This is a genomic window from Streptomyces sp. P9-2B-2, assembly GCF_030406865.1.
GTDB lineage: Bacteria > Actinomycetota > Actinomycetes > Streptomycetales > Streptomycetaceae > Streptomyces > Streptomyces platensis.
In genome coordinates this window covers 4,307,280-4,537,965 of record NZ_CP129126.1, presented here as the reverse complement: position 1 = coordinate 4,537,965, position 230,686 = coordinate 4,307,280, and the positions used below count along the sequence as shown (strand labels likewise).

At 71.0% G+C, this 230,686-nt stretch carries 196 protein-coding genes, 5 tRNA genes, 4 pseudogenes and 1 riboswitch (2 of these 206 only partly in view); of the genes and pseudogenes, 118 read left to right on the top strand and 87 right to left on the bottom strand.

Annotated features, from left to right (window positions below; translation table 11 throughout):
• On the bottom strand, positions 1-1,440 hold the 5' portion of the coding sequence (locus QT196_RS19770) for a protein kinase (protein ID WP_266737468.1). 222 nt of this gene lie to the left of the window's left edge; only the first 1,440 of its 1,662 coding nucleotides appear in the window; the start codon lies at positions 1,438-1,440; its stop codon lies off the left edge, out of view.
• Between the two features lie 314 nt (positions 1,441-1,754).
• Here QT196_RS19770 and QT196_RS19765 point away from each other — a divergent pair, with 314 nt between their 5' ends.
• Positions 1,755-3,329, top strand: a complete 1,575-nt coding sequence (locus QT196_RS19765; RefSeq protein ID WP_266737466.1) for a protein kinase — start codon at positions 1,755-1,757, stop codon at positions 3,327-3,329.
• A gap of 15 nt (positions 3,330-3,344) precedes the next feature.
• Here QT196_RS19765 and QT196_RS19760 read toward each other — a convergent pair whose 3' ends face one another.
• On the bottom strand, positions 3,345-4,388 hold the full coding sequence (locus QT196_RS19760) for a phosphotransferase (RefSeq protein ID WP_168480358.1): 1,044 nt from the start codon (positions 4,386-4,388) through the stop codon (positions 3,345-3,347).
• Between the two features lie 179 nt (positions 4,389-4,567).
• On the bottom strand, positions 4,568-5,227 hold the full coding sequence (locus QT196_RS19755; protein WP_168480357.1) for a response regulator transcription factor: 660 nt from the start codon (positions 5,225-5,227) through the stop codon (positions 4,568-4,570).
• A gap of 328 nt (positions 5,228-5,555) precedes the next feature.
• On the opposite strand from QT196_RS19755, the gene pdhA reads away from it, so the two are divergent.
• The 5 genes from pdhA to QT196_RS19730 all read left to right on the top strand — a co-directional run bounded on the left by pdhA (position 5,556) and on the right by QT196_RS19730 (position 10,653).
• A complete protein-coding gene (gene pdhA / locus QT196_RS19750; protein WP_168480356.1) occupies positions 5,556-6,773 on the top strand; it encodes a pyruvate dehydrogenase (acetyl-transferring) E1 component subunit alpha in 1,218 nt (405 codons plus the stop codon).
• Between the two features lie 2 nt (positions 6,774-6,775).
• On the top strand, positions 6,776-7,759 hold the full coding sequence (locus QT196_RS19745) for an alpha-ketoacid dehydrogenase subunit beta (RefSeq protein ID WP_085923742.1): 984 nt from the start codon (positions 6,776-6,778) through the stop codon (positions 7,757-7,759).
• 23 nt (positions 7,760-7,782) lie between these two features.
• The gene (locus QT196_RS19740; protein ID WP_168480355.1) at positions 7,783-9,246 is read left to right on the top strand and encodes a dihydrolipoamide acetyltransferase family protein; all 1,464 of its coding nucleotides are present in this window, start codon (positions 7,783-7,785) and stop codon (positions 9,244-9,246) included.
• A gap of 72 nt (positions 9,247-9,318) precedes the next feature.
• Positions 9,319-10,182, top strand: coding sequence for a helix-turn-helix domain-containing protein (locus QT196_RS19735; protein WP_211117381.1), 864 nt, complete (start codon positions 9,319-9,321; stop codon positions 10,180-10,182).
• A 48-nt stretch (positions 10,183-10,230) separates the two neighbouring features.
• The gene (locus QT196_RS19730) at positions 10,231-10,653 is read left to right on the top strand and encodes a VOC family protein (protein WP_168480353.1); all 423 of its coding nucleotides are present in this window, start codon (positions 10,231-10,233) and stop codon (positions 10,651-10,653) included.
• 28 nt (positions 10,654-10,681) lie between these two features.
• Here QT196_RS19730 and QT196_RS19725 read toward each other — a convergent pair whose 3' ends face one another.
• Complete coding sequence (locus QT196_RS19725; RefSeq protein WP_167536116.1) at positions 10,682-10,858, bottom strand: hypothetical protein; 177 nt, start codon at positions 10,856-10,858, stop codon at positions 10,682-10,684.
• Between the two features lie 197 nt (positions 10,859-11,055).
• Between QT196_RS19725 and QT196_RS19720 the strand changes: the two genes are divergently transcribed.
• The 3 genes from QT196_RS19720 (at position 11,056) to QT196_RS19710 (ending at position 14,142) form a co-directional block, all read left to right on the top strand.
• The gene (locus tag QT196_RS19720) at positions 11,056-11,922 is read left to right on the top strand and encodes a GNAT family N-acetyltransferase (RefSeq protein ID WP_266737454.1); all 867 of its coding nucleotides are present in this window, start codon (positions 11,056-11,058) and stop codon (positions 11,920-11,922) included.
• 166 nt (positions 11,923-12,088) lie between these two features.
• The gene (locus QT196_RS19715) at positions 12,089-12,772 is read left to right on the top strand and encodes a GntR family transcriptional regulator (RefSeq protein ID WP_168480351.1); all 684 of its coding nucleotides are present in this window, start codon (positions 12,089-12,091) and stop codon (positions 12,770-12,772) included.
• A gap of 116 nt (positions 12,773-12,888) precedes the next feature.
• Positions 12,889-14,142 carry an MFS transporter gene (locus tag QT196_RS19710; protein WP_168483846.1) on the top strand — a complete coding sequence of 418 codons (1,254 nt, stop codon included), beginning with the start codon at positions 12,889-12,891 and terminating at the stop codon, positions 14,140-14,142.
• A 166-nt stretch (positions 14,143-14,308) separates the two neighbouring features.
• Here the strand turns inward: QT196_RS19710 and QT196_RS19705 are convergent, their stop codons facing one another.
• The gene (locus QT196_RS19705) at positions 14,309-15,133 is read right to left on the bottom strand and encodes a maleylpyruvate isomerase family mycothiol-dependent enzyme (RefSeq protein WP_168480350.1); all 825 of its coding nucleotides are present in this window, start codon (positions 15,131-15,133) and stop codon (positions 14,309-14,311) included.
• Between the two features lie 151 nt (positions 15,134-15,284).
• Positions 15,285-15,815 carry an LURP-one-related family protein gene (locus QT196_RS19700; protein WP_168480349.1) on the bottom strand — a complete coding sequence of 177 codons (531 nt, stop codon included), beginning with the start codon at positions 15,813-15,815 and terminating at the stop codon, positions 15,285-15,287.
• A 64-nt stretch (positions 15,816-15,879) separates the two neighbouring features.
• On the opposite strand from QT196_RS19700, the gene QT196_RS19695 reads away from it, so the two are divergent.
• Positions 15,880-17,688, top strand: a complete 1,809-nt coding sequence (locus tag QT196_RS19695) for an NHL domain-containing thioredoxin family protein (protein ID WP_168480348.1) — start codon at positions 15,880-15,882, stop codon at positions 17,686-17,688.
• An 81-nt stretch (positions 17,689-17,769) separates the two neighbouring features.
• On the opposite strand, the gene QT196_RS19690 is transcribed toward QT196_RS19695, so the two are convergent.
• The 7 genes from QT196_RS19690 to QT196_RS19660 form a co-directional block, all read right to left on the bottom strand.
• On the bottom strand, positions 17,770-18,417 hold the full coding sequence (locus QT196_RS19690) for a DUF4232 domain-containing protein (RefSeq protein WP_266737448.1): 648 nt from the start codon (positions 18,415-18,417) through the stop codon (positions 17,770-17,772).
• 228 nt (positions 18,418-18,645) lie between these two features.
• Positions 18,646-19,542, bottom strand: coding sequence for a helix-turn-helix transcriptional regulator (locus QT196_RS19685; RefSeq protein WP_290355337.1), 897 nt, complete (start codon positions 19,540-19,542; stop codon positions 18,646-18,648).
• Positions 19,543-19,721: 179 nt separating this feature from the next.
• Entirely contained in the window at positions 19,722-20,732 is a 1,011-nt protein-coding gene (locus tag QT196_RS19680; RefSeq protein ID WP_168480345.1) for a hypothetical protein, read from the bottom strand.
• A 382-nt stretch (positions 20,733-21,114) separates the two neighbouring features.
• Positions 21,115-21,951, bottom strand: coding sequence for a DUF4232 domain-containing protein (locus tag QT196_RS19675; protein ID WP_290355336.1), 837 nt, complete (start codon positions 21,949-21,951; stop codon positions 21,115-21,117).
• 169 nt (positions 21,952-22,120) lie between these two features.
• Positions 22,121-24,151, bottom strand: a complete 2,031-nt coding sequence (locus QT196_RS19670; protein WP_290355335.1) for a BTAD domain-containing putative transcriptional regulator — start codon at positions 24,149-24,151, stop codon at positions 22,121-22,123.
• A gap of 1 nt (position 24,152) precedes the next feature.
• A complete protein-coding gene (locus QT196_RS19665) occupies positions 24,153-25,448 on the bottom strand; it encodes a M18 family aminopeptidase (protein WP_290355334.1) in 1,296 nt (431 codons plus the stop codon).
• Between the two features lie 305 nt (positions 25,449-25,753).
• Entirely contained in the window at positions 25,754-27,580 is a 1,827-nt protein-coding gene (locus QT196_RS19660) for an acyl-CoA dehydrogenase (RefSeq protein WP_168480341.1), read from the bottom strand.
• A 163-nt stretch (positions 27,581-27,743) separates the two neighbouring features.
• Here QT196_RS19660 and QT196_RS19655 point away from each other — a divergent pair, with 163 nt between their 5' ends.
• From QT196_RS19655 to QT196_RS19645, 3 genes are all read left to right on the top strand, one after another.
• Positions 27,744-28,214 (top strand): SseB family protein, encoded by a 471-nt coding sequence (locus QT196_RS19655; RefSeq protein WP_168480340.1) that lies wholly within the window; start codon positions 27,744-27,746, stop codon positions 28,212-28,214.
• Positions 28,215-28,417: 203 nt separating this feature from the next.
• Positions 28,418-29,371: a pirin family protein gene (locus QT196_RS19650; RefSeq protein WP_168480339.1), complete on the top strand. Its 954-nt coding sequence runs from the start codon at positions 28,418-28,420 to the stop codon at positions 29,369-29,371.
• A gap of 96 nt (positions 29,372-29,467) precedes the next feature.
• The gene (locus tag QT196_RS19645; protein ID WP_266737439.1) at positions 29,468-30,628 is read left to right on the top strand and encodes an AI-2E family transporter; all 1,161 of its coding nucleotides are present in this window, start codon (positions 29,468-29,470) and stop codon (positions 30,626-30,628) included.
• Here QT196_RS19645 and QT196_RS19640 read toward each other — a convergent pair.
• The gene (locus QT196_RS19640; RefSeq protein ID WP_266737437.1) at positions 30,544-32,721 is read right to left on the bottom strand and encodes a SpoIIE family protein phosphatase; all 2,178 of its coding nucleotides are present in this window, start codon (positions 32,719-32,721) and stop codon (positions 30,544-30,546) included. The genes QT196_RS19645 and QT196_RS19640 overlap by 85 nt on opposite strands.
• Positions 32,722-33,000: 279 nt before the next feature.
• On the opposite strand from QT196_RS19640, the gene aspS reads away from it, so the two are divergent.
• Together aspS and QT196_RS19630 are read left to right on the top strand one after the other, a co-directional pair.
• Positions 33,001-34,764 (top strand): aspartate--tRNA ligase, encoded by a 1,764-nt coding sequence (gene aspS / locus QT196_RS19635; protein ID WP_266737435.1) that lies wholly within the window; start codon positions 33,001-33,003, stop codon positions 34,762-34,764.
• Between the two features lie 210 nt (positions 34,765-34,974).
• Positions 34,975-36,684, top strand: a complete 1,710-nt coding sequence (locus tag QT196_RS19630; RefSeq protein ID WP_266737433.1) for a hypothetical protein — start codon at positions 34,975-34,977, stop codon at positions 36,682-36,684.
• A gap of 116 nt (positions 36,685-36,800) precedes the next feature.
• Here QT196_RS19630 and metG read toward each other — a convergent pair whose 3' ends face one another.
• The 3 genes from metG to QT196_RS19615 form a co-directional block, all read right to left on the bottom strand.
• Entirely contained in the window at positions 36,801-38,516 is a 1,716-nt protein-coding gene (gene metG / locus QT196_RS19625) for a methionine--tRNA ligase (RefSeq protein ID WP_168480334.1), read from the bottom strand.
• Between the two features lie 150 nt (positions 38,517-38,666).
• Positions 38,667-40,142, bottom strand: a complete 1,476-nt coding sequence (locus QT196_RS19620; protein WP_168480333.1) for an MFS transporter — start codon at positions 40,140-40,142, stop codon at positions 38,667-38,669.
• Positions 40,143-40,485: 343 nt separating this feature from the next.
• The gene (locus QT196_RS19615) at positions 40,486-42,243 is read right to left on the bottom strand and encodes a VWA domain-containing protein (RefSeq protein WP_290355333.1); all 1,758 of its coding nucleotides are present in this window, start codon (positions 42,241-42,243) and stop codon (positions 40,486-40,488) included.
• A 540-nt stretch (positions 42,244-42,783) separates the two neighbouring features.
• Between QT196_RS19615 and QT196_RS19610 the strand changes: the two genes are divergently transcribed.
• The 3 genes from QT196_RS19610 to QT196_RS19600 all read left to right on the top strand — a co-directional run bounded on the left by QT196_RS19610 (position 42,784) and on the right by QT196_RS19600 (position 47,194).
• A complete protein-coding gene (locus tag QT196_RS19610) occupies positions 42,784-44,859 on the top strand; it encodes a PhoX family phosphatase (protein WP_266737429.1) in 2,076 nt (691 codons plus the stop codon).
• A gap of 293 nt (positions 44,860-45,152) precedes the next feature.
• On the top strand, positions 45,153-46,454 hold the full coding sequence (locus tag QT196_RS19605) for an alpha/beta hydrolase-fold protein (protein WP_168480330.1): 1,302 nt from the start codon (positions 45,153-45,155) through the stop codon (positions 46,452-46,454).
• 170 nt (positions 46,455-46,624) lie between these two features.
• Complete coding sequence (locus QT196_RS19600) at positions 46,625-47,194, top strand: VanZ family protein (RefSeq protein WP_248001222.1); 570 nt, start codon at positions 46,625-46,627, stop codon at positions 47,192-47,194.
• A 58-nt stretch (positions 47,195-47,252) separates the two neighbouring features.
• On the opposite strand, the gene QT196_RS19595 is transcribed toward QT196_RS19600, so the two are convergent.
• Positions 47,253-48,080 (bottom strand): polysaccharide deacetylase family protein, encoded by an 828-nt coding sequence (locus QT196_RS19595; RefSeq protein WP_168480329.1) that lies wholly within the window; start codon positions 48,078-48,080, stop codon positions 47,253-47,255.
• 322 nt (positions 48,081-48,402) lie between these two features.
• On the opposite strand from QT196_RS19595, the gene QT196_RS19590 reads away from it, so the two are divergent.
• The 3 genes from QT196_RS19590 to QT196_RS19580 are packed head-to-tail and all read left to right on the top strand — an operon-like array spanning position 48,403 to position 50,767.
• Complete coding sequence (locus QT196_RS19590) at positions 48,403-49,149, top strand: ABC transporter permease (protein WP_266737428.1); 747 nt, start codon at positions 48,403-48,405, stop codon at positions 49,147-49,149.
• Positions 49,146-49,820, top strand: a complete 675-nt coding sequence (locus QT196_RS19585) for an ABC transporter permease subunit (RefSeq protein WP_085923765.1) — start codon at positions 49,146-49,148, stop codon at positions 49,818-49,820. Before QT196_RS19590 ends, QT196_RS19585 begins: the two co-directional genes overlap by 4 nt.
• Positions 49,817-50,767, top strand: a complete 951-nt coding sequence (locus QT196_RS19580) for an ABC transporter substrate-binding protein (protein ID WP_266737426.1) — start codon at positions 49,817-49,819, stop codon at positions 50,765-50,767. Before QT196_RS19585 ends, QT196_RS19580 begins: the two co-directional genes overlap by 4 nt.
• 135 nt (positions 50,768-50,902) lie before the next feature.
• Here QT196_RS19580 and QT196_RS19575 read toward each other — a convergent pair whose 3' ends face one another.
• Positions 50,903-52,060: an ATP-binding cassette domain-containing protein gene (locus QT196_RS19575; protein WP_168480326.1), complete on the bottom strand. Its 1,158-nt coding sequence runs from the start codon at positions 52,058-52,060 to the stop codon at positions 50,903-50,905.
• A 118-nt stretch (positions 52,061-52,178) separates the two neighbouring features.
• A complete protein-coding gene (locus tag QT196_RS19570; RefSeq protein ID WP_168480325.1) occupies positions 52,179-52,928 on the bottom strand; it encodes a response regulator transcription factor in 750 nt (249 codons plus the stop codon).
• 320 nt (positions 52,929-53,248) lie between these two features.
• Here QT196_RS19570 and QT196_RS19565 point away from each other — a divergent pair, with 320 nt between their 5' ends.
• Positions 53,249-54,190, top strand: a complete 942-nt coding sequence (locus tag QT196_RS19565; protein WP_248001221.1) for an NADP-dependent oxidoreductase — start codon at positions 53,249-53,251, stop codon at positions 54,188-54,190.
• Between the two features lie 7 nt (positions 54,191-54,197).
• On the opposite strand, the gene QT196_RS19560 is transcribed toward QT196_RS19565, so the two are convergent.
• From QT196_RS19560 to QT196_RS19550, 3 genes are all read right to left on the bottom strand, one after another.
• Complete coding sequence (locus QT196_RS19560; protein WP_266737422.1) at positions 54,198-55,184, bottom strand: hypothetical protein; 987 nt, start codon at positions 55,182-55,184, stop codon at positions 54,198-54,200.
• A gap of 214 nt (positions 55,185-55,398) precedes the next feature.
• Positions 55,399-56,010 (bottom strand): hypothetical protein, encoded by a 612-nt coding sequence (locus QT196_RS19555; RefSeq protein WP_266737420.1) that lies wholly within the window; start codon positions 56,008-56,010, stop codon positions 55,399-55,401.
• A 136-nt stretch (positions 56,011-56,146) separates the two neighbouring features.
• The gene (locus QT196_RS19550; protein ID WP_168480323.1) at positions 56,147-57,166 is read right to left on the bottom strand and encodes a cation diffusion facilitator family transporter; all 1,020 of its coding nucleotides are present in this window, start codon (positions 57,164-57,166) and stop codon (positions 56,147-56,149) included.
• Between the two features lie 225 nt (positions 57,167-57,391).
• Between QT196_RS19550 and QT196_RS19545 the strand changes: the two genes are divergently transcribed.
• From QT196_RS19545 to cobM, 3 genes are all read left to right on the top strand, one after another.
• A complete protein-coding gene (locus tag QT196_RS19545; RefSeq protein WP_042151247.1) occupies positions 57,392-57,664 on the top strand; it encodes a hypothetical protein in 273 nt (90 codons plus the stop codon).
• A 107-nt stretch (positions 57,665-57,771) separates the two neighbouring features.
• Positions 57,772-59,106, top strand: coding sequence for a precorrin-6y C5,15-methyltransferase (decarboxylating) subunit CbiE (gene cbiE / locus QT196_RS19540; protein WP_290355332.1), 1,335 nt, complete (start codon positions 57,772-57,774; stop codon positions 59,104-59,106).
• A complete protein-coding gene (cobM, locus tag QT196_RS19535; RefSeq protein WP_266737416.1) occupies positions 59,103-59,930 on the top strand; it encodes a precorrin-4 C(11)-methyltransferase in 828 nt (275 codons plus the stop codon). The genes cbiE and cobM overlap by 4 nt, the downstream gene beginning before the upstream one ends.
• Positions 59,931-60,043: 113 nt before the next feature.
• Here the strand turns inward: cobM and QT196_RS19530 are convergent, their stop codons facing one another.
• Positions 60,044-60,271 (bottom strand): hypothetical protein, encoded by a 228-nt coding sequence (locus tag QT196_RS19530; protein ID WP_168480320.1) that lies wholly within the window; start codon positions 60,269-60,271, stop codon positions 60,044-60,046.
• Positions 60,272-60,873: 602 nt separating this feature from the next.
• Here QT196_RS19530 and QT196_RS19525 point away from each other — a divergent pair.
• Complete coding sequence (locus QT196_RS19525) at positions 60,874-61,239, top strand: hypothetical protein (RefSeq protein ID WP_266737415.1); 366 nt, start codon at positions 60,874-60,876, stop codon at positions 61,237-61,239.
• A 28-nt stretch (positions 61,240-61,267) separates the two neighbouring features.
• On the opposite strand, the gene QT196_RS19520 is transcribed toward QT196_RS19525, so the two are convergent.
• Positions 61,268-62,473: a cobalt-precorrin-5B (C(1))-methyltransferase gene (locus QT196_RS19520; protein ID WP_290355331.1), complete on the bottom strand. Its 1,206-nt coding sequence runs from the start codon at positions 62,471-62,473 to the stop codon at positions 61,268-61,270.
• A 17-nt stretch (positions 62,474-62,490) separates the two neighbouring features.
• On the opposite strand from QT196_RS19520, the gene QT196_RS19515 reads away from it, so the two are divergent.
• On the top strand, positions 62,491-63,312 hold the full coding sequence (locus QT196_RS19515) for a cobalt-precorrin-6A reductase (protein WP_290355329.1): 822 nt from the start codon (positions 62,491-62,493) through the stop codon (positions 63,310-63,312).
• Positions 63,313-63,404: 92 nt separating this feature from the next.
• On the opposite strand, the gene QT196_RS19510 is transcribed toward QT196_RS19515, so the two are convergent.
• The 5 genes from QT196_RS19510 to cobG all read right to left on the bottom strand — a co-directional run bounded on the left by QT196_RS19510 (position 63,405) and on the right by cobG (position 68,694).
• Complete coding sequence (locus QT196_RS19510; RefSeq protein ID WP_248001219.1) at positions 63,405-63,617, bottom strand: hypothetical protein; 213 nt, start codon at positions 63,615-63,617, stop codon at positions 63,405-63,407.
• A 235-nt stretch (positions 63,618-63,852) separates the two neighbouring features.
• Complete coding sequence (locus tag QT196_RS19505) at positions 63,853-64,611, bottom strand: DUF817 domain-containing protein (RefSeq protein WP_168480316.1); 759 nt, start codon at positions 64,609-64,611, stop codon at positions 63,853-63,855.
• Between the two features lie 196 nt (positions 64,612-64,807).
• Positions 64,808-66,394, bottom strand: coding sequence for a precorrin-2 C(20)-methyltransferase (locus QT196_RS19500; RefSeq protein ID WP_266737413.1), 1,587 nt, complete (start codon positions 66,392-66,394; stop codon positions 64,808-64,810).
• Positions 66,391-67,071, bottom strand: a complete 681-nt coding sequence (locus QT196_RS19495; protein WP_168480314.1) for a precorrin-8X methylmutase — start codon at positions 67,069-67,071, stop codon at positions 66,391-66,393. The genes QT196_RS19500 and QT196_RS19495 overlap by 4 nt, the downstream gene beginning before the upstream one ends.
• Positions 67,072-67,188: 117 nt before the next feature.
• Positions 67,189-68,694 (bottom strand): precorrin-3B synthase, encoded by a 1,506-nt coding sequence (gene cobG, locus QT196_RS19490; protein WP_266737412.1) that lies wholly within the window; start codon positions 68,692-68,694, stop codon positions 67,189-67,191.
• A 214-nt stretch (positions 68,695-68,908) separates the two neighbouring features.
• A riboswitch (cobalamin riboswitch) is annotated at positions 68,909-68,981 on the top strand.
• A 56-nt stretch (positions 68,982-69,037) separates the two neighbouring features.
• On the opposite strand from cobG, the gene cobN reads away from it, so the two are divergent.
• A complete protein-coding gene (gene cobN, locus QT196_RS19485; protein WP_168480313.1) occupies positions 69,038-72,649 on the top strand; it encodes a cobaltochelatase subunit CobN in 3,612 nt (1,203 codons plus the stop codon).
• A 131-nt stretch (positions 72,650-72,780) separates the two neighbouring features.
• Here the strand turns inward: cobN and QT196_RS19480 are convergent, their stop codons facing one another.
• On the bottom strand, positions 72,781-73,506 hold the full coding sequence (locus QT196_RS19480; RefSeq protein ID WP_248001218.1) for a DUF4097 family beta strand repeat-containing protein: 726 nt from the start codon (positions 73,504-73,506) through the stop codon (positions 72,781-72,783).
• Positions 73,507-73,730: 224 nt separating this feature from the next.
• On the opposite strand from QT196_RS19480, the gene QT196_RS19475 reads away from it, so the two are divergent.
• On the top strand, positions 73,731-74,003 hold the full coding sequence (locus QT196_RS19475) for a DUF1876 domain-containing protein (RefSeq protein ID WP_211117380.1): 273 nt from the start codon (positions 73,731-73,733) through the stop codon (positions 74,001-74,003).
• Positions 74,004-74,400: 397 nt separating this feature from the next.
• Complete coding sequence (locus tag QT196_RS19470) at positions 74,401-74,928, top strand: CGNR zinc finger domain-containing protein (RefSeq protein ID WP_168480310.1); 528 nt, start codon at positions 74,401-74,403, stop codon at positions 74,926-74,928.
• Between the two features lie 7 nt (positions 74,929-74,935).
• Here the strand turns inward: QT196_RS19470 and QT196_RS19465 are convergent, their stop codons facing one another.
• From QT196_RS19465 to QT196_RS19450, 4 genes and pseudogenes are all read right to left on the bottom strand, one after another.
• Positions 74,936-76,234, bottom strand: a complete 1,299-nt coding sequence (locus tag QT196_RS19465; RefSeq protein WP_266737698.1) for an LCP family protein — start codon at positions 76,232-76,234, stop codon at positions 74,936-74,938.
• 369 nt (positions 76,235-76,603) lie between these two features.
• Positions 76,604-76,774, bottom strand: a complete 171-nt coding sequence (locus tag QT196_RS19460; protein WP_266737411.1) for a hypothetical protein — start codon at positions 76,772-76,774, stop codon at positions 76,604-76,606.
• A gap of 216 nt (positions 76,775-76,990) precedes the next feature.
• A pseudogene (locus tag QT196_RS19455) lies at positions 76,991-77,483 on the bottom strand (M48 family metalloprotease).
• Between the two features lie 3 nt (positions 77,484-77,486).
• Positions 77,487-77,936 (bottom strand): BlaI/MecI/CopY family transcriptional regulator, encoded by a 450-nt coding sequence (locus QT196_RS19450; protein WP_248001625.1) that lies wholly within the window; start codon positions 77,934-77,936, stop codon positions 77,487-77,489.
• 294 nt (positions 77,937-78,230) lie between these two features.
• Between QT196_RS19450 and QT196_RS19445 the strand changes: the two genes are divergently transcribed.
• The 6 genes from QT196_RS19445 to QT196_RS19420 all read left to right on the top strand — a co-directional run bounded on the left by QT196_RS19445 (position 78,231) and on the right by QT196_RS19420 (position 83,825).
• Positions 78,231-78,806, top strand: coding sequence for a TerD family protein (locus QT196_RS19445; RefSeq protein ID WP_168480307.1), 576 nt, complete (start codon positions 78,231-78,233; stop codon positions 78,804-78,806).
• A 275-nt stretch (positions 78,807-79,081) separates the two neighbouring features.
• Positions 79,082-79,312 carry a hypothetical protein gene (locus QT196_RS19440; RefSeq protein WP_248001217.1) on the top strand — a complete coding sequence of 77 codons (231 nt, stop codon included), beginning with the start codon at positions 79,082-79,084 and terminating at the stop codon, positions 79,310-79,312.
• Complete coding sequence (locus tag QT196_RS19435; protein ID WP_168480305.1) at positions 79,309-80,295, top strand: fatty acid desaturase; 987 nt, start codon at positions 79,309-79,311, stop codon at positions 80,293-80,295. The genes QT196_RS19440 and QT196_RS19435 overlap by 4 nt, the downstream gene beginning before the upstream one ends.
• Entirely contained in the window at positions 80,292-80,723 is a 432-nt protein-coding gene (locus tag QT196_RS19430) for a DUF5994 family protein (RefSeq protein WP_168480304.1), read from the top strand. Before QT196_RS19435 ends, QT196_RS19430 begins: the two co-directional genes overlap by 4 nt.
• Before the next feature lie 431 nt (positions 80,724-81,154).
• Positions 81,155-81,673, top strand: a complete 519-nt coding sequence (locus tag QT196_RS19425; RefSeq protein WP_290355323.1) for a DUF6344 domain-containing protein — start codon at positions 81,155-81,157, stop codon at positions 81,671-81,673.
• 907 nt (positions 81,674-82,580) lie between these two features.
• On the top strand, positions 82,581-83,825 hold the full coding sequence (locus QT196_RS19420) for a helix-turn-helix transcriptional regulator (protein WP_290355321.1): 1,245 nt from the start codon (positions 82,581-82,583) through the stop codon (positions 83,823-83,825).
• 58 nt (positions 83,826-83,883) lie between these two features.
• Here QT196_RS19420 and QT196_RS19415 read toward each other — a convergent pair whose 3' ends face one another.
• The 3 genes from QT196_RS19415 to QT196_RS19405 all read right to left on the bottom strand — a co-directional run bounded on the left by QT196_RS19415 (position 83,884) and on the right by QT196_RS19405 (position 86,342).
• Positions 83,884-84,063 carry a DUF5708 family protein gene (locus QT196_RS19415; RefSeq protein WP_168480302.1) on the bottom strand — a complete coding sequence of 60 codons (180 nt, stop codon included), beginning with the start codon at positions 84,061-84,063 and terminating at the stop codon, positions 83,884-83,886.
• Positions 84,064-84,320: 257 nt separating this feature from the next.
• The gene (locus QT196_RS19410) at positions 84,321-84,980 is read right to left on the bottom strand and encodes a response regulator transcription factor (protein ID WP_248001624.1); all 660 of its coding nucleotides are present in this window, start codon (positions 84,978-84,980) and stop codon (positions 84,321-84,323) included.
• Positions 84,981-85,085: 105 nt separating this feature from the next.
• Positions 85,086-86,342, bottom strand: coding sequence for a histidine kinase (locus QT196_RS19405; RefSeq protein WP_290355319.1), 1,257 nt, complete (start codon positions 86,340-86,342; stop codon positions 85,086-85,088).
• A 254-nt stretch (positions 86,343-86,596) separates the two neighbouring features.
• On the opposite strand from QT196_RS19405, the gene QT196_RS19400 reads away from it, so the two are divergent.
• From QT196_RS19400 to QT196_RS19390, 3 genes are all read left to right on the top strand, one after another.
• The gene (locus QT196_RS19400; protein WP_266737408.1) at positions 86,597-87,346 is read left to right on the top strand and encodes a hypothetical protein; all 750 of its coding nucleotides are present in this window, start codon (positions 86,597-86,599) and stop codon (positions 87,344-87,346) included.
• Between the two features lie 165 nt (positions 87,347-87,511).
• Entirely contained in the window at positions 87,512-88,135 is a 624-nt protein-coding gene (locus QT196_RS19395; protein WP_168480299.1) for a transglycosylase family protein, read from the top strand.
• A 166-nt stretch (positions 88,136-88,301) separates the two neighbouring features.
• Positions 88,302-88,679, top strand: coding sequence for a hypothetical protein (locus tag QT196_RS19390; RefSeq protein WP_168483841.1), 378 nt, complete (start codon positions 88,302-88,304; stop codon positions 88,677-88,679).
• A 181-nt stretch (positions 88,680-88,860) separates the two neighbouring features.
• On the opposite strand, the gene QT196_RS19385 is transcribed toward QT196_RS19390, so the two are convergent.
• Positions 88,861-89,271 (bottom strand): hypothetical protein, encoded by a 411-nt coding sequence (locus tag QT196_RS19385; RefSeq protein ID WP_168480298.1) that lies wholly within the window; start codon positions 89,269-89,271, stop codon positions 88,861-88,863.
• Positions 89,272-89,556: 285 nt separating this feature from the next.
• Positions 89,557-89,844, bottom strand: coding sequence for a hypothetical protein (locus QT196_RS19380; protein WP_323139188.1), 288 nt, complete (start codon positions 89,842-89,844; stop codon positions 89,557-89,559).
• 199 nt (positions 89,845-90,043) lie between these two features.
• Between QT196_RS19380 and QT196_RS19375 the strand changes: the two genes are divergently transcribed.
• The 3 genes from QT196_RS19375 to QT196_RS19365 all read left to right on the top strand — a co-directional run bounded on the left by QT196_RS19375 (position 90,044) and on the right by QT196_RS19365 (position 93,657).
• Positions 90,044-91,174, top strand: a complete 1,131-nt coding sequence (locus QT196_RS19375) for a site-2 protease family protein (protein ID WP_266737406.1) — start codon at positions 90,044-90,046, stop codon at positions 91,172-91,174.
• A 124-nt stretch (positions 91,175-91,298) separates the two neighbouring features.
• A complete protein-coding gene (locus QT196_RS19370) occupies positions 91,299-92,036 on the top strand; it encodes a protein phosphatase 2C domain-containing protein (protein WP_168480296.1) in 738 nt (245 codons plus the stop codon).
• Between the two features lie 112 nt (positions 92,037-92,148).
• Positions 92,149-93,657, top strand: a complete 1,509-nt coding sequence (locus QT196_RS19365) for an alpha/beta hydrolase (protein WP_266737405.1) — start codon at positions 92,149-92,151, stop codon at positions 93,655-93,657.
• A 33-nt stretch (positions 93,658-93,690) separates the two neighbouring features.
• Here the strand turns inward: QT196_RS19365 and QT196_RS19360 are convergent, their stop codons facing one another.
• Positions 93,691-95,208, bottom strand: a complete 1,518-nt coding sequence (locus QT196_RS19360; protein WP_168480294.1) for a serine/threonine-protein kinase — start codon at positions 95,206-95,208, stop codon at positions 93,691-93,693.
• A gap of 324 nt (positions 95,209-95,532) precedes the next feature.
• Here QT196_RS19360 and QT196_RS19355 point away from each other — a divergent pair, with 324 nt between their 5' ends.
• From QT196_RS19355 to QT196_RS19325, 7 genes are all read left to right on the top strand, one after another.
• The gene (locus tag QT196_RS19355; RefSeq protein ID WP_168480293.1) at positions 95,533-96,072 is read left to right on the top strand and encodes a hypothetical protein; all 540 of its coding nucleotides are present in this window, start codon (positions 95,533-95,535) and stop codon (positions 96,070-96,072) included.
• A gap of 234 nt (positions 96,073-96,306) precedes the next feature.
• Positions 96,307-97,143: a DUF4097 family beta strand repeat-containing protein gene (locus tag QT196_RS19350; RefSeq protein WP_168480292.1), complete on the top strand. Its 837-nt coding sequence runs from the start codon at positions 96,307-96,309 to the stop codon at positions 97,141-97,143.
• Positions 97,144-97,202: 59 nt separating this feature from the next.
• Positions 97,203-98,192 carry an ATP-binding cassette domain-containing protein gene (locus tag QT196_RS19345; protein WP_168480291.1) on the top strand — a complete coding sequence of 330 codons (990 nt, stop codon included), beginning with the start codon at positions 97,203-97,205 and terminating at the stop codon, positions 98,190-98,192.
• The gene (locus tag QT196_RS19340) at positions 98,189-98,980 is read left to right on the top strand and encodes an ABC transporter permease (RefSeq protein WP_168480290.1); all 792 of its coding nucleotides are present in this window, start codon (positions 98,189-98,191) and stop codon (positions 98,978-98,980) included. The genes QT196_RS19345 and QT196_RS19340 overlap by 4 nt, the downstream gene beginning before the upstream one ends.
• 161 nt (positions 98,981-99,141) lie before the next feature.
• Entirely contained in the window at positions 99,142-100,446 is a 1,305-nt protein-coding gene (locus tag QT196_RS19335) for a cytochrome P450 (RefSeq protein ID WP_290355312.1), read from the top strand.
• 4 nt (positions 100,447-100,450) lie between these two features.
• A complete protein-coding gene (locus tag QT196_RS19330; RefSeq protein ID WP_290355310.1) occupies positions 100,451-100,681 on the top strand; it encodes a ferredoxin in 231 nt (76 codons plus the stop codon).
• A gap of 106 nt (positions 100,682-100,787) precedes the next feature.
• Positions 100,788-102,482: a protein kinase gene (locus QT196_RS19325; protein ID WP_290355308.1), complete on the top strand. Its 1,695-nt coding sequence runs from the start codon at positions 100,788-100,790 to the stop codon at positions 102,480-102,482.
• 19 nt (positions 102,483-102,501) lie between these two features.
• Here QT196_RS19325 and QT196_RS19320 read toward each other — a convergent pair whose 3' ends face one another.
• Entirely contained in the window at positions 102,502-107,127 is a 4,626-nt protein-coding gene (locus tag QT196_RS19320; protein ID WP_266737399.1) for an ATP-binding protein, read from the bottom strand.
• 546 nt (positions 107,128-107,673) lie between these two features.
• The gene (locus QT196_RS19315) at positions 107,674-108,522 is read right to left on the bottom strand and encodes a hypothetical protein (protein WP_290355307.1); all 849 of its coding nucleotides are present in this window, start codon (positions 108,520-108,522) and stop codon (positions 107,674-107,676) included.
• Positions 108,523-109,033: 511 nt separating this feature from the next.
• Here QT196_RS19315 and QT196_RS19310 point away from each other — a divergent pair.
• Entirely contained in the window at positions 109,034-109,462 is a 429-nt protein-coding gene (locus QT196_RS19310; RefSeq protein ID WP_168480284.1) for a DUF4440 domain-containing protein, read from the top strand.
• A gap of 441 nt (positions 109,463-109,903) precedes the next feature.
• Positions 109,904-110,563, top strand: coding sequence for a hypothetical protein (locus QT196_RS19305; protein ID WP_290355306.1), 660 nt, complete (start codon positions 109,904-109,906; stop codon positions 110,561-110,563).
• A 217-nt stretch (positions 110,564-110,780) separates the two neighbouring features.
• On the opposite strand, the gene QT196_RS19300 is transcribed toward QT196_RS19305, so the two are convergent.
• The 3 genes from QT196_RS19300 to QT196_RS19290 all read right to left on the bottom strand — a co-directional run bounded on the left by QT196_RS19300 (position 110,781) and on the right by QT196_RS19290 (position 111,812).
• Complete coding sequence (locus tag QT196_RS19300) at positions 110,781-110,942, bottom strand: hypothetical protein (RefSeq protein ID WP_290355304.1); 162 nt, start codon at positions 110,940-110,942, stop codon at positions 110,781-110,783.
• A gap of 97 nt (positions 110,943-111,039) precedes the next feature.
• A complete protein-coding gene (locus QT196_RS19295) occupies positions 111,040-111,489 on the bottom strand; it encodes a multidrug efflux SMR transporter (RefSeq protein WP_290355303.1) in 450 nt (149 codons plus the stop codon).
• A gap of 2 nt (positions 111,490-111,491) precedes the next feature.
• The gene (locus tag QT196_RS19290) at positions 111,492-111,812 is read right to left on the bottom strand and encodes a multidrug efflux SMR transporter (protein ID WP_168480281.1); all 321 of its coding nucleotides are present in this window, start codon (positions 111,810-111,812) and stop codon (positions 111,492-111,494) included.
• 541 nt (positions 111,813-112,353) lie between these two features.
• Here QT196_RS19290 and QT196_RS19285 point away from each other — a divergent pair.
• Positions 112,354-113,151: a methyltransferase domain-containing protein gene (locus QT196_RS19285; RefSeq protein WP_266737388.1), complete on the top strand. Its 798-nt coding sequence runs from the start codon at positions 112,354-112,356 to the stop codon at positions 113,149-113,151.
• A 127-nt stretch (positions 113,152-113,278) separates the two neighbouring features.
• Here the strand turns inward: QT196_RS19285 and QT196_RS19280 are convergent, their stop codons facing one another.
• Positions 113,279-113,899, bottom strand: coding sequence for a PadR family transcriptional regulator (locus tag QT196_RS19280; protein ID WP_168480279.1), 621 nt, complete (start codon positions 113,897-113,899; stop codon positions 113,279-113,281).
• Positions 113,900-114,004: 105 nt separating this feature from the next.
• On the opposite strand from QT196_RS19280, the gene QT196_RS19275 reads away from it, so the two are divergent.
• The 3 genes and pseudogenes from QT196_RS19275 to QT196_RS19265 all read left to right on the top strand — a co-directional run.
• Complete coding sequence (locus QT196_RS19275) at positions 114,005-115,213, top strand: FAD-dependent monooxygenase (RefSeq protein ID WP_266737386.1); 1,209 nt, start codon at positions 114,005-114,007, stop codon at positions 115,211-115,213.
• Between the two features lie 47 nt (positions 115,214-115,260).
• The gene (locus QT196_RS19270; protein WP_290355302.1) at positions 115,261-116,433 is read left to right on the top strand and encodes a hypothetical protein; all 1,173 of its coding nucleotides are present in this window, start codon (positions 115,261-115,263) and stop codon (positions 116,431-116,433) included.
• Between the two features lie 634 nt (positions 116,434-117,067).
• Positions 117,068-117,346 (top strand): annotated as a pseudogene (locus tag QT196_RS19265) (hypothetical protein); the annotation flags it as partial.
• A gap of 58 nt (positions 117,347-117,404) precedes the next feature.
• On the opposite strand, the gene QT196_RS19260 reads toward QT196_RS19265, so the two are convergent.
• The 3 genes from QT196_RS19260 to QT196_RS19250 all read right to left on the bottom strand — a co-directional run bounded on the left by QT196_RS19260 (position 117,405) and on the right by QT196_RS19250 (position 119,560).
• Positions 117,405-117,629: a hypothetical protein gene (locus QT196_RS19260; RefSeq protein ID WP_266737382.1), complete on the bottom strand. Its 225-nt coding sequence runs from the start codon at positions 117,627-117,629 to the stop codon at positions 117,405-117,407.
• A gap of 323 nt (positions 117,630-117,952) precedes the next feature.
• Complete coding sequence (locus QT196_RS19255; protein WP_168480275.1) at positions 117,953-118,597, bottom strand: hypothetical protein; 645 nt, start codon at positions 118,595-118,597, stop codon at positions 117,953-117,955.
• Between the two features lie 174 nt (positions 118,598-118,771).
• Complete coding sequence (locus QT196_RS19250) at positions 118,772-119,560, bottom strand: calcium-binding protein (protein ID WP_290355301.1); 789 nt, start codon at positions 119,558-119,560, stop codon at positions 118,772-118,774.
• Positions 119,561-120,489: 929 nt separating this feature from the next.
• On the opposite strand from QT196_RS19250, the gene QT196_RS19245 reads away from it, so the two are divergent.
• From QT196_RS19245 to QT196_RS19230, 4 genes are all read left to right on the top strand, one after another.
• Entirely contained in the window at positions 120,490-120,693 is a 204-nt protein-coding gene (locus QT196_RS19245; protein ID WP_006604711.1) for a cold-shock protein, read from the top strand.
• Between the two features lie 347 nt (positions 120,694-121,040).
• A complete protein-coding gene (locus QT196_RS19240; protein ID WP_168480273.1) occupies positions 121,041-122,555 on the top strand; it encodes a DEAD/DEAH box helicase in 1,515 nt (504 codons plus the stop codon).
• Positions 122,556-122,616: 61 nt separating this feature from the next.
• Positions 122,617-123,006 carry a CBS domain-containing protein gene (locus tag QT196_RS19235; RefSeq protein ID WP_168480272.1) on the top strand — a complete coding sequence of 130 codons (390 nt, stop codon included), beginning with the start codon at positions 122,617-122,619 and terminating at the stop codon, positions 123,004-123,006.
• Between the two features lie 60 nt (positions 123,007-123,066).
• The gene (locus tag QT196_RS19230) at positions 123,067-123,375 is read left to right on the top strand and encodes an SCO5918 family protein (RefSeq protein ID WP_168480271.1); all 309 of its coding nucleotides are present in this window, start codon (positions 123,067-123,069) and stop codon (positions 123,373-123,375) included.
• A gap of 637 nt (positions 123,376-124,012) precedes the next feature.
• On the opposite strand, the gene QT196_RS19225 is transcribed toward QT196_RS19230, so the two are convergent.
• Positions 124,013-124,351 carry a MerR family transcriptional regulator gene (locus QT196_RS19225; RefSeq protein ID WP_266737370.1) on the bottom strand — a complete coding sequence of 113 codons (339 nt, stop codon included), beginning with the start codon at positions 124,349-124,351 and terminating at the stop codon, positions 124,013-124,015.
• A 643-nt stretch (positions 124,352-124,994) separates the two neighbouring features.
• Here QT196_RS19225 and QT196_RS19220 point away from each other — a divergent pair.
• Complete coding sequence (locus QT196_RS19220) at positions 124,995-125,408, top strand: ATP-binding protein (RefSeq protein ID WP_168480269.1); 414 nt, start codon at positions 124,995-124,997, stop codon at positions 125,406-125,408.
• Positions 125,409-125,757: 349 nt separating this feature from the next.
• Here the strand turns inward: QT196_RS19220 and secY are convergent, their stop codons facing one another.
• Complete coding sequence (gene secY / locus QT196_RS19215) at positions 125,758-127,065, bottom strand: preprotein translocase subunit SecY (RefSeq protein ID WP_290355299.1); 1,308 nt, start codon at positions 127,063-127,065, stop codon at positions 125,758-125,760.
• Positions 127,066-127,825: 760 nt separating this feature from the next.
• Positions 127,826-128,329 carry a SigE family RNA polymerase sigma factor gene (locus QT196_RS19210; protein ID WP_168480267.1) on the bottom strand — a complete coding sequence of 168 codons (504 nt, stop codon included), beginning with the start codon at positions 128,327-128,329 and terminating at the stop codon, positions 127,826-127,828.
• A 564-nt stretch (positions 128,330-128,893) separates the two neighbouring features.
• Here QT196_RS19210 and QT196_RS19205 point away from each other — a divergent pair.
• Complete coding sequence (locus QT196_RS19205; RefSeq protein WP_248001210.1) at positions 128,894-130,267, top strand: serine hydrolase domain-containing protein; 1,374 nt, start codon at positions 128,894-128,896, stop codon at positions 130,265-130,267.
• Between the two features lie 585 nt (positions 130,268-130,852).
• A pseudogene (locus tag QT196_RS19200) lies at positions 130,853-131,067 on the top strand (phosphotyrosine protein phosphatase); the annotation flags it as partial.
• 189 nt (positions 131,068-131,256) lie between these two features.
• Here the strand turns inward: QT196_RS19200 and QT196_RS19195 are convergent.
• Positions 131,257-131,730 carry a MarR family transcriptional regulator gene (locus QT196_RS19195; protein WP_168480266.1) on the bottom strand — a complete coding sequence of 158 codons (474 nt, stop codon included), beginning with the start codon at positions 131,728-131,730 and terminating at the stop codon, positions 131,257-131,259.
• Positions 131,731-131,921: 191 nt separating this feature from the next.
• Here QT196_RS19195 and QT196_RS19190 point away from each other — a divergent pair, with 191 nt between their 5' ends.
• From QT196_RS19190 to QT196_RS19180, 3 genes are all read left to right on the top strand, one after another.
• Positions 131,922-133,376, top strand: coding sequence for an MFS transporter (locus QT196_RS19190; RefSeq protein ID WP_248001623.1), 1,455 nt, complete (start codon positions 131,922-131,924; stop codon positions 133,374-133,376).
• A gap of 120 nt (positions 133,377-133,496) precedes the next feature.
• Entirely contained in the window at positions 133,497-135,506 is a 2,010-nt protein-coding gene (locus QT196_RS19185) for an AAA family ATPase (RefSeq protein WP_290356682.1), read from the top strand.
• Positions 135,507-135,532: 26 nt separating this feature from the next.
• Positions 135,533-135,763, top strand: a complete 231-nt coding sequence (locus QT196_RS19180; protein ID WP_211117662.1) for a site-specific integrase — start codon at positions 135,533-135,535, stop codon at positions 135,761-135,763.
• Positions 135,764-135,866: 103 nt separating this feature from the next.
• On the opposite strand, the gene QT196_RS19175 is transcribed toward QT196_RS19180, so the two are convergent.
• From QT196_RS19175 to QT196_RS19165, 3 genes are all read right to left on the bottom strand, one after another.
• Positions 135,867-136,424, bottom strand: a complete 558-nt coding sequence (locus QT196_RS19175; RefSeq protein ID WP_290355298.1) for a pentapeptide repeat-containing protein — start codon at positions 136,422-136,424, stop codon at positions 135,867-135,869.
• A gap of 2 nt (positions 136,425-136,426) precedes the next feature.
• Positions 136,427-136,630 carry a hypothetical protein gene (locus QT196_RS19170; protein WP_290355297.1) on the bottom strand — a complete coding sequence of 68 codons (204 nt, stop codon included), beginning with the start codon at positions 136,628-136,630 and terminating at the stop codon, positions 136,427-136,429.
• Between the two features lie 350 nt (positions 136,631-136,980).
• Positions 136,981-137,054 (bottom strand) — tRNA-Gly (locus QT196_RS19165).
• A gap of 622 nt (positions 137,055-137,676) precedes the next feature.
• Here QT196_RS19165 and dcd point away from each other — a divergent pair.
• The 3 genes from dcd to QT196_RS19150 all read left to right on the top strand — a co-directional run bounded on the left by dcd (position 137,677) and on the right by QT196_RS19150 (position 140,586).
• A complete protein-coding gene (gene dcd, locus QT196_RS19160) occupies positions 137,677-138,252 on the top strand; it encodes a dCTP deaminase (RefSeq protein ID WP_085925586.1) in 576 nt (191 codons plus the stop codon).
• Between the two features lie 84 nt (positions 138,253-138,336).
• On the top strand, positions 138,337-138,834 hold the full coding sequence (locus QT196_RS19155) for a phosphoribosyltransferase (RefSeq protein WP_168480263.1): 498 nt from the start codon (positions 138,337-138,339) through the stop codon (positions 138,832-138,834).
• A 276-nt stretch (positions 138,835-139,110) separates the two neighbouring features.
• Positions 139,111-140,586, top strand: a complete 1,476-nt coding sequence (locus QT196_RS19150) for a ricin-type beta-trefoil lectin domain protein (RefSeq protein ID WP_290356681.1) — start codon at positions 139,111-139,113, stop codon at positions 140,584-140,586.
• Positions 140,587-140,806: 220 nt separating this feature from the next.
• Here the strand turns inward: QT196_RS19150 and QT196_RS19145 are convergent, their stop codons facing one another.
• The 4 genes from QT196_RS19145 to QT196_RS19130 all read right to left on the bottom strand — a co-directional run bounded on the left by QT196_RS19145 (position 140,807) and on the right by QT196_RS19130 (position 146,237).
• The gene (locus QT196_RS19145; protein WP_211117378.1) at positions 140,807-141,748 is read right to left on the bottom strand and encodes a Yip1 family protein; all 942 of its coding nucleotides are present in this window, start codon (positions 141,746-141,748) and stop codon (positions 140,807-140,809) included.
• 99 nt (positions 141,749-141,847) lie between these two features.
• Complete coding sequence (locus QT196_RS19140) at positions 141,848-142,411, bottom strand: GNAT family N-acetyltransferase (RefSeq protein WP_168480257.1); 564 nt, start codon at positions 142,409-142,411, stop codon at positions 141,848-141,850.
• A gap of 73 nt (positions 142,412-142,484) precedes the next feature.
• Entirely contained in the window at positions 142,485-143,804 is a 1,320-nt protein-coding gene (locus tag QT196_RS19135; RefSeq protein ID WP_168480256.1) for a VCBS repeat-containing protein, read from the bottom strand.
• A 165-nt stretch (positions 143,805-143,969) separates the two neighbouring features.
• Positions 143,970-146,237: a (Fe-S)-binding protein gene (locus tag QT196_RS19130; RefSeq protein ID WP_168480255.1), complete on the bottom strand. Its 2,268-nt coding sequence runs from the start codon at positions 146,235-146,237 to the stop codon at positions 143,970-143,972.
• A 289-nt stretch (positions 146,238-146,526) separates the two neighbouring features.
• Here QT196_RS19130 and dnaK point away from each other — a divergent pair, with 289 nt between their 5' ends.
• Genes dnaK through QT196_RS19110 form a run of 4 tightly spaced genes read left to right on the top strand, consistent with a single transcriptional unit; the run spans position 146,527 to position 150,702 of the window.
• Complete coding sequence (dnaK, locus tag QT196_RS19125) at positions 146,527-148,377, top strand: molecular chaperone DnaK (RefSeq protein ID WP_168480254.1); 1,851 nt, start codon at positions 146,527-146,529, stop codon at positions 148,375-148,377.
• Positions 148,374-149,033 carry a nucleotide exchange factor GrpE gene (gene grpE, locus QT196_RS19120; protein WP_168480253.1) on the top strand — a complete coding sequence of 220 codons (660 nt, stop codon included), beginning with the start codon at positions 148,374-148,376 and terminating at the stop codon, positions 149,031-149,033. The genes dnaK and grpE overlap by 4 nt, the downstream gene beginning before the upstream one ends.
• 45 nt (positions 149,034-149,078) lie before the next feature.
• Entirely contained in the window at positions 149,079-150,248 is a 1,170-nt protein-coding gene (dnaJ, locus tag QT196_RS19115) for a molecular chaperone DnaJ (RefSeq protein ID WP_168480252.1), read from the top strand.
• A 1-nt stretch (position 150,249) separates the two neighbouring features.
• Positions 150,250-150,702 (top strand): helix-turn-helix domain-containing protein, encoded by a 453-nt coding sequence (locus QT196_RS19110; protein ID WP_168480251.1) that lies wholly within the window; start codon positions 150,250-150,252, stop codon positions 150,700-150,702.
• A 108-nt stretch (positions 150,703-150,810) separates the two neighbouring features.
• Here the strand turns inward: QT196_RS19110 and QT196_RS19105 are convergent, their stop codons facing one another.
• From QT196_RS19105 to QT196_RS19095, 3 genes are all read right to left on the bottom strand, one after another.
• Positions 150,811-151,215, bottom strand: a complete 405-nt coding sequence (locus QT196_RS19105) for a hypothetical protein (RefSeq protein WP_168480250.1) — start codon at positions 151,213-151,215, stop codon at positions 150,811-150,813.
• Between the two features lie 440 nt (positions 151,216-151,655).
• Positions 151,656-152,060 (bottom strand): pyridoxamine 5'-phosphate oxidase family protein, encoded by a 405-nt coding sequence (locus QT196_RS19100; protein WP_042151438.1) that lies wholly within the window; start codon positions 152,058-152,060, stop codon positions 151,656-151,658.
• Positions 152,061-152,089: 29 nt separating this feature from the next.
• The gene (locus QT196_RS19095; RefSeq protein WP_168480249.1) at positions 152,090-152,671 is read right to left on the bottom strand and encodes a Uma2 family endonuclease; all 582 of its coding nucleotides are present in this window, start codon (positions 152,669-152,671) and stop codon (positions 152,090-152,092) included.
• Between the two features lie 235 nt (positions 152,672-152,906).
• On the opposite strand from QT196_RS19095, the gene clpB reads away from it, so the two are divergent.
• Positions 152,907-155,570 carry an ATP-dependent chaperone ClpB gene (clpB, locus tag QT196_RS19090; RefSeq protein ID WP_290355296.1) on the top strand — a complete coding sequence of 888 codons (2,664 nt, stop codon included), beginning with the start codon at positions 152,907-152,909 and terminating at the stop codon, positions 155,568-155,570.
• 192 nt (positions 155,571-155,762) lie between these two features.
• Entirely contained in the window at positions 155,763-156,299 is a 537-nt protein-coding gene (locus QT196_RS19085; RefSeq protein ID WP_085925552.1) for a YbjN domain-containing protein, read from the top strand.
• 138 nt (positions 156,300-156,437) lie between these two features.
• Here QT196_RS19085 and QT196_RS19080 read toward each other — a convergent pair whose 3' ends face one another.
• Positions 156,438-157,616, bottom strand: coding sequence for a pyridoxal phosphate-dependent aminotransferase (locus QT196_RS19080; protein WP_168480247.1), 1,179 nt, complete (start codon positions 157,614-157,616; stop codon positions 156,438-156,440).
• Positions 157,617-157,849: 233 nt separating this feature from the next.
• Here QT196_RS19080 and QT196_RS19075 point away from each other — a divergent pair, with 233 nt between their 5' ends.
• The 14 genes from QT196_RS19075 to QT196_RS19010 all read left to right on the top strand — a co-directional run bounded on the left by QT196_RS19075 (position 157,850) and on the right by QT196_RS19010 (position 172,641).
• Complete coding sequence (locus QT196_RS19075; protein WP_266737349.1) at positions 157,850-158,107, top strand: hypothetical protein; 258 nt, start codon at positions 157,850-157,852, stop codon at positions 158,105-158,107.
• 326 nt (positions 158,108-158,433) lie between these two features.
• Positions 158,434-158,955, top strand: coding sequence for a DUF2617 family protein (locus QT196_RS19070; RefSeq protein WP_085925555.1), 522 nt, complete (start codon positions 158,434-158,436; stop codon positions 158,953-158,955).
• A gap of 254 nt (positions 158,956-159,209) precedes the next feature.
• Entirely contained in the window at positions 159,210-160,958 is a 1,749-nt protein-coding gene (locus tag QT196_RS19065) for a polyamine aminopropyltransferase (protein ID WP_290355295.1), read from the top strand.
• A gap of 184 nt (positions 160,959-161,142) precedes the next feature.
• Complete coding sequence (locus tag QT196_RS19060; protein WP_290355294.1) at positions 161,143-162,093, top strand: SRPBCC domain-containing protein; 951 nt, start codon at positions 161,143-161,145, stop codon at positions 162,091-162,093.
• Positions 162,094-162,335: 242 nt separating this feature from the next.
• Entirely contained in the window at positions 162,336-163,199 is an 864-nt protein-coding gene (locus QT196_RS19055) for an aldose 1-epimerase (RefSeq protein ID WP_168480246.1), read from the top strand.
• A 10-nt stretch (positions 163,200-163,209) separates the two neighbouring features.
• Positions 163,210-163,752 carry an orotate phosphoribosyltransferase gene (gene pyrE, locus QT196_RS19050; protein WP_168480245.1) on the top strand — a complete coding sequence of 181 codons (543 nt, stop codon included), beginning with the start codon at positions 163,210-163,212 and terminating at the stop codon, positions 163,750-163,752.
• A 218-nt stretch (positions 163,753-163,970) separates the two neighbouring features.
• Positions 163,971-164,993 carry a class II fructose-bisphosphate aldolase gene (gene fbaA, locus QT196_RS19045; protein ID WP_168480244.1) on the top strand — a complete coding sequence of 341 codons (1,023 nt, stop codon included), beginning with the start codon at positions 163,971-163,973 and terminating at the stop codon, positions 164,991-164,993.
• A 124-nt stretch (positions 164,994-165,117) separates the two neighbouring features.
• Positions 165,118-166,638 carry an MFS transporter gene (locus tag QT196_RS19040; protein ID WP_168480243.1) on the top strand — a complete coding sequence of 507 codons (1,521 nt, stop codon included), beginning with the start codon at positions 165,118-165,120 and terminating at the stop codon, positions 166,636-166,638.
• A 242-nt stretch (positions 166,639-166,880) separates the two neighbouring features.
• Positions 166,881-167,294, top strand: a complete 414-nt coding sequence (locus QT196_RS19035) for a DUF3151 domain-containing protein (RefSeq protein WP_168480242.1) — start codon at positions 166,881-166,883, stop codon at positions 167,292-167,294.
• 221 nt (positions 167,295-167,515) lie between these two features.
• Positions 167,516-168,424, top strand: coding sequence for a tryptophan 2,3-dioxygenase family protein (locus QT196_RS19030; RefSeq protein WP_290355293.1), 909 nt, complete (start codon positions 167,516-167,518; stop codon positions 168,422-168,424).
• Positions 168,417-169,748: a kynureninase gene (gene kynU, locus QT196_RS19025; protein WP_290355292.1), complete on the top strand. Its 1,332-nt coding sequence runs from the start codon at positions 168,417-168,419 to the stop codon at positions 169,746-169,748. Before QT196_RS19030 ends, kynU begins: the two co-directional genes overlap by 8 nt.
• Positions 169,745-170,536 carry an alpha/beta hydrolase gene (locus QT196_RS19020; protein WP_168480240.1) on the top strand — a complete coding sequence of 264 codons (792 nt, stop codon included), beginning with the start codon at positions 169,745-169,747 and terminating at the stop codon, positions 170,534-170,536. Before kynU ends, QT196_RS19020 begins: the two co-directional genes overlap by 4 nt.
• Positions 170,537-170,611: 75 nt before the next feature.
• On the top strand, positions 170,612-171,988 hold the full coding sequence (locus QT196_RS19015) for a histidine kinase (RefSeq protein WP_248001209.1): 1,377 nt from the start codon (positions 170,612-170,614) through the stop codon (positions 171,986-171,988).
• On the top strand, positions 171,985-172,641 hold the full coding sequence (locus QT196_RS19010) for a response regulator transcription factor (RefSeq protein ID WP_127151835.1): 657 nt from the start codon (positions 171,985-171,987) through the stop codon (positions 172,639-172,641). Before QT196_RS19015 ends, QT196_RS19010 begins: the two co-directional genes overlap by 4 nt.
• Before the next feature lie 67 nt (positions 172,642-172,708).
• Here QT196_RS19010 and QT196_RS19005 read toward each other — a convergent pair whose 3' ends face one another.
• The 3 genes from QT196_RS19005 to QT196_RS18995 form a co-directional block, all read right to left on the bottom strand.
• A complete protein-coding gene (locus QT196_RS19005; protein ID WP_290355291.1) occupies positions 172,709-173,170 on the bottom strand; it encodes a calmodulin-binding protein in 462 nt (153 codons plus the stop codon).
• A gap of 273 nt (positions 173,171-173,443) precedes the next feature.
• Positions 173,444-175,084 (bottom strand): ABC transporter permease, encoded by a 1,641-nt coding sequence (locus QT196_RS19000; protein ID WP_266737335.1) that lies wholly within the window; start codon positions 175,082-175,084, stop codon positions 173,444-173,446.
• Positions 175,081-176,034 carry an ABC transporter ATP-binding protein gene (locus tag QT196_RS18995; protein WP_290355290.1) on the bottom strand — a complete coding sequence of 318 codons (954 nt, stop codon included), beginning with the start codon at positions 176,032-176,034 and terminating at the stop codon, positions 175,081-175,083. Before QT196_RS18995 ends, QT196_RS19000 begins: the two co-directional genes overlap by 4 nt.
• Positions 176,035-176,128: 94 nt before the next feature.
• Here QT196_RS18995 and QT196_RS18990 point away from each other — a divergent pair, with 94 nt between their 5' ends.
• Positions 176,129-176,686, top strand: coding sequence for a MarR family transcriptional regulator (locus QT196_RS18990; protein WP_168480237.1), 558 nt, complete (start codon positions 176,129-176,131; stop codon positions 176,684-176,686).
• A 15-nt stretch (positions 176,687-176,701) separates the two neighbouring features.
• Here QT196_RS18990 and QT196_RS18985 read toward each other — a convergent pair whose 3' ends face one another.
• Entirely contained in the window at positions 176,702-177,649 is a 948-nt protein-coding gene (locus QT196_RS18985; RefSeq protein WP_266737332.1) for a diacylglycerol kinase family protein, read from the bottom strand.
• 236 nt (positions 177,650-177,885) lie between these two features.
• Between QT196_RS18985 and QT196_RS18980 the strand changes: the two genes are divergently transcribed.
• From QT196_RS18980 to QT196_RS18930, 11 genes are all read left to right on the top strand, one after another.
• A complete protein-coding gene (locus tag QT196_RS18980) occupies positions 177,886-179,172 on the top strand; it encodes an adenylosuccinate synthase (protein WP_168480235.1) in 1,287 nt (428 codons plus the stop codon).
• 94 nt (positions 179,173-179,266) lie between these two features.
• Positions 179,267-180,529 carry an ATP-binding protein gene (locus tag QT196_RS18975; protein WP_168480234.1) on the top strand — a complete coding sequence of 421 codons (1,263 nt, stop codon included), beginning with the start codon at positions 179,267-179,269 and terminating at the stop codon, positions 180,527-180,529.
• On the top strand, positions 180,529-181,260 hold the full coding sequence (locus tag QT196_RS18970; protein WP_168480233.1) for an RloB family protein: 732 nt from the start codon (positions 180,529-180,531) through the stop codon (positions 181,258-181,260). The genes QT196_RS18975 and QT196_RS18970 overlap by 1 nt, the downstream gene beginning before the upstream one ends.
• Before the next feature lie 108 nt (positions 181,261-181,368).
• Positions 181,369-184,107: a class I SAM-dependent DNA methyltransferase gene (locus QT196_RS18965; protein ID WP_266737328.1), complete on the top strand. Its 2,739-nt coding sequence runs from the start codon at positions 181,369-181,371 to the stop codon at positions 184,105-184,107.
• Positions 184,097-185,326, top strand: a complete 1,230-nt coding sequence (locus QT196_RS18960) for a hypothetical protein (protein WP_266737326.1) — start codon at positions 184,097-184,099, stop codon at positions 185,324-185,326. Before QT196_RS18965 ends, QT196_RS18960 begins: the two co-directional genes overlap by 11 nt.
• An 80-nt stretch (positions 185,327-185,406) precedes the next feature.
• Positions 185,407-186,267, top strand: a complete 861-nt coding sequence (locus tag QT196_RS18955; protein ID WP_266737324.1) for a Scr1 family TA system antitoxin-like transcriptional regulator — start codon at positions 185,407-185,409, stop codon at positions 186,265-186,267.
• Between the two features lie 13 nt (positions 186,268-186,280).
• Entirely contained in the window at positions 186,281-186,475 is a 195-nt protein-coding gene (locus QT196_RS18950) for a DUF397 domain-containing protein (protein ID WP_266737322.1), read from the top strand.
• A gap of 515 nt (positions 186,476-186,990) precedes the next feature.
• A complete protein-coding gene (locus tag QT196_RS18945; protein ID WP_290355289.1) occupies positions 186,991-187,119 on the top strand; it encodes a hypothetical protein in 129 nt (42 codons plus the stop codon).
• Positions 187,119-187,445, top strand: a complete 327-nt coding sequence (locus tag QT196_RS18940) for a hypothetical protein (RefSeq protein WP_290355288.1) — start codon at positions 187,119-187,121, stop codon at positions 187,443-187,445. The genes QT196_RS18945 and QT196_RS18940 overlap by 1 nt, the downstream gene beginning before the upstream one ends.
• Before the next feature lie 184 nt (positions 187,446-187,629).
• On the top strand, positions 187,630-191,436 hold the full coding sequence (locus QT196_RS18935; RefSeq protein WP_290355287.1) for a type I restriction endonuclease: 3,807 nt from the start codon (positions 187,630-187,632) through the stop codon (positions 191,434-191,436).
• A 4-nt stretch (positions 191,437-191,440) separates the two neighbouring features.
• Positions 191,441-192,283, top strand: coding sequence for a SprT family zinc-dependent metalloprotease (locus tag QT196_RS18930; RefSeq protein ID WP_248001207.1), 843 nt, complete (start codon positions 191,441-191,443; stop codon positions 192,281-192,283).
• A gap of 19 nt (positions 192,284-192,302) precedes the next feature.
• On the opposite strand, the gene QT196_RS18925 is transcribed toward QT196_RS18930, so the two are convergent.
• The 4 genes from QT196_RS18925 to QT196_RS18910 form a co-directional block, all read right to left on the bottom strand.
• On the bottom strand, positions 192,303-194,114 hold the full coding sequence (locus tag QT196_RS18925) for a serine/threonine-protein kinase (protein ID WP_290355286.1): 1,812 nt from the start codon (positions 194,112-194,114) through the stop codon (positions 192,303-192,305).
• Positions 194,115-194,430: 316 nt separating this feature from the next.
• Positions 194,431-196,137 (bottom strand): serine/threonine-protein kinase, encoded by a 1,707-nt coding sequence (locus tag QT196_RS18920; RefSeq protein WP_290355285.1) that lies wholly within the window; start codon positions 196,135-196,137, stop codon positions 194,431-194,433.
• A 138-nt stretch (positions 196,138-196,275) separates the two neighbouring features.
• Positions 196,276-196,788 (bottom strand): MarR family winged helix-turn-helix transcriptional regulator, encoded by a 513-nt coding sequence (locus tag QT196_RS18915; protein WP_168480223.1) that lies wholly within the window; start codon positions 196,786-196,788, stop codon positions 196,276-196,278.
• Entirely contained in the window at positions 196,785-197,441 is a 657-nt protein-coding gene (locus QT196_RS18910) for a DJ-1/PfpI family protein (RefSeq protein WP_168480222.1), read from the bottom strand. Before QT196_RS18910 ends, QT196_RS18915 begins: the two co-directional genes overlap by 4 nt.
• Positions 197,442-197,747: 306 nt before the next feature.
• Between QT196_RS18910 and QT196_RS18905 the strand changes: the two genes are divergently transcribed.
• The 4 genes and pseudogenes from QT196_RS18905 to QT196_RS18890 all read left to right on the top strand — a co-directional run bounded on the left by QT196_RS18905 (position 197,748) and on the right by QT196_RS18890 (position 201,722).
• On the top strand, positions 197,748-198,587 hold the full coding sequence (locus QT196_RS18905; RefSeq protein WP_290355284.1) for a VTC domain-containing protein: 840 nt from the start codon (positions 197,748-197,750) through the stop codon (positions 198,585-198,587).
• A 216-nt stretch (positions 198,588-198,803) separates the two neighbouring features.
• Positions 198,804-200,147, top strand: a complete 1,344-nt coding sequence (locus tag QT196_RS18900) for an aspartate aminotransferase family protein (RefSeq protein ID WP_168483831.1) — start codon at positions 198,804-198,806, stop codon at positions 200,145-200,147.
• 152 nt (positions 200,148-200,299) lie between these two features.
• Complete coding sequence (locus QT196_RS18895; RefSeq protein WP_168480220.1) at positions 200,300-200,977, top strand: GntR family transcriptional regulator; 678 nt, start codon at positions 200,300-200,302, stop codon at positions 200,975-200,977.
• 95 nt (positions 200,978-201,072) lie between these two features.
• Positions 201,073-201,722 (top strand): annotated as a pseudogene (locus QT196_RS18890) (hypothetical protein).
• A 394-nt stretch (positions 201,723-202,116) separates the two neighbouring features.
• On the opposite strand, the gene QT196_RS18885 reads toward QT196_RS18890, so the two are convergent.
• Positions 202,117-202,863: an SLATT domain-containing protein gene (locus tag QT196_RS18885; protein ID WP_168480218.1), complete on the bottom strand. Its 747-nt coding sequence runs from the start codon at positions 202,861-202,863 to the stop codon at positions 202,117-202,119.
• A gap of 288 nt (positions 202,864-203,151) precedes the next feature.
• Between QT196_RS18885 and purD the strand changes: the two genes are divergently transcribed.
• The 4 genes from purD to QT196_RS18865 all read left to right on the top strand — a co-directional run bounded on the left by purD (position 203,152) and on the right by QT196_RS18865 (position 209,609).
• The gene (purD, locus tag QT196_RS18880; protein ID WP_266737310.1) at positions 203,152-204,417 is read left to right on the top strand and encodes a phosphoribosylamine--glycine ligase; all 1,266 of its coding nucleotides are present in this window, start codon (positions 203,152-203,154) and stop codon (positions 204,415-204,417) included.
• Between the two features lie 456 nt (positions 204,418-204,873).
• Positions 204,874-206,748, top strand: a complete 1,875-nt coding sequence (locus tag QT196_RS18875; RefSeq protein ID WP_290355283.1) for a hypothetical protein — start codon at positions 204,874-204,876, stop codon at positions 206,746-206,748.
• Positions 206,749-206,983: 235 nt separating this feature from the next.
• Positions 206,984-208,465 carry a N,N-dimethylformamidase beta subunit family domain-containing protein gene (locus QT196_RS18870; RefSeq protein ID WP_168480216.1) on the top strand — a complete coding sequence of 494 codons (1,482 nt, stop codon included), beginning with the start codon at positions 206,984-206,986 and terminating at the stop codon, positions 208,463-208,465.
• Between the two features lie 244 nt (positions 208,466-208,709).
• On the top strand, positions 208,710-209,609 hold the full coding sequence (locus tag QT196_RS18865) for a phosphoribosylaminoimidazolesuccinocarboxamide synthase (protein ID WP_168480215.1): 900 nt from the start codon (positions 208,710-208,712) through the stop codon (positions 209,607-209,609).
• A 57-nt stretch (positions 209,610-209,666) separates the two neighbouring features.
• Here the strand turns inward: QT196_RS18865 and QT196_RS18860 are convergent.
• The 8 genes from QT196_RS18860 to QT196_RS18825 all read right to left on the bottom strand — a co-directional run bounded on the left by QT196_RS18860 (position 209,667) and on the right by QT196_RS18825 (position 214,443).
• Positions 209,667-209,739: transfer RNA gene (locus QT196_RS18860), tRNA-Gly, on the bottom strand.
• Positions 209,740-209,792: 53 nt separating this feature from the next.
• Positions 209,793-210,395 (bottom strand): response regulator transcription factor, encoded by a 603-nt coding sequence (locus QT196_RS18855; RefSeq protein ID WP_308438273.1) that lies wholly within the window; start codon positions 210,393-210,395, stop codon positions 209,793-209,795.
• Between the two features lie 78 nt (positions 210,396-210,473).
• Positions 210,474-211,730: a histidine kinase gene (locus tag QT196_RS18850; protein WP_290355282.1), complete on the bottom strand. Its 1,257-nt coding sequence runs from the start codon at positions 211,728-211,730 to the stop codon at positions 210,474-210,476.
• Between the two features lie 37 nt (positions 211,731-211,767).
• Entirely contained in the window at positions 211,768-212,583 is an 816-nt protein-coding gene (locus QT196_RS18845; protein WP_168480212.1) for an ABC transporter permease, read from the bottom strand.
• Complete coding sequence (locus QT196_RS18840) at positions 212,580-213,626, bottom strand: ABC transporter ATP-binding protein (RefSeq protein WP_290355281.1); 1,047 nt, start codon at positions 213,624-213,626, stop codon at positions 212,580-212,582. Before QT196_RS18840 ends, QT196_RS18845 begins: the two co-directional genes overlap by 4 nt.
• A gap of 158 nt (positions 213,627-213,784) precedes the next feature.
• A tRNA-Gly gene (locus QT196_RS18835) sits at positions 213,785-213,857 on the bottom strand.
• A gap of 74 nt (positions 213,858-213,931) precedes the next feature.
• Positions 213,932-214,003, bottom strand: a tRNA-Gly gene (locus QT196_RS18830).
• Between the two features lie 119 nt (positions 214,004-214,122).
• Entirely contained in the window at positions 214,123-214,443 is a 321-nt protein-coding gene (locus tag QT196_RS18825) for an Lsr2 family protein (RefSeq protein ID WP_030086195.1), read from the bottom strand.
• 300 nt (positions 214,444-214,743) lie between these two features.
• Here QT196_RS18825 and purS point away from each other — a divergent pair, with 300 nt between their 5' ends.
• From purS to purM, 8 genes are all read left to right on the top strand, one after another.
• Positions 214,744-214,989, top strand: coding sequence for a phosphoribosylformylglycinamidine synthase subunit PurS (gene purS, locus QT196_RS18820; protein WP_042151546.1), 246 nt, complete (start codon positions 214,744-214,746; stop codon positions 214,987-214,989).
• Complete coding sequence (purQ, locus tag QT196_RS18815; RefSeq protein ID WP_168480211.1) at positions 214,986-215,666, top strand: phosphoribosylformylglycinamidine synthase subunit PurQ; 681 nt, start codon at positions 214,986-214,988, stop codon at positions 215,664-215,666. The genes purS and purQ overlap by 4 nt, the downstream gene beginning before the upstream one ends.
• On the top strand, positions 215,663-217,912 hold the full coding sequence (gene purL, locus QT196_RS18810) for a phosphoribosylformylglycinamidine synthase subunit PurL (RefSeq protein ID WP_266737300.1): 2,250 nt from the start codon (positions 215,663-215,665) through the stop codon (positions 217,910-217,912). The genes purQ and purL overlap by 4 nt, the downstream gene beginning before the upstream one ends.
• A gap of 134 nt (positions 217,913-218,046) precedes the next feature.
• Positions 218,047-218,559, top strand: a complete 513-nt coding sequence (locus tag QT196_RS18805; protein WP_168480209.1) for a helix-turn-helix domain-containing protein — start codon at positions 218,047-218,049, stop codon at positions 218,557-218,559.
• Between the two features lie 30 nt (positions 218,560-218,589).
• Positions 218,590-219,456: a M23 family metallopeptidase gene (locus tag QT196_RS18800; RefSeq protein WP_168480208.1), complete on the top strand. Its 867-nt coding sequence runs from the start codon at positions 218,590-218,592 to the stop codon at positions 219,454-219,456.
• 10 nt (positions 219,457-219,466) lie between these two features.
• Complete coding sequence (locus QT196_RS18795) at positions 219,467-220,264, top strand: maleylpyruvate isomerase family mycothiol-dependent enzyme (RefSeq protein WP_266737295.1); 798 nt, start codon at positions 219,467-219,469, stop codon at positions 220,262-220,264.
• A gap of 363 nt (positions 220,265-220,627) precedes the next feature.
• A complete protein-coding gene (gene purF, locus QT196_RS18790; RefSeq protein WP_168480206.1) occupies positions 220,628-222,187 on the top strand; it encodes an amidophosphoribosyltransferase in 1,560 nt (519 codons plus the stop codon).
• Positions 222,188-222,220: 33 nt separating this feature from the next.
• Positions 222,221-223,315: a phosphoribosylformylglycinamidine cyclo-ligase gene (gene purM / locus QT196_RS18785; protein ID WP_085927504.1), complete on the top strand. Its 1,095-nt coding sequence runs from the start codon at positions 222,221-222,223 to the stop codon at positions 223,313-223,315.
• Between the two features lie 170 nt (positions 223,316-223,485).
• Here purM and QT196_RS18780 read toward each other — a convergent pair whose 3' ends face one another.
• Positions 223,486-223,734 (bottom strand): DUF3073 domain-containing protein, encoded by a 249-nt coding sequence (locus QT196_RS18780; RefSeq protein ID WP_168480205.1) that lies wholly within the window; start codon positions 223,732-223,734, stop codon positions 223,486-223,488.
• A 317-nt stretch (positions 223,735-224,051) separates the two neighbouring features.
• Positions 224,052-225,170, bottom strand: coding sequence for a Glu/Leu/Phe/Val dehydrogenase (locus tag QT196_RS18775; RefSeq protein WP_168480204.1), 1,119 nt, complete (start codon positions 225,168-225,170; stop codon positions 224,052-224,054).
• 196 nt (positions 225,171-225,366) lie between these two features.
• Between QT196_RS18775 and QT196_RS18770 the strand changes: the two genes are divergently transcribed.
• Positions 225,367-226,203: a hypothetical protein gene (locus tag QT196_RS18770; protein WP_168480203.1), complete on the top strand. Its 837-nt coding sequence runs from the start codon at positions 225,367-225,369 to the stop codon at positions 226,201-226,203.
• A gap of 515 nt (positions 226,204-226,718) precedes the next feature.
• Positions 226,719-226,925, top strand: a complete 207-nt coding sequence (bldC, locus tag QT196_RS18765; protein ID WP_003949541.1) for a developmental transcriptional regulator BldC — start codon at positions 226,719-226,721, stop codon at positions 226,923-226,925.
• 528 nt (positions 226,926-227,453) lie between these two features.
• Here the strand turns inward: bldC and QT196_RS18760 are convergent.
• The 3 genes from QT196_RS18760 to hrpA all read right to left on the bottom strand — a co-directional run.
• Complete coding sequence (locus tag QT196_RS18760; RefSeq protein ID WP_290355280.1) at positions 227,454-227,687, bottom strand: DUF6274 family protein; 234 nt, start codon at positions 227,685-227,687, stop codon at positions 227,454-227,456.
• 310 nt (positions 227,688-227,997) lie between these two features.
• Positions 227,998-228,072 (bottom strand) — tRNA-Asp (locus QT196_RS18755).
• Between the two features lie 94 nt (positions 228,073-228,166).
• Positions 228,167-230,686, bottom strand: the 3' portion of a protein-coding gene (hrpA, locus tag QT196_RS18750; protein ID WP_290355278.1) for an ATP-dependent RNA helicase HrpA. Its footprint extends 1,590 nt past the window's final position; the window shows 2,520 of its 4,110 coding nt (coding positions 1,591-4,110); the start codon falls outside the window, past its right edge; the stop codon is at positions 228,167-228,169.

Sequence of the window (230,686 nt, the reverse complement as noted above, 5' to 3'; positions counted from 1 at the left end):
GTAGGGAGAGTCCGGCTTGGTGCACTCGGTGGAATCGACCGTCTTCGTCTTGTCCTCAGGCATCACGCTCTGGGTGGGTGACGCCGAGTACGCGTAGGTCGATGTCGAGCTGGGGTCCGGGTCGTCGCTGCCACCGGCGCTCAGCCCGATGCCGATGGCGATCGCGGTGACCACGATGACCCCGATGATCGCTGAGACGACGATCACCGCGGAGTTATTCTTCCGCGGGGCGGGACGGCCGGTCGACGGCATCGAGGCCGTCACCGGGGGCGGTGTGTAGGCCGGGGGCTGCTGGTAGCCACCCGTATTGAACGGCGCCGGACCCGGAACGGGGCCCGGCGCGGGCGTCGGGTAGGCGTTGTTCGGCGGCAGGGGCAGGGGCGGGGGCGTCGAGGGACCGAAGGCGGCTGCCTGCGTCGGCTGGTAGGGCTGCTGCACGCTCGGCGGGGCCGGGGTGTGCGGGTTGCCGGAGGCGCTGGGGAAGACCGCGGAGGAGACCGACGCACCGCTGGTGCGGGCCCGCGGGCCCTCGCTGATGATCAGCGGCGTCGCACCGGACTGCCCGGACCCGACGATCCGCAGACACTCGTCCCGCATCGCCTCGGAGGTGGGGAACCGTTCGTTGGGGTTCTTCTTCAGCGCACGGGCCACCAGCGCGTCCACGGCCGGCGGCAGCGAGCTGTTGATGCTCGACGGGACCGGGGGCTCTTCCTGGACATGCGCGTAGGCGATGGCGAGCGGGGAGTCCGCGTCGAACGGCAGCTGGCCGGTCAGCAGCTCGAAGAGCATGATGCCGACGGAGTAGAGGTCGGAGCGGGCATCCACACTGCGGCCCAGCGCCTGCTCGGGCGACAGATACTGCGGAGTGCCGACGACCATGCCGGTCTGCGTCATGGACGTCACACCGGACTGCATGGCACGGGCGATACCGAAGTCCATGACCTTGACGACGCCGCGCTTGTTCAGCATCACATTGCCGGGCTTGATGTCCCGGTGGACCAGGCCCATTTCATGGCTGACCTCGAGCGCGGCCAGAACATCGGCCGTGATCTTCAAGGCCTTATCCGTCGGCATCGCGCCATGTTGCGCGACATCGGTGTCCAGATCCGAGCGCAGCGGCTGACCCGCGACGTACTCCATGACGATGTACGGCACCATAGCGCCGTCGAGCTCGTCCTCACCGGAGTCGAAGACGGAGACGATATTGGTGTGCGTGAGCTTCGCCACGGACTGGGCCTCACGGCGGAAGCGCTCACGGAAGGCCTGCTCGCGGCCGAGCTCGGTGTGCAGCGTCTTGATCGCGACCTCGCGGTCCAGCACGCTGTCGTAGGCGAGGTGTACGGAAGCCATTCCGCCCGCGCCGAGAAGATCACGAAGCTGGTAACGTCCTCCGCCGACCGAACGGCCCTCGAATTGGCCCTGAGCGCCGTCCTGGCTCATCGTTCCGCTTCCCCCTAGGCCGCACTACCCGTACGTATAGCGATCAAAATCTGGAATTTCGCAGCCAAGTCTGCCCCAGGCCTCGGACACGTCAAGCCGTGTGCCCGTTCCGTGACCAGATGTGCAAGATCCCGTCACGGCGGTGCGACGTTTTGGCGCCCGATTACCCCCGGTGAACTTGCGATCTTTGACTTCCGGCGGGTGTGATGACCGGTCCACGACGGACCGGTGGGTGTCGCGGAACCTGTAGCGTGCTCTAGCGAAGACCGATGACCTTACCGCTCTCATGCGGATCGATTCGACGGCGAGGACCGATGGCACCGACGCAGAGCCCCCAGGGCCCGTCCGACCATGAGGCCACCGGCTCCAATATCCCCGACGCACCGGAGATGTGGGGCAACGGCGGGCTGGTCGGCGATGGCCGCTACCGGCTCACGCGACGGCTCGGCCGCGGTGGCATGGCGGAGGTGTTCGCAGCCGAGGACGTACGTCTCGGCCGTACCGTCGCCGTGAAGCTGCTGCGCTCCGACCTCGCCGAGGACCCGGTCTCCAAGGCCCGGTTCACGCGGGAGGCACAGTCCGTGGCCGGACTGAACCACCACGCCGTGGTCGCGGTCTACGACTCCGGCGAGGACCTGGTCGGCGGCAACACCGTGCCGTACATCGTGATGGAGCTGGTCGAGGGCCACACCATCCGCGATCTGCTGCTCAACGCCGACGCCCCGCCGCCGGACCAGGCGCTGATCATCGTCTCCGGTGTGCTGGAGGCGCTGGCCTACAGCCACCAGCACGGCATCGTGCACCGTGACATCAAGCCCGCGAACGTGATCATCACGAACAGCGGCGCCGTCAAGGTCATGGACTTCGGCATCGCCCGTGCGCTGCACGGCGCCCAGTCGACCATGACCCAGACCGGCATGGTCATGGGCACCCCTCAGTACCTCTCCCCGGAGCAGGCGCTCGGCAAGACCGTCGACACCCGCTCCGACCTCTACGCCACCGGCTGTCTGCTCTACGAACTCCTCGCGCTGCGGCCGCCGTTCACCGGCGAGACCCCGCTCTCGGTCGTTTACCAGCATGTCCAGGACATGCCGGTGGCGCCGTCGCAGGTCGCCGACGCGGTGCCGCCGGAGCTGGACGGCCTGGTCATGCGGTCGCTGGCGAAGGACCCCGACGACCGCTTCCAGTCCGCCGAGGAGATGCGCGGCCTGGTCCAGTACTCCCTCCAGATGCTGCATGAGCAGGGCGGCCACACCGGCACGTGGAGCACCGGCCCGGTCGCCCTGCATGAGGGCGGCCTCTCCCCGGCCATGGGCGCCGCGGCCACCACGGCGCTGCCGCACCCCGACGCCGGCCAGACCACGGCGCAGCCGATTCTGTCCCCCGGTATGCGGGCCGACGACGGCGGTTTCGACGGCGGGCCCCGGGGGACCAAGAGCGGCCGCGGCAAGATCTGGCTGATCGCGGCGATGGCGGTGATCGCCATCGCGGCGGGTGTGGCTTTCGCGCTGCAGAACACCGGCGGTGAGGGCAAGAAGCACGAGACGCCCACCTCGCAGTCGCCGACGCCGTCGGAGGACGACAAGACGAGCGAGCCGCCGACGGAGGAGCCGAGCACTCCGGAGACCGCGCCCGAAGACACCGGTGACACCGGCACCTACTCCGAGCCGCCGAGCCAGCAGCCCAGCACGCCGCCGTCGTCACAGCCGCCGACGTCCCAGCCGCCGACCTCGGAGCCGCCGACGTCCGAGCCGCCGACGTCGCAGCCGCCGACCGATCCCACCGATCCCACCGACCCCACCGGCGGGACCGCTGACGGGGGCACCGGCGACGGGGGCACCGCCGACGGCGGCTCGGACACCGGACTGACCTCGGGCGCGACCGGCTGACGGGCGTCCCCCGCCTCAGCGGGTGAACGCGTTCCGAACGGCCCGGTACTCGCGGGTCCACCAGACGGCCAGGGCGGCCGCCGCCGGGAATTGTGGATCGGTGCGGCGGTCGCCCAGCTGGTAGCGCCAGGTGAGCATCCAGAAGTCGTTCAGCCGCTCCCACCACACCCGGTGGACGGCCGCCGCGAGTTCCTCGGCACCGGCCCCGCAGGCCCTGCGGTAGGCGCCCGCGTACGCCGCCACCTTGCCCAGATCCAGCGTGCCGCAGGGGCGTACGAAGAAGATCGCGGCGGCGCGTACCGCCTCCTCGGCGCGCGGCTGGACGCCCAGCCGGTCCCAGTCGACGATCGCGGTCGGTTCCGTGCCCCGGTAGAGCACATTCAGCGGGTGGAAGTCGCCGTGCACCCAGCCCGCGGGGGGCTCCGCGCCCGGGGCCGGCCGGCGGTGCGCCTGCTGCGTCAGCAGGGCCCGGCGCTCCAGCAGACGGTGTTCGGCGAGTTCGTCGAAGCTGGTCCGCGGCCGGGCTCCCCGGGCCAGGGCCAGCAGCTCGTCGATCATCTCGAAGGTCCGCTCGGGGTCGGCGCCGGCGTCCGCGCAGGGGGGCCGGGGCGGATGCGGCTCGTCCGCCATGACCTCCTCCAACGCGTTGTGCACGAGCCCGAGCAGGGCGCCGAGCCGCCGGGACTGGTCGCGGGTCAGGGCGGCGCCGCCGAGGTGGCGGCCTTCGACCCAGGGGTGCAGCGCGTAGCAGCGGCCGTCGAGGACGGTGACGGTGCGGCCGTCCGTATGGGCGACGGGTGGGGCGACCGGCAGCCCCAGCGCGGCGAGGCGGTAGGTGGCGCGGTGCTGGCGGGTGAGGGCTGCGTGGTCGCCGTCGAGGTGGTGCTTGAGGAAGTAGCGGCCGCGGGTGGTGGCGAGGAAGTAGCCGTGGTTGAGCAGGCCCTCGGCGACGGGTTCACAGGACAGCGGCGCACCGGCGCCTGCGTAATGGCGGAGCAGGGATCCGAGGGTGTCTCTGTCGGGCGTCGCCGCCGTCCGGACTACAGATGAGCGCAGCACGCGCCAGATGTTAGATCAACTACGCCCGTCGGAGTGGGTGTGCCGGAAGGCCTTACGCAGAGTGCGCAGAGGGGTGGAGTGCACCTCGGCGCCCGTTCGGCGGGGTCTGCCGGTGGCGGTAATCGCAGGGAATCCGCGGGATGGTGCGCCGGGGTGCGCGCCGGTATTCCGTGAGCTGTTCAGTGCCGTTCCGCCTGCATTCGGGCGACATAGGCGGCGGCCTGGGAGCGCCGCTCCATTCCGAGCTTGGACAGCAGACTGGAAACGTAATTCTTGATCGTTTTCTCGGCGAGATGGAGCCGTTCGCCGATAGCGCGATTGGTCATTCCCTCGCCGATCAGATCGAGGATCCTGCGCTCCTGGTCGGTGAGGCTCGCCAGCCGGTCGTCGCCCTTCGCATTGTTGCCGTCGCGCAGCCGCTCCAGCACCCGGGCGGTGGCCACGGGGTCGAGCAGGGACTTGCCGGCCGCCACCTCGCGGACCGCGGAGAGCAGTTCGTTCCCTCGGATGGCCTTGAGGACATAACCGGACGCACCGGCCATGATCGCATCGAAAAGGGCCTCGTCATCCGCGAACGAGGTGAGCATCAGGCATTTGATGTCCTCGTCCTGCGAACGGATCTCGCGGCAGACCTCGACACCGCTCCCGTCCGGCAGCCGGACGTCGAGCACCGCCACGTCCGGACGGGTCGCCGGGATCCTGACCAGGGCATCTGCGGCAGTGCCGGCCTCGCCGACCACCTCGATGTCCTCCTCGACCGAGAGCATTTCGTGGACGCCGCGCCGGACAACTTCGTGGTCGTCGAGCAGGAATACCGTGATTTTTCCGTCTTCGCGCACCCCGCCAGTCTCACACATCAACCCTTCCCGTGCTCCAGGTCACCGATATAACGTGCCGTTGTCCCGGCGGCCTGCAACGCTGTGACCAGGAGTTGTTCCAAGCCTTCGCGATTTACTTGGAAATCCAAGCAAAATCGCAGGTCAGCGCCGTTTCCACTTCGGCTTTGACAATGGGTAACGTGCAATGAGCAGGCCACTGTCCGGGAGCTTTGTTCCACCCGGAGCCGGGCCGCGATCGCACACACCCCGTGCGCCGTATCGGATACCGGGTGAGCCGCAATACGGCCACCGGCGGACCCCGGGGGCCGGACAGACGGAGGAGCAGCACGTGACCGTGGAAGGCACTGCGCAGCGGAAAAACGCCCGCGGCAGCAGCAAGCGCACCACCGCCAAAAAGGCGACGTCGGCCAAGAAGGCGTCCCCGGCCAAGGCCCGGAACTCCGGCCGGCCCGACGAGGCGGAGCAGGATCAGCTCGTACAACTGCTGACGCCCGAAGGCAAGCGGATCGAGCACCCGGATTACTCGATCGACCTTTCCGCCGAAGAGCTGCGCGGCCTCTACCGCGACATGGTGCTGACGCGGAAGTTCGATGCCGAGGCGACCACCCTCCAGCGCCAGGGCGAACTGGGCCTGTGGGCCTCGCTGCTGGGCCAGGAGGCCGCTCAGATCGGCTCGGGCCGCGCGCTGCGCGATGACGACTACGTCTTTCCGACCTACCGCGAGCACGGCGTGGCGTGGTGCCGCGGCGTCGACCCGACGAACCTGCTGGGCATGTTCCGCGGGGTCAATCACGGCGGCTGGGACCCCAACAGCAACAACTTCCACCTGTACACGATCGTCATCGGTTCGCAGACGCTGCACGCGACCGGCTATGCGATGGGCGTGCAGAAGGACGGCGCGGATTCCGCGGTCATCGCCTATTTCGGTGACGGTGCTTCCAGCCAGGGAGATGTCGCGGAATCCTTCACCTTCTCCGCGGTCTACAACGCCCCGGTCGTGTTCTTCTGCCAGAACAACCAGTGGGCGATTTCCGAACCCACCGAGAAGCAGACCCGGGTGCCGCTCTACCAGCGCGCCCGCGGATTCGGCTTCCCCGGCGTACGGGTCGACGGCAATGACGTCCTGGCCTGTCTGGCGGTGACCAAGGCGGCGCTGGAGCGGGCGCGCACCGGCCAGGGTCCGATGCTGATCGAGGCGTTCACGTACCGCATGGGTGCGCACACCACCTCCGACGACCCGACAAAGTACCGGGAGGACGAGGAGCGGGTGGCCTGGGAGGCCAAGGACCCGATCCTGCGGCTGCGGACGTACCTGGAGGCCGAGGGCCTGGTCGACGAGGCGTACCTCGCGTCGATCGACGAGGAGAGCGAGGCCCTGGGCAAGCGGGTCCGCGATGCCGTGCGTGCCATGCCCGACCCGGACGACATGGCGATCTTCGAGAATGTCTATGCCGACGGGCATGCGCTCGTCGATGAGGAGCGCGCGCAGTTCGCCGCGTACCAGGCGTCGTTCGCCGACGCCGATGCCGCCGCGGAGGGGAACTGACCATGGCCGTCTTCGAGAAGATCACCATCGCCAAGGCGATCAATGAGTCGCTGCGTGCCTCCATGGAGGCCGACCCCAAGGTCCTCGTCATGGGCGAGGACGTCGGCAAGCTCGGCGGCGTCTTCCGTGTCACCGACGGACTCCAGAAGGACTTCGGCGAGGACCGGGTGATCGACACCCCGCTCGCCGAGTCCGGCATCGTCGGCACCGCGATCGGTATGGCGCTGCGCGGCTACCGCCCGGTCGTCGAGATCCAGTTCGACGGCTTCGTCTTCCCGGCTTACGACCAGATCGTCACCCAGCTCGCGAAGATGCACGCCCGCGCGCTGGGCAAGGTCAAGGTGCCGGTCGTCATCCGCATCCCGTACGCGGGCGGTATCGGTGCGGTCGAGCACCACTCCGAGTCCCCCGAGGCGCTCTTCGCGCATGTCGCGGGCCTCAAGATCGTTTCTCCCTCGAACTCCTCCGACGCCTACTGGATGCTCCAGCAGGCCATCGCGGGCGATGACCCGGTCATCTACTTCGAGCCCAAGCGCCGCTACCACGACAAGTCGCGGCTGGACACCGAGTCGATCCCGGACCCGCTGCACAAGGCCCGGATCGCCCGGACCGGCTCCGACCTCACGCTGGCCGCATACGGTCCGATGGTCAAGGTCTGCCAGGACGTCGCCAATGTCGCGGCCGAGGAGGGCAAGTCGCTCGAGGTCGTCGACCTGCGCTCGCTCTCCCCGATCGACTTCGACACCGTGCAGTCCTCGGTGCAGAAGACCGGCCGGCTCGTCGTCGTCCACGAAGCCCCGGTCTTCTTCGGCGCCGGTGCCGAGATCGCCGCCCGGATCACCGAGCGGTGCTTCTACCACCTGGAGGCCCCGGTCCTGCGGGTCGGCGGTTTCCACTCCCCGTATCCGCCCTCCCGTCTGGAGGACGAGTACCTTCCGGGACTGGACCGGGTGCTCGACGCCGTTGATCGTGCGTTGGCGTACTGAGGGTTTGAGGAGAGTTCGTGACCATGACTGCAAGTACCGCCAACGCTCAGCGCTTCCGCGAGTTCAAGATGCCCGACGTCGGCGAGGGGCTGACCGAGGCAGAGATCCTCAAGTGGTACGTCAAGCCGGGCGACACCGTCACCGACGGCCAGGTCGTCTGTGAGGTCGAGACCGCCAAGGCCGCCGTCGAACTGCCCATTCCCTACGACGGGGTGGTGCACGAGCTGAACTTCGGTGAGGGCGTCACCGTCGACGTCGGCACCGTCATCATCTCCGTGGACACCGACCCCGGAGCCGGGCCCGCCACGGCACCGGCCGCGGTCGAGGCGCCGCCGGAGGCCGCCAAGGCCGAGGAGGAGGCCGAGCCGCAGGGCCGGCAGGCGGTGCTGGTCGGCTACGGCGCAGCGCCGTCCTCGACCAAGCGCCGGGCCCGCAAGCCCCAGCCGGGGGTGCCGGCCCAGCCGGAGCCCGTGAGCGCCGCGCTCCAGGCCGAGCTGAACGGCCGCACGGCGCCCGCGCCGGTCGCGCCCGTGGCTCCGGTCGCGAACGGCACGAGTGCCGGGGCCGCCGGCCGGCCGCTGGCCAAGCCGCCGGTGCGCAAGCTGGCCAAGGACCTCGGGATCGATCTGGCGACGATCGTCCCGAGCGGGCCGGACGGCATCATCACCCGCGAGGACGTGCACGCGGCCGCCGCCCCGGCAGCGGCTCCGGCCGCACCGGCCCAGGTTCCGGCCCCCGTCGCCGAGGCGGTCGCCCCGGCGGAGACCGGCGTCGTCAACGCCGCCGCCCGTGAGCGGCGGGTGCCCGTCAAGGGCGTACGCAAGGCCACCGCTCAGGCGATGGTCGCCAGTGCCTTCACCGCGCCGCATGTCACGGAGTTCATCACCGTCGATGTGACCCGCACGATGAAGCTCGTCCAGGAGCTCAAGCAGGACCCGGACATGGCGGGGCTGCGGGTCAACCCGCTGCTGCTGGTCGCCCGGGCCTTCCTGGTGGCCCTCAAGCGCCACCCCGAGGTCAATGCGGCCTGGGACGAGGCGCGGCAGGAGATCGTCTACAAGGACTACGTGAACCTCGGAATCGCGGCGGCCACCCCCCGTGGGCTGATCGTCCCGAACATCAAGGACGCCGGAGTCAAGACGCTGCCCCAACTCGCAGCGGAACTGGGCGATCTGGTCGCCACCGCCCGCGAGGGCAAGACCTCGCCGGCGGCGATGACCGGTGGCACGGTCACCATCACCAACGTCGGCGTCTTCGGCGTCGACACCGGTACGCCGATCCTCAACCCGGGGGAGTCGGCGATCCTCGCCTTCGGCGCGGTCAAGCTCCAGCCGTGGGTCCACAAGGGCAAGGTGAAGGCGCGCCAGGTCACCACGCTCGCGCTGTCCTTCGACCACCGGCTCGTCGACGGCGAGCTGGGCTCCAAGCTCCTCGCGGATATCGCTGCGGTGCTGGAGCGGCCCAAGCGGCTCATCACCTGGGGATGAGCCGGTATGCGGGGCCGGGCGGTTCGGAGCGGCGTTTCACGTGAAACGCCGGCTCGGGTCCGCACCGGCCCTGTGGACGAGCAGTCGTGGGTCCGCCCCGCGCCGCCGCTCCGCCCCTACATCAGCGACTACGCCGGATACCGGCAGGCCGGGCTGCCGCCGGGCCGGCACCGTGGGCTCCCCTCGCCCCGGCTGACCCTGATCTTCACCCTCGATGAGCCGCTCACGCTGGCCGGTCATCCCGACCCCGGGCAGGCCCCCGGCACGTACGACACCCTCATCGGCGGTCTGCACACCCGCCCTGCGCTGATCGACCACCAGGGCCGTCAGTCCGGCATCCAGATCGGTCTGCATCCACTGGGCGCCCGCGCCCTGCTGGGGCTGCCGGCCGGTGAGCTGGCGAGCCTCGACCTTCCCGCGGAAGCCGTCCTCGGACGGTTTGGCGCAGACCTCGGTGAGCGGCTGCGGACGGCCCGCGGCTGGCCGGAGCGGTTCGCGCTGCTGGATGCCGCTCTGCTGCAACGCCTGTCGCGCGAACCGGGCGGCTCCGTCCCCGCCCCCGGTCCGTCGCCCGAAATCGTCCGCGCCTGGCAGCTGCTGGCGTGTTCGCGGGGCGCCGCCCCGGTGGCCACGCTCGCCGAGGACGTCGGCTGGAGCGCGCGCCATCTGACCGCCCGCTTCCGGCAGGAAACCGGGCTGACGCCCAAGACCGCCGCCCGGGTCATCCGCTTCGACCGGGCACGGCGGCTGCTCGGCGCCGGGGCCCGTACCGGCCGCCCACCGCTGCTGGCCGATCTGGCCGTGCGCTGCGGCTACTTCGACCAGGCCCATCTCGCCCGGGAGTTCCGCTCGCTGGCCGGCTGTCCGCCCAGCCAGTGGCTCGCCGAGGAGTTCCGAAACGTCCAAGCCGCCGGGGACGCCGTCGGGGAACGCTGAAGTCGGCGGCCCATCGGGGGCCACCCACCGACCAGGAGGTCCGGCGATATGCCCGAGAACCAGTCCGACACCACCCCCGCCCCGCAGGTATGGCCGACGCTGCGGGCTCGCGATGCCCGTGGGCTGATCCGTTTCCTGGTCGAGGCGTTCGGCTTCGAGGAGACCGTGGTCTTTGGAGAGGGCGAGCGCGTTGAGCATGCCCAGCTTTCCTGGCCGGAAGGCGGTGGCATCATGCTCGGCTCCGTCAGGGAGGCCGAGGACGACCGCTGGCCGCTGCGGCCCGGGACGTTCGGGGGCTATGTCGTCACCGACCGCCCCGATGAGCTGTGCGCCCGCGCCAGAGCTGCCGGAGCGGAGATCATCGAGGAGCTGAACGACACCGACTACGGCTCGCGGAGCTTCGGCGCCCGCGATCCCGAGGGCAACCTCTGGTCGTTCGGTACGTATCGCGGTGAGCCGCGCAAGGTGTAGCCGGGGCCGCGCGCGACCGGCGGGCCGGTCAGCCGCGGATGAGCTCCACCGCGCGGCTGAAGTGGCCCACCGGCCCGGCCGGACCGGAGCCATCGGCGCGGGCGGCGCCGCGGGTCAGGGCGATGCCCGCCCACAGACCGGCGACGATCAATGCCAGCACGACGGTATTCCGCGTACGGCGGCCGGCGTTCGTCCTGGGCTGCATGGTCCACTCCCCTTGGGTGTCGGAGCCTCCCCGACTCCGTGCCTCTATTCACCCATGAGATTCACCGTGGTCCGTACGCGGCAGGTACGGACTCCTGTCAGACTTGAGGCGGACCCGACATCCCTCTGGAGTGTCCCTTCCGCCGGTGCCCGGGAAAGGGTTTGCCGCGGTCGGCCGCGCTGTTTACGGTCGGCGAAATGAGCAGCGAAATGATCATCCGGCCCTACCAGCCCTCCGACCAGGACGTGGTCACCGATCTGTGGTCCCGGGCTGCACGGCAGGCGTACCCGTTCCTCGACGGGGAGGGCGCGGGCGAGCGGGCCAGGCTCCTCCGTGAGATGTACCTCGTCCAGGCGGAGAACTGGGTGGCCGAACGCGAGGGCCGCGTCATCGGGCTGCTCGGACTGCTGCCCGGCGGATCCGGGGACGGTGAGCGGTCCGGGACCGAGGTCGGCGGGCTGTGCGTGGCGCCGGAGGCCCAAGGCGGCGGAACCGGGCGGGAGTTGCTGGAGCATGCGGCGGCCCTGCACGGCGCGCTGACCCTGGAGGTCTTCGAGGGCAACGACCGGGCCCGCCGCTTCTACGTGCACCTGGGCTTCACGGAGCGCGGGCGGCGGACGGACGAGGAGACCGGCCATCCGCTGATCTCCATGGAGCGCGGCGCACCGTTGAAGTCGGTGAGCTGGCTGCATCTGCGCGAGGGGCGGCTGCTGAGCGTACGGACGCGTGGGAACGACACGTTCTATCTCCCGGGCGGCAAGTACGAGCCCGGCGAGACCGCCCGGGAGGCGCTGTCCCGCGAGCTCGGTGAGGAACTCGGCCTGGTGGTGCCCGCCGACGAGCTGTCGGAAGCCTTCGTCATCCATGCCGTCGCCCACGGGAAGAACGGGCGTCGGCTGCACATGACCTGCTTCACCGGCGGGCCCCAGGCCATCGCACCGGCCCCCGGCCGGGAGATCGCCGAATACGCCTGGTTCGATCGCCAGGAAGCGCGGGAGCGCTGTGCCCCCGCCCACGCACAGGTCGTGAACCGGTTGGTCGCACAGGGGCGGATGCCGGGCTGAGGGTGCCGCCGGGCGGCGGACGGGCCGGGGCGCACACCGGGCGCTGACCGGCCCCCCCCGCCGCTATGACGGGCCCACAACGCCTCCACCAGCGAAAACGTGACCACCCTGTCCGCATCTCGGACTGCGGTGTTGAACGCATACCTGTTGTATCTATCCTGTGCGCATGCCCTCAGCGTCCACGCCCACCGCGCCTGCCAGAGAGTCCGCCGTCAAGCAGCCGCCCGCCGCCGAGCGGGTCTACGCCCATATCAAGGACGCCGTCCTGGACCGCCGCTACGAGGGCGGCATGCTGCTCACCGAGGGCGAGCTGGCCGACGCCGTGGGGGTGTCACGGACACCGGTGCGCGAGGCCCTGCTGCGGCTGGAGGTCGAGGGGCTGATCAGGCTCTACCCCAAGAAGGGCGCGCTGGTGCTGCCGGTCTCCGCGCAGGAGATCGCCGATGTCGTCGAGACCCGGCTGCTGGTGGAGAAGCACGCCGCGGCCAAGGCGGTCCCCGCCAGCGAGGCGCTGGTCGGCGAGCTGACCGAGCTGCTGGAGACGATGCGGGAGCAGGCCGCGTCCGGCGATCTGGCCGCCGTGTCCGTCACCGACCGCGCCTTCCACGCCGCCATCGTGCGCAGCGCAGGCAACCAGATCCTGGACCGGCTCTATGAGCAGCTGCGCGACCGTCAGCTGCGGATGGGTGTCGCGGTGATGCATGCCCATCCGGACCGGATCGCCAAGAACATCACCGAGCATGCGGAGATCCTGGAGGCGCTGCGCGCCGGTGACGCGGACGCCGCGACCGAGGTCGTGCAGCGCCATGTCAGCTGGGTCCGTAACCTCGCCCAGGGCGACGTGCGATGAGCGCCGGCAGCGGAAGCGCCGGTGGCTCCCTCGGCTCGGACGGTGCCGGCGGCTCCGGTATACGCGGCGGCTCCGCCCGGCTGATGCCCGCGGACCCGCCCGGCGGCCGGCGGGCGATGGCGGTCTGGGGCATCGGTGTCGCGGTCTACTTCGTCGCGATCACCTACCGCACCAGCCTCGGCGTGGCCGGGCTGGACGCCGCCGACCGCTTCCACATCAACGCCTCGGCGCTGTCGACGTTCTCCATCCTCCAGCTGCTGGTGTACGCGGGGATGCAGATCCCCGTCGGTCTGCTGGTCGACCGGCTCGGCGCCAAGAAGGTGCTGACGATCGGCGTGGTGCTCTACACCGCCGGCCAGTTCGGCTTCGCGCTCTCCTCGTCGTACGCCATGGCGCTCGGCTCGCGTGCACTGCTCGGCTGCGGGGACGCGATGACCTTCATCAGTGTGCTGCGGCTGGGTGCCCGGTGGTTCCCGGCCCGCCGCGGCCCGATGATCGCTCAGATCGCCGCGCTGGTCGGGATGGCGGGCAACCTCGTCTCCACGCTCGTCCTCGCCCGCTTCCTGCACTCCTTCGGCTGGACCCCGACCTTCGCCGCCAGCGCGGCCGGCGGCATCGTCGTGCTGATCGTGCTGCTGCTCTTCCTCAAGGACCACCCCGAGGGCTTCGAGCCGCCGCCCGCGTCCGCCGCGCACACCGGCACCGGATTCGTGCGCCGGCAGATCGGGGACGCCTGGCGGGAGCCCGGTACCCGGCTGGGCATGTGGGTGCACTTCACCACCCAGTTCCCCGCGATGGTGTTCCTGCTGCTCTGGGGCCTGCCGTTCCTCGTCGAGGCACAGGGGCTGTCCCGCGGCACCGCCGGTGAACTGCTCACCCTCGTGGTGCTCTCCAACATGGCGGTGGGCCTGGTCTTCGGCCAGGTCATCGCCCGCCATCACGCGGCCCGTACGCCACTGGCACTGGGCACCGTGGCCGCCACGGCGCTGATGTGGGCGCTCGTACTGGCCTGGCCGGCCGATCATGCCCCGATGGCGCTGCTGATCGTGCTGTGTGCGGTGCTGGGCGCCTGCGGCCCCGCCTCGATGATCGGCTTCGACTTCGCGCGGCCCGCCAACCCGCCCGAGCGCCAGGGCACCGCCTCCGGCATCGTCAACATGGGCGGCTTCACCGCCTCGATGACGACCCTGCTCGCCGTCGGAGTGCTGCTGGACGCGACCGGCGACAACTACCGGATCGCCTTCGCCTCGATATTCGTCCTGGAGGCGCTCGGCGTCTCGCAGATCCTGCGGCTGCGTCGGCGTGCGGCGCGACGCGAGCGCGAACGGCTGGTCGTCAGCCGGGTCGAGGCGGTGCACGTGCCGGCCTGAGGCGGCCGAGCGGTTGGCGGCCGGGTCCGTTTCACGTGGAACGGACAGGGCTGTTTCACGTGAAACGGCTCATACTCCGGGGCCGGCTCTCGTTCTCCGGCCGGCTGACGGGCATCGGCGCGGAGAGGCGGATACCCGCCGGGACGCTGTCCGCCTGGCCCTGGTGCTACGGCGTGACCGCGAAGTGGTCCAGGATCGCCGCGGCCAGTTCGGCGTCGCCGTCGATCTTGATCTGCTCGGTGACCGCCGCCGGACGCACCCGGCCGCAGGCCAGCTGGTGGAAGGTGTCCCAGTCCAGGGCGAGCGTCAGGGTCGGACCGAGCGAGACGCTGCCGTCGATCGTGGCGTTGCCCTCGGCGTTGATCCGGACCGTCCGCAGGAATTCCAGCGGACCGCTGACGTCGAAGACCACCGCTGAATCGGCGGGCGCCTGGGCCCGCTTGGCGACGATGCCGGGCAGCGCCTTCACCAGCAGATCGCGCGTCACCTGCGCGCCGGGGGAGTCGAGATTGCCGGGCTTGCCGAGCGCCCGGCGCAGGTCCTGCTCATGCACCCAGACATCGAACGCCCGCTGCTGGAGCACGAATTCCAGCGTACGGTCCTCGCCGAGCGGGCTGCGTACCTCGGCGTCCGGCTGGCGGGACTCGTTGCGCAGCTGGCGGGAGCGGCGGATGACGGTGTATTCGAGCTCGCTGAGCATCTCCGGCGCGGTGTGGTGCCGACGGACGTCGACCTGCACCTCCATGCGTCGCGCCGACTCGCTGCGTACGTGGTAGAGATCGCGCGGCAGCGTGTGAATCGGCCGCGGGTCGCCCAGCATCTCGCATTCCAGGCCGATGACATGGGAGACCACATCACGCACAGACCATCCTGGGAGGCCCGTCGCCCTGTTCCACTCGCCTTCGACGAGCGGAGTCACCAGCTCGGTTATCGCTTCTATGGAGTGAGTCCAGGCATCGATGGAGGACTGAAGGCTGGGATGGACGGTCACGGGACCCCTCGGACGGTTCGTACGCGGGCTGCTGTCTGTGCAGTTAAGTTACGCTGCGCACGGGCACCCCGGCAGTGCTTTCGGACGACCATCGTAGGCCGATGTCTCCCGGCCGCAGAGGGGTGCGCCGTACGCCCGGAACGCGTGCTTCTCAGTCCTCGCCGCGCTCCCGCTCCGCCAGCCGGATCACACACACCGCGATGGCGATCAGCAGCGGCGGGTCCGCGTCCTCCCGGACGACGTTGACCGCATAGGTGTCGCGCACGGTCAGCCAGCGCCGCGAGATCTCGGCGAGCAGTTCGCCGTCGTACTCGATCGCGAACTCCCGGTCCAGGATCTTTCCGCTGACGTCCAGCTCGGTGCCGTCCACCAGCTCGACGCGGTAGTGGTTGCGCAGCAGTGAGAGCCGTTTGCGCTTGATGGTGGCCAGCGGCTCGTCGCCCCGCTCGATGGTCATCGTGTCGCGCAGGCTGAGCATCTTCTTGCGGATGGTGATCAGCACCCGCCGTTCGGGGTCCTTCAGCTCGAAGGTCTCCCGCAGCCGCAGTGCCTTCCCGTCCACCAGGTAGGCGTGCCGCCCGTGCTCGTCCTCGATCCAGTAGTCGTCACCGATGCCGAAGATGCGGTCACGTACCACGTACTTGCCCGTGCGCGGGGACGTGTCCCCGGGAGATCGCTGCATGGCTGACGTGTTCCCCCGGGGCCCTGCGGAATGCGCACGCACCCGAGTGACGTTGAATGTCCACATGGCTTCACGTGCACGCGTCCGCGCCCCCGAGCTGACCGGCAAGGGCGGCTGGCTGAACACCGGCAACAAGGATCTGACCCTCTCCGACCTGCGAGGACGCATTGTCGTCCTGGATTTCTGGACCTTTTGCTGTGTGAACTGTCTGCATGTCCTGGATGAGCTGCGGGAGCTGGAGGAGCGGCACCGCGACACCGTCGTGATCATCGGCGTGCACTCCCCGAAGTTCGTGCACGAGGCCGAGCACCAGGCCGTCGTGGACGCCGTGGAGCGCTACGGCGTCGAGCACCCGGTCCTCGACGACCCCGAGCTCACCACCTGGAAGCAGTACGCGGTACGGGCCTGGCCGACGCTCGTGGTGATCGACCCCGAGGGGTATGTCGTCGCCCAGCACGCCGGTGAGGGCCATGCGCACGCCATCGAGAAGCTCGTCGAGGAGCTGGAGGCCGAGCACGAGGCGAAGGGCACCCTGCACCGCGGCGACGGTCCCTACGTACCGCCGGAGCCGGTGGCCACCGATCTGCGCTTCCCCGGCAAGGCGGTCCGGCTGCCGGGCGGCAGCTTCCTCGTCTCGGACACCACCCGGCATCAGCTGGTGGAGCTGGCGGCGGACGGCGAGCAGGTGCTGCGCCGGATCGGCACCGGCGAACGCGGGCTGACCGCGGACACCTTCAACGAGCCGCAGGGCCTGGCGCTGCTGCCGGACGGCAAGGTGGCCGTCGCCGACACGGTCAACCACGCCATCCGCGTCCTCGACCCGGACAGCGGCACGCTGGAGACGGTGGCCGGCACCGGCAAGCAGTGGTGGCAGGGCTCGCCGACCTCGGGGCCGGCGCGCGAGGTGGACCTCTCCTCGCCGTGGGACCTCGCCTGGTGGCAGGACCGGCTGTGGATCGCGATGGCCGGGGTGCACCAGCTGTGGACGTACGACCCGGCCACCGGCACGGTCGAGGTCGCGGCCGGCACCACCAACGAGGGCCTGGTGGACGGCCCGGCCGCCGAGGCGTGGTTCGCCCAGCCGTCCGGGCTCGCGGCGGCCGGCGACCGGCTGTGGATCGCGGACTCGGAGACCAGCGCGGTCCGCTGGGTGGAGCCCGCCGAAGCGGGCGACGGCTATGTCATCCGGACGGCCGTCGGCACCGGCCTGTTCGACTTCGGGCACCGCGACGGCGCCGCCGACCAGGCACTGCTCCAGCACCCGCTGGGAGTGACCGCGCTCCCCGACGGCTCGGTCGCCATCGCGGACACCTACAACCACGCCCTGCGCCGCTTCGACCCCGCGAGCGGCGAGGTGACGACGCTGGCGAAGGATCTGCGCGAGCCGTCCGACGCGGTGCTCGTCGACGGCGACCTCGTGGTGGTGGAGTCGGCGCGGCACCGGCTGACCCGGCTGCGGCTGCCGGAGGAGGCCATTCGCGTCGAGTCGGTGGCACATCGCACCCGGCGCGCGGCCACCGGGGTTGCCCCGGGCGCGCTGCGGCTGGAGGTGGTCTTCCAGGCCCCGGCCGGACAGAAGCTCGACACCCGCTACGGTCCCTCGACGCGGCTGCTGGTCAGTGCGACACCGCCGGGGCTGCTCGCCGACGGTGCGGGCGCCGGGACCGACCTCACCCGGGATCTGGTGCTCGCGGACGGTGTGACCGAGGGCGTACTGCATGTCTCGGCGATGGCCGCGTCCTGTGACGACGCCCCGGACATCGAGTACCCCGCCTGCCATGTACACCAGCAGGACTGGGGCGTCCCGGTCGAGATCGCCGAGGGCGGGGTGGCCCGGCTGGGTCTCGTCCTGGCCGGGATGGACGCCGAGTAGGAGCGCGACGCCCGGGCCCGTCGACCGGGCCCGGGCCGAAGCCAACCGCCGGCCGTCACCCCGGGCCGGTCGGCGCCGCGGCTAGTTGCCGACGCCGCCCGCCAGCTGCGCCCCGTGAATGCTGGAGCTCCAGTTGGTGACCTTGCTCGCGCCGACGGAGATGTGGAGCCGCTTCTCCGCGAAGTCGACGGTGACCGGACCGTGCGTGACGGAGCTCGCGGAGATCCCCATGAAGTCGATGGCCACCGACTTCTGCTCGGTGCCCTTGGTGGCCGCGGTGTTGGTGGGGATGACCGCGTAGGCGTAGCCGTGGGCGGGCACCGTGATGCGGGTGCCGTCGAGGTGGCCGGGCGTGCCCTGGAGCAGCGGCAGCGGCTTGTTTGCGTTGTTGAAGCGCAGCAGCGGCGCGTTGTAGAGCTTGCAGTCGCGGCTGGTGGAGTTCTTGAACTTCACGGCCACATGGCTCTTCGGGCCGGTCTGCTGAGAGAACGTGACCTTGTACGTGCTGGGGTAGCAGTCGGGCACCCGCCGCGATGCCGCTCCCGCGCCCGCCGCAGCCGCACCGCCACCGATGATCTTGCGCTTCTTGCTCTTGGAAGACGAGGAGGACGACTTCTTCGACTTCTTCGAGGAGTGGCTGTTGCAGCCGGTCAGCGCGAGCGAACCAGCCAGCCCGAGGGCCAGGGCGGCGTATGCGGCGGAGCGGTGGCGGGAGCGGCGTGCGGTCATGGGTGGTTCCCCCAGTGAGGTGCTGCGTATCAGCGAGGTGTGTCTGTCATGGCACGGCCACGATATCCACTGCCGGTCGATGCGCCAGGGTGGGTTCGTCGCGGGCCCTGGCGATATGGCGTTATCGCAGCTCATAGGGGGTGTGCGGAGGTCGGTGCCGGCCCGTTACGGGGGTGAAGATCAACCTCTGGGTGACGAAATTCCGGTCCCGGACGGGACGCCGGAGCGTCAGCCCGGACAGCCGGGCAACGTGGTGTTCTCGACCTGTTCCGGGCGAATACGGATGGCCGGCATCCACACCTGATCGCCGTCGTGCTCGACCCGGAACCACATGCTGCTGTGCCCGCCCACCTCATCCGTGACCGTGATCCCGTTGGCGATCCGGCAGACCGCGCGCAGCACCTCGCCGTGCCAGACATGGCCCACGACATTGGAGCGGCGATAGAGCCGGTACGGATCGCGGGCCAGCCCGAGTGCGCAGTTCTCGGTCCGCCGGTGCTGACAGTCCCGTTCGACGTTGTGGACGGTGAGCCGGGCGGACCCGGTGGCCGACGCCGCGCTCTTCGCGCCCGGCGCCCGGCCGTCACTGCCGCTGTCCGGCGACCCGTTCGAGCTGATCAGCGCCGGTACGGCCAGCGCTGCGGCGATGAGCACCGCGGCGGTCCCGAGCCCGGCGAGCACCAGCCGCCCTCGCCGCCCGCCCGTCGCCGCGGCCTCGGTTTCCGCCCCGGCGCCGGGCGAAGCGTCGGTGTCCACCCGGGTCTCCCCGTCGGGCGTACCGTCCCGCTCCGTCGCCCGCGCTCCCGCGTCCGCCGCCTCCTGGGCGCGGTGCAGCAGGTCGACGAGGGCGGGCAGCCGGTCCTCGCCGGTGAAGGAGAGCGTGCACCACTGCACCAGCAGCCGTTCGTCGGGCAGGCTCTGCCCGCGCAGATAGCGGGAGAGCGAGGAGCGGCTGGCGGGCAGCCGGCTCTCCAACTCCTTCAGGCTGTAGCCGAGTTCGCCGTGCATGCGGCGTAAGGAGCTGACGAAGTCCCGTACCGGGCCGGAGAGTTCGTCGGGCAGCGGGGCCAATGGCTTACGGCGGACATGATCGGCGTGGTTCTGATGGCCAGGCACGTCTCGCATTCCAGCACAGCGGGCATGCGCGCGCGAGGGGCACTTCCGCTCCCCTGTGCCGGAAGTGCCCCTCGTTACACGATCCGGATCGCGCCCGGATCAGATAGTGACGTTTCACGTGAAACAGCGTGAGATCTTCCGTCGGACCTCAGGCCGCACGCCCCGGGTGGCGGCCCGGTGCGACGGAGTCAGTCGCCGAACTTCACCGGACGGTAGGGCTTGAACTCGGCGTCACCGCCGGGCAGTCCGTAGGTCAGCGTCCGGTGGTCGGTGCCGTGGTCACCGCGCTGCTCATACGCGGTGTACGAGGAGTGGGCGTCGTTGTTCCACTTCTCGAAGATCACCACATGGCGGGTGTTGTTGTCGCCGGAGGCGTCGATGAGCAGGTCGCCGGGCTTGAGCTCGCCGAGCGAGACCGGCCGGGTGATGCCGCGGTTGGTGGCCAGCCCCACGGTGTTGGTGCCGGGCGTCGGCAGCCCGAGCGCCATCGACACATAGCCCGAGCAGTCCTGGCGGTAGCCGTCCTTCCAGACCTTGGCCTGGCTGTACGGGACCTGGGCGCCATTGTTGGCGGTCAGCCAGGTGGCGGCGCGGTTCAGCATCTCCGCACGCGAACCGCCGGGCTGCGGTTGCGGCTGCCCTCCGCCGCCCTGGACCGGTACGCCCGGCAGCCGGTCCTGCGGGATGTCCACCGCGACCACGCTGAGGAAGCCGCTGACCGGCCCGGTGAGGTGTGCCATGAACGTGGAGCAGGAGCTGCCTTCGCAGACCTTGCGGCCGGTGTCGACCTGGTAGTCGGCGGTGATCCGGTCCTGACCCGGCGCCGTCTTGTTGATCATTCCGACGGTGGGGGAGCCGGTGTCCGCGGTGGCGTGCACCGCCCAACGGGTGCCCCACGTGGGGAAGTCGGCAGCGGCGGCCTGCCGTACGGAGCCGTTGCCCGCGGCGCGGAAGGCGCGGGCGGAGCCGTCGTGGGAGATCCCGGTGGCGGTCGCGGACTGCCCGCCGGTGGTCGCGCTGCCCACCTCACTGCCGTGGGCGAGCCCCGCGAACCCGGTGACGCCGATGCCGGCCGCAGCCACCGTGGGCAGGACCCCGCGCCACACGGTCCTGCGGAACGGGGACCGCCGACGCGTCGTGCGGGCGGTCTGGTCCGTGGGGGTGGTGTCCGCCGGGTGGGTGCTGCTGTGCTCGTACATGCCGATTCCCCTCCGTTTACGGCCGGTTGGCCGGTCGGTGCGCCGCCGGACGGTCTGCTCACGGCGACGGAGACCATCGTGGAGCGGGGCACCGGGGCGGCCCGGAGGTTCCTCGTCCCTTGGGATGTCCCGGCCCTGCACACGGCTGTGAGCTGCAATGACGTCAGCAGCCCGGGACAGGGCGGAGCGCGGGACGAGACATGACGGGACAGCGGAAGGCGGACAATGAAAAGGGCGCCCGCTGGGGGATGCGGGCGCCCTGGTTCAAGAGGGCTCTGCGGCCGGTCCTTTCAGCCTGCGTCAGACGGCTGACGGCCTGCCGGGCACCGGGTGACCGGACCACGGCTCACAGAGCGCGGAGTGACGCGTTACCGGACGGGGTTCACCACGCCGTCGCGTCGCTCATGTCCGACTGCCAGTACGTCACCCAGGCACTGTCGTCGAGGTACACGGAGCCGCCGGGCAGCGCCACCGTCCGCGACCCGCCGATGCTGCCCTTGCCGTCGCGGCCGGGGAGGCTGACGGACAGCGAGGTCATGGTGCCGCCGTTCGTGCCGGAACCGTCGGCGGACGAGGTCATCACCGCGGCGTAGCCGGACTGGCCGGGGGCGAGGGTGACCACGGACTGCGGCTTGCTGTCCGGCAGTTCGGCCAGCGGGCTCTGGGCCTCGTCGAAGCGCAGGTAGGGGGAGAAGTAGAGGTCGCAGGTGGCGCCGGAGGTGTTGGTGGCTTCCAGCAGCAGATGGTTGACCGGCCGCTTCAGCGGCTTGGCGACAATCTGGATCTTCGCGGCGTCGCAGGCGGTGTGCCGGATGCCGGCGGTATTGCTGCTCTTGCCCGCCGCCTTGCCGGTGCTCGCCCCGGTGCCGCTTGCCCTGGTGCCGCTCGCCTCGGTGCCGCTCGCTCCGGCACCCGCGCCGGAGGCGCCGTGCTGGACCGAGGTCCGCTCCGCGCGGCCGCCGTCGGGCCGGGGACCACCCTGGGGGCCGCCGTCGCCCTTCGCCACCGGCTCCTCGACGCCCTGCGGCACCGGGTTGTACGGTTTGGCGGCGCCGGTCTGGAGCGGGTTGTCCTGGCCGCCGCAGGCGGTGAGCGTGAGCGCGGCGACGGCGGTGAGTCCCGCCGCGGCGATCCGCAGCGTACGGCGGCGGACCGCACGGGACGGGCGGGAGGCGCCGGACTCGATGACGGGCTCGGCGTGATGGTGGCTGCGCGGCATTCCGGTCTCCCCCGGTCGGTGGCCCCTACCGTGCCGGCGCTACGCCCTGCGGTCTGGCCTGTGGTCTGTCCTGCGGTGTGACCACTACCTTGCCGCTCGCCGCTGGCGTACCACTAACGTGCGCCTAACGTCCCGCGCACAAGGACGGCCAGGGGCTCGGCCGCGCCCGTCACTCCTTGCTCCCGTCACCCGTACCGTGCTTGCCCCCTTCGCCGCTCTCCCCGCGCTCGTCCCGTGCGAACAGTTGGGTCAGCGTGCTGATCGTGTAGACATCGGTGGCCTCCTCGTCCACCAGATGCATCTCCGCGAGGCGGTCCAGGCCGTCCTGGGTGCGCTCCGGGTCGTATCCGGCGAGCGCCGCCGCCAGCGACGCGTTGAGGTGTCCGTCCGCGCTGGTCGCCAGCGCGCTGAGCAGCTGTGCGTCGTCGGCCGACAGCCGGGCGACGGACATCCGCAGGGCCGCCGCGATGCCGGTGTCCTCCGCGGACAGCAGCGCCAGCCGCCGCCGTTCGTCCCGCAGCGCCGAGGCCAGCCGGGCCAGCCGCCAGCGCGGCCGGGCGGTCAGCTGGGCGGCCGCCGCCCGCAGCGCCAGCGGCAGCCCGTCGCACAGATCGACCAGCTCGCGTGCGGCCGCCGGGTCCTCGGCGACCCGCTCCGGGCCGAGCATGGCACCGAGCAGCGCCGCGCCTTCCTCGTGGCCGAGCGTCTGGAGGCCGACCGGCCGGGCGCAGTCGGTGGCGACCAGCCCGTCGAGACGGCTGCGGCTGGTGACGACCGTGGCGCAGTGCGGGCCGCCGGGCAGCAGCGGCCGTACCTGCGCCGAGCTGCGCGCGTTGTCGAGGACGACCAGCAGCCGGCGCTCCGCCACCAGCGACCTGAACAGCGCCGACGCGGCCTGCGCCGAACCGGGCACCCGCTCCGGCGGCGTGCCCAGCGCCAGCAGGAAGTCGCGCAGGATCTCGGCCGGCGCCGCCTCGTCGCCCTCACCGAAGCCGCGCAGATCGGCGAACAGCTGGCCGTCGGGGAAGGCACCGGCACACAGATGCGCCCACTGCACGGCGCAGGCGGTCTTGCCGACACCGGCCGGCCCCGCCACCACCGCGAGCGGACTCTCCCCGGTCCCACCGTCCGTCAACACGGCCGTCAGGGCGGCCAGTTCCCGCTCCCGTCCCAGGAAGCGGGCCGGCGCCCGGGGCAGCAGCCGCGGCGCCGCACCGGCCCGTCCCGACCCGGCCCGGGTGCCGTCCGTCGCGCCCGTCCGCGCCCCGTCGCCGCCGGGCACGGCCGCGCCACCACGGGTGTCCACCGTGCCGGTGCCGTCCGGTACGGGTCCCCGGTCGGCGCCCGCAACGGGCTGCGGCCCACGGTCTGCCGCGGAACGGCTTCCTCCGGGAGCCCCGGCGGAAGCGGGACCTGCCGGACGCGCCCCGCCCGCGGGCTTGGCCCGTCCCCCACCGGCCGCCTCCGCGCGCAGAATCTCCTCGTAGGCACCGCGCAGCCGCTCGCCGGGATCGACGCCCAGCTCCTCGTTGAGCAGCCGGCGGGTGCGGTGGAACCACTCCAGTGCGTCGGACTGCCGTCCCGTGCGGAACAGCGCCCGCATCAGCCCGGCGATCAGGCCCTCCCGCAGCGGGTGGTTGACCGCCGCGGAGTAGAGGATGGCCGCGGCCTGTTCGTGCTCGCCGAGCACGCCGTGCGCCCGGCCCAGCGCCTCCACGGCCGTCAGCCGCCGCTCCTCCAGCGCATGGGCGGCGGCCGCGAACGGCGGGCTGGTGACCGTGCCGGTCAGCGCCGGCCCGTGCCACAGGCCGAGCGCCTCGCGCAGCAGGGGTACGGCATCGCCCGGCGCCACCTCGGGGCGCGCCAGCGCCACCAGCTCACCGAACCGGTGAGCGTCGATCAGTTCCTCCGGCAGCCGCAGGAGGTAGGCGGAGCCGTGCGTGGTCAGCTCGATGCCGTACGCCTCCGCGCCGCCCTCGGCGAGCGTGGCGCGCAGCCGCGAGACATGACCCTGGACGACCGTACGGGCGTGTTCGGGTGGCTCGTCCTCCCACAGGGAGTCGATCAACTGCTCCAGTGGGACGGTGGTGTTGGGCTGCAACAGCAGCAGCGCAAGCACACTGCGCCGTTTGGCGGGCCCGAGCGACAGCTCCGCGGAGCCGGTCGTCACGGCGATCGGGCCGAGCAGTGAGAACTCCAACTCAGCCCTCCAAGAAGGCCGTCAGGGCGTTCGCCAGCAGATACGGGTCCTCGGCGCCGCACAGCTCACGCGCCGAGTGCATGGACAGGATCGCCACACCGATGTCGACCGTCGAGATGCCGTGCCGGGCCGCGGTGATCGGACCGATGGTGGTCCCGCAGGGCATCGAGTTGTTGGACACAAAGCTCTGCCAGGGGACCCCGGCCCGCTCGCAGGCCGCCGCGAAGACGGCCCGTCCGCTGCCGTCCGTGGCATAGCGCTGATTGACGTTGACCTTGAGGATCGGTCCTCCGTTGGGCATCGGGTGGTGGCCAGGGTCGTGCCGCTCACCGTAGTTGGGGTGTACGGCGTGCCCGGTGTCGGACGACAGGCAGAGCGTGCCGGCGAAGGCGCGCGCCCGGTCCTCGTACGAGCCGCCGCGGGCGAAGACGGAGCGCTCCAGGACGGTGCCGAGCAGCGGGCCGTCCGCACCGGTGTCGGACTGGCTGCCATTCTCCTCGTGATCGAAGGCGGCCAGCACCGGAATGCTGCTCAGCGCGCTCCCGGCGGCCGCCGCGGCGGTGAGCGCGGCCGTACCGGCGTGCACGGAGAGCAGGTTGTCCATCCGTGGGCCGGCCAACAGCTCGCGGTCGCGGCCCAGGTAGGCGGGTGGTTCGATGCTGTGGACCATCAGGTCCCAACCCTTGATGCCGCCGGCCGGCACGCCGGTCTCCTCGGCGACGAAGGAGATCAGATCGCCCTCGGCCACCTCGCCCAGGCCCCAGATCGGCGTCATATGACGCTGCTTGTCGAGCTTCAGCCCCTCGGAGTTCACCGAGCGGTCGAGGTGCACGGCCAGCTGCGGCACCCGCAGCAGCGCCCGGTCGACATGGACGAGCCGGTGGCTGCCGTCCGCCAGCGTCACCCGCCCGCTCAGCCCCAGATCGCGGTCGAGCCAGGTGTTGAGCAGGGTGCCGCCGTAGATCTCGACGGCGACCTGCCGCCAGCCGCGGGCGCCGGTGTCCGGAATCGGTTTCACCCGCAGATTGGGAGAGTCGGTGTGAGCCCCCACAATTCGGTACGGAGTGGCCGCGTTCGCGCCCTCCGGCACGTACCAGGCGACGATCGCGCCGCCGCGCAGAACGTACTTGCCGCCGCTCTCGCCGTCCCACGCGTCGACCTCGGCGACCTGCCGGAAACCGGCCTTCTCCAGCCGCTCCGCCGCGTTTGCCACTGCGTGGTAGGGCGACGGACTGGCGGCGAGATAGGTCATCAGGTCGTCGGTGTGGCCGCGATCGAAGCGGGCGGAGTTGGTCATGGATTCAGCATAAGGAGCCGGACCCCCCATTCCTCGTGCGCATGCGGCGCGACTGCGCACCCTTCCGGCCAGGATTTCTGCCTTCCGGGCCGGGAAGTGTTGCGGAGTGGTGGATTCCGGGTGTAACGGGCCGCCTAACCGGCATACGGAGGTGCGCCCGCTGCGCTGTCGTGACATCCGGCCCGCCTTTCCGGACATGACAGAGCCCGTCTCTCCGGGGGAAGAGAGACGGGCCCCGTCAGTCTGAACGGTCAATCTGAGAGACCTCTAAGAGAAACGCCGCAGCCGGGCCACGGAATTCCCTCTTAGAACGCGGACTCGTCGAGCTCCATCAGCGACTGGTCGACGGACTCGGCCAGACCGCGCTCGAGGGAGACGCCCGGCAGGACGTGGTGCGCGAAGAACTTCGCCGCGGCGATCTTGCCGGTGTAGAAGGGCTTGTCCTTCGCCGAGGCGCCGGCCAGCTTCTCCGCGGCCACGGCCGCACCCTTGAGCAGGAGGTAGCCGATGACGACATCGCCGGAGGCCATCAGCACACGGGTGGTGTTCAGGCCGACCTTGTAGATGGACTTGACGTCCTTCTCGGTCGCCGCGAGGTCGGTCAGCATGGCGCCGACGATCGCCTCCAGGTCGGCGGCGGCCGTGGCCAGCTCGCCGCGGGCCTGCTCCAGCTCCGCGCCGCCGGTGTTGTCGGCGAGGAACTTCTTGATCTCGTCGGAGAGGGCGGTGAGGGCCTGGCCCTGGTCGCGGACGATCTTCCGGAAGAAGAAGTCCTGGCCCTGGATCGCGGTGGTGCCCTCGTAGAGGGTGTCGATCTTGGCGTCCCGGATGTACTGCTCGATCGGGTATTCCTGGAGGTACCCGGAGCCGCCGAAGGTCTGGAGCGACTGCGCCAGCTGCTCGTAGGACTTCTCCGAGCCGTAGCCCTTGACGATCGGCAGCAGCAGGTCGTTCAGGCGGATCGCGGCGCTCGCGTCCTCGCCCGCGGTCTCCTTGACGAGGATCTCGTCCTGGACCGTGGCGGTGTAGAGCACCAGGGCGCGCATGCCCTCGGCGTACGCCTTCTGCGTCATCAGCGAGCGGCGCACATCGGGGTGGTGGGTGATGGTGACGCGCGGGGCGCTCTTGTCGGTGAAGGCCGCCAGGTCCGGGCCCTGCACGCGCTCCTTGGCGTACTCCAGCGCGTTGAGGTAGCCGGTGGAGAGGGTGGCGATGGCCTTCGTGCCGACCATCATCCGGGCGAACTCGATGATCTTGAACATCTGGCGGATGCCGTCGTGCTTCTCGCCCAGCAGCCAGCCCTTGGCCGGGTGGTTGGCGCCGAAGGTCATCTCGCAGGTGTTGGAGGCCTTCAGGCCCATCTTGTGCTCGACGTTGGTGGCGTAGGCGCCGTTGCGCTCGCCCAGCTCGCCGGTCTCCCAGTCGAAGTCGTACTTCGGCACGATGAAGAGCGACAGACCCTTGGTGCCCGGACCGGCACCCTCGGGACGGGCGAGGACGAAGTGCACGATGTTCTCGGACATGTCGTGCTCACCGGAGGTGATGAAGCGCTTGACGCCCTCGATGTGCCAGGTGCCGTCCGCCTGCTGCACGGCCTTGGTGCGGCCGGCGCCGACGTCCGAACCGGCGTCCGGCTCGGTGAGCACCATCGTGGAGCCCCACTGCTTGTCCACCATCAGCTGGGCTATGCGGTGCTGCTCCTCGGTGCCCTCCTCGTGGAGGACGCCGGCGAAGGCGGGGCCGGACGCGTACATCCACACGGCCGGGTTGGCGCCCAGGATCGTCTCGGCGAAGCCCCACAGGAGGGAGCGCGGCGCGGTGGTGCCACCGAGCTCCTCCGGGATGCCCAGCCGCCACCACTCGGCGTCCATGAAGGCCTGGTAGCTCTTCTTGAAGCTGTCCGGCACCGGCGCGGTGTTGGTGTCCGGGTCGAAGACCGGGGGGTTCCGGTCGGTGTCGGCGAAGGACTCGGCCAGCTCGTTCTCGGACAGCCGGGCGATCTCGGACAGCACGCTCTTGGCGGTGTCGACATCCATCTCCGCGAACGGTCCGGTGCCGTACACGCTGTCCCGGCCGAGCACCTCGAAGAGGTTGAACTCGATGTCGCGGAGATTCGACTTGTAGTGCCCCATGGATACGGCTCCGTAAGGGTTCGGGAGGGAGGACCTCAAACGCAATACCAGCAAGTAGCAAGTGCCTACGATGATGCTACCCACCGGTAATAAGAATCAACCCCTACCGCCCATCTGTGACGAGCGTCCCCCGGAGAATCGCTGACTCAGTACGCTGTGGCGCATGTACGGCTACGACCAGAACGCGGGTGCCGGGCAGCAGCAGTACGGAGCGCCCCCGCCGCAACAACCGGCCCCCGGGGGTTACGGCGAGCAGCCGCTGTATCCCGAGCCGTCCCCGCCCTCCCTCGCCGACGCGGTGCGCGCCTTCACCACCGGCTCGATGTCCGCCGAGGACTTCCAGGGCATCTTCTCCACGTCCAAGGTCTACTGCCCGCGCGGTGAGAACCCCGGCTTCCTGGCGCTGCACAACACCCAGCAGCCGGTGATCCCGATGTTCACCTCGCTCAAGGAGCTGCGGCGGTACGCGGGCAAGGAGTCCAAGTACTTCGTGATCACCGGTGCCGAGGTGCTCGACCTGCTGCCGACCGGCTATGGCTTCGTCCTCGACATGGAGGGTGACCACCGGATGGTCTTCGACGCGAAGGCCGTGGAGCAGATGGTCGACTTCGCGATGCGGCGAATGTACGGCTAGCCGTCCCGGTGTGCGGCGGGCCGGTGTCCGCTGCCGCCGCTGAGTCACGGGCCGGTCCCTCGGAGGGGCCGGCCCGAGGTGTGTGTGGGTGCCCTTATCGACTCAGGGAGCCCCTTCGACCTGGGGAAACGTGGGCGGGAATGCCGTGGGCCTTGCGGGTTGTTCACCATTCAACTAAGTTGGTTGCGACCGAGGAGGCCGTCATGCCCGCAGTGACCGTTGAGAATCCGCTGACCCTGCCGCGTGTGGCGGCGCCCGTCGCGGCGCCCGCCCGCCCCGTGCTGGCCGTAGCCACCGCTCCGAGCGGGTTCGAGGGCGAGGGATTCCCGGTGCGCCGTGCGTTCGCCGGGATCGACTACAAGCACCTCGACCCGTTCATCATGATGGACCAGATGGGTGAGGTGGAGTACGCGCCGGGAGAGCCCAAGGGCACGCCCTGGCACCCGCACCGGGGCTTCGAGACGGTGACGTATCTGATCGACGGCACCTTCGTGCACCGTGACTCGCACGGCGGCGGTGGCGTCATCAACGACGGTGACACCCAGTGGATGACGGCCGGTTCGGGGCTGCTGCACATCGAGGCGCCGCCGGAGTCGCTCGTCCTGTCCGGTGGTCTCTTCCACGGCCTCCAGCTGTGGGTGAACCTGCCGAAGAGCGACAAGATGATGGCCCCCCGCTACCAGGACATCGGTGGCGGCAACGTCAAGCTGCTGACCTCGGCCGATGGTGGCGCGCTGCTGCGGCTGATCGCCGGTGACCTCGACGGCCACCAGGGGCCGGGCGTCACGCATACGCCGATCACGATGATGCATGTGACGGTGAACCCGGGCGCCGAGCTGACCCTGCCCTGGCGCAAGGACTTCAACGCCCTTGCCTACGCCCTGGCCGGACGCGGTACGGCCGGTGCGGAGGGACGCCCGTTCCGTATGGGGCAGGCAGTCGTGTTCGGGAGCGGGGACTCGCTCACGATCCGGGCGGACGAGTCCCAGGAGTCGCGCAGCCCCAACTTCGAGGTGGTCCTGCTGGGCGGGCTGCCGATCCGCGAGCCGATGATGCATTACGGCCCGTTCGTGATGAACACCCACGCCGAACTGGCGCAGGCCTTCGAGGACTTCCAGGCCGGCCGGCTCGGGACCATCCCCGCCGACGAGCGCTGACGCCACGTCGGCAGCGGGGCGGCGTTTCACGTGAAACGCCGCCCCCGATGCCTTCCCGGAGCCGCCCCGGGCCTGCGGCCGTGGTGGACTGTCCGGGTGCGAAACGACTCGGAGGAGAACCGGCGCGGCGCCGAGGGTGAACGGCCGCAGCCTTCCAGCCCGTTGCTGCCGATCGAGGCCCGCCGTGCCGGGGCCTGGTGCCTGGTGGCGTTGCTGATCGCGGCCGTGCTGGCCCTCGGGGTATGGCTGTGCGTCGAACTGAGCGCGGCCGTGACCCCCGTACTGCTGGCACTGCTCGGCAGCGGGCTGCTCGGGCCGCTCTACCGGCGGCTGGTGGCGATGAAGCTCAACCGTTCCCTGGCGGCCGGACTGACCTGTGCGGTCCTCGTGGTGGTGGTCGGTGGCGCCGGATACATCGTCGTCAGCGCACTGGTCGACACCGGGGACCAGATCATCGCCTCGCTCCGGAACGCCGCCCACGACCTCTCCCAGCACTTCGGGGCGGCCGGTACCTCGCTCGACGATCTCGCCGCCAAGTCCAAGGACCTGGTCGCCAAGTTCGGAGGTACCGCGGCGTCCGGGCTGCTGGCCGGGGTCAGCGTCGTCGGCCAGTTCCTCGCCGCCTCGGTCCTGGCCCTGCTGCTGACCTTCTTCTTCCTGCGCGACTCCGACAAGGCCGTACGCGCCCTGCGGGCCTGGGCGCCCGGCACCTCGGCACCGCAGCTGGAGCGGATGGCCCGCCGCGGCTTCCAGAGCATCGAGGGCTTTATGCGCGGCACCACCTTCATCGCGCTGATCGACGCCATCTGCATCACCGTCGGACTGCTGATCCTCCAGGTGCCGGGCGCCGTCGGACTGGGCGCACTGGTCTTCGTCGGCGCCTACATCCCCTACCTCGGCGCCTTCATCTCCGGCGCGGTGGCGATCCTGGTCGCGCTGGCCGACCGCGGCTTCGTGATCGCGCTGTGGGCGCTCGGCGTCGTCCTGGCCGTGCAGGTGCTGGAGGGCCATGTACTCCAGCCGATGATCCAGAGCCGTACGGTCCAGATGCATCCGGCGACCGTGATGCTGGCGATCACCGCGGGCGCCAGCGTCGCCGGCATCCTCGGCATGCTGCTGTCCGTACCGCTGACCGCCGCCGCGACCGGCGTGCTCCACGAGCTACGGGTGCACTACGCCGCGGACTCGGACTCGGACTCGGACTCCGACTCGGACTCCGACGACAGCGGGCCCGCGGCCTCGGCCGCCTCCTCGTAGAGCTCGAACCACGTCGACTTGCCGTCCCCGCGCGGATCCACGCCCCACGCCCCGGCCAGCAGCTCCAGCAGCATCAGACCGCGCCCTGACGACGCCAGTTCGCCGGGGCTGCGGCGGTGCGGCAGCTCGTCGCTGCTGTCGGCGACATCGACGCGGATACGCCGGGCGCCCCGCTCACCGGTGATCTCGGCGACCAGCAGCGCGTCCCCGTCGGTGTGCAGCAGGACATTGGTGACCATCTCGGAGACCATCAGCACCGCCGAGTCCACCTGGTCCGGGTCGGCCCAGTCGTGCAGCACGTCCCGGACCTGCCGGCGCGCCTCGGCTATCCGCTCCGGCTCGGCCTGGGCGACGGAGAGCACGGTGCGCCGGACGGGCTGCGGCGTCAGCAGGCCGCCGGTGCCGACCCCGCAGGCGGCGCCCTCGCGGCGCAGCAGCAGTACGGCGATGTCGTCCTCGCGGCGGTCCACCAGCGGCCCGGTGGTGTGGTGCGACGGCGGCCCGTGCACGGCCTGGACCAGCGCGTCGGCCAGCCGCTCCAGACTCTCGCCGTCCTCGTCGGCCTCCCATGCCTCCAGGACGTCGCGCAGCCGCTCCCAGCCGGTGTCCAGATCGTGGCCGCCGGTCTCGATCAGCCCGTCGGTGCACACCATCATGGTCTCGCCGGGCTCCAGGACGAGCCGGGTGGTGGGGTAGTCGGTGTCCGGGATGATGCCCAGCGGCAGTCCGCCCGCGGTGGGCCGGACCAGCATCGTGCCGTCGCTCATCCGGATCGCCGGCTCGGGGTGGCCGGCCCGCGCGATGTCCAGCAGCCCCGTCGCCGGGTCCACCTCGATGTAGAGGCAGGTCGCAAAGCGCTGGTCCTCGCCGTGGCCGCGGAGCTCGGTCTCATTGATCCCGGCCAGGAAGCGGGAGGCGCGGGAGAGCACCGCGTCGGGGTGATGGCCCTCGGACGCGTACGCCCGCAGCGCGATCCGCAGCTGCCCCATCAGGCCCGCGGCCCGTACGTCGTGCCCCTGGACATCCCCGATGACCAGCGCGATCCGGCCGGACGGCAGCGGGATCATGTCGTACCAGTCGCCGCCGACCTCCAGTCCGCCGCCGGTCGGGACGTAGCGGGCCGCGACCGTCATCCCCGGGATGTCCGGCTGCACCGTCGGCATCATGCTGCGCTGTAGAGCCAGCGCCAGTTCCTGCTGTTCCTCCTGCATCACGGCCCGGGCCAGTGCCTGGGCCAGCATCCGGGCGACGGTGGTCAGCACCGAGCGCTCATCGGGGGTGAACGCCACCGGCTGGGCGAACGCCGCCATCCAGGCGCCGATCGTCCGGCCCGCGTTCACCAGAGGCAGGAACGCCCAGGACGTCCGGCGGAAACGGGCGGCCAGCGGCCAGGTGGCGGGGTAGCGGCGGCGGTACTCCTCCGGGGTGGGCAGATAGCTGGCCCGGCCGGTGCGGACGACCTCGGCGGCGGGGTGGTCGGCCGTCAGCGTCATGTCGGCGAACGGCCGCTCGTCGCCGGACGCGTAGCCGTGCTGGCCGATGACCGGTAGCCGGTCGCCGTCGATGCCGAAGACCGCCAGCCCGTCGGGCATGAACCCCGGCATGGACAGCCCGGCCGCGACCCGCAGCACCTCGGCGGTGGACCGCGCCTCGGCCAGCGCCCGGCCCGCGTCCAGTAGGAACGCCTCACGGGAGCGGCGCCAGTCACCGGTTATCGGGGTGTGCGCGGCAGAGGTCCCGGGCTGTGGTTCGGGCACCTCCTGGAGGGTGCCGACCATCTCGAGGTCGCCGTCGACGACCCGGGGGCGGGAGCGGGAGCGGACGATGCGCTGCACCCGCCCCTGCTCGTCCACGATGCGCAGCCGGGACTCGGCGAGCGTCTGCTCGGCGACCGCGAGCTGCACGATCCCCATGACCTCGGCGAAGTCGACGGGATGAAAACGGGAGCGCACCGCGGCCTGGGTCAGTTCCGCCGGTGCGGCGGGCAGCCCGAGCAGCCGGGCCGCTTCGGCGTCGAGGGTCACCCGTTCCGATGTGTGGTCCCAGCGCCACATGCCGGTCGCGACGGCGGCCAGGAGATCCTCGGTGCGCATTGCCTCACTTTAGGTGCGTTTGGCGGCGCCTCACCAGCGAGCCGGAACGTGACCATCGTCCCAGTCGGGAGGCCCCGGGCCGGTCCTCACGGCGCTGATGCGTATATGTCAACGAAGACGTGCTGGCCGGGACGGTAACCTGGAGCGGTTATGTCAATCCTGGGGTGGCCTTTCGGGTGATCCACGGGGAGAGCGACCGGGCGCGTGAGCCCGTACTCCTTTTCCTCTCCCTCTCCCGACAACTCCTCACCTCGACACTCGCGACGACTTGGATGAGCGATGCATCGGTACCGGTCCCATAACTGCGGCGAGCTCCGAGCCACGGACGTCGACACCGACGTCCGCCTCAGCGGCTGGCTGCACAATCGACGTGACCTGGGCGGCATCCTCTTCATCGATCTGCGCGACCACTACGGTCTGGTCCAGCTCGTCGCCCGCCCCGGCACACCGGCCAACGAGGCCCTCAGCTCGCTGACCAAGGAGACCGTCGTCCGCATCGACGGCAAGGTCAGCGCGCGCGGTGCCGACAACGTCAACCCCGATCTGCCGACCGGTGAGGTCGAGATCGAGGTCTCCGACGTCGAGGTGCTCGGCGCCGCCGACCAGATCCCCTTCACGATCAACGCGGACGACGGTGTCAACGAGGAGAAGCGCCTCGAATACCGCTTCCTCGACCTGCGCCGCGAGCGGATGCACCGCAACATCATGCTGCGCACCGCGGTCATCTCCGCCATCCGTCACAAGATGGTGGCCCTCGGCTTCAACGAGATGGCGACCCCGATCCTGTCCGCGACCTCCCCCGAGGGCGCCCGCGACTTCCTGGTCCCCTCCCGTCTGCACGCCGGCAAGTTCTATGCGCTGCCGCAGGCCCCGCAGCAGTTCAAGCAGCTGCTGATGATCGCCGGGTTCGACCGCTACTTCCAGATCGCGCCCTGCTTCCGTGACGAGGACGCCCGCGCGGACCGCTCGCCGGGCGAGTTCTACCAGCTCGACGTCGAGATGAGCTTCGTCGAGCAGGAGGATGTCTTCCAGCCCGTCGAGAAGCTGATGACCGAGCTGTTCACGGAGTTCGGTAACGGCCGCACGGTCACCTCCCCGTTCCCGCGCATCCCGTTCCGCGAGGCGATGCTCAAGTACGGCTCCGACAAGCCGGACCTGCGCGCCGAGCTGGAGCTGGTGGATGTCTCCGACGTCTTCGCGGGCTCCGGCTTCAAGGCCTTCGCCGACAAGCACGTCCGCGCGCTGGCCGTGCCGGACACCGCCGACCAGCCGCGCAAGTTCTTCGACCAGCTGGGCGACTTCGCCGTCCAGCAGGGCGCCAAGGGCCTGGCCTGGGTCCGCGTCGGCGAGGACAACGCGCTGACCGGCCCGATCGCCAAGTTCCTCACCGAGGACGACATCAAGTCGCTGGTCGTCGCCCTGGACCTCAAGCCCGGCCACGCCGTCTTCTTCGGCGCCGGTGAGTTCGACGAGGTCTCCAAGATCATGGGCGCGGTCCGCGTCGAGGTCGCCAAGCGCGCCGGCCACTTCGTCGAGGACGAGTTCCGCTTCTGCTGGATCGTCGACTTCCCGATGTTCGAGAAGGACGAGGACACCGGCAAGATCGAGTTCTCGCACAACCCGTTCTCCATGCCGCAGGGCGGCCTGGAGGCGCTGGAGACCAAGGACCCGCTGGACATCCTGGCCTGGCAGTACGACATCGTCTGCAACGGCACCGAGCTGTCCTCCGGCGCGATCCGTAACCACGAGCCCGAGGTCATGTACAAGGCCTTCGCGATCGCCGGCTACGACAAGGAGACGGTCGAGGCCGAGTTCGGCGGCATGCTCCGGGCCTTCAAGTTCGGCGCTCCGCCGCACGGTGGCATCGCCCCCGGCGTCGACCGCATCGTCATGCTGCTGGCCGACGAGCCCAACATCCGCGAGACCATCGCCTTCCCGCTCAACGGCAACGCCCAGGACCTGCTGATGGGCGCCCCGAGCGAGGTCGAGGAGGCCCGCCTCAAGGAGCTGCACCTCTCCCTGCGCAAGCCGCCGGTGAAGTAGGCGCCACTGACGGCGAGGGGCCTCGGACAGGCTGAGGGGCGGCGTTTCACGTGAAACGCCGCCCCGGCCCGTTCGGGGCCTCTGTGCTGCCGGGCGGTCGTCGGCGGCCCGGCGGTCCCGGGACGGGAACGGACGCCGCAGGGCGGCCCGGGTGCCCCGACCGCTCCACTCGTGTGGCCGGGCTCCGGCAGCGCCCGCACTGTGGTGCTCATGCAGCAAGCCAGCCTCCTCTCCGCTCCGGCCGGCCCGGGGCCGCGGGCCCGCGCGACGCGCTCCGCCGCGGCCCATGACCTTTGGTGGCTCACCGCCGTGGCCGCCGTCTTCACCGCCCTCCTGGTCTATGGCGCCCTGACCACCCCGGGCCTGGGATGGGACGAGACGGTCTACGTCAGCCAGGTCGACCGCGATACGCCGGCCGCGTTCTTCAGCGCGCCGCGCGCCCGCGGCGTCAGCTTCCTGCTCGCCCCGGCTGCCGCGCTGACGACCTCGGCCACCGTGCTGCACTGCTACCTGGCGGTGCTCTCCGGCGCCGGGTTCCTGCTCAGCCTGTGCGTCTGGCGGCGACTGCTGCCCGCCCCCGTACCGGCGCTGGGCGGCGCGCTGTTCGCCGGTCTGTGGATCACGCTCTTCTACGGCCCGCAGGCGATGCCCAACCTGTGGGTCGCCTACGCCGCGCTCGTCGCCACCGGCTGCTTTCTGCGCGCCGTACGGCAGCCGTCCCGCCAACTGGCCCCCCGCGCCGGCCGGGGCGCGGCGGCCGGACTCGGCGTCGCGGTGGCGGTGGCCGCGCTGATGCGCCCCACCGACGCCGTCTGGCTGGCCGTGCCGCTCTTCGCCGCGGCGCTGTGCGTCCCGTCCTGGCGGCGCCCCGCCGTGCTGCTGGCGCTGCCCGCCGGGCTGGCCCTGGGGTGCGCCGAGTGGGTCGCGGAGGCGTATCTGTCCTACGGCGGGCTGGTGGCCCGGCTGCGGGAGGCCGGGCGGATCCAGGGCGGTCTGGGCTGGCATCTGTCCTTCGACGACCATGCCCGCTCGCTTCAGGGAAAGACCCTGTGCCGGCCCTGCCATCTGGCCTGGGACCACCCGGTGACGGCGGTGTGGTGGTTCCTGCTGCCCCTGGCGGTCATCGGGGCGGTATGGGTGGCGCTGCGCTCCCGTGAGTCCGGTGGTGCGCTGCACCGCTACGGTCCGGCCTGGGCGTCCGCGGAGCGCGGTGGGGGCCCGCAGCCACTCGGGCTGGCGCCGGTCCGGCCGGGCAGCCGTGAGCCGGTCGGCGAGCCGGACCACCACGGCCCGGTGTGGCCCGCGGTGCGGCTGCGCGATCCGGTCGGCCCGCTGCACCGCAACGGACCGGCTCCGCTCGTCGTCCCGGCGCTGGCCGGCCTCTGCCTCGCCGCGCCCTACCTGCTGACGGTGAATTACGCCGCGCCGCGCTTCCTGCTGCCCGCGTACGCCCTGCTGCTGATGCCCGCCGCGTGGTTCCTGTACTGGCTGACCCGGCTGCCGCGCCGCCGGCACGCCTGGGCGGTGGCCGTCCTCGTCCTCGCGCTGACCAGCCATGAAGCCATCCAGCTGGTGATTCTGCACAAGATGGTGCGGAGCACCGCACGCGCCCAGGCCGGTATCGACCGGATCTCCGGGACGCTGAAGGAGGCCGGTTTGCGGCCGCCCTGTGTGGTGAGCGGCGAGGAGGCGGTACGGGTGGCGTACCAGGCGGGCTGTGCGTCCCGCCAGCCGCGGGGCCACGACGCCGGTATCACTCCCGCGGGCCTGGCCCGGCTGGCCGCGGCCAGGCCCACCGTCGTCCTGGTCGACGGCCGTAAGCCGCCGGCCTACGCCCGTGGCTGGCGCCCGGTCCCGCTGCCGCCGACGCCGGGCCTGAAGCCACTGCACGCCTTTGTGTCCCCGCCGACCCGGCCCTGAGCCGCGGCGTCCGGGCCATCGGGGCCCACACATGCGGACGCCCGCCCGGCCTGAGGGCCGGACGGGCGTGCATGCGTGCTGTTCTGGCCGCGGAGAGACCCGCGGTCAGGCGGGGATCACTGCTCCGCGCCGCCGAAGCGCTCGCGGTAGGCCTCCAGGTCGTCCTCGGTGATCTTCGCGAAGAGCACCGGCGGCACGGTGAAGGGAGTTCCGGCCGGCACCGAGGCCAGCGCCTTCGCCTCCTCCTGGGAGACCCACACCGCGGTGTCGTTCTCCAGCGCGAAGGCACTCCGCATCGCCTTGGCCGACGACGGGATGAACGGCTCGGAGACGATCGCGTACAGGTGGATGAGGTTCATCGCCGTACGCAGCGTCAGCGCCGCCGCTTCCTTGTCGGTCTTGATCTCCAGCCACGGGGCCTTCTCCTCCAGGTAGGAGTTGCCCGCGCTCCACAGGGCGCGCAGCGAGGCCGAGGCCTTGCGGAACTGGAGGGCCTCCATGTGGCCCTCGTACTCCGCCAGCAGCCCGGCGATCTCCTCGCCCAGCTTCTGCTCCGCGGCCCCGGCCTCGGCGCCCGCGGGCACGTCGTCACCGAACCGCTTCCGGGAGAACGACAGCACCCGGTTGACGAAGTTGCCGAGGGTGTCGGCCAGGTCCTTGTTGACCGAGGACGCGAACAGCTCCCAGGTGAAGGAGGTGTCGTCGGACTCCGGGGCGTTGGCGATCAGGAAGTAGCGCCAGTAGTCGGCCGGCAGCAGCTCCAGGGCCGCGTCGGTGAAGATGCCGCGCCGCTGGGAGGTGGAGAACTTCCCGCCGTAGTAGTTGAGCCAGTTGAAGGCCTTGAGGAAGTCGACCTTCTTCCACGGCTCGCGGGTGCCCAGCTGGGTCGCCGGGAACATCACGGAGTGGAACGGCACATTGTCCTTGGCCATGAACTCCGTGTACCGGACGTCCTCGGCCTCGTACCACCACGACTTCCAGTCGCGGTTCTCCGGGTCGGCGTCCGCCCACTCCTTCGTGGAGCCGATGTACTCGATCGGCGCGTCGAACCAGACGTAGAAGACCTTGCCCTCGGCCGCCAGCTCCGGCCACACATCGGCCGGCACCGGCACGCCCCAGTCCAGGTCACGGGTGATCGCCCGGTCCTGGAGGCCCTCCGTCAGCCACTTGTGCGCGATGGACGAGGCCAGCGTGGGCCAGTCCTTGCTGCCGTTGCCCTCCAGCCAGCCCTCGACCTCGTGCTGAAGCTTCGACTGGAGCAGGAAGAGGTGCTTGGTCTCGCGCACTTCCAGGTCACCGCTGCCGCTGATCGCCGAGCGGGCGTCGATCAGATCGGTCGGGTCGAGCACCCGGGTGCAGTTCTCGCACTGGTCGCCGCGCGCCTTGTCGTAGCCGCAGTGCGGGCACGTGCCGACGATGTAGCGGTCCGGCAGGAAGCGGTCGTCGGCGATCGAGAAGACCTGGCGGATCGCCCGCTCCTCGATGAAGCCGTTCTCGTGGAGCTTGCGCGCGAAGTGCTGCGTCAGCTCCAGGTTCTCCGGCGACGAGCTCCGGCCGAAGTAGTCGAATGCGAGGCTGAAGCCCTCGTAGATGGCCTTCTGCTTGTCGTGCTGCTCCGCGCAGAACGCGTCGACCGACTGGCCCGCGTCCTTCGCCGCGAGCTCGGCAGGGGTCCCGTGCTCGTCCGTCGCGCAGATGTAGAGGACATCGTGCCCGCGCTGCCGCATATACCGGGCATAGACGTCGGCCGGGAGCATGGACCCCACCATGTTGCCCAGGTGCTTGATCCCGTTGATATACGGAAGGGCGCTGGTGATGAGGTGTCGAGCCATTGCCGGCTGCTCCCAAGTCGCTACGGTGAGTGAGGATTTGCTTTACGGAACGTCAATATCGTACTGGACGGGGCAGGGGGGACCGCGCGGGTATTTCGGTGCCGGACCGCGCCCCCGCTCACCCCCGCTGCCGCCCGCCGCGGCCCGCGCTCACACCGCCGCGTCCGCCGACTCGGCGCCGTCCGCCGCCGGGGACCGGCCCTGCTTCGGCGCCCGGCCGTTGACCAGGAGTCCGGCGACGAGCGCGGCCAGCAGCATGATCGCCGACGCCACCCCGATGGCGACGTTGAACCCGTGCACCACCCCGTTCTTGACGATCTGGTCCCGCACCGCCGGGGTGAGCCCGAGCCCGCCGCCCTTCCGGGCCGCGTCCGCCAGGTGGTCCGCGATGAACACCGCACTCGCCGAGGTGGCGATGGTGTTCAGCAGCGCCGTACCGATCGAACCGCCCACCTGCTGCGCCGTGTTGACGGTCGCGGAGGTGACCCCGGAGTCGTGCGGGGCCACCCCGGACGTGGCCGTCGCCATCACCGGCATGAAGATCAGGCCCATGCCGAGCCCGACGAGCAGCATGGCCGGCAGCACATGCGACACATACGCCGGTTCGGCCGTCAGATACCGCAGGGTGAAGAGCCCCGCGGCGGCCAGCAGCGCGCCCGGGACCATCAGGAACCGTGGCGGGATGCGGTGCAGCAGCCGCGCCGAGATCTGCGTCGAGCCGATCACGATCGCCGCCACCATCGGCAGGAAGGCCATGCCGGTCCGGACCGGTGAATAGCCGAGCACGGTCTGGAGGTAGTAGGTCATGAACAGGAACATCCCGAACATCGCGATGACCGCCAGCGCCATGGTCAGGAAGGCGCCGCCGCGATTGCGGTCCCGCACGATGTGCAGCGGCAGGAGGGGATGCGGCGCCCGCGACTGCCACCAGCCGAAGACGGCCAGCAGCGCCACCCCGCCCGCCAGCAGCCCGATGACCAGCCCGTCGCCCCAGCCCCGTGGCTCCGCCTCGCTGCACCCGTAGACGATCGCGACCAGGCCGCCGCAGCCCAGCACCGCACCTGGAATGTCCAGGTGCACCCGGCCCCGCTCCGGCTTGTCGTGCAGGAACACCGCCGCGCCCAGGAAGGCGATCACCGCGATCGGCACGTTCACATACAGGCACCAGCGCCAGTTCAGGTACTCGGTCAGCAGCCCGCCGGCGATCAGTCCGATGGCCGCGCCGCCGCCCGCGATGGCCCCGTAGATCCCGAAGGCCTTGCTTCGCTCCTTCCCGATGGTGAACGTCGTGGTGAGCAGCGACAGCGCGGACGGTGCCAGCAGCGCCCCGAAGGCGCCCTGGAGTGCCCGCGCCCCGAACAGCAGCCCGGACCCGGTGGCCGCACCGCCCAGACCCGACGCGACCGCGAACCCGACCAGCCCGATCATGAACGTCTTCTTCCGTCCCACCAGGTCGGCGATCCGCCCGCCGAGCAGCAGCAGCCCGCCGAACGCCAGCGTGTACGCGGTGATCACCCACTGCCGGTTGGCGTCCGACATCCCCAGATCCCGCTGGGCCGACGGCAGGGCGATGTTCACGATCGTCGCGTCCAGCACCACCATCAACTGCGCGATCGCAATCACCACGAGGCCCCACCAGCGCCGCGGATCGGGCTTCGCCGGAGTGGCCCAGCTGGGAGTAGTGGTCCGGGGAGGGGTAGCGGGTCCTCCCTCTTGGCTCGCGTCACTCATCACGGCCCGCCTCGCTCGGCTGGTACGGCCACCCCGGCCACCCCGCCGCTCCCACCCGGAGCAACCGGATCAAACGGAGCACTTCACCCATTCAGCGTAGGGAGGGGCGCGGGGCCTCGCCTCTTGTGGTGCGCGTCGGCGCCGAGGCCAGGGGGCGCACACGACGGCGGCCGCGGCCGGGCCCGGGGGCGCCCGGCCGCGGCCGGTGAGGTGTCGGGTGTGGTGGAGGCGAGAGCGGTCAGCTGTCCTTGAGGACGCCGGCCGCGCGGGCCTCGGTGAGCCACTCGGGGAACTCGACCATCAGCTGCTGGTAGAGCTCGTCGTGGGAGAGGCTGCGCGGGTCGCGGCCGGCGTGGAAGAAGCCGGCGTTGTCGACGGTGCGCTTCTCCGGTACGGCCAGGTCGTCGAGCTTGCGGAGGAAGTCGAAGCCCTTGGCGTCCGGGTCACCGAAGCCGATGAACTGCCAGAAGATGGGGAGCCCGGCCGCCTCGCAGAGCGCCTTCTCGGCGGCCGGCTTGGAGGTCGGGGCGCCGTCCGTCTGGAAGATGACGAAGGCCGGGGCGGTGGCGCCGGACTTCTTGTAGTGGTCGACGACCGCGTTGATGGCCCAGTGGTAGTTCGTACGGCCCATGTGGCCCAGACCGGCGTGCAGTTCCTCGATGCGGCCCTCGTAGGTGGCGAGGTCGAGGTCGGCGGTGCCGTCGATGTCGGTGGAGAAGAAGATCACCGGCACGGTGGCGTCGTCGTCGAGGTGCGCGGAGAGGCCCAGGGCCTGCTCGGCGAGGTTCTGGACGGTGCCGTCCTTGTAGTAGGGACGCATCGAGCCGGAGCGGTCCAGGACCAGGTAGACGGCGGCGCGCTGGGTGGCGAGGCCGTGCTTCTCCAGGGTGCTGCCCGCGGCCTTGTAGAGGCTGACGAGGGCGGGCGCGGTAGTGGGGAGCGAGGCCGCGGCGGCGGAGGGGGCTACGGCCTCGGCCTTGGGCTCGTCGGCGGCCGGCCGGTCCGCGGCCGGCTGGTCGGCCTTCGGCGCTGCGGGCTGCGGCTCGGCCGTCTTGGGAGCCTCCGTCTTGGGGGCGTCCGTCGTGGGCGCTGCGGCCTTCGGCTCGTCCTTCGGCTCCGCCTCGGCCGCGGGCTCCGCCGCCACCTCGGGCTCCGCCTCGACGACGTCGGCCGCCGGCTCGGCCTTCGCGGCCGGCTTCGCCTCGGGCTCTGCGACGACCTCCGCCTTTGCCTCGACCTCGGGCTCCGCCTTCGTCTCGGCGGCCTCGGCCTTGGGCTCCGGCTCGGCGTCGGCCTCCGGCTCGGCCTCGGCCGGCGCCGCCGCGCTCGGGCTGTCGAAAGCCTGGCTCACGAGATCGGCGACGGTGTCGCCGGCGGCCGGCTCGGTGGCGGTGGCCGGTGCGACGTCCGCCGCGGGCTCGTCCTTGTCGCTCGTACCGGCCGCAACGGCCTGCTCGGCGGCGTCCTCGGCAGAGTCCGACGTGGCCTCGGCCGCGGCCGCCTCCGCCGCAGGCTCCTCAACCGCTTCAACCGCCACGACGGGCTCAGCCGCCTCGACCGCCTCGATGGCCTCGCCCGATACGGCCGCCGCGGCCGCCGCAGTCGCGTCGTCGGCAGTCGGCTCGTCCCGCACCTCGGCCGCATCCCGACCGGCGGCCTCTTCAGAAACCGCGGCCTCCTCGGATACCGCGGCCTCCTCCCGTACCGGGGAGCTGTCCGCCGCCCGCTCCGCCCGCTCCGTGCGGTCGACGCGGCTGCCCTGGGCGGGGAGCGTCGGGGTCGTCGGTGCCGGGTCGGTGGCGGGGGTCTCCGTGGGGGCCGTCCGGGCGGCCGGGACCTCGGCTTCCGGGGCGGCGGGGGCCGGTGTGGACTCCTCGCGGGCCTCCGGGATGGTCGCGGACTCCGGCTTGTCGGCGCCGCTCGGGGCCGCGCCGGTTTCTTCACGGGTCGCCTTGGAGCGACCGAAAGCGTTGCGCAGCAGACTCCGAATGCCCATCGGCGAACCTCTCTTGCGGGTGGTGGGTGCGGCGTATGTCCGTGACGCACGGACATGTCCCTGACCAGGACGGATACGTAAGGGTAGCGGCCGGGACCGGCCTCATCGTGGGACCCCGCGCCTTGTGTGGTGGGCCATCCGGGGGCTGTGGCGGGTCAGTGGGTTTCGGCCGGGGCGCCGGAGTTCCGCCGCGGAGACATCGGTCCTGCGTACGAGGTTGCTCAGCCGTGCGGACACCGGCGCGGCAGGCGACCCCGTGCGGAATTTTCGATACCGGACTGAATCCTTTCCGTGCTCCGGGCCACCGTCGTAGGCAGCTCTTTGCCCTCCCTGGAACCGGGATTGACCCCTCGTACGGTGCCGGGCGGGCCTGCCGTCCCCCCGGATTCACCGGCTGTTCATGTTTGCGTCGTCATGTGGCGGATCGGCCCGTTTAGCGTCACGGCGAACCATGACCGCGAACCGGACTACGGCGCTCGCATCCTTTCGTCGCGCCGCACACCGTTCGGCCTCGTTCGACTCCGCTAAAGAGGGGGAAATGTGCGCAAGTTCCTGCCGTTGATCGGCTCGCATCCTGGTGGGCGTTCGGCCATGACGTGCCGTTACCGCTGTGGTGACGCCTGCTTTCACGAGACGCCGAACACGAGCGACAACGCCTACGTCGGTGACGTCATCGCCGGTGCGCTGTCCCGGCGTGCGATGGTGCGGGCCGCCGCGGTCGTGACGGTGGCGGCGGCAGCCGGCGGCGCAATGGGCGGCGTGGGGGCGACGCCGGCCGTCGCGGCGCCGGGGGCCGGTGAGGCGTCCCGGGCGGGGAAGGGCCACAAGGCGGCGCGCGGGCTGCGGTTCGCCACCGTGGCGCCGAACAAGGCCGACGCGGTGGTCGTCCCCGAGGGGCACGCGCAGAACATCGTCATCCGGTGGGGCGACCCGATTCTGCGCGGGGCGCCGGCCTTCGACCCGGACCGTCAGTCGGCGAAGGCGCAGGCGGCGCAGTTCGGTTACAACAACGACTACATGGCCGTACTGGACCTGCCGGGCGAGCGGCACCGGCAGCTGATGGTGATCAACCACGAGTACACCGACGAGCAGCTGATGTTCGCCGGGTACGACGCGGAGGCGCCGACGCGGGAGCAGGCCGAGATCGGCTGGGCGGCGCACGGGCTGTCCGTACTGGTCGTCCAGGAGGAGCGGCACAGCGGGCGGCTGACGGCGGTGTCCCGGCACCGGCTCAACCGGCGGATCACCGGCACCACGCCGTTCGAGGTCACCGGCCCCGCGGCGGGCAGCGACCTGCTGAAGACGTCCGCCGACCCCGAGGGGACGCGGATTCTGGGGACGCTCAACAACTGCGGCGGCGGCATCACACCGTGGGGGACGGTGCTGTCCGGCGAGGAGAATTTCAACCAGTATTTCGCCAACGGGGGCAATGTCACCGATCCGACGGCGGCGGCCCGTCTCAAGCGGTACGGCATTACCGGCGCCGCGAGCCAGCGTAAGTGGGAGCGTTTCGACAAGCGCTTCGATGTGACGCGGGAGCCGAATGAGCCGCACCGCTTCGGCTGGGTCGTGGAAATCGACCCCCACGACCCCGAGTCGACACCGCGAAAGCTGACGGCGCTGGGACGGTTCAAGCACGAGGCGGCCGAACCGCGGCTGACCGCGGACGGCCGGCCCGTTCTCTACATGGGCGATGACGAGAAGTTCGATTACTTCTACAAGTTCGTCTCCGCCCGGCGGATGAAGCGGGGAACGTCCCGGGCCGCGCGGGAGCACAACCGGACGCTGCTGGACGAGGGGACGCTCTATGTCGCCAAGTTCACCGGTGACAGTGCGGCGGGGGAGATCGACGGGTCGGGCAAGCTGCCGAAGGACGGCGAGTTCGACGGGTCGGGGGAGTGGATTCCGCTGGCGAGCGGGGACACCTCGCATGTGCCGGGAATGACGGCGGAAGAGGTCTATGTCTTCACCCGGATGGCCGCCGACAAGGTGGGCGCCACGAAGATGGACCGGCCCGAGGATGTCGAGCCCAGCCCGCGGACCGGGCGGGTCTATATCGCCCTGACCAATAACAGCGACCGGGGGAAGACGGGCAAGGCTCCGGCGGACGAGCCCAATCCGCGCAAGGAGAACAAGCACGGGCAGATTCTGGAACTGAGCGAGCGGTGGGACGATCCGGCGGCGGACCGTTTCGACTGGCGGCTGTTCCTGGTCTGCGGTGACCCGGAGGACCCGGCCACCTATTTCGGCGGATTCCCCAAGGACCAGGTCAGCCCGATTTCCTGCCCGGACAACATCACCTTTGATGTGCACGGAAATCTCTGGATATCGACCGACGGAAATGCGCTGGGCAGTCATGACGGGCTGTTCGGCGTGGCGACCGCGGGCGAACGGCGGGGTGAGGTCCGGCAGTTCCTGACGGTGCCCACGGGGGCCGAGACCTGCGGGCCGGTCGTACAGGAGCGGCGGGTGATGGTCGCCGTGCAGCACCCGGGTGAGGTGGACGGCGCCAGTGTGGAGCGGCCCGCGTCGCAATGGCCGGACGGGGAAGGCGCGTTGGTCCGCCCCTCCGTGGTGAGCGTATGGCGGAAGGACGGGCGGGACATCGGCATGTGAGGGAAGGCAGGCGCCCATGGGGGCGGGGACCGGCTCCCCGTCCCCAGGGGCGCTGTCACATCCCGCGGCCCACGCTCCGTCCCGCGACGCGCCCCGGCGGTATCTCCCGTCCCGCCACATCACGCCGCGGAAACGATGTGGCAAGAGCAGGGTAAGAAGTGTGTCGCTCAGGTATCCGATGCGCAGGTGTGCCCGTCTTCTCCGGTGACCATTGTCCGGAGCCGTCCGTTGTGCCTAAGGCGGCCGGTTAAGAAGGCAAGAACCCTTCCGAGGGTGACGGGAGATGTGGGCGCATGGGGCTGACCAGTCAGTCGCTCGAATACACGGTGATCGTGCTGGCGGTGCTCTGTGTCGCCGCCACGGTCTGGCTCTGGCCCCGGCTGGCGCGGCGCGGCGTGACGGCCGTCCTCGGCCGGCTGGGCGCGATCGTGGTCACCCAGGTGTCGATCGTGTGTGCGCTCGCCCTCGCCGTGAACACGAACTACGAGTTCTACGGCAACTGGGACGAACTGCTGGGCAACACCGATGAGGCGCCGGCATCCCTGAGCCAGGGCGGCGGGCAGTACGCCTCGGTCGGCAACCTCAAGGGCGGACTGGTCCAGCCGGCCGGTGCGCAGGGGCTCGACCGGGTGAGCGGACTGCCCAAGGGGCCAGCCGACCGGGTGGGCAAGGTCGAGTCCGTGAAGATCATCGGCCGTCGCAGCCGGGCCATCAACCCGGGCTTCGTCTATCTCCCGCCGCAGTACTTCCAGCAGCAGTTCCGCCGCCAGCGGTTCCCCGTCATGGTCGTCATCAGCGGCTACCCCGGCGGGATCATGAACCTCGCACAGCACCTCCAGGTGCCGCAGAACGCCGGCCGGCTGATCGCGCAGGGCAAGATGCAGCCGACGGTGATCGTGATGGTCCGGCCGACGATCGCCCCGCCGCGCGACACCGAGTGTGTGGATGTGCCGGGCGGTCCGCAGGCCGAGACCTTCTTCACCAAGGATCTGCCGGACGCCATGAAGTCGGCCTACCGGGTGGGCCGTGACCCCAGCGCCTGGGGCGCGTTCGGCTATTCGTCCGGCGGCACCTGCTCGTTGCAGCTGGCGATGCGCAACCCGAAGGTCTACACCTCGGCGGTCTCGCTCTCCGGTGACTACGCGATCAAGGACGACCTGACCACCGGCAGCCTCTTCGGCCCCGGTCCGGAGGGCGCCCGGCGCGAGCGCGAGCACGACCTGCTGTGGCGGCTGAAGAACCTCCCCGCGCCGCAGATCTCCGCGCTGGTCGCCAGCAGCCGTAAGGGCGAGGCGGACTACGGCGACACCATGAAGTTCCTGCGGGCGGCCAAGTCGCCGATGACGACCGAGTCGATCATCCTGCCGCAGGGCAGCCACCAGTTCACGACCTGGCGGCGGGAGGTCGTGCCGGCCCTCCAGTGGCAGAGCCAGCAGCTGACGTTCCCCCAGGACACCGAGGCGCTCCCGCAGCGCAAGCCGGGCGTGGGCAAGGGCGGCGCCCCGGGGCAGCGGACCACGCCGTCCCCGGCACCGTCCGCGTCCGACGACAACAAGGGCCGCCGACGGGTGGAGGCGGAGCGCCCCCAGCAGTGAGCCGCGAGTGAGCTGAAAAGGGGCGCCGGAGCTGTCCGGCGCCCCTTTTGCATGCCTGCGCCGAGCGCCGGCGGCGGGCGGGGAGCGGACCGTTCCGCATGATCCGGGGGGCCTCGGGTAACCGGAATTTCCTCGGACGCACCGTCCGTCACGCACACCGGGGAGTTCTCATGGCGCGTACGCGAGAGGGCGGGGAGGCGGCCTGGTCACCGGTGGCCGCACGGGCCCCGCTGGCCGTCCGGATCCTGCTGCTGGTGCTGGCCTTCGCCGCGATGGTGGCGTTCGCGGCGGCGCTGGCACGGGTCACGCTGACCCCGTCGGCGGCGTCGGTGCCGCTGACCCACCCCAACCTCCGCCCCGGTGACTCGATCCGGGGCTATCTGGCGCAGCCGCACCTGGCCGACACCGTCAAACAGCTCGGCGGCAATGTCGTGCTGGGCCTGCCGTTCGGGGTGCTGCTGCCCGTACTGGAGCCGCGGGCCCGCGGGCTGCTGCGGGTGGGGGCGGCGACCGCCCTGGTGATGCTGCTGGTGGAGCTGGTGCAGGGGGCGCTGATCACCGGGCGGGCGTTCGACATCGACGATGTGATCCTCAACTGCGCCGGTGCGCTGCTCGGCTATCTGCTGCTGGGGCGGTGGCTGGGCCGGGCCGTGCATCCGCGGCGCCGGCACTGGTGGCACCGGCTCACCGGCAAGGGGGCGGCGGGGCCGGTCAAGGCATCCGGGGCCGGGCCGGGGTGACGCAGCGCCCGGTCGGCACCGGCGGTGGCGCGCGCCCCGTGGCGCGCGCCCGGCCGCGCTACGGGCGGTAGACCATGCCCGGCTGCGGCTTCGCCGGGGAGAGCAGCTGGGAGACCGTGACGATCGTGTAGCCGCGCTGCTTCAGCTCCTTGAGGATGCCGGGGACGGCCGGCACGGTGCCCCGGTAGATGTCGTGCAGCAGGATGATGCCGTCGCGCTCGGTCTGTTCGAGCACCCGCTTGGTGATCAGGGCCGAGTCGTTGGTCTGGTAGTCCTTGGCGGTCACGCTCCACAGGACCTGCGCCAGGCCGAGGTCCTTGCTGATTTTGGAGACCGACTCATCGGTCCGGCCCTGCGGCGGGCGCATCAGCTTCGGCGTCTTACCGGTGATCTTGCGGACCGCGTCCTGGAGGCGGGACATCTCGCGCTTGGCCTCGCCGGGCCCGATGTCGGTCAGGATCTGGTGCGACCAGGTGTGGTTGGCCAGCTCATGGCCCTCGGCGTCGATCCGCTTCACCTCGGCGGGGCGCTTTTCCACGTGGTTCTCGCCGAGCATGAAGAACGTCGCGTGGACCTTCTCCTTCTTGAGGATGTCCAGCAGGCGGTTGGTGTTCTCGCTGGGGCCCGCGTCGAAGGTGAGCGCGACGCACTTGGCCTTGCGGCAGTCGACGGCGTCACCGGCCTTACCCCGCGGGGCCTTGCCGTCCTCGGCCGCGGCGACCGCGGCGTCCTTCGCCTTGACGTCGGCCGCCGGTGCCTCGGCGCGGGCGTCGGCCGGGGCCGTGACGTCGTAGGTGGCGCAGCCGCTGAGGGCCAGGACCAGGGACGTGGCCGTCAGCAGACCGGCGATCAAGGTACGGCGGGCCACGGATATCGACTTCGGCATGCGGGTCTCTCTTCGGGTGCGGTGGATCCGACAGCGAGCCCGTGACCTGCACTTTTGGGCATGACGAAGTCGACGCCTACAGGGCGTTGCCCTGCCGCGCCGACCGCTCGGGAACAGCTGTCGTAGGGACTCTGGGGACTATACATAGGCAGTACACACTGGATGTGTACGTGGGGTGTGTACGTGCCGGGAGCACGGGAAGGGGGCGCGGACGGAGGGGCGCGGGAGCGGGTGGGAGGGACGGCGGCGGAGGCTGTCCGCGTCCACCCCGATCGGACGCGTCCGCCGCGACACCCCGCCCCCGCCGCGATGGACTCGTACCGTGACCGCACCGCCGCCGGACGACTGCCTGGCGCACAACGACTGGATCTGCGGCGACTACCTGAGCACCCGTCGGCAGATCCTCCTCGACGCGCTCCTCCAGCACCTCCAGCTGACGGTGTTCTCGGTGGCGCTCGGGCTGGTGATCGCGGTCCCGCTGGCGCTGCTGGCCCGGCGCAGACGCTGGACGGTCGGGCCGGTGCTCGGCATCACGACCGTCCTCTACACGATCCCGTCACTGGCGATGTTCTCGCTGCTGCTGCCGCTCTACGGGCTGTCCGCCACCCTCGTGGTGGTCGGCCTCGCGCTCTACTCGCTCACCCTGCTCGTACGGAACATCCTGGCGGGGCTGGACGGGGTGCCCGCCGAGGCCACGGAAGCCGCCCGGGGCATGGGGTACGGGCCGATGCGCCAACTGCTGACCGTCGAACTGCCACTGGCCGTGCCGGCGGCGATGGCCGGGCTGCGGATCGCCACGGTCTCGGCGGTCGCGCTCACCACCGTCGGCGCCATCGTCGGATACGGCGGACTGGGCAACCTCATCTACGCCGGGATGAACGCGTTCTTCAAGGCACAGGTGCTCACCGCGTCCGTGCTCTGTGTGCTTCTCGCGGTGGTCTTCGATCTGCTGCTGCTCGGCGTGGAACGGCTGCTGACGCCCTGGCGCCGGGCGAGCCGGCGGGCGGTGCGGTCCCGGGCCGCCACCGGGCCGAAGCGCCTGGTCGCGGCCCTCGGGCGGCGGACGTGAACACCGTCTCCGCGGTGTGGAGTTGGCTGACCACCGCCGCCAACTGGTCCGGAGAGAACGGCGTCTGGCACCGCCTCGAACAGCACCTCGTGCTCACCTTCTCCTGTCTGGTCATCAGCGCCCTGATCGCGCTGCCGGTCGCCCTGACCCTCGGCCATCTCGGCCGCGGCGGGGCGCTGGCCGTCAACCTCGCCAACATCGGCCGCGCGGTGCCGACCTTCGCTGTCCTCGTCCTGCTGCTGCTCACCCCGATTGGACGGCACGGGCAGTGGCCGACCATCATCGCGCTGGTGTTGTTCGCGATTCCGCCGCTGCTGACCAATGCGTATGTCGGGATGCGTGAGGTGGACCAGAACGTGGTGCGGGCCGCCCGGGGCATGGGGATGACCGGCACCCAGCTGGTGTGGCGGGTCGAGGTGCCGCTCGCCGCTCCGCTCGTCCTGACCGGTATCCGGATCGCCGCGGTCCAGCTGGTGGCCACCGCCACCCTCGCCGCGCTGGTGGGCGGCGGAGGGCTCGGCCGGATCATCACCGCCGGGTTCAACCTCGCCAGCACCCCGCAGGTGGTCGCCGGAGCGGTGCTGGTCGCGGTGTTCGCGCTGCTGATGGAGGCCGCCTTCGAGCTGGCCCAGCGGTGGGCACCGGGGTGGGCCCGCGGACGGGCGCGATGAGGGCCGCTGGTGCGGCCGTGGCGGCCGTCGTCTTCCTCGGACTCGCGGGCTGCGCCAGCGGCCCCTCTCTGGAGACCCGCGCCGCGATCACCGCCTCCCCCGGCGACAGCCACGAACTCACCATCGGCTCGGCCGGCTTCACCGAGAGCGAGCTGCTCGCCCAGATGTACGCGGCGCTGCTCGACCACGCCGGGTACCGGACCCATGTGGTGACCGTCGGCAACCGCGAGCTGTACGAACCCGCCCTGGAGGTGGGGCAGATCGATGTCGTACCCGAGTACGCCGCCACCTTCGCGGACTGGCTCAACGCCAAGAACAAGGGCTCCAAGGCGCCCCCGGTGGCCTCGCCCGACATCGAAACCACCATGGCGGCGCTGCGCAGGCTCGCCGGCCCACGCGGTCTGACCGTGCTCCCGGCCGGCCGGGCCGTCGACCAGAACGCCTTCGCGGTGAGCGCCGACTACGCCCGCAAGCACCACCTCAAGACCCTCAGTGATCTGGGCCGCGCCAAGCTGCCGGTGCGTCTGGCCGCGGGCGATGAGTGCGTCCAGCGGCCGTTCTGCGCGCCGGGGCTGAAGAAGCGCTACGGGATCAACATCACCGCCATCGACCCGAAGGGCGTCGGCACCACACCCGCCAAGCAGGCCGTGCAGAACGGGCAGGACCAGATGGTGCTCACCACCAGCACCGATGCCACCCTCGACCGGTTCGGGCTGGTACTGCTCACCGACGACAAGAAGCTTCAGAACGCCGATTACGTCCTCCCCGTCGTCAACCGCGCCCGGGCGGGCGGCGCGGGGCCGGCCGCCGCGCTCAACCGCCTCAACAAGGTGCTGACCACCGCCGATCTGATGTATCTCAACGAGCAGGTGGACAGCTGGCGGCGGCTCCCGGCGGATGTGGCGCGCAACTACCTGAAGTCCAAAGGGCTGTTGCCGAAGAGCTGAACCCGCGCGGGAGGTGTGGCCGGTGCTGGACAGTGACCGTGCCCGTGACGCGAGCGGTGACCGGGCCGGTGTTTCACGTGAAACGCCGCGCAGGGAGGCAGGCCGGGCGTTTCACGTGAAACGCCCCTCCCGCCCTCACTCCGTGGGCACCGATTCCACCTCGGCCCGCTCCCGCGGTACCCCCTGCTCGTCCGAACCGATGGTGCGGCGCAAGGCCTCATGGAGCTTGGTGGGGGTGAAGACGCCCAGGAACCGGTGGCCGTCCAGGACCGCGATCCAGCCGGCGTCGTGCTTGAGCATCTCGCTGAAGGCCGCCTTGAGGGTGCCGGTCACCGGCACCCACGCCTCCATCCGGCGGGCATGACCGGCGACCGTGCCCTCCCCGCCGGCCAGTTCCTCGGTGGCCACCCAGCCGTGCAGCGTGCCGTCCTCGTCGAGCACCACCGCCCAGCGGGCGCCCTCGGTCCGCAGCCGTGCCCTGGCGTCCGCGGCGGGTTCGCCGAGCCGGACGAACGGCGGGCGTTCGAGGTCACCACGGTCGATACCGGTGACCGACAGCTGCTTCAACGCACGGTCGGTACCGACGAATTCGGCGACATAGGGGGTCGCGGGGGCGCCGAGGACGCTGGCGGGGGTGTCGTACTGCTCGATCCGGCCGGCTCCGTAGACCGCGATCCGGTCGCCGAGCCGGATGGCCTCCTCGATGTCATGGGTGACCAGCAGCACCGTCTTGTGCAGATCGGCCTGAAGCCGCAGGAACTCCTTCTGCAGCCGGTCGCGGACCACCGGGTCGACCGCGCCAAACGGCTCGTCCATCAACAGCACCGGCGGGTCGGCGGCGAGCGCACGGGCCACCCCGACCCGCTGCCGCTGGCCGCCGGAGAGCTGCTCGGGGTAGCGCGGGCCGTAGACGGCCGGGTCCAGGCCGACCAGATCCAGGAGTTCGGCGGCCCGTGCACGGGCCTTGGCCTTCTTCCAGCCGGTCAGAACGGGCACGGTCGCGGTGTTGTCGAGGACGGTGCGGTGCGGGAAGAGCCCGGTCTGCTGGATGACATAGCCGATTCCCCGGCGCAGGGTGACCGGGTCGACGCCGGCGATGTCCGCACCGTCGACGTAGATCCGCCCGTGCGTGGGGTCGATCAGCCGGTTGACCATCATCATGGTCGTCGTCTTGCCGCAGCCGGACGGCCCGACCAGCGTCACCAACTCCCCCTGGCCGACCTCGAAGGAGAGGCCGTCGACGGCGGTGGTCCCGTCGGGGTAGCGCTTGGTGACCGAGTCGAACCGGATCATCGCCCCATTGAATCCCGCGGCCCGCGACCGGACCCGTCATGCGGGCAATCGGGTGGGTGCGCCCGGCGCCCACCGTCCTGTTCCCAGCGCCCAGCGCCGGATGCGGAGTGACGGCCCCTCAGACCTTCGCCCGCCGGGCACCCGGCTCCGGCTCGCCGCCCGCCCCCGGGCTTTCCGTCGTCCCTTCCGCCCCCGGCCCTTCCGCCCCCGCCCCCTCGGCCATCCGGTACCCGCCGCCCGGTACCGCCTCGATCACCGGCGGGTCGCCGAGCTTGGCCCGCAGGGCGCCGAGGGTGACGCGTACGGCGTTGCCGCCGTAGCGGGTGTGCTCCTCCCACACCTCCTCGATCAGCTCATCGCCGCTGACCACCGCGCCCTGTGCGCGCAGCAGCACTTCGAGCACCCCGAACTCCGTACGCGACAGCGCCAGCGGGCGGCCGTCGCGGGCGGCCACCCCGTGCGCGGTGTCGACGGTGACGCCGGCCCGCTCGATGACCTGCGGCTCCGCGACGCGCGCTGGCCGGCCCAGCGAGACGACCCGGGCGAGCAAGTCCTCGGGGGCGAACGGCTTGGCCAGCCAGTCGTCCGCGGCCGGCGCCGGGTCCGCCGCCCGGTCGTCCGGGCCGGCCGCGGTGAGCAGCAGCACCCGGGTCGGCAGCCGCTCTGCCACCACATACCGGCGGAGGGCGTCGCCGTGCGGTGCGGGCAGCTCGCCGTCCAGGACGAGCACGTCGTACCCGCCGAGCCGCAGTCCGGCCAGTGCCGCGCGGCCGTCGTGGGCGATGTCCACCACGATCGCGGCGCGGCGCAGCTCCGCGGCGATCATGTCCGCGAGGCACTCCTCGTCCTCCACCACCAGAACGCGCATGGCGTCATATGTACCCGAGGCGAAGCCGCCGACGAGCCGAACTCCGTGCGCCGCGACGCCGGGAGCTGGGGAATTCACCAGGCTGGCGCCGAGCGGCACCCGGCACGGGCCCGCTGCACCGCACCGGTGACGTGGACCGCCGACCCTGCCGGGGCGGCCCGGGCGACCGCCCGACGGCGAACCTGGGCCGGACAGCCCCGGGGCGCGGGGCCGTACGAGTTGCTTCCGCCGCACCGCCTCTCCTCCTGCCGCCTCCGGCCCGGCCGGCGTGCTTACGATCCACTTCGGCCACCGGTCGGAAGGTGGAAGGGAGCGCCACGATGAGAGCCGTAGCAGTCAGCGCATTCGGTGAACAGCCGCAGCTCATGGAGCTGCCGCAGCCCGAACCAGGGCCCGGTGAGGTCCTGGTGCGGCTGGCCGCCGCCGGACTCAACCCCGTCGACTGGAAGCTCGCCGACGGGATGTTCGGCGATGCCGTGCCGGCCGAGTTCCCCCTCGTCCTGGGGTCGGACGGGGCGGGCGAGGTGCTCGCCATCGGCAGCGGGGTGCGGCGGTTCACCATCGGCGACGCGGTGTTCGGCCAGTTCCAGCGGCCGGAGCAGGGCGGCGGGTCGTACTGCGAGCTCGCCGTCGCCGACGAGGAGCGGATCGCGCACGCCGCCCGCAGCGTCACCTACGCCACCTCAGCGGCCGTGCCGACGGCCGGTATGACCGCGTACAACCTGGTCGAGGAGACCCGGATCGCCGAGGGCCGAAGGGTGCTGATCGTCGGCGCGACCGGCGGCGTCGGGACCTTCGTCACCCAGCTCGCCGCTGGCCGCGGTGCCGAGGTGATCGCCACCGCCCGCCCGGCCAAGGCCGAGCTGATGCGCACGCTGGGCGCCGCCGAGACCGTCGACCACACCGCGGGCCCGATCGCCGACCAGGTCCTCGCGCACCATCCGGACGGTGTCGATGTGCTGATCGACATGACCAGCGGCCCCACCGAGTTCGCCGGTCTGACCCGGACCGTGCGCGACGGGGGCACCGCCGTCTCGCTGATCGGCTCGGCCGACGCGGACGAGCTCACCGAGCACAACCTCCGCGGCTTCAACTTCGTCAACCGCCCCTCCCCGCAGCTGCTGGAGATCCTCGCCGGTCATGTCGACGCGGGCCGTCTGACGGTCCTCGTGGGCCGTGAGGTCTCCCTGGAAGAGGCGCCGGACGCCCTGGCGACCAGCCGCACCGGCCGGGCACAGGGGAAGACGGTCCTGGCGATCTGAGCGGCGGTCAGGAGCGGGCGCGGGCCGCGGACCGGCGGGCACGCAGCGCCCGGACCGCCGGCGGCCCCGCCGCGGCCAGCGCAGCGGTCAGCGTCCCCGCGCCGATGACCAGCCAGACCCCGGTGCGCAGCGGTCCGGTGAGGGCGTCGGCGTAGGCCCCCGCGGCGGGCCGGGAGACCATGGCGGGCAGCGCGTCCAGGGTGCGGCTGCGGGCCAGCGCCAGCGCCGCGGCCAGCAGCCCGGCGGCCGCCGCACAGCTCAACCCGGCCCAGATCAGCGCCCGCCGCCGGCGCCGCGCCAGCAGCAGCCCGCCGGTCAGGCACAGTGCCGCGGCCGGCGGCAGCAGCAGCGCCCCGGTGCGGACGACCTCGTAGACCGCCCGGATCCGGGGCACGTCCGGGGCCTTGAGCAGCACGATCTCCACTCCGGCCCGCGGCACCCGCCGCAGGAGGTCGAGTCCCATGCCGTTGTGGGACAGCTGCCGTTTGACGCGTTCCACGACCGGGGTGAGGTCCAGCGTGACCGGGGACCGGCCGGACGCGGCCAGCCGGCCGTCCAGCGTCCGGTGGGCGGTCCGGTGCACCCCGTTCCACACCGTGCGGAAGCCGCGGCCGGTGACGACCTGCCGCACCTGCTTCTCCACGAACTGGCGGATCCCGCGGGTGAAGTGCCGGCGCACCGCGGGACGCTCGGCGGGCGGTACGGCCTTCAGCAGCCCGCCGAGCCGGACATGAGCCATCACGGCGTCCGTCACATCGTCGACGACCGCCTCCTGGACGGCGGCGTTCCCGGCCAGCGGCGCCACCGCCGCCACATAGCCGTCGGTCTCGGTCAGCTCGGCCCGGGCCCAGATCGCGGCCAGGCTCAACGGCAGCAGCAACGCCCCCACCAGCAGCAACACCCCGCCGGCCAGCGCCCGCACACGCTGTCGCGGCCCGTGCGGGGACCGCGGTGTCATCCGCCCGCCCGCGCGTACGGGTGCGCTCGCTGACATCGCGTCCGGTCCTTCCTGCACGGCGGCTGGGGCGCGTTCCACGGACCGGCCGGGCCGGCGGAGCTCCGCAGGACGCGCGCTACGGCCTCTCCCAGGCAACGGGGAACCTCCGCCGCCCGCGACCGGGGCCGGTGCCAATGGGTGACCGGGCGCGGCCCTCGCCCCGGCCCCGCCGCGCGGCCCTCGCCCCGGCCCCGCCCGCGCGGCCCCCGCGTCAGCCCGCCCGCGCGACGCGCCGCCGCCGGACCGCCCGCACCACCCCCGGCCCGAGCAGCGCGGTGGCCCCGGCGCCCACCGCCCACCCCATCCAGCTGCCGCCCTCGCTCTCCGGGGTGCTCTCCGGCAGGTCGTCCACATCGCCCGAGCAGGCCGTGGGGGCGAAGGACTCGCCGACGTAGACACAGACCGTGGCGGCGGGGCGCCGGGTGCCGGGGGCGGTGGACGCGGCGGGGTCGGCGGGCGCGGCGCGGCCGCCGAGCACGGCTGTGGCGGTGAAGACCTGGATGTCGTGCGCGGGCAGATCGGCGCGCCAGATCACCTTCTGCTCGCCCACACCGTGCCCTTCGACCCGGCCGCGGGGTGCGGTCGCCGAGGTCGTGGTGGCCGGCATCCGCTGCTCGATCCGGGCGCCGTGCACCTCCGAGGCGCCCAGGTTGTGCACGGTGACGCGGTAGTCGAGCCGTTTGCCGGACTCGGGGTCGTCGGCGCCGTCGGTCACCGACACCGTGACCGAGACGGCGGGCGGGGCCTTATGGGCGGACGCGGCGGCGGACGGTGCGTGGAGCGTGGCGGCGCACAGCAGCGCGCAGACAACGGCGGTTCTCATGCCGTCATCCGAGCATCGCGGCCCCCGCGACCGGCGGCAGGCGGCCCGCTCCCGGGCCGGGTTCACCCGAGTGACGGGGACGAGGGAGCGGCGCCGCGGCTCCGACCGCCGCGGCGCACCCACAGCCGGAGGCCGCTCAGTGCCGGTGCGGCCCCGGCCGGTGCACCGGACCGTGCGCGTCCTCGCAGTGGCCGGCCGGCTGCTCCGGGCCGGGACCGGGCCGCGGACTCAGCGTCAGCAGCTCATCGGGTGCGCCCTGTTCGCCGACATGATCGACCTGGAGGGTGGCGTGGGTGACGCCGTACTCCCCGCTCAGCAGTTCCTGAAGACCGCGGCGGACCTTGTGGCAGTCGCCGCCCGGCGCCACCAGGATGTGCGCGGAGAGCGCCGGCTGCCCGGAGGTGATCAGCCAGATGTGCAGGTCATGCACCTCGACGACCTCGTCCGCGGCCGCCAGATGATCGCCCAGCGCGTCCGGGTCGATGCCGGCCGGCGCGGCCTCCATGAAGATCCGGCCGGACTCCCGCACCAGTCCCGTACCGGCCCGCAGCATCAGCGCGACGACCACCAGCGAGGCGATCGCGTCCGCCCGCTCGAAGCCCGTGGTCAGCACGACCAGACCGGCGACGGCGGTGGCGACGAACCCGAACAGGTCGGTGAGGATGTGCTGATAGGCGCCCTCGACGTTCAGGCTGGAGCGGTTGGCCCTGGACAGCAGCCAGGTGCAGATCAGATTGACCACGATCCCGGCCAGCGCGGTGATCAGCACCAGCCCGCCGGTCACCTTCGGCGGTGAGATCAGCCGCTCGACCGCCTCGTACGCCAGCCAGACCGACAGCAGCAGCAAGGTGATGCCGTTGGCCTGCGCGGAGAGGATCTCGGCGCGCTTGAGCCCGTAGGTGAAGCCACCGCGGGCCGGCCGCGCGGCCAGCCGCATCGCGATCAGCGCCAGCACGATCGAGACCGCGTCGGTGAGCATATGGGCGGCGTCCGAGATCAGCGCCAGGGACTGCGCCACCACACCGATGACGACCTCGACCGCCATGTACGCGGTGAGCAGGATCAGCGCGGCCCGCAGCCAGCGCCGGTCCGCGTCCGGTGAGACACCGTGCGCATGGCTGTGGCTGTGCCCGTGACTATGGGCGTGCTCGGTCATCGGCGCGCTCCTTCCTGGCTCCTCGCTGCGAAGCAAACCGCACTTCGACGAAAGATCCAAAGGCTGCACCGGTGACCGTTGTCATTACCGTCGAACGGACGATCGCGCCTGGTCAGAGCGGTGCGGAGGAGGGCGGGAGCGGAAGCGGGAAACGGAGTCCGGTCATCCGCTCCGGCGGGCGCGGTGAGCCGCCGCGGGCCCTCCTGCCGGGTAGCATCCGGCGCCATGAGCAACGCTACGGGGGAGACCCGGCGGCCCGCACCCGGCACGGGACAGCTGCTGGCGCCGCTCGGCCTGCTGGCCGCCGTCGCCATCCTGTCCACCCACCACGACGGCCTCACGTTCTGGCTGGGCGCCCTGCTCGGCACCGTCGCCGTCCTCGGCTACCTGGCCTGCTTCGACTCCCCGCGCGGCATCTGGCAGTGGCTGCCGGCGCTGGTGGGCTTCTGCGCGGCGTTCCTGTTCGCGGGCCAGTTCCTGATCGCCCTGCTGGCGTGAGGGCGGGGGGCCTCCCCGCGGGACGGTGCGAGACGACCGGTCAGTAAAGTTCGGCTCCCGTCCCCCGGACCGGTCCCCGTCCCCTCCCGACCTCGAGGTATCCGGCAGTGAGCCCCGCACCACCCGCCCCGGCCGCTCCTGAACCCCTGTCCGTCGTCGGCATCGGGGCCGACGGCTGGGACGGACTGCCGCCCGCCTCCCGGCAGGCCCTGAGCGCCGCCGAGGTGCTGATCGGCGGCGCCCGCCAGCTCGCGCTGCTGCCCGCGGAGTGCACCGGCGAGCGCGTCCCGTGGCCGTCGCCGCTGCGCCCCGCCGTCCCCGGCCTGCTCGCCGCGTACGCCGGACGCCGGGTGTGCGTGCTGGCCAGCGGCGACCCGATGTTCTACGGCATCGGACGGACGCTGACCGAGGTGATCCAGGAGCAGACGGCCACCGGCGCGGGAGCGGCGGCGGGCGGGCCCGCGGCCCCTGAGCTGTGCGTCTTCCCGCACCCCTCCGCCGTCTCCCACGCCTGCGCCCGCCTGGGCTGGCCGCTGGAGGACACCGAGGTCGTCACGCTCGTCGGACGGCCCGCCGAGAACCTCCTCCGCGTGCTGTACGACGGCCGCCGGGTGCTGGTGCTGTCCGCCGGTGCCCGGACCCCCGCCGAGGTCGCGGCCCTGCTGCGGGCCCACGGCTTCGGCCCGACCCGGATACGCGTACTGGAGCAGCTCGGCGGCCCCCGGGAGAAGACGGCCGAGGGCACCGCCGAGGACTGGGACCTGCCGCCCGGCGATCCCCTCAACGTCCTCGCCCTCGACTGCCGCCGTGCCCCCGGCGCCGCGCCGCTCTCCGCCGTCCCCGGCCTCCCCGACGCCGCCTACGAGCACGACGGCCAGCTCACCAAGCGCCATGTCCGCGCCGCCACCCTCGCCGCCCTGGCGCCCGCCCCCGGTGAACTCCTCTGGGACGTCGGCGGCGGCTCCGGCTCCATCGCCATCGAGTGGCTGCGGGCGCACCGCGGCTGCCGCGCCGTCAGCGTCGAGCGCGACCCCGTACGGGCCGAGCGGATCGGGCGGAACGCGCGCACGCTCGGCGTACCCGGACTGCGCGTCGTCACCGGCCCCGCGCCCGCCGCGCTGGACGGTCTGCCGACGCCGGACGCGGTCTTCATCGGCGGCGGGCTGACCGCCCCCGGCCTGCTGGCCGCGTGCTGGGCGGCGCTGCCCGTGGGCGGCCGGCTGGTGGCGAACACCGTGACGCTGGAGTCCGAGGCGCTGCTCGCCGACTGGTACCGGCAGCACGGCGGCGAGCTGGTCCGGCTCGCGGTCGCGCACGCCGTGCCGGTCGGCGGTTTCACCGGCTGGCGGCAGGCGATGCCGGTCACCCAGTGGTCGGCCGTGAAACCGCAGGCCGCCTCCCCGTCCCCGTCCTCCCCTCCCCAGGAGACCGAGCAACCATGACCGTCCACTTCATCGGCGCGGGTCCAGGCGCCGCCGACCTGATCACCGTGCGCGGCGCCCGTACGCTCGCGTCCTGCGGGGTCTGTCTGTACGCGGGCAGCCTGGTGCCGCGGGAGCTGCTCGCCGAATGCCCGCCCGGTGCCCGGCTCATCGACACCGCGCAGCTGGACCTCGACACGATCACCGCCGAGATGGTGCGCGCCCATGAGGAGGGCCACGACGTGGCCCGGCTGCACTCCGGTGACCCGTCCGTCTTCAGCGCGGTCGCCGAGCAGATGCGCCGGCTGGACGCGGCCGGTGTGCCGTACGACGTGGTGCCGGGCGTCCCCGCGTTCGCCGCGGCGGCGGCCGCCCTCAAGCGCGAACTGACCGTCCCCACCGTCGGCCAGACCGTCATCCTCACCCGCGTCGCCCAGCGGGCCACCCCCATGCCGGAGGGCGAGGACCTGGCCACCCTCGGGCGCAGCGGTGCGCTGCTGGTGCTCCACCTGGCCGCCATGTACGCCGACCGGGTCGTCGCCGAACTCCTGCCGCACTACGGCGCCGACTGCCCCGCCGCGGTCGTCGCGATGGCCTCCCGCCCCGACGAACTCGTGCTGCGCGGCACCCTCGCCGATATCGCGGAGCAGGTGAAGGCCGCGGGCGTGGTCCGTACGGCCGTCATCATGGTCGGCCGCACCCTGGGCGCCGAGCAGTTCCGCGACAGCCATCTCTACTCGGCGGACCGCGAGCGGCCGCACCTGCCGTGTGACGGGCCGTCGGACACCGCGCCCGTCACGCCGTCGGAGCCGCCGGTCACGCCGCCGGTCACGGAGACCCCGTAGCGGACGCGTACGAGGCGTACGCCCGCGCCCGCGGACATGCGTGAACCCCGGAACTGGCAGTTCCGGGGTTCACGTATGTCAGGACGGCCCGTCGGGCCGGAAAGCGGTGCCGCTCAGAGGCTGGTGGCCTGCACGCCGGCGCCGGCGCCGAGGTGCGCACCGGGCAGGTCCGCCGTGATGGACCCGCCGGCGCCGACGGTGCTGACGACATTGCCGACGTTCACGGCGGCACCGTGGCCGGCAACCTCGGCGCCGGCGCCGGCGAGCCCACCGGCAATGTTGTCGAGCTCGGTGTCGGCGATCTCGCAGGTGTCGATCTCAGAGGTGAAGCCGTGACGCATGGCGTGCCCTTCCCTTCAAAGCTATGGATTCCGAACGCACACGGCCCCAATTGCCGATAAAGCGAATAGGGCCGTAAACGGGCCCTGGGCGCCGGAAATGTGACGCCTCGGTGACGGCCCGTGTGCAGGTGAAATGCAATCACGCCGCAGTGTGGCGCGGCAACTGGCGATTCATTTTTCCACCGGTATGCAATTGTCGGCAGCTATCGCCCTGACCTGCATCTTTGTCCGCTTCTTGGTGGTGAATCAGCCATGCGGAGGCTATCGGGAAACTGTCCCGGGAAAGTCCTGCATGAGCGCCCGCCGGGTATATCTGCGGGTACCGTCCGCGGAATCCTCGGTGAGCGCGATGAGGCGAGATGTCGGCATTCCCGGATTTCCGTGGCGGCGTGCCGCTTCGGGTGATTACCGAGCCCGCCCGAGGCGCCGCCGTCCGACGAGCCGCTCGCGACGTGCCGCCACCGACCGCGCGCCACGCCCCCGTCGGGCCCGTCCGGATGGCTCTGCGACCGCATCAGGGTGAATACCCGTTAGCCGCCCACCAGGGGCCGGTAAGGAAGCTGCGACACCCAAGGGGGGCCGAAGCAAAGGAGTACGCCACGATGCGTACCAGACTGGCCGCCGGCGTCGTCGGCGCCGCAGCCCTGCTGACGCTCCTCGGCGGCAACGTCGCCGCGGCCGACGGCAAGGACCATGTCGCACAGGCGACGGACACCCCGGGGCAGGCGCACGACAGCTCCCCGTGGATGCACGACACCCCGCTCCGGACGAACGACCGGCCGGGCCGCCTGCACGACCGCCGCGAAGGGCGCTACGACCGCCGGGAGGGCCGTTACGAGCGCCCCGGACGGTTCCGCGACAACCCGCTGCGGCTGACCACCTGCGCCCTCGGCACGGCGCTGGGATCGCTCACCGGCAGCTCGGAGGACTGCCTGGGCGGCCGGTCCAGCCGCGGCGACCGGGACTGACGGCTCACGCCGACTCGGGGGAAGCCCGTCACCGCTGCGGGCTTCCCTGCCGGTCCTCCCCCGGACCCCGCGGTTCCGCCCGCCCCACCACCATCCCGGCCCGGTCGATGCAGATGACATCGACCGCGACCGGCGCGCCCCGCAGCACGGCCAGCGACTCGTCCCGCGCCGTCGCCGCCACCAGATCCCCCAGGGGAACCCCCGCCGCGGTGCACAACTGGAGTGCCGCCAGGCCCGTGTTGGCCTCCGCGACCGCCCCCGCCAGCGCCTCGTCCGCGCCGCCCCGCCGCGCGAGCTCCGCCAGGAACCCCTTGTCCACCTGGGACCGCGCCGAGTGCAGATCCAGATGCCCGGCCGCCAGCTTGGACAGCTTGGCGAAGCCGCCGCAGATGGTGAGCCGCTCCACGGGATGACGCCGGATGTACTTCAGCACCGCCCCCGCGAAGTCGCCCATGTCCAGCAGCGCGTCCTCCGGCAGATGGTGCAGCGCGACGGCCACCTTCTCCGACGTCGACCCCGTACACCCGGCCACATGCCGCCGGCCCGCCGCGAGTGCCACGTCCACCCCCCGCCGGATGGAGTCGATCCACGCCGAGCAGGAGTACGGGACCACGATTCCGGTGGTCCCCAGGATCGACAGTCCGCCCAGGATGCCCAGCCGCGGATTCCAGGTGCTCCGGGCGATCTCCTCCCCGTGATCGACCGAGATCTCCACCTCGACATCGGCCGTCGCCCCCGCACCGCCGTGGCGCGCGGCGACCTCCGCGAGATGCTCCCGCATCAGCTGCCGCGGCACGGGATTGATCGCCGGTTCCCCCACGTCCAGCGGCAGCCCGGGCCGCGTCACCGTCCCGACCCCCGGCCCGGCCTTGAAGACGACCCCCGAGCCCGCGGGCAGCGCCCGCACGGTGGCCCGGACGAGCGCCCCGTGGGTGACGTCCGGATCGTCGCCCGCGTCCTTGACGACACCCGCCATGGCCGTCGTCCGCCCCGGCGCCAGCTCCTCCACCGCCAGTGCGAAGGACGGCGTCTGCCCCTTCGGCAGCGTGATCGTCACCGGGTCGGGGAAGTCGCCTGTGAGTAGTGCCGTGTACGCGGCCGTGCTCGCCGCCGTCGCACAGGCACCGGTCGTCCAGCCGGGCCGCAGCCCGGTGTGCGCGAGCTGCGCACTCCGCCCGCCCACGGCCTTGCCCGTACCCTGCGGCCCCGTACCCTGCGGTTGCGCCTCAGCCACGGAGGAACCCACATCCCATGCCCGACGCAGCTCGCCCGCCACGCCACGTACTGATCCTCGGCGGTACCACGGAGGCCCGCCGCCTGGCCGCCACCCTGGCGCCGGAGCCCGCCCTGCGCGTGACGACCTCGCTCGCCGGCCGGGTCGCCGCACCACGGCTGCCCGACGGGGAGATACGCATCGGCGGGTTCGGCGGCCCCGAGGGCCTCACCCGCTGGCTGCGCGAGCACGCGGTGGACGCGCTCATCGACGCCACCCATCCTTTCGCCGGCACGATCAGTTTCAGCGCGGCCCGGGCCGCCGCCACCGCCCATGTTCCCCTGCTGGCGCTCCGCCGGCCCGGCTGGGTGCCGGGACCCGGCGACGACTGGCACCAGGTCACCTCCCTGGACGAGGCCGCCGCCGCGCTCCCCGCCCTCGGCAGCCGCATCTTCCTCACCACCGGCCGCATGGGCCTCGCCCACTTCGCCCACCTCACCGACCCCTGGTTCCTGGTCCGCTCCGTCGACGCCCCCGAGCCCCCGTACCCGCCCCGTATGGAGGTGCTGCTCGACCGGGGCCCCTTCACGGTGGAGGGCGAGCGCGCACTGCTCCGGGCCCACCGCATCGACGTCCTCGTGACGAAGGACAGCGGCGCCGCCGCGACCGCCGCCAAGCTGACGGCGGCCCGGGAGGCCGGGATCCCCGTGGTGGTCGTACGGCGCCCACCGGTGCCCGACGGAGTGCCGGTGGCCGCGAATCCGGCCGAGGCCGTGGAGTGGATCCACGCCGTTACCGCCCCGCTTTCAGCGCGGCCGATTCACACTGAGCCGATTGGCTTCCCGCACCCTCTCCACTAATTCCTCCCGCCGCTTTACGGATTCCTCCGCCTCCTCCTCCGCACCCCGGTCATGGGCGGCGGCGGATTCGGCCCTCTCCTCGTTCCTCGAACTCACCCCCGCACCACCTCCGCGAGCGGTCGCGCGCGCTGCGGCGTACCCCGCCCGAGGTCCACCGGCGGCCGCGGGAAGTCCCCCACCAGCGACACCCCGTCCAGGGCCGGGGACGGCAAGGTGCTGCCGGCCCCCTTCAGCGCCGCCCGCAGCCCGCCCCGCGCCCGCTCGGCATCCCTGCTCCTCCCGGCCGCCGCAGACCGCTCCGTCATTCCCATTCTCTTCTCCATTCGAGTCCTGACTGGCCTGTCAAGGCCCTTTCCCCGTCCTGGAGTTGTCACTCCGAGCCGCTCTCAAAAGGGGAGTTGGCGTTGTCGTCGACACGGGCAACGGGGGGGCGGCGAATGGTCGAAATCAATTCGCGAGCGCGGCCGGACAGGGCGACGTCCTCGCGTCACCGTCCTGGACTCGACGCCTGACCGCACCCTTCGGCGCATCCATCCGGGGTCACCCGCGGCTGCGCTGCCCACGGGTAGCCGCCACGATCACGAACGTGACGCTGATCAGGAGCGCCCAGGAGCCGAACTTTTCCAGGGCGACCGGTTGCCACCCGTGGAGTTGGTGCGGGTAGCGCCAGGCGCCCAGGTAGGTGGCGATGTTCTCGGCCAGCCACAGGAAGAAGCCGATCAGCGCGAAGGACAGCGCCAGCGGCATGCGGTAGCGCGCCTTGCCCACGGTGAACCGCACCGACGTGCCTCCCGTGACCGCGATGAGCAGTGCGGCGAGGGGCCAGCGCAGGTCGGGCAGCCAGTGGTGGCTGAAGAAGTTCACGTAGATGGCCACGGCCAGGGCCGTAGTGGCGCGGGGGCGGTAGCGGACGAGTTCCAGGTCCATGAGCTGCCATGCGCGGCAGACATAGCTGCCCACTGCCGCGTAGAGAAAGCCCCCGTACAGGGGCACGCCCGCGAACTTGAACACCGCGGGCTCCGGATAGCTCCAGGAGCCGAGTGAGACCTTCACCAGCTCGAAGGCCAGCCCGATCGCATGACACACGGCGATGACCAGGACATCCCTGCCGCTGTCCCACCCGCGCAGCCGGAACACCAGCGTCAGCAGCAGTCCGTAGACGAGCAACAGGTCGTATCTGGCCACCGGCAACTGCGGCAGCACGGTGGACAGCGCGACCCCCGCGAGCAGCGCGACGGCGAACGCGCAGCTGCTCGTCTGGAGCCGGGTGAAGAGCAGTAGTTGCTGTACGCGGGCCATATTCGCGTGCATGTCGCGAGAGACGCGCCCCATGAGGGAGGGGTTGCCAGAGGTGGGGGCCGGCGCCGGGCCCACGCCCCGTACGGGTCCCCGTGCGGCCCCCGTAGGGACCCACGGTCCGGCCGGGACCATGCCCCGGCCGGGGCACGGGCACCTGTCACGGCGCGGGCCGGAGCCCCTCACCTGGCGGGTCGGCTCACCCCTCCGGGTACCTACGCGGCGTCCACACGACCTCGGTGCCGTTGTCGCGCCGTACCGCCTGGGTCTGGGACGAGCCGATGATCAGGAGGGTGCGCATATCGACCTGGGTGGGGTCCAGGTCGGCGAGGCGGACGGTGCGGACGGACTCCTCGGGGCCGCCGATGTCGCGGGCGAGGATGACGGGGGTGTCGGGGGCGCGGTGCTCCAGGAGGAGTTCGCGGGTCTTGCCGACCTGCCAGGTGCGGCTGCGGGAGCCGGGGTTGTAGAGGGCGAGGACCAGGTCGGCGCCGGCCGCGGCATGCAGGCGTTCGGCGATGACCTCCCAGGGCTTGAGGCGGTCGGAGAGGGAGATGACCGCGTAGTCGTGGCCGAGCGGGGCGCCGGCGCGGGCGGCGGCCGCGTTGGCGGCGGTGACGCCCGGGAGAACCCGTACGGGGATGGCGCGGTACGGGTCCTGGCAGGCGACCTCCAGGACGGCGGTGGCCATCGCGAAGACGCCCGGGTCGCCGCCGGAGACCACGGCCACCCGGCGGCCGCGCCGGGCCAGGTCGAGGGCGAGTTCGGCGCGTTCGGACTCGACCTTGTTGTCGGAGGCGTGGCGGCGCTGGCCGGGGCGCAGCGGGACGCGGTCCAGGTAGGTGGTGTAGCCGACGAGGTCCTCGGCGGCGGTTAGGGCACCGCGTGACTCGGGCGTCAGCCAGAGCGGACCGGCCGGACCGGTACCGACGACCACGACCTCGCCGGGGTGGGGGGACTCCGTTTCGCCGGCGTCGGATGGTTCGTCGGCCGTGGTCGTGCCCGCGGTGGTGGCTGTACCCGTGGTCGTGCCCGCCGGGGGCAGGTCCGCGATGCGGCTCGGTACGACGCTGACGGAGAAGTACGGGACCGTCTCCGCGTCGATGTCCGCCAGCCGCTCGGTGCGTTCGCCGGACATCGTCGCGCGCTCGACGTAGTGGGCCTCCGGGAGGCGGCCGGCGCGTTCCATGGCGCGGCGGACGGTGGGGAAGGTGCGGCCCAGCTTCATGACGACGGCGGTGTCGGTCGAGGTCAGGCGGGCGGTCAGTTCCTCCTCCGGGAGTGTGCCGGGGAGGATCGTCAGGACCTCGTCGGCCTCGGCGAGCGGCTTGCCGAGGCGGGCCGCGGCGGCGCTGATGGAGGTGACGCCGGGGATGACCTCGGTCGGATAGCGGTGGGCCAGCCGCTTGTGCATGTGCTGGTAGGAGCCGTAGAAGAGCGGGTCACCCTCGGAGATGACGGCGACCGTGCGGCCGGCGTCGAGGTGCACGGCGAGGCGGGCGGCCGCGGTTTCGTAGAACTCGTCCAGCGCGCCCCGGTAGCCGCCGGGGTGATCGGTCGACTCCGTGGTGACCGGGTAGATCAGCGCTTCCTCGATGTGGTCGGCACGGAGGTGCTTGGCGGCGATGGAGCGCGCGATGGAGCGTCCGTGCCGGGCGCTGTGGTAGGCGATGACGTCGGCCTCGGCGATGACCTCGACCGCCCGGACCGTCATGAGGGACGGGTCGCCGGGGCCGAGGCCCACACCGTAGAGGCGACCGGTCAGCTGCTGCTCGCTCACGCTCACTCTTCCTCGCTTGCCAGGGCGTTGATCGCGGCGGCGGCCATGGCGCTGCCGCCCCGGCGCCCGCGCACGACGATGTGGTCCAGCTCCGACGGGTGGGCGATCAGCGCGTCCTTGGACTCCGCGGCGCCGATGAAACCGACGGGTATGCCGATGACGGCGGCGGGGCGGGGCGCGCCCTCCTCGATCATTTCGAGGAACCGGAAGAGGGCGGTCGGGGCGTTGCCGAACGCGACCACCGCGCCGTCCATCCGGTCCCGCCACAGCTCCAGGGCCGCGGCGCTGCGGGTCGTCCCCATCCGGGCGGCCAGGTCCGGGACGGACGGATCGGCGAGGGTGCACAGCACCTCGTTGTCGGCCGGCAGCCGCTTACGGGTGACGCCGCTGGCCACCATGTTGGCGTCGCAGAGGATCGGCGCACCGGCGCGCAGCGCCTCGCGGGCGCGGGCCACCACCTCGGGGGTGAAGGCGAGATCGCGTACCAGGTCGACCATGCCGCAGGCGTGGATCATCCGGACCGCGACCCGGCTGACGTCGGCGGGCAGGCCGCCGAGGTCCGCCTCGGCGCGGATGGTGGCGAAGGACTGGCGATAGATCGCCGCACCGTCCTTCTCGTAGTCGAACGCGGTCACTGTGGCCTCGGGGTTGTCGGGTACGGGACGGTTCTGGAGGTGGGGCATGGCGCTGTGGGTCCGGGGTGGTTCACGGGGCGGTTCATGGGTGGTTCATGGGGTGGGGCCTGGCGCTGTGGGGCGAGCAGTTCTGGAGTTGGAGCAGGGGACTGCGGGTCCGGGGGTTCATGAGGTGGGGCAGGGGGCTGCGGGGGATGCCGCCGGGGCGGGTGGGGTCTTCGGCCGGACGACCGACACCCGGTAGCCGTCCGCCGTCGCCAGCACATCGACCCAGGCACCGTGCGGGTGCCCACAACGGCGCTCACATCCGGACCAGTAGACGGGGAGGGGGTGGCGGGGGGCCGGGGTGTCCGGTCCTGGTTCCGGCACCGGCCCCAGTTTTGGTTCCGGGCCCGGTTTCGGCCCCGGCTCCGGTTCGCTGAGGAGGCGGACGGGATCGGGGCAGGCGTCGGGGCCGGACCCGGACACGGATACGGGGACGGGGGTGCCCGCCGTGACCGCGGCCGTCGCGTCGGCCCGTACATCGGTACGGGACTTGGCGCAGCCGGGACGGCCGGTGCAGGCCCCGATGCGGTGCCAGGGGGAGTCCGGGTCGGTGATCAGCCCGGCGGCGGCCAGTTCACGCAGGCGGGCGGCCGCGACGTCGGCGGACAGCCCCGGGATGACGAGGCCGCGCCAGGGAGTGAGCCGGAGAACGCCGTCCCCCTCCGCCGCGGCGACGCCGACCAGCAACCGCCACTGCGCGACGGACAGTCGCCCCAGCGGCGCGAGAACGGAGAGCGCCCGGACGCCGTCGCGCCCCTCGATGATGCCGGGGGCGGAGGAGTCGGCGGCTGTGGTCCTCGTCCCAGTCGCGGTCTCAGCCACATGGACCGCCCTGATACCCGCCGCGTGCAGCCGCTCCGCGACCACCTGGGCCGTCAGGGCATGGCCGGCCGGGAGTTCACGGACCCGCCAGGCGCCGGTGCCGCTCGTCTCGGCGGCGGACAGGAAGGCATCAGCGGCGGTGAGGGCGGCGCGTGGGACGTCCGGGCCGGCGATGCGCAGGGCCGCCGGGTCGTCGCCGACCCGCAGCAGGGCAGTGCATCCGGGCCGGGCGGGGTGGCCGGGCCCCGACTGGTCCCCGTGGTCCGCCGGCGCCCCGGCCCCGGTCGGTTCTGCGACCAAGCTCACATCGCCGCCGAGCGCCGCCACATCGCCCCGGCCGTCGTCCAGGACGAAGAGGAAGCGGCCCGACAGCGCGGTCGCGGACTCGCTCGTGCAGAGCAGTCCGTCCAGCTCACGGGCCCACAACCGCACGTCAGAAGGGGTGTGCCGGTCCAGTCCGGCCAGGGGGGAGGCGAGGATGTTGCGGATGCGTTCGTGGCGCTCGGAGGGCAGCAGGTCGGCGTCGCGCAGCAGGGCGGCGAGCCGGCTGCCGCAGTCGTCCGGGAGGCCGCGGAGTTCCGCGTTGCCGCGGGAGGTGAGGGAGAGATGGCCGTCCCCGAGCTGGTCCGCGGCGTCGGCCAGCCCCTCGGCCTGACGCACCGTCAAGTCTCCGGCGGGCAGTCGCACTCGGGCGAGATGCCCGTCGGCGGCGGAGTGCAGCCGCAGCGCTCCCGGGCAGGCGTCACCGCGGTCCCGTATGGGCGGTTCGGACCCGTGGGGCCGTGTCGAGGGGGAGGGCGGCATGGCCGCGAGCATACCCACGGGGGCGGGTGGCCCATCCGGGCCGGATCCGGCCAAGCTCGTGCCCCGGATCCGCGTACGGAGGCCCGCGCGCCCGTCCCGATACGGGAGGTCCGGAGGCCCGCTTACCTCGCTCGGCCGCAGCCCTTACTATGCAGGTCGGTGGGTCGGACGGCCCGCCGACGCCAGCGACGGCGCAGGGCCTTACGGCCCCAGGGAGGAAGCCCGGTGTGAATCCGGCGCGGTCCCGCCACTGTGAACCCGGCAGCTGCCGGGTGAGCCAGGAACTCCCGCCGTCCATACGACCACCCGGGGCGCGGATACCCCGAGGAAGGCCTGCGCTCGCATGCTTCTGCTGCTGTCGACCTCCGACACCGACCTGCTCAGCGCCCGCGCGGCCACGGGTCCCGTGCCGTACCGGCTCGCCAACCCCGCCCGCCTCGACGTGGCCGAACTCCCCGCGCTGCTGGAGGGCACCGACCTCGTCGTCGTACGCCTCCTCGGCGGCATCCGCGCCTGGGAGGAGGGCCTGGAGGTGCTGCTCGCCGAGGACCAGCACCGGCCGGTCGTCGTGCTCACCGGTGAACAGGCCCCCGACGCCCAGCTCATGGAGCAGTCCACGGTCCCGGTCGGTATCGCGGCCGAGGCGCACGCCTATCTCGCGCACGGCGGTCCCGCCAACCTCGACCAGCTCGCCCGCTTCCTCTCCGACACCGTGCTGCTGACCGGTCACGGCTTCGAGCCGCCGGAGCCCGCCCCGTCCTGGGGACCGCTGGACTGGGAAGGGCGCAACGAGAGCGGCCCGCTGATCGCCGTGCTCTACTACCGCGCCCACCACATGAGCGGTAACACCGCTTTCGTCCGGACCCTGTGCGAGCAGATCGAGGCGGCCGGCGGACGCGCCCGGCCGCTGTTCGTGGCCTCCCTCCGGGCCCCCGAGCCGGAGCTGATCGAGGCGCTGGGGAGCGCCGACGCCCTGGTCACCACGGTTCTCGCGGCGGGCGGCAGCAAGCCCGCCGAGGCCTCCGCGGGCGGCGACGACGAGTCTTGGGACGCGGGCGCGCTGGCCGCCCTGGACGTGCCGATCCTTCAGGCCCTGTGCCTGACCGGGCCGCGCAGCGCCTGGGAGGAGAACGACGAGGGGCTCTCTCCGCTGGACGCCGCCTCGCAGATCGCGGTCCCCGAGTTCGACGGCCGGCTGATCACCGTCCCGTTCTCCTTCAAGGAGGTCGACGAGGACGGACTGCCGGTCTACGTCGCCGACCCCGAGCGCGCCGCCAGGGTCGCCGGGATCGCCATCCGGCACGCCCGGCTGCGCCACATCCCGGCCGCGGAGAAGCGCCTCGCGCTGGTGCTGTCCGCCTACCCGACCAAGCACTCCCGCATCGGCAACGCGGTGGGGCTGGACACCCCGGCCAGCGCCGTGGCCCTGCTGCGCCGCCTCAGGGCGGACGGCTACGACTTCGGCGACGAGACCGCCGAGCCGGTACCGGGCCTGGAGTCCGGCGACGGTGACGAGCTGATCTACGCCCTCATCGAGGCCGGCGGCCACGACCAGGAGTGGCTCACCGAGGAACAGCTCGCCCGTAACCCGGTCCGCATTCCGGCCGCCGACTACAAGCGCTGGTACGCCACGCTGCCGCAGGAACTCCGGGACTCCGTCGAGCAGCATTGGGGGCCGCCGCCCGGCGAGATGTTCGTCGACCGCAGCCGGAACCCCGACGGCGACATCGTGCTGGCCGCGCTGCGCCGCGGCAATCTCCTGATCCTCATCCAGCCGCCGCGCGGCTTCGGCGAGAACCCGATCGCGATCTACCACGACCCCGATCTGCCGCCCTCGCACCACTACTTGGCGGCGTACCGCTGGATCGCGGCCTCCGCCGACGACGGCGGTTTCGGCGCGGACGCCATGGTCCACCTGGGCAAGCACGGCAACCTGGAGTGGCTGCCCGGCAAGAACGCGGGCCTGTCCGCGGCCTGCGGTCCGGACGCCGCCCTCGGTGATCTGCCGCTCGTCTACCCCTTCCTGGTCAACGACCCCGGCGAGGGCACCCAGGCCAAGCGCCGGGTGCACGCCACCCTCGTCGACCACCTCGTCCCGCCGATGGCCCGCGCCGAGTCCTACGGCGACATCGCGCGCCTGGAGCAGCTCCTCGACGAGTACGCGGCCATCTCCTCGATGGACCCGGCCAAGCTGCCCGCGATCCGCGCCCAGATCTGGACGCTGATCCAGGCCGCCAAGCTCGACCACGACCTGGGGATGGACGAACGCCCCGACGACGACGGCTTCGACGACTTCCTGCTGCACGTCGACGGCTGGCTGTGTGAGGTCAAGGACGCCCAGATCCGCGACGGCCTGCACGTGCTGGGCGGCGCGCCGAGCGGCGAGGCACGGGTCAACCTCGTGCTGTCCATCCTGCGCGCCCGCCAGATCTGGGGCGGTACGTCCGCCCTGCCCGGACTGCGGGAGGCGCTCGGACTGGACGAGTCCGCGGCCACCCGCACGACCGCCGACGAGGCCGAGGCCACCGCCCGTGGCCTGGTGCAGGCGATGGAGGACGCGGACTGGGACCCGGCAGCGGTGGCCAAGGCCGCCGAGGGACACCCGGCCGCGGTCGCCGACATCCTTGACTTCGCCTGCCGTCAGGTCGTCCCGCGTCTCGCCGCCACCACCGACGAGATCGACCACGCCGTGCACGCCCTCAACGGCGGCTTCGTCCCGGCCGGCCCCTCCGGCTCCCCGCTCCGTGGCCTGGTCAACGTGCTGCCGACGGGCCGGAACTTCTACTCCGTCGACCCCAAGGCCGTGCCCTCCCGCCTCGCCTGGGAGACCGGCCAGGCCCTCGCCGACTCCCTGCTGACGCGCTACCGCGAGGACAACGGCGACTGGCCGCAGTCCGTCGGTCTGTCGCTGTGGGGCACCAGCGCCATGCGGACGTCCGGCGACGACGTGGCCGAGGCGCTGGCGCTGCTGGGTGTCCGCCCCGTATGGGACGACGCCTCGCGCCGGGTCAATGGGCTGGAGCCGATCCCCCTCGCCGAGCTCGGCCGCCCCCGTGTCGATGTCACGCTGCGCATCTCCGGCTTCTTCCGGGACGCCTTCCCGCATGTCATCGGCCTGCTCGACGACGCCGTACGGCTCGCCGCCGGACTGGACGAGCCGGCCGCGGAGAACTTCGTCCGCGCCCACACCCAGGCCGACCTCGCCGATCACGGCGACGAGCGCCGCGCCACCACCCGCATCTTCGGCTCCCGACCGGGGACGTACGGCGCGGGTCTGCTCCAGCTGATCGACTCCCGTGACTGGCGCACCGACGCCGACCTGGCCGAGGTCTACACGGTCTGGGGCGGCTACGCCTACGGCCGCGGCCTCGAAGGCCGCCCGGCCCGGGACGAGATGGAGACCGCCTACAAGCGCATCGCGGTCGCCGCCAAGAACACCGACACCCGCGAGCACGACATCGCGGACTCCGACGACTACTTCCAGTACCACGGCGGCATGGTCGCCACCGTCAAGGCGCTCAAGGGCAAGGCTCCCGAGGCGTACATCGGTGACTCCACCCGCCCGGAGACGGTCCGCACCCGCACCCTGGTCGAGGAGACCTCCCGGGTCTTCCGTGCCCGGGTGGTCAACCCCCGCTGGATCGAGGCGATGCGCCGCCACGGCTACAAGGGCGCCTTCGAACTCGCCGCCACCGTGGACTACTTGTTCGGCTACGACGCCACCACGGGAGTGGTCGCCGACTGGATGTACGACAAGCTCGCCCAGACCTACGTCCTCGACCCCGAGAACCGGGCCTTCCTGGAGGAGGCCAACCCCTGGGCCCTGCACGGGATCGCCGAACGCCTCCTGGAGGCGGAATCCCGCGGCATGTGGGAGAAGCCGGACGCCGAGACGCTGGCGGCGCTGCGCCAGGCCTTCCTGGAGACCGAAGGGGAGCTGGAGGGCGAGGGCTGACCCACCGCGGGGCGGGCCGGCAATGGCGCGCCCCGGCGGGAGGCCGTGGCCGGCCACGACGGGTGGCCGCGGCCGGAGTCCGGCAGCTGACCGGGGTGGTGGCCGGCTGTCGGACCGGACCACCGGCTCCGTCAGGCGGGCTTCGCGGTGATGTCCCCGTTGCTGGTGGTCAGCTCCAGGCGGTAGCGGGCCGCCGGGTCCTGGGCGATGCCTATGTGCTCCTCCCCGTTGCCGGTCTCGGCGGCGACCCGGTACGGGCCCTTCGGCAGTTGCAGCCTGATGGCGCCGTTGGAGGTCTTCGCGCGGACGTTCTGCGCGGTGGCGGGGGTGAGGTCGATCGCCCCGTTGGACGTCTCGACCGCGATCCGCGCGCCCGACAGTCCGCGTCCGGTGATCTGGCCGTTGGTGGTCCGGGCATCGACCGCGCCGCTCACCCCGTCCAGCCGGATGTCCCCTGAGCTGGTGGTCAGCTTCACCGGGCCGACCTTGGCCAGCTCCACCGCACCGGACGAGGTCTTCCCGCTGACCGGGATACCGGCCGGCAGCTCGACCGTGTAGTCCACGGTGCAGTTCTGGCCGCAGCCGGCGAGCACCAGCACACCGTCCTCGACGCGGTGGGTGGCGCCCTGCGGACGGTCGCCGTGGTACGAGACCGCGCGGTGGACCGAGACCGTGCCGCCGCCCTTGCCGCCGTGCACCGTGAGGCCGCCCGAGCCACTGTCCAGCCGGACCGCCGTGATCTTCTTCGAGACCTTGGCGTCGTCCTTGAAGGTCTTCCCGGGCAGCACCCCACAGGCGCTGAGGCTGCCTGCCCCGATGGCGGCCACCGCGACGACGCCGATGAAACGGACCCGCATACGCATGAACTCCCCCGGAAAAGTCGCTGGTTGGCGAGGTGCGGGCCTGCGTCCCGCAAGCTCCCCCGCTGTGTCGAGGCTATGACCGCGACCGCGCCCGGACCATGAGGAAAACCCCCGGATCGAGGTGTGGTGAGCCCCAGGTGCGACCCGCGGGCGCCGGTGCGACGATTTTTGTGGGGGCGGTTCCTGTGCTGCTCATGGGGTGGACGAGGAGGCTTCCGGTGACTGCCACGAAGACATGGAACGCCGAGATCAGCATCACCGAGACCGACAGCGAGGTCAGAGCCGAGGCCAGGCTGCGTGGCAAGGAAGGCGGGCAGATGGTCGGCCAGGGAGCGGCTCGCTGCAATCCCACCGATGAGAACGTCCCGGCCATCGGCGACGAGCTGGCGGTGGCACGGGCGATGTCGGACCTCAGCCATCAGCTGCTCCAGCGGGCCGCGCACGACATCGAAGTGCACACGGCCCGGCCGGTGGAACGGCTGCGCGCCTGAGGCCCCGGCACACCGGGCGCAGGCCGGACAGACCCGGCCGGCGCCGCATCGGCATGCCGGGACGCGCCTGCCCTGTCGGCATGGCATGGCTCACCGCTTGCTGCCCGCCGCCCATGTAATGGTTGAATGTATTTGACCCATGACCGCACCCTGGCGGACATGGCACGACTCCCAGATACGCAGTGTGAACCGTGGTGGTGTCCCGCATGCGGCCTCCCCTCCGCATCCTGCCGGCCGGTATCGGAACACCTCACGTCCGAAGGAATGGTGCGGTACCTGTGGTGCCACACCAGTGGCTGGCTCATCGCCTGCTCCGACATTCAGCTGATCCAGGTGAGCCCGGGTGGAAAGCGCCACACCGCGGAGAACGGGGTTCCGTAACGCCCGGGAAGGTCACATGAAACAGAACGACTACGGCCGTCTCGGGGCGGTACTGTCGGCCGATTTGATCAATCTGCCCGAGATGACGGCGGCAAGCGTGCAAAGCCTGCTCGAGGCGCACGAGATTCGTCGCCCGGCAGTCGCCGATGCCGATGTGGACGGCTTTCGGTCCTGGCGGGACCAACTGGCCCGCGTTTTCGGTGCCACCGAATCCGCCGAGCAGTGCTCAGCCGTGAACGAACTGCTGGTGGCGGCGACCATCCGTCCCTGGGTGACCACCCATGACGGCCTCCAGCCCCATCTTCACTTCGTACCCGACTCGGCCGACGTGCTCTCCCGGGTCAAGGCGGTCACCGCCGGTGGCCTTGCCTTCGTCCTGTGCTGGGAAGGGGGAGCACGGCTCGGGCGGTGCCTGCGCGCCGCGTGCTCCCGCGCCTATGTGGACACGTCCAGGAACGGGCGACGGCGGTATTGCACGGCACGCTGCGGGAACACCGAAGCGGTGCTGCGCCATCGTTCCCGGCACCCGGGCGGCAAGCGGTAGCGGCCGTTCAGTTTCCCTGGGGCTTGCCCGCCGCGAAGTCCGGCCCGATCGTCAGCGTCACCGCGCCCGGAGCCGCGTCGGCCGATTCCTTCGCCTTGATGCCGGGGAGGCGTCCGGTGACGACCGAGCTCCGGTCCTTGAGGGCGGCCGGGTAGGTGAGCGTGGTCTTGTCCGTCGCCGGGGCGTTGCCGGTGCCGATGACCGTGAAGCCGAACTTGCGCAGCTGCTCGGCGGCGGCCGCCGCCCGGCCGGGAGTGCCGGTGCCGTTGAGCACCCGGACCTGCACGGAACGGGCGGTCACCGGATTCTTGGCGGCCTCGGCGAGCTTCTTCTTCCCGGCGGCGCCGATCTCCCGGTCGTGCGCGAGGTCGCTGAACAGCCCGCCGGCCTGCGGGTATTGCCAGACGACATTGGCCTTGTCGGTGGGGACGTCGGCCTCGCGGTAGTAGTTGGGGACGGTCAGGAAGGTGAGGCGGTCGCTGGGGATGCCCTTGACCGTCGCGGCCAGGTCGTACAGCGGTTTGAGGCCGGCCAGGTCCTTGTCGGTGGTGATGGACTCGGTGGCCGCCTTGAGGAAGTCGTAGAGCTCGCCGGGGCTGGTGAGCTTGGACTGGGCCTTGGCGCCGAGCGCCTTCATGAACTCCTGCTGGCGGCCGATACGGCCGAGGTCGGAGCCGTCACCGACGCTGTAGCGGGTGCGGACGTAGCCGAGCGCCTTCTCGTCCCGGACGTTCTGGCAGCCCGCCTCCATGTCGAGGTGGGCCTTCTTGTCGTGGATGGCGTGCTCGGGGCAGACCTCTATGCCGCCGAGGGCGTTGACCATCCCCTTGAAGCCCTGGAAGTCGACCGAGGTGAAGTGGTCGATCCGCAGTCCGGTGTTCTTCTCGACGGTCTTGATGGTGCAGGCCGCGGCCTTGCGGATATCGCCGGAGTCACCGCCGATCGAGAACGCCTCGTTGATCTTGAAGTGGTGGGGCGACGACTTCGAGCCGTTGCCACGGGTGCAGGCGGGGATCTGCACCCAGGAGTCCCGGGGGAAGGACAGCGCGGTGGCCCACTTACGGTTGGCGGCGATGTGCAGCACCATCAGCGTGTCCGACTGCATGGTGGTCAGGTCCTTGCCGTACTTGGCGTTGGCACCCGCGCGGCTGTCGGAGCCGACCACCAGGACGTTCTTGGAGCCGGGGCTGAGGTTGGCCGGCCGGTCGCCGTCGACGCCGATGTCCACGCCGCGGATGTTGCCGTCCAGTTCCTGGTAGACCCACGCCCCGACGCCCGCCGTGGCGAGCACCAGGACACCGAGCACACCGCCGGTCCAGGCGAGGATGCGGCCCCGCCGGGTGATCCGGAGCTTGCCTGTCCCGCCTGCCTTACGGGAGCCCTCCCCGGCCGGGCGGTCGGAGCCGGAGGGTTTACGGCGCGAGCCGGGGACGGACGCGCGGGAGCCGCCGGGCGCGCGGGAGCCCTCGCCGGTGGGAGAGGACGAGCCGGGTGCGCCGTCGGCGCCCCGTTGGGCCGTCTGCTGGTGCGTCTTCCTGTCATGCACGCCGATGGCCCTTCTGGTCCTTCTGATGCTGGTGATGCGGGCGGTGCGGTACGGAGGTGGGGGTGAACCCGCCCATGGCCCCGGCTCCGGCGGTCGGCGGGACCGGCGGTGTCTGCGGGGCGAGGCGGATCAGATACCGGCGCTGGGCAGCAGCAGGATGGACTCGGGGTCGTAACGCCGCCACTGCGGACACGCGCCGGGCAGGGTGCGCAGCCGGCACCACAGCTCGCCCGCGCCGTCCGTCCACCAGGCGTTGATCCGGCCCAACGTCCATCCGCCGTCCGGGTATTGGACCTCCACGGGCTGATAGACCCATCGCACCTCCGCCTCTGGAGGCGGGCAGTCCCTGGTCAGGAGTCCGCACCTCGTCGCCATCTCCCCCTCCGGCCACGCCCGTTGCGTATGTGTGCGCACTCTACCGGCAGGGTCTACAGCCTTGTAGAAGTTGTCCGATGTGGAGCGCGCAGGGTCCGGTGGGCCGTGTCCGGCCCGGTGAGGTCAGGCATCAGTGTGCACTCAGAGCGGCGTTGCCGCCTTCAGAACGACGAACAGCGCAACCGCTGCGTTGAGCGCGGAGATGGCGGAGGCGGCCGTGCCCGCCGCGGTGACCAGCGCCGCCCGGCCCACGGCACGCGCGGTCAGCCGCCGGTCGCCGACCACCCGCGCCGCCCCCTCGTCCGCCCAGCGCTCGGTGGCGAAGGCGACCGCGGAACGCAGCGGCAGCAGCAGCGGGTTGACGCAGCCGGCCAGGCTTACGACGAGCAGCGAGCAGTGGTGACGGCAGCTCAGATGTGCCCGCTCATGGGCGAACAGGGCGCGCCGCTCGTCCTCGTCCAGGCTGCGCAGCATGCCGCGGGAGACCACGATCCGGCCGGGGCGGGCCGAGCACCGCGGCGAGCAGGGTCAGCAGCCGGGTGGTGGCGCGCGGGTGGAGGTGCTGTTCGGCGAGCCGGGCGATCGGCAGCGCGGTGAGCGGCAGGACCAGCGGCAGGAAGACGAAGACGCCCACCGGTCAGCCTCCGTGGGCTTCGTCCGAGGGGTGGGGGCGGTGCGGGGCCGGGCCCGTGCCGGGCTCCGCGGACGCGGCCGGGCCGCCGGTGGTCGCCGGGTCGTCGGCCGGGGCGGGGCCGTCGGCCGGGGCGTGGTCGAGGAGCGCGCGCAACAACTGCTCGTCGTGCGCGGACAGCGCGGAGACAAAGCTGGTCAGTACGGCGTCCCGGTCCGGTTCGCCGTCCAGTACGCGGCGCATCCGCAGCGCCGCGAGACCGGCCTCGTCGGCGGCCGGGATCCAGACGTACGCACGGCCGGACCGCTCACGGGTGACGGCCTGTTTGGCGTGCAGCCGGGACAGGATCGTCATCACGGTCGTGTACGCGAGGTCGCCGCCGAGCCGTTCCTGTACCCAGGCGGCGGTGGCCGGGCCCGATGCCTCGTGCAGTGCGGCCAGCACCTGGGCCTCCAGCTGGCCCTGGCCGCGCCGGCGGGCGCGCTCCCGTCCGGAGCCGTCGCATTCCCCCGGACCAGGGGTGTCCCCGCCGTCCGGCGCCTTCCCGAAGGACTGCCCGCCCACTGTCGTCGCCTCCCGTCGCGCCGGGTGTCCCGCCGTCCGGGACGCCCGGCATCTTACTGAGTGGCCGAATCCGGGCGGTGGTTCGTCCGGCCCGGAGCCTGCCGCGCCGATCCCCGGCGCTCTACTTCTACACTCCTGTAGATTTTGAGGCTCACCCGGAATGCAGGCAACACCTGGAGGGAAGCCATGGGAGTCTCGCTGGGCAAGGGCGGCAACGTCTCCTTGTCGAAGGAAGCACCCGGACTGACCGCGGTCACGGTCGGCCTCGGCTGGGACGTCCGCACGACCACGGGCGCGGACTACGACCTGGACGCCAGCGCGCTGCTGTGCACCGAGGCGGGCAAGGTCGCCTCGGACGCGCACTTCGTCTTCTACAACAACCTCACCAGCCCGGACGGCTCGGTGCAGCACACCGGCGACAACCTGACCGGCGAGGGCGAGGGGGACGACGAGTCCATCGACGTCACGCTGTCGGGAGTGCCCGCCGAGATCGCGAAGATCGTCTTTCCGGTCTCCATCCACGAGGCGGAGAGCCGGGGGCAGAGTTTCGGCCAGGTCCGCAATGCGTTCATCCGCGTGGTCAACCAGGCGGACGGGGTGGAGCTGGCCCGCTACGACCTGAGCGAGGACGCCTCGGCCGAGACGGCGATGGTCTTCGGCGAGCTCTACCGGCACGGCGAGGAGTGGAAGTTCCGCGCGGTCGGCCAGGGCTATGCGTCGGGTCTGGCGGGCATCGCGACGGACTTCGGCGTCAACGTCTGAGGCCGGACCGCGGGCGGGGGTGGGCGGCCGCCGCCGGCGCCGCCCCTCTCCGGTCCTCTGGCCGGGGCGCCCTCGCACACGTCCCACGGCTAGCGCCGTCTACAGCCCTGTAGAAGATGCCTGGCCGCAGCCCCTTTGCCGGGGAGTGCCGGGCTATCACCGTCTATAACGGGATTTGCCCGGTCGGTGCGGGGTACCGTGAAGACACCAAGGGACTCGGGGACCACAACACCGGGCGCGTCGCTGCTGCGGCCCGCCCGAGTGAGGTGAGCACCATGCAGACTCTGTGGACCGTGGTCGTGCTGCTGGCGCTGGTGGCGCTGGGAGCGCTGTTCATCGCCCGGGTCAATGCCCAGGGGGCCGGGCGGATGCAGACCCATCGGTACGCGGACTGGAAGCAGTCCGTACGGCAGCGGATGCACAAGCGGCCGCATGACCAGGCCGCCCCCGAAGCACCTGCGGCCGGCCCACCGCCGCCCACGGGCAAGGCGGGAAGCGACCTGTGACGTCCACCGCCCGCTCCGTTCCGTCGGCCCAGGACTACGACGGGACCTCCCCGTTCCCTGACGACCGCACCGAGTCCCCGCCGAGCAGCGGCCGGCGGATGTACGTCACCGTGACCGGCATCATCGTCGTCGCCCCGTTCGTCGGCCTGGCCGTCGCGATTCCGCTCCTCTGGGGCAGCGTCGTCCACCTCACCGATCTCGTCCTCCTGGCCGTCTTCTACGTCGTCAGCGGTCTGGGCGTCACCATCGGCTTCCACCGCGGCCTCACCCACGGCAGCTATACGGCCGCACCCGCGCTGCGTATCGCGCTCGCCCTCGCCGGCTCGCTCAGCTTCCAGGGCGATGTCATCGGCTGGGTCGCCACCCACCGCCGCCACCACGCTTACACCGACCGCCCCGGCGATCCGCACTCCCCCTACCGCTACGGCACCAGCCTGCGTGGTCAGCTGCGCGGACTGGTCCACTCGCACATCGGCTGGCTGTTCGGCGACGACCCCACCTCGCACCGCCGCTTCGCGCCCGATCTGCTCGCCGACCGCGGCATCCGCGCGGTGGACCGGGCGTTCCCGGTGCTGTGTCTGCTCACGCTCGGCCTGCCGTTCGCGCTGGGCTGGGCGCTCGGCGGCTCCTGGGTCACCGCGCTGACCGCCCTGCTGTGGGCCGGGTTCATCCGGATCGCGCTGCTGCACCACGTCACCTGGAGCGTCAATTCGCTCTGCCATGTCATCGGCGAGCGGCCCTTCCGCACCCGCCGCCATGACCGGGCGACGAATCTGTGGCCGCTGGCCCTGCTGTCGTTCGGCGAGAGCTGGCACAACCTGCACCACGCCGACCCGACCTGCGCCCGGCACGGCGTCGACCGCGGCCAGGTCGATGTATCCGCCGCCGTCATCCGGTTCTTCGAGCGTCTCGGCTGGGTCCGGGACGTGCGCTGGCCCGATCCTGAACGGGTGGCGGCCCGCCGCCTCAGGAGCACCGCATGACCACCGCCGGGGACCCTCCCCACCCCGCTCACGCCGAGCACCACGCACCACCGCCCGTCGCCCGCCTGACCATCGCCCCCCACACCGATACGACCCGGCGCCTGGACGGTCTCTGGTGGCCGCACTCGACGGATCTGCTGGCCGAACTCCCGGAGCTGCTGACCGCGTTGCCCTTCGACTGGCCCCGGATCACCCATGCCACGGTGAACGGCACCGGCTGGCCCGCCCTCCCCTCCCACACCCTCGTCGCCGGCCATGTCGTCCGCCTCCGCAGAACCGCCGGCCGCCAAGGCCCGGACACCATCTGCCTGGTCTCCTCCGGCCACGGCCGCTGGGACCTGCTGATCATCCCGCCCACCACCCCTGAGCCCGAGGCCGTCCGCATGATGGCGGAGATGGCCCGCACGGGGGAGCCGACACCGGCCTGAGGGGGAGGCGCGGCGAGCGGGGCACGGCCCCCAGAGCCCTCAACTCGCCTTCATCTGCGGCCGTTTCACGTGAAACCGCAATAGCGGCCTGGGGCGATGCGAGGCGGGCCGGAGACGCCCCCAGGTGATACGGGGCGGAGTGAGGACACCACGGGTGAGAACGCCGTACGGCCCTTGGTGGTCGGCCCCTGACGGCCTCAATCCCGGCCTCGACTACTGCGTACGGGTGGTGTTCATCAGAAGAACGCCGATCCGGGGGCGTCGGTACGTGAATCCGCTCATTACGTACTCATCATAAGAAAACGCAACAGAAGCGACGCCATCCAAGTGGTGCACCGGTAGCGGCGCAACTGAAGCGAAGCAACAGAGGAAGCACTACGCAGTAGACGCAACGGATCTCTCGGGGAGATCCCGACCGAAAGTGAGGGGCCATGGCTGCGACCAAGGTCATGAAGTTCTGGGCGGTATGCCTTGCCGTGCTCGGCAAGCTGCTGGCATCACTGGGAGTCTCCGCGGCGGCGTCGGCCGCGCGCCGGGACGCCGCACTGTACGAGCGGACCCTGGGCAAGGGGAACGCGGGCACCGAGACCCCGGGCGGTGATGCCTCGGAGGCGGAGCGCGCCGCAGTACCGGAGCATCATCCGGAACGGCGGACTCATGCCGTGCCCGCCCCGCGCACCGTACCGCTGTACGGCCAAGCCACCCCGGCCCGGCGGAGGTTCGCCCGTCCGGAGCTGCCGCCGACGATCAAGCAGCGCATCAGGGCCGAAGCGCATGGCACCTCGCCGGGGATGCGCAGTCGTCTCGCCACCAGTACCGAGTCGCTGACCGACGCCGGTCAGACCGACCCGGCCGAGACCACGCCGGACGCCGACGGTGCCGACGCGCACGCGCGCTCCGCGGTCATTCCGGCGGCCCGCGACCGTGCGCACACCGCCCGCTACGTCTGAGCCGGACGGCGCACACACGGCGTGATCCACGCGGCTGCGCACGCACACCAACGCGGCAGCCCGGAGACATGAGTCATCGCAGCGGCACGGAGCGGTGATCCTCAGAAACTGACGCTGTGAGTAGAGACCTACACAGCAGCAGACGCAGACATTGCGGCAGAGACTGACGCACGCGCAGAGATAGACGCACGCGCGGAGGCAGCCACAGAGGCGGACCGCAGTTCGTACAGACCTGGATGCAGGTGTGGACGAGCACGCAGGAGCCGACATGTTCCACGTGAAACCTACGCAGAGGTGAACGAGCCGAAGGCGCCGGGATGGACGAAGACCCGCAGCAACGGGCGACCCGGTCGGCGACAGCCGTAGCCAGAGCAGTAGTGACCACCTGAGAGACCGCACGACCACAGACCTGAACCACTCGTCACACTCCCGGAGTTCTACCGCTCCGCCCCGACCGGGGCACCGGTGTCCGGACCTCCACCCAGCTCCCGCCCGAGCTCCGCACGTGACGCACGCGTGTCGGGCTTCCGTCGGCAGTGAGCGGGAATTGTCTCCGTTGCGCACCTTCGCTGCGCACCTCCGTCGCGCACCCCCACGCGCCCGTGATGTGTCTCCGGGCGGCGGTGCGACGCCGATGAGTGCCCCCGCGGGCCCCGGCGACCGTGCGTACGCGTGCACCGGCTGACCGCCTTTTCGCTGCGGTGCGCCGGCCCCCTGTGGGCGGTGTCCGCATTGCGCGCATCCCGCTAAATGATCTCCGCATGCCCGGCGAAGGCCGGTGGAGGAATCCCCATATTGGTCGACTTCCTCTTGACCGCTTGGTAAAGTCCGAGCACTCATTGTGACTCGGCGATTTGAAGCAGCCGCCCGGGGTCATCCACCGTTCGAAAACCGGAGGGTTTGTGGAATGCCTGAGCTGGCGGACACGGGGAGGCGAATCAAAGAGTTGCGGGTCAGTGCCGGAATGACGCAGCACGACCTGGCCGGGCCCGAAATGTCATCCAGTTATATCTCGCTGGTCGAACACGGGAAGCGTATTCCCAGTGGCCGGGCGCTCAAGATCCTGGCCGAACGCCTCGGGGTCGGAGTGGCGGAAATATCCGGGGACCCCGCGCCCGCCGAAAACACCGGTGTCCGCCGGCTCGACCTCGTCGGACGACTGGTGGCGGCCCGCCGGCAATGGGACGGCGGCGACGTCGAAGGGGCCCTGTCGGAATTCCGGGCACTCGCCGACATGGAGCCGGCCCATCGGCAGGACGATGTCTTCACCGAGGCCCAGCTCGCCATCGCGGAAATCCTCGGCACGCTCGGCCGCCCCGACGAGGGCGCCGAGGTCCTGGAGCGGATGCTGACGGAGCTCGCCCCCGAGCCGTACGCCGAGCCCCGGCTGCGCACCCTGATCGCGCTCGCCGATCTGCTGGAGTCGGCCGGCCGGGTCCATGACGGACTGCGCCATGCGCTGACCGGTCACCTCGAATGCACCGCCCGGCGCCCCGGCACCGGGTTTCACTCGCTGCTCGCTCTCGATGTGCTCACCCGCTGCGCCTATTGGAGCGGCTGTCCGGACTGGGCGCCCGATACCGACCACGGCCGGCCCTCGGCGGACGGGGTGCTCCCCGGGCCGCGTGCCTCCGTCGATCTGCACCGGGCGCTCGACCTGCGCGACCGGGGCGAGCCGGAGCGCGCCACCGCGCTGCTGGGCGAGTGCGCGCGCCGGGTCACCCCCGCCGCCGGATTCCCGCTGTGGGAGAAGATCAACGGCCATTACGCGCTGCTGTTGCTGCGCCGCGGCGAGACGGCGGCGGCCCGCAGCCTCGTCGAACGCGGGCTGGTGGTCGCCTCGGTGGCTCAGGAGCCGGGCTTTCCGCTGTGGCTGACGACGGCGGAGGCCGCCGGGGCGGAGGCGGCCGGTGACCCCGCGCGGCTCTTCGCCCTCGGCGAGGAGCTGGCCGCGCTCCCGGACACCGGCCGCAGCCATGAGAAGGCCGCCGCGCTCGGCGAGATCGCGGCGGCGTGTGCGCGGGCGGGCGACCGGGACAGGGCCGCCGGATACTTCCGCGCTTCCGCGGAGCTCTTCCGGCGGGCCCAGGCATACCGCCATGCCGAGCGGGCCCGGGAACGACTGACGGAGTTCATCGAAATGCGGGACTGACGGCCGCCGGGGCAAAGCGCCGCGGCGGCGCATATTCCGTTGTTCCGCGTGATGCGCGCTATTTCTTCGTCTTCTTGCCGAGTCCCAGTAAGGCGAAAAGGGCCTCCGCGGCGCCGATGATCGCCAAAATCATCCCGGCCTTGTGGAGTGAGATGACCGAGTTCTCCACTTCCTCTGTGCTCAGCCAGAGGGCCAGACCTACGATCGCCACAACAATGCCTATGGCAATACCCTTCATGGGTTTTCCCCGTCCCGTGTGATGGTGTCGGATTCCGTGGGCGGATTCCGTGTCGGACTCCGCATCGGACTCCTTGTACGACCAGGTTCCCGTCCCGCCGGCGCATTTGGATCATCCGCAGGTAGGCACTTTCCGCCCGCCGACTGCCACTTTCTATGTACTACCGCTCCGGTCAGGGGCGGCTAGGGGACGGATAGGGGAGGCCCGGGGGGAAATCAGGGGCCGGGTGGGGGCAGCTCTCCTGAGAGCGCTCCCTTTTACCCCCGCCCGGCTATCCCGTGCTGCTGCGCCAGAATCGCCGCCTGCACCCGGCTGCGCAGCTTCAGCTTCGACAGGATGCGGCTGGTGTGGGTCTTGACGGTGCCCTCCGCGAGATCGAGGGTCTCCGCGATGGCGCTGTTGGCCAGCCCGCGTCCGATACAGGCCAGCACCTCCAACTCCCGTTTGGTGAGGGTGTCGAGGGCCTGCGCGGTGTCGGCCGGAAGGGTGGGGCCGGCGGCCGGCCGGCCGGCGAACTCGCTGATCAGCCGCCGGGCGATGGCCGGGGTGAGGAAGCCCTCCCCGTGTGCCACCGCCCGTACCGCGCCGACCAGTACGGCCGGTTCGGCGTTCTTGAGGAGGAAGCCGCCGGCCCCGGCCCGCAGCGCCCCGTAGAGGTACTCATTGAGGTCGAAGGTGGTCAGCACCAGCACCTCGGCGAGGCCGCGCTCCACGATGCCGCGGGTGGCGGCGACCCCGTTGAGCTGCGGCATCTGTATGTCCATCAGCACGACATCGGGCCGCAGTTCCTCGGCCAGACGGACCGCCGTCGCACCGTCGCCGGCCTCCCCGACCACGGTGATGCCCGGGTCGGTCTGGAGCAGCAGGACCAGCCCGGACCGTACGGCCGCCTGGTCATCGGCCACCACCACCCGGATGCCCGGGGGCCGGCCCGCCGGATCTTCCGCCGATGCCGTCGCCGGTCCGCCCCTCGGTTCGTCCGCCGCTGACTCCCTCACTGGCTGCGCCACCTTTCTCGTCTCCTAAGGGTTCTGGGCCAGCGGGAGCACCGCCCGCACCCGCCACCGGCCGGGGGCGGTGCGGTCGGGCCCCGCGTCGAAGCTGCCGCCGACCAGGGCGGCCCGCTCGGACATCCCGGCGAGCCCGGCGCCCGCACCGGTCATCAGCTGCTCCACGGGGCGCTGCCGGGCCCGGCCGTCGGGGCGGGCCAGCGGGCTGTCGACCGAGATGGTCAGCTGCTCGCCGCCGGCCTCGCAGCAGATCCGCACCCGCCCCGCCGACGCGTGCTTGAGGACATTGGTCAGCGCCTCCTGCACGATCCGGTACGCCGTCACCTCGATCACCGACGACACCTCGGGGAAGGTCTCGGGGAGGTCGGTGTGCAGGGTCAGGGCCGCCGCGTCGGCGGCCGGCCGGGCCTGTTCGACCAGCGCCCCCAGCGCGTTCAACTGCGGCCGGTCCCAGTCGTCGGCCACCCCCCGGTCGGACCGCAGCAGCACCACCATCCGCCGCATTTCGGCCAGCCCCTGCACACTGTTCTCCCGGATCACCGAGAGCGCCTGGAGCACCGGATCCTCCTCCGCCGTACCGTCCTTCTCCCGCTGTGACTCGGTCAGGGAGAGCACGGCGCTGGAGTGGATGGCGATGGCGCTGAGGTGGTTGGCCACCAGATCGTGCAGCTCACGGGCCATCCGGGTGCGCTCGGTCTGGAGCACGGTCTTGCGGTCCAGCTCCGCCAGCCGGTCGATCTGGGCGGCCCGCTGCCGCTCGGCATCCGCCCGCTCCTTGTGGTTCCGGATCAGCACCGCGGTCCATACGGGCGAGATGAGGACCAGCGCGATGAGGACACCGGTCGTCACGCCCTCGGACCGGTCGCCCAGGAGGACCAGGGCGACGGTGGCCGCCAGAGTGGCCGCGATGGTCCCGAACTGAAGGACCCGGCACAGCCACGGGGCTCCGTACAGGGCGGCCGCATAGAGCAGATCTGTATAGACGAGTAGCGGGCCCAGTCCACCGCCGGCGGCCATCTGCACGCCGACGGTGAGCGTGCCGACGGCGACCGCGACCAGCGGCACGGTGCTGCGGAAAGCCGTCGCGGCGCACAGCACGAGCACCGGCAGCACGGCCTGCCAGGCGGGGAGATCGCCCCCCATGACCCGTGGCCCGCCCAGGACGTACAGGATCAGGCAGCCGGCGAAGAAGCCCACTGCCAGTCGCAGGTCACGGAGCGGCAGGGGGCGGCCGCGCGCGTGCGCATTGGTGAAGGGACGTAACCACACACCAGGACAGTACGACGGCGCATGACCCGTTCTCCTGGCCCTGGCGCCGGAATTCGGGCCGGTCCGCCCTACATCGAAGTATGTAGCCGGACATCAGCAGGAGGGATGACCCGAACGCTCCGGGGGGCTGGAAACCTGGGGCTGTCCCGTCCGGTCGATGGAGGCGGAAGAGGGGGGAGGGGCCATCGATATGGCGGGAAGTCACTGACCCGGTAAGGCCTCGGCACCGCTCAACTGCGGAGGACGGAAAGTACGTGGAAACGAACGCCGCTCTTCTCGAACTCTGTCCCCAATCCCCTGACCAGGACGTGGTCGCCCCCCGGCCGCGCCCCGGCCGGGCCCGCCCGGCCCTGCTCGCTCCCGGTCACCCGGACCCCGTCGCCACCCCCGTCCCGGTCTTCGTCGTCCCCGTAGGGCCCGCCGCCGCTCCCCACGGCCCGGGCACGGGGCTCTCCCCCGACGACTGTGCGGGCCTCAACGGCCATTCCCGGGCCACCCTCGGCGGCGCGGCCGGCCGCCGGCTGCGCGACCGGCTCCCCGAGCGCGTGAGCGCCGCGATGGCCGCCGCCGGCCACTGGGAGCTGTACGGAACCCGCGGCCTGCTGGTCGTGGCCTGCGGCGATGACGCCCGCCGGATGGGGTTCTCGGTGGAATCCGTCCGCCCCGAGACCTCGCCCCCGTACACCCCGTACGAGGTACTGACCGCCCATGAGGCGGGCCTGGTGGCCGACTGCCCCGCCGCCGGGCGCGACCGCCTCGTCACCCGTTTCTGGGTCCGTAAGGACGCCGCCCTCCAGGCGGTCGGCCATGGGCTGTCCCTCGCGCCGGAGCGCATCGAGGCGGGCTTTCCCGGCGACCACGGAACGGTCCGGGTCCCCGGATTCCAGGGCGGTGAAGTCCTGGTAGCGGTACGGAACTTCGCCTTTTCCCCCGCGTACGAATGCGCCGTGGCCGTCCCGGAATCCCTCGCGCTCACCCCGGCCTTCTGCTATTCGGCCGGGTAATCGCCGGATTTCGCAGGGATCCCGCGGCCACCCGGGTGAAACCTCCGCATGTCGCGGCGCCGCGTCACGGCAAAAACCATATTGCCGGGTTAGTTGGTGCGTGCCCACCGGTCGTGGCGAGTACCGCGTCACGGCGTTGCCGGAGCACTGCGGAGGATTGCCGTCATGCCGTCGCCCCTCGCCAAACGGTCCGTCGAAACGCTCCTGTCCGTGCTGCTGGTCGTGCTGACTGTCCTGGGGGCGGCCGGCCCGAGTGCCGCGGCGGCCGGTTCACCGGCCGGGCCGGGGCCGGACTGGGAGCGCATCGCCGCCTGTGAAAGCAACGGCCGCTGGCACATCAACACCGGCAACGGCTACCACGGCGGGCTCCAGATCGACCCCGCCACCTGGCGCGCCTACGGGGGCCGCCGTTACGCCCCGCGCGCCGACCTCGCCACCCGCGACGAGCAGATCGCCATCGGCGAGCGCATCGTCCGGGACCGCGGGCTGTCCGCCTGGCCCAACTGCGCCCGGACCACCGACAGCGGTGACAGCACCTCCCGTGCCGCGGAGCAGACCCCGCCGGACGATCCGGCCCCGCAAGCGGCCCCCCGCACCCGCAGCCTCACCTCACCCGGCCACACCACCGCCCGCACCTATGTGGTGCAGCCCGGCGACTGCCTCTCCGTCATCGCCGACCGCACCCACACCCCGGGCGGCACCAAGGCCCTGTACGACCTGAACAAGGACACCCTCGACCAGGGTCCTGACCACATTTACCCCGGGCAGCGGCTGCGGCTGCGGGCCTGAGGGCGGCGCAACACTCCGCTGCCGGGTGCTCCGGAGGGCCGTCACGGTGAATCCGCTGATCGGTGCGGGTGAATGCGCGGGACGGGCCGTTGCTCAGGCTTGGTGGATGGGGGCATGGCCGGTAGCAAGACCGCGGGGTACCAACCGCGAGGTGCAGGAGCACACAGTGAAGAACATGGCACGCATCAATGTTGTGATCGCAGGAGCTTGCGGTTTGCTCCTGGCCGTCGGCGGGGCGTCGCCCGCCCAGGCCTGGGACGGGCCGTTCGACGGGGACGGTGTGTGGAACAGCGACACCTTCGCCAACTTCCATGCCGGATTCAGCTGCCGCAACCGCGCCAGAATCTGCATCAATGGGCCGCTGAACAGCGGAAACGTCCGGAACTCGCAGAACGTTCACCTGTCCGGCAACGTCAGCAACAGCGGTAGCCCGACCAACGTCAACGGCAACACCAACGACGATGCCGGCGGCACGACCGGAGCCGAGAACAAGACCAGCAACAACCTCCAGCACGTCGGCCGCGGCGGCAGGCAGAAGCTGTGACCCGCCGCTGATGCGGTCCTCCGGCCCCGGCGCGTCCGGGGCCGGAGTCGTGTCCGGACCGCGGGCCGGCCCCGGGGCGCCGCACGGCCGCGGGCACACGGCGAGCGCCCGGCGGAATCCGCCGGGCGCTCGGGGAACGGCTGTCGAAGAGGGGCCGTAGCCGTAGGAGAGGCCGTCCGTATCAGTGGAGGAAGCCTCCCAGGATGCGCTGCACGCTGTTGCCGCTGCCCCGCGAGGCGCCGGTGACGGCGTTGCCGCTGTTGGTCGACCCGTTGGTGTTGGCGATGTTGCCGCTGGCGTTCGGGTTGCCGTGGTTGAGGAAGTTGCCGCTGTTGAGGCTGTTCCCGCTGTGTACCGGCCCGTTGATGCAGGGGTGCGGCGAACGGAACACCGGCGACTTGTAGTTGAAGTCGGCGAGGCGGTTGTTGCAGACCACTCCGGAGACCATGCCGGCCACGGTGCCGACGTCCGCGCCCACGACGGCGGCGAGCAGGGAGTCGCTGGGAATCGCCTGGGCCCGGGCCACCCCGCTGCCGAGCAGCACCAGCCCGCACGCCCCGACGATGCTGCCCGCCTGCGCAATTTTTCTCACGTCGCTCCTCGCCTCTTCGTCCTTCGGATGCCAGACGTATCGTGCTGCCGCGGCCGGTCCGCATCGGCGTTCAACCCGCGGGAGTGAAACCCCCGGCGGCCACAATCAGCCGGGTGGCCCAACACTTCGCGGGGCTCTCGGAGGGGGGCCGGCCGGGCGCGGGCAGACGCCCGGGCGTGTGCGGGCAGGCGAGGAACAACGGTGGCGCTGCCGGGGCGGGCGCGGGCCGCGGCCGGGCGTGCCACCGGGAGCCGGCCGGTCATCCGGCGGCCGGCACACCGGGGCTCAGAGCACCAGCCGCTCCGGCATGGGCTGCTCCACACCGTCCAGCTCCAGCGTGCACCGGGGCACGGAGGGGACGAGATGCGGCTGGCGCAGCAGGACCCGGAAGGGGTGGGCGGGCTCTTCGGGGAGTTCGCCGGTCAGCACGTTCATTCCGGCGCGGTGTTCCTTCTGGTACGCGACCACCTTGCCGTCGACCAGGAGCTCGATCTCGCCGGACCGGCCGGGTCCGACGTTCACGGTGATCGAGTGGTCCCCCTGATCCAGATGGAAGTGGTGTCTTTGCCCCATGACGACCTCCGGCAGTTCGTCGGTCACGACCGGCCGTGCCGTCGGTACCCACCGCGAGCCGGTCCGTCCTTCCAGCGTAAAGGGCCTCCCCCCGGGTTTCGCGAGCGACAATTGGGGTGAGTGCCGGGCGGCCGGTTCACGGAGCGCGGGTCGGCGAGACCTGCCCGGGAAACGGGCGCCGGGCCGGCAGGAGACGACCATGAACGGCTCGGTCCGGGTGGGGCAGGTGGTCGGGGTACCGCTGCGTATGCACTGGAGCGTGCCGCTGCTGGTGGGCCTGTTCGCGTACGGACTCGGCCGGCAGGGCCTGCCCGTCTGGACGCCGGGCCGCTCGGACGCCGTGTACGCCGTCGGCGGGGTCGTGGGGGCCGCGCTGCTGATGGGCAGCCTGCTGCTGCACGAGACGGCGCACGCCGCGACCGCCCTGCGGAAGAAGATCTCGGTGCAGGACGTGACGCTGTGGGCGCTGGGCGGAACGACCCGGATGGGGCGGCCGCCCACCGCGGCGGCGGCCTTCGCGGTGGCGGTCAGCGGGCCGCTGATCAGCCTGGTCATCGGCGGTGTCGCGCTGGGGGCCGGGATCGGGCTGCACGGGCTGTCCGGCTGGGCGGTGCCCTCCGTCGTGCTGGCCTGGCTGGGCTGGGCGAATCTGTTCCTGGGAGTGTTCAATCTGCTGCCCGCCGTGCCGCTGGACGGCGGCCGGGTGGTGCAGGCGGTGCTGTGGTGGCGCACGGGGGACCGGGAGCGTGCGGACCTGGCGGCCTCCCGGGGCGGCCAGATCATGGGGCTGCTGCTGGTGGCCGCCGGCTGGATCTCCGTGCTGCGCGGGGCGCCGGGCGGGCTGTGGATCGTCTTCATCGGGCTCTTCATCATGATCGTCGCCGGTGCGGAGCGGCGCCGCGCGGCCCTGCACCGGGCCCTGCGGGGACTCCGGGTCGGCGAGGCGATGACCGGTCCGGTGGCCACCGGCGCCGACTGGCTGACCGTCCAGCGCTTCATCGACGAGGTGGCCGTGCACTCCCGGTACTCCGTGCTGCCGCTGCTGGACTTCGAGGGCCGCCCCAGCGGCATCGTGCAGCTGCGCCGGCTCGCGACGGTACCGGCCGCCGGACGGGAGACGCGGCGGGTGCGCGAGGTCGCGACCCCGCTGTCCCAGTGCGCGGTCGCCGCACCGGACGATCTGCTGACCGAGGCGCTGGACAAGCTCAGTCTGCGGACCGGCGCCCGCATCCTCGTCGTGGACGCGGGGCATCTCGTCGGGATCGTCACCGGGAAGGACATCTCCCGTCTGATGCGGCGCGAGACCCTGGGCGGCAAAGAGAGCGCCTGACCGGCCTACCGGGGCGTCGCGGCGGGCGCGCGCCGCCGCCCGCCGGCGCCCACAATGGTGGTACGGAACGCCCCCGGGGGATACTGGGGCCTGCCGGAGCGGAGGCCCGGAACGGGACAGGGGTATGGAGTACGTCACCGTGACCGCGCTGAGCCACCCCGGGCTGCTCCGCGAGCACAACGAGGACAGCCTGGTGGCCGGTCCCTGGACGCTCTGCGCCACCATGACCGAGAACCCGCAGACCCTGGTCTTCCCGCTCGGCACCCCGCTGGTCGTCGCGGTCGCCGACGGCATCGGCGGGCAGCCGGCCGGTGAAGTGGCCAGTGCCCTGGCCGTGCGCCAACTGGCGGCGCTGGGCCCGTCACTGGACACCGAGGAAGCGGTCCGGGACGCCCTGAACCTCTGCAACGACGCGGTGTACGCGGCCGGCCGGGACCCGGAGCTGAGCACCATGGGCACCACGGTCGCCGGCGCCGTCGTCCTGGCGGAGTCGCTGCTGGTGTTCAACGTCGGCGACAGCCGGGTGCTCGACGCGACGGCGGACGGGCTGCGCCAGGTGAGCGTGGACGACAGCCCGCCGCTGTCGCCGGGGCGGCGCACCACCTCGCTCGTCACCCAGGCGCTCGGCGGCACCCCGGACTTCAGCGCCATCACCCCGCATGTCCGGGAAACGCCGCTGTCCGCGGGCGACCGCTATCTGGTGTGCACCGACGGGCTGACCGACCCCGTCCCGGAGGACGCCCTCAACGACCTGCTGCAACTACACAGCGGCGGCCGGGCCGCCTTCGAGCTGTGGAAGTCCGCCATCGAGGCGGGCGGCCCCGACAACATCACGCTGGCGCTGATCACCATCGGCGAGTAGCACGACCGGACCGGCCCGAACGGTCCGCGGCCCCGCATCCTCGGGCTAACCCCACCCCCGAGGTCATGGCTGCCGGATGGGCAGCGGTGAACCGCTCAACCACCCTTGGCCCATGAGGACTTACACCCACCGCACCCTTCTTCTGGCGCTATCCGTCGCCACCCTCGCCACCACGGTGACCGCGGCCGCCCCGGTGGCCCGCGCCGACGCTCCCGGCACCAACGGGCCCGCCCTCACCTGGCGGCCCTGTGCCGAGCCCGGCGGCCTCAGCGGCCAGGAGTGCGCCCGGCTGCCCGTACCGCTCGACTACCGCGACCCGGACGGCCAGCAGATCGGCCTCGCCGTGACCCGGGTGCGCAGCGAGCGGCCCGCGGCGCGGCGGGGGACGCTGCTGGTGATCCCCGGCGGACCGGGCGGGTCCGGGGTGCGCCAGCTGAAGACCAAGGGGCCGGCCCTCCGGAAGGCGATGGCGGGGGCGTACGACCTGGTCAGCTTCGACCCGCGGGGGGTGGGCGGGAGCACCAGGGCGGGCTGCGCGCTCGACGAAGCCGACCGGCATCTGGTGACCCTGCGGTCCTGGCCGGGGCCGGACGGCGAGATCGCGGCGAATGCCGCCCGCTCCCGGCGGATCGCCGAGGCGTGCCGCCACCACGGCGGCGCAGTGGTGCGCAGCTTCAGCACGGCGAACGAGGTGCGCGACATCGACCGCCTCCGCGCGGCCCTGGGTGAGGAGAATCTGTCGGCGTGGGCGTCCTCGTACGGGACCTACGTCGGGGCGGTGTACGCGCAGAAGTACCCGCGGCGCACCGACCGTTGGGTACTGGAAAGCATCGATGACCCCGACCCGTCCCGTGTGGGGCGCGGGTGGCTGGCGAACATGGCGGTGGGTGCGGACGACCGCTTCCCCGACTTCGCGGCCTGGGCCGCCGATCCGGCACGGGAGAGCGAGGGGCTGCGGCTGGCGCGGCGGCCCGGGGACGTCCGGCCGCTGTTCCTCGCGCTGGCGGCGAAGCTGGACCGCGAGCCGAAGGAGTCCGGTACGCCGGGCGTCCCGCTGACCGGCAACCGGCTGCGGCAGGCGCTGCAGAACGCCCTGGCAAGCGACGGTCTGTTCGCCGAGGTGGGCCGGCTCGTCCGGCAGGCCCAGGAACCGGCCGCCGTGCCGGTGCTGCCCGCCGCCGTCGCCGGGCCGATGCCGGACCAGGACGCGGCGGTCGTGATGGCGACCGTCTGCAACGATGTGCGCTGGCCGGCGCCGTCGGTTCCCGCCCATAGGCGCGCGGTGACCGCCGACCGCGTCCGGCACCCGCTCACGGCCGGAATGCCGGTCAACATCACGCCCTGTAACTTCTGGAAGGCCCCGGCGGAACGGCCCACCCGTATTACCGCCGACGGCCCGTCCAACATCCTGATGGTGCAGAACCGCCGCGACCCCTACACGCCGTACTCCGGCGCGCTGAAGATGCGCCGGTCCCTCGGCGACCGGGCCCGGCTCGTCACGCTCGAACACGGGGGCCACGGTGCCTACTTGTCCCACGGCACCGCCTGCGGCGACCGCACCGTCACGGCCTTCCTGACGACGGGCCGCCGCCCGCAGGCGGACACCCGCTGCACCGACTGAGCCGGGGCCGGGGATGCTGCGACGGACAGGGCTCTAGGCGCGGAGCCGGACGCCCTCAAGGGCGGTGTCGAAGACCGGCCGGTACCGGCTCCACTGGTCGTTCGGCGCGCACAGGTAGACCACGTACTGGGTGCCGTCGGAGCCGCTGAAGGCCACCTCCACCGCCCGGAACTCCCGTGCCGAGCCGTTGAAGGTGAACTCCCAGTAGCCCGCGGTCCGGCCGCGGAACGTCGTGGGGTCCATCCGGACCCGCTCATAGCCCGGGTTTTCCCGGCGCGTCTGGTCCTCTTCGGTCTCCCGCCAGTGCTGGACCGGATCCTTCGCCCCGGCGAACGGGACGATGTTGATCCGCAGGCCGACCTTTCCGGACGGGTCCACGTAGGCGACATCGCCGCCCGGAGGATGCTTGCGGGTCCAGCCGTCCGGTACTGGGAGGGAGAAGCCCTTGCCCAGCTTCTGGACGTGGTATCCGGAGGGCACCGGCGGAGGCGCGGAGGGGCGGGGAACCGACGGGTGGCCGGAGGTCTTGGAGCCGGGCGGGGTGGCGCTCGTCGCATCGGCACCGCCCCAGGGCCACAGGAGCACGCCACCGGTCACGGAAGCGGCGACCGCCAGGGCCGCGGCACTCCACAGCGCCGTGCGGCGGCCGCGCCTGCCCTTCGGGGCGGGAACCGCGGGGGCCTCGGCGCGCTGTGGCCTGGTGGGCTGGTCGTCGAGCAGGATCCCGGTGCCGGCCGTATGGCCGCCCAGGAGGCGCTCGGCCTCATGGGCGTCCATGCGCTCCCCGGGTTCCTTCACGAGCAGACCCTCGATCACCGGGGCCAGGTCACCGGCGTTGCGCGGGGGCGGGTACTCCTCGGCGGCGATGGCGTACGCCGTCTCGATGGCGGTGTCCCGGCTGAACGGGGGCCGCCCCTCGACCGCCTGGTAGAGCGTCGCCCCGAGGGACCACAGGTCACAGGCCGGGCCGGGTTCGGCGATGTTGCTGCGGAGGCGTTCCGGCGCGAGGTACTGGATCGACCCGACCAGTTCGCCGGTGCGGGTCAGGGAGGGCGTGCCGGACTGCACGGCGATACCGAAGTCGGTCAGCACGATCCGCCCGTCGTTCCCGAGCAGCACATTGGCGGGCTTGACGTCCCGGTGCAGCACCCCGGCATCGTGGGCGGCACGCAGCGCGGCGGCCATGCTGGAGCCGATCCGGGCCGCTTCGGCGGGCGGCAGTGCCCCCTTGCTCTTCACCAGGTCGCCCAGGGTGACCGAGGGGATGTACTCCATGACGATGCAGGGCAGGCCCTCGTCGTCGACGACGTCGTGCACCACGATCACATGGGGGTGGGTGATCCGGGCGGCGCTGCGGGCCTCGCGGCGGGTGCGCTCGTAGAGCGTCTCGATCTCGTCGTCGTTCAGATGTGGCGGTACCAGCAGCTTCTTCACCGCGACCGGCCGCCCGAGCAGCTCGTCCTCGGCCCGCCACACCGTGCCCATGCCGCCACGGCCGACCCGCTCCACCAGCCGGTACCGCCCGGCTACGAGCCGTCCCAGATCGGACACCGTGAGTTCGCCTCCCCCGCACGGGTTGAACAGTCTGCGGGAGCACCATAGCCCGCCTGTTCGACGCTGCCGAGGGGCGGCGTTCCCGCGTTCCGGAGCCGTGGGGCGGGGCCTGCCCGGCAAGGCCGCCGGGGCGCGGGGCAACTGCCGCGGGAGCCGCCCTCGTTCGTCACCGGGACGGAGGGCGCGGCGACGCCGGCGCCGCACGAAGGGCGGTGCGCGGAAGGCGCGTGGTGCCGTGTGTGACGCCACGATGGCGCCAGAGGTGCCATTCATGCGCCAAGGTGGCTTGCGGTGGTGCCATCGTGGTGCCATGATGGCGTCATGGACCTCACGCCCTACGTCGACAATCTCCGGCACGAGCTCGCGGTCGCCGCGGACACGGGCGGAGAAGAAGCCCGCGCCCTGGCCGAGCGGCTCACCACCCCCCTGGAGTCGGCCGTCCGGCTCACCCTGCTGAACGCCCTCTCCTCCGCCATGACCGAGATCACCCGCGATCTGGCCCCCGGATCGGTCGATCTGCGGCTGCGCGGGCTCGACCCCGAGTTCGTGGTGACCGCACCGCCGGTCCAGGAGCCGTACGGGCAGCCGGAGTTGCCCGAGTCTGCGGCGAGCGAGCCGCGGGCGGTCACGACCCCGGCCGCCGCGGACGCCGACGAGGGTGGCACCGCCCGGATCAACTTCCGCCTTCCCGCCCCGCTCAAGGCACGGGTCGAGGAGGCCGCAGGACAGGAAGGCCTCTCGGTCAACGCCTGGCTGGTGCGGGCCGTCGCCTCGGCCCTGGAGCCCGGCGCCCCCAGTCGCCCGGGCGGCCGCGGCCCCCGCTATGCGGGCAAGCAGGGCTACACGGGGTGGGTCCGCTAGGGCGGGCCGGGACGGGTGCCGGGCCGCCTACGGGGCCGGGGGTTTCGGCCCGTCACCCAAAGGCCGGGGGCCGGACCGCCCCCGCACCGACGCACGGCACCACCTCCCACCCGCCCACTGATCCCACCCGCTGACTCACCCACTCACCGCTGACCCGCTGACCCACTCACTCACTCCACTCCTTCACCCGCCCGTTCGGCGGGAACTCCCACCAGTCATGAGGACGGCACAGCCATGCCTGCTTTCGACACACCCGAACCGCTCTCCGTCACCGTTGAGATCGACCTCGGCTCCGTCCGGATCGCCGCGAGCAAGCGCACCGACACCGTGGTCGAGGTGCTGCCGGGCGACGCCACCGCGGAGGCCGATGTACGGGCCGCGCAGCAGACCAAGGTCACCTGCTCCGGCGGCAAGCTGCTCGTCAAGGGCCCCAAGAAGCGCTCCCTCTTCGGCAAGTCCGGCTCCGTCGCCGTCACCATCGAGCTGCCGACCGGGTCGGATGTCCTGGGCACCTCGCCCATGGCGGACTTCACCGTGGAAGGCCGGCTCGGCGAGTGCCGGCTCAAGACCTCGCTCGGAGACCTCCAGGTCGACGTGGCGGAGGCCGCCAACCTGCGGACCCAGTACGGCGACATCCGGCTGGACCGCGTGGCGGGCGACGCCGAGATCTTCGGCTCGGGCCGGATCGAGGTCGGCGAGATCGCGGGCACGGCGCTGGTCAAGAACAGCAACGGCGCGACCATGATCGGCGAGGTCACCGGCGCCCTGCGGGCGAGCGCGTCCAACGGCCTCATCTCCGTCGGTGTCGCCCACGCCGGAGTTGACGCCAAGTCGGCCAACGGTGCCATCCGGATCGGCGAAGTGGCCCGTGGCCAGGTTGTTCTCCAAGCCGCCGCCGGCGATCTGGAGGTCGGCATCCGGGCGTCCACCGCCGCCTGGCTGGACGTGACCACCGGCCTCGGCAGGGTGCACAACGACCTCGGCGCCGCGGAGGGCCCCGGGGACAGCGCCGAGACCGTGGAGGTACGCGCCCACACCAGCATCGGCGACATCCTGATCCGCCGCTCCTGAGCTCCTGACCAGGTCCGGCCGATGGCGGCCGGCCACCACATCCAGAACGGGGAACTCTCATGATCACGACGTCCACGACCGCCGTCGCGACGGCGATCGACGCCACGGGGTTATCCAAGTCCTACGGCGACAAGGTGGTGCTCGACGGCATCGACCTGCGCATCCCCGAAGGCACGGTCTTCGCCCTGCTCGGGCCCAACGGCGCGGGCAAGACCACCACCGTGCAGATCCTCTCCACCCTCATCCCCGCCACCGCCGGCCAGGCACGGGTCGCCGGCCATGACGTGGTCCGCGAGGCGGACGCCGTACGTGCCGCGATCGGTGTCACCGGCCAGTTCGCCGCGGTGGACAACCTGCTCACCGCCCGGGAGAACCTGCTCCTCATGGCGGACCTGCACCATCTCGACCGCCGCGAAGGCCGACGGCGCGCCACCGAGCTGCTGCGCCGCTTCGATCTCACCGAGGCCGCCACCAAGCCCGTCGCCACCTTCTCGGGCGGTATGCGCCGCAAGCTCGACCTCGCGATGACCCTGGTCGGGAATCCGCGCATCATCTTCCTCGACGAGCCGACCACCGGACTCGATCCACGCAGCCGGCGCACCATGTGGGAGATCATCCGCAGCCTGGTCGCCGACGACGGCGTCACCATCTTCCTGACCACGCAATATCTGGAAGAGGCCGACCAACTCGCCGACCGTATCGCCGTCCTGGACCACGGAAAGCTGGTCGCCGAAGGCACCGCGGACGAGCTGAAGCGACGGATCCCCGGCGGCCATATCCGCCTCCGCTTCGCCGACACGTCCCAACTCGACGCGGCCGCCGCCCTCTTCAGCGCCACCGCACACGACAGCGAAGCGCTCACCCTGCACGTCCCCGGCGACGGCAGTGTCCCCGCCCTCCGCGCCGTCCTCGACACCCTGGACCAGGCGTCGGTCCGCGCCGAGGAACTGACCGTGCACACCCCCGATCTCGACGACGTCTTCCTCACCCTCACCGGCCGCGACCGGTCCGCCAGCGAGGCCAACTCCCCGAAGGAGAACGCCCGATGACCACCCTGACCTACGCGGCCCGCGATGCCCGGACGATGCTGCGGCGCAATCTGAAGCACGCCCTGCGCTACCCCTCCATGACGATCTCGGTCGTCGCCATGCCTGTCCTGATGCTGCTGCTCTTCACCTATGTCTTCGGCGGCGCCCTGGGGAGCGGTATCGGCGGGACGACCGGCGGCAGCGCCGACTACATCGACTATGTGGCCCCCGGCATCATCCTCATGGCCGCGACCTCGGGCGCCCTGGTCACCGCGGTCGGCGTCTGTTCCGATATGACCGAGGGCATCGTCAACCGCTTCCGCACCATGGCGATATCCCGGGCCTCGTTCCTGACTGGGCATGTCGTCGGCAGTGTGCTCCAGACGCTGGTCAGCATCGCCTTCGTCATCGGCGTCGCGCTCCTCATGGGCTTCCGGCCGCACGCCACCCCGCTCGGATGGCTCGCCGCCGCCGGCCTGCTCACGCTGCTCACCCTGGCGCTGACCTGGCTGTCGGCAGCCATCGGTCTGGTGGCCAAGAACGTCGAGACGGCCAGCAACATCCCCTTGCCGATGCAGTTCCTCCCGTTCCTCGGCAGCGCCATCGTCCCCCCGGAGTCCATGCCCACCGGGCTGCGCTGGTTCGCCGAGTACCAGCCCTTCACCCCGGTCATCGAGACCCTGCGGGGCCTGCTGATGGGCACCGAGGTCGGCGGCGCCGCGATAGGCGCCGTGGCCTGGTGCCTCGGCCTCACCCTGGTCGGCTACCTGTGGGCCCGTACGGCCTTCCGCCGCAGCGCCACCCGCTGAACGGCCGCTCCACAGCCCGCTCCACCAGCTTCTTCGCGCGCAGGCACCGCTCTTCACCGCGCCCCTGACCGCGCGCTGCACCGCACTCTTCATCGCGCTCTTCACCCTGCACTCCGCCCGGCAACGCTTCGCCGTGCCGTCATCCTTCATCGGAGGACCTCATGCAGCACGAACAGTCCGCACCGTCTGAACAGTCCGCACCGTCCCAACTGTCCCCACGCTCTGAACCGTCCGCACCCGCGACAGAGCAGACCGCGCATCAAGCGGCGGCGCAGCCCGAGCCGGTGACCCTGCCGCTGACCCGCGCCGCGGGCTGCCCCTTCGACCCGCCCGCCGAGCTGGCGGAACTGCGCGAGCAGCAGCCGCTGCGCCCGATGCAATACCCGGACGGGCACGTCGGCTGGCTGGCCACCGGTCACGCCGTGACCCGAGCGATCGCCGCCGACCCCCGCTTCAGCTCCCGGTACGAGCTGTTGCGCCTCCCCGTGCCGGGAGGGCCTTCCGGTCCGCTGCCCCCGGCACCGATCGGCGACCTCACCGGGATCGACGCACCGGAGCACACCCGCTACCGGCGACTGCTCGCGGGCAAGTTCACCGTTCGCCGGATGCGTCTGCTCACCGAGCGGGTCGAGCAGATCACCGCCGACCACCTCGACGCCATGGAGCGCCAGGGACCCGTGGTCGATCTGGTGCAGGCGTTCGCGCACCCGGTCCCGGCCCTGATGATCTGCGAACTGCTCGGTGTGCCGCAGTCCGACCGCGCGGGATTCCAGGAGCACGCCGCGATGCTGAGCAGTCCGGATGCTGGCCTGGAGGAGCAGATGGCCGCCCTGACCGCGCTCACGGAATGCGTCGGTGAACTGGTGCCGGCCAAGCGCGCCCACCCTACCGATGACTTGCTCAGCGATCTGACCACCACTGACCTGACCGATGACGAACTCGCCGGTATCGGCGGCTTCCTGCTCGCCGCCGGTCTCGACACCACCGCGAACATGCTCGGGCTCGGCACCTTCGCCCTGCTGAGCCACCCCGAGCAGGCCGCCGCCCTGCGCGCCGATCCCGGCCTCGCCGACCAGGCGGTCGAGGAACTGCTCCGCTATCTGAGCATCGCCCACACCGGCATACGGGCGGCCCTGGAGGACGTCGAGCTGGACGGCCAACTGATCAAGGCCGGCGACACCGTCACCGTGTCCGTGTCGGCTGCCAACCGCGACCCGCTGAAGTTCCCCGACCCCGACACCCTCGATCTTCAGCGGAAGGCGACCGGGCATCTGGCCTTCGGCCACGGCGCCCACCAGTGCCTGGGCCAGCAGCTGGCGCGGGTCGAGATGCGGGTCGCCTTCCCGGCGCTCTTCCGCCGCTTCCCGACGCTGCGGCTGGCCGTCCCGCCCGAGGACGTACCGCTGCGCGATGCCATGAACATCCACGGGGTGCACCAACTCCCCGTGACCTGGGACAAGGAGTAGTCCGGTGCATCTGAGCATCGACCGCGACCGCTGTATCGGCGCCGGGATGTGCGCCCTGACCGCCCCCGAGGTGTTCGACCAGGACGCCGAGGACGGCCTGGTCGTGCTCCGTACCGCCGCGTCGCCACCCGGGCTGCGCGCCGGGGCCCGGCTGGCCGCCGGACTCTGCCCGGCAGCCGCCCTCACCGTCACCGAGCAGGACGGCGCGGGCAGTTCGCCTCCGGGCGAGCAGTAGTAGTCCGGTACCGCGTCGCACGCCGCCCGCTCGCGGGGCGGGGAACCCGTCCGCTCTCCCGTACGTCTTCCGGCGTGTTGGCGTGATCGGTCCCTGGAGGAACCCGGTGGAACACAGGATGTTGGGGCAGCGGTACGAGCTGGTGGAGCAGCTCGGGCACGGCGGGATGGGAACGGTGTACCGCGCCGTCGACCACCGGCTGCGCCGCACCGTCGCTGTCAAGACCCTCTCCGCCGAGCTGGCGATGCAGCCCGAGTTCCTCACCCGCTTCCAGCGGGAGGCGCATGCCGCCGCCGCGCTCAACCACCCCGGTGTGGCCACCGTTCATGACGTGGGTGAGGACGCCGGCGGTGGTGCGGCCGAGCCCTATCTGGTCATGGAGTACGTGGCGGGCCGGACCCTCAGCCAGGTGCTGAGGGACGGCCCGCTGGCCGTGGCGCAGGCCGTCGACATCACGGGTCAGGTGCTGGCGGCGCTGGACCACAGCCACCAGCACGCCATCGTCCACCGGGACATCAAGCCCGCGAACGTCATGCTCACCGCTTCCGGCGCGGTCAAGGTCGTCGACTTCGGCATCGCCAAGGCACTGAGCGAGGTGGCCACCCGGCTGACCGGGACGGGCGTGGCGGTCGGCACCCCCGCCTACCTCGCCCCCGAGCAGATCAACGGGGCCGCGACCGACCACCGCACCGATCTGTACGCCGTGGGCTGTCTGCTGTACGAGCTGCTGACGGGGCGTCCCCCGTATACCGGCGACTCCCCGTTCTCCGTCATGCATCAGCATCTGGCCGCGGAACCGGTACCGCCCTCCCGGCTCCGCCCGGAACTCCCGCCCGCAGTGGACGCGGTGATCGCCCGTGCACTCCACAAGCGCCGGGAAGACCGCTTCCCGGACGCCGCCACCATGCGCACAGCCCTCACCACGGCCCCCCACGCCGCCCCAACGCCCCCTGCCCCCAACCCGACCCCCACCGCACTCGATCCCGCGGCGGCGGGGCCTGCCCTGGCGGCGGCTCACGGCCCGGCGGTGGGGCCCGGCCTGGTGGGACCTGCCCAGCTCGCGCGGCCCACCCCCAACGCAGCCTCCGCCTCAGCCGTCGGCCCCGCCCCTGCCATTGGCCCTGCTGCCCCGGCAGCGGCTCCGCCCGCGCACGCCGGGAGCGCACCGTCGCCGCGGCCCGTCCGCCGCCGACCGGCGCGCGTGGTGTTCCGGCCGACGGCCGAAGGCGCGGTCGCTCTGCTCGGCTGCCTGCTGTGCCTGGTGATATCCCGGACCGACATGATCGAGGTCGGCCAGTTCTCCCGGGTCGCGCTGCTCGCCGCCGTCGCCGGTTCGGTGCTGCTGCTGTGGTCGGCACGGCTCGCCTGCGCGGTGGCCTGGGGCCCGGTGGCGGAGGCCGTGGCCGTGTGGTCCGAGCTGGCCCGCGCCAACATCGGCTGGGAAACCCACTACGTCATCATCGCCCTGGTCCTGGGCGTGGTCTCCGCACTGTGCCTCGCCGCCGGCTACAAGGACGAACACACCGGCGGCTTCGCGCTCATCGCCTTCTGGTTCACGTCCCTGGCCGCCCTCTGGTTCTTCCTCGACGACCTCCGCAAAATCGGCGTCTTCTACGTCCTGCTCCTGGCCGTCACACTCGCCATCGCCGCCCAGGTCCTCAAGACCCGCACCCGGCCGACGCCGTCAGAGGGCACCGACGCGGCCGGTCCGCCCGGCGCGAAGGCGCCCGGGGGCGCCGTACCTGCGGGCGCCCCGGCCGCAGCGGCCTCCGGGGGGCGGGGAAGGCGGCGGGCCGGTTAGCCAACCGGGAGCCGCCCCCTCACCTCTCCCCCCACTCACAAACCACCGCCTCCACCTGAGCGCCGCGCAGTCCCTTGAGCTTCACTTCTTCCGTCGGTGCCAGGGTGAGGCAGGTGAGCGGGTCGGCGATGATGCGCAATGTCGGGCGTCCCAGGCCTTGTTCGAGGTATGACGCGATCACCAGCGAGAACCTTTCGCGCTCGGCGAGGGCGCGCCGGAGTTCGGCACCAGTGAGCGAGATCTCCGTGGGCTCCGGGCCGCCGTGCGCCTTCAGCTCGTAGAAGTGGCCGTTCGAGGCCATGGCATCGGCACCCAGCCCCGCGTGCGCGCGGTGGTCCTCCACCGTCAGCCCCTCCGCCTCCAGTGCCTGCGTCAGCATCCGTAGGGCCAGCGTCTCCTTCTCCTGGTCGCGCGGCCCGGCCACGCCCAGCGGTGACTGCGGTGCGGACCCGCCTGGCCGGGGCTGCGGCAGCGACGAGGTGCGCCGGGACGGCCGCGGGCGGGCGGTGCCGAGCGGCGCGGCGGGGGCCGCGGCCGTGGGCCGGGTGACGGCCGGCGCGTTCGTCAGGAGGACCGCGGCGTCGACCAGCCGCCGTGGAGCCGGGGGCCGCGGCCGGGGGAGCGAGCCGCCCACTGGCGTCGGCTGTGGAGTAGGGGCCGTCGCCGGGACGGGCACTGTGGGCCGGGCCGCCGCGCCCGGCGAGCGGCGGGAACCCGTGGGCCCGGGCAGCGAGGAGAGCGCCGCGGCCTCCCGGCGCTCCCGGAGCAGGGCCTGGTGCCGCTCCCGCTCCTCGTGGTCCCGCTGCTCGGCGGAGACCAGTGGGCTCTCGGGGGCCCCGTCCAGTTCGCCGCTCTCCCAGATGTCCCGCCACCGGTGACCGACATGGGTCCGCTCACCGGAGAAGACGGACGCCACGGCCTGCCCGCCGCCCCGCGTCGTGCCGAGCTCCTCCGGCGCCGCAACATAGAGCACTCCCGCCGCAGGGTCCAGCTGAGCCCCCACGTCGAGCTCGACCGTCTCGCGCCCCTCGTCCAGCACCACCCGCACCCGCAGACCGGCCAGCACCCGTACGTCCACCTGCGCCAGCCATGACCAGCCGGTGAAGGCGCGGGCGGCCCGCGGCTCGTCCCGGACCAGCGTGTCCTGGAGCGCGGCCACCGCCCGCCGGAACCCCTCCGTCAGACCGGTGTCGGGGCGGGCCTGCGCTGCACCGAGCACCTGCGCCCCGGCCGCCTCCACCCGGTCGATCTTCAGGAGCCCGAGCAGCGGACCGAACTGCTGGAGATCGCCGCCCGGCTGCCACACCGGCAGCCGCTGCGCGACCGCGGCGGCGAGCACCGGATGGTCCACCGCATGCACCGGACGCTGCTTCGTCCAGCCGGAGCTGGTCCACAGCGGCAGCGACCGCAGCCGCGCGCGCAGTCCGATGGGGACCGGCCTCTCCGCCTCGCCGATCATCTTGGCGAGCTGCCGCAGTGCCTCCAGCATCACCCGCTGCCGCTCACCGACCGGCCGGGCACCGTCCAGCGCGATCTCCTTCAGTACCTCCGCGAGATCCTCCTCCCGCGGCTCCAGAATGCCGAGCACGTTCCACAGCGGAAGCAGCGCCGGCTCCGGCAGGACGAAGGGGCGGTGCCCGCGCAGGATCGTGGCGCCGCGGAAGACACTCCCCGGCCGCTGCCAGCCCTGGTCGGTGAGCACCAGATCCTCACGACCCTGGAACGCAGCGCGGATCCGGCGCTCGGCCGTGGCCCGCGGCGTCTCCGCCGAGGTGGCGTCGAGCCGTCGGGCCAGCGCCCCGTAGACGAGGTGGACGTCCGCGGCGAGGTCATCGGGTACCGGCCCGGGGGCCGCCAGGCGCGCCCGGAGCTGGCGCAACCGCCCGATCAGGGCCGGTACATCAGGGTTCTCCGAGATCCCGAGGGTGTGCAGCACCTCCGCGCGGCCTTGCACATCGCGCTGGATCTCGGGGTGCAGATAGCCAGGGTCGTCCGGCCCGTATAGCGCCAGCGTGTCGGCCGTACGGAGATGCAGCTCACCGGGCCGCCGCAAGGTACCCGTGGCATCCTCCAGCCACGGCACGTCAAGCAGCCGCCACACCCACTGCGCCTTCGTAAGGCCCTGATGCTTCCACCCGTGGTGCCCGAACACCGCCTGCTTCTCACGGTTCTCACGGGACACCAGCAGCCCCTGTTTGCCCAAGGTGTGCAGAAGCGCGACGGTGCGTTTGCGCCGCTCCTGGACATCCCGTTCGGCCACGAGATCGGCCAGGACCGCATCGAGCTGCGGGCTGCACAGATCGTCCAGGGTGTAGTGGGCCTTCAGCCGGTCGAGTTCGAGCCTGCGGTCGGGTGTGGAGAGGAAGCCGACACGGGGCAGACCGCGTCGGCGGTCGGTGGTGTATTTCCCCTCCGTCAGGGATCGTGGCGGGGCTTCGAGGCGCGGTGCGTCGGCCACGCCGAGGAGCCGCAGGAACGCCGTACGGCTCAGCGGATTGTTCGGTGAGGTCGCCAGCAGCGAGCGGGCGTACGCGCGGTCGGCCCAGGTGATGCCCGGCGTCCTGCGCGCGGCCACGGCGAACCGGCCGCGGTCCGCGGTGTCGAGGGCCAGAGGCAGTGCGCAGTCGCCAGGGGCGGCGGTGCACGGCTCCTCCTGCCCGTCCCGGCCGTATCGGAAGGCGCTGAGCAGCACCGCCTTCCCGACATCGCGGCCCAGCTTCTTGCGCTGCTTGTCAGATATATCGCCGAATGCCCTTTGTAGGGCGGTCAGTTGAACGCCATCCGTGACTCCGTCGGAGCCCATCCGCAGGCCCGCCCGGCCGAGCTGAGCCACCCGGCCGAGCACCGCGAGAGTGTCCTCCTGGTTGACCAGACAGCCCTCGGTACGCAGCCAGGACACCACCGCTCGGGCGTGCTCGGTCTCTTCCCAGTACGCGGCGTCGAGCTCCTGCACGATGCCGAGCGCCGCGAGACGCGCGCCGCCGTGCCCGGTGGCCGCGCCGGCCTCGTCCGCGCGGTCCGCGAAGGCCCGCCCGGTGACGGGAGGAAGCAGCCGTCGCCCGTCCGACGCCAGCACACAGGCGGTGGACAACAACTGGCTGTCCAGCTCCGCCTCGATGGCGACGGCCGTGAGCCGGAGGGTCCGGCCGACCGGGTAGTCCGGGCGCTTCAGCAGCACCAGCGCATCGGCGATCTGCACCTCGTCGGCCAGCGCCGCACCCCCGGCCGCCCGCCAGTCGGTCAGCACCTGCCGCCAGCGCCCGGCCGCATCGCGCGCGGAGTGCGGGAACGTCGCGGTGAGACCGGCCAGTTCGGCGAGGTGCTCGTCCGTCACCACCCCGGTCAGCCGCCGGTCCTCCACCGCCAGGGACGCCAGCGGCGTACGGCTGCCGTCCGGCCCCGGCGGCGCCAGCCGGGCCGCCACCCACGTACGGGCCCGAGCCGTCAGGGCGTCACGGATCCGGTCCGGAAGTTTGGCCGCTGAGCCGGCCGGGGGCTCTGCGGGCGCCAGGGGAATCAGATGCCAGGCGTCGGGCGCGCAGCTCTCCAGCACGTCGAGGACGCCCAGGGCCCACAGATCGGCGACCAGTGGGGCCAGCCGGTTGTTCCAAGGGCGCGAGGCGAACCCCTCCCTGCTGGCCACCGGGTCGAACTGGGCGTGCACCCGCGCCGCGACCTCCAGCGGGGCCACGGGTAGCCCGGCGTGTACGCTCCCCGCCGTGACCGTCGGCGACAGCGGCAGTGCCACGGCCAGCGGCACGGTCTCCGCGGTGGCCTTGTGCAGCCGCTTCGCGCCGGGCGGCGTCGGCACCCGGGTGTCGTACACCAGCCACTCCGACCCGTCGGAGGTCCGCGCCCGGCGCATCCGCACCTCGGTGTGCCCGCCGCCGATCTCCGCGGGCCTGGTCCCGAGGTCGTGCCAAGTAAGCCCCAGCGTGCGCACGACCGACGCCGCCGCACCGGCCGGCCCGCTCCCGTCCCGCTCGAGCAGGGTGACCCGCCGCAGACTGCCGAGAAAGACCAGCGAGCTGTCGTGCCAGCTCTCGAACCACTCGGTCAGCTCGTCGAGCGTCAGCGTCCCCGGCGCGAGCGGAATCCGGAACACCGTCCACCGGGGGCCCGCCGCGTTCGCCGGCAGCAGCGGGGCCGGAACCGGCTGCATGCTCAGACCGGCGAACCGCACGTGGAACGGATGACAGTGCGCCTCCCATGCGGTGGACAGCGCACGCAGCGTGGTCAGCCCGATGCCGAACCGTCCCGTGGACTCGGCATCCAGGCTCTTGCCGCTGAGCCACGGCAGACCGAGCAGCAGCACATCGGCCAGCCGCATCCCGTGGCCGTCGTGTGCGACCAGCAGTTCGTCGCTCCCCCAGGTGAGCCGGATTTCGGTGGCCCTCGCGTCATCGGCGTTCTGCACCATCTCCGACAGGACCTGGAGGCGATCGGAGGAGAGCGTCTCGGCACCTGCCTGCGCCTGTTCCAGCGCCAGCCGATAGACCCCCGCTTCCTCCTTGAGCCGCTCGTCGATAAGCCGTACGGCACGCGCCGCCTGCCGCTCGTCCTCGATGACAGGCCCCGGCCCGGACCGCGGATCCTTCAACAACCCGCTGATCGCCTCGACCAGTTCCTCGTCCCGCGCATCCATCGCCGCCCCCTCGCCCGCATTCCCCGGCCTCCTGCGCTCCGACGCGCAGTGAGCAGAAGAATCCATCCCGGACAGGGAAGGAGCCGCCCCCGGGTACAGATTCCGGACAATGGCCGCACTGACATGACCGCCTGTCAGCAGGGCTCCGCTTCCCCGGCAACGGCCTAATCCGGCCACTGCGTTGAGGTCGCCTCGCGATGGGTGCGCGCGGTACGCGGCTCAAAAAAGATGCCCGGCGGGCGGTTTTGTCATACCCAGCTGGTAGGGGAGCCTCCGCGCGCGGTTGACGGCAGGGGGTCTCTTGGCGTGTACGTCGGCCTGTCCGAGCGGCCCTGAGACGCCGACTTGAGTCGACGCAGACCACTTCCGCCGGGTGCCCGTTGGGCCCGCGCGGTCTGTTCGGCCGTGTACTCGGTCCGACTGGGGGGAGGCCATGAGCGGTTGGCATCAGCCGACGCACACCGCTCCTGCCGGACGCCCGTTGGCGGGAGAGCGCCCTCTCCGGCTACATACGCCCGCTCACCGAACGGCCCCCGACCCGTCGGCTCAGCCGACGCACACCAACCCCAGCAGACACACATCCGTCGGGGTGGACGGCTCCGCCCCCGGTGCGGACGGGCTGGTCGGTGCCGTATGCGACGGCGAGTTGTTCCCGCCGGAGCTGCCAGAACCTCCGGAGCTACCGGAGCTGCCGGAACCTCCGGACGCCGCCGGGGCGCTCGTCGCGGGTGCCGCGGCGTCGGTGTGGGCGGGGTGCGCCGCCCTGTCCTGCGTGGCCTCGGTGGGTGCGGCCGGGCGCGGGGGTGCGGCGGTGTGTGACGGGGTGACGGACTGCGGCTGCCGGGCCGTCGTGGCGGGCGGCGGTGTATTGGCGTCGCGGCGTGCGTGCCGGCCGGACGGGAGCGACGGGCGGGCGCCGGGGTGCCGGGAGGCCTCGCTGTCCGACCGGTCCGTCGATGAGGCGGCGGGCTCCGTCCGGGGCGTGGTCACGCTCTCCGGCTCCGGCATCGAGGACGCCTGGGTGCCGTTGGTGGCGGGCTTGTTCTGGAGCATGCTGACGGTCAGACCGCCGCCGACCAGCGCGAAGGCAGTGGCGGCCGCGGCCCGGCGCCGGTGCTTCTTCCACCGCGCCAGCTGCCGGCGCCGGGCCGCCCGGCCCTGCCCGGTGGGCGCGGGGATCTCGGCGTCGCCGGGCGCCTCCGCGTCCGCGACGGCAGCGATTTCCGCCGTATCCGCCGGCGCGGCTCCGGAGGCGCCACCGGCGAACGGCGCGCCACCGGCGAACGGCGCGCCACCGGCCAACGGCGAGCCACCGGCGAACGGCGCGGCATCGTCGTCCCGACCCTGCCGGGGCCCCGGGGCGGGGGCTTCCTCCGGCGGCCAGGACTCCCACATCGCGGCGGCGCCCGTCGCGCTCTGCCGACGGTGGCTGGGAGGGGCTATGTCAGGAGCGTAATCGCCACATCCCGGACATACGAGCGCCCCGTTGAGACTTCGGCGGCACGACGAGCAGTAGTCCATCTGCGATCTTTCTGTGCTGGCTGCGCCGCCAGGGACGCCGGCGATCTGATCGAGCTGATCCAGTTCGCACGCGGGATCGAGCGGGCAGTAACGCTAACGACACCCGTCGAGGGCGACGCGAAGGCCGTGTGACGCTTCGGTGCAGATTGCCGGGCGCCCCCTCCCGCACTCCGGACATGTCACGACGCGCCCCCGGCCGAGGGTCGCACCCCCAGCCGGCTGGACGGAATCGAAACCCCTAATCAAGTTTGACTAAAGCTGCGACGGGACATACCCTCCATCACCGCCACTAGTCAAACTTGACGACTGGTTTTGGGGCCGGGTTGGGGCTCTCGCCCACGCGCCACGCCCCCGGCCGCCGAACCGAAGACCGTGAGGAGTCCGTATGACCTTTCTGCCGGATGCCGGCTACGTCCCGACCGCCGAGGACCGCGCGAGCCTGGACGCCTGGTTCGCGGAGTACGACGCACAGAGCGCCAAGCGCGACGTCCAGCACATGGCCGACATGGCGGTGTTCCCCCTCAACCTCGTGAGTGACGACGCGGCCGGCAACGCCCGGTCGGCACAGTGGGACCGCGAGCAGTACATCGCGACGATGACGCAGGTCATGGGCGATGGCAGCGCGGACATCAGCTTCGAGTCCACGCGGACGCCCGTCTTCCTCTCCGCCGCCATGGCCGTGGTCTTCTCGGACTCGACCATGACGATGGACGGTGAGACCCGGCAGCTGCGCTACGCCGACATCCTGGTCAGGCGGGACGGCAAGTGGGCCTTCCAGACCATGATCCAGGGCGGTTGGGGCGACAACCTGTAACGCCGGGGCCGCTAAGGCACCACCTACCCGCCCCCTTTTTCCCGGCCCGCCCGGGAACAGGGGGCGGGGGCGCTTCCCGCACCGAATGAGCCGGAACGCCGCCTGCACCCGCTGCACCGTTTCCACGAGCGGGCGACGCCGCATGAGCGGCTTGTGAGCCGAATGTGAGCCATGTGGCCGAATCTCGGTGTTGTGCCGGTCGCAGCGGCAGTCCCTCAGGGGCGCGTGGCCGGCGGCACTCCGTTCCTGGCCGGTTCGGAGCTGCTGCACACCTCGCTCACGACGGGTGCCGCCTTCCCGGGACGGCAACACCCGGAGTCGTGAACGGATTCGCAGGACGCAATCCGCGCTTCAGGTGGAAAGTAAGGGACGCAAAAAATGAACATTCGTGTACGCAATGTTCTCCCGTCCGGCAGAGGCCGACGGGTAAAGGCGCTCGCGGTGGGATCGATGGCCCTCGCGGCGACGCTGTGCCTGTCCATCACCCCGGCGCAGGCGGACGGCGGCGGAGGCGGTTGGATAACCGACCCGCCGGACGTGCCCGTTTCCCAGGGCGACGGCATCTGGAGCACCCCCGAGAAAGTCGCGGAGTTCCTCGCCGACTGCGGCGGGGACTGCACCTTCACCCCCACCGAATGGGTCGGGGAGCCGACCGAGGGCACGCCGACGCTGGTGGGGGACTATCGCGACAACTGCACCACCGAGAACGCCGATTTCAAGCAGGGCGAGGCGGAGACCACCGGCGAAACGACGGTCATCGGCATGTCGGTCGGCGCGAACCCCGTCTCGGTGCTGCCGAAGATCGAGCACACCTGGTTCAAGCAGAACACGGAGAGCAGCGATACCACGGGCACTCTGAAGCCCGGCGAGATCGGTTGGGTCGACGAGGTCTCGGTCACCCGGAAGGCAAAGGGCAACTGGCACCTCGACGGCATCGACCAGTCGAACCCCTTCGCTCCCGTGAACGAGCACAACTCCCATGGTCCTCACGACTTCACCGATGTCGAGGGGGACATCACCTACAAGATCATCAGGATCCAGTCCCGCCCCATGGCCGACGAAGAGCGCACCAGCCGCTGCGGCAACTCAAGCCCCAGCTAGCCGAGTTGGCGCGGAATCCGGTGCCCACCGACATTCCGTGAACGGCCCCAACTCGGGGCGAGGGCCTGCCGCCCCGGTGTCGATCGCGAGCCCTGCACCGGCAAACAGGAGCCCTCACCCCCCGGCTACCTCCTCGGCCGGGAACACACCAGCCCCAGGTCACCGACCTGGGGCTGGTGCCGTGGAGCGGCTGCGGAGCGCGGCCCGGCCCGCGGGGTCAGCGCTTCCAGTACTTCGCCACCGCCTGGGCGTACGCCACCCGGTGGTCGAGCCCGTCGCCCCGGACCCGGAACCGGCCGCCCGCGGACTCGGTCAGGGCCGCTCGGCCGAACAGCTTCCCCGGCCGCTTCCAGGCCGCCTGCAGCGGGTCGGTGGGCACGTCGCCGGGAGAGTCGGAGAGCGCCAGGGCAACGCGCTGGTCTACGTCCGTGCGACACCGCCGACGCCACCCGGACCGTACGAGACGTGCCCTCGGGCTACGACGCCGACTTGGGTGCGACCGGTGACTCCGGCCCTTCGTCGCCGGCGGGTCCGGTGGCATCGGCGGTGTCGTCGTCCTTCGGTTTCTCGGAGGCCAGGTGGAGGCCGACCACGCCGCCGATGATGACGAGAATGCAGAGCATTTTGCCGAGCGTGATCTGTTCGCCGTAGAGCAGCGCGGCGAAGAGGACGGAGCCGACGGTGCCGATGCCCGTCCAGACCGTGTAGCCGATACCGACATCGAGGGTTTTCAAGGCGAGGCTGAGCAGATAGACCCCGCCGCCGCCCGCTACGACGGTGATGACGGACGGCACCAGCTTGGTGAAGCCGCCGTTCGCGGCCGAGCCGAGCGCGAAGATCACCTCGAAGACGGCGGCGACCAACAGCCAGGCCCAGGCGACCGGAAGGCTCTGCTTCTTCTCCGCGCCCGCGTTCTCCCTGGTCATCGTCACACTCCCGCCAGCGACTTGAGACCGACGACCCCGCCGATGATGGCGATGAAGCAGACCACCTTGGCCGGCGTGATCTTCTCCTTGAAGATCAGTGCTCCGAAGATCACCGTGCCGACCGCCCCGGCCCCGGTCCAGATCGGATAGCCGACCCCGACATCCAGCGTCTTGAGGGCAAGGCTGATGAAGTAGATGCCGCCCACGACGCCGACCACGGTGATCAGGGAGATCTTCAGCTTGGTGAAGCCGTGGGAGGCGCTCGCGCCGAGCGCGAAGACGATCTCGAAGACGACCGCGAGGGATAAGTAGATCCAGGCCATGGTGGAAGTAAGTCCTCTCCATCCGGTGTAGGTCGGGCCGGGGGCTCATCGGCCGGTGCCCCGCTGCCCGCCACCGCGCCGCGATCGGCGAACCCCTGGGGTGCTCGGCGCGCATCCGCTCCAACAGGAGTCGAAGGGGACGTCGTCATACGCGCCGTGGTTCTTGAGGAATTCCATCCGGGTGGCGCCACGCGCACCGCGCCTCCCGCATGCGTGATCAAGAACCACGTCCGCTCCAACAGCGCCTGACGCCACCGGATTCCCAGCCGGAAGCCGGGCGGTGCCTTCAGACGCGAGGCAGGAAGGGCTGCCTGCCCTCTGCGGCCACAACTGTTGTCCACACTACGAGATGCGATTCCCAGATCCCGAGACGCATTCTAAAGTCGTCCATAACCGTCACGGCGGCCCCACGTCTTCCGGGGCTTGCCGTATCGCCGGCCCGCGACCGCGGGGACGGATGACGACGGCGTGGCCCGGTGCCGGTGTCCATCGGCCGTGACCCAACGGCCCCCGGCCGGGCAGGACGAGGGGAGAGACGGGTATGGCCACGTACACCCACGGACACTATGAATCGGTACTGCGCTCGCACCGCTGGCGCACCGCGCAGAACTCCGCGGCGTATCTGCTCGGCCATCTGCGTCCGGGAGCGCGGCTCCTGGACGTCGGCTGCGGGCCGGGCACCATCACCGCCGACCTGGCCGAGCTGGTCGCCCCCGGCCGGGTGACCGCCGTCGACGCGGCGGCGGGCGTGGTGGAGTCGGCGGCGCAGGTCGCCGCCGAACGCGGCCTGGAAAACATCGAGTTCGGCACCGCCGATGTGCACGCGCTGGAGTTCGCCGACGACACCTTCGACGTGGTCCACGCCCATCAGGTGCTCCAGCATGTGGCCGACCCGGTCCAGGCGCTGCGCGAGATGCGCCGGGTGTGCAAGCCGGGCGGCATCGTGGCGGCCCGGGACGGGGACTACCGCGGGTTCGTGTGGTACCCCCAACTGCCCGCCCTGGACGAGTGGATGGACCTCTACCAGCGGTGCGCACGGGCCAACGGCGGCGAGCCGGACGCCGGGCGGCGCCTGCCGGCCTGGGCGCGGGCCGCCGGGTTCACCGACATCACCCCGAGCGCCAGCACCTGGTGTCACGCCGACGACGCGGACCGCGCCCACTGGGGCGGGATGTGGGCCGACCGCATCCTGGACTCGGCCATCGCCGACCAGGCCCGCCGCGACGGCCTCGCCACCGATGACGATCTGCGCCGCATCTCGGCGGCCTGGCGCACCTGGGCCGCCGACCCGGACGGCTGGCTGAGCGTCCTGCACGGCGAGATCATCTGCCGAGCCTGAGCCGCTCCGGACAGCGCACGAGGCCCAGGTCCCCGACCTGGGCCTCAACTACTGCATCACCATGGCGCGGAGGCCTGCGCCGCCGAATCGGCCCGCCTCCGCTAAAACCCGCGCCTCCCACGCCCCGTCAGGTCGCAGCCGAACCCGATGCGGACGCCTCCTGGAACGCGGCGAGCATCTCCGGGGACCAGGTCAGGCTGCCGTCCCGCAGATCGCTGAGCACTCCCTGCAGCCAGCGTTCCTCGGCGACGAGGACGGCGAGCCGGTATTCGTTCTCGATCAGTGTGATGCGCGGCAGCCCTGTGGGGGCTTCGGCGGACTGCCGCTCCAGTTCGGCGCGTTCGCCGGCGAGCCGCGCGGCCCGTCGTTCCAGGATCGGTGCCGCCTCGTCCGGGCTGAGCAGCAGCATGTTCGACAGCGCCGCCGGGAACACGGGGAACTCCGCCTTGGGCACCGCCAGCATCTGCTCCAGCCATTCACGGGTGACCGCCCGGCCCTCCTCGGTGACCTCGTAGACGGTCCGCTCGGGGTACTGCTGGTCGCGCTCGGTCTGCCGGACGGTGATCAGCCCGCCGGTCTGCAGCCGCTCGATGGTGCGGTACAGCCCGGCCCGCTGGCCGACGTTGACGACCTGCTCCTTGCCCCACTGCCTGAGCAGTTGCTGGATGCCGTAGGGGTGCAGCGGCCGGTGGTGCAGCAGCGCCAGCACGGCCAGTCCCAGCGGCGAGCTCTTCACGGAGGCGGTCATGCAGGCATCGTAGGCAATGGAGAACTAGTTGCATTGCTACTAGTTCATTTGCCACTATGGGTGCGGCGTTCATACGGCGCATCCACATGACCCATGGGAGGGGTTATGAGCGACAACCACGGCCACGGCTCCGGCGTACGGTCGGCACTGGTCATCGGGGGAGGTGTGGCGGGCCCGGTCACGGCACTCGCGCTGCGCAAGGCGGGCATCGCGGCGACGGTCCACGAGGCGTATCCGAGTGCGGCGGACGGCGTCGGGGCCTGGCTGGGGCTGGCGCCGAACGGGCAGGCGGCGCTGGCGGCGGTCGGTGCCGACGCGGCGGTGACGGCCCTCGGACAGCCGGTGCCCGGCATGGTGATGGCAGACGGCCTCGGCAATCAGCTCACCGGCTTCGGCGGCTTCCCGGAACTGCCCGCCACACTGACGCTGCCGCGCGACCGGCTCTACCGTGCGCTGACCGACCACGCGGCCGCCGCCGGGATCCGGTTCGCGTACGGCAAGCGGCTGGTCGCCGCCGAGGAGACCCCCGAGGGCGTCACCGCCCACTTCGCCGACGGGACCTCCGCGACCGCCGACATCCTGATCGGCGCCGACGGCATCCGCTCCACCGTCCGCACCGTCATCGACCCGCACGCACCCGGTCCCGAGTACGGCGGCGTGCTGAGCTTCGGCGGCTACGCCGCGGTGGGCAGTGCGGCCGGGGCCGCACCGGGCACCATGTACTTCGCGTTCGGCCGCGCCTTCATGGGCTACTGGCAGGGCCCGGACGGGCGGATGATCTGGTTCGCGGGTCTGCCCACGGACACCCCGCCGAGCCCGGCCGACCTGGCGCGGGTACCCGGCGCCGAGTGGCTGGGCAGGCTACGCGATCTCTACACCGGTCATGTCCCGGGCGAGCGGCTGCTGCGGCACACCGGCCCCGACGACCTGATGGTGGTCGGCCGGATGGAGCGCATGCCGTCCGTACCGCACTGGTACCGCGGCCGGATGGTGCTGGTCGGGGACTCGGCGCACGCCCCCTCCTCCAGCTCCGGGCAGGGCGCCTCGCTCGCCATCGAGAGCGCGGTCGAACTGGCCCGCTGCCTGCGCGATCTGCCGTCGCCGGGCGAGGCGTTCGCCGCCTACGAGGCCCTGCGCCGCCGGCGTGTGGAGGCGATCGGCCGCAACGCCGCGGCCGTCAACAAGGTCAAGTCCGGCAAGAGCGACGCTCCCGTCCCGGCGTTCCCCAGCCTTGCGGAAACCCTCCGCCCGCTGCACTTCCATCGCATCGAGTGGGAGGCGAAGGTGACAGGAACGGTGACCGCCACGGACTGACGGCATCGGAAACGGAAAGTGCCGCCGGGCAGCCGCAGATCCCGACGGTGGAAGAGAACGAATTCCCGCGCGCTGAGCAGTGGCGCTCCGGCACGATGGGCCGCGTGACATATGTGGTGAGCGTGGACACGCGCCTTCCGGCCGGTGCAGCGGAACTGGACGCTCTTCAGCGGGAGGGCGTCATCTTCCTGCTCCGGAAGGGCCTCGATGCGATCGAGGCCGTCGAGGGGCCGGACGACGTGGAAATCGAGATCTTCGATTCCATCCTGGCCGCTCACCCCGGTGGGGTCCTGCTGAAGCTGTTCGTGGACGCGCCTGCCCTGGAGGTCGCCGAGGACGCCATGCGGGAAGTCGTGGGCGAGATCCTGGAGCAGTCGGAGTTGCTCAGCGAATGGCAGATCACCAAGTGCGAGGTCGAGCTGCACCCGGAATTCGCTCAGCAGAGTCTGGATGCCGCGGACGGCCCGGACGCGCCGCCGGCCGATCCGGTGGTACGCGCTGCTCAACACGCTGAGGCGCGGGCCGAGGCCACTGCCGTGCGGCTTCCCGACGAAGAGGTCGAAGCGATGCGCGTCACGGTCCGCGCCATGGCGCCCCGCCTCACCGCATTCGGACTCGACTCCTTCGGCTGGTGCGAGGACGACGAAGAGTCCGGCGTCGACCGGGAACACGCGGAACTGGCCGCCGGGGCATTGGTGTACGCCATCGATCTCCTGGTGGACCAGCTTTTCCACGATGTGCAGACGCTCAGCGAAGCGAAGAAATCCGTCGAGGAATGCGACGGTCTCCTTTGGTACCTCGATGATCTGCCGGAACAGTTCGCCGCGCAGTACACCGTCCTCTTCGCCCGCCGCTTCCTCGTCACCGCCGTCTCACTCACCGCTCGCCTCACCCGCGACGACTTCGTGCAATTGGGCTGTGTGGCCGAGCAATTCCTGCTGAATTTCCTGCTGCGGGAGGCCGGGGTGGTACTGGATGGCTACGGCCTTTTGAGCGACGGGGTCGCCGCCGCCTGGGAATCCTTTGCGGATGAGATGCTGGAAGAATTCGGTTACGAGCTGCGGTACGAGACGGCCGGTGATGGCGACGGGGAAACCGACGCAATGACGTCAGAAGGCGGGGCGTTGGACGTCGATCGCTGGTTCACGCCATTCGATGCGAGGTGCTTCATCCACCCGTACGCGGCTAATGAAGCCGGGGGGCAGGAGGGTTCGGTATAGCGGGCGCCTGCCCTCCGCCGTGCGCTCCGCGGTGGAGACGTCGGTGGAGTCCGCCGCTCTCGCCGTGGCCTAGCGGGCCGTGCCGGGACGCCGTGCGCGGCTCCATCCTCGGCGTCGTCGGGGCCTGCACGGCGGCCCGGCGCCGCAGCCGGGTGTGACACTTTCGCGCGGCGCGCCGCAGTGGGTGGTGCCGATCGTTTTCGGTCGCGCGGTGCCTTGATGTTTGCGGTCCCCCCCCGCTTCAAGTCGCCGTGCGTGGCACGGGCGGCCCCCAGCCGGGCCGCCCGCGCCATCGGCCTGCCGACTGCGAAGTGGCGGACCGAGGACAACGATGTGAATTAGCCGTGAAGGGAGTTTCGGAATCGGTCAACGGGAAATGCGCGGCACCGTGAGCTACCTCAATGACGGCACGCCGCAAAATCGTCCATACGGCCCCAGTTCAAACTCTCCCTACCACGGCGGAGCACACTCGCCGGAGGCCGGTGATACGGCTCCGCTGCCGAATATCGGGGCGCAGGCTCCGTATCCCAGCAATTCACCCTCGCCGTACCCTCCCGGCCCCGCCGACCCGTACCACGCCGCTCCGCCTCCGGCCCCCCAAAGCAGCAGGGGGAGTGGGCGAGGAAACCGGAGAGGTGTCGGAGCGGACCGACTCGCTTTGATCATTCACAGCCTCGCGGATATCGCCGCGGCATTTCTCGGGCTGTGGATCCTGCTGTATCTGCTCGAAGCCAATCATGCGAATGTCTTCGTCGACTTCGTGCACGGTATGGCCGACTGGCTCGCCGGCTGGTCGCAGGACATCTTCATGATGGACACGGAAGGGCTGCGGGTCTTCTTCAACTACGGCCTCCCCGCGCTGATTTACCTGGCCGTCGGCCATGGCGCAGCCGCCTGGCTGCGACGCCTCTGACGGCGCCTCGCCGAGCTCAGGGGGCGCAGCCCGCCCCGTGTCCCCTGAGTGACGGGGTTCAGCTGCCGGCGGTCACCGGCGGGCAGGTGCGGTTTCGGACCCAGGCGGCGCCGGCCGCGGCGGCACCGATCATTCCGGCCAGCGCCACGGGGACGATGAAGAAGAGCTGGTACGTCCCGACCGCGAAGTCCGCGAAGTAGCCGATCGCGACGGCCAGTACGGCCGCTGCCGCGAGAATGACGGGAAGCGCCTTGGTCAGGGTCCGCATGGTCGCTTCGATCACGGGGGCGTGATGGTGCTGGAGCGTCCCGCGCACGGCGCGCCGGATCAAGAAGAAGGCGGCAACCACGCACAGGGGCAGGCCCAGCCACATCAAAGGGACGCCGGGATTGGCGAACTGGCGTATCTCCCACACCGCTCGCCCGTCGAGCGTGGTCGTTGGGTGGGGGTCTCACGGACGGGCTCGAAGCCGTGCTGGTCGAGCATCCGCTCGCAGACGCTCAGTCCGCGTTCCGCGCCGAGCCGGCCGGGACGGGTCTCTTTCCGCTCGCTCTCGCCCGTCAGCACCGCCGCCGAGCAGTAGCCACGGAGAGGCTTACGGGGGGGTTACGGGTGGTACTTCTCCTCGACCGTCTCGGCGGCGCCGGACTTGGTGTCCATGGTGACGCGGACGGTCACGCTGCCGGTCTTCGCGGCCTTCTCCAGCTGCTCCACGGTGCACTTCGAGGTGCCGTAGCCGTCCCCGCCGATGGACACGCTGCCCGAGTCACCGGAGCAGATCGCGGCCGCGCCGAGGACCGTGGTGGCGTTGGCGACAAAGAATGCCTGGTCCGTGCCGCCGCCCTGGGGCTTGACGATCAGCTTGCCGGGCGCGAGGTACTCCAGCGTGCCGACGAGTGTGCGGCGGTTGCCCGCGTGGGCGACGCCGCCCCCGTCGGAGCCGGACCCGCCGCCACTCGTGGCGGACTTGCCGCCGTTCCGGCCCTGCGAACCGGGCTGGCCCTTCGAGCCGTTCTGACCCTGCGAACCGGACTGGCCCGAGGTGGATCCGCTGGTGGGCTGGGCCGCGTCCGGTGCGTGCTGTGCGTCGGACGCGGCCGACGAGTCCGAGGAACCGCCGCCGCCCGCAGCCCCGGTGCCTTCCCCGCAGGCCGTGGCCCCCAGGCCCAGCGCCGCCGCGGCGACGATCGCGGTGGCGAGGCGGCGGCCGGCGCGGCCGCGGAAGCGCTGGGTGAAGGTGGCGGTGCTCATCGGATCTCCTGTAGCTGTGTTCTCTCGTCCTGCTCCCGGACGATCATCAGCTTCGAAGACCGAGTTGGCGTTCCACTAACAGACGACTAATACGGTCCAGCTGCGTACCGCACCGCACCTGCCGCACCTGCCGCCGACGGCCTCGCCGCCGTGAGAGGTCTGCCCGGCGGGCGGCTACTGCACGTCCACGAAGTCACCGGTCGCCTTGACGGCCGGGGTGGTGGAGGTCCCGGCGAAGTTCCAGCGCCAGTAGCCGTCCTCCGAGGCGGCGACCGTCGTCGTGAGGCCGCCGGTGCTGGAGGTGTTCACGGTCTTGACGGTGGTGTAGGTCGTGGTGCCCGCCTTGCGGAACTGGAGCCGGACCGGCTGGCTGGTGTAGCCCCGGTGGTCGAGGGTGTCCCAGTTGGCCCGGGTGAGCTTGCCGGTGACCGTGAGAGTCCTGCCCTTGGCGACCGGCTCCGGGCCCGCGTTCACGGTCAGTTCGGCGTGCCGCTGCAAGCGGGTCGTGGTGTAGTCCGCCGTGTGGGTCCCGCTGTCGTCGTTGGCCACCCCCTGCACACTGACCTTCCAGGTGCCGGCGTCGGTGTTCGCCAGCGTCCAGTCCGGCTCGAAGGTGAACGTCTGCGAGCACGTGGAGGTCGTGGCACTGGAGGCGACGCAGTCCGCGTGGACGTAGTACTCGTTCGAGATGATGCGGTCGTCGTAGGTCGCGTAGGGGTTCGCGCCGTCCGGTCCCCGCCACAGGACGAAGTCCGCGTCCTGGATGCCCGAGGGGTGGGTGAAGGTTCCCGAAACCGTGACCGTCTTGTCGTAGGTGTCGACCACGACGTTCTTGCCACCGTCGAGGACGACATTGCTTATCTCGACCTCCCGCTGGCCCTCGCCCGCGTAGGCACCGGGGATGGCGAAGCCGGCCAGCGCGGCGACGGCGGTGAGCACGGCAAAGGCAGCGCGCTTGCGCATGTGTCTCCCTCACGGAGTGACAAGAGGCCCCGCCGAACGGGCAGGCGGGATAGTTGAAGCGCAAAGCTTAAGGCGGGCCCTTCGCTCTCCGGCGTCGAGGGCATCCGGACCTTTGGCCGGCCCCACTGGACGTTGCACACAGGGCCCCATCTTTGGACGTATCGCTCGGCCGGGTAACGCGACGGCGCCCCGCGACGCAGAACCGCATACGGGCGCGCGAGCGCCCTACGACGCGATCACGGCCGGGGTGACTCCTGTGGGGGGTGGCCACCCTGGCCGTGACCGCTTTCCCCGCTTCCGGGCACCGGTCCGGGCGCTGTTGTGCTCAGCAAACCAGTCCCAGGCCACTGACCTGGGGCGCACGTTTTGGAGCGGGTGACGGGAACCGAACCCGCGCTCTGAGCTTGGGAATCTCTGGGGCGTGCATGCCTCATTGTGCGTCTGACCTGCGTAAACGTGGACTGCGAGGCAGAGCGAAGAAGGTCAGTGGGGGCCCGTGTTGACCGTGCTTTACCGCCCGTTGAGGCACGCGGAGGGCATGGGCGTCTTCGGGAGGCAACTGCTTCCCGTCAGGATTCCCTTGCCTGCGGAGCCTGGACGGCAGCCGTTGAGGTCGACGCATTTCCGTCGAATAGGGGTGAGCGCCGATGCTGAATATCTCATGCCGCAACTGCAGAAATGGCCGCTGCTGCGGTAGGGGTTTTTTACCCTCTCGAAAGCGTCGGGATCATGCGCCGCGCATGGCCGCCGGTACCGTGCTACCGTCGATCCCAGTTGCAGTTGTGGTTCCCAAGACTTCAAGCGTGCTCGCTGTCGTACAGGCGGAGCGCTTTCGTATTTCCGGTGTTTATTTCCGGACGGGCAATCAACGCAGCGACACGGAGCCCGCACGGTGTGGGTTCCGGGCACTGCCCCGAAGGAGATATGACATGGCTACTGGCACCGTGAAGTGGTTCAACGCGGAAAAGGGTTTCGGCTTCATCGAGCAGGAGGGTGGCGGCGCCGACGTCTTCGCCCACTACTCGAACATCGCCGCCCAGGGCTTCCGTGAGCTGCAGGAAGGCCAGAAGGTGAACTTCGACGTCACGCAGGGCCAGAAGGGCCCGCAGGCCGAGAACATCGTTCCCGCCTGACGCTGACGCGTACACCGTAGCTGGGGCCCGCACCTTGGGTGCGGGCCCCAGCTCGTTGCTTTTCGGTATTTCCCGTGTGCCCCACAACGGGCCACGCAAGCGGTATGTGGGCAGCCAGTTCGACTTCCCGACCGCTATGACACGGCGGGCAATCCGCCCGGATTCGCGATCTGGCAACTGTCCCGCTTTTCTTTGCGGCGTTTCCGGTCCCGCTTCGGCGTGCGGGGTCGACGTAGTTCCGCCCCGCTTCGTTTCATCTCATTTCATCGGTTCGTTCTTGCGATTCTTTGTGTGCGGTTCATTGCCGCCGGGAATTCCTCGACGTACCGCATCGAGGAAGGTTCTCCATGAACCGCACAGCTCGCACGAATGACCGCTACTCCCGCTCTGCCGGCTCGTCCGGCTCAGGCCGCGGCGGCTACCGCTCCGGTGGGCCGAACCGCGCGGGCACGGGCCGTTCCGGGGGCCCCGGACGGCGTCCCGCGGCACTGCAGGGAGAGTTCGCCCTGCCCGTCACCCACACTCCCGCCCTGCCCCCGGCCGAGAGGTTCGCCGAGCTGGACATGCCGTCGGCGCTGCTGGCGGCCCTCAGCGCGGAAGGTGTGTCCGCCCCGTTCCCCATCCAGGCCGCCACGCTGCCGAACTCGCTGGCCGGACGCGACGTTCTCGGCCGCGGACGCACCGGATCGGGTAAGACGCTGGCCTTCGGTCTGGCCCTGCTGGCCCGCACCGCCGGACAGCGCGCCGAGCCCCGTCAGCCGCTGGCCCTGGTCCTGGTCCCCACCCGGGAGCTGGCCCAGCAGGTCACCGACGCACTCACCCCGTACGCCCGGTCGTTGAAATTGCGGCTGGCCACCGTCGTCGGCGGGATGTCGATCGGCCGGCAGTCCAGCGCACTGCGCGGTGGGGCCGAAGTGGTCGTCGCCACGCCGGGACGGCTCAAGGACCTCATCGAGCGCGGCGACTGCCGACTGAACCAGGTTGCCATCACCGTGCTGGACGAGGCCGACCAGATGGCCGACATGGGCTTCATGCCTCAGGTCACCGCCCTGCTCGACCAGGTCCGGCCCGAGGGGCAGCGCATGCTCTTCTCGGCCACCCTGGACCGCAACGTGGACCTCTTGGTCCGGCGCTACCTCACCGACCCGGTGGTCCACTCCGTCGATCCCTCGGCGGGCGCGGTCACCACGATGGAGCACCACGTGCTGCACGTTCACGGTGCCGACAAGCACGCCGCCACCACCGAGATCGCGGCCCGCGAAGGCCGGTCGATCATGTTCCTGGACACCAAGCACGCCGTGGACAACCTCACCAAACACCTGCTGAACAGCGGCGTCCGTGCCGCGGCCCTGCACGGTGGCAAGTCCCAGCCCCAGCGCACGCGCACTCTGGCCCAGTTCAAGACCGGGCATGTCACCGTCCTGGTGGCCACCAACGTCGCGGCCCGCGGCATCCACGTCGACAACCTCGACCTCGTCGTCAACGTCGACCCGCCGAGCGATCACAAGGACTACCTGCACCGCGGGGGACGCACCGCCCGCGCCGGCGAGTCCGGCAGCGTCGTCACCCTCGTCCTGCCCAACCAGCGCCGCACCATGAATCGCCTGATGGCGGACGCGGGCATCACCCCGCAGTCCACCCAGGTACGCTCCGGCGAGGCCGAACTGAGCCGCATCACCGGCGCCCAGGCACCGTCCGGTATCCCGGTCACCATCGCTGCACCGGTCGTGGAACGCGCCAAGCGCAGCGGCTCTTCCACGCGCGGCCGCCGCAGCCGCCCCGCCCAGGCTCGCCGTGCCGCCGGATCATCCCGAACCGCGACACCGACTGCGCGGCAGACCCCCTCGGCCCCGGCCGCCTAGGCCGGTCCCGGACGATCACGCTCAGCTTGCCGGATCACCCTCGTCACGGAGACTGCCGTTGATGCTTCAGAGCTACCCCCAGGCGGACTGCTCCGGCAAGGTAGCCGGCGACGTCATGTCGTCGCCGGGACCACAGGTCGGCGACGACATGATCGTCGACCTGGCGCTGTCCGTCCTCATCGGGGCCCGTGCCGACCATCTCCTCGTCCGTGACGAGGACGGGCGGTGCACGGGCCTGATCACCCGTTCCGAGATGACAGCCCACCACCAAGGCTCCTGGTACACCGAGGAGACCCGGTTGCGGGACCTCACCTACGACCGTGGGCCCTTCACTTCGCCCGTGATGTCTGTACGCGACGCGGAACGCGCCATGCGCCAACGCGCGCTGCGGGCCTCACCCGTGATCGGTGAGGACGGGCACGCCCTGGGCGTCGTCGTCCTCACCTGTTGACCCCTCTCCGCCCGGGCCGGCGATCCGTTTCCGGCTTCTCTTCGACCTTGTGGAGGCACTATGCGCGTCGTCATCGCCCGTTTCCCCTTCGACCTGCTCAAGACCGAGGTGCAGGATGCGATGAAGGGCATCAAACCCGAACCCGTCACGGGTGAGTCCGTGCTCATCGGACGCCACCATTACCCCGTCAAGCAGGTCGGGGAGATCATCACCCGGCAGGACCGCCGTGACTTCTCCGCGGGTGAAGTGACCCGAGCCCTGAGCCGCCTCGGCTTCGTGTGCCGCCCGGCTGCCGCGCTCGTGCCACCGACCAATCTCACACCACTGGAGACGGCCTCGGCCTTGCTGGGGCACCCGGCCCAGGCCTGACCGCACCGCTGTGGGCAGAGAATCCGCCCACAGCGGCCACCTCAGGGGTCGGAACAGCCCAAGGTTTCTCAACTGATTGCTCTGCTCCGACTCCACCCTGCCGGCGACGTGGTGACAGTCCATGCCCGGCAAGCAGGCCCCGCGGTCCGGTGCAGACCTCCCCAAACGCTGTTGCGGGAGACTCCTGCCGTGGCTACCCGGTGGAGGCCCAACAGTCCGAAGGAGGGCGGAAGCTGTGTCCCGCGAAGCCGCCGAATCCGGAAGTGCGCCCCTCGCCCCGGTGAGGGGAGAACGTGCTCCAGCGGGCCAACCCAGCGGAGCGCACCGTGACAGGCCCGGGGGAGGGCTCTCACCCGGCTGCTGCTCTGGTGGAGCGGGCGGCCGACCTGGTGGAGCCGCTGAAGCCGAAGCTTCGTGGCAGGCTTCACCACGCACTACCTCGCCATTTCCCTTGCCGCCTGCTGACCACCGCGGTGTCCGGGCTCGTGGGCCTCGTCTGTCCCGTGTCCCGATGGCCCACCCGGCCCCGATGGCCCACCCGGCCCCGATGAGGCGCGAAGCCTCGGACGCTGCCGCGAGATCAGGGACACCTCGACCGTGGTGCTCGGCCCGGTTGGCGTCAGGCTGACGGCGGAGTTCAGATGTCGGTCTTGAGGCGGGGCCCGGAGGATGAAATGCGCAGTTCTTCGTTGATGCGCCGAGCTTCGTCGAGCTGGTCTTCGAGGATGATGATGCGGCAGGCGGCGTCGACGGGGTTTCCCTGGTCGACGAGTTCGCGGGCGCGTGCGGCGATACGCAACTGGTAGCGGGAGTAGCGGCGGTGACCGCCCTCGGAACGCAAAGGCGTGATCAGCTTCGCTTCACCGAGGGCCCGCAGGAAGGCGGGGGTGGTGCCGAGCATTTCGGCGGCTCGCCCCATGGTGTAGGCGGGGTAGTCCTCGTCGTTGAGACGGTCGTGAGAGTTTTCTGCGGTCATTTGCACCTCTGATCGGGGAATGCATCGTGGGGCCCTGGTGCCGAACACGCACCAGGGCCCCGAGGGATTTGAACACCATCTGCCGGCTACTGCGATGCCGGCCTTCTGTTTCCGCACCGTCGCCCGGGAGAGGGCGGGGAGTGCGGGGATCGCGGATGCGTGACCGGGGACCACCTTCCAATCCGGGGCCTGCGGTACCCGGGCGGACTCACTTCCTCGCCCGGGCGATCCTGATGGCGTCTGCCTCCTTCTCTTCCTTCTGCTGACCTGCTTGCTACTGCGGATCCTGCTCGCGGCCCCAGGGGCCGCCACCAGGCCCGGCAGTCAGTCGCGGGGCCCACCTGCATACCCTTTGGCCCCGCGGCTCCACTGCCGTGCCTCTTCTGGCACTGCATGCGCGGCAGTTCGACCTCTGCCGCGCCTTTCGATCTCTTGGCTACGACGAAAAGCCTAACCCCCGAGGCGGCGCATGTCTACTGCCGACATGACAGGTTTTCTGCGAAGGTGATGGTCGCGCTTCTGTCGTCCACGCCTGATGGAAACTGCACTGGGAAGCGCGTTGCCGAGGTGTGGGAACCGAAGGGGCGGGCACACTGCCTGCCACGGCAAAAGGCGCAACGGGTCACAGGTGGGGTGTACACGCATGAACGGTACGAAGATCATCAGCGCCCCTCACCCCGTGCCGACCGTGGTGCGGGGCGAAAGCCCGGAAAGCATTCACCGGGCCCGCGTGGCGGCCCGATCATTCACTGACAACCTCACACCAGTACCGGACCCCGAGCGCGCGGACGCTTTCCTCCTGGTGGTCTCCGAACTCGCCACCAACGCCGTGCGCCACGGCGGCGGCCGGTACACCCTCCAACTCTTTGCCGGCCCGGACACGCTGACCGCCGCGGTCAGCGACCTCAGCTCAGCGGCCCCCCGAGAACGCACGCCTGACCTCAACGGTGGCAGCGGTGGCTTCGGCTGGCACATGATCCGCCACCTCACCAGCCACCTGGCCATCACCCCCGCCCCAGGGACCGGCAAAACTATCCATGCCCAACTCCCCCGGTAGCGGGCCCTGCGCTTCCGCTACCGGGGCTTCGTTTACGCCGACGACCCGGAGAATGCCGTCATCGACCTCCCCTCCGCGCACATCTGGGACACCTCGTTTCGGTGCCTCCTGGTCGCGGCTGGTGGTGAGCGGCAGATCCGCCGGAACCCCTGCCGCGGATAGGGCACGCGGAGGGCACGCCATCCCGCAAGAGTTCCGGACAACGAACAAGGCCCAGGTCGCCGACCTGGGCCTCAACTATGGAGCGGGTGACGGGAATGGAACCCGCGACGACCGGTATGCCCGTCCCTACGCAGTGGATGAACCCTTCGCTTGCCGGCCCCCGGGGGTCCGGCGAGGACGATTCGCATCAGCGGAGGAATCCTTCGTAGTTGCGCTGCTGAAGCTGGCTCTCGATCTGCTTCACGGTCTCCAGGCCCACGCTCACGATGATGAGGATGCTCGTCCCGCCGAACGGGAAGTTCTGGTTCGCGTGGAAGAGCACCAACTCCATTGTTGGTACGAGCGCGATCAGCCCCAGGTACAGCGAGCCCGGCCACGTGATCCGGTTGAGCACGTAGCTGAGGTACTCGGCCGTCGGGCGACCAGCCCGGATGCCCGGGATGAAGCCACCGTGCTTCTTCATGTTGTCGGCGACTTCTTCGGGGTCGAAGCTGATAGCGACGTAGAAGAAGGCGAAGAACACGATGAGCAAGACGTACGCGGCGAGGTAAACGGGGTGGTCCCCCTTGGTGAAGGTGGTGGCGATCCAGGTCGCCCATGCCGCCTTCGACCCGCTGAACTGTGCGATGAGCGCCGGGAGGGAGAGCAGCGATGACGCGAAGATGACGGGAACCACACCCGCCTGGTTCACCTTGAGCGGGATGTAGGTGGACGTACCGCCGTAGGACCGGCGCCCGATCATGCGCTTCGCGTACTGCACCGGGATCCGCCGCTGAGCCTGCTCGACGAAGACCACCAGGGCGACCATCGCCAGGCCCACCGCGATCACCGCGAAGAACTCGATCCAGCCGCCGGCGAGCTCGCCCTGGAGCTTGACCTGCCACAGCGCGCTCGGGAAGCGGGCGGCGATCGAGATGAACATCAGGATCGACATGCCGTTGCCGATACCGCGGTCGGTGACCAGCTCACCGAGCCACATGGTCAGGCAGGTGCCGGCGGTCATCGTGATGACCATCGTGATGGTGGTGAAGACCGAGCCGTTGGGCACGATGTGGCGCGTGCAGCCCTGGAAGAGCGAACCGGCGCGGGCGGCATTTACGAGGGCGGTGCCCTCTACGGCGGCGAGCGTCACGGTCAGATAGCGGGTGTACTGGGTGATCTTCGCCTGGCCGGACTGGCCCTCTTTCTTGAGGGCCTCGAGTCGCGGGATCACGACGGTCAGCAGCTGGAGGATGATGCTCGCCGTGATGTACGGCATGATCCCCAGCGCGAAGATCGTGATCTGCAGCAGCGCTCCACCGCTGAACATGTTCACCAGGCCGAACAACCCGCTGTCGGCGTGGGGCCGTTCCATGCAGAACTCGACGTTCGCGTAGTTCACCCCTGGGATCGGGATGTGCGCTCCGATCTGGTAGAGCACGATGATGCCCAATGTGAACAGCAGCTCCTTGCGCAGGTCGGGCGTCTTGAACGCTCGGGCGAACGCGGTGAGCACGGTGCCTCCTGCGCCTCCCGCCACTTTCAGGGCAGGGGGGCGACGGTCTTGAGGATCGACGAATACGTAAGCGGCTGTACTGTGCGGAGTTCGCCCGCACGGCGGGTTCTGAGGCAGGACCCCGTGGCCGACTTGGTTGCGCAGGGTGCGGTGCGCGCAAACGAAGTCGCCGTCTCTCTCGCCCAGGTGTACGGGCACTGGGCTTCCGTACACACCCAGCGGGACCGCTTGAATGCGGCCAGGGCGCTACCTGGCGGTCGAGGTTTGTGCCGGCGTCGGAACCGGCTCGGCGGTTGAGGGACGGTACGGCATCGGCACCGGACCGGTGGTTGAGGCGCAGGTCGGCATCGGAACCGGCTTGGGGGGTGAGGTGCGGGTGGGCATCGGAGGCTCGGGGGGCGAGGAGCGATACGGCGTAGGCACCGGCCGGGTGGTTGACGTGCAGGTCGGCATCGGCGCCTTCGTGGCACTGGGCACGGAGCGGGGTGTCGACGGGACCGATTCGGCGGGGGTGCCGGGGCGGCGCTGAGGGCCGGTGGGGCCGTCCTGAGCGAAGGAGCTTGGCAGGACCATCAGTCCGACTCCGAGCCCGGCAGCGGTCAGTACTGATCCCGTGGCCGTCCAGGCCGCTCGAGCCCGCCGGCGTGCGCGAACGCCAGCCTGCAGCCGGTCTCGGTGCCGGTCCTCATAGAGCGTGTCCTCCTGGCTGTCGCGCATCATCCGCGCCAGCTCCTGCTCGAAGTGATCCATGGCTCCCTCCTCACTCCACCGGCTCTGCCTCAGCCAGAAGCTGACGCAACCGTGCAACGCCGCGTGCCGTCAGTGAACGGGCGGTACCCACCGGACAGCCCAGTGCCTCCGCGACATCCCGCTCGGGCAGGTCCTGGTAGTAGCGCAGCACCACCGCAGCCCGCTGCCGCGCCGGCAGCAACGCCAACACGGCCTCCAACCGGGTCTGCTCGTCCACGGCAGCGGTCTCATCTGCCACCTCGGGCGGGTCAGGCAGCTGGTCCACAGGGTGCTCGCCCCACCAGCGACGCCGTGCCGAGCGAGCCGCAGCACGGGCCAAGACCCTGCGCACATACGCCTCGGGCGCCTCATTGGCCACCTTCGGCCAGGCAAACCACAGTTTGACAAGCGCTTCCTGCAGCAGATCCTCGGCCCGGTGCCGGTCTCCACCGGTGAACAGCCGCGCCAGGTGAAGCAACGCCGACCACCGAGCCGCCACGAACCGGTCGAACTCATCGGCCCGCAACTGCCCCATCAGCGTTGGCCGTGGTTGACCGTTCCCACTGGTGCGGCCCCCCCCAGAACGATGGACCCTGTTAGTCAATTCCGCCCTGCTGGATCTCATCCAGCAGGGCGGAGTGCCGCGAAGGGTGAGACGCAGGTGCCGCTTCCCGCCGGACCTGGAGGCAGCCAAGCTGCAATACCTCGCTGCTCCTCCAGGAGACCGCCGTGATGAACCGGTCCGGCTGCGCGGGGTGCGTGACGCCGCAGGCCGGCACCAGGGCGCGGCGGCAGCGGACCGAGGACGGCTTGACACCACGCGCACTCCAGACACGCACGATTCCCGAACACGCTATTCGGCAGTCACAGTTCGGGTAGTCACAGTTCCGGCGTCACGGATCGGCAGTCGCATGTTCGGCAATCGCACTTCAGGCATGCACACTTCGGCCTCGTAGAAGCCTGACAAATGTCATCAGTGTTGATGAGAAGGGTCGTTCAGCGGGAGGACGGCGGGGACGGCGGTCGGTCGAGATAATCGAGACGACCAAGATCGCTTATGTGATCGACCGCAGTACAGGAAGTTGTCACGGGAGACTCCATGCCCCTGCCCCGCCCGGCCCGCCGTCGTACCCGGGTCGCCACTACCGCCACGGCCGTTCTGCTCTCTCTGACGGCAGCGGCGGTGCCCGCACAGGCCGCAACCGCCCCCGCGCCCGGCGCCCACGCCGCCGCGGGAACGACGGCCCACCCGGGCCATCTCGACCACAAGGCACTGGACGAGAGGCTGGCGGCGCTGCACACAGCAGGTATGTACGGCAGTTACGCGGCTGTCCGGGAGGGCCGGGACGAATGGCGGGGCGCGGCCGGTGTCGCCGACATCGCCACCAACCGCCCGGTCGGGCCGCAGATGCGGCAGCGCGTGGGCAGCATCACCAAGGCGTTCACCTCCGTCGCCGTACTGCAGCAGGTCGGCGCGGGCCGGATCGATCTGGACGCCCCCATCGCCCGCTACCTCCCCGACCTCGTCCCCGGTGAACGCGGCCGGCAGATCACCGTCCGCATGCTGCTCAACCACACCAGCGGCATCGCCGATTACATACCCGGCGCCTTTCCCTCCCTTCTCAAGGGGAGCACCGAGAGCATCGACGCCAACCGTTACCGGCACTTCGACCCCGAGGAACTGGTCCGCTTCGGCCTGCAGGCGGCACCCACGGGCAAGCCCGGCGAGAAGTGGTCCTACGCCAACACCAATTACGTCATCGCGGGGATGCTGCTCCAGAAGGTCACCGGCGAGAATCCTCAGGAGTACATCACCCGCAACGTCATCCGTAAGGCCGGGCTGAAGCACACCTACTTCCCGGCCTCCGCACGGATATCCGGGCCGCACTCCAAGATGTACGAATCCTTCTTCGGGCTGATCAGCCCGGCCCGCGACTACAGCACGTACGACCTTTCCTGGGCCGGCACCGCCGGGGCGCTGGTCGCGACAATGGAGGACGTGAACGGCTTCTACCGGGTGCTGCTGACCGGCAAGTTGCTCGCCCCCGCCGAACTCCGCCAGATGCAGACCACCGTCGAGGCCAAGGACGAAAAGGGCGATGTGCTGATGCACTACGGCCTCGGCATCGGTGCGATCGACACCGTGTGCGGGCGCTTCTGGGGACACACCGGCTCGGTGTGGGGCGCCGAGACGGTGACGTACTCGACGCCCGACGGCAAGCGCCAGATGACGATCGGGTTCAATCGCGCCAAGTACCAGCAGGTCGACGCGACGGGGCGGGTCAAGCCGGGGCCGATCGACGCCGCGATCGGAGCCTTCCAGGCAAAGGCGATGTGCGACAACGATGCGCCCGCCGAGCCGGGCACCGAACCGGGACCGTCCGCGCCCCCGGCCGCACCCGCACTGAAGACTCTCGCGGAGCAGCCCGTCCCGCTCACCCAGCCGCGGGCTCTGGTGTTGCCGGGCCGCTGACCCCGGCGACATCCCGCTGACTGCCGTACCTCATACGGGGGTTGGGGTGCGGCAGGCGGCGGCCCGGGCGGGCGCCGCGGGGCGCGGTCAAACGTGCTCCGGAGACATCGGCTGCTCCTGGGCGGCTTCGTGCTGCCCGCGGCCGAGGCGCGCCTAACGCGGGACGACAAGAGGCCCAGGTCTCCGACCTGGGCCTTCGCTATGGAGCGGGTGACGGGAATCGAACCCGCGCTCTGAGCTTGGGAAGCAACGGGGTCTGGGCCGATCGTTCAGCTCTGACCTGCGGAAATGATGCTTTCCTCATTGTCCGGCGGTGTCCCGTCGCGCCCCTCGTGACCGGTGTTGACCGGGCTGAAGGGCATGGATGGGGCACGGTCGTTCGCGACGCTTGTGGAGTAGTGCTTTTGGCCGCCGATCCGTGTGGAAACGTGGCTTCCAGGAGTCCGCCGTACCGTCAGATTGCGCACGCACCGCTGGGCAAAGTTCCCGGGGCTTCCGCATCGTCCCGCCAGCTCCTTCTCCGGGGCCGCCTGATCGCAACTGGTGCTCGGGCGCGGCGCTCACGCGGTGGCCCCGACGGCCTATATCTCGGCCGAGGTGCCCAAGGTGCTCACCCCCGAGGCCGTGCAGGCGACCGAAGTCGTCATCAGGATGGGCTGCGGCGACACCTGCCCCGTCTTCCCCGGCAAGCGGCGCCTCGACCGGCAGTTGCCCGATCCCGCCGGTCAGGGTGTCGAGGCCGGGCGGCCACCCGTGACGGGATCGGGCAGCGCGTTCGCGGACTGCTCGACGAGATCGCCCTGAGGGGAAGGCGTGAGCATGCTGTCGGGTCACCGGCGCCGAGCCGCCAATGCGCCGGGACAGTGCACCTAATGCGGTATCGAATGTGCTGTTCACCGCCACTCGTTGATGGCTGTTACGAGGACGGTCGCCTCGTAAGGGACTGCGAGCTTGCCGTGTGGGGCGCCACGGCCCGGTGCCTCTCGGGGTCAGGTCTCGTCGGGGTGTGAGGGGCGCGGCCAGGTGCGTCCGTCGATGCGTTCGATACTGGTGTTGAACCGGCGGAGGTAGCCGGCGAAAGCGGCGATCTCTCCCTCTGGCCAGTCAGCCATGACGAGGTCCAGGGCGCGGATATGGGCCTCGCGCTCTTCGGTGAGGCGGCGGGTGCCTTCTTCGGTGATACGGAACTTGCGGGCCATGCCTCCTTCGGGGTCGGGGATCCGGTCGACGAGGCCGGCGCTTTTTATGGCGGCGGTGCGACGGTTCAGGGTGGAGACGTCGAGGCCGAAGGCGTCGCTGAGCTCGCCGATGGACATCGGGCCCTGGGCCGCGATGCGGCTGAGCAGGATGTAGACGCTGCGTTCCATCTGGCTGCCCGCGGGACGGCTGTCGGTATCGCTGAGGTACCGATGCCGACCGAATACGAGGTATTCGAGCTCGACCAGATACGTGGGGCCGCCCATGGCGAATGTCCTTCCCATTACTGCGGTGACCTGCGAGTTCCGTGGGTCCGGTCTCAAGAATGACAGAGATGTGTCGCGTGAACACGTTATGCGCGGCACACATTGTGTGCGATTCGCAATCTTTGTGCGTGATGCACGTCATGTGTATGGTGCACATCAGTCGTCGGCCCTGCACCCCTGAGGAGCCTGTCATCTCTCCCGAACAGACCACTTCGCGCACCGGCGGGATCGTCGCCACGCTCGCCTTCACCGGCACCGTGGCCGCGATCATGCAGACCTTGGTGACCCCGCTGATCAGCGAGCTGCCCCAGTTGCTGCACACCTCCCCGGCCAACGCCTCCTGGGTCATCACCGCGACGCTGCTCTCGGCCGCCGTGTTCGTGCCGATCAGCGGACGCCTCGGTGACCTGCTGGGCAAGCGGCGCATGCTGCTGGCCTGCTGCATACCGCTGCTGATCGGGTCGGTGCTGTGCGCCCTGACCTCCTCCGTCGTGCCGATGATCATCGGCCGGGCGCTGCAGGGCATGGGCATGGGCCTGGTGCCGCTGGGCATCAGCCTGCTGCGCGATGTCCTGCCGCCCCAGCGTCTGGGCTCCGCGATCGCGCTGGTCAGCGCGTCCATGGGGATCGGCGGCGGCCTCGGCCTGCCCATCGCCGCGGCGGTTGCCGACTACGCCAGCTGGCGTGCGCTGTTCTGGGGCGCCGGCGTCCTGACCGTAGCCATCATCGTGATGATCTGGTCCCTGGTGCCCGCCCCCGCCACCCGCGCTGTGGCCGGGGGGCGCTTCGACTTCGTCGGCGCCCTGGGCCTTGGGGCGGGGCTGGTCTGCCTGCTGCTGCCGGTCTCCAAGGGTGGCGACTGGGGCTGGGGCAGCGCCCGGACCCTCGGCCTGTTCACCGTCGCCGCAGCCATCCTGCTGCTGTGGGGGCGGTGGGAGCTGCGCAGCGCGGACCCGCTGGTGGACCTGCGGGTGACGGCCCGACCGCGGGTGCTGCTGACCAATGGTGCGTCGGTGCTGGTGGGCTTCGGCATGTACGCCCAGGCGCTGATCATGCCGCAGCTGTTGCAGCTGCCCGAGGCCACCGGCTACGGCCTGGGGCAGTCGATGCTGGCGATGGGCCTGTGGCTGGCGCCCGGCGGTCTGATGATGATGGCCGTGTCCCCGCTGGGCGGTCGGCTCTCGGCCGCGCGCGGCCCGAAGGTCACGCTCATCGCCGGATCGTTGGCCATCGCCGTCGGCTACGGCCTCTCGATCGCGCTGATGGGATCCACCTGGGGCGTGCTGGCCGCGACCCTGGTCGCCAACGCCGGGGTGGGCCTGGCCTACGGCGCGATGCCCGCGCTGATCATGAGCGGTGTCCCGCTGTCCGAGACTGCGTCGGCCAACAGCTTCAACACCCTCATGCGCTCGCTGGGCACCTCCGTGTCGGCCGCGGTCGTGGCCGCCGTGCTCTCGCAGATGACCGTCACCATGGGCGGCTACCCCCTCCCCTCGGAGAACGGCTTCCGTGTCGGCCTGCTGATCGGCTGCGGCGTCGCCCTCGTCGCGGCCGCGGTCGCCGCCGCGATCCCCGCCCCGCCCGCCAGTACTGAGGCGGGCGGCACCGCGCAGGCCGTGGCCGCGAAGGACGCCGTCACGGCCTGATCCGGCCCGGACAGCGCCGGGGGATCGCACGCACACCGCACCACGAGGAGGCCCACTTTGTCGCAGGTTGACGCCGGGTACGCAGGTCAGACCGAGGCGGAACAGGCCCATGTCTCCGCCATGTACAAGCTGCTCGACCAGCAGCTCACCGACGTGCGCGAGGAGCTCAGGCGGGTACGGAAGGCACCCGCCGAGAACGCCGGCGAGGTGTATGCGCGCGATATCGCCGTTGAGTACCTGACCGGCCGGCTGGGCCGTCTCGAAGAGGCCGAGGAGGGGCTGTGCTTCGGCCGGATCGACCACGCCGACGGCACGGTCCTGCACATCGGGCGGCTCGGCCTGCACACCGAGGACCGGGAGCTGCCCCTGCTGGTGGACTGGCGCGCGGATGCGGCACGCCCCTTCTATACGGCCACCCCCGTCCATCCGCTGGGACTGCGCCGACGCCGCCACCTGCGCCTGGAAGAACGCACGGTGGGCGAGGTCAGGGATGAAGTGCTCGACGGCTCCGCACCCACCGCCGGTGACGTCGTCGGCGACAGCCCGCTGGTGGCGGCACTGGAGGCGCAGCGCACCGGACGGATGGGCACAGCGGTGTCGACGCTCCAGGTGGAGCAGGATGAGATCGTGCGCTCCTCGCACCGGGGTGTGACCGTGGTGCAGGGCGGCCCCGGCACCGGCAAGACCGTGGTCGCCCTGCACCGGGCGGCGTACGTGCTCTACGCCTTCCCCCGGGCCGCCGAGCAGGGCGTCCTGGTGCTCGGCCCGAACACCCGCTTCCTCGACTACATCGCCCACGTCCTGCCCTCACTCGGCGAGAACGACGTCGTCCTGGCGACCACCGCGGACCTGACCGGGACGCAACCCACCGCCGGCGTCCCGGCCGACGTGGCACGCCTCAAGGGCAACGCCCCCATGGCCCAGGCGCTGGCCGGTCTGGTGCGCGCCCTCCAGGCGCCCAGCGGCGACTTCGCCGTGCAGGTCGGCCAGGAATGGATCCGCCTGGACCGCCAGGAAGTCGCAGAGGCCCGGGACGAGGCCGTCCGGGGCGGATTGGCGCACAACCGGGCGCGGGAGGTGTTCAAGGAACAGCTCATCGACGCGGTCATCGACGCGGTGGAGCGTGGCGCCGTCGACGCGCTGGAGCGCATCGATGCCGAGGTCGCCCAGAGCACCGGCCTGGACCTCGACCGGGCCACCCAGGCCGACCTGCGCACCCTCGGATTCGACGGCCCGGCCGCACACGTGGCCGACGAGTTCGACCGGGACACCGTGCGAGCGGAGCTGGCAGAGAGCGTCCAGGTGGACCGCGCCGTCGGACTGCTGTGGCCGTGGCTGACGCCCGAGGCCGTCGTCAACGCTCTGCTCACCGACGCGGACGTGCTGGCAGCACGGCTGCCGTCGCTGACCGGCCACGAGCACGAACGTCTGCTGCGTAGGGTGGACGCGCCGTGGACCGGCGCCGATCTGCCGCTGCTGGACGAGGCCACGAGCCTGGTGGACGGCCCGCCCGCGCGCACCTTCGGACATGTCGTGGTCGACGAGGCCCAGGAGCTGAGCGCCATGCAGTGGCGCATGGTCGTCCGCCGCTGCCCGGCTCGGTCCATGACCCTGGTCGGCGACTTCGCCCAGGCGGGCCCTGCTGCCACCGCCCGCGACTGGACCGAGGCATTGGGCCCGCACCTGGGCACCCGATTCGCCCTGCACACCCTGACCGTCAGCTACCGCACCACCCAGGAAATCCTGGCGTCCACCCGCGACCTGCTCGCACGGATCGCCCCCGACCAGAGCCCCAGTACCTCGATCCGCCACGGCGATGCGCCACGCAGCCTCACCGCCCATCCCCGCACCCTCGCCACCGCCATCGCCGGGGAACTCAAGGCGCAGGCTGCGGCGAACCCGGGTGACCTGTGCGGAGTGATCTGCGCCGACCCCAGGATGGAGGAACTGGCCGCCGCCGGGATCACCGAGTGGGCGACCCTCGTGCCCGCCTCCGAGGCACGAGGCCTGGAGTTCGACACCGTCATCGTCGCTGCCCCCGAGGAGATCGCTTCGGCCCGTCCCTGCGGCGAGCGGGACCTCTACGTCGCCCTCACCCGGGCCACCAAACGGCTCTGCACCATCACCTGACCGACCGCACGCTCACCATCCGACGCATGCCCACCTGCCCCGGACACCTCCGGGACTGCACAGACGGCGGAGCCGACATGATCGGGCTGCGCTGGCGGCTGATGATCCTCCTTGGCGCCTTCGCCTCGATGCGTCCCGAGGAACTCGCGGAGTTGCGTCGCAAGGACGTCGACCTGGAACTGAGGCAGGTAGCCGAAGCCTCGCCGTCCGCGGGTACGGTCCTGCGCGGAATCCTGGGAGATCCCGTACCGGCGTAGGTCTGGCGCTGAGGCCGCCGGCGCCGACCACGAGGGCGACCAGCGTGGCCGGCCCGCCTACCCTGGCGGCCCCGCGGCCCGCGCCCCGCGCGGCGGTGTGGCTTCAGCTGATGACGTTCAGGCCGAGGGCGGTGCAGATTTGGGCGGCCTGGTCCGGGGAGATGACCGCGCCGCGGAACTGTGCGGCGATGGCGATGGTGAGTTCGCCGAGGTCGGCGCCGCGTAGATCGGCGCCGGTGAAGTCGGCGGCCCGTAGGTTGGTTTCGGCGAGTCGGCAGTCTTCGAGGATGCAGTCACGGAAGTCGACGCCGCCGAGGTCGGCTTCGGTGAAGCGGATGCCGACGAGGTGGGTGCCGCGCAGGTTGGCTTCGGTGAAGGTGCAGCGGGTGAACGTCCGTGGGCGCGGATCACGGCGCAGTGCCGGGCGCAGGTCCAGGCCGGTGAAGTCGAGTCCGGTCAGGTCGGTTTCGGTGGCGAGCAGCGTCAGCGGGTCTCCCGGCGGACCGGCCGGGTCGGCGTCATGGCCGTGGTGGCGGAACGGCGGTGGTACTGAACTATCCCGGCCGGGTCCTCCGCCAGCTCCTTGCCCTCCCGAGAGACTCGTCGGAAGGCGTCGGCCTGCGTGTGGTCTCGTGACAGCAGGGCGCGTGACTCCAGCCACGTCTAAGCGTCCGCAAGCCCGTCCAGTAGTGCGTCTTCATTGGGCTCGCTCTGGAAAGCCTGGCGTGCCGAATTGACCAGCCCGCCGAACTGAAGATGTCGGCTGTTGCTGTCCGTGAGGTGCTGCAGGAGGAGGAGCGCGACGTCTCTGGTGGGCAGTTGGCGGATCTGCTCCGCAGGGACCGGCGGCACGTACATGAAGGTCATGGCCGCACGCTAGAGCCGCGCACTGACAGCGCACCTGGACTTTCGCAGTTCTCGCGCAACCAGAGGGCGCTCGACGCTCGATGGCATGCGTTCAACCGCAGACGGTGCAGAACGGTCTCGGCCGTGGCTATTCGCAGGTGCATCGTTGCAGGCCACCCAGCGGTATGTGACGCAGGACACGTAGATCGCGTCTCGCGATTCGAGATGGCGGACGATCAAGTCGCTGCAGAGGAGGTTGCGGGCGCCAATTCGGCGCGGTAATCGGTGCGTTATGGCACGCGAATGGCACGCGGTCGCGAAATGGTCTAGACAACAAACAGGCCCCAGGTCGCTGACCTGGGGCTTCCATATGGAGCGGGTGACGGGAATCGAACCCGCGCTCTGAGCTTGGGAAGCTCATGTTCTACCATTAAACTACACCCGCGTAATCCCGCCTCGGATCGAGAGCGGAACATCGTCGCACACTCTACCCCATCGCCGCCCTGCGGTGCATTTGGCGTGCCCGGATGCCGTGAGACGGGTGTTCGGTGGGGGTGTCGGGCGGGGTGTGAGCCCGTGGTCTCGGGGGTGGGATGCGGGTGCGGGGTGCGGGAGTTGGGGCGTACGGTTGGGCGTCGGGGTGCCGCTTGTGAGAGCGCCCAGTTCATCCCCTAATGTGGCTTTTGTTGTCCACGCAGTTGGGAGAGGGACTTGATGGAGCGCACCGTCGTACGTTGTGCCGAGGGCCACGTGTTCAGCACCGCTTCGTTCCCGATGCAGACCACCGACCGGCTCGGTCCCGGACGGCTGTTGCGCTGCCCGCGCTGTGCTCGGCTGCGGCACTCGGTGCCCGTCGAGCACGCGAAGCGGTAGTGAGTAGCGAGCAGGGAAGAGCGATAGCGATCAAGGGGAGTGCCGTGGCGGTCATGAAGGCCGCGGCGCTTCGCTGAGAGCGGCGGTCCGCCTCGGGTGAGAGGCAGTGGCCGGCAGTAGACGAGAAGTGGGCGAGGCCCGGCTTCCCTGATGGGGGGCCGGGCCCTCGCCGTGCGGGCGCGTATCCTCGTCTCGTGCTTCTCTCAGACAAGGACATCCGGGCCGAGATCGATGCCGGCCGGGTGCGCATCGACCCCTACGAAGAGTCGATGGTGCAGCCGTCCAGCATCGACGTACGCCTCGACCGCTACTTCCGGGTGTTCGAGAACCACCGCTACCCGCACATCGACCCCGCCGTCGAGCAGCAGGACCTGACCCGTGAGGTCGTGCCCGAGGGCGAAGAGGCGTTCATCCTGCACCCGGGTGAGTTTGTGCTCGCCTCGACGTACGAGGTCATCACGCTGCCCGATGATCTCGCGTCCCGGCTGGAGGGGAAGAGCTCGCTGGGGCGGCTGGGGCTGCTGACGCATTCGACCGCCGGTTTCATCGACCCGGGGTTCAGCGGCCACGTGACGCTGGAGCTGAGCAATGTAGCCACGCTGCCGATCAAGCTGTGGCCGGGGATGAAGATCGGGCAGCTGTGCATGTTCCGGCTGACCTCGCCGACCGAGCACCCGTACGGCAGTGAGAAGTACGGCTCCCGCTACCAGGGGCAGCGCGGTCCGACGCCGTCCCGGTCGTTCAAGAACTTCCACCGCACGCAGGTATGACACAGCCGCGGCGGTGTGGGCGGCGCGCTCTACAGGGCGGGCGCGCGGCAGAGGGTGTGGACACAGAAGGTCTGAGAGAGATACGTGAGTGACGTGCGGGAGAACCTGACGTACGAGCGGTTCGGCGGGGCGATCCGTGAGCTGGCGCAGACGATCGCGGATGACGGGTACGAGCCCGATGTCGTGCTGTCGATCGCCCGTGGCGGGGTGTTCGTCGCCGGGGGGCTGGCGTACGCGCTGGACTGCAAGAACATCCACCTGGTGAATGTGGAGTTCTACACCGGGGTGGGCACCACCCTGGAGATGCCGGTCATGCTGGCGCCGGTGCCGAACGCGATCGACTTCTCCGACAAGAAGGTCCTGATCGCGGACGATGTCGCAGACACTGGCAAGACGCTGAAGCTGGTGCACGACTTCTGCCAGGGGACGGTGGCGGAGGTCCGCAGCGCGGTGATCTATGAGAAGCCGCACTCGCTGGTGAAGTGCGAGTACGTCTGGAAGCGCACGGACGAGTGGATCAACTTCCCGTGGAGCGTCGAGCCCCCGGTGGTGCGGCGCGCGGGGCAGGTTCTCGACGCCTGAGGTGTCTCCGGTCGGCCGATCGCCGCTCCCCGTAAGGGAGTTGGTGGCCGGCCGGCTTTTTGTTGTGTCGCTTTCGGCCAATCGTGTTGCGGGTGTTCCGCCGTTGCTTACCTCCGACTAGAACCCGCGGTAACTGGAGACCGGAGGGGAGGCCTCATGGTGCGTGTGAGACGTGGGCGATGGGCGTTAGGCGGGCGGAGTGCGGGTTACGGGGCGCGTGCGGGGGGTGGGCGGCGGCTGAGGGCTGTCGTGGTGACCTCGGCGGCGGCCTTGAGCATGGTGTGCACCGTGGCGGTGGGTGGGGCGAGCGCTGCCCCCGGGGCCGCGACTGCCGACGGTGCCACGGCCGCCAAGCCGCTGTCGGACGGGCTGGAGAAGATCCGGGCGCGGGAGGCGGACCGGCTCTACGGGGATCCGGCCGTGCGGCCGCTCGGGGAGCGCAAGACCTCGTTGATCTCGCTGGGGGACAGTGAGATCTCGGGGGAGGGCGTCGGGACGTACGAGCCGGGGACGGACGGGCCGGACAACTGGTGCCACCGGTCGCCGGACGCGGCGATCCACCGGACCGGGATCGGCGCGGACGTCACGTACAACGCCGCCTGCTCGGGTGCGGGCAGCGGCAACATCGTGATCGGCGGCAGCAAGCAGTACGCCGATGAGCTGGTGCAGAGCGACAGTCTCGCCATCGCGGCCCGTAACACCCGGCTGAAGATGGTGCTCCTGGTGGCGGGCGCCAACGACGATCTCCAATTCGGGCCGGTGATGACGGACTGCGTCACCCGGTGGTTCCTGTTCCAGGGGACCTGCGAGCCGAAGTACCAGCCGGGCTGGCAGGCGCGGGTCGAGGGGCTGGTGCCGAAGGTCGAGCGGACGGTCGGTGATCTGCGGACCGTGATGCGGGACGCGGGGTACGCCGACGGCGACTACCGGCTCGTGGTGATGTCGTATCCGAGCCCGATCGGGCCGGATGTGGAGGACAACCCGCGGTATCCGGGGAAGCTGCTGGGCGGCTGCACCGGCTACACCTCCGATGCGGGCTGGGGGCGCAATGCCGCCGTGCCGGCGTTCGAGAAGGGGGTGCGGAAGGCCGCGCGGGACAGCGGCGCGACCTATCTGGACGCCTCGCGACTGTTCCACGGGCACGAGGTCTGCATGGAGGACACCTGGGCCCGCGGGCTGTATGTGAACCTCACCAACCCCTTCCCGCCGAACTCGAATTCGGTGCGGCAGTCCTTCCACCCGAACGCCCGCGGGCACGGCGCGTTCGCGTCCTGTCTGACCCAGCTGTACGCGTCCGGGCTGCGTGAGGCGGCCTGTGCCGACCCGGCGAGCACCGGGCAGCCGAAGCTGTACCCGGAAGCCTGGGACGACGCGTACCGGCCGCTGAAGAACGCCGGGACGGGGAGCTGTGTGGATGCGACCGGGGCCGCCAGCCGTAATGGCACGGTGGTCGGCGGCTGGGACTGTCATGGTCAGCGCAGCCAGGGCTGGTGGTACGACCCGGAGCAGCGGTCGCTGCATGTGGAGCTGACCCAGGACCGGTGTCTGGATGTGCCGGGCGGGCGGTATGCGGCCGGGGCCGGGCTGGTGCTGTGGAACTGCTCCGGCGCCGGCAACCAGCGGTTCGTACGGGCCGACGGCGGCACCCTCCGGCCGGCCGCCGCGCCGTCGCTGTGCCTGACGCTGGCCGGGGCGAAGGAGCCGCTGCGGTTGCAGGGCTGCGACGGGTCGGCCGGGCAGCGGTTCGCCTGAGGGGTGAGCCGAGCGGCTGAGGGCCGGGCGGTTCGCCTGAGGGGTCGGGAGGTGCGGCTGAGGCCCGCGTGGTGAGGGCCGGGTGGTGTGGCTGAGCGGGCGGTGTGCCTGAAGCCCGAGCGGTGCGCCGGACGGCCGGGGGAGCGTCCCCCGTACGGCAAGGGGCCCGCTCCGGAGCCGAGTGCTCCGGGGCGGGCCCCTTGCCGTGGCCGGTGTGGTCCTACAGCGTGCCGAGCTTCACCAGGGCGAGCAGCGCGACCAGCTGGATCGCGGCGGAGCCGAGCGCCTTGGGCCACGGAAGATCGTGCGACTTGCTGACCATGGAGGTGAGCAGATAGCCGGTGGCGAGCCAGGTCAGCCAGCCCAGGACCTGGACCAGGGTGCTGTCGCCGCCGAGGAACATCGCGAACAGCAGCCGGGGCGCGTCCGAGATCGTCATGATCAGCATGGCCAGGCCGATGGTCGGCTGCCAGGCGCCGTCACCGCCCAGCTGGCGGGCCATGGTGTGGGTGACCGCGCCCAGGATCAGGCTGCCGATGATGAACATCACAGCGGTGATCAGCAGCCAGATGATGCTGTTGGAGAGCGTGGAGTTGAGCACGTCCTCGCGGGCCTTGTCGAAGCCGAAGACCGCGAGCAGGCCGTAGATGAAGGTGACGATCAGCGCCGGGGCCCAGACCTGGTGGTCCCGCATCTGCCAGAACGTGGCGTCGGGGCGCAGCACGATGCCGGGCAGCAGCTGCTTCCAGTGCAGCCGGGGGCCGGCCGGGGGCGCGCTGGTCTGGCCGGCGCGGTAGGTGCCGCCCGCCCCGTACTCGTCGGAGCCGCCGTCGTACCGGTCGGTGGGCGCACCGTAGGCGTCCGGGGCGTCACCGATGCTGAACTGCTGGGTGTGACCAGCGTTGTTGTCGTTCGAATACGGTGCGTAGGACTGCTGGGGTTGGTAGCCGCCGTCGCCGAAGTACTCGGGCTCGCCGTGCTGCCCGTGCGGCTGCGGCTGCCCCTGCGGCCCGCCGCCGAACTGCTGCGGTGCCTGCTGCCATTGCCCAGGCTGCGAAGGGGGCTGCTGCCCGTACGGCCCTTGCTGCCCGTACGGAGCCTGCTGCCCCTGCTGTCCCTGCTGTCCGTTCTGCGCGGGGCGGGCATCCCGTCCGCGACCCATCCTGAATCCAGCCACGTACTCGAAAGTACCTGGTCTGCGTGGATCGAGTGGCGGAGCCGGGGGATCGGGCCCCGCTTTGCTGCTGACCTGTGACATCCCCTAGGGGGTTCCCCGAGGGGGTACGGGGCCGGGGGCCGGGGTCCAGCGGAGGGTGAGGTCCGGCAGGTTCTCCATGTTGGCGCTGCCGTCGTTGACGGCCACGACCCGGAAACCGTGGTGGGCGTAGAACGCCCTTGCCCCGGTGTTGAGTTGAAAGACATGCAGGTACAAGCCGTCGGGGCGGTGCCGTCGCGACTCGGCGAGGAGAAGGGAGCCGATGCCCGCGCGCCGGACATCGGGACGGAGGTAGAGCTGTTCGAGCAGCTCGCCCTGGAGGGACGCATAGCCGAGCAGCTCCGCGCCACGGATGGCGACGAGGGTGTGACTCTGCGGCAGCACGATCTCCCGTATCCAGCGGGTGACCTCCTCGTGGGTACGGCGCTGGGGCGGCAGGTAGGGCATGGTGGCCTGCCGTGACGCCTGGTGGACTGCGGCGATCGCGGGGGCGTCGGTGGGGAGGGCGAGCCGGACCCTGACGGGCGGGGCGGGCGGCGTCTCGCGTGCGGCGGGGCGTGCGAACGCGCTCGGATCGTCGGCCGTGGCCCTGCCCGTGTCTGTGTTCATGGCGACATGCTCGGATGCGGTCCGCGCCGGGACAAGTGTATTAGCCACCGGCCACAAATCAGCTGGCGGGCCGTCAGGGAGCCCTGAAATCCGCCGTGGTGAAGGAGAAGGCTGGCCGCGTGGCGAGTCCTGACGGACCGCCGGGCAGCACCGTCACCTTGTCGTGGGTGCCGTCGCGCCGGGTGAGCAGGACGAGGTCGGCCCGGTGGTCGCCGTCGAAGTCGGCGAGGGCGAGAACCGTGGAGTGCGGGCGTCCCGAACCGGGCAGACGGGGCACGGGCAGGCGGCGGGCGGTCGTGGAGAGCCCGTTCGCGGTGCCGCTCAGCAGGGCAGGGCGGCTGCCGGCCACGACCAGATCCAGGTTTCCGTCGTGGTCCACATCACCGGCGGCGAGGGTGGGTATCCCGCCCGTGCCGGTACGGATTCTGCCCGGGCGGCCGCCGATGGAGAGCAGACCGTCGGTGTCGGCGGTGACGGACGTCACCGCACGGGCGCCCCTGGTGAAGCGGCCGAAGACCGTGGCGTAGCCGGGCGGGTAGGCGCCCTGGCCCGCGCGGACCGGGCCCCGGGGGCCGCCGAGGGCGAGCCGGCCGCGGGCGCGGCGGCCGGGGTCGGCGGCCCGTACGAGGAGGTCGTCGGCGCCGTTGCCGTCGAGGTCGGACGACGACAGGGGCGCGGTGGGCGCGAGGGCGGTCCCGGGGATGTCGACGGGCGCGCCGGCCGCTTTGGGGGCGCCGCCGCGGGTGAACGGGCCGCGCAGATAGCTGATCCGGGGGCCGGAGGCGGTGACGGCCAGGTCGGGTGCGCCGTCGCCGTCGAAATCGCCGCAGACCGGCTGGTCGGGCCATTCGTTGCCGAATCTCGCCCGGTCCGGGATGCGGAGCTTCACGGCGCGGGCGGCGCCGAGGCCGTGCGGTGAACCGAAGAGGAGCTGGACGGGGACCGGCGGGCGGCCGACGCCGTCGTAGGGCGGGTCGGTGGTGACGACCAGATCGCTGAAGCCGTCCCGGTCGAGGTCGCAGACGGTCTCGGCGTCGAAGGACGCGGGGACGGTGCCCGAGGTGGGGGCGGCATGGCGGGCCGGGGTGAGCAACTCCCGGGTGGCCGGGGCGAGTCCGCGCGCGGAGCCGTAGACGATGCCGATGCCCGGGTCGTCGTCATGGCCGCGGGCCCGCGCGAGCAGGCTGTCGAGGACGAGATCGGGGTGGCCGTCGCCGTTGAAGTCCTGGGCGGTCCGGCTGCCGTGGCCGGCTGGCACGGGGCGCGCCCGCGGCAGGGTGGAGGCGCGATGGGGCGCGGCGGGACGCGCGTCGCCCGAAGGGGAGAGCAGCCCGCAGGAGCTGAGCAGGAGCGCCAGCCCGAGCCCCGCCGTCGCGGCAATCCGTCGTCCCATGCCGTCTCCCACCCCACCCGTAACCCTGTTGTCGTCGTCCATCGCAGCTTCCGATGCTTCCCGGTCGCCCGCCGTCCCGCAACGTCCACGCACAGCCTGTGGACAACGCCGGCGGCCGGCCCCTGCGAGGGGACCGGCCGCCGGTCAACGCTGCTTCCCGGGCCGCTACTTCACCGGCTCGGGCTCCGGGGTGTCTTCCTGCTCCGTCTCGCCCGCCGGGTCGACGGGGGTCTTGACGGAGTCCAGCAGCAGCTGGGCCACGTCGACGACCTGGATGGATTCCTTCGCCTTGCCGTCGTTCTTCTTGCCGTTGACCGAGTCGGTCAGCATCACGAGGCAGAAGGGGCAGGCCGTCGAGACGATGTCGGGGTTGAGCGACAGGGCCTCGTCGACGCGCTCGTTGTTGATGCGCTTGCCGATGCGCTCTTCCATCCACATCCGGGCACCGCCGGCGCCACAGCAGAAGCCGCGCTCCTTGTGGCGGTGCATCTCCTCGTTCCGCAGGCCCGGCACCTTGGCGATGATCTCGCGCGGGGGCGTGTAGACCTTGTTGTGGCGGCCCAGGTAGCAGGGGTCGTGGTAGGTGATCAGACCCTCGACCGGGGTGACGGGAGTGAGCTTGCCCTCGTCCACCAGGTGCTGGAGCAGCTGGGTGTGGTGGATGACCTCGTACTCGCCGCCCAGCTGGGGGTACTCGTTCGCGATCGTGTTGAAGCAGTGCGGGCAGGTCGCGACGATCTTCTTCGAGGACTTCGGCTTCTTGGTCGACTCGTCCTCGTCGTCCTCACCGAAGGCCGCGTTCAGCGTCGCGACGTTCTCCGCGCCGAGCTGCTGGAAGAGGAACTCGTTGCCCAGACGGCGCGGCGAGTCACCGGTGCACTTCTCGTCGCCGCCCATGATCGCGAACTTCACGCCCGCGATGTGCAGCAGCTCCGCGAAGGCCTTGGTGGTCTTCTTGGCGCGGTCCTCCAGGGCACCGGCGCAGCCGACCCAGTAGAGGTACTCGACCTCGGTGAGGTCCTCGACGTCCTGGCCGACGACCGGAACCTCGAAGTCGACCTCCTTGGCCCAGGCCAGACGCTGCTTCTTGGCCAGGCCCCAGGGGTTGCCCTTCTTCTCCAGGTTCTTGAGCATCGTGCCCGCCTCGGACGGGAACGAGGACTCGATCATGACCTGGTAGCGGCGCATGTCGACGATGTGGTCGATGTGCTCGATGTCGACCGGGCACTGCTCGACACAGGCGCCGCAGGTGGTGCAGGACCACAGGACGTCGGGGTCGATGACGCCGTTCTCTTCGAGGGTGCCGATCAGCGGGCGCTCGGCCTCGGCCAGCGCGGCCGCCGGCACGTCCTTGAGCTGTTCGGCGGTCGCCAGCTCGTTGCCCTCCATGTCCTTGCCGCCGCCGGCCAGCAGATACGGCGCCTTGGCGTGCGCGTGGTCGCGCAGCGACATGATCAGGAGCTTCGGGGAGAGCGGCTTGCCGGTGTTCCACGCGGGGCACTGCGACTGGCAGCGGCCGCACTCGGTGCAGGTGGAGAAGTCGAGCAGGCCCTTCCAGGAGAAGTGCTCGACCTGGGAGACGCCGAACTGGTCGTCCTCGCCCGGGTCCTCGAAGTCGATCGGCTTGCCCTCGCTGGTCATCGGCTGCAGCGCGCCGAGCGCCACGCCGCCGTCCGCCTCACGCTTGAACCAGATATTGGGGAAGGCGAGGAAGCGGTGCCAGGCCACACCCATGTCGGTCTTGAGCGAGACCGTGATCATCCAGATGAAGGAAGTTGCGATCTTGAGGGCGGCGAAGAAGTAGGTGAGGTTCTGGACGGTGCCCAGGCTCATCCCCTTGAAGGCCACGACCAGCGGATACGAGACGAAGTAGGCGGCCTCGTAGTGGTCGACGCCGTGCTGGGCGCCCTCCAGGGCGTGCAGCGTCACGATGCAGAAGCCGACGATGAGGATGACGGTCTCGACGAAGTACGCCTGGCCCGTGTTGGAGCCCGCGAAGCGGGACTTGCGGCCCGCGTTGCCGGGCCGGCTCAGCTGCCGGATGACGATCAGGACGATGATGCCGACGGTCGTCAGCGTGCCCATCGCCTCGACGTACATCTCCCACGGCAGCCAGTCGCCGATGAACGGGATCAGCCAGTCGGCCTGGAAGAGCTGGCCGATGGCGTTGACGATCGTCAGCAGCAGGGTGAGGAAGCCCACCGCCACGAACCAGTGCGCCACGCCGACGACGCCCCAGCGGTTCATGCGGGTGTGGCCGACGAACTCCTTGGCCAGCGTGACGGTCCGCTGGGCGGGCGCGTCGGTCCGGGTGCCCGCGGGCACCCGCTGACCCAGTCGCATGTGCCGGTAGATCTGGAGGAGGGCGCGGCCGAACAGCGCCGCGGCGACCGCGATGAGCACCAGCGACACGATGATCGCGGCGAGTTGCATGGGAGGCTCCTCGTACCTGCGAGAGCGGAAAACAGTGGGGACTACTAAGCGGTAACTTTTTTGGTCTGCCGCTGAGGTTACCCATTCTCCTCCGCCCCATGAAGCCGCCCGGCCGGTGATCTGCGTCGCGAAGGCAACCCTGTGCGGGGCCCCGGCGTCCTGTGGTGCAGCCGTGGTGACGATAAGAGCGATATAAAACTTGAGCGCGCCCGACTCAGGTCTGTTGACAGGTTTTCTTTGGTCCTGCACTCTTGAGCCTGTTCCACTCAAGTCAGCTGGAGGAATTGAAATGGCACGTGCGGTCGGCATCGACCTGGGCACGACGAACTCCGTCGTCAGTGTTCTCGAAGGCGGTGAGCCCACCGTCATCACCAACGCCGAGGGCGCCAGGACCACGCCGTCCGTTGTCGCCTTCGCCAAGAACGGCGAGGTGCTGGTCGGCGAGGTGGCCAAGCGTCAGGCGGTCACCAACGTCGACAGGACCATCCGGTCGGTCAAGCGCCACATGGGCACCGACTGGAAGATCGACATCGACGGCAAGGGCTTCAACCCGCAGCAGATGAGCGCCTTCATCCTGCAGAAGCTCAAGCGCGACGCCGAGGCGTACCTCGGCGAGAAGGTCGTCGACGCGGTCATCACCGTTCCGGCCTACTTCAACGACTCCGAGCGCCAGGCCACCAAGGAGGCCGGTGAGATCGCGGGCCTCAACGTCCTGCGTATCGTCAACGAGCCCACCGCGGCCGCCCTGGCCTACGGCCTGGAGAAGGACGACCAGACCATTCTGGTCTTCGACCTCGGTGGCGGCACCTTCGACGTCTCGCTCCTGGAGATCGGCGACGGCGTCGTCGAGGTGAAGGCCACCAACGGTGACAACCACCTCGGTGGTGACGACTGGGACCAGCGCGTCGTCGACTACCTGGTCAAGCAGTTCCAGAACGGCCACGGCGTCGACCTGGCCAAGGACAAGATGGCGCTCCAGCGCCTGCGCGAGGCTGCCGAGAAGGCGAAGATCGAGCTGTCGTCCTCCACCGAGACGACGATCAACCTTCCCTACATCACCGCCTCCGCCGAGGGCCCGCTGCACCTGGACGAGAAGCTCACGCGCTCGCAGTTCCAGCAGCTCACCTCGGACCTCCTGGACCGCTGCAAGACGCCGTTCCACAACGTGATCAAGGACGCGGGTATCAACCTGTCCGAGATCGACCACGTGGTCCTGGTCGGCGGCTCCACCCGTATGCCCGCCGTCGCCGAGCTCGTCAAGGAGCTGACCGGCGGCAAGGATGCCAACAAGGGCGTCAACCCGGACGAGGTCGTCGCCATCGGCGCCACCCTCCAGGCCGGTGTGCTCAAGGGTGAGGTCAAGGACGTCCTCCTGCTGGACGTCACCCCGCTGTCTCTCGGTATCGAGACCAAGGGCGGCATCATGACCAAGCTCATCGAGCGCAACACCACGATCCCGACCAAGCGCTCCGAGATCTTCACGACGGCCGAGGACAACCAGCCGTCCGTGCAGATCCAGGTCTACCAGGGCGAGCGCGAGATCGCGGCGTACAACAAGAAGCTCGGGATGTTCGAGCTGACCGGTCTGCCGCCGGCCCCCCGCGGGGTCCCGCAGATCGAGGTGTCCTTCGACATCGACGCCAACGGCATCATGCACGTGACCGCGAAGGACCTGGGCACGGGCAAGGAGCAGAAGATGACCGTCACCGGCGGCTCCTCGCTGCCGAAGGACGAGGTCGACCGGATGCGCCAGGAGGCCGAGAAGTACGCGGACGAGGACCACGCCCGCCGCGAGGCCGCCGAGGCCCGTAACCAGGGCGAGCAGCTCGTCTACCAGACGGAGAAGTTCCTCAAGGACAACGAGGACAAGGTCCCGGGCGAGGTCAAGACCGAGGTCGAGGAAGCCCTCACCGAGCTGAAGGAAAAGCTCAAGGGCGAGGACACCGCCGAGATCCGCACCGCCACCGAGAAGGTCGCCGCCGTCTCGCAGAAGCTGGGCCAGGCCATGTACGCCGACGCCCAGGGTGGTGCCGAGGGCGCTGCCGGTGCCGAGGGTGCCGAGCAGGCCAAGGCCGATGACGATGTCGTCGACGCCGAGATCGTCGACGACGAGAAGCCGAAGAAGGATGGTGCCGCGTGACGGAGGAGACCCCGGGCTTCGACGAGAAGCCCGACGTCCCTTCCGACGCCGCTCCCGAAGACGCGGCGCAGGCCGAGTCCGCCGACAAGGCGGGCTCGGCCCCGGCCGGGGACGTACCGGACGTAGCGCTCCAGGCGCAGCTGGACCAGGTGCGTACGGCGCTCAACGAGCGCACGACGGACCTCCAGCGGCTCCAGGCGGAGTACCAGAACTACCGCCGTCGGGTGGAACGGGACCGGATCACGGTCAAGGAGATCGCCGCGGCGAACCTCCTGTCCGAGCTCCTTCCCACCCTCGACGACGTCGGCCGGGCCCGCGAGCACGGCGAACTGGTCGGCGGCTTCAAGTCGGTGGCCGAATCGCTGGAGACCGTGGTCGCCAAGCTCGGTCTGCAGCAGTTCGGCAAGGAGGGCGAGCCCTTCGACCCGACGATCCACGAGGCGCTGATGCACTCGTACGCACCGGACGTCACCGAGACGACGTGCGTGGCGATCCTTCAGCCCGGGTATCGCATCGGTGAACGAACGATCCGCCCCGCGCGGGTCGCCGTCGCCGAGCCGCAGCCGGGCGCGCAGGGCCCCAAGTCCGGATCCGATGACGACGCCAAGGGTGCCAAGGCTTCGGACGAGGAGAGCGGTGGCCCGGAAGAGGGCTGACGTGAGGACAGAAACAAAAACCGCGCGGAAGGAGGGACGTCGGGGATGAGCACCAAGGACTTCGTCGAGAAGGACTACTACAAGGTCCTCGGCGTCCCGAAGGACGCCACCGAAGCGGAGATCAAGAAGGCGTACCGGAAGCTCGCCCGCGAGTTCCACCCGGACGCCAACAAGGGCGACGCCAAGGCCGAGGAGCGCTTCAAGGAGATCTCCGAGGCCAACGACGTCCTGGGTGACGCCAAGCGCCGCAAGGAGTACGACGAGGCGCGCGCGCTGTTCGGCAACGGCGGCTACCGGCCGGGGCCGGGCGGCGGCGGCAACTTCAACTTCGACCTGGGCGACCTCTTCGGGGGTTCGCAGGGCCAGGGCGGCGGCGGAGGCTTCGGCGGCGGGCTCGGGGACGTCTTCGGCGGCCTGTTCAACCGCGGCGGCGCCGGTACCCGTACCCATGCGCGCCGGGGCCAGGACATCGAGTCCGAGGTGACGCTCAGCTTCACCGAGGCGGTCGACGGGGCCACGGTCCCGCTGCGGATGTCCAGCCAGGCGCCGTGCAAGGCGTGTTCCGGCACCGGCGACAAGAACGGTACGCCGCGGGTCTGCCCGACCTGTGTCGGCACCGGCCAGGTCAGCCGGGGCGCGGGTGGCGGCTTCTCGCTCACCGACCCGTGCGCCGACTGCAAGGGCCGGGGCCTGATCGCCCAGGACGCCTGCGAGGTCTGCAAGGGCAGCGGGCGGGCGACCAGCGCGCGCACGATGCAGGTCCGTATCCCCGCGGGTGTCTCGGACGGGCAGCGCATCCGGCTGCGCGGCAAGGGCGCCCCGGGCGAGCAGGGCGGCCCGGCGGGCGATCTGTATGTGGTCGTGCATGTCGACGCCCACCCGGTCTTCGGCCGCAAGGGCGACAACCTCACCATCACGGTGCCGGTCACCTTCCCGGAGGCCGCGCTCGGCGGGGAGGTCAAGGTGCCGACACTGGGCGGTCCGCCGGTGACGCTGAAGCTGCCGGCCGGTACCCCCAACGGACGCACCATGCGGGCCCGTGGCAAGGGTGCGGCCCGGAAGGACGGCACCCGGGGGGATCTGCTGGTCACCATAGAGGTGCTGGTCCCCGGTGACCTCAGCGACAAGGCGAAGGAGTCGCTGGAGTCCTATCGCGAGGCGACCGCGGGCCCGGACCCGCGGGCAGAGCTGTTCCAGGCCGCGAAGGGAGCTTGAGATGGACAGCCGGGGCGGGCAGCGTCGTAACCCCTATGAACTGACCGATGAGTCGCCGGTGTACGTCATCTCCGTCGCGGCTCAGCTCTCCGGCCTGCATCCGCAGACCCTCCGTCAGTACGACCGGCTGGGGCTGGTCTCGCCCGACCGCACGGCCGGGCGGGGCCGCCGCTATTCGGCCCGGGACATCGAACTGCTCCGTGCGGTGCAGCAGTTGTCCCAGGACGAGGGCATCAACCTCGCCGGCATCAAGCGCATCATCGAGCTGGAAAACCAGGTCACGGCCCTCCAGCAGCGGGTCGTCGAGCTCCAGGGCGCCCTGGAGGGCGCGGCCAGCGCGATGCAGCAGCGGGAGGCGGCGGTGCACGCCTCCTATCGGCGCGATCTGGTGCCGTATCAGGATGTGCAGCAGACCAGCGCGCTGGTGGTCTGGCGCCCCAAGCGGCCGGAGTGACGGCCGCGGCCGGGGCGTGGACACCCGGCGTATGACGTGACGGAGGGCCGGGGAGCCCCGGCCCTTCTCGCGTTTCCGTATCCGCCCGCGCGCCCGGCGGCGGGCCGTTCAGCAGCCGTTGTATCCGGCCGTCGGCATCGACAGCCGCCGGTGCACCTGCGACTTCATCGCCAGGGTGTAGACCGGCTCGTCGAGGTCGGCGGTCTCCAGGCGGACGCCGGCCGCGGCGCAACGCTTGGTGAACTCGTCCGCGCCGGCGATGGCGTTCTCCAGCGCCCGGCGGTTGGGCGCCACGAACACATCGACCAGGCCCTCTTCGACGTCCGACCACAGCGCGCTGTGGTCGGCGCGCAGCTGGTGCAGGCTGAGCTGGCAGGTCAGGTGGTAGTCACGGGCCGCCGCCCACTGCTTGCACATGTCGTGCTGGCTGCGGTCATCGACCAGGAACGGATCCTCGTCCAGCTCGGACAGCGGCATCAGGCAGGCGATCGCCGTGACTCGGACCGAGTTCATCGTGCCCTCCGGGGCGTGGCGACTGTGGGGGCGACGATACCCCCGCGAGCGGCCCGTGGAGGAGGGGCTGTACCGGGCGGCGAGGCATAGCCGCAGGCGTGGCAGATCTTCCAGCCGTCCTGATTGACCGCGAGCTGGCCGCCGCAGCGCGGGCAGAGCTCGGCGTGCGGATGCGGCCGGGCGGGGGACGGACGGCGCGGAACCGTTGTCACGTTGCACACTGCCGACGCCATACGGCCTCCAGCTGCTGTCTTTTGCAGGGGACAGGTCCGATGTCGTCCGTGATTGCGCGGAGCTGTTCGGTTCCCGTCGCTCTTGAGTACCAGGTGGGTGGCCCGGAGCAGATCCGGAGGGACCGTTTCCGGCCAGCGGGCGAGTGGGGCGCCGTCAGCGGGGCGGAGGCGTCCGTTCGGGAGGGGGAGCGGCTCTCGGGCCGGTGCTCAGGCCCGGCCCATCGCCTTGGTCACCGCGATCTCGATCATGACGCGGTCGGGGTTGGGCGTCGGCGTCCGGCCGTACCGCTCGGCGTACCGGCGCACCGCGTCGGCCACCGACTCGGCGTCCGTACGCACCCGGGCCCGGCCCTCCAGCGTCGCCCAGCGCCCCTTGTCGACCTGGCACACGGCGACGGTGGCACCGTCCGCCCCGGCGGCGAGGATGTTCTTGACCTTGGCACTGTCCTTGCGGGTGATGATCCGCGCGATCCGCTGCCCGGCGTCGTAGGTGACGCCTACCGGAACGACATGGGGCGTCCCGTCCGTACGCAGCGTGGTGAGTGTCGGCATCAGATACTCGCCCCAGAAGGCGAGATATTCCGGGCTGAGGGCACTGAGGTCATGGGCCATGGGGGCCAGGGTAGTTCGGGGCCCGGGGGTCAGAGGAAGTCGATGGTTTCCAAGTCGAAGGAGAAGGGGGCGGGGAGGGGGAGGGATTTGCCGATGGGGGCGGTGTTGTGCCCTGCGTAGTCGTCCCCGGACGGCTCGCTGAACAGCGTGAGGGTGGACTTGCCGCGGTCCACGAGCAGGTAGAGCGGGATGCCGGCGCGGGCGTAGCAGTGCCGCTTGGCCTTCCGGTCGCGTTCCGGATTGCTCGATGTCACTTCGACGACCATGGCGACTCCGTCGCTGGGCATCCAGGGTTCCGCGCCGCGGAACAGGCGGATCTCGCTGGGGGCGATGGTGGCATCCGGGATCACATGATTCTTGGGACACCTACCGCCGCGCGGCATGGCGAGCCCCTTGTAGCCGGAGACATCCATGTCCACCGCGGACTTTCGCATGATCTGCGAGACCACCCTGCTGAAGCAGTGCTCATGTGTGCCGTCCGTGGGTGGTGTCACGACGATCTCCCCCTCGATCAGCTCGGCTCGGAAGCCCGTGGGCGTCTCCAAGGCGAGGAAGTAATCCAGGAGGGTTTCTTCGTCGGTGGGCATAGGCGCGTGTGCCATAGCCGTCATGCTGCACCTCCTTGTGGTCGAAGGCCAGTGTCGGCGGGCGGCGCGGGCAGTGGCGGGGCGATCGGCCCTGATTCCCTCGCACGAGTGAGCGAGCAGTGGGCGAGGGGGCTCGCTTCCGCAGCCTTGAGTGGAATAGACTCAACTTATCGCACGTTGGTATGTGCAGGATGTGCCGGAGTGGGTCCAGACTGGGCGCTGAGGCCGGGCAGGACGAGTCGAGGAGGATCGCGAGGACGTGGACGCCGAGCTGACCAACAAGAGCCGGGAGGCACTGAGCGCCGCCAATGATCGGGCGGTCACCTCCGGGCACGCGGACATGACATCCGCGCATCTCCTGCTCGCGCTGCTGGCCGGGCAGGACAACGAGAACATCATGGACCTGCTGGCCGACGTCGAGGCGGACGCCGCCGCGCTGCGCAACGGCGCCGAGCGTCAGCTGGCCGCGCTGCCCAGCGTGCAGGGCTCGACGGTCGCACCGCCGCAGCCGGACCGCGATCTGCTCTCCGCCATCGCCGACGCCACCCAGCGCGCCAAGGACCTCGGTGACGCGTATGTCTCCACCGAGCACCTCCTCATCGGCATCGCCGCCAAGGGCGGGCGCACCGGCGAGCTGCTGGAGCAGCAGGGCGCCTCCGCCAAGAAGCTGCTGGCCGCCTTCGAGGCGAACCGCGGGGGGCAGCGGGTGACCAACGCCGACCCGGAGGGCACGTACAAGGCGCTGGAGAAGTTCGGTACGGACTTCACCGCGGCCGCCCGCGAGGGCAAGCTCGACCCGGTCATCGGCCGGGACCACGAGATCCGCCGCGTGGTGCAGGTGCTCTCCCGCCGTACGAAGAACAACCCGGTGCTGATCGGTGAGCCGGGCGTCGGCAAGACCGCCGTCGTCGAGGGGCTGGCGCAGCGGATCGTCAAGGGCGACGTGCCCGAGTCGCTGCGCAACAAGCGGCTGGTCGCGCTGGACCTGGGGGCGATGGTCGCGGGTGCCAAGTACCGCGGTGAGTTCGAGGAGCGGCTGAAGACCGTCCTGGCGGAGATCAAGTCCAGCGAGGGCCAGATCATCACCTTCATCGACGAGCTGCACACCGTCGTCGGCGCGGGTGCCGGCGGCGACTCGTCCATGGACGCGGGCAACATGCTCAAGCCGATGCTGGCCCGCGGTGAGCTGCGGATGGTCGGCGCGACGACGCTGGACGAGTACCGCGAGCGGATCGAGAAGGATCCGGCGCTGGAGCGGCGCTTCCAGCAGGTGCTGGTCTCCGAGCCGACCGTCGAGGACACGGTGGCCATCCTGCGCGGGCTCAAGGGCCGCTACGAGGCCCACCACAAGGTGCAGATCGCGGACTCCGCGCTGGTCGCCGCCGCTTCGCTCTCCGACCGCTACATCACCTCCCGCTTCCTGCCCGACAAGGCCATCGACCTGGTCGACGAGGCCGCCTCCCGCCTCCGTATGGAGATCGACTCCTCGCCCGTGGAGATCGACGAGCTCCAGCGCGCCGTCGACCGGCTCAAGATGGAGGAGCTGGCGCTGCGCAACGAGACCGACGCCGGCTCCGTCCAGCGGCTGGAGAAGCTGCGCAAGGACCTCGCCGACAAGGAGGAGGAGCTGCGCGGCCTGACCGCCCGCTGGGAGAAGGAGAAGCAGAGCCTCAACCGCGTCGGTGCGCTCAAGGAGAAGCTCGACGAGCTGCGCGGCCAGGCGGAGCGCGCCCAGCGCGACGGCGACTTCGACACCGCCTCCAAGCTGCTCTACGGCGAGATCCCGGGCGTGGAGCACGAGCTGGAGGAGGCGGCCGCCGCCGAGGCCGAGCAGGAGGCGTCCAAGGAGTCCATGGTCAAGGAGGAGGTCGGGCCGGACGACATCGCGGATGTGGTCGGCGCCTGGACCGGTATCCCGGCCGGCCGCCTCCTGGAGGGCGAGACCCAGAAGCTGCTGCGGATGGAGGAGGAGCTCGGCAAGCGGCTGATCGGCCAGACCGAGGCCGTCCGCGCCGTCTCCGACGCCGTACGCCGCACCCGCGCCGGTATCGCCGACCCGGACCGCCCCACCGGCTCGTTCCTCTTCCTCGGCCCGACCGGCGTCGGCAAGACGGAGCTGGCCAAGGCGCTCGCGGACTTCCTCTTCGACGACGAGCGGGCGATGGTCCGGATCGACATGTCGGAGTACAGCGAGAAGCACAGCGTCGCGCGGCTGGTTGGCGCGCCGCCCGGCTATGTCGGCTACGAGGAGGGCGGCCAGCTGACGGAGGCGGTCCGCCGCCGCCCCTACTCCGTCATCCTGCTGGACGAGGTGGAGAAGGCCCACCACGAGGTCTTCGACATCCTGCTCCAGGTCCTCGACGACGGCCGGCTCACGGACGGCCAGGGCCGCACCGTCGACTTCCGCAACACCATCCTCATCCTGACCTCCAACCTCGGGTCGAATTTCCTCATGGACCCGCTGCTCAAGGAGGACCAGAAGAAGGAGAAGGTGCTGGAGACCGTCCGGGCCGCCTTCCGGCCCGAATTCCTCAACCGGCTCGACGACGTGGTGGTCTTCCACCCGCTCGGCACGGACCAGCTCCAGCGGATCGCCCGTATCCAGCTCGGCCATCTCCAGCGCCGCCTCGGCGACCGCCGGCTGACGCTGGACGTCACCGACCGCGCCCTGACCTGGCTCGCCCGGCTCGGCCTGGGGGTACCTCCCAGCCCGCCAGGGCTAGGGGGAGAACCGCTCGTCGACGCCCCCGCCCCGGACATGTCCTACGGTGCCCGGCCGCTGCGCCGCCTGATCCAGACGGCCATCGGCGACCAGCTCGCCCGCGCCATCCTGGCGGGCGAGGTGCTGGAGGGGGACACCGTGCGGGTGGACGTGGACGGCGATCAGCTGTCGGTGGAGGCGGCCGGGAGGCCCACGGGCTGACCGTGGCGGTGGCCGGGTGCCTACCTGCCCGGCCCCGCGGGCCGACCGCCGCCATGGCCACGCGCCCGGCCCGCCCGGCCGATCGTTGCCCCGGGCGAGGGCGACACCTCGCCCGCCTCCTCCCCGGCCGGGTTGCCACGACGGGGCGGATGTGGGGGAGGATGGCAGGGACCATACGAAGGGAATTCCACGGTGAGCATCGACCCGTCCTCGATTCCGAATTTCGGGGGCCAGCCCGAACCCGAGCCGTCGGGGCCTGATGGTCCCGTCGTGCCAGACCAGGACCTGGTCAAGCAGCTCCTCGACCAGATGGAGCTGAAGTACGTAGTCGACGAGGAGGGTGACCTCGCCGCCCCGTGGGAGCAGTTCCGCACGTACTTCATGTTCCGGGGCGAGGAGGAGCAGCAGATCTTCTCCGTCCGTACGTTCTATGACCGCGCCCACGGCATCGACGAGAAGTCGAAGCTGCTGGAGGCGATCGACGACTGGAACCGCCGGACGCTGTGGCCCAAGGCCTACACCCACACCCACGACGACGGCACGGTCCGTCTGATCGGTGAGGCATCGATGCTGATCGGCACCGGTGTCTCGCTCGAACACTTTGTGTCGAGCACGGTCAGCTGGGTCCGCGCCTCCATCGAATTCGACAAGTGGATCGTCGAGCAGCTCGGCCTGGAAGCCGAGATCGAAGGCGACTCCGACGAAAAGCCGGGTGACGACGAGGCCTGAGCCCCGTCCGTCCCACACCCACCCTGCTGCGCGGGCCCCGGAGCTGTACGGCTCCGGGGCCCGCGTCTGTTTGCGCCCGGGGGAGGCCGGGGACGCGGCTGGCGCTCCAGGCCTGAGGGCGGCTTCGTCCGAGGGCCGTTACAGCCGCTTCAAGCGGTCCGCCGCCTCCTGGAGGACGTCCGTGCGCTTGCAGAAGGCGAAGCGGACGTAGGGGGCGCCCTGGTCCTTGTGGTCGTAGAAGACGGCGTTGGGGATGGCGACGACGCCGGCGCGCTCGGGGAGGGTGCGGCAGAAGGCGAAGCCGTCGTCGTGGCCGAGGGGGCGGATGTCGGTGGTGATGAAGTAGGTGCCCGAGGGGCGGAAGACCTGGAAGCCGGCGTCGGTGAGGCCGGTGGCGAGGATGTCGCGCTTGGTGCGCAGGTCGTCGCGGAGTTCCGTGAAGTAGCTGTCGGGGAGGGCGAGTGCCTCGGCGACGGCGTACTGGAAGGGGCCGGCGGAGACGTAGGTGAGGAACTGCTTGGCGGAGCGGACCGCGCTCACCAGTTCCGCCGTTGCGGTGACCCAGCCGACTTTCCAACCCGTGAACGAAAAAGTCTTGCCTGCTGAGCCGATGGTGACGGTGCGTTCGCGCATTCCGGGGAACGACGCGAGCGGGAGGTGCTCGCCCTCGAAGACGAGGTGCTCGTAGACCTCGTCGGTGATGACGAGGAGGTCGCGCTCGCAGGCGAGGCGGGCGATCTCGGCGAGCTCGTCGCGGGTCAGGACGGTGCCGGTGGGGTTGTGCGGGGTGTTGAGGAGGATCAGGCGGGTTTTGCTGGTGACGGCGTCGCGCAGTTCGTCCAGGTCGAGGCGGTAGCTGCCGGATTCCGGGTCCGCGCGCAGGGTCACCGGGACGCGGCGGCCGCCCGCCAGCGCGATACCGGCGGCGTACGAGTCGTAGTACGGCTCCAGCGCGATGACCTCGTCGCCGGGCTCCAGCAGCGCCAGCAGGGAGGCCGCGAGCGCCTCGGTGGCGCCCGCCGTGATCAGGACCTCGGTGTCGGGGTCGTAGGAGAGGCCGAGCCGGCCGTAGAAGCGCTGCTGATGGGCGGCGACGGCGGTGCGGAGTTCGGGGATGCCGGGGCCGGGCGGGTACTGGTTGCCGCGGCCGTCGCGCAGCGCGCGCACCGCCGCCTCCCTGACCTCTTCGGGCCCGTCGGCGTCGGGGAAACCCTGGCCGAGGTTGATGGAGCCGGTGCGTACGGCGAGCGCCGACATCTCGGCGAAGATCGTCGTGCCGAATTCGGCGAGGCGGCGGTTGAGCAGCGGTCGGTCCATGGACGCCATCCTCCGCCGAACCTCTGGACTTCCTCAACTGTGCTTTGAGACGCCGGGGCCGGGGCATCAGCCCCGCACGAAGGAATGAGACGGCCGTCGACGAAGACGGCTCACGGTGCCGGACGGCGCCGGAGCGGCGCACCGGGCGCCGGACGGAGCGGATGCGCCCCCACTGCCTCAAGGGCGTGGGAGGTGCCCCCACGCTTCGGGGGATGAAAAGGAGTGTGAGGCATATGGGGATTGTGGTTTTCCTGGTGATCTGCGCGGGGGTAATCGGCCTGGTGGCCCTGGCCTCGCGGAGCGGTTCGGGCGGCAGGGGCGGACGGGGCTCCGGCGGCGCGGGCGGCGGCAGCTGGTGGGCCGGCGGTGACGGGGGTTCGGGCGGCCACCACCACGGTGGATGCGGCGGCGGATCCTCCTGTGGCGGGTCCTCCTGCGGTGGCGGCGGCGGTGGTGGCGGCTGCGGCGGTGGCGGTGGCGGCGGCTCCTGAGCCGAGGGCGCGCCGCGCCAACTCCATATGTGCGGATGGCTAGTTGCTTGTCGCATATGCGCCCGGCGGGTGCTGGTCGAAGGGCCAACACCCGCCGGGCGCTTGGTCGTTGAACAACTGAACTGCAAGGCCCCCGAGCGGATGGAAACCCGGAGGAGATGGGTAAAAGCGCTGTGGGCGACGGGCCTTTCATGATTGCCTCTCCCCAGAGAATCCCCCACGTTCTCCGACCCCACGTGGGCACGAGCCGGCAGGCAGTCGTACATCCCTGATCCTTTTCGGGCGGGCCGGCCCACCATTCCACTGCGTGCTTGCGGAGCCGACCCATGCTCACCTCTTTGACGACGGCGTACACCGATACCCGTGCCTCCGACCTGGCCTGGGCGCTGGGCAGGGAACCCCTGCCCGCCCTCGCCGTACTCGATCTCCAACTCCAGGACGCCCAGGTGCAGTTGAGGCTGCTCGGCGCTTCTCACCAGGTGCTTCTCGAGGAGGAGCACGGCACCTGTTCCGAAACGGTCGCCTGTATGCCGGGCAGCAGCACTCCGCTGCCGCTCGGGGTGGCGAAGCGGCTGGGGGACTGGGAGTACGAATTCGCCGCCCATGTGGAGACCCTCTCGCGCGGCTCGTTCGCCGGGCGGGCGCAGGAGCTGCTCGCGCTGGTGGCGGAGCATCCGCACGGTCTCGCCGGTACGTTCCCCGGCTCGCCGCACGCCTTCACCGCGATGCTGGCGCAGCGTCAGCAGGGGCAGGTGCGCTGGCGGACCTGGCACGCGTATCCGCAGGAGGGCCGCCTGGTGGCCACCCGTACCCGCGTGGGCGTACGGGCGAGGGTCGCGGCGGTCTAGCGGGGGCGGTCGCCGGTGACCGGTCCGGTCGGCCGGAGGGCGTGGGGAAGTGTGGGATGCGAGGGGCGCGGGGGCTGTGCGCCGGGGGCGTGGAGGTTCGGGAGGGCGCGGAGGGTGCGGCGCGCGCGGCCGGTGCGATGCGATGTGCCCTCGCGGCCCACGGTTCGGCAATGCCCCGACCGAGGGGTGTAGCCCGCGAGGTCTACTCGTGTGGGTGACGGAGCGCCACAGAACCGTCACGTAGCGTTCATTTTATGATCGACCCGTCAGAGTCCGCCCGCGTCGGCGCTCCCGGCCCGCCGGACGACATGACACCGGCGCGACTGCCCGTGCCGGCCGGGCTCGGCCGGCTGCTCGTCCTCGCCGTCGTCTTCGTCTGCGCCGCCTGCGGTCTGGTCTACGAACTCGAACTGGTCGCCCTGGCAACGTACTTGGTGGGCGACTCCGTCACCCAGGCATCGGTCGTGCTGTCCGTCATGGTCTTCGCGATGGGCATCGGCGCGCTGCTCGCCAAGCGGCTGCGCTGCCGGGCGGCGGTCGGCTTCGGCGCGGTGGAGGCCGGTCTCGCGCTGGTCGGCGGCACCTCCGCGATGGCGCTCTACGCCTGCTTCGCCTGGTTCGGGCAGTCCCGCTCCGCGCTCGTCGGCTTCTCGCTGGCCATCGGCATCCTGATCGGCGCCGAGGTGCCGCTGCTGATGACGCTGATCCAGCGGGTACGCCGGCAGGACGCGGGCGGCGCGGTCGCCGATCTCTTCGCCGCGGACTATGTCGGCGCGCTCGTCGGCGGGCTGGCCTTTCCGTTTCTGCTGCTGCCGGGCTTCGGCCAGCTGACCGGTGCGCTGCTCACCGGCGCCGTCAACGCGGTGGCCGGCGCCGTGCTGGTGCTGTGGCTGTTCCGCCGCGACCTCAGCGCCCGTGCCCGCTGGGCGCTCTTCGGTGCCAATGCCCTGGTCCTCGCGCTGCTCGCCGCGGGCGTGGTGCTGGCGACGCCCTTCGAACGGGCCGCCCGGCTGGCGGTGTACGGCTCCTCGGCCCGGGTCGCGGTGCAGACCGGCGTCCAGGAAGTGGTGATGACCGGCGGGACGGGCGCCGGAGCCGGTGCGGGACACGAGAGGAAAGGTTCCGGCGGACCGCTGGCGCTGTATCTCGACGGCCGGCTCCGCGTCAGCGCGGAGAACGAGTTCCGCTACCACGAGGCGCTGGTGCACCCGGCGATGGCGGGCGGCCCGCACGGCCGGGTGCTGGTGCTCGGCGGTGGCGACGGCCTCGCGGTGCGCGAGATCCTCCGCTACCGCGCGGTCCGCTCGGTGACCGTCGTCGAACTCGACCCCGGCGTCCTGCGGTTGGCGCGCACCGACCCCGGCCTCACCCGCCTCAACCGACACTCGCTCGTCGACCCCCGGGTGCGGACGGTGACCGCCGACGCCTTCGACTGGCTGCGGCAGCGGGGCGTCCGCGGCCCCGGCCGCCGGGCGGCGCCGTACGACGTCATCGTCTCCGACCTTCCCGACGCCGGGATCACCGCGTGCACCAAGCTCTACTCGCAGGAGTTCTACGGCCTGGCGGCGCAGTTGCTGGCCCGCGACGGGCGGCTGGTGGTGCACGCCGGGCCGCCGATCGAGCGCGCGCGGATGTACTGGACGGTGGAGTCGACGGTCCGGTCGGTGGGCCTGGCGACGGTGCCGTACCGGCTGTCCGGCCGGCCCGCGGCCTTCTCCGGCGGCCCGGATCGCTCGGCGGGCACCGTCCCGGCCGAGGGTGATCCCCCGGCTGACGCCGGGAGGTCCCCCCGGGACCCGGCCGCCGCGGCGCCGCCCGGGACCCGGTACTGGGGCTTCGTGCTGGCCGCGCGGCACCGTCCGGCGTTCGGGCTGGCCCCCGACGCTCCCCCGCTGGCCGGTCTCAGCGCCGAGGAACTGTGGGCCGGGCGGCGCGCGGAGACCCGTGAGCGGAGGGCCGGGCTGCCGGCGTCGACGCTGATGCATCCGCGGTATCAGGACTGAGCGGGCCCGGCGCGGGGCGGTGCCTGGGCGGCGGGCACCCGCTGCGGATCTCGGGGGGTGCGGGCGGCGGGCAGCGGCGCGGCGGTTCCGGCCTGGTGGTTCCTGCCCGGCGGTTCCGGCCCGGTGGCAGAAAGTTCCGCGTGGGCGGGCACGGGTTCCCGGGCGCTGGGTAGGCTCCCATGTCATGGAGCATGAGGTGTACGTTCCGTTTCCCGTCGGGACCGTGCGGCAGGCGCTCACCGAGCCGGAGCGGGTGGCGCGCTGTGTGCCAGGAGTCCAGCTCGACGCCGATGCGGCCCCGGGTTGTCCGGAGGGCCGGCTGCGCCTGCGTATCGGAAGCTCCACCATCACCTATCGCGGCACGCTGACGGTCGGCGCCGCCGCCGACGACGCAACCGGCGACGACGGTGCGGCCGCCGTGACCGTCGAGGCGAAGGGGACCGAGGCGCGGGGCGACGGGGCGGTCGCGCTGACCCTGGCCGTACGGCTCTCCCCGGCCACCGAGCCCGGCCCCGGCACGACGCTGCGCTGTTCCGGCACGGTCCACCGCGACGGCCGGCTCGCCGAGGCCACCGACCGGTCCGCCGCCTCCGTGGGCCGCCGGCTGCTGGACCGTTTCGCGGAGAACCTGGCGGCGGACCTGTGGCGGCGGCCGGTGACCGGCGAGGCCGGAGCGGCCGACGACGGTGGACCGGACGACGCCGCCGCACCGGCCGGTGACGCCCAGGACGCGGCCGGATCCCGGGTGTTCGACACCGAGGTGCCGCCGCCGTCCCTGGACCCCAGCAGCGATGAGGACGACGGCGAGACGGCGGATCTCGATGCCGCGGACGAGGCCGGTGCGGACCTCGACGCGGGCGAGGCGGCGGACACGTTCTCCGCTGCGCACCCCGAGCACGCCTACGGGGACGACGCGGACCGGCTCGCCCCCGCCGAGGCCGCGCACGCCCGCCGCACGATGATCGGCCGCAGCGCGGAAGAGGTCGACCACGCCCCGCCGCGCGGCCGGTACGCGCCGGTGCCCGCGCCCGAGTCGAACGGCACCTCGCTGACCCTGCGCTGGGCGGCGCCCGCCGCCGCGGTGGTGCTGGCGTCCGCGGTGGTCGTCGGCCGGGTCCTGCGCCGGCGCCGCTGACCCGGGGCCGCGGCCCACGGTGGCCGTGGCCCGTACGGCGTCCCACGATGCGCGCGGTGCGTCGCTAGGGGGTGTCTCTCCGATCTCCGTGGGCCTGCGGTGTCTGGCACCGCACCTCGCGGCGTTGTCGCATCACCCACGGACACCCAGTCCGAGGGAGACGCTCCGCCTTGCGATGCACGGCACCAGACACCGCAGGCTGATCCACGGACATCGAAGAGACACCCCCTAGGCTCGGTCCCGTGAGCACTGACAACACCACGCAGGGCGCGGCGCGGACGCAGGCGCCGGAGGGCGTACGGCTGGCCGCCGGAGACACCGAACTGACCGTCCGGCCGGACCTCGGCTGCCGGATCGCGAGTCTGCGCATCGGCGGTACGGAACTGCTGCGGCAGGGCCCGAAATACGGCTGTTTCCCGATGGTGCCGTGGTGCGGCCGGCTCGCCCACGGGGAGTTCCGCAACGGCAGCGAGCTGCACCACATGCCGCTCAACGCCGCGCCGCACGCCATCCACGGCACCGGCCGCGACCTGCGCTGGCGCACGGTGCGGACGAGCGCCACGGAGGGCGTCTTCACCTACGACCTCAGGGACCCGGCGGCGCCCTGGCCGTACCCGGGGCAGGTCACCCAGCTCGTCGAGCTCGCCGAGGACGGCGGTTCGCTCACCCTCACCATGGGCGTCGAGGCGACCGCCGACTCCTTCCCCGCGCAGGCCGGCTGGCACCCCTGGTTCCTGCGGAACCTCGGGGAGGGCGGCAAGGACGTCCACCTCGACTTCGGGCCCGAGTGGCAGGAGGAGCGGGGCGCGGACCATCTTCCGACCGGCCGCCGGATCCCGCCGAAGCCGGGCCCCTGGGACGACTGCTTCGGCATGCCGCAGGGCGTGGCGGCCACGCTCACCTGGCCGGGCCGCCTGGAGCTGAAGATCGCCAGCCGCGCCGAATGGGCCGTGGTCTACGACGAGCAGGAGGCCGCGGTCTGTGTCGAGCCGCAGACCGGCCCGCCGAACGGCCTCAACACCCTGCCGCGCCTGGTCACGCCGATCGACCCGCTGGAGATCTCCGTGACCTGGAGCTGGCGGAACCTGTCCCGGGGCACCGCCTAAGCTCGTGCGCATGAGTGACGACGTGCGCGGCGAGCTGCTGCGCCAGATCAAGGACAAGGCCGTGGTGCACGGCAAGGTGACGCTTTCTTCCGGCAAGGAGGCCGACTACTACATCGACCTGCGCCGGATCACCCTGGACGGCGAGGCCGCGCCGCTGGTCGGTCAGCTGATGCTCGACATCACCGCCGACCTGGACTACGAGGCGGTCGGCGGGCTGACGCTCGGCGCCGATCCGGTCGCGACCTCGATGCTGCACGCCTCCGCGGCGCGCGGCGGCCGGCTGGACTCCTTCGTCGTCCGCAAGGCGCAGAAGGCGCACGGCATGCAGCGCCGTATCGAGGGTCCGGACATCAAGGGCCGCCGGGTCCTGATCGTCGAGGACACCTCCACCACCGGTGGCTCGCCGCTGACCGCCGTCGAGGCGGCGCGTGAGGCGGGCGCCGAGGTCGTCGCGGTGGCAACGATCGTGGACCGCGGTGCCGCCCCGGCCATCGCCGAGGCCGGTCTGCCCTATATCACGGGCTACCAGCTGGGCGACCTCGACCTGGGCTGAGACCGGCGCGACAGCCGCACCGGAAGCGGGCATTCCGCACTGACCTGCGGCTTTGCCGAAGGGCAGTCGGTTTCACGTGAAACCGACTGCCCAGGGAGTGGGACGGCCGGACAGGCAATGTGGAGCGAAGGGCCTTGTCTGGGAAGATGTGCTCGGCGAAGTCCTCGCCCCCTGGTCAGGGCCAAGAACGCACACCCGCATACACAAGGAGCGGACAGATGCCCATCGCAACCCCCGACGTCTACAACGAGATGCTCGACCGGGCGAAGGCAGGCAAGTTCGCCTACCCGGCCATCAACGTCACGTCGACGCAGACGCTGCACGCCGCGCTGCGGGGCTTCGCCGAGGCCGAGAGCGACGGCATCATCCAGATCTCCACCGGTGGTGCGGAGTTCCTGGGCGGCCAGTACAACAAGGACATGGTCACCGGTGCGGTGGCGCTCGCCGAGTTCGCGCACGTCGTCGCCGCCAAGTACGACATCACCGTCGCGCTGCACACCGACCACTGCCCCAAGGACAAGCTGGACGGCTACGTACGCCCGCTGCTGGACATCTCCGCGGAGCGCGTCGCCAAGGGCCAGAACCCGCTGTTCCAGTCCCACATGTGGGACGGTTCGGCCGAGAACCTGGCCGACAACCTGGCCATCGGCCAGGAGCTGCTGGCCAAGGCCGCCGCCGCCAAGATCATCCTTGAGGTCGAGATCACCCCGACCGGTGGCGAGGAGGACGGCGTCACCCACGAGATCAACGACGAGCTCTACACCACGGTCGACGACGCGCTGCGCACCGCCGAGGCGCTGGGCCTGGGCGAGAAGGGCCGCTACCTGCTCGCCGCCTCCTTCGGCAACGTCCACGGCGTCTACAAGCCGGGCAACGTCGTGCTCCGTCCCGAGCTGCTGAAGGACCTTCAGGAGGGCGTGGGCGCCAAGTACGGCAAGGCCGCCCCGTTCGACTTCGTCTTCCACGGCGGCTCCGGCTCCACCGAGCAGGAGATCGCCACCGCGCTGGAGAACGGCGTGGTCAAGATGAACCTGGACACCGACACCCAGTACGCCTTCACCCGCCCGGTCGCGGACCACATGTTCCGTAACTACGACGGTGTGCTGAAGGTCGACGGCGAGGTCGGCGACAAGAAGACCTACGACCCGCGCAGCTGGGGCAAGCTGGCCGAGGCCGGGATGGCCAAGCGGGTCACCGAGGCCTGCGCCAACCTGCGCTCCACCGGCACCAAGATCAAGTAACCGGCGGGCCGCACCAGCGGCCACCGCGCACCAGGGCTCCGCATCCGTCCGGGATGCGGAGCCTTTGTGCGCCCGGCCAGCCGCAGGGCGGGCGAGCGGGCGCGGGGGCGGGCATGCTCGCGGTATGAGCGAACCGAGTGCGCCCGGCGCGGTCCGGCTGGCCTCGGCACAGGGCCGGTGGGTGCTGCTGACGGCCGTGCTGGGGTCCGGGATGGCGCTGCTCGACGGCACGGTCGTCAATGTCGCCCTGCCCCGGATCGGCGAGGACCTCAACGCGGATCTGGCGGTCCTCCAGTGGACCGTCACCGCCTACCTGCTCACCCTCTCCTCACTGATCCTGCTGGGCGGCGCGCTCGGCGACCGCTTCGGCCGGCGCCGGGTGTTCGTGATCGGCGTGGTCTGGTTCGCTACCGCCTCGCTGCTGTGCGGACTCGCTCCGCATGCCGGGGTGCTGATCGCGGCCCGTGCGCTCCAGGGCGTCGGCGGGGCGCTGCTCACGCCCGGTTCACTGGCACTGATCCAGGCCGTCCTCCGCCCCGAGGACCGGGCCCGCGGGGTTGGCGCCTGGTCGGGGCTCGGCGGGGTGGCCGCGGCGGTGGGCCCGTTCATCGGCGGCTGGCTGGTGGACGGCGCCGGCTGGCGCTGGGTGTTCTTCCTGAATGTGCCGCTGGCCGCGGTGTGCGTCCCGGTGGCGCTGCGGCACGTACCCGAGACCCGGGAGCGCGGTGCCCGCGGGCGCCGCGGCTTCGATGTACTGGGCGCGGTGCTGGGTGCGCTGGCGCTGGCCGGGGTGACCTACGCACTGATCGCCGCACCGAACGGGGGCGCCGGGCCCGGCGTGCTCGTTCCCGCGGTGGCCGGGGTGCTGCTCGGCGTGCTCTTCGTCCAGGTCGAACGGCGCCGGGCCGATCCGATGCTGCCGCCCGCCATCTTCCGTATCCGCCAGTTCTCCGCCATCAACGCGGTGACGGTCTGCGTCTACGCCGCCTTCAGCGGCTTCTTTTTCCTCTCCGTGCTCCAGCTCCAGGTCGTGGTGGGGTACTCGGCCCTCCAGGCCGGGACCGCGCTGCTGCCCACCACCGTGCTGATGCTGCTGCTCTCCGCCCGCTCCGGAGAACTGGGCCAGCGCACCGGCCCACGGCTCCCGCTCACCGTCGGACCGCTGCTGTGCGCCGCGGGCCTGCTGCTGATGATGCGGGTGGGCCGGGGCGCGTCCTACTTCACCGATGTGCTGCCCGCACTGGTGGTGCTGGGCGCGGGAATGGTGACCCTGGTCGCCCCGCTCACCGCGACCGTCCTGGCCTCGGTGGACGTCGACCGGGCGGGCCTGGCCAGCGGCATCAACAACGCGGCCGCCCGGGCCGCGGGCCTGATGGCGGTAGCGGCACTCCCCCTGCTGGCAGGCTTCGGCCCCGAGGCCTACCGCTCCCCCGACGCCTTCGCCGCCGCCTTCCTCCGCGCCATGCCACTGTGCGCCGCCGTCCTGGTGGCCGGCTCCCTGATCGCCTGGCTCACCGTACGCACCGACGCCCTACGCCCCGAACCAGGCGCCCAGGAGCCGTGCCACGCCAAAACGACCTACCACTGCGGGGTGAGCGCACCCCCATTGGACCCGGGCGAGGAACCCCGGACACCGGAGGGATAACACCAGCCCCCACACGCCCCTCCACCCACCACAACGGGAGGGGACGGGCCGGAGGGGCAGGGGTGTGGGACGTAAAGCGAAGCAGTCCCACCCCCCTGCCCCGGAGGCCCGTCACCGCACCCCGACAGCCCCGCGCAGCGGACAAGGCCCGCCGCCAGGCGCAACGGCGAGAAACCACCACGGCGGGACAGCCAAAAACGTGGGACGGGCCGCGCGGCGGAGCGCGCTGGCAAACTAGACCCATGCCCATTCACGAAAACCTCCTCGGGGGCCCGCCCCCGACCCATCTGCCCGACGATCCCGAGCCGCGCGAACTGCTCGCCGCGGGCACGGCACCGTCCGATGTCGCCGCGAAGTACCCGACCTCGTCCCTGGCCTGGGCGCAGCTCGCGGACGACGCGTTCGAGGGGGGCCGGGTCGTCGAGTCGTACGCCTACGCCCGCACCGGCTACCACCGCGGCCTGGACTCGCTGCGCCGGGCCGGCTGGAAGGGCCACGGTCCGGTGCCCTTCGAGCACGAGCCCAACCGGGGCTTCCTCCGGGCGCTGCACGCCCTCGCCCGCGCCGCCCAGTCCATCGGCGAGCAGGACGAGTACGAGCGCTGCATGAGCTTCCTGCGGGACTCCTCGCCGACCGCGGCCGACACCCTGTCCTGACGGGCCGCCGACGGGCCCCGCGCCGGGTCCGTCCGCGCTCCTGCCCAGGAGCGCCCAGGTCAAAGGGCCGGCCGCGATCGCGGCCGGCCCTTGCGCGGTCGCTGCCCAGCACCGATGATTTCCATGGGCCGGGCCATCCCGCGCCCGAGGGGACCGGGGCTCCCGAGCCGACAAGGAAGGGGCGGACCGCTACCCGGTAGTTCGCACCTGAGGAGTCCCTCATGTCGCAGCCGTCTCCCATCGAACCTCCGGACCGCGGAGCGACCGCGCCCGCCGGGTGTCCTCTCTCGGCCGGTACCGCCGAGTCGGACCCGCCGTTCGCCCCGGATCTGAGCATCGGCAGCAGCCGTACGACCCCGTACGAGGACTATGTCCAGGCGGGCGTGCTCACCCATCTACAGCACCCGCTCTCCGACGACCCCGGCGAGATGGTCTTCCTGGTGACCACCCAGGTCATGGAGCTGTGGTTCACGGTCATCGTCCATGAGTGGCGCACCGCCGCCGAGGCGCTGCGGCGCGACGATCTGCCGGTGGCGATGGCGGCGCTGCGCCGCTCCGCGTACGAGCTGGAGGCGCTGAACGCCGCCTGGAAGCCGCTGGCCCGGCTGACTCCGGCGCAGTTCAACGCCTACCGCAGCGCGCTCGGCGAAGGCTCCGGTTTCCAGTCGGCGATGTACCGGCGGATGGAGTTCCTGCTGGGCGAGAAGTCCGCGTCCATGCTGGTGCCGCACCGGGGCGCGCCGCGGGAGCACGCGGAGCTGGCGAAGGCCCTCCAGGAGCCGAGCCTGTGGGACGAGGTGCTGCGGATGCTGGCCCGGCGCGGCTGGGCGGTCCCCGAGGCGGTGCTGGAGCGGGATCCGGCGCTGCGTTACGAACCGGATCCGGCCGTCGAGGCCGTCTGGGCCGAGATCTACGCCGGTTCGCAGGAGTCCGAGCTGGTGCGGCTCGGCGAGGTGTTGACCGATGTCGGCGAGCTGGTCCTGCGCTGGCGCAACGACCATCTGATCGCGACGTGGCGGGCGATGGGAGCGAAAATGGGTACCGGCGGTTCCGCGGGGGTGGCCTGGCTGGAGAAGCGGGCCCGCAAGAACGTCTTCCCCGAGCTGTGGACGGCGCGAAGCCATGTCTGAGATCCCCGAATTCCCCGAGACGACCGGCACCGAGCTCGCCGGTGACCGTGAACAGGCGGTGCGGGCCGCGGAGTTGGACGCCGCCGATCCGCTCGCCGCGGTCCGTGAGCGCTTCGTCCTGGACCCCGCGCCCGATCACGCGTCCGGCGACGCGGACGTCTACCTGGACGGCAACTCCCTCGGGGTGCTGCCCCGCGGGGTCTCCGACCGCATAGCCGATGTCATCACCCGTGAATGGGGCCGGCTGCGCATCCGGTCCTGGAACGAGTCCGGCTGGTGGACCGCGCCCGAGCGGATCGGCGACAAGATCGCCCCGCTGATCGGGGCGGGTCCGGGCCGGGTGGTGGTCGGCGATTCGACCAGCGTCAACATCTTCAAGGCCCTGATCGGCGGCGTCCGTATGGCCGGGAAGGGCTGCACGGAGATCCTCGTCGATGCCACCACGTTCCCGACCGACGGCTATATCGCCCGCTCGGCGGCCCGGATGACCGGTCTCGCGGTGCGCCCGGTCGAGCCCGCGCGGATCGCCGACGAGGTCACCGAGCGGACCGCGCTGGCGCTGGTCAACCACGTCGACTACCGCACCGGCCGGCTCAACGACCTGCCCGGCATCACCCGCGCGCTGCACTCCGCTGGCGCGCTGGCCGTCTGGGACCTGTGCCACAGCGCCGGTGCGCTGCCGGTCGGCCTCGACGCGCACCATGTCGATCTCGCCGTCGGCTGTACGTACAAGTACCTCAACGGCGGCCCGGGCGCGCCCGCGTACCTCTACATCCGCGAGAGCCTCCAGGAGCGGTTCGAATCGCCGCTGCCGGGCTGGAACTCGCATGCCGAGCCGTTCGCCATGGACCCCGCCTACGAACCGGCCGCCGGCATTCTGCGCGGCCGGGTCGGCACCCCGGACATCCTGTCGCTGCTCGCCCTGGAGGCGGCGCTGGAGGCCTGGGACGGGGTGGCCATCGAGGAGGTGCGCACCAAGAGCCTCGCACTGACCGACTTCTTCCTGGAGTGTGTGGCGGCCTATGTGCCGCCGGGCCGGGTGCGTTCCGTCACCCCGTCCGACCATCAGTGGCGGGGCAGCCAGGTGTCGCTGGCGTGCTCTCCCCAGCTCGCCGCGGACCGGCAGGGCGGCATCCCGCTCGCCGGCGAGGTGATGGACGAGCTGATCCGGCGCGGGGTGGTCGGCGACTTCCGCCACCCCGACGTGCTGCGCTTCGGCTTCACCCCGCTCTACACCTCCTTCGCGGACGCGGAGCGGGCCGCCCGGGTCCTCGGTGAGGTGCTGGGCGCGCTGCCGGATGTGGAGTCCGGGGCCGCCGGGTGAGCGTGGCGGACGAGGAACCGGCGCTGCTGGGGCTCGCCCCGGTGGCGCCGGACCGGACGGTGGCCTACGGGCCGCATCCGGACCAGATCGTCGACGTCTACGAGCCGCGGGCGGGCGACGGCGGGCGGGCGGCGGCCCGCGGCCCGCTGGTCGTCCTGCTGCACGGCGGGTTCTGGCGCGCGGCCTACGACCGCCGGCATCTCTCGCCGCTCGCCGCCGAGCTGGCCGGGCGGGGGCTGCCGGTCGCGCTGGCCGAGTACCGCAGGGTCGGCGCGGGCGGCGGGGCGCCGCAGACCTTCGAGGACGTCACGGCCGCCATCGGAGCCGCCCACGCGGCCCTGGCGAAGGACGCGGCGGACCCCGGTGTGGTCGTGGCCGGGCACTCCGCGGGCGGCCATCTCGCGCTGCTCGCCGCCGCCCGGCCCGGCACCCCGGTGACCCGCGTCCTCGCGGTCGCACCGGTCGCCGACCTGGCCCGCGCCCATGAACTGGGGCTGAGCGACGGCGCCGTCGCCGAGCTGCTGGGCGACGCCCCCGGCCTTCCGGAGCGCCTCGCCGCGGCCGACCCGGTGCGCCATCCGTCACCGGGCATCCCGGTGACGATCCTGCACGGCACCGAGGACCCGGAGGTGCCGGTGGAGCTCTCCCGCCGCTACGCCGCGCGGCATCCCGGCAGCACGGAGCTGCGCGAGCTGCCCGGCGTCGGCCACTACGCCCCCGTGACCCCCGGCAGCCCCAGCTGTCACACGCTCGTCGGCTGTCTGGGGCCACCCGTACCGACCACGTAGTACTTGAGGCGGACGCCCGCAGATCCCCACTGGTGAGGACGCCGTGGGGGCCCTGCGTTGCTTACCGTTGTCAGCGTGAACGAGACGACCCAGTCGCAGGACGCCCTGCGCTCGGAGGCACGGATAGCCCATGGCGCGCTGCACCGGCTGCGCCAGGACCTGTTCGTCGACGCCTTTGCCTTCCGCCCGCTGCCGCCGCTGGAGGACGCCAAGATCTCCCGCTGGGTGCCCTGGCTGCCGGAGCGGCTGCGGCGCTGGGCGCGCTGGCTGCCGCACCTGACCGTCGGTTTCTTCTCGGTGCTGGTGTTCCTGGCCGGGATGGCCGACTCCGGAGCCGGATCGCTGCAAGGCCTCCTGGCCGCCGGCTTCGCCGCGCTGGTCGCCGCGCCGCCGCTGCTCACCCTCTTCCGCCCGGTGGGCGCCTACTGGCTGTCGCTGCTGGCGTTCGTCGTCCTGGGGTTCGCCGAGGCGGTCTTCTCCTCGTACCCCACCATGTACGCCACCCTCTTCGGGAGCGGCGCATTTCCCACCCTCCTCGCGGTGATGGTCCTCGTGGTGCTGCGCACCCGGCCGCGGCTGGCCGTGGAGATGTGGCTGGTCACTTTTGGCCTGGCGGGGATCCTCACGGTGCTCGTCGGCGCGGACCCGGGCGATATACCGGTGGTGGCGGTCTTCTGCGGAGCGGTGCTGATCGCCGCCGCCGCGGTCCGGGCCTGGCGCGAGGAGCGCCGGCAGGTCGTCGAGACGCAGTCGGTCACCCAGGAGGAGCGCACCCGGCGCACGCTGCTGGAGGAGCGGGCCCTGATCGCCCGTGAACTGCACGACGTCGTCGCCCACCACATGTCCGTCATCGCCATCCAGGCCGAGGCGGCGCCCTACCGCGTCAAGGACACCCCGCCCGAGCTCGCCACGTCCTTCGCCACCATCCGGGAGAACGCCGTCGCCGCGCTCGCCGAGCTGCGCCGCATCCTCGGTGTGGTGCGCTCCGCCGACCCGGACGCCTTCGCCGAGAGCGACCCGGAGGCCCCGCAGCCGACGCTCGGCAGCCTCGACTCGCTGCTGGACAGCGTGCGCGGCGCCGGACTGGTCGTCGAGGCCGTGGTCACCGGTTCGCCCCGGCCGCTGCCGCAGGGCGTCGAGCTGTCCGCGTACCGGATCGTGCAGGAGGGGCTGAGCAACGCGCTGCGGCACTCGCCGGGCGCCGAGGCCCGGGTCGAGATCTCGTATGTGCTGGGCGGACTGGGCGTACGGATCGTCAACGGTGCGGCGAGCCGGCTGGCCAAGCCGTCCCCGGGGGCGGGGCACGGTGTGCTGGGAATGCGCGAGCGGGTACAAATGCTGGGCGGCGAGATGACCGCCGAGCCCACCGAGGACGGCGGCTTCGAGGTCGCGGCATTCATCCCGGTGGCGAACACGGCCGGGCAGACCAAGACGGGGGGAAACCGGTCATGATCCGGGTATTGATCGTCGACGACCAGGTGATGGTCCGGGAGGGCTTCTCGGTCCTGCTCAACGCCATGCCGGACATCGAGGTCGTCGGGGAGGCGGTCGACGGCCGCGAGGCGGTGCGCAAGGTCGCCGTCCTCAAGCCCGATGTCGTCCTGATGGACATCCGGATGCCGGAGATGAACGGCCTGGAGGCGACCCGCGAGATCGTGGCCGCCGACGAGAGCGCCAAGGTCCTCGTGCTGACCACCTTCGACCTGGACGAATACGTCTACCAGGCGCTGCGTTCCGGGGCCAGCGGCTTCCTGCTCAAGGACGCCTCGGCCGGCCAGCTCGCCGACGGCGTCCGGATCGTCGCCTCCGGCGAGGCGCTGCTCGCCCCGACGGTCACCAAGCGCCTGATCTCCGAGTTCTCCCGCCTCGGCACCCCCCGCGCCCCGGCCCAGGAGCGGATCGCCGACCTCACGGAGCGCGAGACCGAGGTCCTGGTGCTGGTCGCCCAGGGCCTGTCGAACGGGGAGATCGCCGAGCATCTGGTGGTCGCCGAGTCCACGGTGAAGACGCATGTCAGCCGCATCCTGGTGAAGCTGGGGCTGCGCGACCGCACCCAGGCCGCGGTGTTCGCGTACGAGGCGCGCCTGGTGACGCCGGGCGGCTGACCGCCCCGGGCGGGACGCGCGCGGGCCGCCGGCGGGGGAGACCCGGCCGGCGGCCCGGCACACCGCCCTACGGCTGGGGGATCTCCCGCACCAGCTCCGAGCTCCAGGGGCACCAGACCAGTCCGGGCAGGAACGGGCCGCCGGCCTCGTCCAGATGGTCCTCGACATAGGGCGTGGTGGCGTCGCAGACCTCGATGGCGAAGTCGAAGAAGTCGATGGTCTCCGGGCGGAGATGGAAGCTCCAGCGCCAGTTGTACGGGGCGGTGCGCTTGTCGATCCGGCCGATGACATGGGGCTCGGAGCTGGTCGCGCCGCTCAGCAGATCCCGGGCGTGCTGGATCTTGCGCGGGTCGGTGATCTTGATGACGAATTCCGCGCGGGTGACATCGGTCATCACGAAGTAGGCCGCCGCGTCGGTGCCGGTGCGCCCGGCGCCGCCGGTCTGCTTCCCCTGGGCCGGTCCGGCCGCCGCGACGGCGAGCAGTGCCGCCGCCGCGAGAATGCCGAGCTTGGTGGTGATACGTCGCATGAACCCCTCCGGTGCCGCGGGTCGTGGTCACGACCGTGCGCACGGAAAGTAACTGGTGGACTACCAAAAGCTCCAGAGTTACTGCGAGTTAACACACCGCCAGGTGAAATGGCGAACAGTGACTGGCGGTTGGTCACGGCATGTGCTGTATCCACAGGCTGTGGACAGTGCGGTGCCGATGCGCCACCGCACCCGGCAGTGCGCCGCCGGAGTCCGCTACGGCTCCGACGGCGCACGTCTTCCGGGGCGGCCGGGCGACCGGCCGCCGGGGGATCAGCCGAGGTCCCGCCGCCGCACGCCCACCAGGCCCACGGCGGCGAAGAGGACGGACAGCGCCAGCAGCCAGAGAAACGGGGCGGCGGTGGCGTCGGCGCCGGGCAGCTTGGGGAGATGGCTGTACGGCGACAGATTCATCGCCCACGCGGGCAACTTGAGCGAGGGGCCGAGCCAGCCGAGGGCCAGACAGCCGCCGACGAGCGCCCAGACGGCGGGGGTGGCCTTCGGGAGCAGGCCGAAGACGAGGACCGCCAGCCCCGTGAGCGTCCAGACCGCCGGGACCTGGGAGAGCGCCGCGGCCAGCACCGGGCCCAGTTGGCCGCCGGGGTCGTCGACCGAGAGGCCGTAGGTCAGGCCCAGGGCCAGTCCGCCGGCGGCCAGGATGACGACGGTGCCCCCGTAGGCGAGCGCCAGATGGCTGCCGGCCCAGCGGAGCCGGCTCACCGCGCCGGCCAGCACCGGCTCCGCGCGCTCCCCGGTCTCCTCACCGCGCAGCCGCAGCACCGCACCGGCCGCGTAGAGCGCCGCGACCATGCCGAGCAGCCCGGTCATGGTGGCCAGGAAGGCCTCGGTCAGGCCCTGTTGGCCACCCATCCGCTCGACGATCTCGCGGGTCTGCCGATTGCCGCCGACCAGGTCGGCGGCGCCCTTGGCGATCCCGCCGAACAGTGCGCCCGCGCCGAGGAAACCGCCCGTCCAGCCCAGTAAGGTGGTCCGCTGGAGGCGCCAGGCCAGTCCGAAGGGGCCGCTCAGCGAGCGCGGTGCGACGGCCGGTCCGGGACGGGCGGGCAGGAAGCTCATGCCCAGGTCCCGGCGGGCGGTCAGGGCGTAGGCGCCGGAGGCGGCCAGGGCGGTCGCCGCGAGGAACAGCAGCAGAATCCACCAGCGTTCACCGGCGTACGGGCGGAGGTTCTCCGACCAGCCGATCGGTGAGGCCCAGGTGAGCGGGGAGCCGGACCCGGCCGTCGCGGCGTCGCCCGCGGCGCGCACCGCGAAGGCGAGGCCCAGGGCCGCGCCGGTCAGCCCCTTCGCCAGCCGTGCGCTCTCGGTGAGTTGGGCGGCGACGGCGGCCAGGGCGGCGAAGAGGGTGCCGGTGCCGCCGAGGGCCAGGCCGAGCGCGAGCGAACCGGCGGCGGGGCGCCCGGACAGCACCGATCCGCCCGCGATCAGCGCCGCCAGCAGGGCGTTGGCGAGCAGCGCGGTCAGCAGGGCCGCGGTCAGCGGTGCCCGGCGGCCCACCATGGCGGCGGAGAGCAGTTCCTGACGGCCCGTCTCCTCCTCCTCGCGGGTGTGCCGGACCACGATCAGCAGGCTCATCACCGCGGCGAGGACGGCACCGAAACCGGCCATCCGCCAGGCGACCAGGCCGCCGACGGAGTCGCTGAAGACCGGCCCGTACAACGCGCGCATCGAGCCGTTGTGGTTCATCGAGGCGGCCAGTCCGGCGCGCTGGGCGGCGGTGTCGTAGACCGCCTCGAAGGACGCGCCCATACCGGCGACGGACAGGCCCAGGGCCAGTACCCAGGCCGGGATCAGCAGCCGGTCGCGGCGCAGTGCGAGGCGCAACAGGGCGCCGGTGCCCGCCAGATGACGGGGGCGGGCGGTGCGGGCGGGCGGGGCCGCGGTCACGGCGGTCATCGCGCGACCGCCCCGTCGGTGCGGGCGTCGTCCTGGTAGTGCCGCAGAAAGAGCTCTTCCAGTGTGGGCGGGGTGCTGATGAGGCTGCGGACGCCGGAGGTGCCGAGCGAGCGGAGCACGGCGTCGAGCTTGTCGGTGTCGACCTGGAGGCGGACGCGGTGACCCTGGCTCCCCGGGAGCGGCCGGCTGGACAGGCCGTGGACGCCGGGCAGCGTGGCCAGCCCGTTGGGCGGGCCGGTGAGTTCGCCGGTGACCGAGGTGCGGGTCAGATGCCGCAGCTCGCCCAGGGAGCCGGATTCGACGGTCCGCCCCTTGCGGATGATGCTGACGCGGTCGCAGAGCGCCTCGACCTCGGACAGCACATGGCTGGAGAGCAGGACCGTACGGCCGCGGTCGCGCTCCTCGGCGACACAGCTCTGGAAGACCTCCTCCATCAGCGGGTCGAGCCCGGAGGTCGGCTCGTCGAGGATCAGCAGCTCGACCTCGGGGGCGGAGGCGAAGGCGGCGACCAGGGCGACCTTCTGGCGGTTGCCCTTGGAGTAGGTCCGCCCCTTCTTGGTGGGGTCGAGTTCGAACCGCTCCAGGAGCTCGGCCCGGCGCGCGGCGTCCAGCCCGCCGCGCAGCCGGCCGTAGAGGTCGATGACCTCCCCGCCGGACAGATTGCGCCACAGGGTCACGTCGCCGGGGACGTACGCGATCCGGCGGTGCAGCTCGACGGCGTCCTGCCAGGGGTCCTTGCCCAGCAGCCGGGCCGTGCCGCCGTCGGCGCGCAGCAGGCCGAGCAGCACACGGAGGGTCGTGGACTTGCCGGCGCCGTTGGGGCCGAGGAAGCCGTGCACCTCACCGGCCGCCACCTGGAGATCGAGGCCGTCCAGCGCGTGGGTGCGGCCGAAGGACTTGCGGAGACCGTCGACCCGGATCGCGGGGGCGGACGTCATTGCCGTGGTCATGTTTTGGAAGCTACGCTAGATTCACAAATTTGTGAAGTTAAGAAAGCATATAAACTTGGGGTGGGTGGCTCTGAGCAGGGGAGATGATGCGGATATGAGTGAGCAGCCAGCGCAGAGTGCGCACCGGACCGACGACGCCCGTCAGGACAGCGGCGAGGGCACCCGCGACGACGGAGCGGTCTCGCAGTTCGTCGAGCGGTTCGCCTCCCAGCTCGTCGACGCCGGGATGCAGCGGATGTCCGCCCGGGTCTTCGCCTGTCTGCTGGCCTCCGACTCCGGTGTGCTGACCTCGGCCGAACTCGGCGAGCGCCTCCAGGTCAGCCCGGCCGCCGTCTCCGGCGCGATCCGCTACCTCTCCCAGGTCGACATGGTCAGCCGGGAACGCGAGCCCGGCTCCCGCCGCGACCGCTACCGCGTGCACAGCGACCAGTGGTACGAGGCGCTGGCCCGCCGCGACAACGTCCTCACCCGCTGGGAGGGCACCCTGCGCGAGGGCGTCGACAGCCTCGGCGAGGACTCCCCGGCCGGCCGCCGGATCGCCGAGACGCTGATCTTCTTCGAGTTCCTCCAGACGGAACTCACCGGGCTGCTCCAGCGCTGGCGCGAGCACCGCGACCAGCTGCGGGCCGACCTCGGAAGCGCCGACCGCTGAGCCGCCGGCCGGGCCTCAGCCCCGCGGCAGCTGGAGCCGCCAGGCGGCCGGCTGCACGGTCCACGTACGGGTCCTGACCGGCCCGCCGACCAGGGCGTCCGCCCGGTAGTGGAAGTCCGCGCCGGACACCGTCACCGCCCGCGCCCGGGCCCGCACCGGCCGCCCGCCGCCCGGCCAGTGCACCACGACCTCCGCCAGCTCCCGGCCGTCCGCGGCCCCCGTCCGCGGCCCCTCCGCCCCGGTCCGTCCGCCGGGCACCACCGACACCCCGCGCACCGGCCGGTCCAGATCCGCCAGCAGCACCCCGTCCGCCTCGATCCGCAGCCGCTGCCCCGGCACCCGGCCCCGCCGGGCGCCCAGCCCCGCCGCCGGCGCGGCCAGCATCGCCAGCGCCGTACGGGCCGTCTTGGCGGCCGGCTTCCACCACGGCCGGGCACCGTCCAGGCCGTCCGCCAGACCGCCCCGGCCGCCCAGGGCCTCGGCCGGGTCCACGGGAGCCGGCGGCGGCGCCGGGGCCGGCACATACGCCCCGTGCCCCAGCCGGGTCGCCGCGCTCCCGCAGGGGATGCGCAGGCCGCCCAGCACGATGCCGTCGCTGTCGTCCGTGAGCAGATCCATCGGCCGCTCCCCGCCGTCCAGGACGGCCCGCGCGGCGGCCACCGTGTCCGTGGGGACGCCCAGCGCGCGGCTCAGCGCGACCGCGGCCGGCGCCCCCACCGGGACCATCGACAGCGGCACCGCGGCCAGCTCGCGTTCCTTGTGCAGCAGGCCCACCACCCGCAGCAGTGTCCGGTCGTCACCGATCACCACCGGCCGACGGTGGCCCCGCCGGGCCAGCATCCGCCCGAATTCCTCCGGCCCCTCCGGCAGGCAGATTTTCGCGCCCGCGCCCGCACACAGGACATCCTTCGCGATCCGCACGGACTCGCCGTCCGTACTGCGGGCGACCGGGTCGATGACCACGAGCAGGGGGTACCCCCGAACGGAGTCCACAGGAGAGTGCCCAGAAGGCTGCGCCGACACCTCGGTCCTTCCTCAGGTAGCATCTCGGTGCAAGAGCCCCTTGCGCTATTGCGCCAGGGGCTTCGTCTATTCCGGGGCACCGGTCCGACGGCTCTAGCGATGACGTACGCGTGAACAGGCACGCCGACGCCATCCACGCACGTTGGACATGCCCCGCCCGGAAGGGGTGTACGCCTGTGCCCGCACTTGTGCTGCTCGGTGCTCAGTGGGGTGATGAGGGCAAGGGAAAGGCCACCGACCTGCTCGGTGGATCCGTGGACTATGTGGTGCGCTACCAGGGCGGCAACAACGCCGGCCACACGGTCGTCGTCGGCGACCAGAAGTACGCACTGCACCTTCTCCCTTCCGGAATCCTCTCGCCGGGGTGCACCCCGGTCATCGGCAACGGCGTCGTCGTGGACCCGGCGGTCCTGCTCTCCGAGCTGAGCGGACTCAACGAGCGCGGCGTCGACACGTCCAAGCTGATGCTCAGCGGTAACGCGCATCTGATCACGCCGTACAACATCACCGTCGACAAGGTGACGGAACGGTTCCTCGGCAAGCGGAAGATCGGCACCACCGGCCGCGGCATCGGCCCGACCTACGCCGACAAGATCAACCGCGTCGGCATCCGCGTCCAGGACCTCTACGACGAGTCGATCCTCATCCAGAAGGTCGAGGCGGCCCTCGAGGTCAAGAACCAGCTGCTCACCAAGCTCTACAACCGCCGCGCCATCGAGGCCGGCCAGGTCGTCGAGGAGCTGCTGGGCTACGCCGACCAGATCAAGGGCTATGTCGCCGACACCACCCTGATCCTCAACAAGGCGCTCGACGACGACAAGGTCGTGCTCTTCGAGGGCGGCCAGGGCACGCTGCTGGACATCGACCACGGCACGTACCCCTTCGTCACGTCCTCGAACCCGACCGCGGGCGGCGCCTGCACGGGTGCGGGCGTCGGTCCCACGAAGATCAGCCGCGTCATCGGCATCCTCAAGGCCTATACGACGCGCGTCGGCGCCGGTCCGTTCCCGACCGAGCTCTTCGACGAGGACGGCGAGGCACTGCGCCGCATCGGCGGCGAGCGCGGCGTCACCACCGGCCGGGACCGCCGCTGCGGCTGGTTCGACGCGGTCATCGCCCGCTACGCCACCCGCGTCAACGGTCTGACGGACTTCTTCCTCACCAAGCTCGACGTGCTCACCGGCTGGGAGCAGATCCCGGTCTGTGTCGCGTACGAGATCGACGGCGAGCGCGTCGAGGAGCTGCCGTACTCGCAGTCCGACTTCCACCACGCGAAGCCGGTCTACGAGATGCTGCCGGGCTGGTCCGAGGACATCACCAAGGCCAAGACCTTCGCGGACCTCCCCAAGAACGCCCAGGCGTACGTCAAGGCGCTGGAGGAGATGTCCGGCGCCCCGATCTCCGCGATCGGCGTCGGCCCCGGCCGCGACGAGACGATCGAGATCAACTCGTTCCTGTCGTAGGACTGTTGTCCACCGATACTGTGCCCGTCTGCTTCGCAAGAGGCAGGCGGGCACTGGGCAACATCGTTACGCTGTGCTCCATGAAGGAGACGGAATGCTGCTGAGATTCCGGACGGCAAATGTACGGTCCCTGCGCGAGGAGCAGGAGCTGTCGTTTGCTGTGCCCGAGGAAGAGGAGAGCGCGGCCGCACGGCCGCTTCGGCTCTCCGACGGCAAGCAGCTCACTGTCTACCCGGTCCTCGGCATCTTCGGTGCCAACGCCTCCGGCAAGTCGAATGTCATCACCGCCCTGAAGAAGATGCGGGAGGCCGTTCTCAGTTCGTACGCGGCGTGGACGTCGTACGAGGGCATCCCGCGTGAGGAGTTCGCGCTAGACCCCAAGGCAGCGGCGGAGACCACCCTCTACGAGGTGGATTTCGTCATGGAGGACGGTGTCCGCTGGTCGTACGGCTTCGAGCTGGGCGAGCGCCGGGTGGAGTCGGAGTGGCTCTTCGCCTATCCCAAGGGACGGCGGCAGGTCTGGTTCGACCGGGATGCTTCTCGCGAGAAGGAATTCGACTTCCCCGGCGATCGGCTGCAGGACCGCGCCCTGCTGGCGCGCATGACCCGCCCCAACGCCCTGCTGCTGACCCGAGCGGCCAACGACGCGCATCCGCAGCTGACCCCCCTCTACGACTGGTTCAAGCACAACCTCTGGGACGTCACCCCGGAGACCGAGCGGCGGCAGCGCGAGGCGTACACCGCACAGCGTCTCCTGGAGAACGAGGAGTCGCGGCGGCGGGTGGAGGAGCTGCTGCGCGTCGCCGACCTCGGTATCTCGGGGGCCGAGGTGGAACGCGACTCCGGAGGCCGCCCGAGGGTCCGGCTGATCCACTCCGGCAGCGGCGAGGAGACCGTACTGGACTGGGAGGCGGAGTCCTTCGGTACCCGTTCTTGGTTCGCCCTGATCGGGCCGCTGCTGCTCGCCCTCGACACGGGCGCGGTCCTCCTCGTCGACGAACTGGACGCCAGCCTGCACTCCCGCTTCGCAGCCGAGGTCGTGCGGCTCTTCCAAGCGCCGTGGGTGAACCCCAAGGGCGCGCAACTGATCTTCACCGCGCATGACCCCTCACTGCTGAGGGTTCCCGGCGGCGGGCGTCTGCTGGAGCCGGGACAGCTCTGGCTGACAGAGAAGGACGCGGGCGGCGCCACGGAATTGTTCCCGGTCTCCGACTGGGAGCCGGGAGAGGACGAAGACCTGATGGCGTCCTATCTGGCGGGCGCCTTCGGCGGTGTGCCCAAGGTGTCGGAGGGCCAGGTCGGACGGCAGTTGCTGCAGACGGACGAGACGGCGGAGCTGGAGGCGGAAGAGATCTGATGGCGAGAGCCAAGGGAGGGGACCAGGTCCACCGCCGCAAGAACGGGGCAAAGGGGCGCCAGAACCGTGCGCGGCAGGTCTATGTCTTCATCGAGGGAGAGGTCACCGAGAAGCAGTACATCGACCTCATCGTCAAGCACGGACAGCGGGCCGATCCCCGGCAAGGTGTCGAGTACCACATAGAGAACGCCACGGCCACGGGCAAGCACCGCAAGCCTCTTCCCATGGTGCAGGACGCCGTCCGTGTGCTGCGCAAGGTCGAGCGGGAGGCGAAGGACGCCGGGCTGGACAAGAAGAAGGACTGGAACTGGCCACAGGTGTGGGTCCTCTTCGACCGTGACGACCACCTGGGCATTCCGGAGGCGAGGAAACTTGCCGACGAGTACGGCGTGAGGATCGCCTACTCCCACCCCTGCTTCGAACTCTGGCGCCTGCTGCACTACCAGAACTACACCAGCACTTTCGGCGGCGTCTGCGGCGATGCGAATGGCCGGCTGCGTCAGCAGCCCGGCTTCGCGCAGACGTACGGCAAGAACGCGAGGACCGTCTCCGAGCAGCAGTCGAAACACATGAAGCCGGAGCAGATCCTGGGTGACGGCAAGTACGCCACCGCCAAGAAGCACGCCCAGAAGATCAACAAGCAGCACAGCGGCGGGAACCCGAACCACTGGGACCCGTACACCGACGTGTGGAGCTTCGTGGAGGATGGCTTGCTGCTCAGCGGCTACTAGGCTGCTCGGCGCGCCGACACCGGGCGCGCCATGAGAGCCGGATCCACACCACCCGCCTCACCCCCCAGACCGCCCTCTTCTTCGGACCAAGGAATCAGGGAGCCGTACGTGGCCAAGCTCACGCTCGCCCAACTGGAGCGCCACCTCTTCGCGGCGGCCGACATCCTGCGCGGCACCATGGACGCCGCCGAGTACCGCGACTTCATCCTGGTCCTCCTCTTCCTCAAGCGGGTCAACGACGAGTACGAGGCCGCGCGTGAGGCGATCCTCGACGAGGCACGGGAGAAGGGCTACTCCGAGGAAGAAGTCGCAGAAGAGGCCGAGGAGCCCCGGAACTACAGGGTCCGTAAGGTCATGTACGTCCCGAAGGAGGCGCGCTGGGCCGAGCTCGCGGGCGCTGTCGACGACGTCGCCACCCGGCACCTCCAGCCCGCGCTCGCCGAACTGGAGGTCCACAACCAGGGACTTCGCGGCCTGTTCACCCACGTCAACTTCAACCGCATCGGTGGCGGCGGTGGCAGCGGTGCCTCGGCTGCCAAGCTCGCTGACAAGCGTCTTGCAGCGCTGATCGAGCACTTCGGCAGCCTGCGGCTGAGGGGTGGGGACTTCGAGTTCCCGGACATGATCGGTGCGGCTTACGAGTACCTGCTCAAGGACTTCGCGGACTCGGCCGGAGCCAAGGGCGGCGAGTTCTATACGCCGCGTGCCGTCGTGCGCATGATGGTCGAGCTGGCCCAGCCCAAGGCCGGCCAGCATGTCTACGACCCGTGCGTCGGCTCCGGTGGCATGCTGATCCACGCCAAGGAGTACATCGACGAGCACGGCGGCGACTCCGACAACCTGGAGCTCGCCGGCCAGGATGCCAACGGCGGGTCCTGGGTCATGGCCACCATGAACATGCTCTTCCACAGCGCCCGCCACTTCAGCCTGAAGACCGGTGACACGCTCAGCAACCCGCAGCACCTGGACAAGTCGTACGACATCGTCCTGAGCAACCCGCCGTTCTCCATGGACTACACGGCGGACGAGGTCGAGCTGCTGGAGGAGCGGATGCCGTATGGCGCGACCTCTGAGCGCGGCAAGGCCGACCTGATGTTCCTACAGCACATGCTGTACATGGTCGGCGGGCGGGGCGGCTCGGTCTTCACGGTCATGCCACACGGCGTGCTCTTCCGCGGCGGCGCCGAGCAGGCCATCCGGTCGAAGCTGATCGAGCAGGACCTGTTGGAGGCCGTGATCGGCCTGGCGCCCAACCTCTTTTACGGGACCGGCATTCCGGCGTGTGTGCTGGTGCTGCGTGCTCCCGGGCGGAAGGTACCGGAGCGCCGCGGCAAGGTCCTCTTCATCAACGCGGACCGCGAGTGCCACGCCGAGCGGGCGCAGAACGTCCTGCTGCCGGAGCATGTGGAGAAGATCGTCTCTACCTTCCACCTGCCGATCGACACCTGCGAGGTCGACCGCTTCTCCCGTGTGGTCAGCAAGGAAGACCTGGCCGCCAACGACTACAACCTCAACATCCGCCGGTACGTGGACAACACCCCGCCGCCGGAACCGCAGGACGTGCGCGCTCACCTGGTGGGCGGCGTACCGCGTGCGGAGGTCGAGGCGAAGAAGCCGCTGCTCGATGCGTACGGGGTGCGCATCGGCGACCTGTTCGCGGAGCGTGCGGACGACCCTGCGTATGTCGATTTTCTGCCGGAGGACCGGCGCCCCGACGCCGACCGGCTCGCTCAGCTGGCCGAGGCCCGGGAACGGGTGCTCTGGGAAGCCTTCGAGAAGTGGTGGACGTCCGAGACCGAGCAGATCGAGGCGCTCGCCCCGTACGACGAGGACGACCGCACGGAGTTCGAGAAGCGCGGCCAACTTGCCCGTCTCCGGGACGACTTGATCACCTCGTTCCGTGACCGTCTGCTCGGCGTCGGCCTCCTCGACCAGCATGCGCTGGCAGGCGCGGTGGCGGGCTGGTGGCAGGAGGCCCGCAACGACCTCAAGGCTCTCTCCACGAACGGTTTCCGTGGCGTGGTGGAAGGCTGGATCGAGATCGTCGAAACGCTCCTGTCCCCCGAGCCGAATTCGCGCACGGGCGGCGCGCGCAAGCGCTCGGCCGCCGAGCGCCGTCAGGCGTACGACCACAAGGTGGTCGCCAAGATCGCCCCGGACTTCCTGCGGGAGCTGGCGGAGGCCGACCGCAAGAAGGCGGAATTGGACGCCAAGCTGAAGATCGCGGAGGAGGCGGAGGCCGCGCGGGCGGCGGCTGCGGCGGGGGTGGCTGCCGAGGACGGCGACGAGGCGGCGGAGGACGTGGCGTCGGACGCGCCGACCGCCCTTGACACGGCCGTGGCGGAGAACCTGCTCAGCGACGCCGAGTTGAAGAAGTTGAAGAAGGACCGCACGGCGGCCGGCAAGGTCGTCAAGGAACTCGAAGACGACTTCTGGCCGTTGGAAAGCGGTCGCCGATCGGCCAAGCCGAAGAAGACGGCGGCGAAGGGGAAGCGGGCGGTGGCGACGGAGTCCGATGCCGCTGGGGCGGCTGCACAAACGACGCTGGACATCGTTCTTGCTGAGGACAGCGACGGCGGCGGGGAAAAGATCCCCGATCCCCGCTTGTACCGGGCCCGAGACGCCCTGGGTGATGCGGGCCGCCGCGAGACGGTGCTGGGCATTCTCCGGGACGATCTCGCCTCGAAGCTGGAGGGGCATGTCGTACGGCGACGCCGTGAGTTGATCGATGCGTATTACGTCTGGGAGGACAAGTACGCGGTGTCGCTCAGCGATATCGAGAGCTGGCGAGCGGGGGCCTCTGAGCGGCTGGACGGGTTCTTGAAGGAGCTGGGTTATGCCAGGTGAGCAGACGGTGCCTGTTCCACTCAGCCATTACCTGGATGGTCCAATTCGCAACGGGTTCTCGCCGCCCGAGAGCGCAGAATGGACCGGCGTTCAGATGCTGGGGCTCGGATGTTTGACACCTGACGGTTTCCAGCCGCGTCAGCTAAAGAACGCTCCCACCGGAATTGGGTTGGGTCACGCAGCTCTACTGAAGGGCGGAGACCTGCTTATGAGTCGGGCCAACACCCGGGATCTTGTCGGGCTGGCCGGTAGATATAGGGACGTTGGTAATCCCTGTATCTATCCCGACCTCATGATGCGGCTTCGTCCCGCTGCGAATTGTCTCCCGGTTTTTTTGGAGCAGTTGTTGCGTTCTGCTTCTGTGCGGCGCGGAATTATGGCCGCAGCCCAAGGCACCTCCGAGAGTATGGTCAAGATCTCGGCCCCTATGGTGGCCGGGTTGAGGGTCCCCTCGTTCTCCTTGGGAAACCAGCGGCGCATCGTTGAGCTGCTGGACGCGGTCACCGAGGCGGAGGGGGCTGTCGAGGTGGCCAGTGAAAAGCTGCGCACGATGCGAACGGGAATCCTGACAGACGCTATGCAGTCGGTGATGGCTGTCCAACCCGCACCGGGCTGGGTTCGTGTGCCGCTAAAGGAAGTCGTTCCGTCGGTCGAGTATGGGATCTCGGAGGCGCTGAACCAGGACAGCCGCGGAGTACCAACGCTCAGGATGAACAACCTGCGTGATGGCCTGCCAGAGCTCCGTGATCTGCGCTATTGCCCCACTCCAGTGCGGGCGAACATCCTCCTGCGGCCGGGAGATGTGCTGTTCAATCGCACCAACAGCATCGACCACGTGGGCCGTGCCGGCATTTGGAACGGTGAACTGCCCGAGGCGACATTCGCTTCGTACCTGGTGCGACTGAACCCGGACACCAGCCGACTGACGCCGGAATACTTGGTCGAGTGGCTGTTGCATCCAGTGGTTCGTCAGCGAGTGAAATGCATTGCAACCATTGCGGTTCAGCAGGTGAACGTCAATCCATCACGTCTCCGTGAGCTTTCGATTGACTTTCCGGAGGATCTCGATGAGCAGCGACGGTTGACGGCCGGACTTGCCGCGTGCGACCGGAGTATTGCGCAGGAGAATGACGAGTTGAGCAAGCTGCGCACTTTGAAGCAAGGCTTGGCTGACGACCTGCTCAGCGGAAGAGTGCGGGTAGACGGCGCAGTAGCGTAGGCAGCCTTTCCGTTTTGCGGGGAGGCCGACAGGCCGGCATCGGGACCGGGCCCAGACGGGCGGGGCGAGGAGGGCGACTGATGGTGGCGAGAAAGCCTCCGACCGAGCGGCAGCGGCGGTTGGGTGCTGAGCTGCGCAAGATGCGTGAGCACGTCGGGCTGTCGCTGACCGAGGCTGCCGCGCTGCACCGGACGGACAAGACCACGATCAGCAACACGGAGTCCGGCCGCTTCGGCGTCAGTGCGGACCGGGTGCGGGTGTGGGGAGCCAACTACACGTGTCCGGATCACGAGTACATCGACGCGCTGACCGACATGGCGAGGGAGCGGCGCGCTTCTGCCACCTACTGGTGGGACGAGTACCGAGATCTACTCGTCGCGACGGTTCTTGACCTCGCCGAGATGGAGCATCACGCGGTAGCGCTTCGCGCCGCACAGATCACGCATATGCCTGGACTTCTTCAGCATGAGGACTACACGCGCGCGGTCTTCGCAGAGGCCGTGCCACCTCTCCAGCCGGAGGACCTTGAGCGCAAGCTGGAGTTCCGCATCAGGCGCAGTGCTGTACTCGATCGTCCTGAGCCTCCGAAGTGCACGTTCGTCATCCACGAGGCTGCGCTGCGGATGACGTTCGGTGGCAGGCGTGTGACGAAGTTGCAGCTGGCGAGTCTGTTGGAGCAGACCGAGCGAGACCATGTCACCGTTCGCATCCTGCCGTTCGCGGCCGGTGGATTCCCGAGTGCGGGAGCCTCAGCGCACTACGCGTACGGGACGGTCGCCCAGCTCGATACGGTGCAGATCGACTCACGCGCGGGGTCGATGTTCCTTCACGCCGAGACTCATCTCGCCAACTACCGTGCGGTGCTGGATCGTATGGAGGAGCGCTCGCTCGATCCGAACCGTTCGCGTGACTTCATTCGCAAGGCAATACAGGAACTCTGAAGGCGTGAGAACAGTGGCGATTCAGTGGCGGAAGTCTTCGTTCTCGGACGATACGGAGGGTGGCAACTGCCTCGAACTCGCCGTGCACAGGGGCGAGATACTCATGCGGGAGAGCGATCACCCAGAGGTGATCGTCAGGACCACGCAGCAGAAGCTTCGTGCGTTTCTGGCCGCCGCCAAGGCCGGCGAGTTCGATGACTTGATGTAGTCGCGCGCCTTCGACTGGTCCAGCCCCGCGCCCAGCGGCGAGGGGCTTTTTGATGCTCTCGGCGCCGGCATATGCCACCCTCCACACTCGTGAGTTACAAACGTTGATGAGTGATGAAGGTTCGCGCTATGGTCGCAACTCCACGCTGTAGTCGCATGGTTGCAGCGTGAAGGGCCCCGGCGGTGTGTCCGCACCCCGGGGCATGGCCAACGCTTGTAAGGAGCGTCTGCGTGACCCACCGTATCTGGTCGGTTCTCCAGCGAACACTTGCCCGTGTCATTGAGTTGCTCATGCCTTTTGCTGAGGGGAGGCACCGTGCAGCCCCCGGCACCCGCCCGCCCCGCCCCACCCGCACCTCGCGGACATCCCCCCGTACGCCCACCACACCCCGGCGCCAAGCATCAGCGCCCCGCCCTCGCGCCACATCCCCCGCTGATGCTGCCGTCCTGGACGGCCCCAGCCCACTCGTCCGCCCCTACCTCCTCGCGCACGAACAGCACGCCCGCCGTACCGCCTTGACTCTCGCGCTCGACGGCATCGACGTCGGCCCGTGGGTCATCCACGGGCACCTCGTCGGCGCCCCGGGCGCACCCCGCTCCGCCCCGGGCGCACGTCGCCCCGTCATGGCGGGGGTGGCGGCCTGATGGAAAGCCGTACACCGGCGACACGTACCGCCGGCACCCTTCGCGGACTGCGGATCAGCCGGGTGCCCAGCAAGCCCGTACAGCGTGAGGACGACGGGCAGATTGCGATCCACCTGTGGCTGCGGCGGGACGGCGAGTTCGACGGCGATGTCGCGCTGCGGCTCGCGCCCGGCGAGGCCGAACTCCTGCATGCGCAGCTGTGTTACGCGCTCGATGACCCGCCGGTGACGGTGGCCGGACCGTTCGCTGGCAGCCCGGCCGTCGACGGGCCGCTCCCGGACTGTCGGAAGAGCGTCCAAAAAAGCCAGGGAGTACGTCACTTGTAAGCCAAGTTTTTGGCGGACGCGGAAGGCTACGACATCCCGCGAGCGCCTTATAGCCCGTCCGGCCCCGCCGTCTTTCTCTCCGGGGCCGGACGGGCAATTCCCTTGCGCGCGACGGGAACACGCGGCCAAGGCGCACAATGGATCGGCGGGTGGCACAGCCGGTCCAGGGGAGAGGCGCGTACGCATGGTGGTCAGGGGAACGACCGAGCGGGACGAGGCTGAGCTGCCGCTTCTGACGCACCTCAAGAAGATGGGGTGGCGGCACGTCCACGGGCCGGACCTCCAGATTGCCGAGGAGCGTGCGTACGGCGACATCTTTCTGGCCAAGCGGACGATGTCCGCGTTGCGGCGTACGAACAGGCTGCCCGGTGCCGCGAGCGGTTGGATGAGCGAGACCGACGCGCTCCGCTCCCTCGACCGACTGAAGCAGGCCGCGCGGAACGTGGTCACACGGACGCTCGAAGATGCCAACGAGGAAGTCACCACGCTGCTGCTGCACGGCGCCCTGGAGAAGGGGCCCGACGAGCGCGATGTGAAAGTGCAGTTCGCCGACTGGGGGACAGAGGCGCTGGAAGGCGGCCGGGACGAGGCGCTGGCGCGCAACGATTTTCTTGTCGTCGATCAGCTGTGCGTCCGCAATACCGATGGCAAGGACGTGTTTCTCGACCTGGTCCTGTACGTCAACGGCATCCCGGTCGTGGTGATCGAGTGCAAGTCTCCCGACCGGCAGGATCCTCTGGGCGAGGCCATCCGGGATCTGCGGGGGTACACGGGCAGGCCGCTGGATGACGACATACGGGAGCGCGGAAGCGTCCCGCGTGGCATTCCGGAGTTCTTCGCGCCCGTGCAGCTGTTGGTGGCCGCCGATGGCAAGGATGCCGTGCTGGGGACGATCTCGTCCGAGGAGGAGCATTACGCGCTGTGGCGTAGCACCGAGCCGGACTACGAAAAACTGGACGCACTCCGGCAGGAGCTGCGCGGCTGGAGGCTCCTCGGCCCCGAGGAACAGCCCACTCTTCAGCACCAGTTGACCGCGATGGTCCTGAAGCCGCAGAACCTGCTCAACATCATCCGCCACTATGTCTTCGAGATGCCGCTCAAGAGCCGGAAGGGCGCGAAGGGCAGGAAGGGCGCGGGAGCACGGTCGGTCGGCAAGGCCAGGGCCGGGACCTCTGCGCAGAAGGCGAAGACCGCCAAGGTGGTCTGCCGGCACCAGCAGTACCGGGCCACGGAGAAGATCGTCCGCAAGCTGCGTACCGGGCGTAGCCGGCTGGACCCCGGCGCGGAGCGGGACGAGCGTGGTGGCGTGATCTGGCATACGCAGGGCGCGGGCAAGAGCTTCACGATGAAGTTCCTGGCCCGGCGGCTGCACATGAGCCGGGATCCGCAACTGAACCAGATCACCCTCGTGGCGATCACCGATCGCAGGGATCTCCAGCGGCAGCTCAAGAAGTCCGTCGCGCTGAGCGGCAGCGATGTGCGGGAGGCCACGTCCCGGTCGGATCTGGAGGGCATGCTGCGGCGGGCCGGGCAGCAGGGCGGCCGGGCGGTGATCTTCGCGACCATTCAGAAGTTCCTCGGAGACCTGCCGGGGATCCCCCGGGAGACGGAGGGTGCGGACGGCGTCGGTGCGGAGGCTTCGGACGGGCCGGAGCAGACCCCGGGTACGGCTGCGGGTACGGCTGGAGGTGAGGAGCAGTCGCTCGCTGCGGAATTCGAGCGCGCACGCGACCGTATCGACGCCGGTGCGAGCCCCGAGGAAGTGGCGGATCCGTCGCCGGACGAAAAGACGCTGAAGGCCGCTGCCCGGGTATTCCCCGAGTGCAGTGACTCGGTGAAGGTGCTGGTCCTTGTCGACGAAGCGCACCGCTCGCACACCTCCGTCCTGCACGCCTGTCTGCGCAAGGCGCTGCCGAACGCCGCCCGGGTCGGCTTCACCGGTACGCCGCTGATGCAGGGGCGACTGACCGACACCGGCCGGATCTTCGGGCTGGAGCCGAGTCGGGAGGCGGGCGGCAGGCCGGCGTTCCTCGATACGTACCGGATGGACGAGGCGGAGAAGGACAAGGTGATTGTCCCCGTCCGCTACGAGGGACGTGCCACCTCGGCCGAGGTCCGCGAGAAGCAGAAGCTGGATGAGTGCTTCGCCGACCTCATCGAGCCGCTGGACGAAGCGGAACAGCAGCGCGTACGGGACGCGTACGGAACGCCTTCGGGCCGGGATGTGGCCGAGTCAGCGCCGCTGATCCGGAGCAAGGCGTACAACATGCTCGCGCACTATGTGACAGGACCGCTGACCGGAGGCTTCAAGGCGCAGCTGGCCGTCGTCAGCAGGCGTGCGGCCGTGTGGTACCGGCACGCTCTGAGGGACGCCCGCGCTCAACTCCTCGCGGAAGTGCAGGAGTTCGACAGGTCCGGTCGGCGCGAGGGGCTGCGCGGACGAGACCCCGAGTCGTATACCGAGGAGGAAATGCGCCTGCTGCGTGCCTGGCAGTACCAGGAGGTGCTGCGGCGGATGGACTTCGTCCCCGTCATCTCCGCCGGATCGGAGCGGAAGGCGGGCACCTGGCGGGAGTGGACCGATGAGACGTGCCAGCGTGACCACATCGAGCGATTCCTCCAGCCTTTCCCGGAGCTGCCGCCGGACAACCCGTGGATGGTCACGCATGTACCGGAACCCGACCCGGTGCTCGCCGGAAGGGTCGCCAGCATGAATCCCTGGAGTGAACTGGCACCGCACCAAGGGGCGGAAGACGGCGAGCTCCCCGTCGCCTTCCTGATCGTGAAGTCCATGCTGCTCACAGGCTTCGACGCGCCGATCGAGCAGGCGCTGTACCTGGACCGGCCGATCCAGGATGCCGAGCTCCTGCAGGCGATCGCCCGCGTCAACCGGCCCGCCCCTGAGAAGAAGGAAGGGCTGGTCGTTGACTACTACGGCGTGCTGAACAACCTGGGCACCACCCTCGCCGCGTACAGGAACGATCCGCCTGTGGTCGAATCGCTGCGGGACCTGACCGACGAGGCACGGAACATGGAGCACGCGGCCGAGGAGGTCGCGCAGTTCTTCGCCGAGGCGGGCATCGACAAGGAGGATCTCGGCACGCGGGGCGGTCTCTCGCGCGCCATGCTCGCCCTGCACGAACCGGCTCGGCGGGCCGAGTTCGACCGGCAGCTGGGAACCTTCCTGGACACGGTGGACCGCGTATTGCCGCATGAGAAGGCGCTTGACCAGATCCCGAACGTCCGTCGCTGGAGTGTGCTCCAGATGCGTGTACGCCGGCATTACCGGGACGCCCCGGGGGGTGGCTTCTCGATGCGGGGATATGGCCGGAAGGTCCGTGCGCTGATCGCCGACCATCTGGAGGTCCAGAAGATCGAGCAGGTCGTCGCGCCCGTTTCGATTCTGGCTCCGGACTTCGACGAGATCGTGGACCGACTACCGGTACGGGAGGCCGCGGCGGAACAGGTGCAGGCGCTCCGGTACCACCTGGAGGAGCGGATCGCGCAGGAGCAGGAGAGCCGCACGGTGTACCGGCAGCTCTCCGAGGAGCTGGAGCGGGTCCTGGAAGAGTTCGACGGGCGCTGGGAGGACATCAGGCGGGAGGTAGGCCCCCTCGTCGAACGCGCCCGGCGAGCAGAGGAGGCGGACCCCGAGGCCGTCGGTCTGTCGGTGATGGAGCAGCGGCTGTACGTGCTCCTGAAAGAGAAGCTGGAGCAGGACTCCCGCTTCGATGATCCGGCACCGGAACTCCTCCGCCAGCTCGTCGTCGAGGTCAAGGACGTGATCGTCGGCCATGTCACCCGGGCCTCGTTCGCAGCGGAGGCTGCCCACGTCAGTGAGCTCGACGCGCACATCTGGCAATGCCTGCGAAAGTCGGGGTTGCGCCCGGTCAGCGGAGGCCGTGCCGCGCTCGGGGAGCTGTCGGAGCTGCTGGCGGGCTACGGCGCACAGCAGCATGCGGGCTTCCAGGCCGAGGGCAGGGGACAATAGCTGGGTGACCTTGCCGTCTGCTCCTGCCGCCGTGGGCCCCGGCGACGATTGTCTCGCCGAGGGGCAGACGCTCGTCGTGGACGGGCTGTCTCTCCACGTGCGTGTCAGTGCGCGCCGTGCGCGGCTGGGGCTGACGGTCGAGAGGGATGCCTCGCTCACCTTGCGCACTCCCAAGGATTGCAGCCTTCACCGGGCGGAGAAGTTCGTCCGGGACAACAGGCGGTGGATCGAGAGCAAGCTGCTGCTGAGCAAGGAACGACGGCAACTGCACCCCGTGAGGTCGCTGTACGACGGCGAAATTCACCGTTATCTCGGGCGGGATTACAAGCTGCTGTTGGTGGATGGGCCGGTGGGTGAGGGGGACGAAGGTCACGACAGGCGGGGGCGCTCGGATGTGCCGGTGCGACTGGTGGCGGGCCGACTGCGGCTGAGCCGGTCCGTGGCCGCAGACCCACAGCATGCGCGCAAGGCAATCGCCGCCTGGTACAGCAGAGCGGGTCAGCGTTGGGTACAGGGGCGGTTGCAGCCATGGGCTGCGCGTATGGACGTGACTGAGCCGCCCGTAGAGGTGCGGGACCTCGGCCAACGCTGGGGCACATACCGGGTCGGGCCGGACGGCGGCGGCCGCGTGGCACTGCACTGGGCCGTGTTCCAGCTACCGATCCATCTCATCGACTATGTGATCGCTCACGAACTGGCTCACGTTCGTGTGGCCGGACACGGCTCTGGCTATTGGCGGTTGTTGGGCAGAGCGCTACCGGAGTGCCAGGAATTGAAGGCCGAGCTGGACGAGCTGGGACGGCGTGTATGGATGGGGGATGTGGGGACGCTGCCTCAGCGGGCATGAAGGCGGGAGTGCCGCGCGGCTACTTCACCCTGGAGTAGCCGCGCGGCTGTTTGTCGTCGCCGAGGAACGCGCGGTGCAGGGTGCCGTCGGGGCCCAGGCTGAGCACGGAGGTGCTGCTCGGTGCGCAGCCGGGCGCGGCCCGGTCGACGACCGACGGGCCGACGGTCAGCTTGCCGCCCTCGGCCGCGTAGAGGGCGGCGTGCGCCGTGCAGCGGCCGCCGCGGCCGATGACGACGGCGGTGAGGACCGTGCTGCCCGCCGGGGCCTGTTTGACGGTCAGCTGCTGGGTGCCGTAGCCGTCGTCGTCCGGCCGCTGCCAGGTGCCGAGGAAGCCTGCGGGGACGGCGCTGTCGGCCGGGGCGACGCGGTGCAGGGTCGCGGTGCGTCCGGCCGCGGCCCAGTTCAGGGTGCCGTCGGCGCCCTCCTCCAGGGTGTGTTCGCCCAGCGCGGCGCAGCGGCCGGCCGGCACGGACCGGACGACCGTGGTGTCCAGCCGCAGCGCCGGGTGCCCGTCCTGCCGGTTCACGGACACCAGCTTGGCGTCGCTGCGGCATTCGTAGGTCGCGCCGAGGCTGGTGCTGTTCGCGACCACCTCGCCGACCTTGCCGCGGGTGATCACGAACCGCCGCTGCTGCCCGGTGGGTTCCCCGTCCCGCAGCACCGGCCCCGACCAGGTGCCGATATAGCCGGCCGGGATGTCGGACGCGCTGTCCTCGGCGCCGGCGCCCTCGCTCAGCAGCGGCACCGCGGCGGCGGCCGTGGCGGCCGCGAACACGGCGGTGGCGATGACCGGAAGCCATCGACGGCGGCGGCGCCGCTCGGTCGGGGTGGGCGGCGGGGGCACCGCCGGGGTGGGCGCGACCTTGGTGGTCACCATCGTCGGCGGGTGGCCTCCGGGCGGGGTGTCGGTGTCCAGGAGGAGGACGGCGTGCTGCCCCAGGCGCGCGATCAGCTCGGCCGGCAGCCAGGGAGCCGCCGACCGGCCGCCGGGCTCCGGCCCGAGGCGCTCGGCGAGCTCCCCGGGCGTGGGCCGCGCCGCCGGGTCCTTGGCCAGGCAGTCCAGGATCAGCCCGCGGATCCCGTCCGGTGTCGCGGCCAGGTCGGGCTCCTCCCGCGCGATCTTGAACATCACCGCATGCACGCCCGAAGCCGGATTGCCGAACGGCTGCCGCCCGGTGGCCGCGTACGCCAGCACCGACCCCACACAGAACACATCGCTGGCCGGGCCGACGCGGTGCCCCTGGACCTGCTCGGGCGACATGAAGCTGGGCGAGCCGACCACCGTGCCGGCCCGCGTCTGGGTCTGCTCCCCGACGGCGTCCAGGGCCCGCGCGATCCCGAAGTCGATGACCCGCGGCCCGTCGATGGTCAGCAGCACGTTGGACGGCTTGAGGTCGCGGTGCACCAGGCCGACGCCATGGATGTCGCGCAGTGCGCAGGCCAGCCCATAGGCCAGCCGCCGCAGCGAATCCTCCGGCAGCGGGCCGTAGTCGCCCTGGCGGACGTACGACCCGACGACCTGGCTCAGGGTGGGGCCCGCGATGTAACCGGTGGCGACCCAGGGGACATCGGCCTCGGTGTCGGCGTCCAGCACCGGCGCGGTCCAGCGCCCGCCGACCCGCCGCGCGGCCGCGACCTCGGCACGGAACCGGTCCCGGAACTCCTCCTCCGCGGCGAGTTCGGCCTTCACCAGCTTCACGGCGACGGTCCTGCCGCCCTCGGAACGGGCGAGGTAGACCCGCCCCATCCCGCCACTGCCGAGACGGCTGAGCAGCCGGTAGTCCCCGATCCACGACGGATCGTCGGCGGTCAGCCCGCACAGGCCGTCCATCCGGGCACCCTCCCCTTTTTGTTCCGCTGCCGGAGACGCGTTCCGGCAGCGGCTTTCCTCTGAGCCTAGGCGGACCGGGATCGCGCCACGGCCCACAGCGCGTTACGACGGGAGAACGATCGAGCGGTGACGGGGGAACGACGGGCGGGTGACCAGGGAGGACTGCTGAACTGCCGGTGTCGGCGGGCAGCCGGACGCCGCGTCAGCTCGCCCCGGCGGCCGTCGCGCTGCCCAACACCCACTGAGATATCGCCCGTTGGCCGCCCGGACGGCCGTCGCCTCACCCTGGCGACCCACCCCGTTTCTCCGGGCGGCCTCACCCCGTCTTCGTGGGTGTCATCCCGGTCCTGTGGTACGTCAGCGCCTTCCCGTCGTCGGAGACGCGGCGCAGCTTTCCGCCCACCATCTCCAGGGTGCTCGGCTCGCCGGGGCTGCAGCCGTCCGTTCCGGAGACCACCGTGGACGGGCCGAGGCGGACCGGGGGACCGGCGCTGGTCAGGGTGGCCGCGAAGGTGCAGCGGAAGGAGGGTCCGGTCGCCGTCATGGTCAGCACGGTGTCGCCGGTCGTGCCCTGGGTGAGCGTGAGGCGCCGCCCGTTGAGGGCGGAGCCGCCGACCGTCGTCTCCCAGGTGCCCAAGTAGTCGGCGGGGAGGCCCCCGTGCACGGAGGACTGCGACGCGGCGCCGCGGTCCCCGTCCTCGGTCCGTACGCCGTCACCGCCGTTGTTGAGCACGGCGTACGCGGTGACCGCGCCGGCCCCGGCCAGCGCCAGCGCGACCGCGGTGACCAGGGCGGCCCGGGCACCCCGGCGGCGGCGCGGCGCCGTGGCGATCGCGGCCGCCGGGACCGCCGCCGCGTGGCCGTGCTGCTGGTGGGAGCCCTGCGGCGCGTACGAAGCCGGCCCCGGAGTGACGGGACCGGGCGGCGGCGTGCGGTCGTCCGCGCCGGTACGCGAGACGGCGGTGGGCAGCGCATGCACCCCGGGGGCCTCGGAGGCGGGCGACGGCGCCGCGGCGCCGGCCCGGTCGCCGCCCTCCGCCGTGAAGTCCTGCGGGTCCTCCGCCTCCAGCAGCTCCACGGCATGCCGTCCCAGCCGGGCGATCAGTGCCCCCGGCAGCCACGGTTCGCCGTCCGCGCCCGGCCCGTCCCCGGCGCCGCTCTCCGCCCGCGCCACCAACTCCGCGGGCGTGGGCCGCTGTTCCGGATCCTTGGCCAGGCAGGCGGAGATCAGCGCGCGCAGACCCTCGGGTATCGCGGAGAGGTCCGGCTCCTCCTGGGCGATGCGGTACATCATGGCGGCCGCGATGCTGTCGGCCGTGCCGAACGGCTGCCGCCCGGTCGCCGCGAAGGCCAGCACGGAGCCGAGGCTGAAGACATCGCAGGCCGGGGTCAGCGGTGCGCCGCGCACCTGCTCCGGCGACATGAAGCCCGGCGAGCCGACCGATGCGCCGGTACGCGTCACCCCGCTGCCGGTGACCGCCTCCAGGGCCCGCGCGATCCCGAAGTCGATGACCCGCGGTCCGTCGATGGTGAGCAGCACATTGGACGGTTTGAGGTCGCGGTGGATGATCCCCGCCTCATGGATCGCGCCCAGCGCACGGGCCAGCCCGGCGGCCAGGATCCGCACGCTCCGCTCGGGCAGCGGAATGCCGCGGGCGCCGATGACCTGCTGGAGCGAGGGGCCCGCGATGTACCCCGTGGCGACCCAGGGGGTCTCGGCCTCGGTGTCCGCGTCCAATACGGGCGCCGTCCACTCCCCGCCGACCTGCTGCGCGGCCCGTACCTCCTGCCGGAAGCGGGTCCGGAACTCCTCCTGACCGGCCAGTTCCGCACGCACCAGTTTGACCGCGACCGTACGGCCACGGTCCGAACGGGCCAGGAACACCCGGCCCATACCGCCCTCACCGAGCCGCCCCAGCAGCCGGTAGTCGCCGATCCGCCCCGGATCCTGCGCCCTCAGCGGCCGCAGCCCTCCGGGCCGCCCGGCCCATCCCTGCTTCCCCGTCCGTATCAGCCGTTCCATCGTCCCGTCGCCCTTTCCCCCGCAGCCGCCCCACGGGCGCGTGGACGCCGGCGCCTTGGCGCCCGGTGCTGTCCACTGCCCGCTCCCCCGCGGTGGAGGATACCGAGCAGCCGCCGCGCCCCCATAGGCCGTCGGCCCTTACGCCCCGGCGTCCGGCGGCGAATCGGTCGGGCCGGGCAACGCGTCCAGCGCCGCCGACAGCTCCTCCAGCGCCGCCGTGACCCGCCGGAACACGTCCGCGCCGCCGAGCTGTTCATGCAGCCGGGCGGCGAACTCCCCGTGGCCGGGGGTGATCCGGGCGACCGCGGCCCGGCCCTCCTCGGTCGGGGCGAGGAGCTTCGCGCGGCGGTGCGCCGGATTCGGCCGGTAGACGGCCAGCCCGCGGTCCACCAGGAGGTCGGCGATGCGCTGCACGCTCTGACGGGTGATGCCCATGACGCGGGCGATCCCGGCGACGGACAGCGGCTCGGGCAGTACGGCGCCCAGGACCTGCCACCAGGCCGCGGTCAGCCCGGCCGGACGGGCCAGGCCGTCCGCGACGGAAAGGAACTGGCCGTTGAGCCGGAAGACGGCAAGGGCGGTACGGCTGAGGAGTTCCGGAGCCTCGGGGCCCTCGGGCGCCGGGGACCCGTCGGTCCGGGGCCCGCTCATACGGACCCGTCCTCGGAGCCGTCCGTTCCCGCCGTCATCAAAACGGGGAAGGCCTCGGCGTCGGAGTGGGCGAACAGGCGGTACCAGGCGTCGAGGATCCGCGGCTCCATGACGCCGAGTTCGGCGAAGATCTCCCGGGCGAAGGCCACCGGCTCGGTCGGCCCCGCGGTGATCAGACCGCCGGCGCGCACCGCATCGGCCTCGGCGTAGTGGTCGCCGCCCCGGTAGCCCGGCTGCGCGGCGAGGTACGGGGCGGCGCCGCTGGTGTGCGGACGGTCGTCCAGCAGGCCCTCCCGGGCCAGCCCCGCGGTCGCCCCGCAGATCGCCGCGACCGGCACCCCGGCGGCCAGGAACTCCCGGGCCTTGGCGGCGAACGGCAGCAACTCCTCGCCGGAGTCCCACAGTTGGGCGCCCGGCAGGATCAGCAGCGCACTGTCCTCGGGGCGCAGCGCGTCGAGCGCGAGACCGGGCACGATCCGCTGCCCGCCCATGGTCGTCACCGGCCGTCCGGCGGCGGCCGCGACGGTGACCACGTCGTACGGTCCCTGCGCCGCACGGAAGTAACTGCCGCTGCGGAGATGGCCGATGGCATGGCCGTACTCCCAGTCCGCGAGCGTGTCGTAGGCGGCGAGATGCACGGTGCGCGAATTCATGAGAGCTCCCTCGGCCGACGGTGGACTCCCGGCCCACCGTTCCCTGTTGCCTCTATGACAGCATCCTGTCCTTAAGGCAGCATGCTGTCAACATGCACTACGCGCACCAGGCCGACTTTGGCCGGGATGCGTCGCCGACGGATGTCTCTTTCCACGTCCCGGAACTTCCCAGGGGGTGCAGCACGTAGAACGCCTACCGAGCCACCCAGCGCGCCCCACCAGCTCCCACCCCGACGACAGCACAGCGCCACCCCGGCCCCCCGCACGCTCCCCCTCCTTCCCACCCGCCGTCCCCAAGGAGCCCGTGTGATCCCCGCCGTCCGCGCCCTCGCCCGTGCCGCCATGGCCGCGCGCCCCGTGCCGCTCGCCGAGGTCCAGGCCCGCGCCGAACTCCGCACCCGCTTCGACCGCAGCTATCTCGTCCCGGTCGAGGTCTTCACCGCCTTCGCGGCCGAACTCACCGGCCGCCGCCGGCCGGGCGGCCCGTTCGCGGCGCTGTGCGTCAACGGGCGCCGCTGGTTCCGCTACCACTCCGTCCACTACGACACCCCCGATCTGCGGTCCTTCCACGACGCCCGGCAGGGCCGCGGCCGGCGCTACCGGATCCGCGAGCGCCGCTACGCGGACACCGGGGAGCGGCAGTTCGAGATCAAGCTGACGGGGCGGCGCGGCGAGACGGTCACCCACCGGCAGCCGCTGCTGCCGGACGCCGCGGCCCTCGACGCGGCCCCGCGCGGCTTCCTCGCCGCCGTACTGGACCGCTCCTACGGCCTCGCGGCCCCCGCCCACCTGCTCCGCACCGTCGAGACCGAATACCTCCGGGCCACCTTCGTCGCGGACGGCCAGCGCATCACCTGCGATGCGGCGCTGCTCTGCCGGGACCCGGCGACCGGCCGGACGTTACGGGCCGACGGCGGGCTGCTCCTCGTCGGGACCCGGACCGCCGGCCGGCCGACGGAGGCGGACCGGCTGCTGGCCGGCTTCGGCATCCCGGCCGCCGGATTCACCAAGTACTGCGGGGGGTTGTCGGCGCTGCGCCCGGATCTGGTCGACGGGCACTGGCCGAGCGCGGTCCGGACGGCGTTCCCCGCCGCGGCCCGGCGGCTGCCGCCCGGGCCGCCCCCTGGAGTTTCCTCCAGCCCGTAGACACTCTGTCCGTGCGCGTGGTGAGCGCCATACACACTGTCGGTACCGGGCGCCGGGGCGTGCTCCCTAGGCTGAGCGCGTTCGCCGCGACCGTTCCCACGGCGGACCCGAGCGACCCGATCCGAGGTACTGACCGTGACCACGACGCCCTCCGCTTCCGCCGCCGACCCCGCTGCCGGCGAAAACAACAGCAGCGCGCAGCGCTACCAGGGAAGGGTGGTGGCGGGCGACGGGCGGGACGTGAAGGCCGCCGACCGCGCGCACGTCTTCCACTCCTGGTCCGCGCAGGGCCTGATCGACCCGCTGCCGATCGCCGGCGCCGAGGGGTCGTACTTCTGGGACTACGACGGCAACCGCTACCTGGACTTCTCCTCGCAGCTGGTCAACACCAACATCGGCCACCAGCACCCCAAGGTCGTCGCGGCGATCCAGGAGCAGGCCGCGAAGCTGTGCACCATCGCGCCCGGATTCGCGGTGGACGTACGGTCCGAGGCCGCCCGGCTGGTCGCCGAGCGCACCCCCGGCGACCTCGACAAGATCTTCTTCACCAACGGCGGCGCGGAGGCCGTCGAGAACGCGGTCCGGATGGCCCGGCTGCACACCGGCCGCACCAAGGTCCTGTCGACCTACCGCTCGTACCACGGTGCCACCGCCACCGCGATCAACCTGACCGGCGACCCCCGCCGCTGGCCCTCCGACACCGCCTCGGCAGGCGTGATCCACTTCTGGGGCCCGTTCCTCTACCGCTCCGCCTTCCATGCCGAGAACGAGCAGCAGGAGTGCGAGCGCGCCCTCGCGCACCTGGAACAGACCATCGCCTTCGAGGGCCCGCAGTCGATCGCGGCGATCATCCTGGAGACCGTCCCGGGCACCGCCGGGATCATGGTCCCGCCGGCCGGCTACCTCGCCGGGGTCCGCGAGATCTGCGACCGCCACGGCATCGTCTTCATCCTCGACGAGGTCATGGCGGGCTTCGGCCGCACCGGCCACTGGTTCGCCGCCGACCACTTCGGCGTCACCCCCGACCTGCTGACCTTCGCCAAGGGCGTCAACTCCGGCTATGTCCCGCTGGGCGGCGTCGCGATCAGCGCCGAGATCGCCGCCACCTTCGACCAGCGCCCCTACCCGGGCGGCCTGACCTACTCCGGTCACCCGCTGGCCTGCGCCTCCGCCGTCGCCACCATGAACGCGATGGCCGAGGAGCGGATCGTGGAGAACGCCGCCGACATCGGCGAGCGGGTCATCGGCCCCGCGCTCCGCGAGATCGCCGAGCGCCACCCGTCCGTCGGCGAGGTCCGCGGCCTGGGCGTCTTCTGGGCCCTGGACCTGGTCAAGAACAAGGAGACCCGCGAACCGCTGGTCCCCTACAACGCCGCCGGCGCCGCCAACGCCCCGATGGCCGAATTCGCGGCGGCCTGCAAGCGCGGCGGTCTGTGGCCGTTCGTGAACATGAACCGGACGCATGTCGTCCCGGCCTGCACGGTCACCGAGGCCGAGGCCAAGGAGGGCCTGGCCGCCCTCGACGAGGCCCTGACGACGGCCGACGCCCACACCGTCTGACCGTTCGGCCAACGGCCGGAACCGCAGGTCACGGGCGTGCCGCAGGGCATGCCCACGGCAACCTCGGGCAGCGAACCGGAGCGGCCCTCGCCTATCGTGGGCGGGGGCCGCACCCATCTGCGCGGTCAGGCACGTCGAAGGAGACGCACACGATGGCCGCCGGCGGAGACAGCTCAGTCATACGACGCAGCACCCTGCGCCAGCAGATCGCCGACGCCCTGCGCGACGAGGTCCTGGCCGCCCGGCTGCCGTCCGGCCACCCGTTCACCGTCAAGGAGATCGCCGAGCAGTACGGCGTCTCCGCCACACCGGTGCGCGAGGCGCTGCTCGACCTGTGCGCCCAGGGCCTGCTCGACGTCGAACAGCACCGCGGCTTCAAGGTGCACGCCTTCACCGCCGACGACTTCCGCGCCATGGTCGAGGCCCGCACCCTGATCATCGAGGGCATCTTCCGCAGCGGCGCCGACCAGGCCCTGCGCGCCACCGCCGCCGGGGTGCTGATCTCCATCCGGCGCCGCGCCGACGAGGCCGAACGGGCCGCGCGGGCCGGCGACCTGGACGTGCTGATCGGCTACGACCTGCGCTTCTGGCGCGAGCTGAGCGGCATCGTGAACAACGCCTACATCAGCGACTTCCTCGACCGGATCCGCGTACAGACCTGGATGTTCGCGGTGCCCCTGCTGCGCCGCGAAGCCGACCTCAAGGGGCTGCTGTGGCACGGCCACAGCGCGCTGGCCGACGCCCTGATCCAGCACGACCTGGCCGCCGCCCAGCGGCTGATCGCCGAGTACAACGAGCACTCCCTCGCTCTCGTCGGAACGCGCGGCTAGCACTACGCTGTCCCGACCATCGGCCGTAATGGGCCGTACCCGTAGCTGTACGTGCGCCGGTGTCCCCGTCCCCGACCGGAAGCGAGCCCACACTCGTGGCATGTGACCTGTGGCTGGTACCCCTCGTCGATGTGCTGTGCCACAGCCCCGACAACCCGTTCTCCGAAGAGATCGCCGCCTACGACAAGGCCCTGACGGAAGCGGGCCTGCCACCGGTCCCGGTCTTCAGCTATATGCCCGGCCTCTCCGGTGACGTCGCCCCGGTCGCCGGCTTCGACTACGACGCCCTGCACTTCCTGCGCCGCGCCTACCTACTGCGGCTGTGCGGCCTGGAGGTGACCCCGGTCGACGAACTGGGCGGCGACTACGAGCAGTTGCTGGAGATGTTCGAGGCCACCGCCCAGCAGTCCCACCTGGTGTGGCACTACGACCACGCGGGCGCGTACGTCCCCGTCGACTTCCCGCACCCCCTGGCCAACGACGAGCTCCTGGAGGGCGGCGGCCCGCTCGGCTCCTCCCACGGCCTGCTGCGCGACCTCGAACTGGTCGCGCCATCCCTGGGCATCGATCCGGCCAATCCCCCGCCGCCCCCGCCCCACCGGCCGGCCCCACCTCCCTGGAGGAACGGGCCACCGCCACCCCCCTGGAAAGCAGCCCCTTCGCCCGAGAACGCCACGTCTGGCTAGGCCTCCACGCCGCCGCCACCCGAAGCCTCGGCCAAGGCTCCATGATCGTCTTCAGCTGACCCACCCCACCACCACCCGCTGCCACCCATCCACGAACACCCCCACCGGCCCCCACCCACCACAACGGGAGGGGACGGGCCGGAGGGGCAGGGGTGTGGGACGTAAAGCGAAGCAGTCCCACACCCCTACCCCGGAGGCCCGTCACCGCACCCAACAGCCCCGCGCAGCGGACCCCGGCCCGCCGCAGGCGCAACGGCGAGAAAGCCAACCCGCAACCAAGCCACAGCCCCGCGCAGCGGACAAGGCCCGCCGCAGGCGCACCCGGGGCAGCAAAGCGCAGCGGACCGGCGCAGCGGACAAGGCCCGCCGCAGGCGCAACGGCGGGGGCACCGCGCAGCGGGCCACACACGTCGAGCAACCCCCACGGCGGGAAAGCCGAAATCGTGGGAGGCCTCACTCCGGCGGCCGCTGCCGAGGCATATTCGGCCGCGGCCGATACCCCGTGAACCGCCCCGGCGCAGCCGGCTCGGGGCGCGGCACCACGGCGGGAGAGCCGACCACGTGGTCCGCGGCGAACCGCAGAGAGCCGGCCCGGAACTCCGCCATCCAGTCCGCCGTTTCGGCCCGCACCAGCTCGCCGAGGTCCTCGTTGAAGCGCCGCAGTACGCCCAGGCAGCGCTCCGCCGCCTCGCCCGCCGTGCCCTCGGCCGGCCCGAGCACTTCCCGTACGCTCTCGGTCGCCCAGTCGAACTGGAGCGCCTCCAGCCGCCGCTGAATCGCCTGCGCGGTCGCCAGGTCCCGCATCCATCCGGCGGTGACCCCGAAATACCGGTCGCCGCCCACGCACACCGCGGCCAGCAGCAGCGACAGACAGCCCCAGGACGCGCCGCCCTCCCAGACCCCGGCGAGATCCAGCAGCGGCAGCGCCCCGCCGACCGTCGCCGCGGCCGCGGCGCCCAGCCGTAGTAACCGTGCGCCGCGGCGCTTGGCCACCCGGTCGTGCAGGTACCAGTCGGCGGCGCGCAGTGCGCCTTGCTCGGTCCAGAGATAGAGCGCGTCCAGACGGTCGGCCGGTTCGCCCCAGTCGCCGAGCGGGAAGACCCGTCCGGCGAGATCCCGGCGGCCGGGCCCGCCGCTCTCCCTCTGTGGGCGGCGGCTCTCCCGAGGGGGTCCCTCGGGCTGCATCTCCGGCTGACTCACCCGTGCACTCCCTCTCTACGCTCTCTGCAGATACGTGCGGTGCACGCGTGACATCCGGGACGGCCGTTGCGCGCAGTCCCCCTTCCTACCGCCGAACGGCTGGCGTCGGCCCCACGATTGCGCTCTTTCCGCCCGGAAGTGGTGCGGGATCGGGTATAAGGCCGCCGGGCATCTCACCCGAAAGAGTGGCCAACGCGGTGACGCACAGTTTCCGGCCGCCGCGGCGCCGTCCCCCTGCCGGGCCCGGCCGACGTCGGGACGGCCGGGGCTCTCGTCTAGGCTGCCCCCGTGAAGGTCCTCGTCATCGGCGGCGGCGCCCGCGAACACGCCCTGTGCCGCTCTCTGTCCCTCGACCCCGACGTCACCGCGCTGCACTGCGCTCCCGGCAACGCCGGTATCGCCGAGGTGGCCGAATTGCACGGGGTCAACGCCCTCGACGGCCAGGCCGTCGCCGAACTCGCGGTCGGCCTGGAGGCCGACCTGGTCGTGGTCGGTCCCGAGGCCCCCCTGGTGGCGGGCGTCGCGGACGCCGTACGCGACCGCGGCATCCCGGTCTTCGGCCCCTCGGCCGAGGCCGCCCAGCTGGAGGGCTCCAAGGCCTTCGCCAAGGACGTGATGGCCGCCGCGGCCGTCCCCACGGCCCGCAGCTATGTCTGCACCACCCCGGAAGAGATCGACGAGGCCCTGGACGCCTTCGGTGCGCCGTACGTCGTCAAGGACGACGGGCTGGCGGCGGGCAAGGGCGTTGTCGTCACCGAGGACGTCGAGGCCGCCCGCGCCCACGCGCTGGCCTGCGACCGGGTCGTCATCGAGGAGTTCCTCGACGGCCCCGAGGTCTCCCTCTTCGCGGTCACCGACGGCGAGACCGTCGTCCCGCTCCAGCCCGCCCAGGACTTCAAGCGGGCCTACGACGGCGACGAGGGCCCCAACACCGGCGGCATGGGTGCGTACAGCCCGCTGCCCTGGGCCGACCCCAAGCTGGTCGACGAGGTCATGGCCACCGTGCTCCAGCCCACCGTCGACGAGCTGCACCGCCGCGGCACCCCGTTCTCCGGGCTGCTCTACGCGGGCCTGGCGATCACCTCGCGCGGCGTGCGCGTGATCGAGTTCAACGCGCGCTTCGGCGACCCGGAGACCCAGGTCGTCCTCGCCCGCCTCAAGACCCCGCTGGCCGGCCTGCTGCACGCCGCGGCCACCGGCACCCTCGCCACCTTCCCGTCGCTGCGCTGGAGCGACGGCGCGGCGGTCACCGTCGTCATCGCGTCCCACAACTACCCGGACACCCCGCGCACCGGCGACCCGATCGACGGTCTCGCCGACGTCGTGGCGCAGGACGCCCCCAAGGCGTACGTGCTGCACGCCGGTACCAAGCGCGACGACTCCGGCGCGGTGCTCAGCGCGGGCGGCCGGGTGCTGTCCGTCACCGCCACCGGCTCCGACCTCACCACCGCCCGGCAGCGCGCCTACCGCGCCGTCGACCGGATCTCCCTGGACGGTTCCCAGCACCGCACGGACATCGCCGCCAAGGTCGCGGACGAGGCCGCGGGCTCCTAGCGCACAGGGCCGTGACGACGCGCGGGGTGCCCGGACGGGCCCCGCGCGTTTTTCGCGGCCGGTGACATCTCCCCTGGGACACATGGCACATACCGTGGCATATGCCTCAGGCCTGTGGGTGCAGACCGGGCCGAATCGCCCGCGGCCCGTACCCTTCCGACACCGGTTCCCGGCTTTGCCCAAAGCCATTCCATCGAGTGACCGCACCCGGTAACCGGCTGACGAGACGAAAACCCCCAACTAGGGTGCCGCGCAAGCGTCCTGTGGTGGCCGGGCCGGATTCCGGCACGGCGATCACGGTGGCGTCCGGCAAGTGGCTCACCGGCATTGCGATGTCAGTGGCCGGTGCCACAGTGGGTGGGGAGTGAGCTCGCTCCGCACAACGCGCAATTCTCGTACGTCCGTCCCGTGTTCTCTCCGTCCGGATCTTCAGGACAGCAGGGGGTGTACAGGCTCGTGGCAAGTCCGGAAACAGGCGTCCTGGCGGCGCGTGCCCGCGCCCTCGCGGTGCTGCGGATCCGCAGCACCGCGCTGGCCGTGGCACTGCTGCCCGCGGCCGTGGCCGTGGTGCTGCTCGCCGGCCGGGCGACCGGCCATCTCGGCGCGGGCCCGGGCTGGGACCTCGCCCGCTGGATCGCCGGCGGCCTCGCGGTGCTCAGCCTGCTGCTGGCCGCGCTGGTCGCCGTGGTCGTCGCGCGCGCCCGGCCCGCCCTCAGCCCGTCCGTCCCGATCTCCGAGAAGTCGGCCCCCGATCTCTACCGCCTGGTGCGTGATCTCGCCGACCGCCTGGAGGTCCCCGCGCCCTCCGCCATAGCGCTCACCCCGGACTGCGACAGCTGGCTGGAGGACCGTACGCACCGCGCGCACGGCCCGCCCCGCCGCGGCAAAGGACGGGCCGACGGGGAACGCCGGGTGCCCGAGGCGCCGGTCCTGGTCATCGGCTCGCCGTTCCTGTGGTGGATGCGGGTCGCCGAGCTGCGCGCCCTGCTGGCCCCCGTCGTCGCCGGCACCGGCCCGTCCGCACACCCCGACATAGCTGCCGCCCGCCGCTTCATCCGTGGTCTGGACGCCGCGGTCGCGGTCTCCGCCCGCGCCCGGCGCCCGGTGCGGGGCCTGCCGCTCCGCTTCGTCGGCCGGGTGGCGCGGCTGCTGCTGCGAGCCGGCCGCGAACACGCCACGATCATGGAACGGGCCGTCGCGGCCGCCGCCTCCGAGCGCGCCCAGACCGTGGACTACGGCCTGCGGATCGTCGCCCAGGAGCAGGTCGGCCTCGCCTACGCGGGCTGGGACCGGCTGCTGACCCGGGTCGCGCTGCCCGCCTGGCGGATGGGCCGCTGGCCGTCCCGGCTGGACGCCGGAGTGGTCTCCGCGCTCACCGAGCTCTCCCGCCGGGACCGCCTCGCCGACGGTTTCGCCTCCCGTCTCGGCGAGCGCCCCGCCTGCGACCTCCTGGAGGAGCCGGGCGCCATCGACCGTGCCGCCTCGCTGCTGGCCGCCCGCCTCTTCCACGGCGGCCCGGCCGAGCCGGGGCCCGACTGGTCACCGGTCGGCTGGAACCAGTACCCGGAAGAGGTCGTGGACCGGAAATGGCGCCTGGAGGCCGCCCGCCTCCACCGCGTACTCGACAACCTCCCCGCGACCGCGCTCCCGGTGGCCCCACCCGCACCGGCGGCGGCCCCGGTCCAGGACCCGGCCCCCGCCGCCCCGCCCTTCTCGTACGCCCGCACCGCCGCCCGTACGCCCGGCCACCACACGGCTGAGCACCCGCCCGCCGACGAGCCCCCCACCGGCCCGCTCGCCGACGAGCCCGCCATGGGCCCGCCCGCCACCGGCCGCCGCGAGGAACAGCCGCTCGCCCCGGCCCCCGGCCCGACCCTGGCCCGGGTCATCGACCGGCTCACCCATGACGCGTGCGCGGGCGATCTCCTGGCCGCACGGCTGGGTGCGGAGGTCGAGCGCGAGGAGCGGGAGGAGGCGGCCCGCCAGGCCGCCCGCGGCACCTCGCCGCAGGACGCCGCCATCGGCGTGGCCTGGGGCGACGGCATGGCCGAGGGCGGCCTCCCGCTGTTCCCGCTGCAACCGCCCCGTACGGGCCGCGAGCTGCTCGCCGACCACGTCACCGCCATGGTCTGCTGCGCCGCCGTCGACACCGCCGGTGCCACCCCGGGCCTGGACTGGCTCGACGGTCCGGCGCTGCTGGTCGACGGCGCCCGCCGGTCCGACCTCGGCCGCCCGGTGCTCAGCCTGGTCGACGACGGCGACGCGGAGCCGCTGCGCGGCTGGCTGACGACGATCGGCGTACGCCCGGAAAAGCCGGTCCGGCTGGTATGACACCGGTCCGCGGCGGCCGGCCGGGCGCCGGACGTCCCGGACCGCTCGCTCCATCGGCTGAATGTTCCCTTCCAGTTCGCATTTCGGGGGCGGTTGCATCTAAATTCACGACGAAGGGTGACGGAGTGGGTGCGTAATGTGATGTGCTGGGGGGCGGCCGGCCGGGTTGGTCCCGCCGGCGCAGCACCGGCCCGAGGGGCCGCGGCCGATGGGGGACGCGGGAGGGGAGTGGAAGGTGGCGACGGATCAGATCAGGCGCTGGGAGTCGGGCGCCCTCGCCCACGCGGTCACGGACCCGTTCGGCCAGGGCCCGCTGCCCTGGCTGCGCGGCAGCGAGAACTACTTCGACTCCGGCCGCATCATCCCCTGGTACGTCGACCCCGCCGTCGCCCAGGGCGATCTGAGCGTGCCCGCACCTCACAAGCACAACGGCCCGCGCACCGCCGATGACGTCCACCGCCAGATCAAGGGCTTCGCCGGCCCCGGCGCGGTGGCCCCCGGCGAGGCCATCGACTTCCGGGTCTCGGTCGACCCGCCCCAGCCGTTCAGCATCGACATCTACCGCATCGGCCACTACGGCGGCACCGGCGCCCACAAGGTCACCACCAGCCCGCGGCTGGCCGGCATCGTCCAGCCGCCCCCGCTGACCGCTGAGCGCACGGTCTCCTGCCACCACTGGTGGCTCTCCTGGCGCCTCCAGGTCCCCACCTTCTGGAACCTCGGCGCCTATGTCGCCGTGCTCACCACCGCCGACGGCCGCTACCGCTCCCACATCCCCTTCACCGTCCGCGACCACGAGCCCGCCGATCTCCTCCTGCTGCTGCCCGACATCACCTGGCAGGCCTACAACCTCTACCCGGAGGACGGCCGCACCGGCGCCAGCCTCTACCACGCCTGGGACGAGACGGGCGCCCTGCTCGGCGAGCGGGACGCCGCCACCACCGTCTCCTTCGAACGCCCCTTCGCCGGCGCCGGCCTGCCCCTCCATGTCGGCCACGCCTACGACTTCATCCGCTGGGCCGAGCGCTACGGCTACGACCTCGCCTACGCCGACGCCCGCGATCTGCACGCCGGACGGGTCGACCCGTCCCGCTACCGCGGCCTGGTCTTCCCCGGCCACGACGAATACTGGTCGGTGCCCATGCGCCGCACGGTCGAGGCCGCCCGGGACACCGGCACCTCCCTGGTCTTCCTCTCCGCCAACACCATGTACTGGCAGGTCGACCTCTCCCCGTCGCCCTCGGGCCCGGACTCCCTGCTCCACTGCCGCAAACGCCAGGGCCCCGGCCGCCCCGTGCTCTGGCGGGAGAACGGCGACCCCGAACAGCGGCTGATGGGGATCCAGTACGCCGGGCGGGTCCCCGAACCGGCCCCCCTGGTCGTCCGCAACGGCAGCCACTGGCTGTGGGAGGCCACCGGCGCCCACGAAGGCGATGAGCTCCCCGGCCTGGTCGCCGGTGAGGCCGACCGCTACTTCCCGCGCACCAGCCTCCCCAAGCACACCGAACGCATCCTGCTCGCCCACTCCCCGTACCGCGACAGCGAGGGCACCCGCCGCCATCAGGAGACCTCGCTCTACCGCGCCCCCAGCGGCGCCTGGGTCTTCGCCTCCGGCACCTTCGCCTGGTCCCCCGCCCTCGACCGCCCCGGCCACGTCGACCAGCGAGTCCAGCGCGCCACGGCCAACCTCCTCGACCGGATCTGCAAACGCGACTGAGCGCCGCCGTCGTACGCCTGGCGCGCGGCGGCCGGGAGCCGGGGCCGGGGCCTCAACTCCGGCCGAGTTCCTGCTCGCCGCCGTCGTCCCGACCGCGGCCACCCTCGCGCTGACTGCCCGCCGGGGCACCCGCCGCACCGGCTGAACACCGGGCTCCGGGGGCGCACCCGGCCCCCGTCCGTCACCTCCGGCGTGCGTGAGGGAGAATCGGTAGGACTCCTGGATCAACCTACGCGGAGGAAGCGTGCCCGGTTTTGTAGAAAAGCCTGAGCCGGTGGAGGTCCCCGGGCTCACCCACCTCCACACCGGCAAGGTGCGCGACCTCTACCGGAATGCCGCCGGTGACCTGGTCATGGTCGCCAGCGACCGGACCTCGGTCTACGACTGGGTGCTGCCCACCGAGATCCCGGACAAGGGCCGCGTCCTCACCCAGCTGTCCCTGTGGTGGTTCGACCAGCTCTCCGACCTGGTCCCGCACCACGTCCTCGGCACCGATGTCCCGGCCGGCGCCCCCGCCGACTGGGCGGGCCGCACCCTGGTCTGCAAGTCGCTGGACATGGTCCCCGTGGAGTGCGTGGCCCGCGGCTACCTCACCGGCTCCGGCCTCGCCGAATACCGGCAGACCCGTACGGTCTGCGGACTGGCTCTCCCCGAGGGCCTCGTCGACGGCTCCGAGCTGCCCGCGCCGATCTTCACCCCGGCCACCAAGGCCGCCGTCGGCGACCACGACGAGAACGTCTCCTACGAGGAGGTCGCCCACCAGGTCGGCGCCGAGGTCGCCGCCGAACTGCGGCAGACCACCCTCGCCGTCTACGGCCGGGCCCGCGACATCGCCCGCGAGCGCGGCATCATCCTGGCGGACACCAAGTTCGAGTTCGGCTTCGCCGGTGGGCAGCTGACCCTGGCCGACGAGGTCCTGACGCCCGACTCCTCGCGCTTCTGGCCGGCCGACCTGTGGCAGCCGGGCCGCGCCCAGCCGTCCTTCGACAAGCAGTTCGTGCGCGACTGGCTGACCTCTCCCGCCGCGGACTGGGACCGTACGGGCGAGGAGCCGCCGCCGGCCCTCCCGCACGAGATCGTGGAGAGCACCCGCGCCAAGTACATCGAGGCCTACCAGCGCCTCACCGGCCTCAGCTGGGCATAACGAACGCTGGGCAGGACGAAAAGGACCCCGGTCACCGACCGGGGTCCCTTTTCCTTGAGCGGACGACGAGGCTCGAACTCGCGACCTCAACCTTGGCAAGGTTGCGCTCTACCAACTGAGCTACGTCCGCACGCTCCGCGCAAAGCCCCTGGAATCAGGCGCCGCCGCGCGGTGCGGGGTCCACTATAGCCAACCCCGCTCGCGGGCGAGGCGCGCCGCGGCATGGCGGTTCTCCGCGCCCAGCTTCGCGGTCGCCGACGAGAGATAGTTCCGCACCGTCCCCGGCGACAGTGACGCCCGCGCCGCGATCTCCGTGACCGGCGCCCCGGCCTCGGCGCATTCCAGTACCTCCGCCTCCCGAACCGTCAGCGGGGACTCCCCGGCGCTTATCGCGTCCGCCGCCAACTCCGGGTCCACATAACGGTTTCCGGCGTGCACCGTGCGGATGATCTCCGCCAGCCGCTGCGCCGACACGGTCTTCGGCACGAACCCCCGCACCCCGGCCTCCAGCGCCCGCTTCAGATGCCCCGGCCGCCCGTGACTCGTCACGATCATCGACCGGCACCCCGGCACCTCACCCCGCAACGATGTGGCCACCGCCACACCATCAGCCCCCGGCATCTGGAGATCCAGCACCGCCACATCCGGCTCATGCGCCCGCGCCATCGCCCGCGCCTCCGGCCCGGTCGCCGCCTCGGCCACCACCAGCAGATCGTCCTCCAGCGACAGCAACGCCGCCAGCGCCCCACGGATCAGGTGCTCGTCATCCGCCAGCAACACCCGGATCGCCCGCTCACTCACTCCGCCACCCCGCCTCTCCTCCACCACAGACCCCCTTCCGGCACGCTCCCCGCCCCGCCCGCGCTACCCACTCGCCGCCCCCACCGGGAGTTCGACCGTCAGCCGGAAGCCGCCGTTCGGGACCCGGCCCGACGTCAGGCTCCCGCCCAAGGGACGGAGGCGTTCCCGCAGTCCCTTGAGGCCGCTGCCGGAGACCGACCCGGCGACCGCCCCGTCCGGCGGGTGGGTGACGCCGTCGTTCTCCATGGTCATCACGAGCACCGAGCGGAGCGGATCGATCCGGGTCCGCACCGCGCAGCGCCGCACCTCCGCCGCATGCCGCAGGACGTTCGTGGTGCCTTCGCGGACGACCCAGCCGAGCGCCGACTCCACCTCCGGCGACAGCTGCGCCCCCTCCTCGCCCTCGATACGGCAGTCCACCCCGGCCGCCCGCAGTATGGAACGGGCCCCCGCCAACTCCGCCTGGAGATCGGCCTTCCGGTAGCCCCGCACCACCTCCCGGACCTCCCGCTGGGCCTCCTGGGCGATCCGCTGCACCTCCACCATCTGCTCCACGGCCTCCGGCCGCTCCCGCCGCGCCAGCTGGACCGCCAGCTCGCCCTTGAGGGCGATCACCGCCAGATTCCGGCCCATCACATCGTGCAGATCCCGGCTGAACCTCAGCCGCTCCTCGGCGACCGCGAGCCGTGTCTCGGTGCTGCGGGCCGCATCCAGCTTCCAGATCACACCGAGCAGCCAGCCCGTGGGCCGCGCCAGCCCGAAGCTCCAGATACCGGCGAAGAGCAACAGGAACGCCATGGCCCCCGAACTCAGCCAGGAATGCGTGAGCAGGAAGAGCAGCGCCATGGACGCCACGGCGCTGCCGGCCAGCGCGGCCAGAAACTTCCGCTTGGACACCACCAGGCTGTGGGCCATGAAGAACGGTGTGAGGGTCGCGCCGATCGCCAGCCCCGTCGCGCCCGCACTCTCTTTGTCGGCGTGCCAGCTGACGGTGATCAGCGCGAACAGCGCGACCTCGGCGACGAGGGTCAGCACCCCCGAGACCAGCAACAGGGTGCGCGGTGTCGCCCCCCGTTCCAGATAGCGGTTCACCGCGCGGTTCAACAGTGGTACGGCCAGCGCGGCCTGAGCCACGTTCAGCCCCATGGCGACACCGGCCAGAGTGACCGGCAACGGGCTGCTGCCCGCCCGGCCCATGACGGGAGTCACCCCGCTGAGCACGGGAAGCCAGGGGAGCAGGTACAGACTGCTCCGGAAGTAGGCGTCGATCATGGCCATCTGGCCCCGCCGCCGCCACATCGCCCGTAGCTTGCCGATCATCGCTGCCGCCCCCGCCGTCCCGATCAGTCCTGCGCCGCTAGCGCCTCGGCTCCCAGTGGAACCACCGCTGGACAGCAAACAACGCGAGCCCCGCCCAGACCAAGCCGGTGATCAGCTGCCCCAGGGTCTCCTTGAGACCCTCGCCCCCGGTCCAGCCGGCCCGTATCAGCTCCATCGCCGGTGACAGCGGAAGCAGTTCGAGGAGGGAGGCCACCCGCTCCGGAAGGATGTCCAGCGGGACGACCATCCCGGACCCCGCCAGCGACACCATCATGAAGGGGAGCACGACGAGCTGAGCGCCCTCGGCCGACTTGGCGAGAACGGAGGACAACGCGGCGAACCCCACGGTCGCGGCCATGCCGAGCACCACACCGGCGATCAGGAGATGCGGCGCGGTGGGCAGACCGGCATCCAGGAGCACGCCGCCCAGGACCACCAGCAGGACACATTGCACCAGCCCCAGCAGTACCGCCGGAAGCGCGGTGCCCGCCAGTATTTCCAGGTCCCGCAGCTCACCGGTACGCAGCCGTTTCAGGACCAGCTCTTCACGCCGGGCGGTGTACGAGCCGGTGAGGCTGGAGTAGACGGCGAAGACCAGGACGTATCCGAGGGTCGCGGGCAGCAGCGCCGAGCCGACCGACAGCCCGGTGCCGGCCACCATGTTCTCGACCGCCCCTTGCATGGCGAACGCCAGGGCGACCGGGATGATCAGAGAGGTCGTCAGCGCGGCCTTGTTGCGGCCGAGAAGGATCAACTCGGCTCGCCCCACGGCGAGGAGACGCGCCGCGGTGCCGGTCTCCGCGGGGGTTCCGGCGCGCTCGATACGGCCGGCTTCCCGCACGCTTGCACTCATGAGTTCTCCAGCCCCTTTGCGATGTGCAGAAATGCCTCTTCCAGGGATGCGGACCTGACGTCCAGGTTGCCCAGCGCTATCCCCTTGTCCTGTGCCCAGACCAGGACGCCGGTCGCGGCCCGCTGGAGGTCGTCCGTCCGCAGCCGGACCGTGCGCCCATCCGTCTCATGGCCGAGGACGCCCAGTTCTCCCAGCGGCGGGAGATCACCGAGATGGAATCCGGTGGGCAGCTCGAAGGAGATGTGCGAGGGGTGTGCGGCGACGACGTCAGCCACATGCCCCGCCGCCGCGATCCGCCCCTCGTGCAAGATCGCCAGCCGGTCGGCCAGCTCCTCGGCCTCTTCGAGATAGTGCGTGGTCAGCACGATGGTGGTCCCTGAGTCCCGCAGCTCGCGGACCAATTCCCACGTGGCATGACGCGCTTCGGAGTCCAGACCGGTCGTCGGCTCGTCCAGGAACAGCACCTCGGGCCTTCCCAGCAGCGCCAGGGCGAGATCCAGCCGCCGGCGCTCGCCACCGGACAGCTGCTTGACCCGCACATCCCTGCGCCGCTCCAGCCCCACGGAGCCCAGGGCTTCGTCGACCGGGCGCGCCCCGCTGGTGCACCCCGCCCACATCCGTACGGTCTCCGCGGGCGTCAGTTCGGCGGGGAAGCCGCCCTCCTGGAGCATGACGCCCATCCGGGGCCGCACCTTGCGCCGCTCCCGGAACGGGTCATGGCCGAGGATCCGGACCTGCCCGGCCGTGGGCAGGGCCAGGCCCTCCAGCAGTTCGAGAGTGGAGGTCTTGCCCGCCCCGTTGGTCCCCAGAAGCGCGAACAGCTCCCCACGTTCGACGGAGAAGTCGATACCGCGTACGGCCTCGAAGCTCCGCTGCCCGCTGTGCCCCTTGTCCTCGCCCCGTCCTTGCGGACCCTTCGTGCGCCGGCCGCCGGCGCCGTAGCTCCTGCGCAGCCCGGTGACTTCGATCACATCGGCCCCGGAACCGGCGCTTCGTGCGCCGCCGCGGCCGACACCCCCGTTGGTTTTCTCCCCGGTGTTCATGAGTCCAGCGTTCCGCCGGATCACGGTTCCCGGCAGTGCGGGCTGTCATCGCAGCTGATGACAAATGTCAGTTGCCCTGGTGCGGAAGGGGGGAAGGGGGAGAGGTGATGCCATAGAAAGAAGGCCCCGGTCGCAATGACCGGGGCCTTCTTTATCTGAGCGGACGACGAGGCTCGAACTCGCGACCTCAACCTTGGCAAGGTTGCGCTCTACCAACTGAGCTACGTCCGCAGGCATCCACTCGGCTTTCACCGAGCGGCGCGACAGCTACTCTACCTGATCCTTTAGGAAGGTCGAGCAGTCAGAGCGGGTGACAGGGATTGCACACTGCGCCTCCCTCTTGGAAAGAGGGCGCTCTACTACTGAGCTACACCCGCGTGACTCCGTGAGGTCCGGCCTTTCGGCCTCGCCCCTCGGCGTGCTCCAGACTCTAGCTGATCAGTAGGGGTGCTGTGCAAGTCGGCTGCGCGCGGGCCGAGGGATGCCGGCAACTCCGTCAGTGATTGGCGGCGTTGAAGGCCTCGTAGACCTTCTTGGGGATCCGGCCGCGCGGCGGGACGTCCATCTGGTTGGAGCGGGCCCAGGCGCGGACGGCCGCGGGGTCGGGGTTCACCGCGGTCCGGTGGTAGGCCTTGCCGGACTTGGCCCGCTTGCGGCCGGCCTCGACGAACGGAGCGAGGGCACCGCGCAGTTTCTTCGCATTGGCGGGATTGAGGTCGATCTCGTACGACTTCCCGTCCAATCCGAAGGTGACCGTCTCTGCGGCTTCTCCTCCGTCGATGTCATCGGAGAGCGTTACTACTACGCGCTGCGCCACGGATATCGGTCCTTTCGGGGAGCAACCCCTTGTTGACATGGGGTGATGCTCCGGATCCGGCTGATTGGGATCAATGCTTTTTCATTTGTACAGCGATGGGCATTGCATTGTGAAGCCCAGTTAATTTTGTCAGCGTGTCTTCCCGCAATCCGGACCCCGGATCTTTTCGAGGATTTTTCCTGCGGTGCACTCCTGCCGATACCGGACCGTGATCCGGTGCACTGTATATCTATGCGCGTAGATTTTCGAACACGGTACTGTGAGGACACCGCCTTACGCACCACACCACCGGGAGTGCCAGTGGCACGCGTCGTAGTCGACGTCATGCTCAAGCCGGAGATCCTCGACCCGCAGGGGCAGGCGGTGCAGCGCGCACTGCCACGCCTGGGATTCGAGGGGATCGCCGACGTCCGTCAGGGCAAGCGTTTCGAACTTGAGGTGGAGGGTCCGGTCGACGAAGCCGCCCTCGCTCGCATCCATGAGATGGCCGAGACCTTCCTCGCCAACACCGTCATCGAAGACTTCACCGTGCGGGTCGACTCATGACCTCGCGGATCGGAGTCGTTACCTTCCCCGGCACGCTCGACGACCGCGACACCCAGCGCGCGGTCCGGGTGGCCGGCGCCGAAGCGGTGCCGCTGTGGCACCGCGACAAGGACCTCAAGCAGGTCGACGCCGTGGTGCTGCCCGGCGGCTTCTCGTACGGCGACTATCTGCGGGCCGGGGCCATCTCCCGTTTCTCGCCGGTGATGGAGTCCGTTATCGAGCAGGCCAAGGCCGGTATGCCCGTCCTGGGTATCTGCAATGGCTTCCAGGTGCTCACCGAGAGCCACCTGCTGCCCGGCGCCATGCTGCGCAACAACCATCTGCACTTCATCTGCCGCGACCAGAAGCTGCGGGTGGAGAACGCGGAGACTTCCTGGACCGTGGACTACACCTCCGGCCAGGAGATCAGCGTTCCGCTGAAGAACATCGACGGCCGGTACGTCGCCGACGAGCGCACGCTCGACATGCTCGAGGCCGAGGGCCGGGTCGCCTTCCGCTACCTGGACGGCAACCCCAACGGTTCGCTCCGCGATATCGCCGGCATCACCAATGAGGCGGGCAATGTCGTCGGCCTCATGCCGCATCCCGAGCACGCCGTGGAGCCGCTGATCGGTACGGGCCGTACCGACGGCCTCGGATTCTTCACCTCGATCCTGAAGAAGCTGGTCAACGCATGACTCTCGACACCGTCAAGCACGCAGCCGAGACGCCGGACACCGACCAGCCGTGGGCCGAACTCGGCCTGAAGCAGGACGAGTACCAGCGCATCCGGGAGATTCTCGGCCGCCGTCCCACCGGCGCCGAACTCGCCATGTATTCGGTGATGTGGTCCGAGCACTGCTCCTACAAGAGCAGCAAGGTCCATCTGAAGCAGTTCGGTGAGAAGGCCCCCGAGAACGACGCGATGCTCGTCGGCATCGGCGAGAACGCCGGTGTCGTCGACGTCGGCCAGGGCTACGCCGTCACCTTCAAGGTGGAGTCCCACAACCACCCCTCGTACATCGAGCCCTACCAGGGCGCGGCCACCGGCGTCGGCGGCATCGTCCGCGACATCCTCGCCATGGGTGCCCGCCCGGTCGCCGTCGTCGACCCGCTGCGGTTCGGCGCCGCCGACCACCCCGACACCAAGCGCGTCCTGCCGGGCGTGGTGGCCGGGATCGGCGGTTACGGCAACTGCCTGGGGCTGCCCAACATCGGCGGCGAGGTCGTCTTCGACGCCTGCTACCAGGGCAACCCGCTGGTCAACGCCGGCTGTATCGGCGTCATGAAGCACGAGGACATCCACCTGGCCAAGGCGTCCGGCTCGGGCAACAAGGTCATCCTCTACGGCGCCCGCACCGGCGGCGACGGCATCGGCGGCGTCTCCGTGCTGGCCTCGGAGACCTTCGACGACTCCAAGCCGACCAAGCGCCCCGCCGTCCAGGTCGGTGACCCCTTCCAGGAGAAGCTGCTCATCGAGTGCACCCTGGAGATCTTCAAGGAAGACCTGGTCGACGGCATCCAGGACCTCGGCGGCGCCGGGCTGTCCTGCGCCACCAGCGAGCTGGCCTCGGCCGGTTCCGGCGGTATGCGCGTCGAGCTGGACACCGTGCCGCTGCGCGACTCCTCCCTCTCGCCCGAGGAAATCCTCATGAGCGAGTCCCAGGAGCGCATGTGCGCGATCGTCGAGCCCGGGAAGGTCGACCGCTTCCTGGAGATCTGCGAGAAGTGGGATGTCATCGCCACCGTCATCGGTGAGGTGACGGACGGCTCCCAGCTGGAGATCTTCTGGCACGGCGAGCAGATCGTGGACGTGCCGCCGCGCACCGTCGCCCACGAGGGCCCGGTCTACGAGCGCCCGTATGCCCGCCCCGACTGGCAGGACGCCCTCCAGGCCGACGACGCCGCCAAGCTGGCCCGCCCGGCGAACGCGGAGGAACTGCGGGCGCAGGTCCTGCGGCTGGTGGCCTCGCCCAACCAGGCCTCCAAGGCGTGGATCACCGACCAGTACGACCGGTTCGTGCAGGGCAACACCGTCCTCGCGCAGCCGGAGGACGCCGGGATGGTCCGCATCGACGCGGACAGCAACCTCGGTGTCGCCCTCGCCACCGACGGCAACGGGCGCTACGCCAAGCTCGACCCCTACGCGGGCGCGCAGCTGGCGCTGGCCGAGGCGTATCGCAATGTCGCCGCGTCCGGTGCCAAGCCGCTGGCGGTCTCCGACTGCCTGAACTTCGGTTCGCCCGAGGACCCCGCGGTGATGTGGCAGTTCGCCGAGGCCACCCGTGGTCTCGCCGACGCCTGCCAGACCCTGGGCACGCCCGTCACCGGCGGCAATGTCTCGCTGTACAACCAGACCGGCGAGGTGGCCATCCACCCGACCCCGGTCGTCGCGGTGCTCGGTGTCATCGACGATGTGAACCGCCGTACGCCGATCGCCTTCGCCGAAGAGGGCCAGCTGGTCTACCTCCTGGGTGACACCCGCGAGGAGCTCGGCGGCTCGGCCTGGTCGCAGGTCGTGCACGACCACCTCGGCGGTCTGCCGCCGAAGGTGGACCTGGAGCGCGAGCGGCTGCTGGCGGAGGTGCTGATCTCGGCCTCCCGTGACGGCATGATCGACGCCGCGCACGACCTCTCCGACGGCGGTCTGATCCAGGCGCTGGTGGAGTCCTGCCTGCGCGGCGGCAAGGGCGCCCGCCTCGTCGTTCCCGACGGGCTGGACCCCTTCGTCCTGCTGTTCTCCGAGTCGGCGGGCCGTGCGGTCGTCGCCGTCCCGCGCAGCGAGGAGCTCCGCTTCACGGACATGTGCGGTGCCCGGGGGCTGCCGGCCACCCGCATCGGTGTGATCGACGGCGCGGAGATCGACATCCAGGGGCAGTTCAGCATCCCGCTGAGCGAGCTGAAGGAGTCGCACGAGGCGACGATCCCGGGCCTGATCGCCTGAGGTCGCGCCGGGCGGTGCACACCGCCCCCGTATGACGGTCCGACGGCCCGTCCCCACCAGGGGGCGGGCCGTCGCCGCTTTCCGTGGTGGCCGCCGCCATTGCCAATGATTACGTAATTACGTAATCTCTCACCATGGATCTGGAGCAGCGGGTGGCCGAGCTGGAGCGACGGCTGGCCGTCCTGGAGCAGGCCGCCGACCGGCCGGCACCCCCGCCCGAGCGCGAGCCCGATGACGAGCTGTGGGCCCTGCGGGGCCTGAAGTCCCAGCTCGCCGAACTGGGCGCCGACAACGGCGGAGTGCTCTTCACCGGTGCCGTACGGATTCCGGCCGGGCAGCGCTACGAGTGGCAGTACGGCCTGGTCACCGACACCGTGCTGGACCGTGACTGGGGCGCCGCCGCCGAGTCGTTCGCGGCCCTCGGCCAGCCCGTACGGCTGCGGCTGCTGCGCGAGATCCTCGGTGGCCGCTGCACCGCCGCCGAACTCACCGAGCTCGACGGCACCGGCACCACCGGCCAGATCTACCACCACCTGCGGCAACTGACCGCCGCCGGCTGGCTGCACACGGCCGCCCGCGGCCGCTACGAGGTACCCGCCGACCGCGTCGTACCGCTGCTGGTGATGCTGACCGCCGCCGGGCACTGACAACCGCCCGGCCGACCCAGGGGGAAACACATGGCGTCCACGTCCATACGGAAGCTCTCCGCACTCGCCGCCCGCCTCTGCCTGCTGACCTTCCTCGGGATGGTCATCGCGCAGTTCTTCCTCGACTTCTCGTACTGGTGGGCCTGGATTCCGCTCGGCCTGTGGGTGCTGATCGGATTCGGCATCAACCGCTCCACGGCCCGCGCGGAGTCCGAGGGCGCCAACGGGCCCGCTGCCGAGCCGGTGCTGACCGCCGCCCCGGTCACCGGTCGCTGGAAGGCGCAGAACAGCCCCGCCGACAAGGTCCCCAGCCACGGCACCCGGGCCTATGGGCAGGCGTACGCCATCGACATCGTGGCCGAACCGGCGTCCGGCGCCCGGCCCGGCTTCGGCTGGTGGCCCCTCGCCCGCCGCGGTGCGGACTTCCCGGCGTTCGGCGCGCCCCTGCTGGCCGTCGCCGACGCCACCGTCGTCCACGCCGACGACCGCCAGCGCGACCACCTCAGCCGCACGTCCTGGCCCGCACTGGTCTACTTCCTCGTCGTCGAAGCGGTCGTCCGCTCCCTGGGCGGTGCCCGGCGGGTCATCGGCAACCACGTGATCCTCGACCTGGGCGGCGGCACCTACGCGCTCTACGCCCATGTCCGCCGCGGCTCGCTCACCGTCCGTACGGGGGACCGGGTGCGGGCCGGGCAGCCGATCGGCCAGTGCGGCAACTCGGGCAACAGCACCGAGCCGCATGTCCACTTCCAGCTGATGGACGCCGCCGACCCCGACGCCGCCGACGGGCTGCCCTTCACCTGGCAGGGCGTCGGTGTCCCGGCCACCGGCGAGATCTTCGAGGTGGCCGAGGCGCCGGTGACGGACTCCGACGGCGTTGTCAGTGGCCCCGCCTAGGCTGATCACCATGCCGCCTGCCGCCCGGAAGCCGCGTCCCCGCCGGTACGACCCGAAGAAGACCCGCGCCGCCGTCACGGCCCAGCTCGATCATGTCCGGGACGCCGTACGCGGCCTCACGCCCGAGCAGTGCGCGCTGCCGACCCGGCTCGGCGACTGGACGGTGCGGGAGCTGGTGGCGCATCTGGCCATGACGCTGGGCGCGGTGGCGCGCGGCCTCGCGGAGCCGGCCCCGCCGCAGCCGGAGGCGACCCTCCTGGAGTGGCCGTCCGCGTCCGCCCCGTTCGCCTCCGCCATCGACGAGCGCACCCGCGCCCTGGCCGCCGCCCACGAGCCGGTGGACCTGCTGGAGCGCACCGCGGCCGAGTTCGCCGGGCTCGTCGGGGCGGAACGGGACGACCGGGTGGTGGCCGCCCGCCCCGGCGCGATGCGGCTGTCCGACCTCCTGGTCACCCGCTGCCTCGAACTCGTCGTGCACAGCGACGATCTGGCGGCGGCGACCGGCCGGGAGATCCCGTACGACCGCCAGGCCCTGGCCACCACGACCCGGCTGCTGGCCGATGTGCTGGCCGCCCGGGCGCCCGGTGGCTCGGTCGAGGTCCGGGTGCCGCCGTTCGCCGTGGTGCAGTGCGTCGAGGGCCCGAGACACACCCGCGGCACCCCGCCGAACGTCGTCGAGACCGACCCGCTGACCTGGATACGGCTGGCCACCGGCCGTACGACCTGGGCCGCGGAGCTGGACGCGGCGCATGTCAGCGCCAGCGGCGAGCGGGCCGACCTCGGCGGCCATCTGCCCGTCATGAGCTGACCCGGGCGACGAGCCGGCGGGGGCGGTTTCCGGCCGCGAGGGGCACGTCGCGTATCTCACACGGGAGGGAGAGCACCGACGGGCGACAAAGCCGATGAAAGCGACGCCATGACCGCACAACGGGCGGGTGGTGAAGCGACGGGAAGCGGAGCGCCGTAATCCGTTCAGCGCTGAGAAAGCGCAGTTCAGCGGGGCGGCCGGAGGGGTGCACGGCCCCAGCGGAGGCGGCATCCCGGCCCGTCGCCCGCCGGTCCGGTGACCATGGCCGCGTCACGTACTCCGGGCGCCGCATTCATGCACTTCTCCAGTTTCGCGACCATCCCCGGTTCGGATGAATGCGCGACCTGCCCTAGACTCGGTGCCGTGCCACGTGGTGACGGACGACTCAACCACGACCTGCTCCCCGGTGAGAAGGGCCCCCAGGACGCTTGCGGCGTCTTCGGTGTCTGGGCTCCGGGTGAAGAGGTCGCCAAACTCACCTATTTCGGGCTGTATGCGCTGCAGCACCGTGGACAGGAGTCCGCGGGCATCGCGGTGAGCAACGGCTCCCAGATCCTCGTCTTCAAGGACATGGGCCTGGTATCCCAGGTCTTCGACGAGACTTCGCTCGGTTCCCTCCAGGGCCATATCGCCGTGGGCCATGCCCGCTACTCCACCACCGGTGCCTCGGTGTGGGAGAACGCCCAGCCGACGTTCCGTGCGACCGCGCACGGCTCGATCGCGCTCGGCCACAACGGCAACCTGGTCAACACCGCCGAGCTGGCGGACATGGTCGCCGCGCTGCCCCGCGAGGGCGGCCGCGCGACGCAGGTCGCGGCCACCAACGACACCGACCTGGTGACGGCCCTGCTCGCCGGCCAGGTCGACGAAGAGGGCAAGCCGCTGACCGTCGAGGAGGCCGCCCCGCGCGTCCTGCCGAAGGTCAAGGGCGCCTTCTCGCTCTGCTTCATGGACGAGCACACGCTCTACGCCGCCCGCGACCCGCAGGGCATCCGCCCGCTGGTCCTCGGCCGCCTGGAGCGCGGCTGGGTGGTGGCCTCCGAGTCCGCCGCCCTCGACATCTGCGGCGCCAGCTTCATCCGGGAGATCGAGCCCGGCGAGATGGTCGCCATCGATGAGGACGGCCTGCGCAGCACCCGCTTCGCCGAGGCCCGCCCCAAGGGCTGTGTCTTCGAGTACGTCTACCTGGCCCGCCCGGACACCGACATCGCCGGCCGCAATGTGTACCTCTCCCGTGTGGAGATGGGCCGCAAGCTGGCCGCCGAGGCGCCGGCCGACGCGGACCTGGTGATAGCGACCCCGGAGTCCGGCACCCCCGCCGCGGTCGGCTACGCCGAGGCCAGTGGCATCCCCTACGGCTCCGGCCTGGTCAAGAACTCCTACGTCGGCCGGACCTTCATCCAGCCCTCGCAGACCATCCGCCAGCTCGGTATCCGCCTCAAGCTCAACCCGCTCAAGGAAGTCATCCGCGGCAAGCGCCTGGTGGTCGTCGACGACTCGATCGTCCGCGGCAACACCCAGCGCGCCCTGGTCCGGATGCTGCGCGAGGCCGGCGCCGCCGAGATCCACATCCGGATCTCGTCCCCGCCGATCAAGTGGCCGTGCTTCTTCGGCATCGACTTCGCCACCCGCGCGGAGCTGATCGCCAACGGGCTGAGCGTGGCGGAGATCGGCAAGTCGCTGGGCGCCGACTCCCTCGCGTACATCTCCATCGACGGCATGATCGAGGCGACCACGATCGCCAAGCCGAATCTGTGCCGCGCCTGCTTCGACGGCGAGTACCCGATGGAGCTGCCCGACCCGGAGCTGCTGGGCAAGCACCTCCTGGAGGCGGAGACCAAGGCACCGGCGAAGTCCGACGTGGACGGCGTCCAGACGCTCACGGCCGGGGTCGGCGGCGCCGACGCACTGCGTCGCCCGTAGAGCTCGTACACACACGACACGAAAGTTCTCAGCATGTCCGCTGAATCATCTGAGCGTGCTCCGCACACGGGCACCGGTGCCAGCTACGCGAGCGCGGGCGTCGACATCGAAGCCGGCGACCGCGCCGTGGACCTGATGAAGGAGTGGGTGAAGAAGGCCACCCGCCCCGAGGTCGTCGGCGGGCTCGGCGGCTTCGCCGGCCTCTTCGACGCCTCGGCGCTGAAGCGGTACGAGCGTCCGCTGCTGGCCTCCGCCACCGACGGCGTCGGCACCAAGGTCGACATCGCCCGCAAGATGGGCGTCTACGACAGCATCGGCCACGACCTCGTCGGCATGGTCGTCGACGACCTGGTCGTCTGCGGCGCCGAACCGCTGTTCATGACCGACTACATCTGCGTGGGCAAGGTCTACCCGGAGCGGGTCGCCGCGATCGTCAAGGGCATCGCCGAGGGCTGTGTGCTGGCCGGCTGCGCGCTGGTCGGCGGCGAGACCGCGGAGCACCCGGGGCTGCTGGGCGCGGACGAGTTCGATGTCGCCGGTGCCGGTACGGGCGTCGTCGAGGCGGACCGGGTCCTGGGCGCGGATCGCATCCGTACGGGGGACGCGGTGATCGCCATGGCGTCCTCCGGCCTTCACTCGAACGGGTACTCGCTGGTCCGCCACGTGCTGTTCGACCGCGCGGGAATGGCCCTGGACCGGGAGATCCCGGAGTTCGGCCGCACCCTGGGCGAGGAGCTCCTGGAGCCCACCAAGATCTACTCGCTGGACTGCCTGGCGCTGACCCGTACGACCGAGGTGCACGCCTTCTCGCACATCACCGGCGGCGGCCTGGCCAACAACCTCGCCCGGGTCATCCCGGACGGTCTGCACGCCACGGTCGACCGCACCACCTGGACCCCGGGCCCGGTCTTCGACCTGGTCGGCTCGGCGGGCTCGGTGGAGCGCGGAGAGCTGGAGAAGACCCTGAACATGGGCGTCGGCATGATCGCCGTCGTCCCGCAGGGGTCGGTGGAGGCCGCCCTGACCACGCTCGCCGACCGCGGTGTGGACGCCTGGGTCAGCGGCGAGATCGTCGAGCGCGGTGACCACGCCGAGGCAGTGACCCTGACCGGTGACTACGCCGGCTGATCAGTTGGGCCGCACCGGCAGTCGTCGGTGCGGCCGCCGCACCAGCGGTTCACGCTGCGTCGGCAGTCACTGCTGTGGCCGCCGACTTCTGGGCAGCACAGAACCCGGTCCGGGCAATGCCCAGGACCGGGTCCGTGATGCTGTTATGGGTGCCGCGAGCGCGCAGAGAGTCAAGCGCGACGACGCTGCTGGGACGAGTCGCCCTCGTCCTCGTCGTCGTCGCTGTTGTACAGATCTGCGTACTGTGCGTACGGGTCGTCGTCCTCGTCCTCTTCGAACGGCTCTGCGTTCGGAGGCTGCTGGTTCGACGGTGATGCACCCAGCTCGTCGGCCAGTCGTGAGAGATCCGTCCCACCGCTGCTGTACTTCAGCTGGCGGGCGACCTTTGTCTGCTTGGCCTTGGCCCGGCCGCGCCCCATGGGTCGACCCCCTCAATGACGGGGCTCGATGGCCCCAGAGTCTTGACAAGCGTTCATGGATCAGAGCGGACTCTCGACAGAGAGACCGGCCCGTAGGGCTTTAACGGTACCTGCTTCCGCGGCCATACGGTACGTCGCCCGCATCACCCGCCGCTCGGCACGACCTGCAAGGTGCCCCGTCCCCGCTGGTCAACTGCGATTTTAACCTGTCCTGTACGGCGACCCGCCGACGGGTGGTGAGGGATGTCTCCCTGATCACCCGTGGCGGGCCGCCCAAGGCACGCTTTCCGGCCGACAAGGCCGCAATTCCGGCCGCTTCAGGCGCGCCGGGCCTCCGCCATCCGCTGCTCGGCCAGGCGATCGGCGGCCGCGGCGGGCGGAATGCCGTCGGCCTTCGCACGAGCGAATATCGCCAGGGTGGTGTCGAAAATCTTCGCCGCCTTGGTCTTGCAGCGGTCGAAGTCGAAGCCGTGCAGCTCGTCGGCCACCTGGATGACACCGCCCGCGTTCACGACGTAATCGGGGGCGTAGAGGATGCCGCGGTCGGACAGATCCTTCTCGACGCCGGGGTGGGCGAGCTGGTTGTTGGCCGCGCCGCACACCACCTTCGCGGTCAGCACCGGCAGCGACTCATCGCTCAGCGCACCGCCCAGCGCACACGGCGCATAGACGTCCAGGCCCTCGGTGCGGATCAGCGCCTCGGTGTCGGCGACCGCGGTGACCTGTGGGTACTTGGCGCGTACCCGGTCCACCGACTCGGCCCGGACATCCGTGATCACGACCTCGGCACCGTCCTGGAGGAGGTGCTCGACGAGGAGGTGACCGACCTTGCCGACGCCCGCGATGCCCACCTTGCGGCCGCGCAGCGTCGGGTCGCCCCAGGCGTGCTGGGCGGAGGCGCGCATGCCCTGGAAGACGCCGTAGGCGGTCAGGACGGAGGAGTCGCCCGCGCCGCCGCTGGCGGGGGAGCGGCCGGTGGTCCACTTGTTCGTACGGGCGACGACGTCCATGTCGGCGACGTACGTACCGACGTCGCACGCGGTGACATAGCGGCCCCCGAGGGAGGCCACGAACCGGCCGTAGGCGAGCAGGAGTTCCTCGGACTTGATGAGGTCGGGGTCACCGATGATCACGGCTTTACCGCCGCCGTGGTCCAGTCCGGCCAGGGCGTTCTTGTAGGACATGCCGCGCGACAGGTTCAGGGCGTCCAGCACGGCCTCCTCCTCGGAGGCGTAGGCATGGAAGCGGGTACCACCCAGGGCGGGGCCCAGGGCGGTGTTGTGGATGGCGATCACGGCCTTGAGGCCGCTGGCACGGTCCTGGCAGAGAACGACCTGCTCATGGCCCCCCTGCTCCGAGCGGAACAGGGTGTGCAGAACGCCGCCGTCGGTGCCGGCGGAGGCCGGACGTACGTCAGTCACTGTGGTGACTCCCATAAGTCGCGAAGGACGCCCTCCTTCGGGTGGGGAGGGCCGGTTGAAAAGAGCGTAAGACCTGCGGGGCCGGTTGATCCGTCGGGTGCCGAGGATCACCCTCTCCCGGGGGACGGGCATGGGACGATCTGGTCGTATCGCAGGCCGGCGGGGGCCCTCGGGATCTCCCGGCGGTGGACTTCCCTTTGAAGGAGCGGGCGTGGCCCTGGCGTCGTCGGTGAAGGTCCCGTACATGGCATATCTACGGGTCTACGAGCCGCTGGCTGCGTTCCCTGAACCGGAGCGCTCTCACTGGGCCCGCTATGCCAAGCGGGCGAAGACCCCTACCGCCCAGGACGAGCAGCGGCGGGCCCTGGCAGATCTGCTGCCGACCCCGCCGGTGCCGGTGCCGGTCCACGAGAGCGCGGACGCCTTCATCGCCGAGGTGAACGAGGTGACCTGCGTCTGCCCCTGGCGCACCCGGCTGCGCGGCTGGCAGGCCCTGGAGTCGCTGGACGAGCTGCTGCCGGCCTCGGTGCTGGACGCGGCGCTGCCCCCCGTGGTGCGCCGGCAGGCGGCCACCGACTACGAGCAGTGGCGGGAGCGCAACCCGGACGCCCGGCCCTGGATCCGCGGGGCGGCCTGGCACGTCCCCGTCCGCTGGTTCGTGCTGTTCTCCGACGGCGAGCGGGAGTACACGAAGGGTGAGCAGGAGCCGGTGATGCGTTACCGGACGCCGATGGTGCAGGCGCGGCGGCGGGTCGCCCGGGGCCTGCGGACGCTGCGGGACGCCCTGGAAGAGGGGACCTTGATCGACGGCCTGGTAGATGTGGGGCGCTGGCTCGAGGAATTCCATCCGCGTTCGCTCGTGGAGCTGGACTACGGCGGGCTGGTGCACGCGGTGCCCGAAGCGCAGCTCGCCGAGGACCGTTCCGCCGCCGAGGTGGCGGAGGGGATGGCGGCGCTGCGCGACGGGGACGGCGAGCGGGCCGGGGTCGCGTACGAGAAGCTTTCCCAGCGGTGGCGTGCGGTGCGGGAACGCCAGTTCTCCAGCTGAGGCGCCGGTGCGGTGCCGAAGGTTGCCGGCGTGGCAGCGCGGTGTTCGCTTTTCGGTGGTCGGGCGGTAAAGGACGTAGGTCCTGATCCGGGCGATTGCCTCAAGCGTGACCTAAAGCACTGACATCGGGTCTTGCTCCCAAGCCATACCCTCGTGCCAAAATAGGACAAGGAGCCCGACCTGGGCTCCTTCCGTCCAACTAAGGGCGGATAGATCGGTATTGCGTTCCTTGAGGGGTCTCGTGGCGGCTGATCACGCTGTGACTGATCGTCACGGACGGGTGACTGTCCGCTATGGCACGGTCCATCGGCATCCGCCGAGGTTGAACACCTGAGAGGGCAATTCCATCGGTTTGGCCGACGTGGCTGGACAGATGGTGTAGTTGTAGTGCCGAGGACAAGCCGTTCGTCCTATAACCGACTCGGCCCGCGTCCGCCATTTCGGGCAACGTGGGTCAAGGTGCAGAATTTAGAGGAAAGAACCGTGATGGTTCGGTTCTCCCGAGGAGGCCGCTCATGACCGCTCGCACCCCTGACGCCGAGCCGCTGCTTACCCCTGCTGAGGTCGCCACGATGTTCCGCGTGGACCCGAAGACGGTGACCCGCTGGGCCAAGGCAGGCAAGCTCACGTCCATCCGCACGCTCGGAGGACACCGGCGTTACCGCGAGGCTGAGGTCCGCGCACTGCTCGCGGGCATTCCGCAGCAGCGCAGCGAGGCCTGAACAACCGCATAACCAGGTCGTTTTCGGGGCCCCCAACCCGAAAGCGCCCGCTTTGCGCCACATAGCTCGACCGCTTCACCACGCTTCACACAGCTTCATACGACGCGGCGCCTGCCCCACAGGCTCCACGCCCGCTCCCTTTGGGTACGTCGTCGATCGCGCTGGACTCCGCCGGGTCCAGCGCGATTTTTTTGTGTGCGCCCGCTTCAGGGCCCGTTGGAGCGGTCGGGTCGGCCTGGCGCCGCCGCCGTCCCGGACGGCGGCCAGCGGGTCTTCACGGGCCCTCTGAGGGGCTTTCCGCGGAGACCCTGAGCCCCCTCCCGGAAGCCGCTCCGGGGGAGGTGCAATTGCACATATTAAATTGACTGGTTGTAGGGCGGGTGTAAGTTCCTCATCGGGCCAAACTTGTTCGGTGACACCCGTCACACGACGTGGCGCTTGAAGACGATACGTCCGCTGCGATAGAGAACTCCGCCCGCCACACCCAACAGCCTGTCACCGCACCGTGGCTGACACAGGCGCCGGTGGTCACCGGCTTGCGGGACCTTCGTCCTCGTCCGCCGGCGGCTCACAGGCAGCCCCGGACGACGCGGAGGCGGACGCGGGCGTCACAGGCCCGGAGCGGGCCGTGTGCGGCTCCATGACGAGCCGTTGCAGCTGATGACAGACAGGGCAGTGCCGCGTCAGATGGCGATAGCCCGTGGCGGCTGACAGATGCGCCCGCAACAGCGCCCTGGTCTCGTGCCGTACCGCAGTCGTCATGCGCATACCTCCCCGGCCCCCACACCTTCCTCAGTGAGTACCCGCGGTACGTGCCGCCGTCAATACAGCGGGCGGCAATCCGGCTACGGTCCGCATCCGTCGGAAAGGAACCGGCCGGTGCTGTGGCCGGCGTGTGACGGGGTGCGGGCCGGGCCGGAAGGTGATCGGCGCCACGCCCATCGGCGCGTGACAGGGATCGGGGAGCGGGACCTGACGGGGTGTGGGGTGCGGTGGTGGCTTCGCGCGGGGCGCGGCCCGAGTGCGGACAGCAGAAAGGCCCGCATCCGAGGGATGCGGGCCTTTCTCTATGCGGTCCTGACGGGATTTGAACCCGCGGCCTCCACCTTGACAGGGTGGCGAGCACTCCAAACTGCTCCACAGGACCTTGCGTTTCGCTTTCCGCTTGCGGCGGGCTGCGAAGCAAGACTCTACAGCAGGTCAGGGGGTGCGGTCGAACTCGATACCGGCAGGCCGGATTCCTACGGCGCGGCGGCGTCCACCGCCTTCACGATGCGCTTGTCGGAGACCGGGTACGCGGTGCCCAGAGCATGGGCGAAGTAGCTCACCCGGAGCTCCTCGATCATCCAGCGGATCTCCAGGGCAGCGGCCGGCACCGGGCGGCCCGGCGGGAACTGCTCCAGCAGCCAGGCGTATTCGTCCTGCATCTCCTTCACCTTCGCCATCCGGGTGCGGTCCCGCTCGGCGTTGGTGGGCAGCTGCTGGAGACGGCGGTCGGCGGCCACCAGATAGCGCATCAGGTCCGGCAGCCGCTTGGCGCCGTGCGCCGTCACGAAGCCCGGCTTGATCAGCGCCGCCAGCTGCTCCCTGAGGTCCGTGAGGGACGGCAGCAGCGAGGGGAAGGCCGTCTCCTTCAGCCGGCGCTCGCACGCCTGCCAGGCGGCCAGCACCTCCTGGACCTGCTGGATGGTCTTCAGGGTGACGTCCACCAGATCCGCGCGGACCTGGTCGAACAGCTTCCGGAAGGACTCCTCGTCCCACGCCGGACCGCCCCGGGCCGCGATCAGCCGGTCCGCGGCGGCGGTGACGCAGTCCTCGAAGAGCGCGGCGATGGAGCCGTGCGGATTACGGGACAGCGCGAGCTTCTGCTGATTGCTCAGCTTCCCCTGGGCGAACTTGGCCGGATTGGACGGGATGTTCAGCAGGATGAGCCGTCGGGTGCCCGCCCACATCGCCGTGAGCTGCTCGGCCTCGGTGTCGAAGAGGCGTACGGCGACGCTGCTGCCCTCGTCGACCAGCGCCGGGTAGGCCTTCAGCGGCTGGCCCGCACGCCGGGTCTCGAAGGTGCGCGGCAGTGTGCCGATCGTCCAGGACGTCAGCCCGGTCCGCTGCTCGGGGCCGGCCGGTGCCGGTCCGCCGTCCGCGCCGCCCTTGCGGTCCCTGGCGGGCCGCTCGGCGGCCTCCTCGAAGGCCTTGGAGATGGCCGCCCGGGTCTTCGGCTTGAGCTGCAGCCGCAGCGCCTCCAGGTCCTTGGCCTCGGCGAGCTTGCGGCGCCGCTCGTCGACCACCCGGAAGGTGATCTTGAGGTGGTCCGGGACCTTCTCCGGGTCGAAGTCCGCGGCCTCCACGGGCACGCCCACCATCCGCTGGAGCCCCGCGGCCAGAGACGTCGTCAGGGCGCCCTGGAGGGGGACCGTGGAGTCCAGGAAGCGGGCCGCGAAGTTCGGTGCCGGGACGTAGTTGCGGCGGATCGGCTTGGGCAGCGAACGGATCAGCTCCGTCACCAGCTGCTCGCGCAGGCCCGGGATCTGCCATTCGAAGCCCTCGGAGGAGACCTGGTTGAGGACCTGGAGGGGGATGTGGACGGTCACACCGTCCGCGTCCGCGCCCGGCTCGAACTGGTAGGTGACCTTGAACTTCAGCTTTCCCTGCCGCCAGGAGTCCGGGTAGTCGTCCTTCGTGACGGCCTCGGCGGACTCGTTGATGAGCATCGAGTGCTCGAAGTTCAGCAGCTCCGGCTCGTCGCGGTGCTTCTTCTTCCACCAGGCGTCGAAATGGGCGCCGGAGACCACGTCCGACGGAATGCGCTGGTCGTAGAAGTCGAAGAGCGTCTCGTCGTCCACGAGGATGTCGCGGCGCCGGGCGCGGTGCTCCAACTCCTCGACCTCGCCGAGGAGTTTGCGGTTGTCATGGAAGAACTGGTGGTGGGTGCGCCAGTCGCCCTCGACCAGGGCGTTGCGGATGAACAGATCGCGGGAGGTCTCCGGATCGATCCGGCCGTAGGCGATCTTGCGCTGGGCGACGATCGGGACGCCGTAGAGCGTCACCCGCTCGTACGCCATCACCGCGGCCATCTTCTGTTCCCAGTGCGGCTCGCTGTACGTGCGTTTGACCAGGTGCTGGGCGAGCGGCTCGATCCACTCCGGCTCGATCCTGGCGTTCACCCGCGCCCACAGCCGGGACGTCTCGACCAGCTCGGCGGACATCACCCAGCGCGGTGGCTTCTTGAAGAGCGCGGAGCCCGGGAAGACCGCGAACTTGGCGCTGCGGGCGCCCAGATACTCGCTTTTGGTGTCGGTGTCCTTGAGGCCGATGTGCGAAAGCAAACCGGAAAGCAGCGAGGTGTGGATGTGATCCGGCGCCGCGTCCTCCTCGCTGAGGTGGATGCCCATGGTCTTGGCGACCGAACGCAGCTGCGAGTAGATGTCCTGCCACTCGCGTATCCGGAGGTAGTTCAGGAACTCACCGCGGCACATCCGGCGGAAGGCCGAGGAGGACAGCTCCTTCTGCTGCTCACGGACGTAGCGCCAGAGGTTGAGGAAGGCGAGGAAGTCGGAGGTCTCGTCCTTGAAGCGGGCATGCTGCTGATCGGCCTGCTGCTGCTTGTCCGCGGGCCGCTCGCGCGGGTCCTGGATGGACAGCGCGGCCGCGATGACCATGACCTCGCGGACACAGCCGTTGCGGTCCGCCTCCAGCACCATCCGCGCCAGCCGCGGGTCGACCGGCAGCTGGGAGAGCTTGCGGCCGAGCGGGGTCAGCCG

Coding starts and splice junctions, on each gene's coding strand:
- QT196_RS19765 (WP_266737466.1), top strand. CDS start 1,755: ATGGCACCGACGCAGAGCCCCCAGGGCCCGTCCGACCATGAGGCCACC.
- QT196_RS19745 (WP_085923742.1), top strand. CDS start 6,776: ATGGCCGTCTTCGAGAAGATCACCATCGCCAAGGCGATCAATGAGTCG.
- QT196_RS19740 (WP_168480355.1), top strand. CDS start 7,783: ATGACTGCAAGTACCGCCAACGCTCAGCGCTTCCGCGAGTTCAAGATG.
- QT196_RS19730 (WP_168480353.1), top strand. CDS start 10,231: ATGCCCGAGAACCAGTCCGACACCACCCCCGCCCCGCAGGTATGGCCG.
- QT196_RS19725 (WP_167536116.1), bottom strand. CDS start 10,858: ATGCAGCCCAGGACGAACGCCGGCCGCCGTACGCGGAATACCGTCGTG.
- QT196_RS19720 (WP_266737454.1), top strand. CDS start 11,056: ATGAGCAGCGAAATGATCATCCGGCCCTACCAGCCCTCCGACCAGGAC.
- QT196_RS19715 (WP_168480351.1), top strand. CDS start 12,089: ATGCCCTCAGCGTCCACGCCCACCGCGCCTGCCAGAGAGTCCGCCGTC.
- QT196_RS19710 (WP_168483846.1), top strand. CDS start 12,889: ATGGCGGTCTGGGGCATCGGTGTCGCGGTCTACTTCGTCGCGATCACC.
- QT196_RS19700 (WP_168480349.1), bottom strand. CDS start 15,815: ATGCAGCGATCTCCCGGGGACACGTCCCCGCGCACGGGCAAGTACGTG.
- QT196_RS19695 (WP_168480348.1), top strand. CDS start 15,880: ATGGCTTCACGTGCACGCGTCCGCGCCCCCGAGCTGACCGGCAAGGGC.
- QT196_RS19690 (WP_266737448.1), bottom strand. CDS start 18,417: ATGACCGCACGCCGCTCCCGCCACCGCTCCGCCGCATACGCCGCCCTG.
- QT196_RS19685 (WP_290355337.1), bottom strand. CDS start 19,542: ATGCGAGACGTGCCTGGCCATCAGAACCACGCCGATCATGTCCGCCGT.
- QT196_RS19680 (WP_168480345.1), bottom strand. CDS start 20,732: ATGTACGAGCACAGCAGCACCCACCCGGCGGACACCACCCCCACGGAC.
- QT196_RS19675 (WP_290355336.1), bottom strand. CDS start 21,951: ATGCCGCGCAGCCACCATCACGCCGAGCCCGTCATCGAGTCCGGCGCC.
- QT196_RS19665 (WP_290355334.1), bottom strand. CDS start 25,448: ATGACCAACTCCGCCCGCTTCGATCGCGGCCACACCGACGACCTGATG.
- QT196_RS19660 (WP_168480341.1), bottom strand. CDS start 27,580: ATGGGGCACTACAAGTCGAATCTCCGCGACATCGAGTTCAACCTCTTC.
- QT196_RS19655 (WP_168480340.1), top strand. CDS start 27,744: ATGTACGGCTACGACCAGAACGCGGGTGCCGGGCAGCAGCAGTACGGA.
- QT196_RS19650 (WP_168480339.1), top strand. CDS start 28,418: ATGCCCGCAGTGACCGTTGAGAATCCGCTGACCCTGCCGCGTGTGGCG.
- QT196_RS19640 (WP_266737437.1), bottom strand. CDS start 32,721: ATGCGCACCGAGGATCTCCTGGCCGCCGTCGCGACCGGCATGTGGCGC.
- aspS (WP_266737435.1), top strand. CDS start 33,001: ATGCATCGGTACCGGTCCCATAACTGCGGCGAGCTCCGAGCCACGGAC.
- QT196_RS19630 (WP_266737433.1), top strand. CDS start 34,975: ATGCAGCAAGCCAGCCTCCTCTCCGCTCCGGCCGGCCCGGGGCCGCGG.
- metG (WP_168480334.1), bottom strand. CDS start 38,516: ATGGCTCGACACCTCATCACCAGCGCCCTTCCGTATATCAACGGGATC.
- QT196_RS19615 (WP_290355333.1), bottom strand. CDS start 42,243: ATGGGCATTCGGAGTCTGCTGCGCAACGCTTTCGGTCGCTCCAAGGCG.
- QT196_RS19605 (WP_168480330.1), top strand. CDS start 45,153: ATGGGGCTGACCAGTCAGTCGCTCGAATACACGGTGATCGTGCTGGCG.
- QT196_RS19600 (WP_248001222.1), top strand. CDS start 46,625: ATGGCGCGTACGCGAGAGGGCGGGGAGGCGGCCTGGTCACCGGTGGCC.
- QT196_RS19595 (WP_168480329.1), bottom strand. CDS start 48,080: ATGCCGAAGTCGATATCCGTGGCCCGCCGTACCTTGATCGCCGGTCTG.
- QT196_RS19580 (WP_266737426.1), top strand. CDS start 49,817: ATGAGGGCCGCTGGTGCGGCCGTGGCGGCCGTCGTCTTCCTCGGACTC.
- QT196_RS19575 (WP_168480326.1), bottom strand. CDS start 52,060: ATGATCCGGTTCGACTCGGTCACCAAGCGCTACCCCGACGGGACCACC.
- QT196_RS19570 (WP_168480325.1), bottom strand. CDS start 52,928: ATGCGCGTTCTGGTGGTGGAGGACGAGGAGTGCCTCGCGGACATGATC.
- QT196_RS19565 (WP_248001221.1), top strand. CDS start 53,249: ATGAGAGCCGTAGCAGTCAGCGCATTCGGTGAACAGCCGCAGCTCATG.
- QT196_RS19560 (WP_266737422.1), bottom strand. CDS start 55,184: ATGTCAGCGAGCGCACCCGTACGCGCGGGCGGGCGGATGACACCGCGG.
- QT196_RS19555 (WP_266737420.1), bottom strand. CDS start 56,010: ATGAGAACCGCCGTTGTCTGCGCGCTGCTGTGCGCCGCCACGCTCCAC.
- QT196_RS19550 (WP_168480323.1), bottom strand. CDS start 57,166: ATGACCGAGCACGCCCATAGTCACGGGCACAGCCACAGCCATGCGCAC.
- QT196_RS19545 (WP_042151247.1), top strand. CDS start 57,392: ATGAGCAACGCTACGGGGGAGACCCGGCGGCCCGCACCCGGCACGGGA.
- cobM (WP_266737416.1), top strand. CDS start 59,103: ATGACCGTCCACTTCATCGGCGCGGGTCCAGGCGCCGCCGACCTGATC.
- QT196_RS19530 (WP_168480320.1), bottom strand. CDS start 60,271: ATGCGTCACGGCTTCACCTCTGAGATCGACACCTGCGAGATCGCCGAC.
- QT196_RS19525 (WP_266737415.1), top strand. CDS start 60,874: ATGCGTACCAGACTGGCCGCCGGCGTCGTCGGCGCCGCAGCCCTGCTG.
- QT196_RS19515 (WP_290355329.1), top strand. CDS start 62,491: ATGCCCGACGCAGCTCGCCCGCCACGCCACGTACTGATCCTCGGCGGT.
- QT196_RS19510 (WP_248001219.1), bottom strand. CDS start 63,617: ATGACGGAGCGGTCTGCGGCGGCCGGGAGGAGCAGGGATGCCGAGCGG.
- QT196_RS19505 (WP_168480316.1), bottom strand. CDS start 64,611: ATGGCCCGCGTACAGCAACTACTGCTCTTCACCCGGCTCCAGACGAGC.
- QT196_RS19495 (WP_168480314.1), bottom strand. CDS start 67,071: ATGCCCCACCTCCAGAACCGTCCCGTACCCGACAACCCCGAGGCCACA.
- cobG (WP_266737412.1), bottom strand. CDS start 68,694: ATGCCGCCCTCCCCCTCGACACGGCCCCACGGGTCCGAACCGCCCATA.
- cobN (WP_168480313.1), top strand. CDS start 69,038: ATGCTTCTGCTGCTGTCGACCTCCGACACCGACCTGCTCAGCGCCCGC.
- QT196_RS19480 (WP_248001218.1), bottom strand. CDS start 73,506: ATGCGGGTCCGTTTCATCGGCGTCGTCGCGGTGGCCGCCATCGGGGCA.
- QT196_RS19470 (WP_168480310.1), top strand. CDS start 74,401: ATGAAACAGAACGACTACGGCCGTCTCGGGGCGGTACTGTCGGCCGAT.
- QT196_RS19445 (WP_168480307.1), top strand. CDS start 78,231: ATGGGAGTCTCGCTGGGCAAGGGCGGCAACGTCTCCTTGTCGAAGGAA.
- QT196_RS19440 (WP_248001217.1), top strand. CDS start 79,082: ATGCAGACTCTGTGGACCGTGGTCGTGCTGCTGGCGCTGGTGGCGCTG.
- QT196_RS19430 (WP_168480304.1), top strand. CDS start 80,292: ATGACCACCGCCGGGGACCCTCCCCACCCCGCTCACGCCGAGCACCAC.
- QT196_RS19425 (WP_290355323.1), top strand. CDS start 81,155: ATGGCTGCGACCAAGGTCATGAAGTTCTGGGCGGTATGCCTTGCCGTG.
- QT196_RS19420 (WP_290355321.1), top strand. CDS start 82,581: ATGCCTGAGCTGGCGGACACGGGGAGGCGAATCAAAGAGTTGCGGGTC.
- QT196_RS19415 (WP_168480302.1), bottom strand. CDS start 84,063: ATGAAGGGTATTGCCATAGGCATTGTTGTGGCGATCGTAGGTCTGGCC.
- QT196_RS19395 (WP_168480299.1), top strand. CDS start 87,512: ATGCCGTCGCCCCTCGCCAAACGGTCCGTCGAAACGCTCCTGTCCGTG.
- QT196_RS19380 (WP_323139188.1), bottom strand. CDS start 89,844: ATGGGGCAAAGACACCACTTCCATCTGGATCAGGGGGACCACTCGATC.
- QT196_RS19375 (WP_266737406.1), top strand. CDS start 90,044: ATGAACGGCTCGGTCCGGGTGGGGCAGGTGGTCGGGGTACCGCTGCGT.
- QT196_RS19370 (WP_168480296.1), top strand. CDS start 91,299: ATGGAGTACGTCACCGTGACCGCGCTGAGCCACCCCGGGCTGCTCCGC.
- QT196_RS19365 (WP_266737405.1), top strand. CDS start 92,149: ATGAGGACTTACACCCACCGCACCCTTCTTCTGGCGCTATCCGTCGCC.
- QT196_RS19355 (WP_168480293.1), top strand. CDS start 95,533: ATGGACCTCACGCCCTACGTCGACAATCTCCGGCACGAGCTCGCGGTC.
- QT196_RS19350 (WP_168480292.1), top strand. CDS start 96,307: ATGCCTGCTTTCGACACACCCGAACCGCTCTCCGTCACCGTTGAGATC.
- QT196_RS19345 (WP_168480291.1), top strand. CDS start 97,203: ATGATCACGACGTCCACGACCGCCGTCGCGACGGCGATCGACGCCACG.
- QT196_RS19340 (WP_168480290.1), top strand. CDS start 98,189: ATGACCACCCTGACCTACGCGGCCCGCGATGCCCGGACGATGCTGCGG.
- QT196_RS19335 (WP_290355312.1), top strand. CDS start 99,142: ATGCAGCACGAACAGTCCGCACCGTCTGAACAGTCCGCACCGTCCCAA.
- QT196_RS19320 (WP_266737399.1), bottom strand. CDS start 107,127: ATGGATGCGCGGGACGAGGAACTGGTCGAGGCGATCAGCGGGTTGTTG.
- QT196_RS19315 (WP_290355307.1), bottom strand. CDS start 108,522: ATGTGGGAGTCCTGGCCGCCGGAGGAAGCCCCCGCCCCGGGGCCCCGG.
- QT196_RS19310 (WP_168480284.1), top strand. CDS start 109,034: ATGACCTTTCTGCCGGATGCCGGCTACGTCCCGACCGCCGAGGACCGC.
- QT196_RS19295 (WP_290355303.1), bottom strand. CDS start 111,489: ATGACCAGGGAGAACGCGGGCGCGGAGAAGAAGCAGAGCCTTCCGGTC.
- QT196_RS19290 (WP_168480281.1), bottom strand. CDS start 111,812: ATGGCCTGGATCTACTTATCCCTCGCGGTCGTCTTCGAGATCGTCTTC.
- QT196_RS19285 (WP_266737388.1), top strand. CDS start 112,354: ATGGCCACGTACACCCACGGACACTATGAATCGGTACTGCGCTCGCAC.
- QT196_RS19280 (WP_168480279.1), bottom strand. CDS start 113,899: ATGACCGCCTCCGTGAAGAGCTCGCCGCTGGGACTGGCCGTGCTGGCG.
- QT196_RS19275 (WP_266737386.1), top strand. CDS start 114,005: ATGAGCGACAACCACGGCCACGGCTCCGGCGTACGGTCGGCACTGGTC.
- QT196_RS19255 (WP_168480275.1), bottom strand. CDS start 118,597: ATGAGCACCGCCACCTTCACCCAGCGCTTCCGCGGCCGCGCCGGCCGC.
- QT196_RS19250 (WP_290355301.1), bottom strand. CDS start 119,560: ATGCGCAAGCGCGCTGCCTTTGCCGTGCTCACCGCCGTCGCCGCGCTG.
- QT196_RS19245 (WP_006604711.1), top strand. CDS start 120,490: ATGGCTACTGGCACCGTGAAGTGGTTCAACGCGGAAAAGGGTTTCGGC.
- QT196_RS19240 (WP_168480273.1), top strand. CDS start 121,041: ATGAACCGCACAGCTCGCACGAATGACCGCTACTCCCGCTCTGCCGGC.
- QT196_RS19235 (WP_168480272.1), top strand. CDS start 122,617: ATGCTTCAGAGCTACCCCCAGGCGGACTGCTCCGGCAAGGTAGCCGGC.
- QT196_RS19230 (WP_168480271.1), top strand. CDS start 123,067: ATGCGCGTCGTCATCGCCCGTTTCCCCTTCGACCTGCTCAAGACCGAG.
- QT196_RS19225 (WP_266737370.1), bottom strand. CDS start 124,351: ATGACCGCAGAAAACTCTCACGACCGTCTCAACGACGAGGACTACCCC.
- QT196_RS19220 (WP_168480269.1), top strand. CDS start 124,995: ATGAACGGTACGAAGATCATCAGCGCCCCTCACCCCGTGCCGACCGTG.
- QT196_RS19210 (WP_168480267.1), bottom strand. CDS start 128,329: ATGGGGCAGTTGCGGGCCGATGAGTTCGACCGGTTCGTGGCGGCTCGG.
- QT196_RS19205 (WP_248001210.1), top strand. CDS start 128,894: ATGCCCCTGCCCCGCCCGGCCCGCCGTCGTACCCGGGTCGCCACTACC.
- QT196_RS19195 (WP_168480266.1), bottom strand. CDS start 131,730: ATGGGCGGCCCCACGTATCTGGTCGAGCTCGAATACCTCGTATTCGGT.
- QT196_RS19185 (WP_290356682.1), top strand. CDS start 133,497: ATGTACAAGCTGCTCGACCAGCAGCTCACCGACGTGCGCGAGGAGCTC.
- QT196_RS19180 (WP_211117662.1), top strand. CDS start 135,533: ATGCCCACCTGCCCCGGACACCTCCGGGACTGCACAGACGGCGGAGCC.
- QT196_RS19170 (WP_290355297.1), bottom strand. CDS start 136,630: ATGACCTTCATGTACGTGCCGCCGGTCCCTGCGGAGCAGATCCGCCAA.
- QT196_RS19150 (WP_290356681.1), top strand. CDS start 139,111: ATGGTGTGCACCGTGGCGGTGGGTGGGGCGAGCGCTGCCCCCGGGGCC.
- QT196_RS19145 (WP_211117378.1), bottom strand. CDS start 141,748: ATGGGTCGCGGACGGGATGCCCGCCCCGCGCAGAACGGACAGCAGGGA.
- QT196_RS19140 (WP_168480257.1), bottom strand. CDS start 142,411: ATGAACACAGACACGGGCAGGGCCACGGCCGACGATCCGAGCGCGTTC.
- QT196_RS19135 (WP_168480256.1), bottom strand. CDS start 143,804: ATGGGACGACGGATTGCCGCGACGGCGGGGCTCGGGCTGGCGCTCCTG.
- QT196_RS19130 (WP_168480255.1), bottom strand. CDS start 146,237: ATGCAACTCGCCGCGATCATCGTGTCGCTGGTGCTCATCGCGGTCGCC.
- dnaK (WP_168480254.1), top strand. CDS start 146,527: ATGGCACGTGCGGTCGGCATCGACCTGGGCACGACGAACTCCGTCGTC.
- dnaJ (WP_168480252.1), top strand. CDS start 149,079: ATGAGCACCAAGGACTTCGTCGAGAAGGACTACTACAAGGTCCTCGGC.
- QT196_RS19110 (WP_168480251.1), top strand. CDS start 150,250: ATGGACAGCCGGGGCGGGCAGCGTCGTAACCCCTATGAACTGACCGAT.
- QT196_RS19105 (WP_168480250.1), bottom strand. CDS start 151,215: ATGAACTCGGTCCGAGTCACGGCGATCGCCTGCCTGATGCCGCTGTCC.
- QT196_RS19100 (WP_042151438.1), bottom strand. CDS start 152,060: ATGGCCCATGACCTCAGTGCCCTCAGCCCGGAATATCTCGCCTTCTGG.
- QT196_RS19095 (WP_168480249.1), bottom strand. CDS start 152,671: ATGACGGCTATGGCACACGCGCCTATGCCCACCGACGAAGAAACCCTC.
- QT196_RS19080 (WP_168480247.1), bottom strand. CDS start 157,616: ATGGACCGACCGCTGCTCAACCGCCGCCTCGCCGAATTCGGCACGACG.
- QT196_RS19075 (WP_266737349.1), top strand. CDS start 157,850: ATGGGGATTGTGGTTTTCCTGGTGATCTGCGCGGGGGTAATCGGCCTG.
- QT196_RS19070 (WP_085925555.1), top strand. CDS start 158,434: ATGCTCACCTCTTTGACGACGGCGTACACCGATACCCGTGCCTCCGAC.
- QT196_RS19065 (WP_290355295.1), top strand. CDS start 159,210: ATGATCGACCCGTCAGAGTCCGCCCGCGTCGGCGCTCCCGGCCCGCCG.
- QT196_RS19060 (WP_290355294.1), top strand. CDS start 161,143: ATGGAGCATGAGGTGTACGTTCCGTTTCCCGTCGGGACCGTGCGGCAG.
- pyrE (WP_168480245.1), top strand. CDS start 163,210: ATGAGTGACGACGTGCGCGGCGAGCTGCTGCGCCAGATCAAGGACAAG.
- fbaA (WP_168480244.1), top strand. CDS start 163,971: ATGCCCATCGCAACCCCCGACGTCTACAACGAGATGCTCGACCGGGCG.
- QT196_RS19040 (WP_168480243.1), top strand. CDS start 165,118: ATGAGCGAACCGAGTGCGCCCGGCGCGGTCCGGCTGGCCTCGGCACAG.
- QT196_RS19035 (WP_168480242.1), top strand. CDS start 166,881: ATGCCCATTCACGAAAACCTCCTCGGGGGCCCGCCCCCGACCCATCTG.
- QT196_RS19030 (WP_290355293.1), top strand. CDS start 167,516: ATGTCGCAGCCGTCTCCCATCGAACCTCCGGACCGCGGAGCGACCGCG.
- kynU (WP_290355292.1), top strand. CDS start 168,417: ATGTCTGAGATCCCCGAATTCCCCGAGACGACCGGCACCGAGCTCGCC.
- QT196_RS19010 (WP_127151835.1), top strand. CDS start 171,985: ATGATCCGGGTATTGATCGTCGACGACCAGGTGATGGTCCGGGAGGGC.
- QT196_RS19005 (WP_290355291.1), bottom strand. CDS start 173,170: ATGCGACGTATCACCACCAAGCTCGGCATTCTCGCGGCGGCGGCACTG.
- QT196_RS19000 (WP_266737335.1), bottom strand. CDS start 175,084: ATGACCGCCGTGACCGCGGCCCCGCCCGCCCGCACCGCCCGCCCCCGT.
- QT196_RS18995 (WP_290355290.1), bottom strand. CDS start 176,034: ATGACCACGGCAATGACGTCCGCCCCCGCGATCCGGGTCGACGGTCTC.
- QT196_RS18990 (WP_168480237.1), top strand. CDS start 176,129: ATGAGTGAGCAGCCAGCGCAGAGTGCGCACCGGACCGACGACGCCCGT.
- QT196_RS18975 (WP_168480234.1), top strand. CDS start 179,267: ATGCTGCTGAGATTCCGGACGGCAAATGTACGGTCCCTGCGCGAGGAG.
- QT196_RS18970 (WP_168480233.1), top strand. CDS start 180,529: ATGGCGAGAGCCAAGGGAGGGGACCAGGTCCACCGCCGCAAGAACGGG.
- QT196_RS18960 (WP_266737326.1), top strand. CDS start 184,097: ATGCCAGGTGAGCAGACGGTGCCTGTTCCACTCAGCCATTACCTGGAT.
- QT196_RS18955 (WP_266737324.1), top strand. CDS start 185,407: ATGGTGGCGAGAAAGCCTCCGACCGAGCGGCAGCGGCGGTTGGGTGCT.
- QT196_RS18940 (WP_290355288.1), top strand. CDS start 187,119: ATGGAAAGCCGTACACCGGCGACACGTACCGCCGGCACCCTTCGCGGA.
- QT196_RS18935 (WP_290355287.1), top strand. CDS start 187,630: ATGGTGGTCAGGGGAACGACCGAGCGGGACGAGGCTGAGCTGCCGCTT.
- QT196_RS18925 (WP_290355286.1), bottom strand. CDS start 194,114: ATGGACGGCCTGTGCGGGCTGACCGCCGACGATCCGTCGTGGATCGGG.
- QT196_RS18920 (WP_290355285.1), bottom strand. CDS start 196,137: ATGGAACGGCTGATACGGACGGGGAAGCAGGGATGGGCCGGGCGGCCC.
- QT196_RS18915 (WP_168480223.1), bottom strand. CDS start 196,788: ATGAGCGGGCCCCGGACCGACGGGTCCCCGGCGCCCGAGGGCCCCGAG.
- QT196_RS18910 (WP_168480222.1), bottom strand. CDS start 197,441: ATGAATTCGCGCACCGTGCATCTCGCCGCCTACGACACGCTCGCGGAC.
- QT196_RS18895 (WP_168480220.1), top strand. CDS start 200,300: ATGGCCGCCGGCGGAGACAGCTCAGTCATACGACGCAGCACCCTGCGC.
- QT196_RS18850 (WP_290355282.1), bottom strand. CDS start 211,730: ATGATCGGCAAGCTACGGGCGATGTGGCGGCGGCGGGGCCAGATGGCC.
- QT196_RS18845 (WP_168480212.1), bottom strand. CDS start 212,583: ATGAGTGCAAGCGTGCGGGAAGCCGGCCGTATCGAGCGCGCCGGAACC.
- QT196_RS18840 (WP_290355281.1), bottom strand. CDS start 213,626: ATGAACACCGGGGAGAAAACCAACGGGGGTGTCGGCCGCGGCGGCGCA.
- purQ (WP_168480211.1), top strand. CDS start 214,986: ATGACCTCGCGGATCGGAGTCGTTACCTTCCCCGGCACGCTCGACGAC.
- purL (WP_266737300.1), top strand. CDS start 215,663: ATGACTCTCGACACCGTCAAGCACGCAGCCGAGACGCCGGACACCGAC.
- QT196_RS18805 (WP_168480209.1), top strand. CDS start 218,047: ATGGATCTGGAGCAGCGGGTGGCCGAGCTGGAGCGACGGCTGGCCGTC.
- QT196_RS18800 (WP_168480208.1), top strand. CDS start 218,590: ATGGCGTCCACGTCCATACGGAAGCTCTCCGCACTCGCCGCCCGCCTC.
- QT196_RS18795 (WP_266737295.1), top strand. CDS start 219,467: ATGCCGCCTGCCGCCCGGAAGCCGCGTCCCCGCCGGTACGACCCGAAG.
- purM (WP_085927504.1), top strand. CDS start 222,221: ATGTCCGCTGAATCATCTGAGCGTGCTCCGCACACGGGCACCGGTGCC.
- QT196_RS18780 (WP_168480205.1), bottom strand. CDS start 223,734: ATGGGGCGCGGCCGGGCCAAGGCCAAGCAGACAAAGGTCGCCCGCCAG.
- QT196_RS18775 (WP_168480204.1), bottom strand. CDS start 225,170: ATGGGAGTCACCACAGTGACTGACGTACGTCCGGCCTCCGCCGGCACC.
- bldC (WP_003949541.1), top strand. CDS start 226,719: ATGACCGCTCGCACCCCTGACGCCGAGCCGCTGCTTACCCCTGCTGAG.
- QT196_RS18760 (WP_290355280.1), bottom strand. CDS start 227,687: ATGACGACTGCGGTACGGCACGAGACCAGGGCGCTGTTGCGGGCGCAT.